Genomic DNA, 213,141 nt, shown 5'->3' with positions numbered 1-213,141 from the left:
TAACCCTATATTCAAAGCCACTTATGCTCGACTTCTAGCAGCAGGAAAGCCCAAGAAAGTCGCAATAATCGCGTGTGTAAGAAAGATGGTTGTGACCCTTAATTCTATGCTCAGAGATGGCGCCATGTGGGATGAAAATATAGCCAAAAACTAATCATTGACGCCATAGTCGTTTGTTATGCCTAATGTACACCTTAATAAAACGGTTGATGGTTTAACTCAGAATCCGAAACACTCACTGAAACACCATACTTTTCGTTGATGTCATTGACAGTATCTTTAAACCAACTAGGAGCTTCTGGCGATATATAAACACCTTCAATTAATTCTATTAGGTCAACTTTTATCGGTACACCTACAGGTTGTCCAGACAAATCGCGATATAGCATCCGAACTTCACTTTCATGTTTAAATGAGAGATCTTTTCGCCACAAATTTCCGTTAACTTCCGCAAATTCTTTATTGAAGTCTATATATTTCACTTCGCCAATTTCAACGTCACGTCTTGAATTGATATCGATTGAACGAGAAAGTTGTTTATATGTAGTTTTTACTGCAACTGCATTTGACAATACTGTCGAATACAGACGCCACATTGCCTGAGATTCTCTCGAATTTTTATGCCAACAACAAACATAAGCCGTTTTACGATCGAGGTTTCCTGATGCTTGAAGTTGTTTCAATAGGTTTTGAGCTTGTGTTTCTACTTCCAAATCACTTAAAGCGCTTTTTTTGCCATCAGGCATTGTAGTAACAGCATTTTTAAAAAAGCTGAGATAATGCTTATCCCAGATGTGTCTATTTTCAACTAAACCTTTTGCGCCTTCTAGAGGATCTTCAAAAGTGTTAACACGAGCTAAAAATAAAGAAGATGTAGACAACATGCTGATATATTTAGCCAAATCCATATACCGCCATAGTGTGTCATCACTATGTGGGGTGCGATACGCACGCTGATAATATGACTGCCTAAAGTACAACTTACTCAGTTTAGTTTTGCATGATTCACAAGATACAGCAAAGTCGCCGGAATCTTTTTCGCCTATATAACAAAGCTCATCTCTGTCATCATGCTCCTCAAATTCATAGCCACATTCAGTACATCTGTTTCGGTTTTCGTCGTAAAACCGTTCAATTTCTTTTTCTTCTTTTGTCATATACCAAAACTCAATTCTTAGGCATAACGCCCTGTTAAGGTGTGAGCAACGCAATACCGAAGCCGCCGCATACCACCTTAAACACGAAACGCAACGCATAGTGAAAATGCCACGCGTTGCGAATCACTCTTAAACAGTTTGTTATACCGCTTCTATTGGCTTGCTAGATGAAATTAGAACTTTATGTGCTATAAAGTTTGCCAACTCTATATCATGAGAAAGATACTTCACCTCTCTACTTTGAGGGTGTAAAACATCTAGTTCGCTTTCTGCGCCTTTAGTATGGACAATACGACAACGTATATTGTAAAAACGTTGCCATGTTTGTCTCAACAGCTCATCTTCGTCAGCTGCGGAATTAATTTTATATTCTGATAATTTCACAGCGTTTTTTGAACGAAAATACTCTTCTCTCTTTGTATCTGATTTCAGCCAATCCCTAAGTTCCGAGGCATCAACACACTCCTTTAACGTTGATTCCAATTGTGATAATTCAGATCTAGTTGATGTGGAAGCTTTTACAATATTAAAAATTTTCGCTACGTCTTTTTCACTGTGATGATTAAAGCAAGGATCCTTTAATGCATTGGCTACTTTCTTTTGCGCAGCTAACTCTGAGTATATTGGGTAGTAAAACTCTACCACTTGGTATAGTGCTAAATATTGTAGTAGCGGCATCCCAAGAGCTGATTGTGCATACCAGTATAGAGATAGAGCTTCGCTATCATATTTTTGCGTCACAGCTGTTAGCTGCAACTCTTCTAGAGTATTTTTCTCACGGCTTATACGAGAAAAGCTTCTTTCAGTAGCCAACATCACTGGTAAGTCTGTTTTACAATCAATTTGAAAACAAATTGACGAGAACATCGTCTTTATAATGTTCAAAGCTTGGTCATGACTGGTGACATTGAGTCCTGTTACTTTTAGAGAGGTCGAAAAAGACTTCCGTCTATCGAACCTATCAGCTCGGATCATACCTCTAGGTCGACCAGTATCTTTATAGAGATCAATGAAGTTGAATTCGTTAGTTACTTCCGAAAGCTCCACTTTTACATTATCTATATGGGTATCTATAAATAATTTACCCTCATCTTTTGCTTGTTGATTTTGACGGAAGAATCTTTCAAAAGGAAAGCCACGATGTGGAAGCTCTATCTCACATTCGATGCTGTCGTGCTTCGGAGACCATATTGCTTCGTAGCCCTCAATAAGCTTATAGCTTAGAAAATCTATATCACGTTCTACAGCTAAGTTTGCTAACTCTTCTGTAACGAGGACATCTGAGAAACCACGAGCTTTTGGAATTTGTACAGTCAAAAAACCTCGTTCTGAGTGATGTTCGTATTTAATTTTATTTTCATCACAGATTGAAATAATACTCTGAATAGACAATTGATATTCCTATAGTTAATTATCTTCGGGCGGTATAACAGCTATATTAGACAGAATAATTCTGCATTTTGTCTTTGAAACAATTCTATCTAGTAATCTGTTCTGTTTTGTCTCAGCCTAGCTAACCTGTTTAATAACAGCACCTTACCTACTTAGTACCGTTTCTAACGTGACCAAAAGCAGAAATATTCTATATAGTTCCGGAAAAATGCAGAACACAGCCCTATCTGTTAGTTAGTCATCATCTTCTTGGTTGATTTCTTCACCGCAGCCTAGGCATTTTGGCTCTAGGTCTGTCGGTAGCATGATGATTAAGCCGCAGTGTGGGCATAGGTCGCCTTGGTTATACATGGTCACTCCTAAACGGCGCTGAATTCGCCGGTGTATGAGATAAGGCCGGTTTTCTTGCCTTTAAGAAGAATGGTCACGCCCTGCTCGTTTAATCCGGTGAGCTGCCAGCCGAGCTTTTCTGCCTTGGCTAAGGTTGCAAGGGCTTTAGGTTTGCCTGCTAGGCTCTCCATGATCGCGGTGACGTCTGTCTCTTCGCCAATCATGTCAATGAGTACGGGGTTATCGTAGTCAACTTCGGCTAGAGTTTTGCCGTGCTCGTTCATCGTTAGCGAGACAATACGAAACACCGCTTTGTCGTTGTAATCGACAATATGAGATTTGCCTGCATCATCGACGTAGCCGTCAATAGCGACAATGTAGCCCGGCTTGCCTTGAGCAATGGCTTTGACGTGTTTCGCGCGCTCTACGCCACCCGCTCTTGTTCGGCCATCGTCGTCGGTTTCCATGCCGCTGCTGGCAATGTCGAATTTGTCGCCGACTTTGGTGCGGTTCCATGCACGTAGGTAGATCCCTTTGGCGTTCTCACTTCCCCACGACCATACGGTGTTGTGAAGCGGAGCCTCCAGTTTTTGTTCAAAGAACTTAGAAATCGCTAATTTAGACATCAACTTACCTCGATCTAACTTGAAACCAACTCATCAAATGCATAGCAAACAGAAGGCATAAATTTAATTTTATGGTACAACATACCAACACAAGGCATGTTATGTGAAACTTGGTGTTTAATCAATCAGTATTTCATACTTAAAACGAAAAACGCCGACGGGATCGTCGGCGTTTGGTGTGCAGAAGGGTGAGAGCTAAGTGGTTAAGAGCTAAGTGGTTAAGAGCTAACTGGTTAAGAGCGCGCGTGCTTGGCGAGCCTGCTGGCTTTCATTCGTTTGTAACCATCCATCACTAGGGCGATTAGAGCGCACGAGATCAACAAGTAGGTTGGTACTTCATGCAGCACAATGCTGTCGCCAATGAGCAGGCCGACAATAAAAATAAAGGTCGGCTCTACGTAGCCCATTAAACCAAACAGAGACACGGGCAGCTTTGAGTAGGCGAATAGGTAAAGCAGCATTGGCGTCACCGACACGATAGCTAGGCCAAGGTAGAACAAGTACGACGTGGCCGGCAGGTTCATAAAGTGATCGGCTGGGTAAAGGTAGAACATCCCTAAAATAGCCAAAGGCAGCATCATAATGTGGTCAACGGCCAAGCCAATATCGGTCGGCATTGGGTTGGTTTTACGGAACATAAAGTAAACCGGATAGCCAAGCGCCACCACCAATACCACCCAAGATAGACCCGATGCCCACACATAGGTATATAAAGTACCTGCCAAAGCAAAATAACACGCGACTTTTTGCAGCTTAGAGAGGCTGTCTTTGTAATAGAAACAGCCGATCAGAATCATCACGATAGGCATGGTGAAGTAACCCAGCGCGAGGTTTAAGGTTTCTCCATTGGCCGGAGCCCAAACGAACAGCCAGTATTGCGGCGCGACCAGCACAGCGGAAGTGATGTATTTCGGCCATTTACGCCACTGTTTCAACGCATCCCACAGCAGCGGCAGTCGCTTGGTGAAGAACAACAAGATGAAGAACAGCATGGTACTCCAGATAATACGCTGCGTAGCCAGCCAGTGACTGTCGCCTCCCTCAATTAAGCTTGGCCCGATGTCTGGGTGGATCTGCACATAAGCGGGAATACACGCAAACAGCATCGAACAGAGTATCGATGCTGCTACCCCTTTTGATTGATCAGACATCAAGTGGGTGTATTTATGGAATAAAGCCGTTAAATGACTCATGAATTTTACCTATCGTAACTGCTCTTACAGGCTGTAAGACAACAATAAAAAAGCGCCGTCATGGTTTGACAGCGCTTCTCAGTACCCAATCGAACACTGCGATTGGGTAACTCTGATTTTTTAATTAGTTCGGCGCATTAAATATCACCGCTCATTAAAGAATGCAATCATTAGGTCTCTGTTTGCCTAAGAATTAACAAAGGTTGTTCACAAGATCACTACAATTAGCAGATTCCTCTAGTTTTCTATCATTTATTTGCTACATATCCACCATAAATGGCATTAAGACCCTAATAACCAACTATTTATCAGGTAAATATAAGGCTTTGGTTTAATACCTTCCTCGGGCTTTCTAACTACTTGTTTTAACACCTTACTATTTAGCTAGAGTGCTGAGGAACTCCGCCTCAAACTCTTCATCCGCTTCTCTTGTTAGGCACTCCACCAGCCAATCAATGCTTTCATGGTCGAGCTTGCTGTTGACTACAAAGGCTTGCTTAACACCGAATTGATCCAACTTGGCAGATCCGTAGTTTTTGAATGATTTGTTGCCGTGGTAATGAAGCGATTTGATCGCCTCTGAATCGGGATCGGGCAATGCCTCAAGGGTGTTGGCAAGCTGAATCACCAGTTCCATTGGGTTCTTCGATGAAGAGATGCGATATAAGAAGCCGCCCTCCACTCTTTGGCGTACCCAGTAATCAAAGCCGCTGCAATCCATTATCTTGTCACTCACCAATGCGGCTTCACTACGGTAGCCACACGGTTCTACCATCACTGGGGTGTGTTTGAATTCCGGCTGACCAGATGCGGCATCGGTATGGGGCAAGATCAGGTCACACGGTTTGCTATCTTTTGCGGTTGGAGCATTCCAGTGAATCGGCATGAAGACTTGTTCGCGGCGCATCTCTTTAGTGACCACTAAACGCGCTTGGCACTCCCCTTGTGCGCTGCGTACTTTCACTACTGGGTTAATCGTTGCGTGGTTAAAGGCGTCTAGGCCAAATTCATCTAAGCCAAGCTCGGCGACCGTATCTGGGTGCATAGCGACAAAGGGTTCTGGTGTGTGTTCGCCTAAGCCAGCTGCCAAGCCGGTGCGGCTCATGGTGTGCCACTGGTCGCGGATTCGACCTGTATTCATGATTAATGGGAATTCGACACTGGTATCAGCAATCGGTTTGTCGTGTTCCACCGCGACAAACTGCGCCTTGCCCGATTCGGTAAAGAACTCGCCATCGGTGAACATGCGCTGCTCGATGATCTCAGGTTGATACTCTAATACTGGCCACTGCTGCGGAGTGAGTTCACCATAGCCTTTTTCATCCAACTGAGTGAGTCCAATTAAGCATAAGTCGCGGGCTTTACCGGTTTCATTCCCGAGGGCGGTCATCTCGCAATACTCTTTGAAGATCTCGCCTTCGTGGCGGTAATCAAACTGGTCTTGGAATCCCATCTTCTGCGCCACTTCTTTTAATATCCACCAATCGGGTTTGGCTTCTCCCGGGCTTGGTAATATTCGGCGCTGACGCGAGATTCGACGTTCAGAGTTAGTCACGGTGCCTGACTTTTCGCTCCAGCCTTGGGCAGGCAACACCACATCAGCCAAGCGTGTGGTTTCGGTATCCGCGATGCAATCAGACACCACAACAAATGGGCATTTCTCTAGTGCGGTTTTGATCTTTTCGCTGTCGGGAAGGCTCACTACGGGGTTGGTCGCCATGATCCACACCGCTTTGATTTTGCCTTCGTTCATCGCATCAAACAGGTCAATGGCTTTTAACCCTGCGTGAGTGGCTAAACGGTCGGTCTGCCAGAACTGGCTTACGGTTTGGTGTGATTGCGGATCACCAAATTCAAAGTGCGCCGCTAAGGTATTGGCTAAACCACCCACTTCACGGCCACCCATCGCATTCGGTTGGCCTGTTACCGAGAATGGCCCCATGCCCGGTTTGCCGATTTTACCCGTCGCCAAGTGGCAATTAATAATAGCGTTTACCTTGTCACACCCTTGGGTCGATTGGTTGACGCCTTGGGAATAGATAGTCAGTACCTTGTCATTCGAAGCAAACAGTTTATAGAACTGTGTGAGTTGTTGCTCAGTAAGCCCAGTGAGTTCTGAAACGCTCTTATCGCCCCAACCGTTATCGGTATAGCGGTAACGAGTCGCAGCGCGAATGGCTTCGGTAAAGCCTTGGGTGTGTTTTTCAATGTAGTCTGGGGCGAGCTTGTCGTTGTCGTCGAGGTAGCCCAAGAGGCCATTAAATAGTGCTACGTCTGAGCCGGATTCTAACGCCAAATGCATGTCTGCCAGTTCGCAGGTATCGGTGTAGCGCGGGTCAATAACGATCACTTTCATTGCTGGGTTGGCTTGTTTGGCGGCTCTTAAGCGCTGAAACAATACAGGGTGACACCAAGCGAGGTTCGAGCCTGTGATCACCACCACCTCTGCTTGTTCAAGATCTTCATAACAGACAGGAACCGTATCGGTGCCGAATGCGCGCTTATGGCCAACAACGCTCGATGCCATACAAAGGCGGGAGTTACTGTCGATGTTGGCGCTACCAATAAAGCCTTTCATCAGTTTATTGGCAACATAGTAGTCTTCCGTCAGCAATTGACCCGATACATAGAAGGCGACCGAGTCTGGCCCATGCTCTTTAATTGCTTGGGCGAACTTATCGGCCACCAGCTGTGATGCCTCGCCCCACGGAAGTAGCTGTTGCCCGCTCTCTACTCTTTTCATTGGCTGGGTGAGTCGCCCAATTGGGGTTACGGTATCGCCCAGTGCCGCGCCCTTAGTACACAGCTTGCCATAATTAGATGGGTGGTCTTTGTCGCCACGCACTTCTAATTTCCCTGAAGCAGTTGGCCTCACTTCAATGCCACAACCTACGCCACAGTAAGCACACGTTGATTTGATCCAATCCTTGTTTGAACTCATCACTCTTCCCTCGTGCAGTGTTCTTTTTATTGCTTTCACCTTGCGAACCAGAAAGTCGCTTATCCATCTCTTTCTTCGGTGAAAATTTCTCTTTTTTATTAAAGCAATTTACGCACCACTATTTACCTCACTCTGCACCCATAAAAATAACTATTAATTACAACAACTTAAAACAACAACCCAAACAGAAAACGATGTTAAACGAATGTAACCAAAGAAATATTGAGATATTTGCACCATGTTGATCAATTTTGCACCACAAAGGCTCATTTTCCTAAATCTCTCACTTTTTAAATCTACCACTTTAGTGGTAATTGAGTCGTTTATCACTTAAATAAAGTATTGATTAATATGATTATTGTTATTTTTTTCGATCGCCTTTTTTATCTGGCACCCTACTTGCTGCCTTAAATACCAACAACCCAAAATTCACAGTTTTTAAGTTCATTGGATGAACAGCAAATTACCCACCATTGAGAGTGGTCTGTTTTTAGAAACGCTAGGAAGCCAGCAAAAAAGGAATTTACTATGAGCAAACAAAAGATTGTCGTCGTTGGTAATGGCATGGTTGGCCACAAATTTATCGACAACATCATTCAAGCTGACTCAGACCAATATGAGGTCATTACCTTCAGTGAGGAATCGCGTCTTGCCTACGACCGTGTTCAGCTCACTGCGTACTTTAACGGTAAGACGGCCGATGACTTAGCCCTAACCAGTGAGGCTTACTACCAAGAGAACGGCGTTAAGTACCTTGTTAATGCCAAAGTGACCGAGCTAGACACAAAGAACCGAGCGGTTGTTACTGATAGCGGCCACCGCGAGAGCTACGACAAGTTGATCCTTGCGACGGGTTCATTCCCATTTGTGCCACCGATTCCGGGGAACGATCAGGAACACTGTCACGTTTACCGTACCATTGAAGACTTGGACGCGATTGAGCTATCGAGTAAGCAGAGTAAATCGGGCGTAGTCATTGGTGGTGGCTTGCTGGGTTTGGAAGCAGCAAACGCAGTGAAGAACCTTGGCTTAGAAACACACGTAGTAGAATTTGCGCCTCGATTGATGGCGGTTCAATTGGATGAGGGCGGCGGCGCCCTACTACGACGCAAGATTGAAGACCTAGGCGTACAGGTTCACACCGAGAAAGCGACCTCTGAGATTGTGGCAGGTGAAACCGCTCGCTACCGCATGAATTTTGCAGACGGCTCTCATCTTGAAACCGATATGATCGTGTTCTCTGCAGGTATTCGCCCTCAAGATGCATTGGCTCGCAGCTCTGACATCGCGATTGGCGAACGTGGCGGTATCGTGATTGACGATAACTGCCAAACCAATATCGATGATGTATACGCGATTGGTGAATGCGCACTTTGGGACAACAAGATCTTTGGCTTGGTGGCTCCGGGTTACTCAATGGCGAAGGTGGCGGCTAGCCATATCCTTTCAAACGGTGAAGATGAGAGCAGCTTTACTGGCGCAGACATGAGTACCAAGCTGAAACTGCTGGGTGTGGATGTGGCGAGTATTGGTGAAGTGCACGGCAAAACCGAGGGTGCGCAGTCTTACACCTATAACGATGAAATTGAGCAAGTTTATAAGCGTTTGATTGTCTCTGCCGATGGCAAAAAGATCGTTGGTGCGGTATTGGTGGGTGATGCCGAAGCCTACGGTTCACTACTGCAAATCAAGCAAAATGATATGCCACTTCCAGAGAACCCATCGGTTCTGATTCTTCCAAACCTTGCAGACGACTCTGGCAGCGCGATGGGTGTCGAAGCGCTACCAGACAGCGCGGTGATCTGTTCATGTTTCGATGTCACCAAAGGGGATATCAAAGAAGCAGTTTCCGCTGGTTGCACCACAATGGCTGCACTGAAAGAGTCGACCAACGCTTCGACCGGTTGTGGCGGCTGTTCTGCCCTAGCGAAACAGGTATTAGATAGCGAACTGAGCAACCTAGGCGTTGAGGTTTCTAACGATATCTGTGAGCACTTTGCTTACTCTCGCCAAGAGCTGACCGACATTATCCGCGTCAACAAGATCAAGACCTTCGACGAGTTGTTGGAATCTCATGGCCAAGGCTTAGGTTGTACCGTGTGTAAGCCTGCGATTGGCTCTATCCTCGCCTCTTACTGGAACGACTACATCCTTGAAGATGAGCACATCGAGCTGCAAGACACCAACGACATCTACCTTGGTAACATGCAAAAAGATGGCACCTACTCTGTGGTTCCGCGAATCGCAGGCGGTGAAATCACCCCAGACAAACTGATTGTGCTCGGCGAAGTCGCAAAAGAGTACAACCTCTACACCAAGATCACGGGCGGCCAGCGTGTTGACCTCTTCGGCGCACAACTAAACGAACTGCCCGCTATTTGGAAAAGGCTGATTGATGCAGGCTTTGAAACCGGCCACGCCTACGGCAAATCGGTTCGTACCGTGAAGTCTTGTGTCGGCAGCACTTGGTGTCGTTACGGCGTTAACGACAGTGTTGGCCTCGCGATTAAGCTTGAGAACCGCTACAAGGGCCTGCGTTCACCTCACAAGATCAAATTCGCTGTCTCTGGCTGTACGCGTGAGTGTGCCGAGGCGCAGTCTAAAGACATCGGCGTTATCGCGACCGACAAAGGTTGGAACCTCTATGTATGTGGTAACGGCGGTATGCGCCCACGTCACGCCGACCTATTCGCAACCGACCTCGACGAACAAACGCTGATTCAATACATCGACCGCGTACTCATGTTCTACACACGCACCGCTGACCGTCTGCAACGTACCTCTGTTTGGATGGAGAATCTAGAGGGCGGCTTGGACTACCTCAAAGAAGTGGTGATTGAAGACAAACTCAATGTCGCAGCAGAGCTTGAAGCAGACATCGCGCTCAACATCGAGAAGTACCAATGTGAGTGGAAGACCACCATTGAGAACCCAGTGAAGATGAAGCGCTTCCAACACTACATCAACAGTGACGAGATGGATAAGAGCCTGTCGTTCATTACAGAACGTGAGCAACGCTTCCCGAAACCATCGGTGAATACAGACCAAGAGTCGGAGCGTAACCAAGCACTCAACAGCACTGAACAGATTGAAATTACGGAAGTCTCGTAGCCAGTTTGGTCGTTAGCAGGCCCTTCACTACGCAATACCCTGCTAGCGACCTTCTTTCTTTACGACCTTCTATTTATACGAAATTGAACAAAATAAAAGACTCAACAAATTGACAAGGAGACTGTCATGGAAAACTGGACCACTGTTTGCTCCCAAGAGGATCTAACACCCAACGCGGGTGTGTGTGCCAAAGTGGCTGATCATCAAGTCGCGATCTTTTACTGCAAGCGCAGTGACAAGATTTATGGCCTTTCAAATTTCGACCCAATTGGTAAAGCCAATGTCATGTCACGTGGTATTATTGGCTCGTTAAGTGGAGAGCCGTACGTCGCTTCTCCCCTTTACAAGCAGCATTACCATCTAGAGACAGGAGCTTGCTTGGAAGAGCCTGAACACGCTCTGACTCGCTTTGAAGTGCGCAGACAAGGTAACGATATTCAAGTACTGGCACCCGAAGCTTTAGCAAGCTAATCACGGATTAGGTCGTATTTCAGAATCACCCAATACTCATGCCTTAGCCGCCTATAATTAAGAATTTAGGCTCGCTACGGAGTTGGCATGTGAACGGCTAGAAGAACTCTAGACACTTTCCATATTTAAAGGATTTAATACATGGATAACTCAAAATTTTCGCTGCTCTCATTTACAGGTAAGATGAAAATCTTACACCTTAGCTGGATTGCCTTTTTCATCACCTTTGTAGTTTGGTTCAACTTTGCGCCACTACTGCAAATGGTAAAAACCTCTTTAGGCTTAACCACTGAAGAGATCAAAACTCTCTTAATCTTAAACGTTGCGTTGACCATTCCGGCGCGTGTCGCCATCGGTATGTTAACTGACCGCTATGGTCCAAGACTGGTCTACTCATCGCTACTGGCGATCTGTTCGATTCCGTGTTTCATGTTCGCGCTCGCTGACTCGTTCATGCAAGCAGCTATCGCACGTTTCTTACTTGGCTTCATCGGTGCAGGTTTCGTAGTCGGTATTCGCTTGGTGTCTGAATGGTTCCCACATAACGAGCTGGGTACAGCAGAAGGTATCTACGGCGGTTGGGGTAACTTCGGTTCAGCAGCTGCGGCATTCACGCTACCTACACTCGCACTCGTATTCGGTGGTGATGAAGGCTGGCGTTATGCGGTAGGTGTAACGGGTGTAATGAGCCTACTGTTCTCAGTGGTGTTCTACAAAAACGTATCGGACACGCCAAAAGGTTCTACTTACTTCAAACCTGCACAAGTTACAGCAATGGAAGTAACGTCTAAGGGTGACTTTTTCTTTCTACTCATCATGAAGATCCCTATGTACGCGGCTCTAGCGCTACTGGCTTGGAAACTGTCTCCATCAGGCATTGGTATGCTGTCAGACACAGCGGTTTACGGTGTGTATGCGGTACTGGCTGCTCTGTATGTGTATGAAGTCTCTCAAGTTTGGAAAGTGAATAAGAACGTCTTCAAGGAAGAAGTGCCAGAGATTCACCAGTACAAATTTAAGCAAGTTGCGGTACTGAACGTGCTTTACTTTGCAACCTTTGGTTCTGAGCTAGCTGTAGTTTCTATGCTGCCACTGTTCTTCTCTGAAACCTTTGAGCTGACACCGGTTCTAGCAGGTATGGTAGCTTCGGCTTACGCCTTTATGAACCTAATGTCTCGCCCAGGTGGTGGTTGGATTTCAGATAAATTCGGTCGTAAACCAACGCTGCTTATCCTAACAGCAGGTCTAGCGGTGGGTTACTTCGCAATGGGCCAAGTAGACAGCACATGGCCAGTATGGCTAGCGGTTGTTGCGGCAATGGCGTGTTCTTTCTTCGTACAAGCCGGTGAAGGTGCAGTATTTGCGACAGTACCTCTGATTAAGCGTCGTATGACGGGTCAAATCGCAGGTATGACAGGTGCTTACGGTAACGTGGGTGCGGTAGTTTACCTAACAGTGCTTTCATTTGTTAGCTACCAAACGTTCTTCCTTGTGATTGCTGCAACGGCGGTACTTGGCTTTGTAACACTGATGTTCATGGAAGAGCCAAACGGTCAAATTGCGGAAGTAAATGACGATGGTAGCGTGACACTGATTAACGTATCGAGCTAACCACTCATTGAATGATATCGGGAGAAGTAACCGGGACTGCAACACTCGGTTACTTCGTTCAAAAGCTCTTGTTTATGACCAGAGCTTTTGTTCTTTCCCTCCGTTTTCAAACAATGAGCAGATAGGAGCAAGGACGTTATGACTCTTTCATTTAGCCAAAGCCAAACAGTAAACACCAACCAAAAGACAGCGCAAGGCATTCACCCACAAGCGAGCAATCAACTTAGGCTCAACTTTGGTGGTTATTCACACCAAGGGGTAAGAAACGAGAATCAGGATGCGATTATCGTTAAGCACCCTCAAACCCGAGCTGAGCAAGAGTTCAAAGGCAGCGTGGCCTGTATTGCGGACGGTGTGAGTTGCAGTGAACAGGGGCAAAAAGCCAGCCACACCAGCGTGATGCAGTTCATTACCGACTACTACGCCACACCTCAAAGCTGGAGCATTCAACGCTCAGCGCAAAAGGTGCTGACCTCGCTTAACTCTTGGCTGTTCAATGCGTCATTCTCCGAACTGGATGATGATAAACAGCTCGCGCACAACACCATGGTGTCCACCTTCAGTGCGGTGATTCTCAAGTCCAATACCGCGCATATCTTCCACGTGGGAGACAGCCGAATTTATCTTGTCCGCGATGGCAAGATCAAACAGCTGACGCGCGACCACACCCGCAATAACATCGTCAACACCCATTACCTAACCCGAGCGCTTGGCATGGATAGCCAGCTCAATGTGGATTATCAGGCTCTGCCTATTCAAGCAAAAGACCGCTTTATTCTCACAACCGATGGCGTGCATGAGTTTGTTGACGAAGCCGACCTAATTGAAGGGACAGACAAACAAAACGATTTTGAATTGGCGACGCAAGCGATCTGCAATAAAGCACTCGCCATGCACAGCAAAGACAACGTCAGCTGCTTGATGATCGAGGTAGCGCAACTGCCAAAGCCATCACTTATTGAGTTTCATGAAAAGCTGGCAGCGCGTGTGATTCCTCCGGTTTTAAAGCTTGGACAAATAATTGATCAGTTTCAGGTGTTAGAAGTGCTCTACTCCGGAACGCGCAGCCATGTGTATCGTGTAATACAGACTCAAACGCAAACCGAGTTCGTGATAAAAGTGCCTTCAATGCAATATCACGACGATCCAGCGCAGCTCAAAGCCTTTTACAACGAGCAATGGGCAGGCATGCTGCTTAACAATAAGCGCATTATGAAGGTCTACCCGACCGACGAGCACTCACAGTTCCTTTATCAAGTGTGTGAAATGGTCGAGGGCGTGACACTAAGACAGTGGATGTACGATAACCCTAAGCCAAGCTTGCCGGAAGTGCGTACCATCTTAGAGAAGATCATTCAGGGCATTCGAGTCCTGCAACGTGCCGATATGGTGCATCGCGATCTGAAGCCCGAAAACATTATGCTACTACCGAATGGCGATATTAAGCTCATTGACCTTGGTGCGGTGTTAATTCGTGGTATTGAGGAAGGTTTACCTGTAGAAGAAGATGCGATTCCTCTTGGCGCGGTTAACTATATTGCACCAGAAACCATCAAACAGAATATTGCGACCACGCGGTCAGACCTGTTCTCGGTTGCGGTGATTGGGTATGAGATGCTCACAGGACAACTGCCCTATCCTGAAATGACGCCACGCTCTCTGGCTCAGTCACGCCATCACCAGTGGCATTATCAGCCGATCACTCAGCAGCGCTCTGATCTGCCTGCTTGGTTTGATCTGGTGTTGCAAAAGGCGTGTGCTGAACATCCATCAGAGCGTTATTCCGTTCTAGGCGATTTTGTTTCTGATCTCTATACGCCCAATTCAAAGCTAGTGAAGCGCAAAACCAAACAACCCTTGTTAAACCGCAACCCAATCCAGTTTTGGAAGGTGTTGGCTCTGCTATTAGGCATCGTGGCACTGGTCGAATTCGGGTTGTTAATCCAATAAAAAAGCCTCAGTACTTTATAGGCGCAGAGGCTTTGAGCAATGACTTCTTTTTTAAGTTAGCTACTACGTTGGCTACGTTGGCTAGGTTAGCAGCGTTTTACTAGGCTTCGTGGTACCAATTCAATACCCGACTGGTAACGCTTAGCGGAAGCATTCAATGCCAAGGCGAATGCGCTGTCGGCGATGACCTCAAATTGCTGCGGCAATGAGTGAACCTTAAATGGCAAGAAGTCTAACAGACGGTTATCACCAAAGGTCGCCAACTTGACTTGATTGACCAGCTCTGGCTTTTCAACCATCACATCTAGCACACCCTCTAACAAGGTGTAAGACATAGTCACAATCGCATCCGGTACCGTGCCTTTGGCAATCCACTCTTCAAATATTTCGCGGCCAGATTCTCGGTCGAAGTGTTCACCATAACCGACAACCGTAGGTTTGTTCTCTTTCAGCCCGCTTTGCTGTGTATACGCTTTATTGGCCGCTTCAAAGCCCAATTGACGCTCGCGTGAAATGTTTAGGTCAGGCAAGGCACCAATCAAACCTATGCTTTGAATATTGTCATCAAGGATTGAATGCGTCAGTTCAAACGCCGCTTCGAAATCTTCACTGATGACACAAGCAAAATGCTCATCATCTAACGGACGGTCAATCGCAATCACAGGCGTACCTGAGTTTTGCAATTGCAGATAGAACTCGCTGGCATCTGGCATTGAGCTCGCCACCAGCAAGGCATCAATACGACGGCTCACCAAGGCTTCAGCGACTTTGCGTTCTGTTTCTGCGTCATCATCTGAACATCCAATCAAGATCTGGTAGCCCACTTTACGCGAGTTCTGCTCAATCAGTTTTGCTAAACGTGCGTAACTGCTGTTCTCTAGGTCTGGGATAATCAAACCAAACGAACGGCTGTTGCCTGCTCTCAATGAAGATGCAGCGTGGTCTGGGCGGTAGTTGTGCTCGTTGACCACAGCCATCACTTTCTGCTGTGTTTTCTCGCTAATGCGGTACTTCTGAGCTTTACCATTTATCACATAGCTTGCTGTGGTTTTGGATACACCCGCCAGTTTCGCTATTTCATCAAGTGTCATATCAAGGGCCCGTGTTTTGTGCGTAGGATCATATAACGACAGTTCTGATCCTCGGAATAGTTGAATTATATGCTGAATCGATTCAGTATGAAAGCTGAAAGGATTCAGCAAAATCTGAAAAGTGACTCGAATCATCTTTTTTTAGCAACATTGAGATTGATGACTATCTTTAAAAGGAAGCGAGGCACGGTAAGCAGCAATATCAGTTTTATCAAGATAACTGGGCTTTGCTGAATTTTTTTACTCTTTTTGCTGAACCGATTCAGCTTAACGTTCAGCAAGGTGTTCAGCACTGATTAAGCTGAACGTGAATCGGACCAACAGCAACTATGAAGCGACACGCTCAAACAAAGCAATAAGCTAAAGAGGCAACATGCTTAAACTAACTAAATCTGACATTTCGCTTGGTCAATCTGCACAAGATAAGTTCCAAGCTATTCGTAACATCGCGGGCAAACTGACTGAGAAAGGTCTGGTTGATGAAGGTTACGTAGAAGGAATGCTGAACCGTGAGAATCAAAATTCCACTTTCCTTGGAAACGGTATCGCAATCCCTCATGGCACCACAGACACCCGTGGTTTAGTAAAAGAGACTGGCGTTGCAGTACACCACTTTCCTGAAGGTATCGACTGGGCAGACGGCAACCGCGTATACGTAGCCATCGGTATTGCAGCAAAATCAGACGAGCACTTAGGCATTCTAAAGCAGCTAACTAAAGTTCTTTCTGCAGACGGCGTTGAGCAAAAGCTACAACAAGCGAAAACAGAAGACGAAATCATCGCCCTACTTCACGGTGAAGTTCAGCTTGAAGCAGATCTAGACGCTTCTCTGGTTCAACTTAAATTCCCAGCAAGCGACATGGTTCAAATGTCTGCGGTTGCGGGCGGCCTACTGAAAAACACAGGTTGTGCGGATAACGCATTCGTTGCTGACCTAGTGACTAAAACACCAACTCACCTTGGTCAGGGTCTATGGCTTCTTGGTAGCGACAAAGGCGTAACGCGCACAGCTGTCTCTTTTGTTTCTACAGCGAACGATTGTGAATTTGAAGGCACTCAAGTGAAAGCTCTGGTTGCATTCGCAGCGTGTAACAGCGCGCACCAAAACATCCTTGCGAACCTAAGCCAACTGGTTTTCGAAGGCAAACAGAATGCGCTTATCGAATCTGACATCGAAGGTGTGATTGCTCAGCTAAAAGGCGAAGCACCAAGCACGTCTGCTGAAGGTTCAGATAACCAAGCGGTATTTAAGATCAAGAACGCACACGGTCTGCATGCTCGTCCGGGCGCAATGCTGGTGGCAGAAGCGAAGAAATTCGATTCAGCTATTCGCGTATCAAACCTAGATGGCGACGGCAAAGAAGTGAACGCGAAGAGCCTAATGAAAGTTATCGCGCTTGGCGTGAAACACGGTCACCAGCTTCAATTCACGGCTGAAGGTGATGACGCAGCGCAAGCAATCGAATCTATTGGTAAAGCTATCGCTTCTGGCCTTGGTGAAGGTTAAGGACTCGCTATGACTGAATTAAAGCAAATCAAAGCAGTAACCGTAACGCTGAACCCTGCTTTAGACCTAACAGGCAGCGTCGATACGCTGAACGTTGGCTCTGTAAGCTTGGTAAACCAAGGTTCGCTACACGCAGCAGGCAAAGGCGTTAACGTAGCAAAAGTGCTTTCAGAACTGGGCGCTAAAGTCACGGTAACGGGCTTCTTGGGTCGTAATAACGAAGAAGCGTTCTGCCAACTGTTCTCTGAAATGGGTGCAACTGACCGCTTCATTCGTGTCGATGGCGCAACCCGTATCAACGTAAAACTGGTTGAGAACTCAGGGCAAGTAAGCGACATCAACTTCCCGGGCGTACCGGTTGATCAAGATGCGATTGACGCGTTCGAGAAGACACTGATGGAACTGGCTGAAGACCACGAATACTTCGTGATTGCTGGCAGCCTGCCACAAGGTGTTTCTCCTGAGCTATGTGCTTCTTGGGTACAACGCCTACATGATCTAGGTAAAAAGGTATTGTTCGACAGCAGCCGCGATGCACTGAAAGCAGGTATCAATGCTCAACCTTGGCTTATCAAGCCGAACGACGAAGAGCTGTCTCAGCTCTTCAACGCAGAGCTAACGAGCCGTGACCAATGCCAAGTTGCAGGCCAAGCACTGAGCGAAAAAGGCATTGAGAACATCGTGGTTTCTCTGGGTGCTGACGGTGTGATGTGGCTAAACAACGGTGAGTGGATTCACGCTCAACCGCCACGCATGCAAGTGGTGAGCACTGTAGGCGCAGGCGACACTTTGGTGGCTGGTCTATGTTGGGGTCACATGCAGCTGATGCCTAAATCAGAACTTATTCAATTCGCTACCGCCCTTTCGGCACTTGCTGTGTCTCAAGTCGGCGTTGGTTTAACCAGCCAAGAAGAGCTGGACTCAGTACGACAAAATATCCAATTACAGGCGCTTAACACTCCAACTGGCCAGTTTGAGTCAAGCAAATAGGACAAAGGTTTACTATGAATATTACCATTATCACAGCATGCCCAAGTGGCGTTGCAAACAGCATCATCGCAGCTGGTCTGCTTGAGAAGGCAGCTAAAGAGCTAGGTTGGAGCGCAAACATTGAGTGCCAATCAACGGTTCTTCCAAGCGAAGCGGTTTCTGAAGAAGCAATCGCAAACAGCGATGCCGTTATTATCGCAGCGAACACGGACGTAGACACACAGCGCTTTATTGGCAAGAAAGTCTACCAAGCTCAAATCTCTGAGTGCACAGCAGATACAAAAGCGTTTCTAGAAAATGCCGTTGCTAACGCAAAAGAGCTAGACGCTTCACAAGTCACCGCAGCAGCGACTGAAGTTAAAGCAACTGGCGCGAAGAAGATTGTCGCAATTACCGCTTGTCCTACTGGTGTTGCACACACTTTCATGGCAGCAGAAGCACTAGAGAACGAAGGTCAACGTCTTGGTCACCAAATCAAGGTTGAAACTCGCGGCTCTGTAGGTGCGAAAAACCAACTGACTGACCAAGAGATTGCAGACGCTGACCTAGTGATCATCGCAGCGGACATCGACGTACCGCTTGATCGCTTCAACGGTAAGCCTCTATACAAAACAACTACGGGCCCTGCGCTTAAGAAAACAACTCAAGAGTTTGAAAAAGCGTTCGCTGAAGCAAAACCTTACCAACACACGGCATCTTCTTCACAAGCAGCACCTGCTGACGAGAAGAAAGGCGTGTACAAGCACCTAATGACAGGTGTATCTCACATGCTTCCAGTGGTGGTTGCTGGTGGTTTGATCATCGCTCTCTCTTTCGTATTCGGTATCGAAGCGTTTAAAGAAGAAGGCACGCTAGCAGCAGCACTGATGACTATCGGTGGTGGCTCTGCATTCGCTCTTATGATTCCGGTTCTTGCTGGTTTCATCGCGTTCTCAATTGCTGACCGTCCGGGTCTGGCTCCGGGTCTAATCGGCGGTATGCTGGCAAGCTCAACAGGTGCAGGTTTCCTAGGTGGTATCGCAGCGGGTTTCATCGCGGGTTACTCAGCGAAGTTCATTGCAGACAAGGTTCAACTTCCACAATCGATGGAAGCATTGAAGCCGATCCTTATCATTCCATTTATCGCGAGCTTGTTCACTGGCTTGGTGATGGTGTACATCGTTGGTGGTCCGGTTTCTGGCGTAATGAGCGCAATGACAACCTTCCTAAACAACATGGGTACGTCTAACGCGATTCTTCTGGGTGTGATTCTTGGCGCGATGATGTGCTTCGACCTTGGTGGTCCGGTAAACAAAGCAGCTTACACATTCGGTGTTGGTCTACTCGCTTCGCAAACTTACGCACCAATGGCGGCTATCATGGCAGCAGGTATGGTTCCTGCTCTGGGTATGGGCCTTGCGACTTTCCTAGTGAAAGACAAGTTTGAAGCGGGCGAGCGTGAAGCAGGTAAAGCATCATTCGTTCTTGGCCTATGTTTCATCTCTGAGGGTGCTATCCCATTCGCAGCGAAAGATCCAATGCGTGTTATCCCAGCATGTATGGCAGGTGGCGCACTAACTGGTGCTCTATCAATGCTATTCGGTGCTCAGCTGATGGCTCCACACGGTGGTCTGTTCGTACTGCTGATTCCGGGCGCTATCTCTCCTGTTCTTATGTACCTAGTCGCAATTACAGCGGGTACGCTAGTAACTGGTTTCGGTTACGCAGCGCTTAAAAAGATGAGCGATTCAAAGGTAACTGCAGAAGCTTAACCCCCCTATTCTGCTTACCTCTGATAAAGCTGTTGTTCTCCGACAAAACAGTCTTTTGATAAAGCAAAAGCTCCTCACATGAGGAGCTTTTTTTTGGTTCTAGTTTGTCTCTATCTGTTGACCATCTGGGATGACTGGCAGCTGAAACGAAAAGGTAACGCCTTCGACATCTGTTTCATCAATTTGGCGAATCATCTCAACTAAGTGTCCTTGCGTATTGAGTGCTAATTTTTGTTTTTCGGCACTGCGAAACAATGATTCCAACGCTGCACTGTATGCCACATCCGATATCAGATAGACCTCACTACATAAGTAATAACCCTCTGCAATGATCACGTCATGCTGACTAGGATCCGCTTGCCAGTTGCCGATACAGAGATCAATCTCATCCCATGTTTTTCTCATCTGCTTTAGAGGCGTGGTGCTCATTAACTTAGTCGATTTTCTACCATACAACTCAAATACCGTTTCCCAATCTGGATCATCTAGCTTTAAGTTCTTCATACTTCGTTGTGGATACCAGACCAATTCGGTTGGAATCGATTGAGCAAGCTGGCTCTCTATGGATTCATCGCCACTTGGATGTGCTAGCCGCTTGAGAAAATCCGCAGTTTCTCTTGGCGTAGATTCGTAGCCCATCTTTCTCACTTGCTTGGCGGTAACACCCAACTCTCTCTTTAACGCTTTACCCAAGGCTTGAGACGATGAGAAACCACAATATTGAGCGATCTCCATTGCTGTCCACGGCTCATCATTCAATAACAAGCTCACCGCTACTTGCAGCCGGATCCGGCTGAGGTACTGCCCCGGTGTTTCATGGAACAACTCCGCAAACTGGCGATGAAAGTGGTATGGCGAGATTGCAGACGCGGTTGCGATCTCTTCCCACGTTCGGCGCTCTGCCCACTCTTCATGCATCAAAGCCAGAGCCTGAGTGAAACGCTTCTTCTGATGTTCAGGAAGAGATTTCAGCAACGCCACCTCCGGCACCAATTGAAATGCCGGCTTAGGTTCTGATTTGGCTTGGGTTTTCTCTTCCTTGTTACTCATACTCTTTCCAATTTGGGGTAAACGATGCCCGAGTTCTAACGTCATATCCGTCACTATGTGCTTTCCACAGCCTATGCATTAACTAAAGGCTCTGCGTTATCTAAAGAGAGCGACGTTTGTTCGATTTTCGGTGCTTTGCGACAGAATAAGCCGAGCAGCACTGGAATCAAAATTAAGGTTACTGCCGTTGCAAACAATTCACCAAACACAAGTGACACAGCAGCCGGTTTTAAGTATTGCGCCTGCTCTGCAGTTTCACTGAGCAGTGGTAACAAACCACATACGGTGGTAATAGTAGTTAGGAAAATAGCTCGTAAACGGCTGGTTCCTGCCATTACCAAGGCTTTCTGCAATGGCACACCACTTCGGTATTCCGCGTTAAAACGAGTGATTAGCACCAATGAGTCATTGATAACAATACCTGTCATCGCCATCATGCCGAACATCGAGAGCAAGCTGATGGGTAAGCCCATGATGTAATGGCCAAAGATCGCACCCGCAAACCCAAACGGAATCACAGCCATAATGATAAAGGGTTGCCAGTAAGATTTAAGCGGCACTGCCAGCAAAATGTAGATCAGCAGCAGAGTTAGAATCATCGCGGTTTTAAAGCCTGACGACACTTCGCCAATCTCTTCAAACTCGCCGCCCGCTTTTATAGTGACCTCTGGGTATTGGGCTTCCAGATCTGTGATGGTTTCATCTAACTGCGCCATGGTCTGCTCTGGCGATTGAATATCACGATTCTGCTTCCAGTATAGGTTAAGCACCTGCTCGCGATTACGACGATAGACCACCTGCGGCTCCTGCTCGTACTGTAGGCTCGCCACATCCCCCAGCAGCACCGAACCACCATCTGGCAATCGAATCAGTGCTTGCTCTAACTGCGACAGAGTCTGACGCTGCTCTCTTGCGTATTGCAGCAATACCTTAGTCTCTTGCCCTTTTTCCAGCAGACGATGGACTTCACGTTCACCGTAGGCCTCTCCCACCAATTTAGCGAGTTTCTCTTGCGTTAGCCCCAGTTGCTCACCAAAGCGATTGACCACGATACGCACCTGCGGAGAACCCACTTGGCCGTCGTCATACACATCTGAAACACCGTTTAGGCTTGCGAGTTTTTCTGACAGTTGGTTGCTCACACGTTTAGCCAGCGCCCTATCGTCCGCTGATACCGTAATGAAGGTACCACCTGCGGGCTCTTCTGCTGCACTAAATTGCGTCGAATACGCGCCTTCCACCGCTCCTGTGGTGTCACGCCAACGGTTTATCAATAAATTGCTTGGTAAGGTACTGAGTGACTCCGTCGTAAGCTCTGCGGTCACTTCAATCTCACCAAAGCCGTCTGACCATGCGAGTAGGTTAACCACAGGGGTTTCGCTGAGTGGATAATCCACCATCAAGCTCTGCTCAACCTTCGCCATTGCTGATTCTACTTGAGAGAGCGCCTGTTGCTGCAGCGGCAATGGTGCTCCATCTTCCAGTTCGATTTTTGCTGTCACGTAACGCCCGGGGATCTCTGGAAACAGTGCACTGCGGATCGCGCCATTTGACCACATGCCATAAGCCAAGGTGATCATCGCGACAAAACCCAATAGTGACGCAAACTTATAGTTCAAGGCATGCTCAAGAACGGGCTTATAGATACGTAGATTGAACGCCTGCAATGCCTGCTGCGCCTTACCCTGTATTCGGGTGATGATGTTTCGACGCGGCTTAGAGTCGATCTGAGCGAGATGCGACGGCAGAATGAACTTGCTCTCCACCAGCGAAAACAGCAAAGCAAAGATCACGACCGCAGAGAAGCCTGCTAGCACCTTAGCCAGTTCATTGTTAATCCACAGCATTGGCGAGAACGCGGCGATTGTAGTGAGGACACCAAATACGGTCGCAATTGAGACCGAGTGAACCCCTTGCCACGCCGCCAACTTAGGATCGACCGGTTTTCCGGTTGTCGGCGATGAGCGTTTGTCGTGGATCGCTTCACCCACCACTACGGCATCATCCACCAAAATACCCAACACCAAGATAAAGCCAAACAGAGTAATATCATTGACGCTGTAATTGGTCAGCTGCATCGCTACCAGCGTACCTGCGAGAGCCACTGGAATACCGACAGCCACCCAAAACGCTAGTTTGAGCTCAAGAAACAGCCCCAGCAAGACAATAACGATCAACAACCCTTGCCATGCATTGTCACCTAAGCGAAACAGTTGCTCTTCGATGTAAGGTGCCATATCCGCCATGGTATCGAGTGAGATATCAGAAGGCAGTTGTGCACGCTGTTCCTCAAGCACCTGTTGAACCGCTTTGCTTACTTTGAGTAAGTTATCGGTTTGGCTAGTGCTGATCAGAAGTGCAATCGCGTTTGAACCGTTGTTACGGACAATCGAGCCACTGTATTCATAGCCTCGGCTGAGGTCGGCAATGTCACCCAATCGCACCTTGCCATTGGCATTTGAGATCACCACCAACTCACGCAGCTTCTGCAGATCGTCAGCGTAGCCGTCGCCGCGAATGATCACACGGCCTTTACTGCTGAGAAGCTCACCAGTACGAGACTCAAATGAGCGCTGTTCTATTAACTGCGCCAGCTCTTCCAGCGTAATCCCCAAGTTCTCTAGCTCTTGCGGCTTTGGTTCGATGATCAACTGAGGGTCTCTTGAACCCCAGTTCGATACCTTAGATATCTGTGCGTGCTTTTTTAGTGCCTGCTCGACTTGCCTTGCAACTGGCTGAAGCTCAGCATCGCTTCGTTCACCAGACACAATGACAAACGCAGCGAGGTTGGTAAATTCGTTACGCGCGACCTGCGGCTTTTCCGCCTGTACTGGGAAGCCATTTATCGCATTGACTTGGTTTCGCACATCATCCAACAGCTTATCGAGATCGGTAGAACTGGTTTTACGCACCACCACTTGCGACATACCCGCGCTCGACTGGCTGGTGATCTGCTTGATACCTGCAATGCCGCTGATCGACTCTTCAATACGCTGAGTGACACTTTCATCAATTTGCTGCGCCGTACCTCCCGGATACGCCACGTTAATCACCACCGACGACGGTGCTATCTGAGGAAAAGACTCAACCCTAAGATGGCTGAACGAGAGTACACCACTCACCACAATCGCCATCATTAATAGGTTTGCAGCCACGGGGTTATGGATAAACCACTTGGTTAACCAACTCATGGTGCCACCTCTTCCTGTTCCGGCGCTTTAGAGAGAAGAACCGGATCTTCCGCATCTAGAACATTGATTTTGATAGGGTTCACTTGTTTACCTGCCAGCATCGACAACAGTGGGAACTTAACCACCGAGCGCGACGATGAGCGATGATTTACAAACTTCACGTGGACTTGATCTTGGGTCTCTTCAACTAGGGTGACGCGTTCTTTTTGCAGTCGGTTGTCACTGTCCAATGTCCAAACATAGCCGTCTCTTGTCATGGTACTCATTGGTAGCGAAGTCAAGTCTGTCTGCTCTCCAAGATTAACCTTCACCTCAACCTGCTGATTGGGGAACAAGCGAGGCGCTTGATATGGGTTTTGAACCGACAGTACCACCTGTCTTTGGCGAGTAACGGTGTCTACGTTTGGTGAAACATAGCGAACCGAAGCTGGCCACTGCTGGCCTGAACGTCCAACCACAGTGATTTGAGGTTGAGCGTTATTCTGCCCAGCCGTCACCGCTTTCTGAACACGTGCCCAGTGCAATTCTGACACAGGCAGTGCGATATCTATCGAGTCACTGGCAGCCAGATCAAACGTAGCCTGTCCTGTTTCTACCCATTCCCCCGGGCTGACATGGCGATTCATGATCACGGCATCAAACGGCGCCACAATGATCGACTCTTGCAGTAACTTTTTCGCGCTTTGATGTGCCTGCTTAGCTTGAGTGAGTTCTGCCTTTGCCGCAGCGACTTGCGGCTCTTTACGCGCAAATGCAGAGGCTTTGGTTGGGTTAAGCATTTTCAACGCCACCGTCTGTTCGTGTTCGACCTGCTCTAGATTCAGCTCTGCTTGCCTTACCTGACTCAGAGCCATCGCAACATTTGATCGCAATGCACTGTTGTCTAACTTAGCTAGCACATCGCCCTTTTTGACTAAGGTTCCCGGCTCCATCTCTAAGTTGACCCAAGCTAACTGGGCACTGCTTGATGACTTGAGTTGAATGGGCCAGCGCGACTGCGTCACCGCCAACAGATTCAATGATGCCTCGTATGTAGTTGGCGACACCTCAATAACAGACACAGGTGCAAGCACGACCTCTTTCTCTTCGATGATGACTGGATCAGGCTCAAGTTCATCCACCAGAATAAGAGCTCCGAGTATCGCTACGCAGCCAAGGACAATGGAAAGCGGCTTTTTAAACTTCATAAGGCTTCTCCTTCATAACCTGTTGTTTGTTTTTATGATTAAGACGTTGGCTGATTTCACCAAGTCGAGAGAGGGTTTGCAGGGTAATGGGCAGCAATACCGCCGTTTCAACGAACTCCATTGAGTAAGTCACAATCGAAAACACCTGACCGGGTGTGGGTGAGTCCATATAGCTGACTAGCCATAAGTTGGCGAGCACAGCAGAAAACAGCAGCGTAAAGATAAATCCGTACACAATCGCTTCGGTGTCTGAAAGCTTCACCTCACACTGTTTAAGTCGCTCAAAATGGCGTCGAATCGCAGACAGTTTGCCCGTGCCAAGCAGCGAGACTTGTTGTTCGACTTGGTCATTGAATTCGCCATTCAAGCGGGTAAAGGTGTGATGGAACAGCCCGTAGATGATCAGCATCGCAACGCCCGCCCCAAGCATAGTGAGCGCCAATGAGTGCTCGAAGGTTGCCAAGATCACCACAGTGGCAATCAGTTGGACTACCGCCGTCATCAAGGTAGGCAAGTCATCTTCTAGAAAATCGACCAGTTCACGGGACATGGTTAAGCGAGCGTCTTTGGCTGAGAGCTCCAAGCCTCTTAGGTTTCGCTCAACTAAGTTGGCGAGCTTGACCCTAATCGAACCGTAAACACGTGTGTCGTAGAAGCGGCGAGCAACACTGACAATCACTAGGGCAAACAAACACAAGGCCAGCATCAATAGCGGCTGTAAGTCCTGCTGAAGCACACCGTCTATTGCGAAACCGATAAACAGCGGCAATAGAATCAGCATGATGTTTTCGACAAGCACCATTAACCATGTCAGGAGAACCTTCCATAAATTCAACCGGATAATGGTGATAAGTGAGATGGGTTGTTTGAAGTTCATTATTGACCCCATAAATAATTATGGCGTCAGTATTACCAATTCGACGTCGGAAAAAGTGTCCCAAATTGCTGTATTGACGTTTTTATCTTTGGTTACCTTTTGATTACCTCTCCTTGGTTATCTTCTGTTTCAACACAGGAACGCACCCAAATTCACACAGGTGCTTAACCATCTACAAGGAGAGACATTATGAAATTGCTCGCTTCGTTACTCACAACAACCGCTATCACGGCTTCAATTTGGGGAGCCTTGCAAGTTCAGCCTGCGATCGCAAAGATTGGTCCAATGGCTGCCACCGATACCTCCGCCGCTGACACTTCTGTAACCAGAGAGTCCTCTTTTGATGCAGCATTCGATATAAACCAGCCGGGAGCTTTAATTGGGGTAACCAAAACCGTCGCTTTATCGTCGGTTCCGCAAGTCTGGGTAAGTTTTTACGAACAAGTTGAAGCTGGGACTAACGACAAGCTAAGCGCTGCAAATGTCGTTGGCAACGAAGTGGTTGTTCTTTACCAAGAGATCACCCCAGATTTCAGTGAAGCCAAGATAACGGTCGGTTTCCGACAAAAGGCAAGCTCAGATGTAAAACCCAATGCGCGCTTCTCTAGCCTCAATAAAGCAGTTTCATTGCTCAACAAAGGAAAGCATGACGATATGACATTAACCAGTGCTTGGGAGATGATTGATTATCGACGTGACGTTGAGGCTGTTCTCGAACGCCACTACCTAAATCAGCACGGACTGCCTGATTCCAGTGAACTCTATGTCTACTATAAATAGAACCAACAAGGATAATCGTCATGAAATTTCTGTCTCAGATCTTTAGCGAAGGCCAAATCATATTCACCGAAACTTGGGTCGATGATAATTTCGTCATCGTAGCCTTGGCTCTGTTTGTGATTGAGTTGATTCGCTACGCTTTCAAAAAGAAGCTCTCTTGGAACATGTTGGGTGACAGCCTCACTAACTTCGTCACCTTGTTCTTCTTATTGGTGACGGTGTTTTTCGTTGGCCTTGCCTACGTGGGTGCGTTTGTCTTTGCCTATGAGAACTTTAGCCTGACTCAGCTACCTATCTCTGGTTGGACGATTTTAGGCTGTTTGATCTTGGCGGATCTCGCTTATTACTGGGAACACCGCTTCCTGCACAGCAATGGCTTCGCGTGGGGCACGCACTCTGTACACCACAGTTCGCCCTACTTTAATATTTCCGTGGCGTACCGCTTTGGACCGCTGGATTGGTTTTTCCCGTTCTTCTTCCACCTGCCGTTGATTTTGCTTGGTTTCAACCCGTTCGTGGTGTTGATGTGTGAAACCTTCGTTCAGCTTTATCAAACGCTACTTCACACGGAAACAGTGAAGAAGTTGCCACGCCCTATCGAAGCGGTGTTCAATACGCCCTCGCACCATAGGGTTCACCATGCAACCAACAAGCAATACTTGGATAAAAACTATGCGGGTATCTTGATCATCTGGGATCGCATGTTTGGCACCTTTGCGAGAGAAGAAGAGACCGTGAGCTATGGCGTTTTCCCAAGAATCAACTCGGTGAACCCGTTGAAAGTCTACTTCCACGGTTACGGTAAACTCCTAAGCCAAATGTGGCACGCACCTAATTGGTCGCACCGATTGCAACTCTTAGTGCAGCCGCCAATATGGGCTTGGAGAAGGGAACGAGAATCTAGAAAGGAAACCCATGACCATTCACGCACTTTTGATTGAAGACGACAGTGATCTTGCTGAAGCCATCGCTGACTATATGGAGCTCGATGGCTTCGAGTTTGACTTTGCTTACAACGGAAAGGCGGGGTTGAACCTCGCTCTAGACGGCAGTTATGACTTGATCCTTACTGACATTAACATGCCTAAAATGGACGGGTTGGATGTGTGCCAATCGCTTAGAACGCAAGGGATCACCACTCCCATCTTAATGCTGACGGCCAGAGATACGTTGGAAGACAAAATCGCGGGCTTTGATGTGGGTTCTGATGACTATCTCGTTAAGCCTTTTGCGATGGAAGAGCTAAAAGTACGTTTGATGGCGTTAGTGCGCCGCTCACAAGGGGTAGTCTCTACCCTTTGTGCCGCTGACGTTACGGTAAACATGAATACCCATCAAGCCACTCGCGCTGGAGAGGCATTAAAGCTCTCCCCTGTGTGCTGGCGAATGTTGGTTACTCTGGTCAAAAGCAGTCCCAATGTGGTGGCACGAGCCAAGTTAGAAGAGGCGTGGGAAGATGAACTCCCTACCCCAGACAGTTTCAAGGCGCAGCTGTTTAAGCTCAGACAAGTGGTTGATGCTCCCTTTGATTCAAAGCTCATTCACACCGTGCACGGCGTCGGAGTGGCGCTGCGAGAGGAGGCATGATGAAACGAGTCAGCATCAAAAGAGACATCTACCTTTATCTGTTTGGCCTTCTGCTACTACTCACGGCGGCTTACGGTTTGATGGTCTCTCAGAGTTATCATATCGGCATCAATGAGAGCGCGAAATACGGTTTCCTGTATGAGTTAAAAGCCGCAGAGCAACACTACTTGGCGACAGGTGAAGCGCCTCGTAGTGAAAACCCAACCTTTCAGGTATTCCTTAAACCATCTCAAATCCCAACTAAGTTTCAGCTAGCATTCTCTTGGCAGGATTTTCAAGCCGACGAGATCTATGAAGCCTATCTATCATCCAACACCGAGCAAGGCTATGGGAAATACCTGTATGCAGCCAAACACCCCGTGCCCGGTAGCGACCAGATCCTCTATATTGTCTCTGAGTATGATGAAGCGCTTTACTTGGCACTGTTTGAGTTAAGCCCACCAGAATCTGTTAACCAATTTAACTCGGCCTTTTTGGTGATCGGTGCCCTACTGTTATTGGTATTCTTGTCAATTCGCGTATTAGTTTACCGCCTCACTAAACCAATTATGACGCTATCCACTTGGTCACAGACGCTCGATCTCGATGACGTCAGCCAACTTGAGAAGTTTCGCTACAAGGAGATACAAACCTTAGCCGAACAGCTGATTCGTAGTGTTGAAGGTGAGCGAAGTGCCAATGATCGTGAGCGCTTTTTCTTGCGTGCCGCCAGTCATGAGTTGCGCACTCCCATCACCACCATTTCTGCCAGCGGAGACATGTTAGAGCGCCTTGCTGAATACATCCCCAACAGTGGTCAACGCGCGGTAGCCCGCATTCAGCGCTCTGTTCAAAGCATGCAGAGCCTTGTCATCACCCTATTATGGATGAGCCGAAACAGCAGTCTTGAAACCCAGTATGAATCGATCCCTACTGAACCGTTGTTAGAGCAGATTGTGAATGGTCAGCAATACCTACTCTCTCAAAAGCAAGTAGAGTTAGAAACGCAGGTTAGCTGTGATGAGATCCATCAACCCAAAGAGCTGGTCGAAGTTGTACTAACCAACCTTGTGCGAAATGCGTTTCAGCATGGTGGTCAAGGTAAGGTGACAATGCGATTAAGTGAGCAAGAATTTGAGATCAGCAATGCATATCCTGACCCAAATTTGCCAGATGACAGTAGCCGCGATACCTCTTTCGGCATAGGTTTAGAGTTGGTTGAGCGTGTCTGTGATAGCCAAGGGTGGCAGTTGACTCATAGACAGCAACAAGACGCTTTTGTTGTCACGGTTCGCTTCACTAAATAGACAATAGACTTGCCTCAAGAACCAATCTTCAGGCTGGTTACCAAGTGGTTACCTTTATGTCGGTATGCTACATCCATACAAAGATAGAGGAGCCAACAGATGGGCACTTGGATACTGGAAACCTTATTATGGGCAATCGTGACTGTTGCTGTTTGTGTCGCGATTTGGGGATTAAACACGACCAATATATTGATCGCATTGGGCGCTTCCGTTGCTGTGTCTCTGCTGTTGGGTAATAGCTGGCGCAGTTAGCTTCAACATCGATATTAACCCTAGGTACTCTTAGCCTCCCTAAATACACCAAAGCAAACCCTGAACACATAAAAGAAAACCCCGACACTCAATGAGCATCGGGATTTTGTGTTTATAACGCGGAATTGCCATGCGTGTTAGCTGGATAACGTCTCTTCAAACACACCTAACTCTCGGCCAAGCCAAATAGCGCGCTCAGTGTGATCTAGCGTCTCTTCACCGCCAGTAACTGGGTGGATCAGCACTGACATATCGCCGCGCTCCTGCTCAAGCCATTCCACAATACCGGAATCTTTATCAGCAAAATGCATTTCGAACATCGGCATTTTGTGTGGGCCTACAAGACGTTGAACCAACGGGAAAACTTGGAGTACATCTTTTCGCTCAGTAATGATCTTCTGACGAAGCGCTTCAGCTTGTTCAGCGTTACGTAAAGCGAAATAAACATGACCGTGGTACATAAAACCATCCTTAAACAATATGATGGCGGTAGTTTACATAAGTTTCAGTGACTGAACAAAGAAGCTTACCGCCGAGATAACTTTCACCAGAAAGCCCTAACCAGAAGTAAGCTTTGTTTTGATCAAATGAAACTCATGCTCACTCAGGTATCTATTCTGGTTTCAGCTTTAGAACTTGGTCGATATCTGCCGCTGAGTGACGCTCTGGAAGTTGCTCCCACGCTTCGCCCCAAGAGCGGTTAATGATACGACCGCGTTGGAAGCCTTCACGCGCTTCTAGTTGCTTAGCCCAACGCACAACATTAGTGTACGACTCCACTTGTAGGAACTCTGCTGCATCGTAAAGATTGCCCAGCACTAAGTTGCCGTACCAAGGCCAAATCGCGATATCAGCAATTGTCAGTTCATCACCAGAAACAAACTCGTTGTTGGCTAACTGTTTATCAAGTACATCCAGTTGACGTTTTGCTTCCATCGCAAATCGGTTAATTGGGTACTCTTGCTTCTCGTCTGCGTACGCATAGAAGTGACCAAAACCACCACCTAAGAACGGTGCTGAGCCTTGTGCCCAGAACAGCCAGTTGATCGCTTGAGTGCGTGCTACGCCCTCTTTTGGTAGGAAGTGACCGAACTTCTCAGCAAGGTGCATCAGGATTGAAGCCGACTCGAATACATTCACCGCTTCGTCGCCTGATTTATCAAGCAGCGCTGGGATCTTTGAATTCGGGTTAACACCAACAAAACCAGAAGAGAATTGATCAGACTCACCGATGTTGATCAAGTATGCGTCATACTCGGCTTCTTTCACACCTTGTGCCAACAGCTCTTCAAGCATAATCGTAACTTTTTGACCGTTCGGAGTGCCTAGCGAGTAAAGTTGCAGAGCGTGTTCGCCAACTGGCAGCTCACGTTCAAACCTCGCGCCAGATTCAGGGCTGTTGATGTTTGCCCATTTATTTCCACCGTCGGTATCGTTAACCCAAACTTTCGGCGGAGTGTATTGTTCTGACATAGTATTTCCTTATTAATATTGGGTCTCACTCACAGATATTAGGTCACACACTCTCGGTTAAAACCCCTCAATACGATTTATTTTCAAACTGTTAAGCATGGCTTATTCCAGAAAGACATAACTCGATTTAAGGGGTAGCTGACGGCAAAAATCTGTCCCTAATCAAACTTCATTCAAATCTTAATCAATAGAGTCGTGATTTCGTTATCACTCACCTATCGCTTGCGACAAGCTGTGATAACATCGCTTCAGTATAAGAAACAGGAATTAAGCAATGTCGTCTGATTACAATGGTTCAAGTGCAGCGTATGCACGCAAAGAGAGTGGCTACCGCGAAAAAGCACTCAAGCTCTACCCTTGGGTTTGTGGTAAATGCGCGCGTGAGTTTGTTTATTCAAACCTTCGTGAACTCACCGTTCACCACGTAGACCACGACCACACCAACAACCCTGAAGATGGCAGTAACTGGGAGCTTCTGTGCCTGTACTGTCACGACCATGAGCACTCAAAATACACGGACCACGAACGTTACGGTGTCGATGCTAAAGCTCAGCTTGATGATCACCAACACGCGACACACAACCCGTTTGCTGATCTCGCGAAGATGATGAAGAAGTAGAACGCTTTTCATCAGAGCTCAAGCACCATAAACCAAAAACCAAAAACCCCAGTATGGAGACATACTGGGGTTTGTTTTATCTTCTGCCATGCTCAATGATGGCAGGATCAAAAAAGCCTTCCGAAGAAGGCTTTTTAACAAGAATTAGATTTATGCTGCCGCTTGCTTGCGAGACTCTTCAATCTGCTTCTCACGTTTCTTTAGCGTTAGCTTATCGCGGTAAGAGAACCATACGTAAGACACGACCACTAAGAAGAATAGGTAAGACAACGAGAAGATAAACGGAGACTGGATAATGTCATTCGAAATACCCCAAGATACACCGATAACCGTTACCGCAATTTTCGCGAAGAAACCGCACAATAGCAGTACTAGTGCTAGCTGTGGGAAACGCGTGCTGCGAAATGCCAGCCAGTAACAACTTCCCACTGCAAGTGCTGCAATGTAGAAGCCGAACAAGAAAGAATGAATATGATCAGCAGCTGCTACACCACCAGTAATCGACATCAATAGAATTAAAAATAGTTTCATAATACTCGCCTCGTAATAGACTAGAAACGCATCCTTTCAAATTTGGAATCTCAGTTTGCAGACTATTTTCCCACTTTTTCCGCACAAAACAAGCCCAAAAAACGAGCAAATTGTAACCAGCCTGAAACACAAATGGCACTGTTAACATACATTTAACATACGCAATTTCAAGAAACTAAGCCCTCTCTGGTCTTGTGGCTAATTAGGACCAATTTGATTTATTTTGTTACACAAAATTAACCTTCGAAATAATTTAAAATTAATTGCAATGATGTGATGGCCGCACGCTTTGTAGGGGCAATGACGGAGAGGCTTAGGTTAAGAGCATGAATAGTGAAGGTTGAATAAGCAGATCGTACAAAAATGAAGGGTAATCACAACAACTAGAAAACCAACAAAAAACAGTTCTTTAACAACTCAAGTTTTATTTTGATAAAAATGGAAAAAGAGATTCCAATCACATTTTTATTGGTTATAATCCGCGCTCTTTTGCGTTATCTGTTGATAAACGCAAACTAATTTTGAATAAACCATCACAATAACCCGTTTTCTTTTGAGTTACCCGCTCAATGGATGACAGAAACGAGAATAAAAATGAGCAAGATTGATAAAGCTACACGTATCCTGCTAGCAGGCTTCTGTATCAACCTTTGTCTTGGCATCCTGTATGCTTGGAGTGTATTTAACAAAGCCCTACAAGGTGAAGGATGGTCTGCAGCTGAAGCATCAGCACCATACGCGACTGCAACAATCACATTCTCTATCTGTCTTCTAGTTGCTGGTATCCTGCAAGACCGCATGGGTCCACGTAAGATCCTTATCCTTGGTACTGCTCTGACTGGCCTTGGTATGATCGCATCTGGTTTCGCGACATCTCCACTAATGCTAAACATCACGTTCGGTGTTGTTGCTGGTGCAGGTATCGGCTTCGGTTACGCTTGTCTGTCTCCTTCTGCAATGAAGTGGTTCCACCCTTCTAAGAAAGGCATGGTTAACGGTCTAATCGCAGCAGGCTTCGGTCTAGCGGCTATCTACCTTGCTCCTGTTACTGCTGCTCTTATCGAGAGCATGGGCATCCAAACAAGCTTCAAGATTCTTGGTGCAGGTGTACTAGCGATTGCAGTACCTCTAGCAGCAACAATCAACAACCCACCTGCGGGTTACTCTCCAGCTGAACCAAAAGTAAAAGCTGGCCAAGCACCTAAAACAGTGAAGAAGAGCGAAGACCTATCTTGGAAAGTAATGCTGAAAACACCTCAGTTCTACTCTCTATGGATCATGTACGCATTCGCAGCTTCTGTTGGTCTAATGATCATCGGTAACATCACAAGTATCGCAAGCGCACAAGCAAACCTACCAAACGCGGTTTACCTTGCTTCTATCCTTGCTGTATTTAACTCAGGCGGTCGTGTTGCTGCTGGTATGCTTGCTGACAAAATCGGTGGCGTTCGTACTCTTCTACTTGCGTTCATCCTGCAAGGCGCAAACATGGCTCTATTCGCTACGTTTAACACTGAGTTCACGCTAATCATCGGTACTGCTGTAGCAGCGGTTGGTTACGGTACTCTACTAGCAGTATTCCCAACGCTTACTGCTGAGTTCTACGGTCTTAAGAACTACGGTACTAACTACGGCGTGCTTTACACAGCATGGGGTATCGGTGGTGCAATCGGTACAGCGGTTGTTGGTTACTCGATGACTAACGGCGACAGCTATGGTCTTGCTTACACTATCTCTGCAGCAATGATGGCAGTATGTATTGTTCTAGCAATCATCACTAAGCCAATGTCTGAAGCGAAAGTTGCTGAGCTAAAAGCATCTCAAGCTTAATCTGATAAAAGATTGAATTTGAAAAGAAAGAGCTTAACCTTAGGGTTAGGCTCTTTTTGTATCTGCGCCCTACATAAGCGTTGCGGTACAGATAAAAAGTAAGCCTTTTCAGATAACGGATTGATGAGACAAAGACTTGCTAGACACCACACCTGTACTACCACCCACTTATTACCTCGATAACTTCCAGCGTCTTATCGACCACGCTCAGCAGTGGTATTCCGACCTGCTCACCCCGCAGGAGCGAGAGTGGATGACGCGATTTGTTGCCTTACCCTCGCCTTCGCGTTGCGCGCTAGTAAGAATGTTTAGCCGCAAAGGGCACTGGTTTCGTAGCGATAAGCTCAATTATCAAGAAATCGAAGACTTTGATCTTCAGTTAGTACGTCTTACTGAACAGGGGTTTATTCGTTCTAGCTTTGCCAATAAATCAAGCGCTAGTCATCAATCTAGTTCTAATCATCCATCTAACTTTTGTCATCAAGAGACGCACCCTCGCCTAACCTGCATCGAGCTAGCAAGCGAACTGCTCACTAAGCCAGAGGTCATCCAGACCTTTCCAGAGCTAAGCTCACATCGATCCGCTCGCAAAGACGTACTACTAGAGAAACTCTCTGACGATCCGTTCACTGATTTTGAGCAACTGCCTTTTGTCTGTGTTGAACTACTGCAACCTGATCTGATCGATCTGTTGCTGGTGTTGTTCTTTGGTAATACCCATCAAGACCTTAGTCAGTTCGTGCTAAGCGATTTAGGTTTAAATATCTTTGAGCCTGTCAGTATTTCCCTTGAATCGCGTTTCTTTCAAAATCGCGCACAAGTCGATGAGTTACTCGCTCTGCATGAGGTTCAGCAGCACTACTATCAGCTCACTAGCAAATCATCTTCGCAGCTCTCCGCTTTGTTGGAAAGTATGCCCAAGGAAAGTGAGCACCCTACATTGGTGCGTCGCCGCTCAAGGTTGATCAATTTGATTGCCAGAGATCTCGAAAGACTTGAGGAGTATGAGTTAGCGCTTCACTATTTCCGTCAATCGCATCTGCCGCCAAGTCGTGAGCGACAAGCACGTATTCATGACAAGCTAAATCAAGTTGAAACAATGAGTGACGTTGTCACTGATATCATTCAACATCCGCTTGATATCGCAGAGTTGGAAGTGGCACAAAAGTTAGAACAACGAGTACAAAGACTTCAAGGTCACAAAGTACCTAGAGCCAAGAAGCCGAGCTGCGTAAATGAACACCTTGAATTAGACCTCAGCACAGTACGTGTTGAAGAAGCGGTACGTCTTAACAGGCAGGAGCAAGGATGGGATTGCTATTTCAGCGAAAACACGTTTCTCAATGGGCTGTTTGGGTTGGCATTTTGGGATGTGATCTTTGCTGAAGTCGAATGCGCATTTATCAATCAATACCAATACCGCCCTCTCGATCTCTACCACGATGACTTTGTTAGCAAAAGAGCAAACTTGATCGCACAGGTCTTAGACGCGCTTGAGCAACAAGGTGCTCGGATACTCCTCGATACCTTCGATGCCAAGCAAGGCGTCGCGAATCCGTTTGTTCAATGGGGCTATTTCTCTAAAGAATTGCTGCTGCAAGCGATTGACCATATCCCCACTTCTCTGCTGATCGAACTATTCAGGGTGTTACTCAAAGATCTTAAGCTCTATCGAACGGGTATGCCTGATCTTATCGCGTTCAACGACGATGGCTTTCAATGGATTGAAGTCAAAGGACCGGGAGATAAACTGCAAGACAATCAATGGCGTTGGATTAAAGAGTTCGAACGGTTAGAAATCCCGTTTTCAGTCTGCTGGGTCAATCACTGATTTCGCTTACAGCGTTCGATCTGTTTATACGCTAGCTTATTTGTACGTAAGATTCAGTTTGGATGCATTTGGTTACAAACGGGGTTTAACACACATTGCATTCACTGTACCAATTATTGATAATAGTTTTCATTATCAATAATTGGTGTGCACTATGTTTTCCTTCGATTACTCTTCTCCTGCTTCTGAAGCCAAAGCTCCCACACAAGGCCGAATTTTGGTGGTCGAAGATGACATGGCATTAAATGAGCACCTAACTGACCTGTTACGCAATCGTGGTTATCAAGTTTCCAATACCGCTTGTGGTGAGCAGGCTCTGGAACTTCTTAAGCTTGAGAACTATGATTTGATTTTGCTTGATGTCGACCTACCTAAAGTGGATGGCTTTAGTATCCTCAAGTTTGTTCATGAACACTCTCAGACACCCGTGATTATGTTGACGGCGTATGGTGCAGAAGAGCACCGTATACGCGGCTTTAAATCAGGTGCGGATGATTACATCTCCAAGCCTTGCAGCTTCACTGAGATCAGCTTAAGAGTCGAGGCCGTGTTAAGACGCACCAAAGCCGAACCCGTGAACCAAGCTCCCTCACACCTTCTGCAGCATCAAGAGTTGACGCTCGATAGATTTACCCAAACCGTTAGCGTAACCACCGCAGATCAAGTGCACACCACCGAACTCACACCAATCCAATTTAAGCTGCTTTGGGTCTTGGTTCAAAACGCAGGAGCAGTACAAACCAAACCCTTCTTATATCAAACCATCCTAGAGCGCGAGTTCAGTCAGTACGACCGTAGCCTAGACATGCACCTATCACGAGTCCGAAAAAAGTTGCTCTCTTTCGGTATGTCTAACGAGCGTATTCAAACCGTTCATGGCAAGGGTTACATCGTAAAATGAGTCGATTACTGTTTTGGCGATTGTTTATTGTGTTGTCGTGTGGCGTGGTGATCTTTTTCTCACTGTTACACAGCGCGGCGATTCTCTCTAATGAAAAGATGAGTTATATCAACAAGATCCACCAGAAAGAGATACTAGCGTGGGGAAACACTGCTCAAGAATTTCTCACCAATCAACAATACTCTGAGCTCGATATCTGGCTCGATGAACTAGCGGAAACAGAAAATACTTGGGTGACGGTGGTTCAATCGGGTGTTGATGTGATTGCCGGAAACGAGCTGAATCAACGCTTTTGGGAAGGCTATGGAATTGGTCGAAATGTCGAATGGAAGATACATCTAGATTTTCCAGAAAATCCGATCATGGAAGTCGCCCTTAGCCCATCCAATTACCATTTCCTTGTGATTCTTCCCGATCGAATGCGTCCGGGAACTTACATGTCCCACGCCTTCTGGCTATTTCGCTTTATTATTCCTTTTGCCACACTGCTGGCACTGACAATCTACCTGTATCGCTACGTAATGCGCCCACTGCAGCAGTTTCACCAAGCCACTCAAGCGTTCAGTAAGGGACACTACTCAGCCAGAATTCCAACGAAGCTGACACAAGGTAATGACGAATTTAGTCAGATTGCCCGTACGTTCAATACCATGGCTGAGCAGACATCCAATGTTATCACCCACAATCGAAACCTCATCTCAGACATGTCTCACGAGATACGAACGCCAATCGCACGCATCGAAACCGCCATTGACTGCCTAGAGCAGAACATTAAACCCGATGCGATGATGACGCGAATTAAGGGTGAAACAAAGAACATGCGCGAGTTGGCAGAAGATACCTTAACCTTGGCTTGGATAGAGAACGAAAACCCAGACCTTCGCCAAGAGTCCTTTGACCTGATTGAGCTGCTTGAAGCGATCGTTGACGATGCTCAGTTTGAGTTTGTAGAAAAACGGATTGTGATGAACACGCCAGACGCGCTGCCGATTCAGAATTCCAATCAAAGAGCCTTAGGTCATGCGATTGAGAATATCTTGCGTAATGGGCTGCGCTATACGCCTGATGGAGAATCATTGACGATCAACATCAAGCAGAACAAGTCCAATATCGTATTAACCCTGACCGACAGCGGTCCCGGGCTCGACCCGCAACTATGTGACAAGATCTTCACGCCCTTTTTCAAGGCTCATAACCAGGTTGGAAGCCGCAAAGGCTTTGGCGTCGGCTTAGCACTGGCTCGGCGTCATATTGAAGCGGTAAAAGGCTCTGTTTGGGCAAGTAACGCACCAGACAAAGGACTTTGCGTGAGTATTCGGCTCCCCACTTAATTTAGTATGCCACCCCTGCTTTTATCTACTAACTCATGCTTTTATTTGCCAACCCCTTTTTTCATTGAGCGTGGGTGGCGTCTAGTTACGTTCTCGTTTTGTAGCCTGTCGGTTTCTGAGCTTTCTGGTTTCAAAGCTTTCTAGTTTCGAGCCATGCGCTTGTGTATAGCTGTTTTTTGAGACGCACTTGTTATTCGCGTTGGCTTTTATATCGCCCTTTCATATATATCCAAAAGAGATATGTAACATTTGTAAAATTGATTTACTCAATACCCAAACCACACCAGAATCTTTCCCGATAATAATTCTCATTAACATCGGAGGTTTCGGTGAATTTACCAGCTACTTTCAAATTAAGCCCTATTGCTCTATCCCTAATTCTCACTGCGCACAGCGCTATTTCTTCAGATGATATTGAAGTGATCGAAGTGACAGGACATCAAGTCCATACTGGCGACATTACCATTACTGCAGACGACCTAGATAAGCGTCAAGCCCAAGATCTCAATGATATTTTCCGTAACGATGCTGAGGTCAGTGTGGGTGGCTCTTCGGGTATTTCGCAAAAAATCTACGTGCGTGGGCTTGAAGATACCATGCTCAACATTACTGTCGATGGAGCTGCGCAATCAGGCAGCCTCTTCCATCACCAAGGTCGCCTCTCTATTGAACCAGAGCTACTTAAACAGGTGGATGTCAGTGCGGGTGCTGGCCGTGCAACGAACGGACCGGGAGCACTGGGTGGTGCGATTCAATTCAAAACCAAGGATGCTCACGATCTCCTTGATCCAAACGACAGCTTTGGCGCTCAGGTAAAAGGCGGTTACTACACGAATAACGATGGCTACAAAGTCTCGACCAGCCTATACGGCGAAGTCACAGAAGGCCTTGGTCTACTGGCCTCATTTGGTTATGTTGATGGACAAGATATCAAAGATGGTCATGGTGACACTCAACCCTACACAGCATTAGAACAAACCGTGGCGCTGTTGAAACTCTCTGGTCAAGTGACTGACACTCAGTACTTCTCTTTAAGCTACGACTATCGCCAAGACGATGGACGCCGTTTAAACCGACCACACTTCCAGCCTAGTTTTAAGAATGACCCACTCGATCAAGAGGCCGATCGTCACACCATCACCGCTTCTCATAAATACACGGCGAGCGAGAGCCTCAATCTAGAAACAACACTTTATAACACCAGCAACCGCATCGCTCATAAAGATCACCCAAGTTGGGGGACCAGTGATGGCTCAATTGACACCTACGGGGCAAAGGTCAGCAACACCTCTCGTTGGACAGACAACTCTGTTATCTACGGCATAGACTACAAAAACGACACCGCTGACTTTGATACCGGATCTGGTGCACAGAACAGCAAAGAAAAAGGCAAGGTGTACGGCCTATTTGTGCAAGACGACTGGCGTATCACGCAGGACTTAACCCTAACAGCAGGTGCTCGCTACGATTGGTATGAACTTAAAGACAATCAAGACCAAGAGTTCGACTCAAGCGGGTTTAGCCCAAATGCGGGTCTGGACTATAAACTCAGCCCGTCTTTCAACCTGTTTGCGAGTTACGCAGAAGCGTTCCGTGGTCAACAGATCAAAGAGCTGTTCATCATCGACTACAAGGCCAACGATCCAAACCGCAAGCCTGAAAAAGCGCAAAACACCGAAATTGGTATGGCTTATCAGGCAAACGACCTCGCGATTGGCGCGACATTCTTCTATAGCGAGATTGAAGATGTAGTTGGTGACAACGGCACAATTACCAACGTTGGCGACCTAAAAAACCAAGGTATCAATGCGTATATCAGCTATCAATTTGAGCAACTTCGAACGCGCCTTAGCTACAGCCAATCTCGCCCTGAGTTAAACGGCGAGCCGTTATCTGATGACAGCATGAATATCGGTACATCTGTTGGTGATACTTGGGTGCTCGATCTAAGCTACACCGCGACTGAAGATATAGAGTTGGGTTGGAATGCACGTTTTGTTGAGCGCCTAACTGATATCGCCGACCCGACAGTACACCCAGAAAAGCCAGGTTACGGCGTTCATGACCTTTACGCGCAATGGGTACCAATGCCGAGCGAAAACCTAACCCTAACGCTGTCAGTAAAGAACGTGTTCGACAAATACTACTTCGATCACGCCTCTTACATGGAGTACATCGGTAGTCCAGTCGCTCAAGGCTACGCAAGCGCAGGCCGCGATTTCCGCTTTAACGCCGCCTACGCTTTCTAACATTCATTTTCAGCAATACTGATCAAGGATACCCTTTGATTCAGCCATACGAGTAGCGTCTACATTTAGTTGACGCTACTCGCTTTTCCTACCTCGGCTATTCAGCAAATCGCTAGAACATGAGCATTTTCAATCATTTTCGATATACTTAAGAAAAATGATAAATCTATAAGTCTCTATGAATCTAAAAAAAATATGGGTTGTCGCACTGGTCAGCCTCTTCTCTGGTTGTGCAATGTATGCCGGTTTGAACTTTGATGAGCTGTTTGGTAAGCCTGAAGTTCGCGACCGACAAGCCCCTGTGGTTTCAGCGCAGGCACAGCATTTCATCAACGAAGTTAAACCCATCATCGACAATCGATGTGTCGTCTGTCACGGCTGCTATGACGCGCCATGTCAGTTAAAAATGTCCTCAGTTGAGGGGATCGACCGTGGAGCGACCAAGGCATTGGTTTATCAAGGCACTCGTCTCACCGCTACGGCACCGACTCGTTTATTTGAAGACGCAATCACCACCCAAGAGTGGCGCGATGCTGACTTCCACCCCGTGCTCAATGAGCGCATGCAGAACTCGACCGCTAACTTAGATGCTGGTCTGGTCGCTCGTATGCTGATTCAAAAAGAGAATCACCCTCTTCCCGACCAAGTGCAGCTAGAAGGCTTTGATTTCGCAGTCGACCGCAACCAGCAGTGTCCGACTATTGAAGAGTACGCCCAATACGAAAAAGACTACCCGACTTGGGGAATGCCTTATGGGATGCCAAACCTAGATAAAGGCGAGTATGCGACCTTGATGAGCTGGTTAGAGAACGGCGCGATCATGAACGCACATATTCCATTAACCGACGAGGAGCAGGCACTGGTCGATACCTATGAAAGCTTCTTAAATAAAAGTGCACGCAAGAGCCAGTTATCGGCTCGTTACATTTATGAGCACCTGTTCTTGTCTCACCTCTATTTCTCTGAGCTAGAGGGACCAGCACGATTCTTCACTCTGGTTCGTTCAACGACACCACCGGGCGAACCTGTGCAACGTATTACCACGCGCCGCCCTTACGATGATCCTGAAGTTCCACGTGTTTATTATCGAATCATTCCCGAGCAAGGTACCATTGTCGATAAAACGCACATGCCATTTGCGCTCAATGAAAAACGCCTGCAAGACTGGACAACGTGGTTCGTGAATACCCCGTACATAGTGCGAGAGCTGCCAAGCTACGATGTTGATGTTGCCGCTAACCCAATGACCGCTTTTGAAGCTTTGCCAGTGAACTCTCGCTTTAAGTTCATGCTCGACAATGCCCAAAACACCATCATGGCTTACATCAAAGGTCCTGTATGTCGTGGACAACTGGCATTAAACGTTATTAATGATCGCTTTTGGGTGGTGTTTGTTGATCCCGACAAAGCCGATCTTCCTGAGATCAATGAATTTTATGCGAGCCAGAAAGATAACCTGAAACTGCCCGGCGAACTTGAAAGTAACACGGTGCCCGTGACTAACTGGGTTAAGTACTCAAAGCAGCAAGCTCGCTACTTAGATGGTAAGTCAGAGTTCACCAATAAATGGTTCAAGAACGGTGAGAACCTGACCATGAACGTTATTTGGGACGGTGGTGGTACTAACCCAAATGCCGCACTCACCGTGTTTAGACACTTCGACAGCGCATCTGTGGTGCAAGGCTTAGTTGGCACGCAACCGAAAACGGCTTGGGTACTTGATTACGCGCTACTTGAGCGTATCCACTACCTATTGGTGGCTGGCTTTGATGTCTACGGTAACTTTGGGCATCAACTGATCACACGTATGTTCATGGATTTCTTACGTTTAGAGGGCGAAAGTAATTTCTTAACGCTATTACCAAAAGACATTCGCCACCAAGAACACTCAAGCTGGTACCAGAATCAAAACGCTCAGCTAAGTGACTTCTTGCAACGTAACATCGCGCCGTTCGATCAGCCATCCAGTGTCGTGTACAAGACGGATGATCCTAAAGCCGAGTTGTTCGACATGTTGGAAGAGAAGCTCAAACCTATACTCAATGACCGTTACGAGATCGTTGATACCGGATTTGAACCAAAGCATGAAGCCTTGCTGCAACAAGTAGACACGATTAAGGGCGAAGGGCTCAAACATGTGCCTCAGTTGGTGATGTTAATGATCAAAGCGCAGAATGGCGACGAGCAGCTGTTTACTATGATTCACAACAACTCGCACACCAACATCTCTAGCTTGTTCAATGAAGAGAGCAACCGAGACTATGCAAACGACGACCTGACGTTAGTTAGAGGCGTGGTCGGTAGCTACCCTGCCGCATTCCTAGAGCTTGATGAAGCGGAGATCCCACAACTTGTTTCGATGCTGCAAACGTTGCAAACAGAACAAGATTACGTGGCCCTACTTGATGAATTTGCCGTGCGCAGAAGCTCAAGTGAATTTTGGCCATTCAGTGATCGTGTCCACCAGTGGTACCAACAAGATCAACCGATTGAGTTTGGCTTATTGGACTACAACCGCTTCGAGAATCGTTAGAGCATAAGAAGCTGTGTTTGAGGGTGACTCATGATGCGCTTTCGATGATAGAGACTGTTGTTAGCGCCTCTTGAAGATTGAGACTGTTAATCTAAATACGCTAAAGACGAATCACCTAAAACGAAAAATCCTCTGCAATGGCAGAGGATTTTTTTATCTTTCTATTTACCTATAGGTGAATGACTTACAGGTATGCTTTCAACGCCTCGTTCGAATCAGCAACCAGTGCTACCAATGCCTCAGCGCCTTCTTTATACGCTTCTAAAGGCTGCACAGCTGCTTCTATTGCAAGACAAGCGTGATGAAGCTTCCCTAACCCTAGGCTTCCCGCAGAGCCTTTAAGCTTATGTGCAAGCGACTTAATCTCACGGGCATCTTGAGCCTCATTGGCAGTCGCCATTTCGTCGAGAATCGTTTGAGAGCTCTCTTCAAAAAGCCCAACAATCGTCACCATTTTTTCTTTACCTAGAATGGCTAAATCGCCCTCTATCACTTTAGGGTCAATGAGCAACACATCCACCTCCTGCTGTTGATTGCTTGTCTCGTCAAGATCGTTTACCAAGGCGCTGTCATTTACCGAAGCGATATCGCCTTTTTGAACGCCACACATAGGATCAGATGGATCCGGTTGTGGTAACAATAGCTGACGACCAGTAAGCTGGGTAATGATCAGTGTCGCCAACGCTTCTTTTTCCAATGGTTTTGGTAAGAAGCCGTCAAAACCAGATGCTAAATACTCTTCCACTTCTTCATTGAATACATGGGCAGACACAGCGATCATCGGCGGCTCCGCTCTCTGCTCATTTGACTCGCTATTTAAGACTTTAAGATCGTCTTTCAAGTATTGAATAAGCTCGCTACCATCACAATCAGGGAGGTTAATATCGACTAAAGCGATGTCGAAATCTTGGGCTTTAAATAGCTCCCTCGCCTCGGCGCCGGTTGTGGCAATGGAAACTTGGTGTCCTAGGTTATTTAAAAACCCTTCCGCCACAATGCAGTTTACTGGGTTGTCTTCAATTAGCAGCACTTTGGCTCTCACACAGGTTTCAACCACCACAGCTTGAACCTCAACCTTCTCGCCTGCTTCTAAAGGCACTGAGAACCAGAACTGACTGCCCTCACCCTCTTCTGAATGCACACCAATATCACCATTCATTGCGGTTAAGATGCTCTTGCTGATCGCCAGTCCCAAGCCTGTGCCGCCTTTTTTATTGCGACCACTCTCAGTTTGGCTAAACGCATCAAACAAACACTGCTGCTCGTCCGCTTTGATCCCTGCACCAGTGTCTGCCACTTCAAACATCACTCGGCTCGGCTCTTCAATATCTAGGCTGATGTAGATGTCTACCGAGCCTGAATCCGTAAACTTAATCGCGTTACCGACGAGGTTATTTAGGATCTGGCTGAGGCGAGTCACATCACCACGCCAGTATGTTTGTACATCGCTCTCAATATGGAAACTAAAGTCGAGTTTCTTCTCTGATGCACGGCCTTCCATCAACTGATAAGTATCTTGCACCATTTGATGAAGGTTGAACGAAGCGATACGTACCTCTAAGTGACCGGCTTCGATTTTTGAGTAGTCCAATACATCATTAAGAATCGCCAGTAGGTTTTTACCACTGCGGTTGATGATATCGGCGTAGCCAGATTGCAACGCATTCAGGCCAGTGTCTTTAAGTAATCGCGCAGTACCAAGTACACCATTCATTGGGGTACGAATTTCATGGCTCATTGTCGCAAGGAAGGCGGATTTTGCTCGGCTAGCCTGCTCTGCCGCACGGCGCGCTTTGGCGTGGTTTACTACTTCGACATTCAATTTTTCATTGGTGTGTTGGAGTTGGCGCGTACGCTCTGTGATTAGCTCTTCAAGGTGCTCTTTATGCTCTTCAAGCTCCCTTTTGGCTTTGGCCTCACCCACCGCGACCACTTGTAGCGCCTGTGCGGTATTACGCGCTGTGATGATCGCTTCACCCATATGCGCCAACTCATCACTGCCCTTTACGGAGATATCGATATTCAAACGCCCTTGAGCAATCGACATCAGGGCTGCGGAGTATTCAGTCAGCCTTTTCACCACCGACACATACACCACTCGCCACACGATAAAGGCAGTGATAAACAGACCAATCATCGAGATGACCGACAGCGTCCACTGAGCGTAATTGAGCGTCGTTGTCAGCTCATCCACCGCCTCTTTGGTGCTTCGGTTTGAGTCGTCCACCAGCACATTGACCGTGGTATTCAGTTGTGAAAACAGCTCCAGCGTCTTCTGCATTAAGAATTCGGATTTCTTGGCGTTTTCAGACTTCTCTAAAGCGATATCAAACACAACCTGACGGCGACGAAGTTCATCGAGAAGCTGAGACATCTGCTCTGAGCGTGTTGGGTCTTCCACCGCTTTCACACGGCGCGCCATGATCTTAAGGTTCGATTCGAATTCAGTCTGGATTTGATGGATCCGGTCTACATCGGTAACGGTTTGGGTCTCTTCAATCTGATTAAGCATCCGAAACGCAAGTAAGTGAAGTTCGTGCAGGCGCTCCGAAAGGTCTAGGTCGACTTCCACCAGCGCATCCAGAGCCTTGTACGCGCGGTCGGTCTGCTGCTTCTCTAGTAGGTCATAGATGTGTGTGACGTTAGCAACGGCGATGGTTGCAGTGTTAAGCACTTGAGTTCGGGTTAGCTGCTCAAGCTCTTCTGCGAGTAAGCGCATCTCTTCAACGCGAGAGCCGAGCTCTTTGGTCAGCCACAACTTGCGTTCCACAGAGACACCAAGCTCTGCTAAGGTATTGATAACACTTTGAACATTGTTCTCTAGATTACTGAGCAGTTCCGAGTCAAAGCTATCTGAACCTAGTTCTTTGATATGTCGTAGTAGCGACTCCAAAAGCTCGAACAGCTCTGAGCCGGCTTCCTTGCGCTCTTCTTCGTTACGGGCGTTGCTGAGGGTTTGAACCGACGAAATAATCCGGTTACTCAGCTCGGAAACCTGACGTGCCTCGATCATCGCAGGCAATGCCGAGTCCACCACGTTTCTCTCTGTTTTTGCCACGAAGCTAAAGCCAGATACACCTATCAAAGCCGATAAGACAACCAACAGGGCCATCACCAAAAATGCGACGAGCAGCTTTTTACCTATACTTGCTGTGGCTAACAACATAAACCCATAACCTTAAAACGTTCTTCTTTACCCATGCAGAATACGCTATATTTTGCAGTGTTTCTTATCCAAAGCCAATAAACTGACATTTCATGCTATCTAAACGTTTAGTTTCAACTCTACTTTGCTGCTTACTGGGAACGACCAGTCATTTAGCAATGGCCAACGAGCACGCTACTCCTTCGGTAATTCAGGAGAGAGAGAAAGTGTGTGCCATCTACCCACACTTAAAAGATTCATATTGGTTGTCAGTAAACTACGGCATGATCTCCGAGGCGAGAAAACAGAATATTGAGCTGCGCGTCTTGGAAGCTGGCGGTTACCCCAACATTGGTAAGCAGGCCTCTCAGCTAGAGTTGTGCAATCAATGGGGTGCTGATGCGATTATCCTTGGCACTGTATCTCCCGATGCATTTTACGACAGCCTAACCAAATGGGTCGGCTCGACACCTGTATTTGCCACTGTGAACGAACTCAACCTGAGTAAATCACAGCAAGATAAGGTTCTTAAAGGCACTGTAGGTGTTGATTGGTGGCAAATGGGTTACGAAGTGGGTGAATTCCTTAAAGCAAGGCACCCGAAAGGCTCAGGGAAGACCGACATTGCCCTTCTACTCGGCCCACAAGCCAGTGGTGGTACTAAGCCGGTTGCGATTGGCTTCTATGACGCGATTAAATCTAGCGACATTAATATTGCTGTAAGCTATTGGGCAGATAATGATAAAGAGCTGCAACGAAACCTCGTTCAGCAAGTGATCGATTTACCAAATATCAAATATATCGTCGGTAGCGCAGTGGCGATTGAGGCGGCTATCAGTGAAGTGCGCGCAGCGAATAAAGAGAAAGAGATCGGCTTAGTCTCAAGTTATCTCAGTCATGGTGTGTACCGTGGGTTGTTGCGTGAGAAAGTGCTGTTCGCCCCAACCGATAAAATGGTTGAACAGGGGCGTCTCTCTGTCAATCAAGCCACACACTACCTACGTGGTGAACCCTACGAACTCCATCAGGTGCCTAAAATTGAAGCATTGACGCCTTCATCTCTCAAAAAAGAGGTGATTGCCGATTCATTGTCACCTTCTGAGTTTCGTCCAGTATTCAGTGTCACGCCTTAGTGATATATTGATGATTAGAAATTGAAAAGAATCAAAAATATAAGCCAATAATTTAGGAAACATTCATGCAAAAAACGACACGTACGATGCCTGCTCACAAGCACATCGCTTTGGTGGCACACGATAACTTTAAGCCAGAATTGCTGCGTTGGGTAAAAGAGAATAAAGAGAAACTACAAGGGCATTTCTTGTACGCGACAGGTACTACAGGTCACCTACTAAGCAAAGAGACAGGCTTGGCGATTAAGAGCATGATCAGTGGCCCAATGGGTGGCGACCAACAACTTGGTGCGCTAATTTCTGAAGGTAAGATCGACATGATGATCTTCTTCTGGGATCCACTGAATGCCGTACCACACGACCCAGACGTAAAAGCTCTGCTTCGTATCGCGAGTGTTTGGAACATTCCAGTCGCAACTAACCGAGCAACAGCAAACTTCTTGTTCAACTCTAAACTGCTAGACGAAGAAGTTTCAATCGAGATCCCAGACTACGAAGCTTACCTAGCAGACCGCACTTAATTAGACTTCGTATTACAGATGTAAAAAGAGCCTGCGTACTTGCAGGCTCTTTTATTTGGTTGCGACTAACATTCTGTAACGGCTATAAAGAGCGTACAAACAGGTAGAGCTTATTTATCGCTCCACACCGCCATCTCATTGCCGCTCGGCTCGCAGAAATGAAAACGACGACCGCCGGGAAACGCGAAAATATCACGCTTGATCATGCCGCCCGCTTCAACAATATCTTGCTCTGTCTGCTCTAAACCTTGGCTGTAAAACACCATGAGTGCGCCACCCGCACTGGCATCACAGGCCAATTCTGACTGGTAAAAACCACCCATTAAGCCTTTAGCAGTAAAGGCCGTATATTCTGGGCCATAGTCTTCAAACTGCCACTGAAAGACCGACTCGAAGAAGGTTTTCGTCTTGTCTAAGTCTTTTGCTGCAAACTCAATGTAATTGATCGAACCATGTTCCATTTCGGCCTCCTTACCAAAAATGTCGGCTTGGTTACGGGTTATTTTCTACGAACAACCGGATAATCCGATTGATGTAACTCTTGTACAAAGCCTGAGCCATCGCCACTGTGGGTGATCCAGACCTTCTCTTTTGCACGTGTCATAGCAACATAAAACAGTCTTCGTTCTTCCGCATATGGGAAGGTGTCTGAAGACTCAGTTAACGCACCGTCGATATGAAGTTGTTTCTTCTTCGTCGGGAACTGCCCTTCATCGACACATAGAATGATCACAAAGTCCGCTTCTTTGCCTTTACTTGCGTGGCAGGTCATAAAGCTCATGTTGAGCGATGTGTAGATCTTCTGCCAGTCAGCCAATAGCTCCGGTTTGTGATAATGGTTTCGTCCAAGCAACAACACCGATTTAGGGCTCTTACCCTTAACTTGTCGATTCAGTTGATCGAGGATCTTCTCCACGTCTTTACTTGGTGCGGTATACACCGCCTTCTGTTTTTGCTGCTTAAAGCTATTCAGCTCTTTTGGCAGCTGAATAGGGTTTTCTTGCACAAAGCGATTGGCTACCGCACCTAATTGGTTATTAAAGCGGTAAGTTGTGTCTAAATGATGAATCGTCGAACTTTCAAAGCGATCTTTAAATCCAGTGGTTAAATCGACATCCGCGCCGGCAAACTGATAAATAGATTGCCAGTCGTCACCCACCGCAAAAATCGAGGCTTTGTGTTCAGCTTTGGTTTGATTGCAGAGCGCTTCAACCAAGGCGAGACGATCTGGTGAGATATCTTGATACTCATCGATCATGATGAATTTCCACGGTGAGATGAATCGCCCTTTCTCAACATATTGAGTGGCGCGACTGATCATCATCGAGAAATCGATCTGGTTATTCTCTTTCAAATGTTTCTGCCACGCCGTCACGCATGGCCAGCACAGAGCTAACTCGCTATTGAGTCGCGTGTAGTCTGGGTGGTCAATCAGCTGTTGCTGAACCTCTTTCTTGGTTAAGCCAGAGCCGTTGAGTTGTTCCAGTTGTTTCTCTAACCAACCTATTAGCTTGAGGTTAGATACGTGGCTTCCTAGCTCCTCATCGCCTTTCAAATACGCTATAGGCCATTTAGAGAGGTGCTTTTGCCAACGTTTGAAGTTGGTTGGCGTCATCCAGTGTTTTTTCAACCAGTCGATACACCAGGCTTGACGCTGATTATCATCCAGAGCCAATGGAGAGATAGTGACGGGTTCGTTCTCAACTTGATTAAGAATTTTTAAGCCGAGTTGGTGGAAGGTGTTCACCTGAACCTTTTCAGCAGATGAGCCAATTTTGTTGTCTAGGCGCTGTTTCATTTCGTCAGCTGCCTCACGGCCAAACGCCAACAACAGCAATTCTTCGGCTTGCGCTTGGTGGCTCTGTAGCAGGTAGGCTACGCGTGCAGTCAATACGCTGGTTTTGCCAGAGCCTGCACCCGCTAAGATCAAGTTATGATCGTCGTTCATTAACACCGCATATTGCTGAGAGAGGTTAAGCGGTGACGACTCACACTGCGCAAACAGCACTTCCCAGTTCTGACGTTCTCGCTCTAGCCACAAGCGGTTGCGCTCTGCTTGTTGCTCTTCGGTATCCAGTAACCAAGGGGCAAGGCGAGCGATGCGATTTGGCATACGTGCCGACGCTTCATCAAGTGTCATCACCATCGACTCTAGGCCAAGATTGACTCTAGTGACCCACTGATCGACTTGAGAGTGTGGCAAGAAGGCCGGTAATTGCTCTAATCGAGTCAGCTCGGCTTCCCACTCAGGTACGTGTTCAGCAAGCTGTTCACACTGCGTATCGTGCCATTGTTGGTACGCATTGACCGCAGTACGTGCAAATTGACGGCACTCTTCCCATGGCAAGCCTTGAACCAACCAACTGCGCTGCTGACCTTGCTGCGTATTAGCAAAAAACTGCAATGAGCCCCAAAACAAACCGCGCTTTATCGCGACCTTACCGCTCCATATAGTAAACGGGATTCGCTCCTCACTACCAACGGAAGAGAGAAGTAAACGTGAACCATCGAGCTCAACTTGATGGTATTCATTTTGGATAAAAAACTGTGCAGTCTTATTTGCGCTTAGCTGCATTGGGTTTGCTCTTAAATGGGAGATAGTGAATTTATATCATGATGCAAGGATAAATAATAATGTCCAACTTCTTATCGTTGTTTTCATGACCACCTAGGACTAATTATGAATTAGTATCAAATTCTTGTGCTTGATTTCTGTTAGGATTATGTTTTTAGCTTGAATAGCGAGCGACTGTGAACTTCTCCAATAATTTACGCCTCTACTGGGCGAACAAAACCATAAATTACAGCGTCCTCATTCTTATTACTCTTCTGGGTGTTGTGGTACCCGCTTGGTACTACGAACAAAATACGTTAATCACGCCACTCATTCTTGGTGTCATTGCTGCCGCACTGGCTGAAAGTGATGACAGCTTCACCGGTCGGCTCAAAGCGCTCACACTGACCTTCATCTGTTTCGCTATTGCAGCCTTTTCTATCGAGCTGTTATTCGACACACCTTGGCTGTTTGCGATAGGTCTATTTGCATCCACTTTCTCTTTCATCATGCTGGGTGCGATTGGTCCTAAATACGCCAGTATCGCATTTGGCTCCCTACTCGTTGCCATCTATACCATGTTGGGTGCACACGAGAGCACCAACTTGTGGTTCCAACCATTACTCCTTTTAACGGGTGCGGCGTGGTACTACTTCATGTCGATGATTTGGCAGATCTTCTGGCCAATGCAGCCAGTGCAACAAAATCTCGCTACTGTATTTGATCAAATTGGCAATTACATGGAGTCGAAAGCAGAGCTGTTTTATCCCGTGACCGACTTGGTACCTCAGCCACACCGTATTATTGAGGCTAAGCTCAACGCCAGTACGGTGAATGCACTCAACATGTGTAAAGCAACCCTACTTAACCGCTCTAAGCGTGGTCATGTTGATGGCGCGAGTGACCGTTTTCTCAATACCTATTTCATAGCTCAAGACATTCATGAACGAGTGAGCTCCACCCACTACCGCTACCAAGAGCTTGCTAAACACTTTGAACGCTCAGATGTGCTATTTCGCTTTAAGTATCTGCTCGAAGCTCAAGCTAAGGCATGTCAGGAGATCGCGAGCTCGCTTAAAGTCGGCGCAGAGTACCAACACAGTGACAAGTCGGTATTAGCCTTGGATGAGCTAATGTCCTCACTCAATCACCTGCATCAACAAAATCGTCCAGAGTGGCGACCGCTACTTAGCCAACTCGATTTTCTGTTTAATAACCTGGCGACGGTAGAAAAGCAGCTCTCTAACATCAACAACCCAGACGCAGAGAAGCTTGAAGAAGATGTGTTGGATGACACCAACCCGCATACCTTAAAAGCGATGTGGCATAAGATCCGCGCCAACCTGCACAAAGATTCAATGCTATTCCGTCACGCGATCCGCATGGCGGTCACCTTGACCGTTGGCTATGGGATCATTCAGGGCTTTGAGATTGAGCGCGGCTATTGGATTTTGCTGACTACGCTGTTCGTTTGTCAGCCTAACTACAGTGCCACTCGCCAAAAACTCACAGCGCGTGTCATCGGCACAGTGGTAGGCCTATTGATAGGGGTGCCGCTACTGACTTTCTTCCCGTCGCAAGAGAGCCAATTGGTGTTCATTGTGGTGAGCGGTGTGATGTTCTTTGCGTTTCGCATTAACAACTACGGGTTTGCAACCGGCTTTATCACCCTGTTGGTTCTATTCTGTTTCAACCAACTCGGTGAGGGTTATGCCGTGGTACTCCCTCGCCTTGCGGATACCTTTATTGGGTGTGCGTTGGCGGTATTAGCTGTGATGTATCTATTCCCTGACTGGCAGTCAAAACGCTTGCATAAGGTCATGGCCGATGCCCTTGACGCCAACAAATCCTATTTAGCACAGATTATTGGTCAATATCGTATCGGTAAGAAAGACAGCTTGAGTTATCGAATCGCTCGTCGCAGCGCTCACAATAACGATGCCAACCTAACTGTGGCAATCAGCAGTATGCTGGTCGAGCCGGGTAAGTATCGCACTTCGGTTGATGAGAGTTTCCGATTCCTAACGCTCAACCATGCTCTATTAAGCTATATCTCGGCCTTAGGTGCACACAGAACACGCATTGATGATGAAGCGACTCATAAACTGGTACTAGATGCACACCGCGTGATCCACGAGCACTTGGATGCACTTCATGATCAACTTTATTGCCACAGCGAACAGTGTGAAATTAAAAACAGTTACGAGCCTGAATTGGATAATCGCCTAAGTGAGTGGCGTGAAGAAGATGAAAGTTCTGTCAGAATGGTCTTACAACAGCTTCATTTGATCTACCGAATGCTGCCAGAACTGCACACATTAGCTACCAAGTTCGCCGTTAAAGTAACGCTTTCAAAATAGTTGCATATTGAATACAAAGCCGTCGCACTTCGAACATAAAGCAGTCAAATGTCGGACAAAAGCGAGGCATCAAAAAAGCGTTTAACAAACAGAAAGATAGCTCAAAAACACGCCGTTTTTGACTATCTTTTTGCTTTTGAGCGACTGTCATAAAAATCAAACACTTATGCAATAAAGCCCTTCAAGCCCCGTCATTACTGGCCTCATCAAAATTTACATTGTCGGAATTCTCTGACTTTGATTGACCGAGCACTAACTTTGCCTGACATTTCTCGGACAAAATTTGGTCACGTAAACTTATAGTTGTCTTATAAATTGGAAACACCAAATATTCGGTGAATTTCCTCTCATTTTATTTGAATTATGCCACTGAGCTACTATGCTCACAGTAGCGTAATTAGATGATGTAAGGTCGTATTTATGAACGCAACACAATTTGAAGCACTAAAACAGCAGATTCATCTTTTGAGCAATCAACAGCTTATCGCTCTTCAAGGTGAAATCGACGACACTATCGACAACAAAGTCGAAAGCAAGCAAGATCCTTTGCTTACGGACGAAGAAATGAAAGCACTAAGTGAGCTGTTTAGTTAATTATAATTACTAAACAGCTCCTTATTTCCTCATTAACGACACACCCGCACTTTTAATCACCCGCTCCAAACACTGCGCCACCCTCTAAGAAAAACTCAGAAACTGCGTCACTGGCTTTGACGCCAATATCTCCAGCAACACTAGTTTAGTCCTGTTTGGCTTTTTCTACCTGATATAGCCCTTCAACCTTGGTATGACTTCTCTACTTTGTATAGCTTGTTAAACTCTTTTCGCTAAACCAATATCTAGCTTGCTCATAATTGTCTCACTCACTTATAAATATCTAACTTGCTCACAAGTATCATATTTTTGTTGCGTTCAAATATTAGCCAACCTAAACTCAAGGTAAGGATTTAACGAGGGCATTGCATGTCAATTTCAGGAATACATTCTGGCTACGCAATCATGCAGCAGTCTGCGAACATGGCGGAAGAAGCCGCTGTGGAACTCAATCAGCTCGCGCAGAATGAACCTCAATTAGAGCAAGAGATGACGCCGAAAAGCGATCTCAGCTTCAATCAACTCCCAACCGCAGACCCGCTTCAAAAAGAAACCGTCAGCGAACCCATGCCCTCTCACAGTGACGCCTTAGTCAAACTCACTCAAAGTGCCAGCTACAATCGTGTTGGTGCATCCGTTATAGAGCGTCAAAACGAAGCCATTGGAAGCCTGTTAGACATTCACATCTAATATGGTGCTTAACAGCCTGACCATAACCCTCACACAAAAGTCCGCGTTTCCGCTTCTATTGCTGAACAAACTGTAACTCATTATATCTGGCGCTTGTTTCTCACTCATTACTCGGTAGAATCACCGCAAAATATCTCTTGCTGTTCCAACTGTACCAATAATAATTATGCCAAAACTCAACCTGCACCGTCGTGACTATGTTTCAATTTTAGGTGGCGATATCACCGCAGAAGAATTAGAACAAAAGCTGCAACCTCATTTTGAAAAGCCAACTAAGAAGCTGACGCCTAGCCCTTACTTGACTGAAAAAAATCTGACTCGCCGTTGGACAGCACTCGATAACCCAAAAAGCCAAGCTGAGTTGCTTGATACTCATACTTTGGCGCAGTTCTCTGCGTACGAGAAAAACATCGAACACTTCATTGGTACAGTTAAAGTGCCTGTCGGTATTGCAGGACCACTACGCGTTAATGGCCTATTTGCCGAAGGGGATTACTTAGTCCCACTAGCGACGACTGAAGCGGCACTGGTTGCCTCTTACAATCGTGGTTCTAAGCTCATTTCAGCCTGCGGTGGCGCTAGCGCAATGCTGCTGAATGAAGGGGTAACTCGAACACCGGGTTTCGCTTTTCAAAGCTTGGCCGAGGCAGGACAGTTTGTGGCTTGGGTGGTCACACAGTATGACCACTTTAAGGTATTGGCTGAGTCTACAACTTCACACGGTAAGCTCACGGATATTAGCTGTAATATCGAGGGTAACCACGTCTACCTCGTGTTTGAATTCCTAACTGGCGATGCTTCTGGTCAAAACATGGTGACCATTGCTACCAACGCGGTATTCGAATACATCATCGAGCACACGCCAGTTGAACCAAATCATGCGTTCCTCGATGGTAATCTCTCTGGTGATAAAAAGGCCAACACTCAAACCCTTCGCAGTGTGCGTGGCAAAAAAGTTACGGCTGAAATCAACATCCCTGCCAAATTGGTTGAAAAGTACCTGCACACCACGCCTGAGAAAATGGTTCAATTTGGTCAAATGACCACGGTGGGAGGAGCATTAAGTGGCACTATTGGCATCAATGCCCACTACGCTAACGCACTAGCCGCACTTTACATTGCCTGCGGCCAAGATGCGGCTTGCGTTGCAGAATCCGCGATTGGTATGACTCGCATGGAGCTCAACAAAGAAGGCGGCCTGTACGCGAGCGTAACGCTACCGAACCTAATGTTAGGTACTGTCGGCGGCGGTACTGGCTTACCAAGTCAGAAAGCGTGTCTAGACCTATTAGGCTTACACGGTAATGGTAACTCACAGGCTTTGGCTGAGGTGTGCGCGGCTCTGTGTTTAGCGGGTGAGCTCTCGATTGTGGGTGCGTTTTGTGCTGGACATTTTTCTCGTGCTCATCACAAGCTAGCGCGTTAGAATCCAGTCTGAATCAATCCTTTCTGGAGCACTGATGGATTACCTCCACCTCTCGCGTGTTAGCCTAAAACACCTTACTGTTCTGCACGTGATGCTTAATACACACAGCGTGACTCAAACGGCAGAGCAGTTGTTCGTTACTCCATCCAGTGTCAGTAAAACACTTTCTCAGCTTAGAGAGATTGTTGATGATGAGCTTTTCTACCGCGACGGTACTAAGCTCATCCCTACCCCATTTGCTCTTCAAATCGCGCCAACCGTACATGCCATTTTATCGAGTATGAATGGATTGCTGCATGAGAAAAACTTTGTCCCTGAGACGTATCAAGGCAGCTTTACGTTATCCATGCGCGAGAGTACCTTCGAGGTGTTTTCACACATCATCAGCCAGATCACCACTCAGTTAGCTCCGAATGCAGCGCTGAAGGTCTATTCGAAGCAGCAATTTGGCTTCGATGCACTGCTGAGTGGAAAGGTGAATGCGATTTTGCTGCCTCATGATATTTCTCAACCACCAACCGAAAATAAAGAACTTGTCTGGAAGACGCTGCTCTCTGACGAAATGGTTTGTCTGATGGGAGCAGACCATCCCCTCGCGAATGCCGAGCTAACGATCGATGATTACTTGAACTACAAGCACATTGGCATTTTTGATAATGAGCTGTCGCAGCCCTTTTTTGAACAGAACTTGGTTCAGTGCCACAAACCGCGCGATGTCGCGATATCAGTCGCGGACTTTGGTTCAGCCGCCGTGCTGTGCCACCAGACACCCTACTTGTTCACCTGCTCCAAGCTCTGGTCGCAGAAAGCACTACAAGCCAAAGGGTTAGTTGCGAAACCATTACCCTTCGATTATGGCAAGGTAGCGTATAGCTTGGTGTGGAACCGACCGAACATGAACGACCAAGCAATGAAGTGGTTGTGTGATCAGTTTATTGAGCAAGAGAATCAAGCTTAATTAGGTATAAACTTGCGGCGTTAGCATCGGCCTTTGCACAAACATAAACAATTGGTCATGGAACTCATTCATTTGCTGCTTGGTGCATTTGGGCCACTTTAAGGCTTCCCCAACCACGCCATGGTGCTGAAACGCATTGAGTCGAATCGTGACGCTTTGTGGCAACGATTGAAGATAACGACCTACCTGTTCGACTTCTGTATCTAAGTCGCTCTTTCCGGGAATATGCAGTAAGCGCACCTCGTGTAGCTTTTCATGTTGCGCAAGGAAGTTGATTGAGGAGAGTACTCTGTGATTCTCACGTCCTACCAACCATTGATGCGTCTCATTTTGCCAAGATTTAAGGTCGACCATTGCGCCATCAAGGTATGGAAGCACCTTTGCCCATCCCTCTTGTGAGAGCGCTCCATTACTATCAATAAAACAGGTTAGATGTGACAACTGAGGATCATTTTTGATCGCCTTGAAAAGCTCGATAATGAACGGCAGTTGCATTGTTGCTTCACCACCAGAGATCGTCACACCACTTAAGAAAAACTGGTTCTCTCTTGCGATCTCTAGCACATCAGACACCGTCATTGTGGTGATTTTAGGACTCGACTTATGATCACACACATCAATGCACTTATCGCAATGGGTGCACTTTTCAGGGTGCCATGTGACCCTTCCCGTCTCTTGGTTTGTGCTCAAAGCCTCACTAGGACAGTGTGAGACACAATCGCCACAATGATTGCAATGGTTGATGGTATGCGGGTTGTGGCAGGTAATGCAGTCAAAGTTGCAGCCTTGCAGAAACAGTACCAAGCGATTTCCCGGTCCATCAACACAAGAAAAGGTCAGCACACGGCTGACCTTCGCTTGTTTTTCTGCCTTTATTTTTTTATTAACCCTAGCCATTTGAGTCATTAGATCAGAAAACTTTTTATTCGTAGGTTGGTGACATTTCTAAGCTCGCCACACGAGGCTTACGCTCTAAAATACCGGTGTTCTTCGCAGCCTCGGCGCCCAAGAAAGTGGTATTGGTACGTGATCCTTCGTCATCGTATTTAGCGATATCAGACAGCTTGATCATGTAGCCAGTCACGCGAACCAGATCGTTAGATGCAACGTTTGCCGTAAACTCACGGTAGCCCGCTTGAATTGCCCCTTTACACAGGTTGAACATCGCTTCTGGATTCGATTTCACCGTCTCATCAATGGTCAAGATGTCACTGATACCCGATGTATAGAACTTATGATGACCTGCGGTTGCTCGTACGTAAGAGACCGGATCTGGTTCTGTGCCGTAAGGAATACGTACGCCCGGTGTCACGTCTTTGTCTAGGCTGATACCACCTTGGGCATGCAGCAACGCTTTGCCATTCAAGCCATATTGAACCGGTGACGATTCAACAATCTCTGCTAGCTTTTCAGAAATCGTGTGACCGAGTGTGTTCGCCGCTTCACTGTGACCGTATTGAGCGTCAACGCCCTCTTTCTCCATTAAGGTATTGACTGCTTCTGCCATGCCATAAATGCCAAACATTGGTGCGAATCGAGCCTCTTCAATCAAACCTTCTTTGGTTAGGAAGCCTTCAAAGAAATTCGACTCTTCATGAAGGAAACGGCTGCGAGCATCCATCAACTCAACCATTACTTTTGCGTAGTGAGGTAGGACTTGATTCAAGAAGTCGTCACGGTTTTCCGCTTTCAACGCCACTTCTTTAAGATTCATGCGTACTAGCGTGTTAGAACCACCCGCCAGCGGAAGGGAGTTGTAACAGCTCACAATGCCAAAGCGTTTATCACCATAAGCAGCAGCATGTGCTGGGTAGTTCGCAATGTGTGGCTTACTGCACTCACAGATGTTGCTTGCTGCTTGACGCAGTAGATCATCAGAGGTTACCGCTGGGTCATACATAAACGTCAAGTTCGGAGCGATCTGTTTAAGCTCAGCATCTACACGTAGGATCGTACGACAGATGATGTTGTCCGCAGGGCCAATATTTACATGCATGAAGGCATCCGGCAGTGTGCGATCGAGCATGATCCAGAATAGCTTCAACTTTTGGTAGATTTGCTCATCGGTTAGATCTCCAACGAATGGCATCAACACATCGTCAAGTTGACCAAGGTAAACAGGAATCGATGTTACAGACGGCACGTGATGGTAGATGATCGTCAACATATTGAGCGCTTCATCCAGGTTAGTCGCCGCGCCAAGCTCTAAATACTCTGAGCCTTGATATAAGTATTTAGAATAGTCTGGCAGGACATAGCGCGGCTTAAACGGTGCATGGCCTTCAAACATGTCACACAATACACCCTCTTTTAGCGCTAGCTCAGCCTCTTGACTGATTGGCATATAAGGTAGGCTTGCTTCTGCCTCTAGAGCGAGATAGCTCGACTTCTGCTTGGCGGATAAATTGGCATCCGAAATGATAGTGTGGAAACGCTGCTGAAGCTCAGACATTGGTGATGACGGTGTTTGGTGGCTCATGATAAAACCCTTTAGTTTTGTATGGGCTTATTCTATGAGAGTTATTTAGTTTCCACTATTGAAATTTAATTAAGCCTATATTTCCAAAATGGAAACGAATATATATACCTAGGAGGGAGTCACGAAAGCCGATATAGCGGGCAAAAGAAAACCCACACTGAATAACAGCATGGGTTTAGTCTATCTTTTAGTATCAACGCATTAGCGTGATTTAGTATGGGTGGTAAGACTGCTTGCGCCCAACGCCCATAAGTACCTTTAATTTACCCTGAGGGGTATCAATCGAAAACGGTACCGCTACTTCTACGTCTGAGAAACCTGCCGCACTCAACACGTTTTCTGAACGGCTCAGTGTCAAACCTGACGCTTCGTCGTCACTCTCTACACACCAATCCCAATGAACAAATAGTCCGTCTTCTTCTAACAGTGTGTAAATCAAACTGACAGTGTCTTGTAGGTTAGGAATAAACCCACACACCGAAGAAGCGACTACGACGTCAAATTGCTTTCGAAATGCAGGGTGTTGTGCTGCTAAACCACGAGAAAGAATATCAACAACGGGCTCTACATTGGGTAGCTCTTTTTTGTCGAGTTCTTCAATCATGGCTTCAGAGAAATCTAAAGCAATAATCTCTTTTGCAAAAGGGGACACTTTTTGGCTAAGCAGACCGGTGCCACAACCAAAGTCAAGGACACGGGTTCCGTTTAGATTAACGAGTTGGCTTAACTGGTCAAATACGGCTTTTGCAAATTCAGCCGCTGTAGGGTCATTTTCCCAGTCTTTTGCATACTCGTCCCATTGTTTCGCCATCATGGCCTCCATCTTTACTTCTTGTACGTTCGGAACCCTCTCAGATTAAACTAAATTAATCCATTCGTCATAGAGTTATCATGCAATGATGGACTATTTCTAAGAGAGTCAGCACAATATTCACATATAAATACTACGATTCTCGGTCATTCTGGAAAATCTATGAACTTGTCTCAAATCCAAGCCTTTTGCTCCGTTGCAGACCTCGGCTCTGTCTCAGAGGCTGCACGCCAACTCGAATGCAACCGAACGAAGCTCAGCATGTCGATCAAAGCGCTTGAAAAAGAGTTGGACGTTGAACTGTTTGTTCGCAGCGGGAACCATGTTGAATTGTCAGAAGCGGGAAAAGCCATCTACAAAGACTGTGAAGGAATGCTGGTAACAGCGGCTCGTATTAAACAAACCTGTTTGCACGTTTCAGGTGAGTTTAACGCCGAGATCTGGATTGCCCGTGACGATTCACTGCCTGATGAAATGTGGCAAGACCTATCGCACAAGCTCAACAATCGCTACGCTTCTACTTCATTTAATATTGTGCTCGCGTCCAGTGGTGATTTAGCCAACCTAGTTGAAACTCAGCAGGTCGATTTTGCATTTGGTGTTGATTACGAGCGTGTAGACGATCCAAGGATTCTCTATAACCCACTTGGTAAGATTCGCATGATGTCGGTCTGTCAGAAGGGGCATGCATTGAGCCAGATGCGCCGAGTATCTGATGAAGTGCTACGTAACTCGATGCAAGCGACCATGGTTTATCTTAATGAAAAGGATAACCCGGTATTAGACCCCTTCTCGCGCCGCTATATTGGTTTTTCAAGCTTTGACTACATGCTCGATACCATAATGAGAGAAGACGCATGGGGCGTAATGCCAGAGCCATTGATTCGCCACCTACTTCGCGAGCAGAAACTCTCGGTTATCAAACACACTTACGGTTTAACCCAAGAAGATTACTGCATGTTTACCGCAGCTGGCATGGCAGAGCATCCAGGTATGAATTGGTTAGCGGATAAGATCAGCGATTATCTTTTCGATTTCTAGCATCGTGCATAATCTCTAGCATCCTTAACTTTCTCAATGAGCACCCGTTACCAAGGTGCTCATTTCGTTACTTACTGCCCCAACATCCATAGCGCAACTCAATACTCTCCAATCTTGTATTTGTAGGTTGTGTTGTTTGCTCCACAAGCGCACTCACTCTTCATTTGTCATATCAGTCAGTGTCAAAATTAATGACACGCACAATTAACTGTAACCTTCTGATTTAATTATAAAACCATAATAGAAGTCTTTATTTCCATTTATAAAAGGCAGATTGGGTTTGAAAAACTCGCTCAGTATTAGAACAATGAAGATATCAAAGACACTAGGAAATCATTATGTGTGACAGGACAAACCAAAACGAAAATCGAGTATTAATGTTCTCTGCCCTTCTTGCATCTGGCTTTGCATTGGGAGGCTTGGCACTTGGCTTAATCGTTGGTTCCCTCGTCATCGTATTCGATGGTGTTTATTCGCTGATCAGTTTACTGTTAACTTTATTGTCACTAGCTGCATCGAAGTACATCAATCGTCCGTCTGACTCTAACTTCCCATTTGGCCGCGCGATTATCGAGCCTATCGTTATCGCATTTAAAGCTGCGGTTATTCTTATCGTTGTGGGTTATTCATTGTACTCAGCGATTGGTGCTCTCATGACGGGTGGCCGTGAAGTGGATGCTTCAATTGCAACCGTCTTCGGTGTACTGAACGTACTCGGCTGTAGCTATGCTTGGTGGTACATCGCTAAGAAGAGCAAGAGCTTCTCTTCTGGTCTGATTGAAGCGGAATCTAAGCAGTGGCAAATGGATACGCTATTGAGTGTTGCGGTAACCGCTGGTTTCGTTGCGGCATGGTTGATGACTTTCTCTCCATTCGCTGAATACGCAGTGTATGCAGACCCAATGATGATGGTATTGATGTCGTTCTACTTTATTAAAGTGCCATTCGATATGCTGAAAAACGCAATGCGTGAGCTGCTAATGATGTCGGCAAACAAAGAGATTTGTGAAAAGGTTGACGAAAACGTTGTTGCCGTTGATAAAGAAGCGGAACAAGATCTTGAGCTAAGAGGCGTAACGAAAGTCGGTCAAGAATTACGTATCAATGTGGATATCCACACCAAAAATCAAACAACCATCGCGGTTAATGATATTGAGAAGACGCGTCGCCTACTGAAACGACGCTTATCTAAGATGCCATACGAGCTCAAACTCAACTTGAGCATCGCAAGCTAGAAGGCGGCCAATTAACGACTAGGTTTTCGCTTGCTCGACATCGCTACTCTTCGATTTAGCCGACACTTTCTGTGTCGGCTTTTCTCTTGTCACCCACCAGCAAGCCAATGAACCAATTGTCACCATACATACGCCTTGCCAGAACGTCATGGTCAATGAAATCCCTAGCAAGATTGATGAAAACAACGTAGCAAAAATGGGGGTGAAATAAGACATTGTGGCAAGAAACACCATGTTGCCTCCAAGAATCGCAGTATTCCAAAGCGCGTAGCCTGCCCCCATGGCGGCGCCTGCAAGCAATAGATCGATAGCGGCACTGGTTGTCATCACCATGCCCGTTTCTGCGCTCAAAGCGTATTTAATCCATAAGGTGATCGCCGTTGCGATAAAGAACAAAACAATGGCATTCTGCCCTTTTGCGACACGTTGCGTGTAATTGCAGTAAACCGCCCAAATAATCGCACCAAAGAAGGCCATAGAATAAGTTAGCGGGTTGGTCGATACGTTCGCTGCAATTTGAGCGATAGATAATCCTTCATCACCACTGATGCTCCACGCCACACCAAAGAACGCTAATACGATGCTTGGGTAAACCAAAAGGCTGGTTTTCTTTTTACTCAACAGCACCGCAAACAGAACCGTAAGCGCTGGCCATAAGTAATTAATTACAGCCATTTCGATTGCTTGATGTCGGCTGTTCGCCATACCTAACGCGAGCGCAAGAAAGATCTCATAACAGACAAACAGTGAACCACCGATCAATAGATACGATTTAGAGAACCGCGACAGTTTGGGAAAGCCCATCACCAATACCAGCAATATAGAGCTCACAGTATACAAACTCGCAGCACCGCCGATTGGCCCCAGTTGCTCTGCCACACTGCGAGAGAGTGCAATCAAACAGCTCCATAAAAGAATAGCTAGTAAGCCATAACAGCTATAACGATGAGTCTTTAACACTTGTCTACCTTTCCACAACGCTGATAACAGCCATCAAACAAACCGCGAGCATAAACCAGAACCCCGTCTAATTGATAGAAAAAAAAAAATAACGCTTCCCACAATAAACAACACACCATACAATATAAGAAACTGTTACTATATTCGCGGCGTTAATGAAAAATACCGATAGCTTTACTCACTACTTAGATCTCAAACTCAAGGAAGTCATCGCCTCACAGGGCGCGGAAGCTATTACCCAACTCAAAGCCGTGATGGATGCAGAGGCGATTCGCCTAGATAGAACCATTCCAAGCGCCATCAAATTGTTCGTGGAAGGTTTCTGCGAACTGAGAAAAGGCAGAATCAAGAAAGCCCTTGGTTACCTCAGCCAATCCCTGCATAAAGCTGACGCATCAACATCTGTGGTGTTAAAGTTCTATATCGAGTATGGCTTAGGTATCGCAATGATCCGCTCTGGTAACTTCACAGAAGCGATTGTCGCACTCACCAAAGCATCAGAGTGTAAGCACATTGAAAACCCTTACCTATTGGCACGGATCTACGCCAATCTGGGTTATATTTTCTTGGAAGCAAAAGACTTCCATAAAGCGCATTACTACTGCGAGCTTGCTTGGGAAACTAACTCTCAAAAGCCTGAGAACATCGTTCTCTCACCAGTGCTCACCAACTTGGCCTTTACCAATAGTAAGCTAGGCCGCTTCGATGTCGCCGAGTACCAGTTTAAACAATACCAACTGGCGCTTGCAAAGCATGACAGCGCATTAGGCAAGTTTTTCTTTCACAACGCTTATGGTGCCCATCTAGAGCTATTAGGTGACCCTAAGCAAGCCTTGAAGCACTTCTGCCAAGCGATTCAAGTCGCTGAATCAATCTCTGATGATTTCTATTTGTTGGATGCGCTATTGGAGTACTGTCGTTGTGCTGTCGAAAGCCAAAACATCGAACATCTCAACAACCATGTTCAAAAAGCGCTCCCTCTGGTTAATTCCTTTGGCAGCGCCAAGATCATGGAAGCGTTCGCCGACATTCTTTATCAAGAGTCTAAGTTCAACGGCGACTCCATCGTAAAAAGCAATATGCTGGAGCAAGCCTTTGAATTGCAGTCCAAAGCACTCAAATTGCACGTCAATAGCAATAGTGAGTCGATAGCGCAACTCTACCAGTTACACTCAGAGAGACCGCAACTGGAGAATGCGCAGTCGCTGGCTAAGAACCTAGAATTGATCTCTTCATTTGGTGAGTACTTGGGTTCGCACAATGATCTAACCGACATGGTGTTCAGGCTCTATAAAGACTTATCAAAATTGATGTCGATAGATTGCATTGCCCTTGGCTTGTATGACGAACAGTCTCAGCTGCTGCATTACGATCAGTTTATCGACCTTGGAAACTTATTGCCTCCGTTCACGATTGACTGTAATGGTGAAGCGACCTTAAGCACCTACTGCATCGACAATAATGTGTCGTTTGTTCACGGTCGATTCTCCGCGGAAGTATTACAGCAATTGTTGAACAATGAACCGACCGTGCGCGCTTTTGTTGGGACTACTCAAGAAGACTACCCCTCGGTGATCATGATCCCACTCACGCTGGATAGAAAAACGCTTGGTGTGCTAACAGTACAAACCCACCAGCCACATGCGTATCAGGACTATCATGTGTCCTTGATCAAACACTTGGGTTCGTATATTGCTGTCGATTTACAAAACAAACAGCAGCAAAAGCAATTAGTCGCACAAAAGAAAGAGCTTAACCGCCTCGTGAACTTGGACCCGTTAACTGGGCTGTTCAACCGTGTATCTCTGGCGTCCTCAATACAAGGGCTTCAAAAGTGCTCTGAGGCAGGAAATCAGATTTCGGTTCTATTGATTGATATCGACTTTTACAAGCAATACAACGACAGCTACGGCCATGTGAAGGGCGATGACGTGTTAAAAGAGATCGCCAACCTGCTACGTATTCACTTCACTGACAAGTATTGCAAAGTGTTCCGCTATGGCGGCGATGAGTTTCTTATTTTGACTGAGTGCTTAATGAAGCCGAATCTTGAACGTAAGACTCGTCATTTCATGTCAGATCTGCATCAACGCAATATTGCGCACCGTTCTTCGCAATGCAGCGATCGAATCACAGTGTCTATTGGCGGAGCGATTTTCGAGCACAGAACCAAGAGCCTAATGCTCGACTCTGAGCTGATTCAAAAGGCCGATGAAGCGCTCTACATCATTAAAGACAGAGGCCGAAACGGCGCGTTGATCTTAGAGGCTGAAACGGCTAATACACCAGAGCCTAGTGACGCACTGCCACTACCCTTTATGTAATCCAGTCCTAGAGCAACGTGGCGGTTCACTTATAAAGGCAAGAGGAATATTGGGAATCTGACTAGCAAGCCATAACCCAGTAGTAGCAGAACAAACACGTAAAAAAAATAAAAGGTACCCCGCCTGCGCTCCGGGTACCTTTTTCAATCTTTTTGTTCGGCTCTACGCTAACAGCAGCGCCTTAAGCTCGTTCAATGACGCGACTTGATAGTGAGGCTCAATACCATTAGGTTTAGGCTTGCCCTCAACATTGAGCCAGCATGTTTCGATACCAAAATCGATACCACCTAAGATATCTGAATGCGGGTTATCGCCAACCATCAACATACGCTCTTTCGCTGGCTCACCAATGATACGGTGTGTATGGTCGAAGATAGCAAAGTCTGGCTTAGCCACACCCACCTCTTCTGAGATCACCACATGATCAAAGTAGTCCGTCATCCCTGTACGCTCTAGGCGAATAGATTGCAGTTCAGTAAAACCGTTGGTGATGATGCCCATTTTTACTTTACCTTGCAGTGCTTCCATTAGCTCTTTTGCGCCCGGCAGCAGGGTACAGATATCTGCCATTGCGGTTAAGAAAGCGCTGTTCAATACTGCGGTTGTGGTGTCGAGCTTTTGTGCCCAAGACTCGAAACGTGTGTGCTTTAGTTGGTCGGCCGTGATGCGGCCATCTTGGTAATCAACCCAAAGCGGTAAATTGACTTTTTGGTATGCCGCGTAGTCTTGCTCGTTAAACTCGACGCCAAATCGAGAGAACATCAGCTTCATTCCCTTAAACGAGTCAAAGTGAAACAACGTTTCATCCGCATCAAAAAATATCCAGTCGTACTTCATTACCTATCCTAATTGGGTTCGATCGTTCTTAAGAGGCTATGCCTCATACCTTTGCACACTTTCCACACAACTGTGAGCTCGTAGAAAGTTCTGACCTTTTATAAAAATCACGCATCAACTTATGATGTATCGCAAATTTTGCCACATATTAAACTAATAACATACAAGAAACACCGTTCAATACCGGAGGTATTATGAAGCACTTTTTACCATCATCTGTCATGCTCACACCATTTCTTGTAAAAAATTACGACGCGTTTGTGGGTGATGATACTGAATCAGAAACTGACGAAGAGGTCATGACTAGTAACGCGGCTAATCAAGAGCCAATCGATAAAGAGAAAACAGAAAGTTAATAATATTATAAGTTTATGTGTATTTTTCGCATCAACAATAGTCATTCTCATATAGATGGCGTACCGTTCGCGCCACCTAATATTATTTAAATTATCATTAGAAACGAGCTAACCGTTTGCTTCATGAAGCACGTCACAATCCCTAGCCATAAAGTGGTAGTTAGTAGCGAAAATTGTCCCAGATCAATTGTTCCACAGGCCTTTATCGCCAACATAGAACTCAAGCAAAAATCATAATTTAACTGGAGCAACTCATGGCTAGTGCATTTTACATCCCTACAATTAACTTCATGGGCACAGGCTGTCTAAAAGACGCAGCTGACAGCATTCAATCGCAAGGTTTCAAAAAAGGTTTGATCGTTACTGATAAAATCTTGAACCAAATCGGTGTTGTAAAACAAGTACAAGACCTACTAGAAGAGCGTGGCGTTAACACAGTTGTATTCGATGGTACTCAACCAAACCCAACAACAGCTAACGTAAATGATGGCCTAGAGCTGCTAACAAACAACGAGTGTGACTTCGTGGTTTCTCTAGGTGGTGGTTCACCACACGACTGTGCAAAAGGTATCGCACTGGTTGCTGCAAATGGCGGTAAGATCGGCGACTACGAAGGCGTTGACCAATCAGAAAAACCAATGATGCCACTGATCGCTATCAACACAACGGCGGGTACGGCTTCTGAAATGACTCGCTTCTGTATCATCACAGATGAAGCTCGTCACATTAAGATGGCGATCGTTGATAAGCACACAACGCCACTTATCTCTGTAAACGATCCTGAGTTGATGCTTGCTAAGCCTGCATCGCTGACTGCTGCAACAGGTATGGATGCGCTGACTCACGCTATCGAAGCGTACGTATCTATCGCAGCGACACCGATTACTGATGCCGTTGCAATCAAAGCGATTGAGCTTATCCAAGCACACCTACGCACTGCAGTAAGCAACGGTGACGACATCGAAGCTCGTGAGCAAATGGCTTACGCACAGTTCATGGCAGGTATGGCATTCAACAATGCATCTCTAGGTTACGTACACGCTATGGCGCACCAACTGGGTGGTTTCTACGACCTACCACACGGTGTATGTAACGCAATTCTTCTTCCACACGTACAACGCTACAACGCGCAAGTTTGTCCTGAGCGTCTACGTGATGTGGCAAAAGCAATGGGTGTAAATGTTGAAGAGATGACAGCAGAGCAAGGCGCAGAAGCGGCTATCGCATCTATCGTAGCTCTGGCTGCTGATGTTGGTATCCCAGCAGGTATCGCTCAACTTGGTGCGAAACTGGAAGACATCCCTACTCTGTCTGACAATGCACTAAAAGATGCTTGTGGTTTCACTAACCCGAAACAAGCAACACATGAAGAGATCTCTGCAATCTTTGAAGCAGCGATGTAATTCTAAGTAGTCGCATTTTCTTAGGGCGCTTCTGTTTGGAAGTGTTCTAAAAGAGCAACTCTATATTTTAGTTTTAAAGCGGGCTTACCACAGGTGAGCCCGCTTTTTTATCGAGCGACATCACACTTCCAAAGTGAAACAGATCACATAATTAAACAAAGGTTTTTGTTATTTCTTTTGGGTAAACTCGCCACAATTAAACCGTCTACCCAACGCTGAAAACCGCATCTCCCTCAATTATCTCTTATTTGTCTTATTGTTAGTTACACCACCAATCATCACTCACACAGATTAATACCAAGCCTTATTATTCATGTCGCGAACGACACAATTTTGAGCCCCTTGCACAAGTGAATTTCGTTTCCTAGCTTTCATATGCAACAACTCTATACAACGTCAGTTTAGGATGAACTAATGAAAAAGAACCCACTCACTATTGTGCTAGGGCTAAGCGCTAGTGTGGGTCTGATCGGGTGTTTTGACGACTCCGATTCAGACTCCTCTAGCGACACCAGTTCTTATAGTGTGACAGCCATTGACGGTTACCTGCGTGATGCCACTGTCTGGCTGGATCTCAATAGGAACTACGTGTTAGACAGCGGAGAGCCCACCGCCACATCGGGAGAAGGTGGTGTTGCTGAGTTAGATGTCAGCGGTATCGATAACCCGTCCCAATACCCAGTTGTGGTACAGGCCATTGCGGGACAAACCGTTGATGAAGACCAAGGCCAAGTGACAGAAAGCTATGTAATGTCGGCACCAGCCGGAGAAACCGCAGTCACGCCACTTTCGACCCTTGTACACAACACATTAGAGCAAGACTCTAGCCTTTCCAAAGAAGATGCAACCCAGCAAGTCGCCACTCAATTAGGTATCGACGTCGATGATGTTCTCGGTGACTTTTTAGAGGGTGACGGTGCACCAAAAGCCGCCTATGCCGCTGAAAAGATCGTTGAGTTAGGGGCGCTTCCAGAAGATCCCGAAGACTTACAAAAAGCGACAGAGGAAGGCTCTTCTGAAGCAGGCAAGTTTACGATTGTGGTGGCTGGTGTAAACGAAGAAATCAAAGCCATTCTCGATACCATTGATGACGAACAAACCCCAGAACAAATCAAGGACGACTTAGAAAATACTGCCGACATTGTCATTGCCGATGAAGATGGAGACGGCGTCAAAGATAGCGTCGATCAGTTCTTAGGTAACCCTAATGAATGGGTTGACGCCGACGAAGACGATCTAGGTGACAACTTAGCCGACCCCTACCCAAATGACAGCGATAACGACAGCTACAACAATGATGTCGACCTATTCCCTAACGATGCCACCAAAGCCGGGGATCTCGATTCTGACGGCACTGATGAAATCGATGACCCTTACCCCAACGACACTGACAACGATGGTTATAGCAATGACGTCGATGAGTTCCCGGATGATGACACACGTTCTGGTGATGACGACAACGATGGCTATGACAACCTCGATGATGAATTCCCAACAGATCCAACGCGAGCTGGGGATTCCGACGGTGACAACATCGATAACATCGATGATCAGTACCCGAACGACACCGACAACGACGGCTACGACAATGACGTCGACATGTATCCAAATGACAACACCCGCGCTGGTGATGACGACGACGATGGTTACGACAACTTAGATGATGACTATCCGAACGATGATACACGCTCAGGTGACTTAGATAACGATGGCATCGATAACCTTAATGATAACTGCATAAACACTGCGAATGCTGACCAAGCCGACTCGGACAACGATGGTGTTGGCGACGCTTGTGCAACCAGCACAGCGTTAACGTGGGATAGCACCAATTGGGATGATAGTAACTGGCAGTAAACGCCCGTTCACAGAATACGGATATATAAGGAATTTAACATGAACACCACCATGAAACTTGTATTGGCAACAGCAGTTAGCAGTGCGTTTACGTCGAGTGCATTTGCTGAGGTGCCAAATACTTTTACCGCCAATACTCCAGCTAAAGCGAGTGAGGTGAATGCCAACTTCACAGCGCTTGACCAAGACATCTCATCCTTAGGCACTGAGGTTGATGATTTGACGGATGAGGTAGACTCTATCGAGGCGAGAGTCACCAGTTTGGAAGACTCTGGCGTTTCGTCAGATGCCTATTCTACCGTCGATATTAACTGCAGTGACGATGCTGATTCTCTGAAAGATGCACTTGAAGACTCTCGCAATACCACCACCAGAACAACCTATAACGTGACAGGGGCGTGCAATGCGGTATTCATTGTTCGTAATGACGTAAAAATTGTCGGCTCGGATGGTGCCAGTATCCTTGCAGGAGCCACGGAAGACGAACCAGAAGCCGTTTTCATTGATGGCCAATCCACGGTGAGACTTCAAGACATCACCCTTGGCGGCATGCTCTTCGCCAGAAACAGCTCATCTGTACGCTTTGATAACGTGACTTTACCTACTGCGGTAGAAGATGGTGACGAGTATCAAACCAACGTAACAATTCGAACTGCTTATCTGCGAGTCAATTCTGGTTCAGTGAACAATCTCGCGCTGCATCTTAATCGCAACGCCAGTGTCGATATTCGCAGCAGTATTACCGGTACCGCTGCACAAGCTATCGCCGATGCTAACTCCAGTCTTGTCGTCGACAGCGGTGACGTCTCGTTCACTAACCTAGAGGCTATCGGTAGCTCGTTTGTTTATGTGTCGAACCTTGTCGCAGAGAATGTCGTTGTTGAGGCTGGCTCGACGCTAGAAGCCGATGAACTCAACGTGAGTAATGAGCTGGAGGCGTGGGGTAATTCCCGAATCTCGGTTTGGGGCGATGCTACCATCACAAACGAAACATATATCTCTCAAGCAAGCTCTTTTGTGTCAGATGGCGATGTTTCAAGTGGTGTTTTCGAATGTGAATCTAACTCGATGTTCCAAATCTTAGGTAACTTAACTGTTACTGGCACCTTTGACTGGGACGAATCCAACACCAGTGGTTTGAGTGTCCAACGCGGCTGTCATGGTCAATATGGTGTAGACGAAGAGAATGGCGGCACCTTCAGCGGCAACTTCATCAAAGACAACTACTCGGCATTACTAGACGGACAATATATGGAGGTATTTCCGGATTAACTCACCCTAAAGACGTAAACGATATTGTCTATGTTAAGCCGGGAAAACAACGTACTTCCCGGCTTAACTGTCTTATTTACCTAATTTGGACAACAACTCTTCACCAAAATACGAATTACCTGTTACTTCCGTCAACCAATCATTCACCGACAGCAAAGAAACAAACACGGCAGGTTGGTGATGTTCATAGTAATCCCATTTAACGGTCTCTGGAATATAACCATGGTTTATGCCCACCAGTTCACCATGTTGGTTATACACGCCGCCTCCCGACATACCGACACGAACTAAGCCGGTAGATGCAGACATTGTGCATCCTTGCCAAGTCGCGACGTTAATCTCACCAATGTAATAACCATTGTTAACCGCTGGCTCACGCGTCATTGGATAACCCACGTGAGCGACAAACTCGCCACGATATACTACCCCCAGTTTAGATGACTGTTTGCCTGGGGCGTTTGATTAATGCCACATCGCATTCAGGATGATAAATCACCTCCAGATCTAAATTGTCTAGTAAATGCTTATTATGTTTTGCTGTTAACACCCAATCTTCATCAAGTCTAACGGTACTCGCTTCAATAGTTTGAATAAGCGGAACCCCATAAGTAATCTTCTGATTTTGCGCCATAAAACCCTCTTTATGGGGTTTAGTTGCAGAAGAGAAACCATTGCTACAGCCAACCGACGTACTACACAATAACAGCATGAGTACGTTCGATTTTGTAGACATAACACCCTCCGATCATCGAGTTTCAAGGATGCTGCACCACTAAGGCTAGCCAAATAGATGAAAGGTAACTAAACAACTACACGCACTTCAAAACCGAGCATAAGGCGTTAGGTTAGAGAATTTCGCTATGTTGAAGTGTTTATTTATATTGCGGGGTGTCTATGTTCGGGGAGCGGGAATGCAAAAACGAATGTGGAAACAAAAAAGAGCATGCCCAATCGCATGCTCTTTTCCTTATTTGAAACCAAGCTTAACCTTAGCCTTTGTAATTTCTCACGCGTGCCGCTTCAGCTTCGCGCTTATCAACGACCGTTTTACCGATTGGCGCTAATGAAATCACAGCCAGCTTTAGATGCTGAATCGCAAATGGAATACCAATGATGGTCACGAAACAGGCTACGGCCGATAAGATGTGACCAATTGCAAGCCAAACACCTGCAAACACGAACCAGATGATGTTACCTATCATGCCCAGTGGGCTAGTGCCGATGTCACCCTCGTTGGTCAACTCATCACGTGCGATCGCTTCTTGACCAAATGGGAAAAACGAGAAGTTACCCATCACAAAACATGCCCTGCCCCATGGAATTCCGACGATGGTAATGAAAGCCAGCAGGCCAAAAAACCACCATGCTAATCCCATAAATACACCGCCAAACAAAAACCAAATGATATTACCGATTGTTTTCATTGAGTGCTCTCCACAATTCTTGAATGCGACATTACACCACTGTAAGCCGTTGTTAGGGTTATTATTTCAAAACAAATATGAACCGCCAATGAACTTCTTTAAATCGTCAGCATTTGATGCTCACCACGAATCTCATACACAAACTTTAGCAAGTATGACCTTGTTTGTTACTATAGCCCGTAATTACTTAACACACTGGCTGCTAACGCTATCCTCAAATAGTAAACAGCAACGATAAAGGTCAGGCTTTATGAGCAATACCGAGCAACCAAAAAAGAAAATCAAAAACTGGGTACCCATCGTATTTTTCGCAGTCCTCAGTACCGTTCCTGTCTTCATGTTTTTAGTTGATGTCTACATCAATCAATACATGTAGTCAGAGAAGCAGATAAAGGAAAGGCAGTGGTGCTCACCACTGCCTTTTTGTTTTCTTAGAGCGGCATGATTAATGTAGTTCAGCGACTACCATATCCAAAATGTGGATTAGTTCATGATCCGGTAAGTTCAGTAGGTTATCACCAACATACCACTCCATCTTACATTGATGCGGCAATTCACAAACACTTGGGTTTCCTAACCAAATTTTATCTCTCGCGGCTATCTTGTCTCTCAGCTCGATACCGTCTTCAACACTGACAGGCAGGTATAAGTGCAGCATGTTGCTCTGTGGCTGTTTTGGATTAACAATAAATTGTGGGTAATCCTGTAAGATCTGATAAATCTGCTGAGTTCTCTCAAATAGCGCAGGCATCTGCTGTAAACGCTCATCAAACTGCATGGCCGCAGATACAATAAATGGCGTTCGATGATACACATTCCCGCCTTGGCGCTTCATCCAAACCGATGCTTTTTCAATGAAAGCCTTGTCACCGAGCAGTAACGAGCCTCCTAAGCCATTTAGCCCCTTGTATAGAGAGACATAAGCCGAATCAAAACCGTTGGCAATCTCTTGATAGCTTTTTTGATAGTAGGCGCCACACTCCCACAGACGTGCGCCATCCATGTGCAGATGAATCGCGTTGGTTTGACAGTGATCTTTAATCGCTTCTAGCTCATCCCACTCTAGCAACTGCCCACCAATTTCACGCATTGGAAGTTCGTACAAAGCCGCAGCGATTTCGTCAGGCCAAGCTTTTAAGTCTTCTACTGTCCAAGTGCGGTGGACATTACCCACAGGTAGAACATTGAATCGATTTTGAACCTGATAGCCTTGGTTTTCATGACGCATGATATGACTCGACTCATGCATAGCAACGTTACGGCAGCGCTTCTCATCACAAACAAGCTGCAAGGCCGTAGGTTGGTTCATGGTTCCTGTAATCACAAATACAGCCGCCTCGAAGCCAAGAAGTTTTGCCACTTTCTGCTCAAACTCTTGAATAAAGTCACCATCACCATAGGTATCGTGCGTGACTCCATTCGCTTCAGACCATTCTGCCATTTGCGCGAAGAGTTGAGCTGGTGTTGGGTCGAAGTGACCAGAAAGGAAAAAGTTGCACTGCTGACGTAGATCCTTGCTCATAAATTTGTCCTTTATCGGGCGTTCAATATAGCTCCTCGAAAGAGCCCTGATTTACTCACAAAGGTAACATGAAATGAACGTCAATTTTGGCACTCATTCCTGCATATTTAGATTTCTATTTCATCCCGTTTCATGCAATAAAATATAAAACGGCAGGCATCGAAGTTGAGTTTCAATATTCGTCATACGAACAACCACTATTGTGCAGCAAATCAAGCTAATTCATTGTTCTTCAACTACTCTTCTATTATTGTAACGATTAGATGTTGTTCAAAATATACAAAGAGGGCCATATGTCGAAAAATCGAGTTCTGGTGTTGTTTGCACACCCATCTCAACACCGCTCAGAAGCGAACAAACCGCTTTTTGCACAAGCAAATAAAATTGAAGGTGTCACTTGTGTCGATCTTTATGCCGAATACCCAACCTTTAAGATCAATATTGACCGCGAGCAGAAGCGTCTACTCGACCACGACATCATCATTTTTCAGTTCCCTCTATATTGGTACTCAACGCCTGCCATCCTTAAAGAGTGGCAAGATCTGGTTTTAGAGTACGGATTTGCTTATGGCAGTGAAGGCCATGAATTAGAGGGTAAGAAGTTCTTATGTAGCATCACCGCTGGCGGCAAGGAAGACGCCTACCAAACTGATGGCTACAACCATTTCACGATTCGACAGTTGCTCCACCCTCTTGAGCAAACTGCTGCGCTTTGTGGCATGGAATACTTGGCGCCCTATGCTCTGTTTGGCTCGCGAACGGCATTGGAAGAGAACCGTATCTCTGGGCATGTTGAACGCTATAAGTTTTTATTAGAGTCATTAGTGGCTGGTGACATCGACTACAAAAAAGCGAAGAAAGTCGCCAAGTTAAATCACTACCTCGACGAAATCATGAACAAGGACTAACTCATGACAGGATATTTTCTACAAGCCTTTATCTATTTGGTCGCGGCCGTCATTGCCGTGCCTATCGCTAAGCGCCTCGGCTTAGGCTCCGTATTGGGCTACCTTATCGCTGGTGTGGTGATCGGGCCTATTATTGGTCTGGTTGGTGAAGAGACAACAACCATCCAACACTTTGCCGAATTCGGCGTGGTAATGATGCTGTTCTTGGTTGGTCTAGAGCTTGAACCTAAAATGCTATGGGCGATGCGTAATCGTCTAATGGGTTTAGGTGGCTTACAGGTCGGCGGTACAGCGGCAATTGTTATGGGCATTGCATTATTCTTTGAGCAGCCTTGGACCATAGCATTAACGATTGGCCTTATCTTTGCTCTATCTTCGACTGCGATTGTACTTCAAACATTCAATGAGAAAGGGCTTTCTAAAACCGAAGGTGGCCAAAACGCCTTTTCGGTCTTGCTATTCCAAGATATCGCCGTTATTCCAATGTTGGCCTTTATCCCTTTACTGGCGCTACCGGAACTGATCGAAGCCGCGCAAAGTGCCGTTTCTGCTGCATCTGACCACCATGAAGAGTTGAGTCTCGTTGCTGGCCTGCCGGGTTGGGCATACGGTCTTGTTATCACCGCGTCTATTGCACTGGTTGTTGTTGGCGGCCACTTCTTAAGCCGCCCATTGTTCCGCTTTGTCGCAAGCTCTGGCCTGCGAGAGATCTTTACCGCTACTGCCCTAATGCTGGTGATTGGTATTGCCGCGCTGATGAGTTTGGTTGGCCTTTCTCCTGCTCTAGGTACTTTCCTTGCAGGTGTGGTGCTTGCAAACAGTGAGTTCCGCCACGAGCTGGAATCCAATATCGACCCATTTAAAGGACTACTGCTTGGCCTGTTCTTTATTACGGTAGGTGCTGGTATTAACTTTGATGTTTTGTTCAACGACTTTGGTTTGATCATTGGCCTGACCCTTGGCGTGATGTTACTCAAAGCTGCAGTACTCTTTGCCCTTGCACTTATCTTTAAGATCAAAAACAGCGACCGTTGGTTGTTTACGCTGAGCTTGGCACAAGCCGGTGAATTTGGTTTTGTACTATTGAGCTTCTCGGCGCAAAACCATGTATTGCCTTCTGACATCGTACAAACACTATCGCTGGTTGTTGCACTTTCGATGTTCCTAACCCCAGGGCTGTTCATCCTATTTGATAAAGTGATTCTTCCTCGCTACGAGCAAAAATCTAACGATAGAGAAGAAGATACCATCGAAGAGAAAGGCACGGTGATCATCGCGGGTATTGGTCGTTTCGGCCAAATCGTTAACCGCTTACTTGTGTCTAACGGCGTCAATACCGTGGTACTCGACCACCAAGCCAACCAAGTCGATGTGCTTCGCTCAATTAACATCAAATCTTACTTTGGTGATGCAACGCGACCAGACCTGCTGCACACCGCAGGGATTGAAGACGCTGCTCTATTTGTTGTCGCCATCGACAATCAAGACGCAAGTGTTGAGCTGGTCAAGTATGTGAAACACACCTACCCGAAAGTGAAGATCTTGGCGCGTGCTTTTGACCGAGGACACAGCTATCGCCTTCGAGAGGTCGGTGCCGACTTTATTGAGTCAGAAACCTACCACTCAGCACTTGAGATGGGGGCAGAAGCGCTACGCTCTCTAGGTCACCACCCATTCTTTGTTGAGCAACAGAAATCGACCTACATGCGCGTAGAGAATCGTAAATCTGAAAAACTCTACGCTGCGTGGGCTGCGGCCGAAGATAACCCTCGTTACGACAACAACTATCGTCAGATCTTCATTCACCTAGAAGAAGCAATGAAAGAAGACATGAAAAAAGACCGTTCAGACAAGCATACTCGTTCAGAGCGAGGCTGGACGCCGCCACCAAAAGGCTACGCTGACGATTTTGGAGAAGAAGAAGCATAAAAAATATAGGGGACGAGGTGATGCTTTCGTTAAGTCCTCAATAGGTTCCCCTCTAAAAACGCGGCTCATTTAGCCGCGTTTTTTATTGATTCGAGCAACATATTGCCTTCAACCGCCCTGTTCATTCTCTTTAGCATCTCTTTGGCGCCGAACCGATGAGCTGATTTCTGTGATCCAGATTTGATTTTCAATTTCTGACGTCACTGACTTTCTTATGCACTTGTTTACATTTATGAAACATATCGTCGGGTGTGTTCTATAGCAATATATTGGGTCTTTCCTTAACAAAACCATTTCAACTTGCGTATTCATCATACTTAAGCCTCGATTTCATTGGCTTTGAATAACATTGCATACATCTTTATGCATAAATAATTAACCAACATCAATCATTCACCACAACAATAAGATCACCATCAAAATCACACGCAACACCCATGAAATTTAACAAAAATATTTCAATTTATGTCTATTGTTACAATTTGTAACGATTGGAGCTTATGGGTATAGTCCTGAACTTCAAAAAGTGAGGCGTTTGCCATCACCTTAAAGGAGAAAACAATAATGATTACTAATGATGCTGTAATAATGGGCATGTTAGCCGTTATTCTTGGCGGTGTATTTATCACGGAAAGTAGCCAAAATAGCACACTCAAGAAATTCTACTCGTTCGTTCCGGGTCTATTGCTCTGTTACTTCGTTCCTTCTCTACTTAACAGTTTTGGCATCATCGACGCATCTAACTCAAAGCTCTACTTTGTGGCAAGCCGTTACCTGCTTCCAAGTGCGCTTGTCTTGCTTATCATCTCTGCCGACTTACGTAAGATCTTTGGTCTCGGCTCTAAAGCGGTTGTGATGTTTTTAACAGGTACTGTGGGCATCATCATTGGTGGCCCTATCGCGATTCTTATCATCGACCAAGTAAACCCTGATCTTGTTTCTGGTGATGTATGGCGCGGCCTTACTACCGTAGCGGGTTCTTGGATTGGCGGCGGTGCGAACCAAGCGGCAATGAAAGAAGTGTTTGAGGTAGACGACCAGCTGTTCTCAGCAATGATCACCGTTGACGTAATCTGTGCCAACATTTGGATGGCCGTGCTACTTGTTATGGCAGGTCGCCAAAAGAAGATTGATGCGTGGTTAAAAGCAGACACTTCTTCAATCGAAGAACTCAAAGAGACGGTATCGAAATACCAAGAAGAGAACGCACGCCCGACTACAACGACTGATCTAATGAAGATAGCAGCGATTGCATTTGGTCTTACTGGCCTTGCACACTTCTTTAGTGATCTGATTGCACCGTGGATCTCAACCAATGCGCCTGAGCTTGCGAAATACAGCTTAACTTCTGGTTTCTTCTGGCTAATCGTAATGGTGACGACTTTCGCGCTTATTGCTTCATGCTTTAAATCAACACGTAGCCTTGAACACACTGGCGCATCAAAAATCGGTTCAGCGTTCATCTACATCTTAGTTGCGACCATTGGTATGCAGATGGATGTAACGGCGATTTTCGATAACCCAGGTTACTTCTTTATCGGCATCACTTGGCTATCTATCCACGCAATCTTGATGATTGTGATGGCTAAGCTTATTCGTGCGCCGCTGTTCTTCATGGCTGTCGGCTCTCAAGCAAACGTTGGTGGTGCAGCTTCGGCTCCTGTGGTTGCCGCAGCATTCCACCCAGCTCTAGCACCCGTAGGTATTCTAATGGCCGTTCTGGGTTACGCACTGGGCACCTATGGCGCATACATCTGTGGCATTATTATGCAGGCCGCTGCGGGGTAATCCCTCTCAATAGTCGCTCTAATACACAAAATCCGATACTGGCATTCAGTATCGGATTTTTTATGCCTGTTCCATTGAGAGTATGATTTTACATTTTATTCACATACTCAGGCGCAGTATTGGTGCTACTGGTACAAATGAACATGACTTGCATTAGAAGTCTCATTCTAAAACCAAAAAGAGAGACCATTACGCATCGTTGATGAGTCATGAACTCCGTACTAGGTTTAAAGCACAAAGCATGTTTAGTTAATGGAGAGACCAATGAAGAATTTCGTTATATATGCAGCCATTACCGCATTTGGCGTAGCAAGCATTCCGAGTTACGCAGCCTCTGACGCTAAGATCATTAGCAAAGCCGAAGCCATTGAAGCAGCTCTGGAATCTGTGGGCGTAGAAGTATTAGGGATTCGACACGACGAACCTGATACCCAGTGGGATGTTTTCATCAGGCACGGCGATAAGGCCTATGAAGTTGAAGTCGATGCAATAACAGGAAAGATCGTCGCGTCAGAAGAAGAGAGCCTAGCAGAGATACAAGCCGAACTATCTGGTGACCTATCCCATGAAGGCGTGTTGGGTGACGTCGATAAGTAGCTTTCTTGCTCATCGATATAAAACGCCTCAGAGGCAATCCTGAGGCGTTTGATTTAGTGAGAGCACTTTTCTTCCCCTTCCCCCTTCCCTACAAAAAATCTATCCTCAATGTCCAACCAAATTAAATTCGATTCTCTTTAAAAAATACAATCAGACTTTATCTCTTTATTCCAAAATCATAGGTAAACATTCAAACAAACTGAACAAGCGTTAAATTAATACACACAGTAATTACATTGATATAAGTCATTTACTTATATAATATTTGCCTTGTTTACAAGAACACTAATCAAAAGTGTTATAGATAATTAAAACACTACATTTAGCTCATATTCCAACTTTAATTATTAGTGCTAAATGTACCTATCTACAATGATGAACGTTATTCTGGTTAATATAAATGAGAAATTGGAAAGTAAAATCAACGAAGTTAAATGAGGGTGACTACGTCTACTATATTATTCGAGCACAAAATATATCTATTGATACAAATGGGCTCCTAGAGTTCTATGACATGGGTATCGTCGTCTCTTGTTTTGAAAGCCATGAGTGGTTCATTTGCTACCAGACCAATGAGTTTGGATACAACAAAAAAACTTTTAACAACCCCTTCCAAACCGACCACTGCCAAATGCTTCAAGAGCTTGAAAAATCAAGGCAGGAGATTGTGAGATCCTCTCCCTTAGCTCTCTTTATAAGTAGTAGGAAGAACCGTCCAAACCCTGTAGGAAGAAAAAACAAGTTAATAGGATTACATAGAAATGAGAAATTTTATTGAGCAAGTAAAAAAGGATCTTGGAGCATGGTTATTCATTGTGACTATTTTCATCTACTTCCTATATGCATTGGTTAATTTCCTTGAATAGAACATTAAACCTTAAATATAAATATATACCTTATAGCCAACAATCTAGTTTATAGATCACCTTCTATAATAGTCTAAGGGTAATTAACTATGAGTGAATTAAATAGATACTGTGAAAATATCGACTTAGATTTGACATCTAGAGATATCGAAAGACTTGGATGGGACAAACCATTATTAAACCCAACTATATTTCTATTACTTTGTATACCATTGCTCGTTTTGTGGCTAGCGTTTGCCTAATAGCGAGAATACCAAATAAGATTGGGATGAGAATCAAGCTTCATCCCATTATCTGAACCAGTTCTTTCCTAACACCTAGACCATGCTTTTGAATCTAGTCAAACAAAAAAGCCAACTTGTTTTCTACTACTGGGCTGATGTTAAAGCTCAACATAAAATCAGGACGTGTCTCCTCATCTTTCTCAATATAGTAGTTCGCTTCAATACCAAACTTCCAAGGACGACCATTCAAAACAGTTGTTTTGCTGACACTGATGTTTAATGGAATCTCTGCCTGATCTTTGTTCCAATCGTAAGAGAGTGTCGGAGCTGAGCCAACGGTCCAACCGCCTTCCAATATCTCCACCCAGAACAACTGCGCTGATGTTTGTTGATTCGAGTATTTAAATTATCCGCCCCATCCCCCGTTATGCCATATAGATGGTGAGGAAACACACCGACAACCCTTTCACCACTGGCCTTGCCGTACATTAACTCAGGGCCAATCGCCCATTGATCCGATGTTAAATCGCTTCTACCTGTCGGCAAGGATGAAAACACACCAAACGCAGCAATAGTGCCACCTTCCAACTTAGGTGCGTAAGCTAAGTCAAAGGAGATATCACTGACGCCTGACTGATTCCGATGCGTCGAACCAGACATTGACTCGGTATAGAAATCATTCTGCATGTACGATAGCGCAGGACGAAATATCACCTTGCCACCGTTCGCTAATGGGAAAGGCAGAGTCGGTTGTAAGACCGTGGAAAAACTGTCCCCTCCACCGTCATAACCCGATGAATATTGGAGTTTTAAATTGAGACTAGCGTAAGCCGTATTTGGGTTTGCAAGTTCCTTTGCAGCCTGATCTGCTGTTTGATTACTTTCTTCATTAGCAATCGCAACAGTAGACGTTAATAATAATCCACTCATTATTACTGCAAGTGATTTACAAGCCATGGGCCCTCTCTTCGTTAGTCATTGGTATTGTGTACATGATTCACGAGATATTTTAGAGAGTACCCATACAGAAAATAGCCATTAGGCGACACGCGGGTTTTTTGAGGGTTGGTGTTTTTAAAGTGACATAGACACAAAAAAGGCGACAGTTTTCACCGTCGCCTTTCTTAATATTTTCAATCAGTTAAGATTATTCCCAATCAAGGATAACCTTACCAGACATACCAGAGCGCATCATGTCGAAGCCAGCTTGGAAGTCGTCCACTTTGTAGTGGTGAGTGATGATTGGTGTTAGATCTAGGCCAGACTGGATTAGTGAAGCCATCTTGTACCAAGTTTCGAACATCTCACGACCGTAGATACCTTTGATAACCAAGCCTTTAAAGATTACTTGGTTCCAGTCTACTGCCATGTCTGATGGTGGAATACCTAGTAGAGAAATCTTACCGCCGTGGTTCATGTTAGTCAGCATGCTGTTGAACGCAGATGGTACGCCAGACATTTCTAGACCTACATCGAAGCCTTCAGTCATGCCTAGATCAGCCATTACGTCTTCTAGCTTCTCTTCCATCACGTTTACTGCGCGCGTTACGCCCATTTTCTTAGCAAGGTCTAGGCGGTATTCGTTTACGTCTGTGATCACTACGTGACGTGCGCCAACGTGTTTAGCAACTGCTGCTGCCATGATGCCGATTGGACCAGCGCCAGTGATCAGAACGTCTTCACCTACTAGGTCGAAAGATAGCGCTGTGTGTACTGCGTTACCAAACGGGTCAAAGATTGATGCGAGATCGTCAGAGATTTCTGCTGGGATTTTGAATGCGTTGAATGCTGGGATGACTAGGTACTCAGAGAACGCACCAGTGCGGTTTACGCCAACACCTGTAGTGTTACGACATAGGTGAGTACGGCCGCCACGACAGTTACGACAGTGACCACATGTGATGTGACCTTCGCCCGATACACGATCGCCGATTTCAAAACCACGAACTTCTTGGCCGATGCCAACAACTTCACCCACGTATTCATGACCTACAACCATAGGTACCGGAATTGTGTTTTGTGACCACTCATCCCAGTTGTAGATGTGTACGTCTGTACCACAGATTGCGGTTTTCTTAATACGGATAAGAAGATCATTATGACCCATTTCAGGTTTTTCAACCTCGGTCATCCAAATGCCTTCTTCAGGCTTAAGCTTAGAAAGTGCTTTAATTTTCATAATGTTACCTAGTTCATCTCGCCTAACTATAAGGCGAGAATCAAAAATATTGCGTTATCTATATTCTGAGTAAAACGTCAGAATTAGATGATTTCCATGTCTTTACCCACTTCGATGAATGCATCGATAGCGCGGTCAAGTTGCTCACGTGAGTGTGCAGCAGACATTTGCGTACGGATACGCGCTTGGCCTTTTGGTACAACAGGGAAAGAGAAACCAACAACGTAGATGCCTTTCTCTAGAGCGCGCTCTGCGAATTCAGCCGCTACTTTTGCATCACCAAGCATGATTGGAATGATTGCGTGGTCAGCACCACCCATTGTGAAGCCTGCATCTTCCATGCGAGTACGGAAGTGTGCAGCATTTTCCCATAGACGGTCGCGAAGCTCGCCGCTCTCTTTTAGAAGATCAAGAACACGGATAGACGCGTTAACGATCGCTGGAGCAACTGAGTTAGAGAATAGGTATGGACGAGAACGCTGACGTAGCCAGTCGATCACTTCTTTCTTACCAGACGTGTAACCGCCTGAAGCGCCACCCATTGCTTTACCTAGCGTACCTGTGATGATGTCGATACGGTCAACAACGTTGTGGAACTCGTGAGTACCAGCGCCGTTTTCGCCCATGAAGCCCACAGCGTGAGAATCATCAACCATTACAAGTGCATCGTACTTATCTGCTAGGTCACAGATAGCTGGAAGGTTCGCGACTACGCCGTCCATTGAGAACACACCGTCAGTTACGATAAGTGTGTGGCGAGCGCCCGCTTCTTTAGCAGCGATAAGTTGCTGCTCTAGCTCTTCCATGTTGTTGTTCGCGTAGCGGAAACGCATTGCTTTACATAGACGAACACCATCGATGATAGAAGCGTGGTTTAGCGCATCAGAAATGATTGCATCTTCTTTGCCTAGGATAGTTTCGAACAGACCTGTGTTCGCATCGAAACAAGAGGTGTAAAGAATAGTGTCTTCTTTACCTAGGAATGTAGAAAGCTTTGTTTCTAGCTCTTTATGGATGTCTTGAGTACCACAGATGAAACGTACAGACGCCATACCAAAACCGTTCTCATCCATACCCGCTTTACCCGCTTCGATAAGCGCAGGGTGGTTCGCAAGACCTAAGTAGTTGTTTGCACAAAAGTTTAGTACTTCTTCGCCTGTAGAGATCTTAACAGCTGCTTGCTGTTGAGAAGTGATAACACGCTCAGACTTGTAAAGACCTTCAGCCTTTACTTCTTCAATTTGTTTTTCAATCTGTTGGTAGAATGCAGAAGACATTGTCTAATTCCTTCCTAGTTATTATTCACAGCACCTTGGCTGCTTATTTATAGGGGAAGTATAAACGGCGTCGTGGCGGCCATTTACACTGTAAAACTAATGCCTATATTCTAGTAGAACATCCCCGTGGCGATTATCCCTCTAGTTGGAAAAACATTAATGAACCTGAGGCATGAATCAAATGCGTTAACTATGAAGAGAGTCACAATTCAGTGTTCAACCTGATTAGAAAAAGAGCGTCAAAGCGCTAGTCTAAGCGTTAATAGTTCGAATTATGTCGAATTAAAAAATTTTCCCGAAAAACGATATAGTGACTAGACGCATATCCCTGCACAATGCGCCTCCCTTAACCAATGAGCGCACTGACCAATGAACTTATCTGACCAATTGATCAAGGAAGCTTTCGCCAATGAGTGGCACACCTGTTTTTACCAACCAAAAGTAAAAGCGAACTCTGACGATAGCACTGACAATACAGATGTGGTTGGTGTTGAAGCGCTTTTCCGATTAGATATCCCTGAGCACGGCGTGTTTGCACCCGGTACATTCATTGATCGTGCTTTTGCGCTTGGCTATGAAGAAACCATCTTCTTTAACGTATTAGAACAAGCACTCACTGAAATAAGAGCAGTTTCGCCCTCTTTGAACCTTGCAGTAAACATCAGCAAGCAGGTACTGGCCAACCCAGATAACATTGCCAGAGTGAGAGAGATGCTTTGGAACAGCTCGTTTCCAGCCAAACAACTGACATTTGAGTTAAGTGAAAATGACGAACTCTGCGCATCACTCGCTTCTCAAGTTGAAAACTATAAAGCACTGGGCATTAAGATTTCCATTGATGACTTCGGCGTGGGTTATTCAGATATCGATAAGATCCAGACGCTAAACATCGACGAGGTTAAATTCGATCGTTCCTTGATCAATAAGCCTGAGAGCGAAGCATCATCACTTATCGAAACTGTGATTGAATACTGTCAAAAGCGAGGCATTGCGACCGTTGCCGAGGGCGTTGAGGACAACACCACTCGAAGCCGAGTTCAACAACTTGGGTTTGATAGCTACCAAGGGTTCCTTTATAGCAAGCCCGTTGCCCTGCCCGATCTGATGCTTATTATGTAGGAGAGGATAGGTGCTAAGTTATTACAAACTCGACGCTTTTCTTTTTCTGCTTAAGATCTTGGTATCTTAAATATTTAAAATAGATATCGTGTTTGTTTTGAATGTTCTGAGAAAAAGGATTGCTGACGACCTTACAGATCTCAGCCTTGAAGAACAGCATGCCCAGTTTCGTCGTGTATGGTTCGAAATAGAGATCATAAAGAAACTGGCACATTGCTGGATCGATCGTTGGGAATCGAAATTCTGTACCTGTGAATTGCTCTGCTAAGTAATCAAAGATTTTACGACGAATAGTAACACTGACCGCAGCCAGACTGCATAACAGGTGAGAAGCACTATCATAGATAACGTGACCGATGATAACGCCATTGTATAGAAAACTGAGCGCCTTCATGTTCTCGAGTTCCACCCCAAGTTGTCGAGATACCTGAATAAAGTCATGTCCGTAGAGCTTCTGGTGCATGTTTTGAATCGACTTTGTGCGCTCCCCAGACAAAGCACTAAAGTCCGTCGCTTCTACACTGGTGATGTGATAATCGTACCCTATATCAATGTTGAAGCGCGTCTCCATCAGTTTGGTGGCCGCTTTTACATGGACCATCTCATCCACCGAGAATTGGTACTCTCGCTGAAAGAAGCTCGCAATCCCAAGGCGTCGAACAAAACTGGGTAGCGTTTTTCCACGCTCCCACTGGCTGACCATCACTTGGTTCACACCCGAGAATGCCCGATGAGAGGTTGCCAAAATATCAGCCATCTCTTCTTGAGACAGCGCCTTCTCTTCGCGCAGACGCTTTAACTCTTGTGCAAAATTCAATTTATCCATAACTCACGCTGCCTTGGTTATTATCGGACGCTTAACTCCCAAGGCTCACTTGTTAGCTCTGGGTAATCGGCTCTCTTTCAACAGTGTCTTCTGTGTGCTCTGCCAACCAATACAACCAAATCATCGCCAAACATAGGATGAAACAGAGTACAAATAACCAATCCGCGCTGAGCACCTCTATCACTACACCGCCAATCAGAGGCGCAATCGCAAAACCAAGTGAGTAAAGGGCAGCGGCACCGAAATAAGAGCCCCTTAAATGAGGAGGCGCCATTCTATCAATTTGTACATTAAGGGTTGGGAAAGCAATCACCTCCCCTAAACTTAATATAAAACAAGCAATTCCCCAACCTAACGGCCAATCATTTGGCGTAAACAAGAAGCCAATTTGTGCAATAGCCATCAAGAACATACCGATTCGAGTTCTCACAAACAGAGGCACATGCTCGAGCCATTTGAGCATCGGAAACTGAAAGACAATAATGGTGAGAGTATTGACCAAAACCAGACCAGCGATTAACTGTGCTGCGTCTGTAATCGATGAACGCACGATGACCTGAGGAATAGACGACTCAACCTGCGCATAGACAAACATCATAATGAAGTTTGCGACCATCAACTTAACAAAGATATTGTCTTTACGAATGACATTTAGGGTCGCGGTAAAGTTCGGCAACTGGGAAGGGTCGGGCTTAATGAAAGTCCCCTTACGCTCGATTCCAAGTAACAGCCAAAATCCGTAAACGACATAGGTACCACCAGCCACAAAGAACAAGTTTTGTGGTTGTGCGAGCGCTAAGGTAATACCAATTAATGGCCCAAGAGCACCGCCTAAGTTCAGTAGAAAGTAACGAATGTTGAGTGCCAGTTCTCGGTCTTTCTTGTCATCTAGGTTGTCCCCTATCACAGCTTTTGCGGGTGCTTCTATCATCGGGCGCATTAAACCTGTCATCATGATCAACACATAGAACTGCCACAACTCACTTGCGAGTGCGATACCTGAGTAAGATATTGCGGCAATCCAACTACCAAACACCATCACCCACTTTCGACCCAGTTTGTCCGATAGGTAACCAGAATAGAGCCCGGTACCAGCACCAACGACAGCAGAAGCCGCCAACATAGTGCCGACCTCAATCGCGGATGCACCATAATCTTCATAGAGAAAGACAATCAGAAAAGGCCATGCCATAAAGTAGCTCGTTCGGGCGAGTAGCGTCCCAGTCAGTACCGTCCATATTGAGAAATTAAAACGTTTTACGCGCTGCTTTTGAAATAAGCTTTCTGATTTATCCATAGAAATCCCTTTATTAACCAACTGATTTGACGATTATTATTCAGCCAGTATATGGATTAAGTTGTATAAATACAGACCACACAGTAATTTTTATAAAAGACAGAATCTCCTGCTTGTTTGACTGCATTAAAATGGTGCAAACCACACAAAACACTACGCTTAATATTGAATGGAGTTTGACGTATGATGCTGACTGTCGATTTCTAGAAATATCAGCCCACTGGCCGAGTACCCAACGTTATGATCAACCCAAAACTGATAGCCCTACTTCCTGATCTTGCCTCCTTTATTTTGGTGGTGAATGAGGGCAGCTTTACCGCCGCAGCCAAGCAGCTTGGTGTGACACCATCGGCGCTGAGTAAGCTCATCACCCGTTTGGAAAAAGCGCTGTCAGTGAAGTTGTTTGAACGAACCACGCGAAGCCTCATCATTACGCAGGCCGGCCAATTGGTGTATGACCAAAGTGTGGTGATGATCAACGCGGCGCAACAAGCGGTTGAACTTTCAACCTCGGATCATACAGAGCCTTCAGGCTCATTGACGGTGGCTGCGCCAGAAGCGTTTCTAAACTCAGTATTGCAGCCATTTGTGGTGCCGTTCCTTAATCAATACCCAGAGATCCAACTCAAGCTGCGTGCAGCCGATGGTGACATCGATATTCTGCGTCAAGGGATTGATATCGCGTTTCGCCTCACCGACAAGCCCGATGAGAGCTTAGTGCTCAAAGAGCTAGGAAAAACCAACCTAGTGCTGTGTGCTAGCCCAGATTACCTTACGAACAAGGGAACCCCTTCCCACCCGACTGATCTTAGCCAGCATGACTGTCTTTACCTTGCTGAAACGGACAAAGACCACATTTGGGATTTTCTTAAAGACGATGAATTCCACACCGTTCCTGTCAGCGGTCGCTATGCCGTCAATCACTCTCAAATGCGACTAAAGGGTGTCAAAGAAGGCCTTGGCATCGGAATCTTTCACGACTTCGTGATTCAGGATGCGCTCGCGGAAGGAAGCGTAGTTCAAGTACTCGACGACTGGACAATTAAAAGTAACTATCACGGCGCTATCGCGATGCAGTTTGCGCAGACCAAATACATGCCCGCGCGTTTAAGAGTGTTTATTGACTATGCGATGGAACACTTGAGCGATAAGTTGGCAGGAGAGATCAAATAATGCTGAAAGGAATTCACCACGCTGCCATCATCTGTTCAAACTACGAGGTTTCAAAGCACTTCTACACCGAGGTTTTAAAGCTTGAGGTAATTGCAGAGAACTATCGTGAGACACGCCAATCTTACAAGCTCGACTTAGCCCTACCTAATGGCGCTCAAATTGAGTTATTCAGTTTTCCAAATTCGCCAGAGAGACCGAGTTTTCCAGAAGCTCAGGGGTTACGACATTTGGCATTTTGTGTTGAGGATGTTCAACAAGTGAAGAGCTATTTAGAAAAACAAGGAATTGAGGTAGAACCGGTTCGCGTAGATGAATTTACCGGTCGAGAGTTTACTTTTTTCGCAGACCCTGATGGCTTACCTCTCGAGCTCTATCAAGCGTAAAGATCCGCATAAAGTTTATCATTATTGGTTTAAGCCAAATTACCGCCCCTCTTAGCTGCACACGTAACTCATAGAGGAGCGGCTTTCTATCTCTTTAGCTTAGACTCTGGTTAGCTTTGGCTATCTGATTAGCTTTAACTCTCCGTTTAGCTTAAAGCCATTTTCAGCCTTTCAACGCGTGAGAACAGCAGCCAATCGAGTAACATCGTAATCACAATGGTTGCTCCGGCTAACGGGAATAGAACAGAGATTAGAACCACGGTCACCAAGCCTGCTTTCCAGATACCTGAATCCTCAAACTTAGGCGGCACACCCAACTTCCCTTTTCCTGCAGGGCGGCGTACCCACCACATCACACCGCCAGTGAAAGACACGATGATAAATGCTAAACAAAATAGGACATTAAGAAGCTTGTTAACCAAACTAATGTCTCCTTGGTGCAACGAAATGCCCACAGCCAATGTTTTTGCCATCACGTTGTAATCGTTCCATGTCACCTCACCAAGAATGCGGCCTGAGTATTGGTCTAGGTGAGTGGTACGGTCTTCCCTAGGATCAATAATATCACCGCCCATCGTATTGGCCGTGATAGTGTAGACACCCGTTTCAGAGTGTGGAAAGTTCACTCGATAATAAGTAAAGCCAAGTTCAGTCGCTTGTTTGACGACTTGATCAAGAGAAATGCTTTCCCCTGACACCATATGGTGACTGTGCTCATCGGTCATTGCCGAATGATCGTGCGATTCAGGTAGCGGAGTTTGCTCTAAGTTCCAAGGGTACTCCTCTTCCGAGCCGTGATTTAACGAGGCGTGAGTTTGCTCAGACAAAGGGACATCATCCCACATCTGCGCTGGAAAACTACTCCAAGCTTGAACCATCTTACCGCCCCAAAAGCCAGCCCACGCAAGCCCCGACAATAGGAACAACAGCAACACCAAAGACAGAGTACCACCAAGGTTTGCATGCAGATCACGCATTAAAATTCGAGTGCCAGAAGAGATACGGATCTTCAAAAAGCCTGCTTTTGTGGCGTTATCGCGCGGCAGCCATAAGTAGATACCACTCACGAGTAGCAAAATAGATAAACTGGTCGCCACTTCAATCAGGTAATCGCCCCAATCCCCTACCAGTAGAGTGCCATGGATGTCGTTCGCCAGCTGATACCAGCTCTCACTACGAGGAATTTCACCGATCACTTCTCCAGTACTCGGGTTCACGGTTACAAAGACCGATCGACCATCGGCCAAATTCACAGAAAATCGGTTAGGTAAGTCTGCAGATTTAGCGGTAATAAATTGAGTTACCGTTCCTTCAGGATATTGCGATTTAACGGCGGCGAGCTGGTCATTAATTGAGATGATGACACTTGAGCTCGTACCACTCTGCATCACCAGTGCTTCTGGGTATAGAGCGCTCTCAAGCTCATCATCAAGCAGCATTACAAGCCCTGTGATACTTAGCATCAACATAAACGGGATAACGAACAGCCCAGCATAAAAGTGCCAGCGCCAAGTGAGAAAATAGAGGGTTTTGTTTCGTGCCAGAGCGGCAGGTTGAGATTCAATTCTCGACATTGATATTTCCTTTTGCACGCACCAAAACACCTTCTGATTAATTCAGAAAGTGAGGAAAGGTGTGAGCGTATTAACTTTACTTAATGTGTTGTTTTATTTGTTGTTATTTGAGTTAGGAAATAGCGAGAGGTGGGCCTCTTGGGGAGTGTCTCTTAAAAGCCTCGCTTAGAGCCAAAAAAGCGTAGCTGTCGGAGACAATCGAACTCAGTCGAGTTGTCAGTAGTGCAGTTGGAATTTCATCATGGTGGAAACTAGAAAAGTGGCTAAAAGGACACGGTTTACCGTGATGGGTTTGTGGCTCGCCCTCTTCAACTTGTACTAGTTCAAAGCCGTTGACCGTACATAACGTCGCCCACACGCCTGCGCTGTCACCATGAGCATTGATAACAGGCATTAACGTAATGAGCACCCAGCTTAAAGCGGTAGCCCATAACATGGAGAAATTGAACGACGTTTGGCGCATCTATAAGGAATATTTATAAATTTAATGCATTATGAATCACGTAGGTTGCTGTTTAAACGGATTAATTAACATAATGTTAAAAACCTAAGCTAACGCACACTATTGATATCAATCACATATGAAATACTCCTCAAACAAAAACGCCACACCAACAAATGTCGGTGTGGCGTTTTAAAATCTCTTAAACGCTAGCAGAGCGAACGAGTCCTAGTTCTTAGCGGAAAACCATAGGTCTTAGCCGAGAATGACAGCTCTTAGCCGAATAGCTTGCTCCAGATGCTTGGGTTACGCTTCTCATGGTACTGTTCACGTAAGCCATCGATAGTGCGTAGTTCTTGCTGTGCTTCTTCAAACTGTCCCTGCTCTAGCTTCTGCTCGATAGAGTCAATTGACGCTTGGATCTTAGAGAAACCTTCCATGAAGTTCTGCTCTTTTTCCGCTGGGTAAGAACCCGTTTTTAGCTCAGCAACCAAGGTATCTAGACGCACCATTGGTTTTTGCATCTCTTCAATGCTTTGAGCCTCTGCTGCTTGTTTGAATGCAAGCTTCATTTCTTGCATGTTTTCCTTAAGGTCTACGTTTGCAAACGCGGATGCCGACATCACAGAGGCCGCAATCAGGCCAGATAAAAGAATTGAGCGAGTTTTCATTGTTTCTCCAGTTGAAGATACACCTTTTTGTTTACGGTGCTTATGACTTTATTTGTGAGCGCTAGTTTATACAAAAATGCCGCACACACAAAAAATGATTGTGACGAAATGCAAACCCGCCAACATTCTCTTAGTTTAGATGCGCGTATTCTGGGATCTCTTTACGACCGCGCAGAGCAAGAAACGTCAAAAACTGTTTTGGTGAATGAGTAATCACCTTCTCTGGCAAGATACCGACTTCATCAAGCAACTGCGAAACGAGGTCTAGCCCGCCAATATCTGCACAGAAATGAGCGTCACTGCCTGTTGTGATGTATGCCCCTTTTTCCTTGGCAATTTTGGCGATCTCATAGCAACGTTCGATACTGCCTATACGGCTATTTCCTTTCAGTGTCGTGTTATTAATCTCAATCGCGACATTATGCTCGACCGCGCAATCAATCACCGCCTCAAAGTCGAAATCAAAGTTAGGGTTACCTAGGTGACCAAGCGCATCAATGCGCCCAGCCTTAATCACGTTGATCAAAGCTAAGGTATGAGCCGCTTTGTCTGCTGGTCGAAACACAGGTTCATGGAAACTCGCAATCGCCCAATCGAGGTTTTTATCCACACTTGGGTGAACATCGATCTCTCCGTCGGTATTCATGATATTGGATTCAACACCGCGAATGATCGCCACCCCCTCAATAAAACGAGGGAGAATACGTTGGTTGCTGAAGAACCAGTAATGAGGCGCACCCGGCATTGATTCCGAGTGATCGGTGGTACAAAACATCGCTAATCCACGCTCGCTGGCCGCTTTCGCATTCTCAATTAAGGTGCTGTAAGCATGACCACTGGCATAAGTATGGGTGTGGGTATCAACTTGTAATCTCATCTTTTGCGCCTTCACTCCGACATTGACTCTTACTATTCCAATCAGTCTATCAGCTCAAAGTGACAATTAGCATAGCGGTGAAGGTTTAGTTTGGTCATTTTTTTGCAACCTTTTCAGCTTCTACAATACTTAAACCAGTCACTTGATTGGTAATTGATAATGAGAAAAAAACGTTACCCCTTAAGCATACACATCACAACACTGTTTTTGGTCATGACCAGTATCGTCGGAACCGTGTTGATTACAATGAGCTACAAACACTCACAGCAACTGCTTTTAGGCACCATTGAAGAGGTCAGCGACGAGCACAGTAACAAGCTTGAACTAGTGTTTAAACAGTCCGTTGCCCCCGTGGTCACAGCGCTGAACGTACTGGCCGTCAGCCCCTTTATCACCCACGATACCACTCAAAATGAGTACCATGCTTGGCTCTCGTCTCTGGATCTTATCTTTCAGCAGAGCCCAAGCTTAGTGGCACTTTTTTATGGTTCAGAGAATGGTGATTTCAAACTGTTTCGCCCGATAAAAACCAACAAGCAGCGTCAGGAACATAAAGCACCATCAAAAGCGACCATGATGGTGACCGAAACCGCCACCAACGGGCTAACTCGTATTACGTTTTTGGATGGCGCTCACCAGATAATCAAGCAAAATGAGAGCGGACAAGACCTCTTTGATCCGCGCACCCGACCTTGGTTTATCAATGCTAAACGCGATGGTTCAATTCAGCTCTCTGAGCCTTATCAATTCTATTTTCTCAAGACGCCGGGGATAACACTGTCGCGTCGTTCAGCTGATCAACAATACGTGATTGGCGCTGACTTTACGCTTAATTCGCTTTCTGATCAGATTAGCGACCTCGCCTTTTCACCTCAAAGCCGGTTAGCGCTGTTTGATCGTCATTTGAACCTGTTGGGCCATCATCGCTTAGAAGTGGATACCACCACACCGCTCATCAGTTCCGCTCGATTTAACTCACGAGAAGCCAATAATTTGCTCAAAGAATCTGTGCTCGCACCGCTTCTTCTCGACAACAAAGCCAGCAAGCAGAGCATTCAGAATGTTGAGTACAACCTTAACTCATGGGCACTGACCTTAACGCCGGTAGAACTCACCGCTAACGTAACCCTATTCCTTGCAGAAGCCACTCCCCATACCGATTTGCTGGCGGATCTGATATCGATGCGCGACCGACAGGTAACAGTGGCGATCATCCTGCTTTTCATCTGTTTTGGTTTGGTCTGGTTCGTCGCCAATCGTCTCTCGATGCCAATTAAAAAACTGATGGAGCTGACCCACAACATCGCGCGTTTCGATTTCAAACGTACCCACTACCCCAAGAGCATGATCAACGAAGTGGCGAACTTAGCCCACTCTATCGAGTTGATGGAGCACACACTGCATGATTTGATCGCCTTACTGCGTGATACCGCCGGTAATCAAGACTTCTCGGTATTGGCCAAAACCATCGCGCACCAAAGCTATTTAATCACCAAAGCAGAAACTATTTTACTGTTCACCTACGACAATAAAGAGAAGCAGTTCGAGGTCGCCGCCAATCACGCCATCATCCCGTTTAAGGCCGATTTAAATGAATTTGTGAAAGATACACCCTGGCTGCTCGCCAAACTCAAAATGGGTGAAGTAGTGCATTTAGACAGGAGCGAGAATGCACTCAACCAATATCACGAGACCATTTTTAATTCAGATATCTATTTTTTCCCCCTACTCAATCGTGAGAAGCAGCTTGTCGGTATTGTTATCATTGGTTACGAGCGTGCGATATCAAAAATGCAATCAGACAAACACGCCTTTCTGCGTGAGCTGTTGAGCTTTGCAGAGATTGCTAAAGACAATATTGACCAGATGGAGCAGCAAAAAGAGATGCTCAACGCCTTTATTGAGCTTATTGCCTCGGCCATTGATACCAAATCACCTTACACCGGAGGTCACTGTCAGAGAGTACCTGAACTGACTCAATGGCTGACAGAAGCGGCGATTAAAGATGATCGTTACTACCCGCTGTTTGCGCTGGACAAAAAGCAGTGGGAGGCGCTGAGTTTAGCCTCATGGCTGCATGACTGCGGCAAAGTCACCACCCCAGAATATGTGGTCGATAAAGCCACCAAGCTGGAAACTCTTTATGACCGAATCCATGAGATAAGAATGCGTTTCGAGCTCCTTAAACAACAAGCTGAAACCGATTATTGGAAAGCGATAGCCAATGGCTCTCTGCAAGAAAAAGAACTAGTTAAGCTAAAGGACAAACACCAGAAGTTAGATGAAGATTTCGCGTTCGTAGCTCAGTGCAATATTGGCTCAGAGCGAATGGAGGATGAAAATCAAACTCGGCTCGATGAAATCGCTAAACAGCAGTGGAAACGCACTCTTAGCGATCAAGTCGGTATCGCATGGACAGAGAAAATACGCTTTGAAGAGGAGCCCGAACTGCCCGTCATGGAGCCGCTGCTTGCCGATAAACCGCAACATCGCATTCCTTGGGAGCAAGGTTTGAGCCCGCAGGACTTATGGCAGGAATCGTATGTGCTCACACCGGGCGAACTGAAATATAACCGTGGTGAGCTTTACAACCTGAAAGTACGCAGCGGTACCTTGACCAAAGAAGAGCGCTTTATGATTAATGATCACATCATCCAAACCTCGGTGATGCTCAATAAGCTGCCCTACCCTGAACACTTAAAAGAGATCCCACAAATCGCCAGTTACCACCATGAGCGTATTGATGGCAAGGGCTACCCATTTGGCCTAGATGACGATGAACTGTCGATACAAGCCAAGGTAGTCGCCATTGCCGATGTGTTTGAGGCACTGACATCCAGCGACCGCCCCTACAAACAGGGAAAAACCCTTGAAGAGTCTTTAACCATTATGACGCGGATGGCGACAACAGGTCATATTGATCCCAAGCTCTATTTACTGTTCCTAGAGAAAGACATCTACCAGCGCTATGCGGATGCTTTCTTGGGTTCGGAACAGCACTGTAAGGTCGACGCACCGCTGCATATCGAAAAAGTTAAGTCCTACATTCGCTCGCTGTTTTAGGCGCATCTACCGGCAGTTTAACGGCGAGCTTATTCTTACGGTGTGACAAGAAGGTATTAACCATACTTGCGAGAATAATAAGTCCAATTCCAAACAGTTTTTGATTTGAGAATGTGTCGCTAAATAGCAAAGCTTGCCAAATCGCACTGAACAACAGCGTGGTGAAAATCAGTGGTGCTAGCTGAGAGCCGCTGCTGACAAGTCGATACGCTTTAGCACGACAAATCTGAGTGTTAATGGTAAACAACGCAAATACCACCATCACGATACCCACCCAATAAAAGTTGGACAATGCAAAGCCTTCACCCACGTTCGTTAATAGTGGTTGATTGAGAGCTACAATATCAAACAAGGCGTAACCCATAATTGGAGAGGCCAATAAGGCGGCAATCATAAACGTCCAAGCGTTCATCTCCGCAGCAGATAACTCACCTTTAGACGCGCGATATAAGCTAACTTGTGAGCCAGAATTGAAAAAGCCTGCCATTAAACCAATCAGAATTGCTGGCTTAAAATCAAACTCAGACAGATTCCCTGCCATCAGCACCACACCAGCAAACGTCATCGCCAAACAGACTAACGTCGTCGAATTGAACTTCACGCCAAATATTAATTTTTCTAACACAGGGATAAACAAAGGTCCTGTGCTAAACAAAACGATACTTTCGACTAAGGTTAAGCTTTGCAAAGACGATAAAAAGCACAGCTGACATGCCGTCATACACAGAGCACGCGAAACGATGGGTTTCCACAACGCTCGACTCGGCTTACGTAACCGAACAAATATCAATACTGCGAATAAAATCAAGCCAGGAAAGAAGAATCTAGAAAAAACGAGTAGCGCAACGGGCATGATCTCAGCGAGGTATTTTGCGGCAAGGCCGCTTACAGACAGACTAAATGTAGACACCAACATGAACGTGGTGGCCTTGGTAATATCAGACATAATTATCACCTCCTATAACTCATATTTTAGAAGGCTGACAGAACAAAAAATAGCGAGTAATATTAACCAGAACTGTAAGGAAAACTTACCAATGAAGAAACTGGTTCCATTGAAATCGATTTACGCGTTTGTTGCTGTGGCTGAGACAGGCAGCATGACGGATGCCGCACGTGCGCTCTTTGTTAGCCATTCGGCTGTAAGCCAAGCAATCAAGTCACTTGAGCAGCAGGTGAACAAACCGTTGTTTCAGCGCGTTGGCCGACGCGTCATACTCAACGCCGATGGCAAACGCTACTACCGAAAAGTGGCGCCAGCGTTAGAACAAATTGTCGATGCGACCGACCAACTCGTCAATACACCCAACGAAAACCGACTCACGCTGAACATGGTCAACTCTCTGGCACTGCATTGGTGGATCCCTCGTGTGCCTATGCTCCAGCAAGACTCACCGAACCTAGATATTCGACTTTCTAACTTGATCGGATTTTTCGATTTAGAACAAGAAGGCGTTGATATTGCTTTGGTGCACGGCAAACCAAAAGAGTGGAAGGAATATTATTGCGAAAAGCTTGGGGACGACGAACTGGTTCTCGTAGCCAGTCCTAACCTTGTTAATGAGCAAAATAAGCTGTCAATGCAGGACGCCCTTAACTCTTACCCCGTGATAGGGGTATTTAATCCACGTCGAGAGCTCGACTGGCAGGTCTGGTGTAATGCTCACAAACTGGCTATGCCCTCTTTTAGCACCAACCTCTCTTTTGATGTCTCCATTCAAGCGATACAAGCCGCAACACGCTCACTTGGCATACTGGTTACTCATCGATTATTTGTCCGCGATGACATCAAGCATGGTGCTCTGGTTGAGATCAGTAAGCCCGTTGCTAACCCTCATCAGGATTACTATTTTGTCTGTTCACACAGCAAACTCAAAAATGAAAGTGTGCTAAAGCTAAGATCATGGTTAAGAGCGCAATTCATGCCTAAAGACGCCCTTTAGTAACGCGTTGTTACCAAAGGGCGAACTAGTAATATAGATTGGAGTCAGTCGCTAATTTACGACAAGTTTCGAAGATTAACTGGCTTGGTCTCGATGACCTTCCGCCAACTCATCGAATTCTGAGATACGGGCATAGAATGCATCTTTGGCTTCTTTGGAGATTGAGCTGGCCATCGGTAGGTTCGCTTTCATTGGATCGACAGCACGATCTCGGACCAGTACTTCAAAGTGAAGGTGTGGGCCAGTAATGCGTCCTGTAGCTCCGGCAAGCGCGATTTTTTGCCCTCGCTTCACCTGCTGCCCTTTCTTCACTAAGAAACGGTGTAAGTGTAAGTAACGCGTTTTGTAGACGCTGTTGTGTTCGATAACCAAATACTTACCCGCATATGGGTGGTTTCGCACCGCAATCACTTTACCATCGCCTGTTGAATAGATTGGCGCTCCAACCGGCGTCGCGAAGTCTGTGCCGTTATGAGGCGTAATACGGCCTGTCACCGGATGCTTTCTTCTTGGGTTAAATGCAGAGGTAATTCGACGATATTGGCGATCCACAGGGTAGCGATCGAAAGCTTGTTCTAAGCTGTTGCCTTCTCGGTCGTAGAAGCGCCCGTCTTCAGCCAGAAATGCCGCTACTTCGCGACCTCGTAGCTGAATCGAGATCCCTTGCACTTCGGTTTTTCCTGTCAGATGGTCATCAGCATACTGCTCACTCACCAATACGCTGAATCGGTCTCCTGCTCGTAAGTCACGAGCAAAGTTAATTTTGTCTCTCAATGTTCGCGTGATGTTGGCAATCTGTCGACTCGACAAGCCCACCTTATGTGCAGAGAGCGAGAAACTACCATTCACTTCACCCGCGTACATCTTCTCTTTCCACTGACCCGGCATTTCAATGAACTCATAATCAAAACTACCGTCATCATTCAGCGAGTAGACTGAGCGCTCAATTAAGCTTTCGTGATACGTAAGCTCCACTAAGCGGCGCGTCTCTTTATCCAACAGCAACTCTAGGTGATCACCCGGTTTAATCGTATCCAACTTGAGCGTTTCTAAATCCGCTTCCAGGATCTTTTGTGCCGTCTCATAAGGCAGTTGCCAAGACGCAAACACGTTACTCAGTGTGTCCCCTACTTTGACGAAATAGTGGACTCGAACGAGATTATTAACCGGCTCTGGCGCTTGTTGAGGCTGAGTTTGAAGTTGAGGCTGTTCGATCTCACCCTCTACCATCTCTTGATAGGGTGTGATCTTAATTTCGATTTCTTGAGGCGGCTCGGGCTCAATTGAGAGGATAGCGGCCAGTGAAAATGCAACGACGGCAATAATCACTAGACCTAAGCGAAAAAACTTCATAGGTCGAATAGCATAAACAGAGGTAAAAAACTACAATTGTTATAACATAACAATTGAGTTCAATAAACCGCTGTTTGTAACAATCTATTGACCTATCTATAGGCTTTATGAGTTCTTCATTCTGTTATGGTGTTGGGTCTATGACTCCTCGCGCAACGCTTCAAAACCATCCAAACCTCTTAACATTTCAAAATCGGTTTCATCCGAGATCAAATCACGCATCGAGGCACTGGCTTCAATAGAGCGTCGAAGATCTTCAATGGCTTGAGATTCAGAGCCTAGGCGCGCATACGCACATGCTCGTTGATAAAGTGCGTGCGCATTTTGGTCGTCCACCTCCAACACACGATTACATAAGCTCATTGCCCAGTGGAATTCTTGCATCTCCATCGCGGCATCAGCTTTGTAGGTAAGCGCTTCTAAATCACCCGGACGGATCTTTAAGATTTCATCATAGATCTCTAGCTTCTGCTCTGGGGTCTGTTGGTTTTGCGCTCTTAACCAAAGGTTGTGCACTTCATTGATGATTTCAATCTCTCGGTTGTTTTCCGAGATAATGCGGGTTTTACGTTTCAGGTCTCGTTCTAACGCGACAAATTTCTTTTCATACTCTTGCGCGATTTTGTCGAGCCGCTGATCGGCCATCTCTTTGGTGTTGTGCTTAATTTCTTTTAGGGATTGCCAACCAATCAGTGCGATCAGAGAAGCGACACCAGCAATGATATAGAAGAAATAGGTAACCGTAACATTGGCATAGTTGAGGGACTTGTCGGCCACTTCAAGTTCACGGTCAGTGATTTGAATCGTCATCCTGCGTTCAAGATCTTGTTGCTCGATGCGCAGAGACTTCAATTCATCTAAGATGTAACGCTCAATCAATGGTCTATCGAGATATTCTTGCTCGGAGTATCGGGTCTCCTCAGACGCGAAACCCATCGCTGGGAACATTGCCATTATCACTATCCAAACCACTCTCAGCATCGTACATTCCTTATACATCTTGATATTAGCTCACTCTATATCGAAACCGAGGGATTCGCTAGTCGAGAAACTCTGTGACTGCTGCTTTACATTAAGTACCCAAAGTGGCTTGATGGATAAAGTTAGTTTACAGACATAAAAAAACCACGGTGCTTACCGTGGTTTCTCTGCTTTAGCTGCGTTACTTAAGCAAGCTTCGCCTGCCAGTTTTCGCACTTGGTCAGAAACTCAGATAGGTAACCTTCTGGATTACCTAGCTTCTCACCGCCTTTTACTTCTGCACCTGTCGCTCGCCAGTAATTGCGAGAGATAAGGTTGCGATGGAAAACAAAATCACTCACTTCTGCTTTTGTTAGCGGGATTTTGTTACCAAACACTTGATAGTAAAGGTCCAGAACCAATGACAATTCATTGCTGGTGCCTTTAAGGAAAGTATCAACATTAAGCTCAATGGCTTGACGCTCATGTACGTTACTGTCCGTCTTCAATAATTGAGCGATGGCAGTATAAAGTGAAAACTCCACCTTTTGCGCTGAAAGCAATGCCGCACCTAAAAGTGCATGTTCGTTAGACAGTTGTTGTTCTGTTGATGAAACGGTCGCTGCTGTCACTGTGTTAACCTCAAATAATGATAAAAATGGTACTTATCCGTTAAAAACGAACTAAGCACTCTTACTCAAACTCATTGCGCTTTCAGACTCGCTGCGCTCGGCATCAAAAACAATGTAGTCAGATGCACCCTCTGCCTTCACAATCTCAACTTTGCCTTTAAAGCCGACTTGAGAGAGCTTCTTAACCAGATGCTCAGGGGCGGTATCAAACACCACCTTCATAAAAGGCAATTGCTCAGCATGAACAAATCCATGCTCATTAAACAGGTCCATTGCTTGAGATAAATGGTCTGAATCGGTTAACTCAATAATTTCTACAACTTCTTCCAACAACATTTTAGATTCCATACTCGCCAGAAAGTGACTGACACAAGCATCGTGCTTTTGCTCGTATACATTTCAATGCTCAAAAAAGCACCCCTTTAGTAGTATCAAGAGAATAACATATTTCCTTGCGTAAAATATGTTTATTTTCGATTACTTATTAATACAAAACCGCGTACTTTCTCTTTGGGTATCAAAGACAAGCCTCTCGACAGTCAAACGTAGATTAAGCGACTTAACCATAATTTATACTCTGTAGTCCTCTAGGTTAATTGCGTTTTGGTACTTTCTTTTTAACGAAACTCAGTATGAAAAGAGGACTCTACCTTGACTACCTTTACTAAATCCGTACTTGCTATGAGCGCCCTGACAGTGGCTCAAGGCGTTGCAGCGGCAGAGCAACCTAACATCCTTGCTATTTGGGCCGATGACTTAGGCTACTACAACACCAGCGCATACAACCGCGGCATGATGGGTTACGAAACCCCAAACATTGATCGTATCGCGCACGACGGCGCTATTTTCACAGACATGTATGCACAGCAATCTTGTACTGCAGGCCGAGCAGCATTCATCACTGGTCAGCACCCTTTCCGTACCGGTCTTTTGACCATTGGTATGCCGGGATCTGACCACGGTATTCCTGACTGGGCACCAACAATCGGTGATGCACTTAAACAAGAGGGTTACGCGACGGCACAGTTTGGTAAAAACCACCTTGGTGACCAAGATAAACACCTTCCAACCAAGCACGGTTTTGATGAGTTTTTTGGTAACCTGTACCACCTTAATGCAGAAGAAGAGCCAGAAACCTACTTCTATCCAAAAGACTCAGAGTTCAAAAAGCAATACGGCCCACGTGGCGTGATTAAATCAACGGCGGATGGCAAAATTGAAGACACAGGTCCACTGACTCGTGCTCGTATGGAAACCATCGACGAAGACTTCACTGAAGCGGCGATCACCTTCATGGAAAAATCGGTCAAAGCTGATAAACCATTCTTCGTTTGGTACAACTCAACTCGCATGCATGTTTGGACTCGCCTCAACGATCATTACGATGGCATCACAGGCCAAGGCATTTACGCAGATGGTATGCGCCAGCTAGATGACAACGTCGGCGCCTTATTAGATACGCTAGAGCGTCTAGAGGTTGCGGACAACACCATCGTGATTCTTTCAACCGACAACGGTGCAGAGAAATTCACTTGGCCGGATGGCGGCACTTCTCCTTTCCACGGTGAAAAAGGCACGACTTACGAAGGTGGTATGCGCGTACCACAAATCGTGAAGTGGCCGGGCGTAATTAAACCGGTCTCTGCGGTAAACGCGTTAATGTCTCAAGAAGACTGGCTGCCAACACTGGCAGCTGCCGCAGGTAACGACAACATCGTCGACGAGCTTAAGGAAGGCGTAACACTGAACGATAAAGAGTGGCGAGTTCACCTAGATGGCTCAAACTTCAAACCATTCTTCGAAGGCAAAACAGACAAAGGCCCTCGTGACACGATCCTTTACTTCTCAGCGAATGGCGAGCTGAACGCATTGCGTTGGAATGATTGGAAGGCGAGCTTTGCAATGATGGAAGGTGATATGCAATCTGCGGTTCGTCAGGCTCCAGCTTGGGCTTCAATCACTAACCTACGTATGGACCCATTTGAAACTGCGGCTAAAGAGTCGGGTATGTACACTCGCTGGATGATCGACAACATGTGGTTATTCGTGCCAATGTCTCAAGAAGTGGCGAAGTTTATGGGCTCTTTAGAGGGCTACCCAATGCAAGCAGGCCAAGGCTTTAGTGCTGCAAACATCAACTACAACACGTTGAAACTTCAAAAGCTTGTGCAGAAAATGCAACAGCAAGGCGCGAATTAATCCAAATTCAAACGCCTTGCTAAAACAGACTCTAATTAAAGCCCCACTGGGGCTTTTTTTGTGAGGCATCGATAATTTTCTTACGAAACCACGAATGTGCCATGTCCGAATTACGGCTCTTGTGCCACACCAAGTACTCAATCCCTAAGTCAGACTCGAAAGGCAGAGGCGACGTTTGAAACTCTTTCAACAACCCAAACTTTTCCAGCACCGATTCTTGGCTAATACAAACCAGATCGGTTCCCTTAACCATGTCTAGCATCTCAAATGGACCCGGTGCTTTACGTGCGACTTTTCGCTTTTGTGCGTACTTGCTGTTTTTCATTAACGGCGAGTCTTCCGTGTTCCACATACTATGAACCACGTGCTTTTCCGCTAGGTACTCTTTAAGAGTAATTTCGCCTCCCAAACGCGGGTGATTCTTGTCATAAACCACCACCATGCGTTCGCTCGCCAAAGGCACACATTCTAGGGCTGGGTCGTTAATCGGGACATGAGCAATACAGAGGTCATATCGATGCTGACGCAAGTCGAGCGCGATATCTCCGGTATAGAGTGGATCGATATTAATACCCACATCAGGCGTCTCTGTGTAGAGGTTGTCTGACACGCGCTTCATCACTGAGTAAATCGCTCCGCTGATACAAGCGACATTAAATGAGCGGTCAATCTTACTCGGATCGAACTTGCGCTTGTTTGGAAAGGTTGATTCAAACGCGTCGTAGGCTTGCTTGATCTGCGGGTAGATGTCATAGCAAAAACGGCTCGGTCGATAACCCTCTTTCGTTTTAACGAATAAGGGATCGTCGTAGGTTTCTTTGAGTCGACCGAGTGCTTTACTGACTGCGGGTTGGGAAACACCAAAGCGCTTGGCGGTGTTGGAGATAGAAAGCTCTTCCATCATCACAACAAAATAGGGGATTAAGCTAAAGTCTGTATTTTTCATACTCTATTTCACATGCTCTGTTTCAAGAACGTCGGATTGACCAGATACCTCACACCTCTATATTCCGTTACTGAGATTGAAAGCGCTCACAAATATTCTCTCACGTTAACAAGGTAGAATTGCTATCACTCCTATCAATATCAAACAATCGCTAAGTTATATCGAGTATAACTAGTAGTTATCGCGCTAGCTGGCTACCCATTTGAGACTTGGAATAACCAATCACGTGCAATGTAAAAGAAGATGCACGTAAAAAGAAAAAGCCCCAGCGAGATTCGCTGAGGCTTTGAAATGATGTTTGAGTCTGATTAAGCGCCGACCGCTTGCTGTTCACTGGTTTCAACGATGGATTCATTGAGCAACCCAGCATACACGCCATTATAATCAACCAACTGTCTGTGGTTACCGCGCTCCACTATCTCGCCCTTCTCTAACACTAGAATCATGTCGGAGTGACGAACCGTGCTTAGGCGGTGAGCAATGGCGATCACTGTCTTCTCTTTGAACAGCTTCTGCATCGCTTTTTGGATCAAATCTTCTGTTATCGAATCAACCGAACTGGTCGCTTCATCGAGCATCATCACCTGACCACCTTGCGCCACAGCGCGAGCGAACGAGAGCAGTTGAGTTTGCCCCACTGACAAGTTCGAGCCGTTCTTATCAAGATGGAAGTCATACCCATTAGGTAATTGCTTAACGAATTGGTCCGCATATACATAACGCGCGGCTTGCTCAACTTGCTCACGCGAAACGTGCTCTTTACCAAGAGCGATATTGAAGTGAACACTCTCTTCAAACAAATGTACATCTTGCATCATCAGTGAAAACAGGTGTGCTGAGTCTTCCATTGAAATCTCGGACAACTCAATACCATTGAGCAAAATGCTGCCTTCATAGTTCTGATAGGTTTTCGAGATCAAACGCATGATCGTAGACTTACCAGAGCCCGTTGATCCAACCAAAGCAATTTGATGCCCTTTCTCTAACACAAACGAGACATCCTTTAGCACGTAAGGTGCGTCCGGCTTATAGCGGAAGCTAACGTTCTTGAACTCCAAACTCACAAAGTCACGCAGTTGCTCTTCAACTTGGTGGGACGGCAACAGTTTTCTTCCCTGCTCTTCCGTCGGCTCGACAAATAGCTCTTCAATATGGTCAAAAGCGGCAAAAGAGCTCTGAATTGAAGCGATCTGCGAGGTAAAGTCACGAATAGGCACAAAGACCTTCTCTAGAGTATTAATGAAGGCAATTAACACACCCAAGGTTAAGGTGCCCTGCAGCACTTGCTCTGAGCCAAACCAAATCATCAATGCGATGGTAATCGACGTAACACCTGAGATCACCGAGAACAGAATCGCATCGTATTTGTTGATCTTCTTTTGCGCTCGCAGGAACTCGTCGGTATAGCCTTTAAAGCGCGTCTCTACCGCCTCTTCTGCACGGTACAGCTGAACCGTCTTCATCCCAAGTAGTGCTTCTTGAAGGAAACCAATACCACGCGCCAATGACGAGCGAGTGATTAGATGCATCTGACGCAGTTTGTTTCGGACAAACGCGGTGAGATACATAACGGGCGGCATCACCACTAATACGATCAAGGTGAGCTTCCAATCGATGAAAAACATCATGCCAATCAGGGCGATGGTGTTCAGCGTATCCTTCACCAGACCGACCACCGACTGAATGAAGGTTTCTCCAATCGTCTCCAAATCGCTGGTCAAGCGCGACAGCGTAACGCCAATTGGCGTGTTATCGAAGTAACTGCGTGGCAGTTTAAGAACCCGCTCAAATAGCACTGAGCGCATGTCGGTGATGGTGAGCTGCCCTGTTTTTCTGAGGTTGTATGAGTAGGTGGTGTCCACTACATAACTGACAATCAGCACAACCACGAGATAAAAGACGTACTCTAGCAAGCCATCGATATTACCGTGGCTCAATTGGACATCGATAACCTGAATAATCAGCCATGGAAACAGCAGGCTAGTGATGATAGTCAACGGTAACATCGCAATACCAATGATCGCCGTGCACTTGTACTTTTTAGCAAACTGTAGGAAGTGCTTGAGGTACTGAATATCTACGCCTTTCAACATGCGGTTGCCTCCGTCTCATTTTGCTGCAACTGCCACGTTTCATAATAGTAAGGGCATGTTTTAAGCAGGCTGGCATGGTCGCCTTTTGCGATCACTTTGCCTTGGTTCAAGACGATAATCTCATCCATATATTCCAGAGCATTGACGCGGTGTGATACCACCAGCACTGACTGGTCTTTCAGACGTTCAAACAGTCCCTCAAGGATCTTTCGCTCAGTCTCGTAATCCACAGCAGATAGGACGTTATCCATAATAATTAAGTCGGCAGGTTCTAGAAGTGCACGTGCAATGCTCAAACGCTGCTTCTGGCCACCCGAGAGCATAATGCCCTTCTCGCCAACCAAGGTTTGATCGCCCTTTTCTAGGCGCGCCACATCGCTCGCCAATTGGCTAAGGTTTAACACTTCATCCACCTGCTCTTTCGCAATATCAGCCTTAGTACTGCCGAATCGAATGTTCTCTTCCACCGTTGCCGAAAATAGATACGGGTCTTGAGTTACCGTTTTCACGTATCGACGGAGATCATTGCGTGAAAATTCAGTCACGTCTCGGTTACCAAGGAATACGCTGCCCGGCGCGACATCAAGGTGATGATTCAAGCAGTTCACCAAAGTCGTTTTACCAGAACCAATGCTACCGAGTACGCCTACCTTTTTACCCGGTGGAATATCAAAGCTGATGTTATCGAGTACTAGACGTTCTTCGCCTTGGTACTGATAGCTAAGGTTTCTGACTGAGAAAGTTTGCCCCTTGAGTTCGGAAACATCACTGCTGTTCAGACTGGTCTCATCTAGCTCTGGCACTTGTGCGTTCAAGATGGTTTGAGCACTGGTAATCCCCACCATGCCGCGCTGATAGATGGTCGCAATACGCCCAAGTTGCATCAACGGCATCGCCAAAAGCACTGAATAAGTGAGGAATGCGGTGATTTCACCAAGACTCAGTTCTTGATTCACCAACATGTAGCCACCTAAACCGAGGATCAGGATTTTCATTAGGTTATTGGCGTAATCAAGAACCGGCATAAAGAACACCTGAATTCGAGTGATCTTCATTCGACACTCTAATAGCATTTGGTTGAGCTTCTCTGTCTCTGATCTCACCCACGGCGACATCTGCTGACTTTTGATCAAATCAATGCCCGATAGGTAACTCATCAACTGTGCCGACAGGTTCTGTAAGCGCTTCATGTGTTCCATATGCAGTGACTTCATTCTTACAAAACCGACGCGGAAGATAACAAACGCGATAATAATCGGGATCACCGAGTACATGGTGAGTTCTGATGAGATTCGCCACATCCACAACGGCGTTAAAGACAGTGCCAACAGGGCATTAAAGAACTGCAGAAATCCAACACCGAACAGCAAACGAACCCCCTGCAAATCATTATTAATGATCGAGATTAGTCGGCCAGATGCGAATTGAGAGTGGAAACTGTTTGGCAATCGATTGAGCTTTTCCAGAAGCGTATTTTTTAGCGAAGCTTCTGTAATACGGCCCGGGTTAAGTGCGTAAATTCGTGACCAGATGCGGACAATGATCATCGATATCGACATCACTACGATGATTGTGATGTAGGTTTTCAACTGCTGGTGACCCGCGCTTGATGCATCATCAATCAGGTCGATCGCCAACTGAATGTAGCGTGGGATCTCCACCTGCAGCCAGTTAACGAGAAAAATGAAAATTATCGCAAGCAGATAGGACTTACGATTTAGGCGCAGGTAATGCGCGAAAAACTGAGACTTAGTCATATAGGTCTTTCTTTGAGCGTTGGGGAGCTCTATTAACTGATATGGATGGGCGTTAATCGTTTACGGTACAAAGGTAACCCAAAAAGAGTTAGTTGACAAGGTCAACTATAATTAAAATCCAATATCCGTTTAAATCCACTCTCGATTCTGCCTATATTCGAGCCTATCTCTTTCCAATCTCTGAACTCATACAAAAAAACCAATTGTTATGATATAACATTGCAATTGACTTTATCACCTCCTAGTACGAGCCGTAAGGTTGCGTACTGTTCAAGCGCAGTAACATTTGGAACATCATGCACATGGAAAAACTTAATCGCGTACTACTGGTTGCGGGTACACATGGCAACGAGTTAACAGGGATCTATCTACAAAAGCTCATCCGAGATCGCTTATACAATGCAGACCGCGCGACATTCTCGGTCTTGTCGATGACTGGTAACCCAGAAGCAGTCAAAAAGAACGTTCGTTTCATCGATAACGACCTCAACCGCCAGTTCGCATCAGGAAACAACGCCAACAGCCAAGCCGACACGGATCAAGTCAACGCGGAGCAAGCGCTCGCAGAAAAGATTGCTTCAATGCACTCCGACAACAACAAGCAACTCATCGTCGATCTTCACAACACCACCAGCAATATGGGTGCGACCCTCATCTTGCTTTCAAACGACCCTTTTTATGAAAAGATGGGCGCCTACGTTAAGCAGCGCATGCCGGATGCCAACATCCTGTTTGAAGATCGTAAGCCGTGGCAAGATCAACCATACCTTTGCACAACAGGCCAGCATGGCGTCATGATTGAAGTCGGTGCTCAAGCACATGGATCATTGACCTACAACTCATTGGAACTAATGAAACAGATGCTGACCTTGGTTCTAGATTATGTCGAAAAACACAATTTGGATCAGGTTGGAGAGGTCGAAAACTACGACGCATATTATTACCTTGAAGAGGTTCAAATCCCACTCGATCACGACGGCATGCGCGCTGCAACGGTACACCCGACAATATGTGGACGTGACTTCGAAGTGGTTAAGCAAGGTGACCCGATACTGGCCACATTCTTCGGATACGATGTGCTTTGGGAGAGCGAAAAGGAAGTCTACCCGCACTTTATTAACGAGAGTGCCTATGGCGCAGCTAACATCGCTATGGCTTTAGCTGAAAAGAAAAAAGTGATTGTCTCCTAAGCTCACCTGAGACACACAAGACGCAATTACATTAACCCCAAAAAAAGCCCCTATAGTACGACCTAACGTCTTATAGGGGCTTCTTTTCGCGACTTATCAATCAAAGCAAATAAGTCAGTGACTGTAATGCACGCGTTTCAAAGCAAGCTTCAGCCACCTAAGACATAGCGAGATTAAACAAGACAGGTCAGTAATTTATCTTCTAACTCGGCATCAATGTCAGTCGCAATTACCTCAATACGGCTTTCGCTGCAATCGTCCAGTTCAGCTTCTGACAGACCATCAGAGGTTTGGTTGTAACCAAAAATGCCGTCTTGAGTAATGAATACGGCTTTCATTCGCTCCACATCCATCGTCAATAACAGCTTAATAACCGCTTCACGATCGAATACTTTATCCGAAGAAAAACGCCAACCTACACTTTGGAAGCCTTCACCACTGTTCATCGCTTTAATCACACCATTTTCAGGCATCGGAATATCGGAAGCTAAAGGCTTACTGTGCCCGTGATGATGGTGGTGATGCGCATGAGCGTGTGCTTGAGTATCACCATCAAACTCATGTTGAGCAATCTCACCGTGTTCAGCAAAGACAACTTTGGTGTTGGGCTTTGCCACCGCAGCAACGTAGGCTTCCAGCTTCTCTCTGTCGCCGTCTTGGTATAGATCGATTTTATTACCGACTACAGTATCAGCAATCGCGATCTGTTGATTGAAGGTATCGTGCTCAGTGTAGCGTGTATCCGATAACTTTCTAGCATCCACTAGGGTGATGTTCTTCTGCAGAGAGAGTACCTGACGATAATGCTCTGAAGAGAGTACCTCTAACACCTCTTTTGGGTGCCCTAAACCCGTAGGTTCAATTAACAGACGATCAGGTTTGGCTTCTGTCAGTAGCTGATTCAAGGCGATTTGCATCGGAAGACCAGCTGCACAGCACATACAGCCTCCCGGTACCTCACGAATAAACACAGACTTAGCGTCTGGCTTCTGCCCTTGAATCAGGCTGCCATCTACGCCTATCTCACCGAACTCATTCACCAATACCGCCCACTTTTCTCCCTCTGGCTTGTGCTTCATCAAATTGAGAATAGCGGATGTTTTTCCAACTCCTAAAAATCCAGTAATGATATTGGTGGGTACACCTGAGATGGGTGCTGGTTTAGAGCTCATTGGCAATTCTCCTGTAACCTTGAACAAGCGTGTGATTCGCCGAGACAACCGATTCAGAAAACGCCGAATACTCTGGCGGTACCTTAGAGATACTGTTTAAATCAAACTCCGCCCCGATATTGGTCATCGGCGGTACGTGAAAGTTCTCTGGAAGGTCTCTTCCATCGACAACGCAGTTATGGCGGATCACACATCCTTTACCAATCACAGTATTAAACACCACCGAGTTGAATCCAATAAAAACATCGTCGCTGACTTCACAAGGTCCATGAATAATAGAACGATGTGCGATCGACGAACGCTCTCCAATAGTCACAGCCGCTCCTGCTTTTGAGTGAATCACGACGCCATCTTGAATATTGGTATCACGTTTGATGACAATCGCTTCCATATCGCCCTCTTCGTTCACTTCATCGGCACGAATCACTGCATATGGGCCGATAAACACGTTCTCCTCAATGATCACCTTGCCACAGATGATTGCTGTAGGGTCGATGAAGGCTTGCTCGGAGACTTGCGGCATATGGCCACTTGGGTTTCTTCTTAACATTGCATTTACTCTTTTTATTACAGGTCGTGAACCCTTAAACTATCGCTCAAATGCTAGACGCATCGCTTTAACGGGTTGGTCAGTCACGGTTTGGTTCTCATAAACAAGTTGACCATTGACCCAAGTATTCTCAATACGAGAAGAGAAGGTATGACCGGCAAAAGGCGTCCAACCACAATGATATAGGCTGTTTTCGTGAGTCACTTCAGTTGAAGATTCAGTATCGACAAGTACCAAGTCAGCAAAGTAGCCCTCTCGGATGAATCCACGATCACAGATACCATAGCGGATAGATGGGTTGTGCGCGGTTTTCTGAACCACTTGTGTCATGCTCATACGCTCACTTTTGACGTGATCGAACAGTGTTAACAAGGCATGCTGCACTAGAGGTAAGCCTGCAGGGGCTTGTTCGTAAGGGACTTGTTTTTCTTCCCAAGTGTGAGGAGCATGATCCGTCGCGATAATATCGATTTGACCCGTTTTAAGAGCCGCAACTATCGCATCGCGATCGCTGGCGTACTTTACCGCTGGGTTACATTTAATCTGGTTGCCCAAAGTGGCGTAATCTTGATTGCTAAACCACAAGTGGTGCACACACGCCTCTGCCGTGATGTTCTTTCCTTCAATTGGACCTTTCTCAAACAAGGCCAACTCTTTCTCGGTGGTGATATGCAGTACGTGTAGCTGACTGTTGTGTTTCTTCGCTAAACCAACAGCGTAAGAAGAAGAGGCATAACAGGCTTCGTCGTCTCTCAATACTGGATGATCGTCAATTTCCAGTGTCGCTTTCGATTGCTTAAGCTTGTCTAGGTTTTTCTGGATCACTGCACCGCTTTCACAGTGAGTCACAATTAGAACCGGTGATTCACGGAAGATCGCTTCCAATGCTTCCGGGTCTTCAACCAATAGGTTACCAGTCGATGCGCCCATGAACACTTTGACACCACAGTGGGTTTTCGGATCTAAGCGTTTAATTTGCTCTAAGTTATCTTCCGTCGCCCCAAGATAGAACGAGTAGTTCGCCAATGAACGCTCTTCAGCTATGGCAAACTTTTTCTCTAGAGCCTCAATTGTCGTCGTTGCAGGATTTACGTTTGGCATCTCCATATAACTGGTAATGCCACCAGCGACAGCTGCTCGAGATTCAGTGGCTATTGAGCCCTTGTTCGTCAAACCCGGCTCTCTAAAATGCACTTGGTCATCAATCATTCCCGGAATAAGGTAGCGACCTTTAGCATCGACGATCTTATCGTCTGGATGCGCTTCAATCCCCTTGGCAATTTGGTCGATTCGCTGGCCGACAATTCTCACATCAGTCTCTATGACTGTCCCCTCATTCACCACTTGAGCATTTTTGATCAGCGTTGCAGACATAGTATTTAACAAGCTCCTTTTCATTGTTAAAGATTGAGGCAGCCATTCCGACTAAAACAGCGGTTACCTTTGTCCTTCACAACAAAGGCGCTGACGCTCAATTTATTGTTACGTTATAACATAACGCAATTAAGGTTGTAACTCCTTAGATGGGTTTATTGATGAGCTTGTCAGAGAGGCAGTTACAGCAAAGGGAGTTGTTAGCAAGAAGATCAAGACAGCCCTCACAGTGAACAAGTAAAAACCAATGAAAAATGTGATCTTATTTACACATAGCGCGGTCAACCCTTTTTCTTGTTTCAGTGATAACTATTATGTATGACAATATTACATAATAAGAGTAACTAATAATGAACAAAAGAACCCTGATTGCTGCATCTATCTTGTTGTCTATGCCTCTCACGGCCATGGCGGATATCGCCAATAATGGTGTTTCACATGCGGTGCCTGCTGATAAGTTTGATATGCGTAATTGGAAAATCACCATTCCTTCAGACATCAATGAAGATGGGCGTATCGACGAGATCGAAGGCGTCGCAATGATGAGCTACTCGCATGAAGACTTTTTCTTCCTAAACGAAGATGGGCACCTTGTATTTGAAGTGCACAACAAAGCGATCACAACTAAGAACTCGAAAAACGCTCGCTCTGAACTTCGTCAAATGCCACGCGGCGCAAACTTCGACAACATTCTTACCGATGGCAAACTCAATCAATGGGCGCTCTCTAGTCACCCAGAAGCAGACAAGTACAGCGCGGTCGGCGGTACGCTAGAAGCGACACTAAAAGTTGACCATGTATCGGTTAATGCCAAGCACCCAGAAAAGTACCCTGCTCACTCTGTTGTTGTAGGACAAATCCATGCAAAAAAACACGACGAGCTCATCAAGGCTAAAACCGGATACGGTCACGGTAATGAGCCACTTAAGATCTTCTACAAGAAATTTCCGGGTCATGAATACGGCTCCGTTTTTTGGAACTACGAGCGTAACTTAGCGAAGAAAGATCCAAACCGTGCTGATATCGCTTATCCAGTTTGGGGGAACACATGGGAAAACCCAAAAGAGCCGGGCAAAGCGGGCATCAAGTTGGGTGAGGAGTTCAGCTACCGCGTTGAAGTGAAAGAGACCATGATGTATCTGACATTTGAAACCGCACGTCATGACACGGTGAAATACGAAATTGACCTGAGTAAAGGGATTGATGAGAAAGACTTCCCTACAGGTTACGCTGAAGATGACTTCTACTTTAAAGCCGGCGCATACGGTCAATGTAGCGTGAACGATTCGCACCCAATCTGGGGGCCGGGTTGTGCGGGTACTGGTGACTTTGCAACCGACAAGAAGAATGGTGACTACAACAGCGTTACTTTCTCTGCATTGAAACTGAACGGTAAATAATCCTCAGCGACCAACAAAAACGACCTTCAAGCAGGTGAACTTGAAGGTCGTTTGTTTTTCGAATGACGATACGTGTTCTCTACTCTTGGTAGAGTCCTGTCACGGCACGCATCGGATAATAGGTCACGTGTTTTACGCCCTGCTCACTAATAAGCTGTAGTTCATCGATAAAGAAACGACTGGTCATGGTGTGCTTTCCGCCATTGATGAAGATCTCCATAACCGACTTATCAACGTACACTTCAATCACTTGTGTTTGAGTCAATCTTGGTGCTTTGCGTATATCGCCATACTCTTGGGCGTAGTTCTGAGACATTTGGCCGCGATCGAGAATGAACTCTTTTTCATTCGCACTAAACGTTACCTTCTCTCCACGCGCATTTCTCAACTCCAAAGCAAACTCATCGCTGTCGACTTCCAAGCGCAGCATAAAGCTTGTTTGCTCTACAAGATGAGAACCAGAAAACGCTTCACCTACACCTTTCAGCGCGTCGATTTCAACCAAAGGCGATTGCACAAGGTAGCCCTCTTCCAAACGCAACTCACGCGGTAATGACAGCATCCCCGCCCATTGATTTTTTACCGACGGTGCATCAATGTCGGGCAGGCCAACCCAAGCAATCAAAATACGACGACCAACTTCGTCTACATAGGTTTGAGGGGCATAAAAGTCGAAGCCGTAGTCAGGTTGAATAATGTCTTGATGGCCTTCAAGCTCCATCGAGTCAAGGTTCAATCTGTCACCAACAATGTAAGCCACCGAATAAATGTTCTTGAAATCGTAGGGATTATTACTAGAAACACCTTGTGGAGAGAACAACATCACTGACTTGTCATCTATCTCAAAGAAATCTGGACACTCCCACATGTAACCAAAGTCTTGGTAGCGTGTTTTGATCGGACCTTTGTGTTGCCAGTTGGTCAGGTCTGTACTTTGATAAAGCACCATCGACCCTTTTTCATCTGGCGTTTGAGCTCCCACCACCAAAAAATACTGATCGTCTTTTTTCCATACCTTAGGGTCGCGAAAGTGCTCAGTGTAGTGGTCATTCTCGATGACAACGCCCTGTTTATCTACCTTCCCATCCGCAGACAAAGTAGCGATACATTGTGTCGACTCTCTTATCCAGTTTTGGTCTCGTTTGTTACCCGTAAAAAAGAGTAAAGCTTGATCATTTTCAACCAAAGCTCCGCCCGAATAGACACCATGGGAATCGTAGTCTTGACCGGGGTTAAGAGCCACACCATGATCAGTGAAATGAACGAAGTCTTTAGTCGAGACGTGGTACCAGTACTTCATACCATGAACAGGGCCTACTGGTGTCCACTGATAAAAAATATGATGCTCACCATTAAAGTAACACAAGCCATTTGGGTCATTCAGTAGACCAAATTTCGGTGCGATGTGGTAACTAGGGAAGCCTTCATCTTGCTGACGAGCCAGTTCCATGTGTTCGATTTCTTGTGGGGTGATCTGCTCTAAACGACGATACCTTTGCTCTCTAGTCCAACTAGAATTTACGCTCATAGAATAATCTCAATTTTCATTAGGGTAGCTGGAGTTAGCGAATGAACTGAATAAGCTCTACTTGAGTAGGAAGTGCAGTCATAGCACCTTTTTGCGTCGTTGCGAGCGCACCACAACCATTTGCCCACTCGATCGCTTTATCGATGGTGGTTAGATTATCCCACTGTTGCTGTTGGGAAAGTCGTGCAAGCAGCCCTCCCACGAAAGCATCGCCTGCACCAGTAGTATCGACTGGCTGAACGGCTTGACCAGTTACGAGCTTTCCTGAACCATCAAAGATTCGCCATACACCTTTAGCCCCTTGAGTCACTAAAATGAGTCGGTTTTCAAAATCAGCGACAGCGTTTAAACCCTGTTCAACCGATTGAGACCCCGTCAAAAACATCAACTCTTCTTCAGAAAATTTGACCACGTCAGCCAGTGCTACGGCTTTCATTACCGTACTTTTAATTTCAGAAGGATTCGTCCATACCTCTTCGCGCAGATTTGGGTCAAAACTTACAAATCCACCGATGCGTCTAATTCTGTTGATCGCTTCAAATGTACTACTTCTGCTCGGTTCATTGGCAAGAGAAATAGAACAGACGTGTAACCAGTCGCCTTTCTGAAAACTTGGAATGTCGTCTTCAACCATGAACTGATCGGCACTGGGCTTAACCATAAAGGTAAAGCTTCGTTCGCCATCATCATCCAAATCAACCACCACTGTTGATGTTCTGTGCTTTGGATCTTGAACCAAAAAATCGGTGTTTACATTTTCGTTAGTCAGCGTGGCCTTCATAAAACGACCAAAGGGATCATCTCCAACTCGCCCAAAGAAAGCACTTTTTCCAGAGAGGCGAGTAACCGCAACCGCGACATTAGCAGGGGCTCCGCCCGGACACTTTAATAACGTATTGTCCGAATCTGGAATTAAATCAACGACTGCATCACCCGTTACCCATACTTGATTCATGATTCTTACCTTAAAACTAAAAATTTTGGTCACTAAGCAATGTTGCTAGTTGCCTAAACCAAACAAAAAATAAAAAGGCTAGCCAAGATAGTTCTCTTGGCTAGCGCCCTAACAATTTAGGAAAAGAAGTGGAATTGGGGGAACCCCACCCTTAAGGAGTTCATATTTAAGCGGCTACCTTACGCTTTTGCTTTACCTGTTCACGCATGCCAAGCACAACCGTTAGAACAAACGCAGTGATAAACGCGATGCCCATACCCGCTACGTAGTAACCAATCTTTTCTGGCGTGATCGAGATGATGCCTGGCAGACCAGCAGCACCTAGTGCTTGTGCCTTAACGTTAAACATGGTGATGAAAGCGCTCGATAGCGCAGCAGCACATACTGCAGCAATGAATGGATAGCGCAGCTTGAGATTCACACCAAACATCGCAGGCTCAGTGATACCAAGCAGACCGGTCACGCCCGAAGGAATCGCAATTCCCTTCATCTTTTTGTCTTTACTCATCACACCAACAGCCAGAGCTGCTGCGCCTTGAGAGACGTTAGACATTGCCGCGATTGGGAAGATAAACGTGCCACCAGTGATTGCGATATCTGCAAGTAGTTGTGTTTCAATCGCTATAAAGCTGTGGTGCATACCTGTGATAACAAATGGCGCATAGATAAATCCAAATAGCGCACCACCGATAAAGCCAGCAGAGTTGTACAGCCAGTTTAGGCCATCACCGAGTAGGAAGCCGATATCACGCGTGAATGGCCCCACCACAGTGAACGTCAACAAACCCGTAATAAAGATCGCCAGTAGCGGTGTTAGTAGATTATCCAGAACCGATGGAATCACCTTACGCAAGCCAAGTTCAACCCTTGCAAGAATGAAAGCGGAGACTAGTACTGGCAATACTGAGCCTTGGTAACCGACTTTTTGGATTTCAAAGCCCATAATGTTCCAAACAGGAATGTTACCGGTCACGGCTGCGCCACCGAATCCCCAGCCATTGAGCAGCTCAGGGTGAACCATCAGCATACCGAGTGCTGCACCCAAATATGGGTTGCCGCCAAACTTCTTACTTGCTGAAAACGCTAATAAAATAGGTAGATATACAAAAGGAGCATTAGCGAAGGTATTGATCATGTTCGCCAGATCAGTCAATCCAGGGTTTGCATCAATCAAGGATTGGCCATCGATGAACAAGCCTTGCGCTGTCAACAGGTTGTAAATACCCATCAACAGACCACCAGCCACGATCGCCGGAATAATAGGCACGAAAATGTCTGACAAGCCTTTGACCGCTCGCTGAAGAATGTTCTGGTTATCTGCACCAGCTGACGCTACATCATTGGTCGACATCTCACTCATGCCAGTCAGTTTCGCCATTTCAGCGTAAACTTGGTTAACGATTCCCGAACCGAAAATAACCTGATATTGGCCTGCGACTTTAAACTGCCCCTTTACACCATCTAGATTTTCAATCGCTTGCTCATCGATTTTTTGTTCATCTGCCACAGCAAGGCGTAAACGCGTTGCACAGTGTGCAAGAGCGGTAATATTGTCCTTGCCACCTAATAGAGTTAACAGCTCTTTTGCTACTGCCGGATAATTCATTTCATACCCCATTGGATTATTAATTAAAGCCTTTCGGAATTTTTCGGGAACGTTTGCAAAACAAATTTTTGCTGATTCCTAACAAATGATCAAAGATGTCTCCCCATTAGTGTGAGAAAGATCGTTAAATTATCTCCCTAAAGGTATCCGACAAGGTTAAAATCGCAGTTAACTTACGCAACGAGTCTCATCTCTTTGCAAACAATCCCAAAAATAGAATAAATGGATAGAGTGAATGGCTAGTCTGCACGATGTTGCACTGTTAGCTGGCGTCTCAAAGTCGACAGTTTCACGTGTTATTAATGATGAATATGGCGTAAAAGAAGCCACGAAGGTCAAGGTACGTAAAGCCGTCGAAGAGTGTGGGTATGTCCCCAATCAAGTCGCCAAAGATCTTAAGTCTAGCAAGACGAATCTTGTGGGTGTGATTGTGCCACGCGTCTCATCGCACGCGACATCACAAGGCGTCGATGGCCTCACAGCCGTGTTAGAGCAAGCAGGTAAACATGTATTACTAGCCAGCACTCACCAAGCACATCAAAAAGAACTTGAGTACATTCAGATCTTCAACCAGAAGCGCGTTGAAGGGATAATCCTATACGCGACACATCTCGATAAAGTCTTAGTCAAAGCCATTCAAAGTTCAGCGGTACCGGTCATCGTCGTGGGTCAGGATGGCTCAATGTTCAACATACCGAGTATTATTCATGACGATACACGCGTCGGCTTTGAAGCGGGAAATCGCTTAGTAGCTAAAGGCTGTAAGTCAATGGGCTTTATTGGTGTTCAGGGTGATGATATTGCCGTTGATAAGCTGCGCTCTCAAGGTTTCACCGAAGCACTTAGCTTTCATGATTTAGCGCTGCAGTTTCATGCTCGTGGCGATTTCACGATCGAGTCAGGTTACGCATTAGCACTAGAACACCTCGAAAAGCACCCAAAACTAGACGGCTTGTTCTGTGCCACCGACAGAATCGCGATTGGGGCAATGAGAGCGATTCAAGAGAAAGGTCTCGTACCTGGCAAAGATATCTTAGTATTGGGAGTCGGTGACGATGAACTTGCTTCGGTGTGCACTCCTACTCTATCGACCTTTAACTATGCGTTTGATAAAGCGGGTGAAAATGGCGCAAAACTTCTATTAGATCGAATAGCAAACAAGGGCTTTGAGATGAGCAAAATGGTCCTGACATTCAAAAATATTGATAGGCAGTCTTGCTAGAGACAAAAATGCCAACCTCACGGGTTGGCATTTTTATTTCAACATTAACGCTAATCTACTGCACTACCAGCCTATAAGGACTATTCGCGAAAGTAAGAATACTCATTAACTTACGGGTCTAGAACCACGTTTCCATTTGCAGGGCAAACAAGACTTCACCTCCCTCGCCCATGGTTGCAGCATCGGCTTCTTGGCTGATCGCATACCCGTTTAGCTCTTCACTCCAATCAACGTAACTGACAGCAAAACGCAGCTCTGGTCGGTCAAAGAAGCCTGCACTTGTCGACATTTTAAACGTTGGAGCAATGGTCGCTTTATAGAAACTGCCATTGGCTTGATCTACTGAATTGTCCAGATCCATGTATTGGTATGAGCCTTCGTAGACCATCTCAAAGTTATCGGTAAATTCTTGAGCCAGTCGTACATTGACTGACGCCCAAGTAAACTCGTCATTCTGCTCTAGACGATCCTGACTGCGCTCCGCCATAAATGCTGGTGCTACTCGCCAGTTATCACCAAAGCGTGTTACACCATAACTGAACAGTCTCACCGCCTTGGCATCATCCGTTAAATCACCATTAGACCCAATGCCCTTCAGCTCTGCACCAAGACCACTCCCGACTAAGAAACCGGTTTTTGAGAAGCCTTCACTCACTCCGTAAAAACTCTCACCGTGGAAGGCAAGCATCGCATGAACACCGTTATCCGCGGCACCATCAACACGATTATTATTATCCGAAGATGTCATCCCGCTTAGCATCAACTGCCATTGACCGATACGGTTATTCATTGTTGCGATGTAGTTCTCGACATCGGTTGAAGAGCTATCAATTTCCCCAAAATCACGACCATAGATAGAAAAGTTGGCTTTCCAATTGTCGCTCATTTTTACGTCGTAAACGCCAGCACCTGTACCGGACAAGAACACGATATCAGAATCGAAAAAGTGAATATCAAAATTGTCTCTATCAAATCGTTTACCCGCCCACAATGTCGCATCCGAAAACGCCTCTGAATCTGAGAACATCGAGAGTCGATTCAATTCGGAATAGACTTGGCGCACATTTAGCTGGCTCTCACTTGCCGTCCATTCATTGTTCGTCTCAGTGCTGTCAGCCAGCATAATGCGAAATAGTGCGCTTGAACCGTCATCCGCAAAACGCTTATGAATCAGGTTTGCCTCGACATAATGGTCGTCCTCAACACCAAGTCGCCCTACTGGCGCACCAATCGCTCCGGCGGCCGTCATATATGGCCCCGTACCTGTTGCGCCGTTCAGGTCATCATTGATCAATAAGCCCGAACGAGCATAACCATGAAATTCAAAACTGGACGCCTTCTCGTCAGCGGCGAGCGACACCTTTTCTGTCTGCTCAATACGTTGCTCCAGCTCACTAATGCGTTGCTCTAGCGCTTCAACGCCGGTCGACGCGATAGTTGGCCAACTGATTAAACCCATTGTGATAGCGACTGCTAATTTATGTTGTTTCATTTCCTTTGTCCCACGTAATGATATTAAGAATATTCGCAAACGTTCCCAATAAAATTTGTAGGCTTAGAATGGATTAATTGAACGAAAGATAGGTACATAAGTGATTATTTGCACTGATATAATGACCTCCCTTTCATTGATTAGCGATAATATAGATAATTTTCGGGAACGTTACCGAATTTATCAAATTGTGTTATGCACATCACGATAAAGATACATATCGGGAATATTAAGGATGGAAAGCGCATAGAGAATATTGTGCTGAAAAAGAACAAACTCTTCTGACAGATCTAAGGGTTACATCTGCAATTGCTCTTTTAGATTGAGCATCACTGCTGCTTTGTGCTGCGTTTAAACCGGTTCATATAACGTGAAAATAGGCCTGAAGCGGCCTATTTTTCTAGAGTCATTCTTAGTTAATCAACGACGTTTTTAGCTCACCAAAGGCACGACTAGGTATTCATGAATGGTGACCTTCCCTTGTTCATCCAACGACAACTGCCACGTTTCATTGACGGTAAGTTCTAATGACTCCCCTTTAAGCAGTGAATTTGAATAGGTCTCTGCTTTAAGGCGAATGCGCAGATTCAGTTGATAGCCTTGTTCTGTTTGTTTGATTTCAAGCTGCTCAACATCATGCTCACAGTTTGGTTTAAAAGTCGCTCGTGCCATCTTGTACCAGTCATTAAAACCAGCATGACCTACAAACTCTCCTTCCGGCATAGTCAGTAATACTTTATCGCTCAGTGCCTGAGTAAAGTACTCGCTCTGCTCTGGTAGTCGATCAAATTGTTCGAACCATTCAGCAACAAAACGATGAAGACGAGACTCGTCAGACTCGGTCACTTCACGAATCGCAGAGATCAATCGTTGTGCGTGATCGTTGGCTCTCGCTTGTACTTCTTCTAACTCATTGTATACGTTAGGAATGTAAACCATTCGATGTGTATAAACAGGCTTATTGTATTTAACACCAGCAAGATAGGCCGTTTGCTGAAGCGGGAACACTAGCTGCTCGATGGTGAAATGGTTATAGCCGAGAGGGTCATAAGACTCAGCTGGGCCGCCAATCGTAAACGACAAGAAGAACTCTTTGCCTTTTAGCTTGTCTCCTTCCGGACCGTAAGCAAAGTTAAATGACATGACATCGTCTAACCACTTCTTCATTAAAGCGGGCACCGAATACCAGTAGAACGGGAACTGCAGCACAATCACATCTGCCTCAATCAATGCTTGCTGCTCCGCCGCTACATCGATCTTGTAATCTGGGTACAAGCTATCTAGTCGGCGTACTGATACATCATTCAATCCCTCTTGTAAGGCATCCAGAATAACTGTGTTTGTGTAAGATTCTTCTAAGTTCGGGTGACCCGAAATAACAACCGTTTTGCTCATGTTCGCTATCTTCATCGTTATGAATAAGTGGGTTAATCATACTCACACTCATTGTTTATTTTTAGACAATCAATATCTAAATAACTATTAGGAAAAAACTAATAATTAGCTAAAATGATATGAACTATTGGAGAGGATCAGAGGCTGATAATGAAAGGGACGACATATAATCAACTACTTATGTTTCATGCGATTGCACGTGAAGGCTCAATATCTGGGGCGGCTAGACAGCTAGATGTAGCGCCTCCTTCTGTAAGCCAAGCCCTTAAAGCGCTGGAAACTCAATTGGGGTTGCCGCTATTCACTCGAACGACTCGCCGGGTAGAGCTGACAGAAGCAGGCCACACACTCTATGAGAGAACATCCGATGCGATGAATGACCTATCGTTTGCGGTAGAAAGCGTCGCCGACCTCAGTAAAACCCCATCAGGACGCGTATCTATTACCGTGCCGCGATTTGTGTACCAATACTTGCTGGCACCTATCTACGCCGAGTTCTGCCTACGTTTTCCTGAGATTCAACTGGAGTTGTCGATTTATGACGGAACCATCGACATCTTGAAAGAAGGCATGGATCTCGGCATTCGTTTTGGGGACAAGGTGGAAGAAGGAATGATCGCCAAGCCGCTTACTCCCAACTTCAAAGAAGCCCTGTTTGCCTCCCCTGCTTATATCGATGCCTACGGCATGCCCAAGAACATTAACGAATTATCGCAACACAAGCTCATCCAATATCGCTTTATCACCTCGAAAAAGGTGGCGCAGTTGCCAATGATAGAGAAAGGCAATACCGTCAATGTAAAGATCCCAACCGCCCTTACTGTGAACGACACCGATCTTATGGTCGATGCAGCTAAGAAAGGACTGGGGCTTGGGCGCATTATCTCACCTATGGTCGAACCGCTGTTCAAATCTGGGGAATTGGTCCCTGTACTTGAGCAGCACTGGGGAGAAACTGCAGGCCTTTACCTCTACTTCCATCGCAATACTCAAAAGGCTCGACGAGTGCGAGTGCTGATCGACTTCTTATATGAAAAAATCACCCAATAAGTAACTTAACCAGGTCTCTATGGTTCTGCATTCGCAATGCGTTCGATACTTCGCAAGCTATGTAGATGCGAGTCATAAAAAGGGATAGGCGCAGAGCCGTGTTGCAGCGCCTTTTTATAGATAGAAGCGATGAAAATATCAGCCAAACTAAACTGGTGGCCAATTGCATAATTTGAGTCCAAGCAGATCGACGGTCTGAGCTTATCCAGACACCTTGAAATCCACTCTCCACGTAACGTACGCTTCGAACTTTCCTCAAGTTCAGGGCGTAAAAAACGTAGCACCGTCCGATTTTGTGGAGAGTGTATGGTCGAGTTAACAAACTCACACACTCGACGTATATTGGCTTTTCGCAATAAGTCGTCACCCAGTAAAGAAGGCGCGTCAAACTGCTCTTCGATGTATTCCGCTATCGCCATAGATTCAGACAAAACAGCGCCATCAACAGACAACGAAGGCACATACCCAAACGGATTGATGGACAAATAACTCGTTTGTAACGCTTGCGATGTGACTTCTACCCTTTGGTATGCAATACCTTTGTAATTTAGAAGCCACTCCACTCGCTCAGAGCTGTTTGATCCAGCAGCACTATAGAGTACCAAATCCATGTTACCTCTCCGTTATCTGCCTAATGGTTATATCAAAGTGTGTTAAACCTATTTTGCCTCAAAGATGCGGTTATCTTTATTGCTGTCGATGCTTCTTGAGGTCGCGATGAAACTCTTCAGTAAGCGCTTGAATTTCTGGCATCAATCTCTGTGCCATCGCTTGGCTTGAAATCATCGATTCTTGCACTACCACGGGCATTTTATTCAAAATCGACTGCCCGCTCTCAGAGCGGTAAAAATCTAACATCGCACTGATCTCTTGTTCAGTGAAATGCTTACTGTAGATATCGATCATCATAGGTTCAAACTGCTGCCAGCTCAGCTGAGCTTCCATTACAGCACTAACCTTTTGGTGATATTCTTCAAACAGTGGGCGCTCAGACTCCGTCAATTCAAATTTTTGATTCATATTGTTCATCATGTTACGTATCTGAACATGCATAGCATCTAGCGTCTCATCGAGATTCATCACTTCAACCAGCAGGTCTATTTTCTCTCTTTTCGATGACTCAGAAGCTGACAGATGTAAAGGCATCAACAACATCAGCGCAATAACGACTTTCTTCATTTTACTCTCTCTATAATTTGACCATTCATAGTATGCCGGCCTGAAATACGGAAATGACTCAAAGGCGCATTGCATGAATACAGAATGCAAACCACTTAAACCATTGGTAAAGAAGCACTATGGCGAAAGTTACATTATTTGAAGTTATAAAATCGAGTGTTTATCAATAAACATTACAAATATGAGACATGGCGAGTATAAGAATAATGCTCGATTGAGGGTGATAGATAGGATTGAGAGAGGTAGGTGGTAACAAAAAGGGATAGGTGGTAACAAAAAGGGATAGGTGGCAACAAAAAAGGGTAGCACTAGACTGTGCTACCCCTGCGAACTCTTTAAACTAAAGCATTTTTTAAACTATAGCATTTCTTTAGCGATTAGGTGCAGTAGGAAGGTTTCTCGCTCAATGCTCATCCCCTTCTTTTCGCTTTCTGCGATCGTCTTTTCGTTGTGAGCAATGGCATCATGGATATTAATCCACACCGGCTTCATACCGTTTTTCACTTCGTAATCTTCGTAGGCCGTTGCGCCAAGCTCACGATCGATTTTGCAGGTATAGCAGTAAGAAATCATATGCATGATATCCGCATCATCTTTGTACCAAGGACGAAATTCTTCGAAGATACCAAAAGGCTTAATACCGTGAATATTCTGAGCACCCGTCTCTTCTTGCAGTTCACGAACCATACCTGCAATCACGTCTTCACCTTCATCTAAACCGCCACCTGGGATAGTGTAATCATGGTAGCGCTCGGTGTATAACATCAAGATATTTTCACCATCGAGCACGATCGCTCGTGCTGCATTACGCTTATAAACCGTCTTGTTATCTAGATGTTCAATATCTGGGTGAATCGTTGTTTTTAGGTGTCTCATTATCGTTATTGCTCTGCAGAATTTGGCGGCATCATATCACAATCACCAATAGATTGAATTCAAGCATATGATTCAATGCTTAACTGTGCCAAAGCTGATAAACCAGAAGGCACCTCAAACGAAAAAAGCCTTACGTGTTTTACCCTTTTCGAGTCCCATGTAAGGCTTTTTTATTCAGTTTGTTAGCTTAGAGCAGGCTTAACCGTCTGCAGTAATCACTTCAATCAGAGCTTGTTGAACCTGAGGCGCTTCATCAATCGCAATCTGACAAGTGCCTGCAGCAATATGACCGCCGCCACCGTATTGCAGCATCAATTCACCCACGTTCGTTTTTGAGCTGCGATCAAAGATCGATTTACCAGTCGCGAATACGATGTTCTGCTTTTGAAAGCCCCACATCTTATGAATCGAGATATTACACTCAGGGAACAGCGCATAAATCATAAAGCGGTTGCCTGCGTAGATCGTCTCTTCGCCAGTGAGGTCAAGAAGTACGAGATTCTGGTGTACCTGCGCACAACGCGTCACCTGCTCCTTGAATTTCTGCTCGTGTTCACGATAAAGGTCGATACGTTCCTTTACGTCTGGAAGCTCTAGAATCTGCTCGATCGTGTGGTTCTTACAATAATCAATCAGGTCCATCATCAACGCGTAGTTGGAGATTCTGAATTCACGGAATCGGCCAAGACCAGTACGAGCATCCATCAGGAAATTGAGCAAGTTCCAACCTTGCGCATCCAAAACTTCTTCTTTGTTGAACTGCGCCGAATCGCCTTTGTCGACCGCTTCCATCATCTCTTGCCACTCCGCCGGGAAAGTCGCCAGGCCACCATAGTGATCCCATACAACACGGGCCGCAGAAGGCGCATCAGGATCAATAATGTGGTTAGTGCGTTCACCGGTGTTACGGATCGTCTCTGAAAGGTGGTGATCAAAGGTCAGGTATGAAGCCGGAACATAAGGCAGGTTGGTTACGATATCATTCTCAGTGATCTCGATGATGCCATCTTGCATATCTTTGGGATGAACGAACTTGATATCGTCGATCAAGTCCTGCTGTTTAAGAAGTACGGCACACACAAGGCCATCAAAATCGCTACGAGTTACGAGTCGGTACTTTTGGTCTGACATCTTCATTCCTTTGTCATCAAACATATCACGCTAAGATAACCGCATAGAATATCTATAATCAAGACATTCACCTTACCCATACTGAAGCGATATGAGTAAGCTTGATCCAACACTCAAAATCTATCTAAACCTGAAGAAATATTGCCCTAATTCAACCTGTTGCTTAAATTATCACGGATTTTTTCTGATTCTAAAATATACTCATTAAAAGAGCTTCCTAACCTTGCTAAGGAGATAGCATGAAAACAATTGGCTTGATGGCAATGTTCACTTTGGTTTTAGGGGGTTGTGCGAGCGAGTACGACCAGTACAGTGAATCAGAGCGTGTTTCAGTGGCAAACCCAGCTGCGGTTTACTGTGTTCAACAAGGAGCAGAGCTTGAAACCGTGACTGAAAACAATCAACGCACCACCTACTGTATCTTCGAGAACGGTGATCGTGTTGAACAGTGGGAATACTATCGTCAAAACCACGAAGAAAAAGCAGAAAGCTAGTACTCCGATTTCAAGTGGCCAAGTGCCACTTGATTGACCAATCTATCTCGCTGATTACGCGGGAAAATTTCTAACACCTCCCCTCATTGTTCCCCTTGTTTTCATTACTTTTACGGTACGCACCGCAAATGAACAGTGTTTTATTACTAACATTTCTCTGACATTAGCGTTCTCACCGTCTATAGAATGTTCTCTGTGTTACATTTATTTACAAACTGTTCATTATGAAAAGCCAAACGAAAAACAGCGATCTTAGCTCAATGTCTCTAGAAGTCCCTGAATTCAAACTTTCTCAATCGACATCTCAAGTGATTTTCAAGCGCTGCCAAACCGCGCTGATCGTGCTTGCTATCGGTATCATTGTTAACCTAGCTCTGCGTATTGATTTCGTGTTGCTGGGTGGTTCTATCAGTGAAACGTCGGTAACCGAGATGCTAGAGCAGTTTCTTCTACTCATTTCTTCCGGTGCATTTGCTTACTTAGCTAAGCAGAGAAGTGAAGTAAAACATGCTGCGCTTTTAATCAGCGCATTCTTTGCCGTTATGTTCATCCGAGAGCTCGACTTTTGGTTTGATCAGATCTCTCACGGCTCTTGGGTTTACCCAGCCATTCTTGTGGCTGGCAGCGCCATCTACTACGCGATCAAAAATGGTAAACGCACCCTAGATCAATTGGCTTACATCTTGGCGTCACCACACATGAACTTGCTGATCACTGGCGTGATGTTACTGCTGGTTTTTTCTCGCCTATTTGGTATGGGAAGCTTCTGGCATAACGTAATGGGTGACTTTTACGTTCGCGAAGTGAAGAACATTGCTGAAGAAGGCACAGAGTTACTTTGTTACTGTTTGATTGCCTTTGCGAGCGTTAAAACTGTCATCGGCTTTAAACAGAAAGCAGACTAACATAGACAACCAATTAGAGTCGAAAACCGATTAACGCCACCAGCGTGTATTCAGATCTTGTTCTGGATCGAGGTTGCGGTTGAGTAAAGTCAGGTTAGTATCCAGCAGCGCAAGATACTCCCTGACTTTTTCTTTATCTGTACCTGCTGGAGTCTCATCAATACAACCTTGTAGTAAAGGCAGCAGCGAATTTAACAAACTAAACTGACCGCTCTTTGAGAGTTGTATTGCTTTATCGATCGCTTCAAGTCCTAATCGAGCGGGCACTTTTCTCGTCTGCTGTTCTTGTCCAACAAAACGACCTGCCACAGTACCTTCAAGGTAGACACGATAGGTAGTCAAGCTATCAATCAATAAAAACAGTTGTCCGCGTAGGCTATGGTGAGGGTATGGCACAGCCACATGCTTCTCGATATCGCGCTCTATATTCAAACGCATTCCCAATGCAGCGCAACGCTCTTCCAATACCTTAAGTAAGCCTTGTGCATCCATTAGAGATTGGATCTCAAAGATACGCTGTAGATGATAATCGTTAGAGACGAAGATGACGTTCAAAGACTGCCCCGCTTCAAACAAGCCACTTTCAAGCAGCTCTTGTGCGAGGTTCTGGATATTCTCGATGGTGTTGGTCGATCTCTTTTCTAATAGCCTCGCCTGAATATCTAAAGGGTATGCAAGCTGACTTTCGAGTTGTTGGAAGTATTGATACATCACTTCTGCTTCCGAGCTTTCTTGCCCCGGCGTAATCCCGCCGCAAAACGCGACTGCCAAGTGTTCTTGTGACCGCTCAACCAAATAATGAATTGCGGCTTCAACTCTACCCCGCCCTTCTGCAGTCAATTCATTCTTATTTAGCCGTTTACCCAGAACAACTACAAGGTTTTTGATGCTCATTTTATGTACAAGTCTCGTTTTCGGAATTAGATAGAGTGAATTATGTATACAATACTTGTTAACAAAAGTATTTTTAAATTCTCATGAGTTGCTCGCAATACCGCTCACTATTGATGACAACTTTATAGGTAATAAACCGCATGAGCGTGATAGGAAGGATTCACCAACCTAACACCCTTATTCGGCAAAAATACCCATGAGTATAAACATAACAACATCACTCATACACTATGCTCATAAGAAGCGAGGTATGTAAAAACAGTTACATGAGAGTTCGCATAGAGCGAACCCCTTCACAGGAAGTTATTATGCTGTCTATTTTTGATATCTATAAGATTGGCGTTGGTCCATCAAGCTCACATACCAATGGACCAATGATCGCAGGGTTTCAATTCACGCAAAAAATCGCCTCTAAACTGGAAGAAGTGGCGAGAGTTCAAATTGACCTTTATGGCTCCCTTTCTCTAACGGGTAAAGGGCACCACACCGACCGTGCTACGATTTTGGGTCTACTAGGTAACAAGCCGGACACCATAAAGATCAGCAGCGCCAATCAAGCGATGCAAAAAGCCATTGAGGAGAAAAGTCTTGCCGTTAGCGGCCATCATAACGTCCATTTCGACGTAGAGACTGACATGCTGTTTCACACGACCAACCTTCCATTGCACGAAAATGGCATGACCATATCAGCGTTCGATGCCAATGGGACTCTGCTCGATATAGAGACCTATTACTCGATTGGCGGTGGTTTCATTGCGACTGCAGACGAACTGCAAAACGGTAAGCAAGAACAAGAAACACACGTTGAATTTCCTTTCAGTTCTGCAGATGAGCTGCTTGAACTTGCGGATAAAAACGGCCTTAGCTTAGGCGGATTGGTGCTACGCAACGAAACCTCATTCCAAGATATGGAAGCCATTAACCAACGTACAGAGCAGATCTGGAAAGTAATGTCGTTATGTATGCAGCGTGGCTTTGAGACTGAAGGTATCCTCGATGGTGGCCTTGATGTCACTCGACGCGCCCCTGCTCTGCTGAAAAAGTTAGAGGCCAATGCCGCGATTGAAAACGATCCAATGGAGATCATGGATTGGATTAACCTGTTCGCGTTTGCTGTCAGCGAAGAAAACGCTGCGGGTGGTCAAGTAGTAACGTCTCCAACCAATGGCGCGGCAGGTGTTATTCCAGCTGTTCTTATGTACTACCACCGCTTTATCAAAGAACTCGACACCAAACAGCTCAAAGACTTCCTTGCGGTATCTGGCGCGATTGGCATCTTATACAAAACCAATGCCTCCATTTCGGGTGCTGAGGTAGGCTGCCAAGGCGAAGTCGGTGTCTCTTCTTCAATGGCGGCAGCGGGCCTTACTGCACTGCGTGGTGGCAGCAACGAGCAGATCTGCATTGCTGCGGAAATCGCTATGGAGCATTCACTAGGGATGACTTGCGATCCAATTGGTGGCCTAGTACAGGTTCCTTGTATCGAGCGTAACGCCATGGGTGCAATGAAGGCGATCAATGCCTCACGAATGGCACTGAAACGAACCAGCAAATGTTTGATCTCTTTGGACAAGGTAATTGAGACCATGTACCAAACAGGTAAAGACATGAACAAAAAGTATCGCGAAACCTCTTTGGGTGGTCTAGCAGTGATTCATATGGCGCCGCCGTGTGAATAACAATTTTTGATGGTAAGTCTTATTAACCTGATTTGAAGACACCTCTCACAACGGTAAACTAAGTTTCCAAATTTAAAACAAAGCCAGCCTCCGAGCTGGCTTTTTGTTCGCTTGGAAATGCCCATTTATAAACTTCAATAGCACTCTGTAAATCTGGTGCGTTCATTATGTAATCAAAATCTCTTTATGAACTGGGAACTTAGATTGAAACCGCTTTCAAATAGTGAGACATCGCCCTGCGCAATCTTACCTTGCAAATTTCATTCATGAAAAATATGAATGCCCACATAAGAAAAGGTACGGCGAGTAAAAGTTCTAATGAGACAAATGTTTCAGTTTATGTCTTGCTGATAATGATATTATAATTAGGCAATTACACTATATCTAAATATAAATGTGAGAAGAAAATAATGTGGAATAGATTAAATAAATCAATGATGTTCTGCCAAATGATGTTTGGATTATCATTCTATGGCGTACTCGTTAGCTTAACCCGTTTCTTCCTTGAAGACCTGAACTACAACGAAGCGGACACCATGATGATCGTGGGTGCGTTTTCTGCAATCGGTCCTTTATTTGCGATCGCCGGTGGCTTCATTGCCGATAAGTTCTTAGGTGCTTACCGCTCTCTAACCATCAGTTTCCTAGCATTCGCTTCTGGTTACGTACTTTTAGTGCTAGGTGCATCCGCAACCAACGTTCCGCTTTCTATGTGTGGTATCGCACTAGCAAGTTACGGTCGCGGTTTGATGTCTCCATCTTACCCAAGCCTGTACAAACGTACGTTCAACTCTCAAGAAGACTTTGAGAAAGGCTACCCAATCAACTACTCAATCAACAACGTGGGTGCTTTCTTAGGTCAATACCTATTCCCAATGATCGTGCTGGTTATTGGCTTCCACGGTGGTTTCGCTATCTCGGGCATTATGGCTGCAGCTGCACTTGGTATGCTTATCATGAGTCGTAAAGGCCTTGTTGAAGTTGGTGCAGAGTTAGACCAAAAACCAGTTCCAGCAAAAAACTGGGCAATGTTTGCAGCACTTTCAGCGGCGATGATCGGCCTTGTATTCTTCATGTTCTCTAACATGGATGTAGGTCAAAACATCGTTTACGCTATCGGCGGCGCAGCTATCCTTTACTTCGTTTCTCTAATGTTTAAAGCAAGCAAATCTGAGTCTCTGAAGATGGGTACTATCCTAATCATCACTTTCCTAACGACGTGTTTCTTCGTGTACTACGGTCAGATGATGACATCGATGAACATGGTAGCGATCAACACGCTTAAAGGTTCTCTATTTGGTTTCATCCCACTAGAGCCTGAAGCTGCAATGGCGATGAACCCACTGTGGTGTATGGTTGGTGGTCCAATCGTTGCTGGTTTCTTCGGTATGCTTGAGAAACGCGATATTCACCTATCAACAGCGACTAAGGTTGCGTTGGCATTTGTACTAACGGCAATCGCGTTTGGTATCCTAACGTTCGCAGTAACAACCGTGGGCGAAGACGTAATCATCCGTCCAGAGATCTTCCTAGCAATCCACTTCTTCCAAGCAATCGCGGAAGTTATCGTGGGTTCAATGGTCGTTGCGTTCATCCTATCTGTAGCACCTAAGCACATCGAGAACTTCTCTGTAAGTCTATTCTCTGTTGCTATCGCGCTATCGGGTATCGTTGGTGCGGTATTCTCTACGTCAATCGCGCTAGAGAAAGGTCAAGAGATCACTCAAGAGATCGTTCAAACGGTTTACGGCGACTACTTCCAACTTCTGACTGTACTAGCGGTTGTGATGGTTGCTATCGCGATGGCGGCATCGTTCGTCATTCGTAAGATGCTAGACGCAGCGAAAAATGCAGAGCAAGCGGTTGAGCTAGAAGAAGCAAACAGCTAATTCACTCACCCAACTGCACAGTAATTACGTCGAATAATGAAATCGCCTAATTACATTGCATAGCTACATTGCATAATTACATCGCATAACTAAGCCCCAAACGCCCTAATACCTGATTAGGGCGTTTTTTATTTCTGCTCCATTTCACAACCTGATCCATGCTCTATCGTTTATGCAAAAAATGAATGATGTAAATTCATGTAAATGATAACTATTGTTATTGAGTCAATATAAGAAGGCTACTATGATAGATAGCTTATATAGAAAGAGAGTCGAATATGAGTAAGCCAAGTCCTATCCAAGTTACTGTTACTAATACACATACCGTTACCCCAAACATGCAGCGCATTACCCTCAGTGGTGAAGGCCTGAGTCGCTTCCCAAACGACTGTGAAGGTGGTTACATCAAGTTGATGTTTAATGAGTTAGGTGGCACAGACTTGACGACTCTTGAGCCGGGCAAACGCCCAACCATGCGTACTTATACTATTCGTGAATTTAACCCAGAAGTGCCTTCAATCGAAGTCGATTTTGTTCGTCATAACACGGTTGACCTTCAATGTGGCTTTGCCGCTCGCTGGGCGATGAATGTTGAGAACGGTGAGACCATCACGATTGGCGGTCCGGGCCTTATTCAAGGCTTAAACAACCAAGCAGATTGGTTCTTCCTCGCAGCAGACATGACTTCCCTTCCTGCACTGTCAGCGAAAGTAAAAAGCCTGCCGCGTGATGCAAAGGGCTACGCCGTGATTCAAATCGCTTCACAAGAAGACCAGCAGCCTTTAGACGCACCAAGTGGTCTTGAGATCATCTGGTTGGTGGAATCAGAGCAAGCAGCATCACTTGCGGATAAGGTTCGTGAGCTAGAGTGGCTTGAAGGCACTGCCGCAGTATGGACAGCATGTGAATTCGAGAATATGCGAGCACTTCGCCAATACTTCCGCAATGAAAAGGAAGTGGCAAAAGAGAACATCTACATCAGCAGCTACTGGAAACGTGGCGTGAGTGAAGATGGCCATAAAGTGTTAAAGCAAGAAGACGCGAAAGCACAAGCGGATGCTTAAGTAACGATTTTCGGTTTAAGCAACTAGCAACCCGAACATGAAAACGCCCTTAACCGACAACGGTAAGGGCGTTTTTTTGATGATAGGAATAAGCAGCTAGATACTTTCACCGAGCTCAATGGCATAACCCAAATCCAGCTTCGCCGTCCAGTCTGATCTACCTTGCAAGCGCGATACGATTTGCTCTGCTGCCACCTTGCCTATCTGCTCCCTTGGAGTAATCACCGTCGCTAGGCGTGGAGTCATTGTCATGGTGATATCGTGACCATGGAAACCCGCAATCGCCATCTGCTCAGGCACTTGAATACCTCGTCGAACACATTCATAGAAAGCACCAATAGCCAAGTCATCGTTGGTACAGAAGATGCCGTTAGCCTCAGGATGTGTTTCTAGCAACTCACCTAGCAACTTAGCTCCTAATGTAAATGAAGAGGCCTCTTCGGTTTGGATGGTAAGTGGCGTAAGCGCATGCTCTTCCATTGCGTGCTCATAGCCTGCCATCTTAAGGCGAGTACGTTCATCCATGCGCGCCGCAAGATAGGCAATATTCTGACGACCTCGAGTGATCATCACTTTGGTCATTTCTCGCGCGGCATCAAAGTTATCAAAGCCGACCGCTTGCTCTATGCGCGGCGATACAGAGTCCATGATCTCAATAACAGGAATAGACGCGGTTTGTAGCATCTTACGAGCACGTTCTGTGTGGACGTTTTCAGACAAGATGATCGCATCTACGTTGTAAGACAGTAGTGAGGCGATGCTCTGCTCTTCAAGCTCTTCACTATAGCCGTAGTGGGCAATCATGGTTTGATAGCCCGCAGGTGCGGTAACCTGTTCAATCCCTCGGATCACTTCTGCGAAAACTTGGTTTGTTAACGAGGGAACCAACACGCCGATAGCGTTACTTTTTGCATTAGAAAGGATATCTGGGGCGCGGTTTGGGATATAACCCAGCTCTTCAACCGCTGAATTGATTTTGTCTCGTAGTGCTTCAGACACCTGAGAAGGGTCTCGTAAACAGCGACTTACGGTCATTTTGGTGACGCCAACTAAATTGGCAACATCTTGTAAAGTGGGGCGTTTTTTCTTATTTGACATAGTATGTAATTATTATTTTTATTGATTATGTTACTGGTAACAGTGTATCCAACTGACTTTGGATTTGAAGCCTTATCTCACAAAATATTGATGTAGTACCACAAACAAAAACGTCCCCATATCGAGGACGTTTAGATGCTAAGCGTTACGCTTCAATCTCTGTACGTGGGGTTTCACTCCATGTGATATGAAACTTTTCTTGTTCTTCTCTATCAACACGCGAGTAGGTATGTGAACCGAAGTAATCGCGCTGTGCCTGTAACAGGTTCGCTGGCAACACCTCACATCGAAGCGAATCGAAGTAGCCCAATGCCGAGCTAATTGCAGGCATAGGCACTCCAGTAAGCGCAGAATTGGCCACGACCGCTCGCCATCCGCAAGAGCGATTATGCACTTCCGAAACAAAGCGTTCAGCAAACAATAAGCTTTCTAGCTCGGCATCATTTTGGTATGCCTGAGTAATGTCTTGCAGGAACACAGCTCGAATAATACAGCCCGCGCGCCAAATCTTAGCGATGTGAGCAAAATCCAATGCCCACCCCTCTTTGATTGACGTCGCCTTCATCAAATCAAAGCCTTGCGCATAGACCGACAACTTGGCGCAGTACAACGCATCATGCAGCTCTGCAATGATCTCTTGCTTGGCTTTGCCACAGTTTGGCTGAACGTGTGTTTTCAGTACCTTAGCACCGTGGACACGCACCGCTTTTTGGCTGCTCTGCGCTCGAGCAAAAACCGCTTGTGCGATAGTTGGCGCTGGCGCACCCTCTTGTAAGCTGTTGACTGCCGTCCAAAGCCCTGTGCCTTTTTGCCCCGCTTTGTCCAGTACAACCTCTACAAACGGCTTGTTGGTGGTAGGGTCTAGAGTTTGTAAGATATCGGCACTGATCTCCATCAGATAGCTGTTGAGAACGCCTTGATTCCACTGCGCGAATACGTCACCGATCTCTTGTGCAGGCATCGCCAGTACTTCAGACATGAAGTGGTATACCTCGCAGATAAGCTGCATATCGGCATACTCAATACCGTTGTGAACCATCTTCACGTAGTGACCCGCCCCCGCTGGGCCTAGATACGCAGCACAAGGTTCGCCGTTCTCAAATTGACCAACAGGCAAGCCATTATCATCAACCTTGGCTGAGATCGCTTCCCACATTGGTTGAACATAGTTCCATGCGTCTCGGTCGCCACTTGCCATTAAAGCAGGGCCTGTACGCGCCCCTACTTCCCCACCAGAAACAGCGGTGGAGAAAAAACGCAGCTTGCCACGATATTTCTGTTCACGTGCTTCAGTATCTGTCCAAAGACTATTACCGGTATCGATCACAATGTCGTCTTGCTCTAGTCCCGCTTTTAGCAGGTCATCAATCACCGATTCTACGATATGACCAGCAGGAACAGAGAGCGCAATCACGCGTGGCTTCACCACAGAATTTAATACCTGAACAAGGTCAGCGGCCTTGAAAAAAGCACCTTTCTTAGTCTGACCTTGTGCAAGTGGCGTTTTGCTAAGTTGCAACGCTTCCGACTCCGCTCGATCACGGTGCGATTCGCTGATATCAAAACCTGCCACGTCGAAGCCTTGGTCTAGCAGGTTAAGCGCTAGGCTTTTGCCCATCACACCCAAGCCAATCATCGCGATATTGGATTTGTTCATGTTTGAGCTCATTAGTGTGCTCCCTCATGCTTTTTGATTTCCGCTATCGCGTCATCGATAACTGATTGCACGTCTTGTGCGATATCGATAAACAGCGCCTCATTCTTGTGTGGTTCCACCAAAGCCTCAAATTGGCTTTTCAACATCGCCTCACCATTGAAGTAATGATTTTCGCGAGATTTATGACGATTCCAAATGGTCTCAAACGAACCTTGCAGGTACACAATCACTAGCTCTTGATTGTTGTTACGCAGAATATCGCGATACGCGGGCTTTAATGCTGAACAAGCAATTACAGCTGCATCGTTGTCTCTGTAAACCTTGTTTAGGGTTTCTAACCAACCTTGGCGGTCATCGTCGTTTAAAGGAATGCCTTCTGCCATCTTGTCCACATTTGCTTGTGGGTGGTAATCATCACCATCATGAAACGGCAGATTAAGAGCGTTAGCAATCTCGCTACCAATCAAGCTTTTTCCGCAGCCTGACACGCCCATTACTAAGATTTTTTTCGCTTTCATTGGACAATACTATCCTTAGCCTCCAACTCACACTGGAGGCTGTCTATATAATCTGGGAATTCTTTAGGTCTTTAACGGTGGTGGGTTATTTCCACCACATCGCGAGCTCAGGGAATGCAATCACCATCCCTAAAACCAGAACCTGTAGGCCGATGAATGGCAGTAATGAACTGAAGATCTCGCCTAGGCTGATGTCTTTTGGCGCTACTGATTTCAGGTAGAAAGCCGCTGGGCCAAACGGAGGTGATAGGAATGACACCTGCATGTTTAGACAGAACACAACACCAAACCATACTGGGTCGTAGCCAAGGCTCGTAATGATTGGTACGAAGATAGGCATCGTTAGTAGAGCCACACCAACCCAGTCTAGGAACATGCCAAGAACCAGCAGGATAACCATCATGATAAGTAGTGTTGCTAGCGGGCTACCGCCACTTAGGCTTAGAATCACCTCTTCAACAAAGTCGATACCGCCCATCAGGTTGTAGATACCAACCAGCGCGCTTGCACCGATACCGATCCACATGATCATGCCGCAGGTACGCATGGTTGCGATGGCACTCTCTTTGAGCATATTGAAGTTAAGCTCACCACGAATCGCAGCGGAAATCATGATACCCACAACACCCAGAGCCGACGCTTCTGTTACTGACGCGATACCTGTGTAAATACTGCCCAGAACCGTTGCTACTGAAAGCAGTGGGAAGAACAGTGCTTTGAAGTAGCTCGGTTGATTTGCCATGTCTTCCGCGATCTCTTCATCACTTGGAATCGGAGCCAGGGACGGGTTCAACTTACAACGAATTAGAACATAACCGATGTAGCAGCCCGCTAGGATAAATGCCGGAAGGAATGACGCTTTAAACAGGTCACCAATCGAGACACTCGCCGTCATACCGTAGATGATAAGTACGATAGATGGAGGCAGCATGGTACCGAGTGCGCCACCCGCACAAGTAGTACCGATTGCGAGTTTGCGGTCATAACCAAGACGCAGCATCTGTGGCAGTGCAAGAATACCCAGCAGTACGGTTTCACCACCGATAACACCTGACATTGAAGCAAGCAATACCGCAACCAAGAGAGTCTGTACGGCAACACCACCACGAACTCTTCGGCCTACGGACTTCATTGCGTCAAACAGGTCGCGAGCAATGCCTGAACGGTCAAGCAGCGCGGCCATCAATACAAACATCGGAACCGCGAGGAATACATAACCTGATGCAAAGCTGTAAGTACGGCTAGCAATTAGAGGCAGTGCATCTGGACCAAACCAAAACAGTGTGAAAAAGATGGCAACGAAGCCTGTTACGAATGCCAGTTGCATACCCGTGAGTAGCAAGCCGATCATCATAACCAGCATGAGGATACTGCCCCATGCGATGCCAATAGAAGATAAATCAAACATCGTCTTTCTTCCCTAGCCCTACAATCTCTTGGATTAGGTGCAATACAAACTGGACAACAAGAATACAAAGACAAACAAAGATGATGCCTTTAAGAAGAGCTGGGTACGGTGCGTTCAGTACCGAGCCTGATGTTTCAAGACGCAGTTCGCCCCAAGGGGTAAACCAAGACTCTTGAACCATGAAATAAGAGGCGTAAGCCAACATACCAGCGAACGCTAAACCCACAACGTGGTGTACTAGGTTGAGGTATTTTCGAGTTTGAGAAGAGACTGAATCGTAAATTAGAACAACTCGAACGTGCTTGTTAGCGGCAAAGGCGTAAATACCGCCCACGATAAATAGCGAACCACCAACAAAAGAAGCGGTTTCGTGCACCCAAGTAGTTGGGGCATCAAACGCATAACGCATCACCACTTCGTAGAAAGAGATAAGTACAGTGAAGATGAACAAACCACTTAGAACATTGCTGACCTTGATTATGGCGCGGTCGAGAATGTTTCTTGGTTGCTCTTCTTGCTCTTGGGGTGCATGAGGCGTTTTATCTGTCATAACGTATTACTCAAAAAAAGTGGAGGGCAAGTGCCCTCCAAAAGAGAAGCTAAAATAGGTATTTAGCCTGGATAATCGTTGTGAATTAAAGTAGACCGTTTGTCTCTAGGAAGCCAGTTACAGAGTCGTATACTTTCTGTGCATTTGGAGAGCGTTCAGCAAATACTTTCCATTGACCTTTTGCGATTTCACGGAACTTCTTACGCTCTTCGTCAGACCAGTTGTGAATCGTGATTTCTGGGTTTGCTTGCGCTTCTTTCACTGCCGCTTGGTCAGCCATTTTCAGCTGAGTTGTCATGTCGTAAGAGAAGTCACGAACAGACGTTTGCAGAATAGTTTGTAGATCCGCAGGCATTTTGTCCCACTTCTTCTGAGAGATAGAGATGTCGATCAGAGGAAGAGAGTGGAAACCCGGTTGAACTGGGTGTGTTGCGATGTCGTTCATGCCCGCTTTTTGGTTAGTAGAGAATACTGTGTAGTCAGCCGCATCAATAACGCCTTTGCTTAAGCCAGTAAATACTTCAGAACCTGGCAGGTTAACTGGTGTCGCACCTGCCGCTGCAAATACTTGTTGTACTAGACCTTCAGGAGCTCGCAGTTTAAGACCTTTAAGATCATCAACACCGTCTACTGGTACTTTCGAGATGAACGACTCAACACCCGTAGTCGAAGCACCAACAAACTTAACGCCGTAAGGAGCGTAAAGCTCAGTCATTAGCTCGTTACCACCGCCGTAGTTCATGTATTGCAGCAGTTGTGTTGTATCAGACCAAGCACCAACCATGTTACCAATAAGACCGAATGCTGGATCTTTACCAGAGAAGTAACCTGTTGCAGTGACTTGGCCATCAAGGATACCCATTTTGATCGCGCCTAGTGTCTCTGTGTGCTTAACCACAGCACCTACCGGTAGAAGATCGATGTCGATACGACCATTAGACATAGTCTCAACACGCTCAGCCCAGTTCTGTTGAACTTTGAAGTTCAGATCACCAGATGGATCTGAAGATTGAATTTTCAGTTTGAAGTCTGCAGCCATTGCAGAAGTCGCGAATAGACCTGTTAGGGAAGCAGCAATCAGCGTTTTAGTCATAGCTTTCATTCGGGGTATCCTTATGGGTTTCACTCAATCCGGTTTGTTATTTTATGTTACCGGTAACGTTGAGTGCGATGTTACCGGTAACTTTACCGAACTGTCTATGAGAGAGATCACATCTTTAACAAAGGTAAAACGTTTGCTATCAATAAGGAAACTATGTGTGAAAAGTCACACTTTAAGAATGGCGCACCATATATATTTCAATTTAAATCAATGAGATAACTAATCCAGACAGAATAAAAAGCACACCTACACCACGAGTTACGTGCCACTTTTCCTTCAGAAAGTAGATCCCCATCACAACGCCAAAGATGATACTCACCTGCCTTAGCGCCACCACCAAGGAGACGTTTTCAGTCATGGTCATCGCGAACAGCACCAAGCCATAGGTTGCAGCCATCATCACGCCCGCCGCGGTCGCCTGTTTGCGAATTTTCCATGCATTAGAAAACTCTTGGCGCTGGTTGATCACCAGAAGCCAAAGGCTCAGCGGCGCGGCAATCGCCCAAAATTGCATCCCAAGATAAAAGATTGACGCGTGTTTATTATTTACGTCAGCCGAAGACAAGGTATCTAACAGCAATAAGGCTTCTTTATCGATAATCGAATAGCCCGTAGTGCCAATAGCCGCAATCAACGCCCATAGCACACCCAAGTTGAGATAAGCGCGCGGTCTCAGCTCTTTAAAGCTTTTGAGTGGCACGATAAGACAGCCTAAAGTAATCAGGGCAAAGCCAAGCCACTGGTTGTTGGTGAGTGAGTACCCAAGCATCCATGTTCCTAGCCCTACCATTAACACAGGTAAAGCTCGGGCCATCGGGTAAATTACGCCTATATCGGCCTGCTTATAAGCAACACCGAGCCCTACCAAGTAGATCACCTGACAAATACCACTGAGGAGCAACAGCTGCCAAAACGACATTCCAATATTCGAAAACCCGACGGTGTAGATGTACCAAATCAGATATGGGGTGAGGAGTGAGGCGGCAGCAAAGCTAGACGCTAAGAAAAAGGCGGAGCCAGAGCTTTGGTTTGATTTACCCAGCACATTCCACCCTGCGTGTAACAGTGCAGAGATGATCACCAGAATGATTGCGGAAAATTCCATATAACCCCTAAAAAAGATGTTAAAAAAGGCCTCTTAATTAAGAGACCTCAAACTTATGTATGCCAGCTGACAGGGAACAATTTGAATCGGTTTGTCCCCGACTCTTTCGACATGCTCTGTACAGATTACCGAGTTGAACCGAATCAGCGTTCCAATCGAGCGATTGACTCGATACTGATGGCATCATGTCGCCAATATTCAATATCGCAATCAATCAATTCACCGTCTTGATTATAATTGATCCTTTCAACCACCATCGCCGGTGAGCCTGATGTCGCTCTCAGTGCCTGCGCGGTATCACCCAGCAAAGACGTTGTACTCACACGGTAACGAATGGTTTGATACACCACGCCAAAATGCTCGCGGTAGATATCGGTGAGCGATTTTGAGAGATCATACTCCAATAGGTTTGGAAACAGCTCAGGGCGAATGTAGTTGGTGACATACACGACTGGCCTGTCTTCCAGATAACGAACACGATCAACGCGATACACATCAGAGAACGGCGCCAGTTTAAGCAATCGAGTCGCCTCTTTCGTTGCCAATATTCCCTTAGCTGCAATCAGCTCTGTCTTTGGCTGACGATTTTGCGACAGCGCCATGTTGGTAAAGTTGAGTGTTTGTGTTGGGTCATAGCGCAATGGCTCAGGTGAAATAAACCAGCCCCTGCGATCTTCGCGATAGATGCGCCCTTCCGCCTCTAGTGACGATAACGCTTCACGCAAAGTGACACGTGTAGTATCGAATGATTCAGCGAGTTTGCGCTCGGCAGGCAGCTTCTGTCTTGGAGATAGCATCCCCGACTCAATCTGCTCTACGATGACATCTTTAATTTTTACGTACTGCACCAATTTTCCTTTTATTTATTATTTCTGGTAGCCGCTCCATGGCCACACATATTATTTCTTATTCGCCAAGCCGCGAATTATCGCTTGCGCCATGCTTGTGTGCGTTTCTCAAACAACTTGTTGATGACTAAGTGCACCACTTTCGCACTCGCTGCCGCTAGCATAATCATCACAGCCATCGCCGCAGCCGCACCGGTTTGACCGGCATCGTCCATATTGAGTACCGAAACCGACGCTGGAATAGTATCCGTTGAATATAGGAATACTACCGCAGAAGTCGTGGTCAATGCATTAATAAACAGGTAGGTTGCAATATCTAATATTGCCGGCAGGCATACCGGAACCGTCACCTTAAAAAACAGTTTGTATTGCGGTAGATTAACCGAGGCCGCTGTTGCTTCAATCTCCGCAGGTAACTGTTTCAATGCAGTCAGCGCCGTCATGTGACCAACTGTGTAGTAGTGAACAACGGTATTGATCACCAAGAAGGTCATTGTTCCGTACAAGAAGTTCAGCGGATTATTTAAGTCATTAAAATAGAAGATATAACCTAAGCCCAGAACCATGCCCGGAACAGCCATTGGAACCACGCTCAGCATCTGCATGACCTGACGAATAGGTGCGAATGCACGACCTTTCTCGATGCCGTATGCACCAAGGAATATCAACACGGTACCGACGATAGCTGCCCAAGCACCCAGTGTTAGGGAGTTAAAAAATGGCGTCCAACCATAAGTGCTCATCTCAGCAAAGTTATAGTTGTTAAGCGTCAGTGCTTTATTCCAAGGCCAGAATGTCACCATAGAGCCGTAAATCGCCATTCCTAATACGATAACTACCGCAGCAGAAATCGTTAGGCAATAGAGAAAACATAGGCCATCGCGGACAGCACTCGGCTGTGGTTGGTAAGCTACCGAGCGAGTATCAAATAGGCTTTTTTGCTTTTTCTGTACCCAACGGTCGACACCAAACGCAAGCGCAGCTGGCAATAACAACAAAATACTGGTCACTGCACCCATAGAGAAGTTCTGCTGACCAACCACCTGCTTGAAAATATCGGTTGAGAGGACGTTGTAACTACCACCGATTACCTTTGGCACACCAAAGTCACACACCACCAGCGTAAACACCACGATCAAAGTACTGATCAAACCGTATTTAGCAGCAGGCAAGGTCACAACAAAAAACGTTTTCAACGGGGATGTATTGAGAGCACGTGCGGCTTCATATAGGCGCGCATCAGATGTTCTAAGAGAGGTGGTCAGAATCATGAGTGCATGGGGAAATGTCCAAAAGATCAGGCCCAATGAAATACCGATCAAACCATAAACGGAGTGACCGCCCAGTACTTCCTTTGCAATACCCTGATTGCCAAATAGAAAAATCAAACTGATAGCAGGTAGTAGAGACGGTGCAAGAATAGGCGCTGAACCAAGCACTTGAAACAGTCCTTTCATCGGCATACACGAGCGCGTCAGAGCATAAGCATAGCCAAACGCCAGCACACCAACGACCGCTGTCACCAATAAACCAAGGGTGAAGGTGTTACCGACGGATTGCCAAAGGCTTGCGGACGAAAAATAGGTCGCGAAGTTTTGCAGACCAACAAACTCCCCTTCCCCATTCTGGACACTTTTCTTGAGCATTGCCCATAATGGCATCAGGATGAACAGCACCATCACCACAGACAAAAATGCCAATAGACTAAACAAGATAACGTTGTCTTTACTCACTCGAGCCAGCAGAGGTGAGACGCGTTGCTGTATCAGTTGTTTGGATTGCATCATTTGTGTCGATTCCATGAAAATCACGCCGCCTCATCTTTTGATGCAAGACGCTGGTTACTTGGGTATGCGCGCAGACCTTCTTGGTCTAATGCCACATAACGAATGTCTCCACGACGCAGTTTCATTTCGTTGAAGGCTTTAACCGGAACATCAACTACTATCTGTTTAGCCATCGGGTCGTGTTGCAATTCACACTCAACTCGATAAAACGCGCCCAAAAATTCGCTCGAAACAATACGTACTGGCAGGGACTCGTTAAAACGGTCGACAAATTGAATCTGCTCAGGGCGCACAGCAATATCAAAACGGTCACCCACTTTTGGCGTCAAGTTATCGATACTTGGCAGAGTGAGCATCGATTCCGCAATACGCATTTTAGAATCCGCTACTATGGAAGCCTCAATGAAATTCATACTGCCGACAAACTCAGCCACAAATCGTGTTGCAGGCTTTTGATAGATCTCTTGTGGAGCACCGACTTGTTCAATCACACCGTGATTCATTACGACAATTCGATCAGCCATGGTTAGGGCTTCATCTTGATCGTGTGTCACCATGATGGTGGTAATCCCCAACTTTCTTTGCAGTTGGCAGATTTCATCTCGTAGGTGGGTTCTTACTTTGGCATCAAGCGCAGAAAGCGGCTCATCCAACAACAATAACCCCGGAGAGAGCGCCAATGCTCGTGCAAGAGCAACACGCTGCTGTTGACCACCAGACAATTGATTTGGGTATTTCTGCCCAGATCCCGGCAGACCGATGGTCTCAAGCCAACTCTCAACCGCCTCTAATGCCTCTTTATTCGACATCCCCTGATTTTTTAAACCAATGGCGATGTTCTCTTCCACCGTTAGGTTGGGGAAAAGTGCATAAGATTGAAATACGATGCCGAAGTCGCGCTTTTCTGGTGGCAGGAAAGTAGTCTCAACTTGGTTTTGTTCAATACGGCCAGAGGTAGGTAAGTCTAAACCTGCAATGGCACGTAGAAGGGTTGTTTTCCCGCAGCCAGACGGCCCTAAGAAACAGACAAACTCCCCTTTTTCGATCGACAGGGAGATGTTTTTTAACGCTGTAAACTGACCGAACTGTTTTACAACGTTTTCTATATTCAGATAGGTTGAATTGCTCATTTTCTGCAGCACTCTTTAAATGGTATATACCAAATCTAACCCCTGAATATTTCAGTTGAGTGACAAATTTATAGAAGCTAAATGACAGTTATATTGCGCTTGTGTAACGATTCGGTTTCTTTATCACAAATCTATTCAAACGACGAATTGAGCGCGCCAATTGAGAAGATATCACCGCCAATTTATCAGCCCAATATGACCTTGGCGCAGTTTCCACCCTACCAATCGGTGCAGTCACATAAACCAATCAAAAGATCCAAAGCAGCCAATCTAACCAGAAAACTGAGGCATAATAGCCATAACAACCAAACATTAATGATAATAAATATCATTAATGTTTGTGTATTTTATAAATATTCATATAATCCCCCCTTCAAATAACTACTATAAGTATTCAGTATGAGTATCAGCTCAAACCCCATTTTTAAGTTAAGTCTACTTTCAATCGCTGTCTTTCAATCTTTCGGTTCCATGGCAACAGAGACCATTGATGAATCTGTCGAAGTGTTGGGCGTGCAATACGCCAAACCTATTACGATTTCCGAACCCGGCCAAACCACCATTGACTGGCATGAGGTAGAAGAACAACAGTATTCAAACTTTGCATCCCTTGTCGACGCTGTGCCCGGTGCGCATTTAGATGGCGGTGCGCGCTCGGGTGGCGAACGTATCAATATCCGCGGCTTTTCAGACCCAAGCGACATCGCTGTCTTCGTCGATGGTGCACCGATTGGTTTCCAACAATATCGCTATGGTACTTTTTTCTTTGACCCATTCTTGATTGGCGAAGCGGAAATCATTAAAGGCGCTCATGACTACCGAGCGCTAAATGGTAAATTCGGCGGTACGATTCATATCAAGACAAAAACCGTCGATGATTTGCTGGATCCCGGTGAGCGCTTTGGATTCCGTGTCAATGAAAGATACAACACCAATGGCGACTCAAAAGCTTACAACCTCAGCTTATACGGCAGAAGCAATACGGGCTTTTACTATATCGCCAATGGTTCGGTGACAGATTCGGATGACATCCGTGTTGGTGGTGCGGACAAAGATCTAGATTATTCTGGGTATGAACAAGAAAACATGCTGTTCAAAGTCGGTTACCAAAACGCCCATCACCAATTCGAAGTGAGCCACACTCGCTACAAAGATGAAGGCCGTAAACCTTGGGCGAACCGACGCGGCGAGATGCCAACCATTACCGACTGGAACATCAAAAAGTACGGCTCTTTAGAAGCCGCACAGTATGCGTATACCGTGTATAACGAATACACAGATAACACGACCACAATCTCGTACAACTATGCGCCTTCAAATCCATACATTGACTTCAATATCCGAGCAGCACGTTCTGAAAATGATCGCCACTGGGTACGCCCGGACATCGCGTTTGAAAAGATGTTTGTCTCGGTGGGCAGCTATGGACATGAATCTTGGTTAAGTTACAACCGAGATTTTGTCGATGTCTACAACACTGCAATTTTAGGTAACCACACCTTAGTGACAGGCATTCAATATCAAAAAACAGACCGTGATTCTTTGGTATTTAATGCCTCATATGATGATAAAGCAGCGAAAAACTACGGCTGGTACACGCCATACTATGAGCCTTCAGGTATTCAAAAAACCTACGCTGCCTATGTGGCCGACCACTTCCAAGCAACACCGAACTTTACTATCACTCCATCATTAAGATATGAGTATGTGACAAGTGAAGGTAAAGGCAATGCCGCACCAGACTATAACGATTCAGCTGCAGGGCATGACTACAGTGAGACAACACATAAAGGCTTTAGCCCTCGTATCGATCTTGACTACGAAGCTACAGACAGCACGCGCCTAAACTTTTCATATGCGTATGCGATGAAAGCCCCTACCGTCGATAACATATACTCAGTGCAATACGCACGTGCAGCGGCGTCAGCAACCGCTCGGGATCTTGAGGTATCACGCATTCATGCTTATCAAGCGAGTATCATCAACATTACTGATGGGCTCTTTGATGAAAGCGATTCAATCGGAACTGAGCTGACGGTGTTTTACAATGACGTTAGCGACCATGTGCACAATCGCGTAGGCGCAAACCTAGATAAAGAGACGGACGAGAATCAAAGCTGGAATACCAACTTAGACGGCTATCGCAATCATGGCTTTGAGCTAATCAGCCAATATCGTATTGCAGATTTCTTCAGTGACTTCTCAGTGGCTTATGTTCGAGGTAAGTACAAAGGCAGCTTAGCGGATTCAACTGGCAGTGATGAAGACTTCCCAAGCACACCGCCATTAAACATCAATCTAGGCTTAGGCTATGAATGGAGCGAAGGTTTAACCACAGGCTGGAAGCTGCGATGGTATGATGCACAAACGAAAACAGGTGAAGACAAAACGTACAGCTACCCTCCAAGCGAGCAATACACTTTGCAAGACGTGTACGCGACTTGGGAAGTACAACAAGTTAAAGGCCTGTCATTCGGCGCTATTGTTACTAACCTGACAGACCGTTACTACGAAGCGTACCTATCTAAAGGTATCCCGTCACCAGGTCGAGAAGTTAAGCTAAGTGCAGCTTACCAATTCTAAATAAGCTCCAAGGATACTTGAACGGAGCGATCTTGGTTCACCGTAACAGGCTTTGTTTACCGTAATAGGCTTGGTTTACCGTAACCGATTTAGTTTACCGTGAAAAACCGAGCTTTCGATAAACACAAAGGCAACTAAGAGATGACTTAGTTGCCTTTCATTTATTCACCAAGCAATGTCCCAAAACTAGTCGGTGACTTTATCCGCTTTACTTGCTGCGCCAGCGAGCTTGGCAAACTGTTTGTCTATCCACATCGGTTTTTGACCTGCATCCTCTGCGTTCTCTTTTCGACGCACCGCATCGCGCACCATCATAGCCCCTAGCCAGCGAAAAGGCTCTGGTGGAAACTGACCAAGTGGCCCTTTTGTCATGCCACTTCTCGTCCATTCGTTGTCAATTTCTAAAGCCATTGATGAGAGGATCTTGCCGCCCATACGCGTTTGTGCAACGCCGTTTCCTGAATAGCCCAATCCATAATAGATGTTCGATTGATTCTCGATATTGCCGAAGAAAGGCAGTCCTGTCACAGAGCGATCGGAACCGCCCGACCAGCTGTACGCAAAATCTTGTTGTTCAAGCTTGGGAAACAAGTTTTGAAATGAGTGTTTAAGCAGCGGCAAGTACTTGGTCTGCTGGTTGAACATAGTGTCGACCTGATTGGCAAACGAGAACTTATTCCCTCCCTTGCCAAGCATCAACCTACCGTCTCGAGTATCGCGGTAATAGTGAACAAAGATCCTTGAGTCGACCACCGCCGCGCCTTTATCCGGGCCATATGCGGCAAGCTTTTCTGGGATAGGGTGAGTAATCACCATGTCAGAAGAGACAACCACAATGCTGCGTTTAAAGGCTTTGAAATGATCCAACATCCAAGCATTGAGCGCCAGCACTACTTTGCTAGCGGTGATCGTTGCCGATGGAGTGACCACTTGGGCGGGTTGACCATAATTAAGTTGGGTCATAGGCGTATTTTCATATACCTTTACGCCCATTTCGATGGCAACTCTTCGTAGCCCTCGAGCCAATAGGGCCGGTTGAACACTGCCTGCTGCTTCTGAATAGTAGCCTTCGATATGCTTGTCTGAACCTGCTTTCTCTGCCAAGTTTTGGTCACACTCCTTCCAGCTATTGATCCCCTGTTTGGTTAACTCATCAACGACAGGAGCCATCCCCCCTTTTTGAGCTTGGTTAGTTGCAGTGTAGTAAGTACCACTGCGGTACAAATGAGCATCAATGTCATGCTCTTTGCAAAACGCCTCAATCTCAAAAATCACCTCTTCAGATTGTTCAACCAACCACCTTGCTTGTTGTGCTCCATAAAGACGTTTAAGTGTCGGATACTTCGTGGACCAAGTGAGCATGCAACCGCCGTTAGCACCCGAAGCGCCACTGCCACACAAGCCCTTTTCAATCACCACAACACGCTTTTTGGGCTGCTGCTGTTTGATCAAAATGGCGGTCCACAATCCTGTGTAGCCACCACCAACAATAGCAATGTCTGTTTCGATATTTTGTGCCAGTGGTTGACCAGCATGGCTTGGTGGAGTGTCTTGACCAAACTCTTGTTGCAAGGCTTGTTTGAACCAATATGAATAGTGTTTTGACATGGAAGCTAACCTAAATGAATCGACGTCACTGAAATGACATTTAAATATAGATATCTGCTCAAGGAGCCGTTGTTGCCATAACGCGGCTCCTTGATCAAAAAAGGAAGACCGAAGCCTTCCTTTGATTTAGAGGGGTAAGATTAAGATTTTGGCTCAGATTTCGCGTCGAACTTATCTGACCAAGTTTTCAGAACGTCCGCACGCTCACTACCCATACGAGCAAAGTCCATCTTCGCCATGTTTTTCTCAACATTCGGGAAGTTCTTCACTGTTGCGGTTACCTCTTTGTGGCCCACAACCGGGTACATTTCGATGTAAAGCTCGTTTGCCGCTTTAGAGATAGACCAATCAACTACACGCTTTGCAGCGTCAGAAGATTTAACTAGGCCAACTGCTTCAGATTCCCAACCGATGCCTTCAGGAGTGATAACCGATAGCGGCGCACCTTGAGTTTTTAGCTTAGCGCCACGGCTCGCCATAGAGATACCGATTGCCACTTCACCCATACCCGCTTGAACACATGGCTTAGAGCCTGAGTGCGTGTAGTGTGCGATGTTTTTATCCAGCTTTTGCATGTAGTTCCATGCTTGGTCTTCACCCATGTTCTGAAGCCACGCTGATACTTGCATATAGCCCGTGCCTGAAGACGCTGGGTTTGGCATTGCAATATGACCTTTGTAGATAGGCTTAGTTAGATCATCCCAAGACTTAGGTGCTGGCAAGTTCAACTGTTTCGCAACCGCTTCGTTAAAGCACACCGCATTGAAGAATGCATCGTTGCCGTACCAAGCTTGAGAAGATTGTGGATCATTCAGATTAGCACGAAGTGCATCAACCCCTTGCGGAGTGTATGGTTGAAGAATGCCCTCTTCTTTTAAAAGTGCCATCGACGAGCCAGCGAGACCCCATACCACTTCTGCACGAGGGTTATTTTTCTCAGCCAGTAGTTTAGCTGTCATGATACCTGTCGAATCACGCACCCATTTGATGCGAATGTCTGGGTTTTCGCTTTCAAAGGCATTCTTGTACTTCGCCAAAATATCTGTTTCAAACGCCGTATAAACCGTCACTTCCTCGGCCGCAAATGCGTTAGTAGCCAGTAGTGACACAAGTGCAGCTAGTGATCCTTTCATAAAACGGTTTTTCATCATGTTCTCCGGTTGAACTGTATAGCAATTGTGAATGCAGCCCATGTTGGCTGGCATTCTTTCATTTCCATTAGTGAGTACAAACCAACTTGGTATGTACCAGATGACGAGTATTAACCTATTCGAGTTTTATGACGATTAAATGAACAAAAAATGGCAGTTTTAAGATCCATCACACAAGAGAGATAGTCATCCATTTTGTTTATGAAGCTTTTATTAAACTCGCCTTTTGGGTCTTTACCTCCATCAAAATCGATTGTTAAAGTAGCGACAAATATTGGTATAGTCCAAATGGAAATCAAAATGAAAAATGAATACTTGCTATTAACCCCTGGTCCTCTTTCTACCTCTGAATCAGTTCGCCAAGCGATGCTAAAAGACTGGTGTACATGGGACGATGAGTACAACAAAGACATCGTACAGGTCATCCGTCATAAACTGGTGAAGCTTGCAACTCAACAAGCGGGCTATACAAGTGTGTTAATGCAAGGCAGCGGGACAGCGTCTGTCGAAGCAACGATTGGCAGTGTAATCAGTACAGAAAGCAAGCTGCTTGTGGTCGATAACGGTGCTTACGGCGCTCGCATCGCACAAATTGCTCAATATTTAAACATTCCATGCCATGTCGTTTCTCCTGGTGAGACATCACAACCTGACTTGAACGAAATGGAAACGGCTTTGGCGATGGATCCTACGATTACTCACGTAGCGATTGTTCATTGCGAGACCACAACAGGCATGCTCAATCCAATTAAGGAAATCGCGCAACTCGCTAAGCAGAACGACAAAACCGTGATTCTTGATGCCATGTCAAGCTTCGGTGGTATCCCTATGGATATAGCGGAGCTTGGTATCGACTTTATGATCAGCTCAGCGAATAAGTGTATTCAAGGCGTTCCCGGCTTTGGTTTTGTTATCGCTAAACAGAGCGAATTAGAAAAGTGTAAGGGACAAGCTCGCTCTCTGAGTTTAGACCTTTACGACCAATGGCACTGCATGGAAGCCAACCACGGTAAATGGCGCTTTACTTCACCAACGCATACTGTGCGTGCCTTCTATCAAGCACTGCTTGAACTGGAACAAGAAGGCGGCATCGAAGCGAGATTCCAACGCTATTCAACTAACCAGAAGACACTGGTTGCGGGAATGCGTTCTCTGGGTTTCGAGTCGTTATTGAGCGATGACCTTCACTCTCCGATCATTACCTCTTTCTACTCCCCTACTCATAGCGACTACCAATTCAAAGAGTTCTATGAGCGCCTTAAAGAGCAAGGCTTCGTAATCTATCCGGGTAAAGTGTCAAACGCTGACTGCTTCCGCATCGGTAACATAGGTGAAGTTTACCCTGCTGATATTGAGCGTCTAATCGGTGCGATCAGTAAAGCAAAGTACTGGGAAGTAACGGCATGATGCAGTGTGAATCAAAAGAAAGCCTCTCTCACACCCACTTCCGCAGTGAAGGGGATGTAAACACAACGCCAGCGCGACAAGAGTGGAACGCCTCTCTGGATGATGAGGCAACACAAGCCTTGTTAAAAAGAGATTCCGACGTATTTCTGCATCAAGCGATGTCGACACCCTGCTTAGATACCCTGCAACATGCTGAAGGTATCTACATTGAGGATGCAACAGGTAAAAAGTACATGGACTTCCATGGCAATAATGTTCACCAATTGGGGTACGGCCATCCAGAGGTCATCAAGAAAGTGACAGAGCAAATGGCGTCACTGCCGTTTTCTCCGCGACGCTTTACTAATGAAACCGCGATTGAGTGTGCAGAAAAGCTAGCCCAAATCTGTGGTGGCGAACTCAACCGTGTGTTATTCGCCCCCGGAGGCACCTCTGTCATCGGTATGGCGCTCAAGCTCGCAAGGCATGTGACCAACAACTTTAAAGTAGTTTCACTTTGGGACTCTTTTCACGGAGCCTCTTTAGATGCTATTTCGGTTGGTGGCGAAGCCTGTTTTCGAGAAGGCATGGGACCACTTATGGCTGGCGTAGAACGCATTCCACCAGCTGTGTCTTACCGAGGTGCTTTCCCAATGCGCGACGGCGACCAAAACTCTGACGTCCATTACGCTGATTACCTTGAGTATGTGATTGAAAAAGAGGGAGGCATTGGTGCCTTTATTGCGGAAGCGGTGCGCAACACTGACGTGCAAGTGCCAAGTAAGGCGTACTGGAAGCGCATCAGAGAGATCTGTGACAAACACAACGTATTATTGATCATCGATGACATCCCTAACGGCATGGGGCGCAGTGGTGAATGGTTTACCCACCAAGCTTATGACATCGAGCCAGATATTCTCTGTATTGGTAAAGGCTTTGGCGGTGGCTTGGTACCGATTGCTGCCATGGTAACCAAAGACAAATACAACACAGCAGCCCAAGTCTCTCTAGGTCACTATACACATGAAAAAAGCCCTATTGGCTGTGCGGCGGCGCTTGCAACCATGCAGGTCATCGAGCAGCAAAACCTTTTGCAAAAAGTGAAAGACGACAGTGAATTTGTGAAACAACGTTTGCTCGATATGAAAGCACGATACCCAGTCATTGGTGATGTACGTGGTATCGGTCTGCTATGGGGTGTTGAACTGGTCACAGACCCTATAACGAAAACACGCGCCTATGACGAAGCAGAAGCTCTGCTCTATCAATGCCTCAATCAAGGTTTGAGCTTCAAAGTCTCTCAGGGCAACGTCGCTCAACTCAGCCCACCTTTGATTATCGAGCGAAGCGACCTCAATGCAGCCCTAGATATCTTTGAAGCTGCGGTAGACAAAGTATGCCAAGACTTTGGTTATCAGATTTAACCTTATTCAACACAATCATCACAAACAAATTAGCGACAGCCTTGATGATCATCTCAAGGCTAACAAAGGACACAAAATCATGACGAAATCATCCGCAATCCAAGCTGTAATTTTTGACTGGGCTGGCACTATCGTAGACTTCGGTTCGTTCGCACCAACCAGCATCTTCGTAGAAGCATTTAAACAAGGCTTTGACTTCCATATCGATCTAGAGGAAGCGCGTGAGCCTATGGGTCTGGGTAAATGGGACCACATCCAAGCGGTAGGTCAACTACCTTCTGTTAGGGCTCGTTGGAACGCACAATTCGGTAGAGATATGAACTCCGAAGATATTGATGCAATATACGCGGCATTCATGCCTTTACAAAAAGCTAAGGTCGCTGACCACGCCGAGCCAATTTTAAACGCTATCGAAGTGGTCAATGACTTAAAATCGCAAGGTGTAAAAATTGGCTCATGTTCAGGTTACCCACGCCAAGTGATGGATGTGCTTGTTCCAGTTGCTGCAGACTACGGTTACCACCCTGATTGTGTTGTTGCGACGGACGACCTTCCACAAGGGGGCCGCCCTGCTCCATTCATGGCACTAAAAAACGTTATCGACTTAGGTGTTACCAATGTTGCAGCATGTATTAAAGTCGATGATGCCGCTCCAGGTATCGACGAAGGACACAACGCTGGCATGTGGACAGTAGGCTTATTGCTATCAGGTAATGAAGCCGGCCTGACGTTTGAAGAGTATCAACAAGCTGACCAAGAAACACTGGCAGCAGCACGCGATAAAGCAAAACAGAAGTTGGGTGAATCTAAGCCGCACTATCTAATTGATACAATTTCAGATCTACCTGCAGTGATTGAACAAATTGAAGCCCGTATCTTACGTGGAGAGCGTCCATAATATCTAGCGTCTTCCTATAGACTGCTTGACGTTTCGCGATAAAGAAAAATAGGCTCCTTGCTATTCCCGAGGTCAATTATTTGACGTCGGGATTTTTTCTTTTATAAGCATTAAGTAGCGCAAGTTTTTTTGCTCTTTTAGCTAAAATAATTTGTAAAATCATGAGCTTGAACTATAGCTTTATATATAGCAGGCAATTATTGATTAAATGAAAAGTAAAAATTAGTTAAATGTATAATTTTCAACAATTTTGTTGACTCTCATGTGCAATAGGATTAACAATAGAAATACCGCTCATATAGATAGATTCCAACTGGATCAGCGCCTCCAGTTATCGTCTGAAAGCAGTGTGTTACAAAACAGTCGATAGCCCATTAATGGCAGATTCAGGTAAGAATAAAAATTAATCACAAGGATAAGATTATGAAAAGACTGTCAAAAATTATGTGTGCACTTATCGCGACCTCTGGTCTTGCAGCTGCGCCATCTATCGCTGCAACCACCTATGTCGGTGCTAAGCTTGGCCTTGGTTGGCTAGACAGCGCCTGTGTTAGCGGTACGGAGTGTGATGATGATGCAGTAGGTGCCGGTATCTATTCTGGTTATAACTTTACAGATCGTATTGGGGTCGAATTAAGCTCTGACTTCTTAGGCGACTACAAAACCAGTTTCCCAGCCGGACCAGGATTAGCATCAACGTTCAGCGATCCATTAATTGCCATTTCCCTGACTCCTATGTACCGCTTCCCTGTTGAGCAAGAGTTTGACTTCTTTGTGAAAGGTGGTCCAGCTTACATTTCTCACGGCGGTGAAGACGCTTTCATCCTATCTCTTGGTGCGGGTGTCGAGAAACAGTTCTCTGATGCTTGGGCTGTACGTGTCGAATATCAATACTTCGATGACTTCGATGACAACTACATCCAAGATCTAAACGCAAACCTATTCTCTATTGGTGTTAGCTACAACTTCGGCACAGGCGCGACAACAGCCTCTGCGGCGGCAGCAGCAGCGACTGCAGCAGCAGTAACTCAAGCTCCTTCTGAACCAGTCGTTGAAGAAGTAGTGATGGAAGAGAAAACAACCGTTGTTGTCACCAAAGAGCAAAAAGAGAGCTTCTCTCAAGAGATGTTCGCGACGAACAGCACTGAGCTATCAGCAGATGGTAAAGCAGCGCTTGGTCCTCTGATTGCTGTTCTTCAGGCTCACCCTGAATCGAATGTAAAAGTCGTTGGTCACACTGACTCTACAGGTGCTGCTGAATACAACATGATGATCTCTAAGAAACGTGCTGCAGCCGTTGCTGCGTACATCGAAGAGCAAGGCATCGACGCTAGCCGTATTACCGCTTCTGGTGAAGGTGAAGAAAACCCAGTAGCGACGAATGACACTGCTGAAGGTCGTGCGATGAACCGTCGTGTTGAAGCAACAATTCCAGGCTTTGAGTACACAGAAGAAGTTCAAGTTGAAGAAGTGATTGTTGAAGAAGTAGCGAAATAACCAAGCCACTTAGCCACTTCTGTTACGTGATTAGGCTCTCTGATTAACGGACAATACAAAACTTAAAAATGAAGGCCACGTATGAAAATTACGTGGCCTTTCTTGTTATTAGACGATTTCCCAACTGTGGGTCATTTCAACACCCGCGCCTAGCATCAGACAAACTGAACAGTACTTCTCTAAAGAGTCAGCACAAACCTTTGCAACTAACTCTTCATCCAAGTTTTCACCAGACACTTCAAAGTGAATATTGATTGCGGTGAAGATCTTTGGAGCCGTTTCACGACGCTCTGTCTCAAGCTTCGCATTACAGCCTGTAATGGCTTGTCCTGCTTCTTTGAGGCCATCGACAACATCAACAGAGCTACAACCACCAGCAGCCATCAACACCATCTCCATTGGGCTAGGAGCCGTGGCGCCACCGCTGCCATCCATTACGATAGAGTGACCAGACTGAGATTGACCTAGAAACTTAAAGCCTTCTACCCATTTTACTTCTGCTTTCATGTTTTTCCTTAATCGAGTGGCAAGCACTCATCATGGTTCAATAACAAAGTATCAGCCACCCTACTACCGGTTGTTTTGAAGCGCAAGCTGAGCTTTTACCACTACACCATTTCACCTTCATAATATTTTTTTCGTGAATAGTGCAATTTTTTTCATCAAAGTCCTGTCTCTATTCGTACATTCAGCATCGAATGAGTAAACGTCAAGATGAGGTATCTATGAAGAAATTATCTAAAATATTGGTTTCACTCGTGGTGACACTACCACTGCTTTCGTTACTTGTTAGCCAAACAGGCACAGCCAATACAATGGATAAAGCAGCGCACTCTGGTGAAACCAAAGTGGCGACTTTAGCTGGGGGGTGTTTCTGGTGTACCGAGTCCGACCTTGAAAAACTCAATGGTGTTATTGATGTTGTCTCGGGTTACTCGGGGGGCGAGCTAGAGAATCCAACCTACAAGCAAGTAGCATCGGGAAAAACCGAACATATTGAGGTGATTAAAGTCGTTTACGACCCGAGTGTGGTCAACTATGAACAAGTGCTTGATCAGTTTTTCCGCCATATCGACCCTACCGATGATAAAGGCTCATTTGTGGACCGTGGCCCGCAATATCGTCCAGCGATCTTCTATCATAACGCCGAACAAAAAGAGATTGCTCAGAGCTTTATGAATGAGATCGAAGAAGCCAACCTATTTGGTGCGCCTCTGAAAACTGAGCTGATTGAGTTTAAAAAGTTTTGGCCTGCGGAAGACTACCACCAAGACTACTACAAGAAGAGCAAAGTTCGTTATAACTACTACCGTTACGCTTCGGGTCGCGACCAATACCTAGACAAAATCTTTGGTGATGACCGTACAGAAAACCCACAAACCATTCGCCAACTATTAGATGGTCAAAAACAAGCGGCAAACGTTAAGGTTTACACTAAGCCTTCTCAATCTGAGATCAAACAGAAACTAACGTCACTGCAATATAACGTGACTCAAAAAGACGCCACTGAGCGCCCGTTTGATAACGAGTACTGGGATAACAAAGAAGAAGGTATCTATGTGGATATCGTCACCGGTGAACCACTTTTCTCATCGAAAGACAAGTATAAATCAGGCACAGGTTGGCCTAGTTTCACCCAGCCTATCAATGATAATTACATTGTCACGACAACGGACTACAAACTGATTTACCCTCGTACCGAAGTGCGTAGCCGATTTGGTGATTCCCACCTAGGTCATGTATTTAAAGATGGTCCAAAGCCAACAGGATTACGCTACTGCATGAATTCTGCTGCTATGCGCTTCATTCCGGTCGAGAAGCTCGCTGAAGAGGGCTACGGGGACTATGTAGAGATGTTCGAAGGCTAGCCACTAACCTTTCACCCAAAAGCCAGCAAACACGCTGGCTTTTTCATATGTGGTGAATCGTAAACAGAGTGCCAGTTTCCTCTTTCTTATCACCCTAGTTTCTCAATACAGACTAACCCGTCAATACTGTATCTTCAGGGTACTTCACTAAAGAGGGCTCAGGGCGCGCTAACATGTAAGCTAGAGTCAAGGGTCCTATTCGACCTATCACCATTACAACCACCATGATGTATTTGCCTGGTTCGGAGAGATTCGCGGTTAGGCCAGCAGTCAACCCGACGGTCGCAAAAGCAGAGATGACCTCAAACATCACACGATCAAACGCAGCTTTCTCGGTCAACATCAGCAAAAACATCGCGGTAGTAAGCAGCGCACCACTGACAACAATGATCGCGAGAGACTTGGTCACTGCTTGCCAAGAGACGGTACGTTTAAACATCACCACATGTTTCTTCTGACGTAAGAAGCTCCAAGTCGCCACAAAGGCGACCGCAAAGGTAGACACCTTGATGCCTCCTCCCGTAGAAGTTGAGCCAGCACCAATCAACATCAACACGATCATCACTAATAATGCAGGTTGGGTGTAATGCGTTAAGTCGACACTATTAAACCCCGCCGTTCGTGCACTGGCCGATTGAAAAAACGCAGCTAGCCATTGGCCATGAAAAGAGAGCCCTTGCATCGTGTCACCATTGTTTCGCTCTAATAGCCAAAACAGCACCGTGCCAACAAGCAACAAGGTGGGCGTGGCAGTGAGCATGATCTTGGTATGAAGATGTAGGTGATTAAAGCCACGACGCCAATTTGAGGCTAAGTCGCCAACGACCGTGAATCCTAGCCCACCAAAAATAAACAAGCCTGCGAGAGTAAAAATCACCAAAGGATCATCGACAAAGGTCATCATGCTGTCTGAGAACAGAGCAAAGCCCGCGTTATTGAAGGCTGAGATTGCATGGAACAAAGCATAGAAACTGCCGGTCGACCATCCATATTCAGGAACCCAACGGAAACAAAGCAACGCAAAGCCAATCAACTCCGCGATCAATGCAAAGGCGATGATCTTTTTGACTAAACTTCTGAGATTGACACGCCTGTCCTGCCCTAGCGCTTCTTTGGCTAACGCTTGCTGTTTTAGGCTCAGTCTGACGCCGAACATGTACAGAAGTACCGCAGATAAGGTCATTTGCCCAAGCCCACCCACCTGCATAAGAAACATTAATAATATTTTGCCGGCAAGGGTAAAGTGAGCTCCGGTATCCACTACGCCTAAACCAGTCACACTGATTGCCGATGTCGCGGTGAACAGCGCGTCGGTAAATGAAAGGCCCGTAACAGAAAATACAGGTAGCGTAAGCAGCAAAGCCGAAGGGATGAGGACACCGAGAAAACTGGTGAGGATAATCTTGGGCTCTGAGCCCTTCTTTGGCTTATTGTCTGGCTTTAATGTGTAGAACAGCCCTTTTCTTTGAACTGAGTGCATAATCCGCCTTATGACAATGATTTAAGTCGGTTAGCCAACAAGTCTTTAGGACCCGCGATAATAACCACATCGCCAATCTCTAGACTGATATCGAGTTCAGGTGCTTTGACCAAATTGGGACCACGCTTGAAACCTAAAACATGCACCTCATTCTGCTGACATAGCTTGAGATCCGACAAAGGCCTTCCAAGCAGATTATGCCCAATGACTATCTCGGTTAACGCCAGTTCGCTGCCTAAGTCGATAAACTCTAGCACTCGTCTATCAAGCATCTTTCTTGCCACTCTAATCCCCATATCGCGCTCAGGAAGAATGACATGGTCTGCGCCAATCTTAGACAGTATCTTGGCGTGGAACTTATCATTCGCCTTGACCCAAACCGTTTTTGACCCCGCCTCTTTTACAACAAGCGTGGTGAGAATGCTGGCGTTTACGTCGGAGCCAATCGAAATCATGATCATGTCGTACTCGTCGAGGCGCAACTCTTTGACGGTCTGTTCACTGGTACAGTTGGCAACAATACCTTGCGACACAAAACTTGCTGCCTCTTTGACTCGCTCTTCATTGATATCGACAGCCAGAACTTGTGCCCCAGAATCCTGCAGTTCTTTACATACCGAGAGCCCAAAACGGCCCAAGCCAATCACAGCAAACTGTTTATCTGTCATAATTTCCCCTATCCTCAATGATTGGTGCTTGATAGTAATCTAGAGTGAACGTCGCTACTCATAATCTAACGGCGAAAAAAATTCTAATCTCTTGATTTTAAAGGTAGAGAACAAATGTGAATTCTGCTAATTTCGGGCAACTTATTTTTCTGTCATAGCATGTAATTGCATAAAGCCATCTAAAAGCAGCGATAATGCCTTTTGGAGATATTGTTAGACCATGGCTTTACCATGACACCAGCGTCATCACTGAGTGCATTCAAATCATGAACGAATTAATTCAACAAGTTCAGACTTACGTTGATGCCAACCACCATGAGTGGAGCAGCAGCGTCTTATTTATCACCATTGCCAGTTTCTTTGCATGGGTTGCTTGGCGAATCCTTCACAGTCGACTGGAAATCTTGGCTCAAAAGACCGCCTTCCACTGGGATGATCTGTTACTCGATGCATTAAAAACACCGATCAGTACGGTGCTTTGGTGCTGGCCGGGTACGGTTTCTCTCGGGCTCATTCTCCAAGGCGAGTTTGGTGGAGAGATCAACTGGCTCAGAACCCTAAAGCACATTCTCATCATCTGTACCTTTGTGTGGTTTACGCTACGCATGATCACCAATAGTGAAGAATACATCCTCGCGCAAAAGAAACGCGATGAGACCACGGTACAGGCCATAGCTAAGGTGTTTCGCCTATTCTTCATGGTCATGGGTGCCCTCACCATCATGCAGACTTTTGGCTTAAGCCTATCGGGCCTGCTTACCTTTGGTGGTGTCGGTGGTTTGATTGTCGGTTTAGCCGCAAAAGACCTGCTGTCTAACTTCTTCGGTGGCATGATGATCTACTTCGATCGCCCGTTTAAAGTGGGTGATTGGATCCGTTCTCCAGACCGTCAGATTGAAGGAACGGTGGAACGTATTGGTTGGCGTATGACCATTATCAGAACCTTCGATAAGCGTCCAATCTATGTACCCAACTCCGTATTCAGTAATATTGTGGTAGAGAACCCATCTCGAATGCTAAACCGTCGTATCCATGAAACGATTGGGTTGCGCTATGAAGATGCCGATAAGATGCAGGCTATTGTCGATGATGTTAAGGCGATGTTAGAAAACCACCCCGATATTGATGCGAAGCAGACGCTGATCGTTAACTTCGATAAATTTGGCCCGTCGTCACTCAACTTCTTTATTTATACATTTACCAAAACCGTCAATTGGATTCGTTTTCACGAAGTAAAGCAAGACGTGCTTCTGAAGGTGCTAGAGATTGTGCATGCTCACCACGCAGATATCGCCTTCCCTACACAAACCATTCAACTTCAGCAGGGTGGGCAAAGCTCTCCGGAGTTGGAACTACCGCCGTCACTAGAACACCGTCTATAAAACGACAAAGAGCCATACACATGTATGGCTCTTTTGTTATGTAATCTGAGTATATTCGATGACTACTTCAGTTGAATGCTCGTATAGGTTTCATTGATTAAACCCGAGCCTTTGCGCTTCTTCATTGTTACCTTAACAGAGCGTTTTGCATCTGCCACATCATAACGAATCGCTTGACCTAAAAACTTGTCATTACGCTTCAACTCTCGAGCTTCTAGCTTTACCGTTTTGTTGCTGCGATTGATCTTACAACGGTAGTCCCAATCATTTTTACCATCTTTCAGGCTAAGGAGAATACGTTGATTCGTTTGACCTGAAGTTGCTTTGATGCCACGTGGTTTCTTATCGATCGCTAGAGCAAGACCCGCCTTACACAATTGCTCGGCTGTAAAACCCTTTGCAGCTTCAGCTGTTGGTGCATTGAATGTTGTAATAGCGGCTAAAGCAATACTTGCGAATGCGAATTTCGTTTTCATGGATAACACTCTTCAAATTATCGAACACCGTTTCATTTAACCATCATAGATACGGTAAGTCAATAATTTATGGTATGACCACCCTTATAGCACGAACAAACCTACGTTTATCAGCGCCCAAAAACAAAAAAACCTTGCTGCAGAACAACAAGGTTTTTATTCAATGAGTTAGGTAGCGTTACTTGTTACGACGACTCTCAACTGCATCAGCCAATTGGCGTAATACTGTTTCTGTGTCTTCCCAACCAATACATGCATCAGTGATCGATTGGCCGTAAGTCTCAACCTTACCATCAACAAGATCTTGGCGACCTTCTACAAGGTGTGATTCAATCATAACACCGAAAACAGCCGCATCACCGCCAGCGATTTGAGCACTAACGTCGTCAGAAACGTTCATCTGACGCTTAAACTGCTTAGAGCTGTTTGCGTGGCTGAAGTCAATCATCACCTTCTGTGGTAAACCTGAAGCTTCAAGCTCTTGCTTGATCTTAGCAACGTGCTCAGCGCTGTAGTTTGGCTCTTTACCGCCACGCAGAATGATATGACAGTCTGGGTTACCTGCTGTTTCCACAATCGCAGAGTGGCCGTATTTAGTTACAGACAAGAAGTGGTGAGACGAGCTCGCAGAACGAATTGCATCTGTTGCGATCTTAATGTTGCCATCTGTACCATTCTTAAAACCAACAGGGCAAGACAGACCAGATGCCAACTCACGGTGTACCTGAGATTCTGTCGTACGAGCGCCAATTGCACCCCAGCTGATCAAATCCGCTACGTATTGTGGCGTGATCATATCTAGGAATTCACTTGCTGTTGGCATACCCATGTCAGTTAGGTCGAGCAGAAGTTTACGCCCCATGCGAAGACCATCGTTTAGCTTAAAAGTGTCATCCATGTACGGGTCATTGATTAGACCTTTCCAACCCACGGTAGTACGTGGTTTCTCGAAGTAGACTCGCATAACGATTTCTAGTCGGTCACCCAGTTCATCACGCAGTACTTTCAGACGCTTACCGTACTCTAGCGCAGCTTCTGGATCGTGAATAGAACACGGACCAACGATCACAAGCAGGCGATCATCTTTGTCTTCTAGAATGTTATGAATCGCTTTACGGCTTTCAAAAGTTGTAGAAGAAGCAACTTCTGTCGCAGGAAACTTTTCTAGTACCGCAACAGGGGGTAATAACTCTTTTACTTTATTAATTCGTACATCATCTGTTTGAAACATTGCTTACTTCTTCCTATTTCTATCCTTGAGCTGAGTGCACATATTGTCGGCACAAATTTTTACATCAGCACTTATCGTCTTGTTCTCTGTAACTTAACTAGGAAAAACGCGAGTTTCAATCACTAATTTAAAAAAAACGCAATTTTTTTTATGTTTTATATTTAAAACACCTCGTATAGATAAATTTACACACGATAAATTAACTACTTTACAAACAGTTAAGTCCAAAGGTGCTTAAATTTTTCGCGATTCGAATAAAAAAACCGCTGACAATTTGCCAACGGTTTTACGCTTTACATTCTTTTAAGAGGCTTCACAACACTGTCAAGACCTTCAATTTTTAATGCCAAACAGAGCTTTAACAGGTCTCCAAGCTCACCATTGGGGAACCCTTTTTTATCGAACCACAGAAGATACTCTTCAGGTAGGTCAATAAGTACTCGGCCTGCGTACTTTCCAAATGGCATCTGTACACGCGCCAGTTTCATCAAGTTCTCTTTGTCTAGCATGGTTTTATCTATTGAGAGTTAGTTCGTATCCGTTAGAGTAACACCTAAGCGGTCAACCCAGTAGTTAATCGCGTCTTTTGCGTCATCGAGTGAATCGATCATAGTCGAAAAGTCCTTATTACCGGCTTGACGATCGATCGCAGCAAACAACGGCGTACCATCTTGAGCATCGCTCACTAGCAACTCTACACTCGCACTGCCCACGTTAGTGTGTTCGCCTGTTGTTACCTTAGAAAGCGTCGACATCGCTAAGCCAAAAGGCAAAACACTACTGGTGACTGCGAGAATTGGATTGGGCGTTTCGACATTACTTAACGCGATACTAAATCTTAAGCTTCGACCATTGGGCTCACTGACCACCGTTTTATGCTCTGAAATTCGCTGTGTTAATCTCTCTAGCATATGATCTGTCAGTTCCTGTACATCGTCAGAATCTATCGAACCCTCCTCAGTCAACACAAAGATTTGATCGATAACCACCGAATCATAGTTTGCCAGTTTCTTTTTTAATCGATCTATATCGCGGAGGCCAATTCGGGCCCACACTAAATCTACCCCACCATCAGGGCCTGGGCTAAAGTCTTGATAAGAGGTAAATTTGGTGGCTTTTTGGATCGGACCACCAGCACACCCAACAAGGAGAACACTGATGGTGGTCAGAAAGAAGGATTTTAGAAATGTCATGTTGGCACTCAATCGTTAACTGAAGAAACAATAGAATGCTATACCATATATAAAATAATGTCGAAAAATTGTGTGTAATATACGATCAATTTCTAAAGTCAGTTGCTTTTCACGGTATGAGCATACTCAACAACTACCTGATTTCCCTCAATATAAGCATTTTGAATCTCGCCATCGACGCTCATGCGGCTCTGCAAATAGACGATTTTCGGTCCTTCACTTCCCTCTTTCAACGACGGCAGAACGTTTTTCGGTTCAAGATGCAACAAACGACAAAATTGACTAACAAACGACATCGTCAATGGCGTTTCACCTCGTAAGATGCGCGAGAAAGCCAATTGGTTCATTCCAAGCTTTTTGGAAAACTCCATTTGGGTAAGGCGCATACGTGACTTTTGAGACATCCAAGTTTGATAGAGCGCATCCCTATCTAGATCAGTAAATTCCATGAGGTTCCCTTTGTATAATTCAGACCTATTAATTGTGATGATTTCTATAGAAATTATGTCAACGTAAGGTTAGTGGAAACCAAAGGTTTGGTTGTGTTATGAACCCAGTTTTTTAGTTATCAGAGGCAAGATGATAATTTATAGCACGAGGCGTGATTAGCACTTGGGATGCGGTATTCAGGCACACACCATCTTTGTACATGTACCTGAATATTTTTGGTGGCTTACTTGAAAGCGCATCAAATTAAGTAATGGTCCAGCAACAGCGCCGCGAACAATATCATCAAGTGATAGATAGAGAATTTAAAGGTTTGCATGGCACTGCTCGGGGTACTGCGATACTTGAGCATCCAAGCGTGATAGATAAACCCTCCGTTAAGCAGCAACGAGGCACTGAGATATATCCAACTGCTCATTCCAACCAAAACAGGCAAGATACATACAACGCTAAGCAGCAAGGTGTAGAGCAAAATGGATGTCTTAGTGTACTCAATACCGTGCGTCACGGGTAACATGGGTATATTCACCTTGGCGTACTCATCTCTTCGATGAATCGCTAGAGCCCAAAAATGTGGTGGCGTCCAAATAAAGATGATCATCACCAGTAACCAAGCGTGAGAATGTAGCTCGTTGGTCACAGCGGTCCACCCCAGTAGTGGAGGCATAGCACCGGCAATCCCAGCAATTACGATATTTTGAGGTGTCGCGCGCTTAAGGTACATGGTGTAAACCACGGCATAGCCAAGTAAGCTTGCAAAAGTTAACCACGCCGTGAGCACGTTGACCCACATAACCAAGACAGCAAAGCCAACGACTCCTATTGATGCGGCAAAAAAGAATACTCGTACGCTACTCAGCTCCCCTGAAGGCAGAGGTCGACGACTGGTTCGACTCATCTGACCGTCAATTCTTCGGTCTATCAAATGATTGAAGGCCGCAGCTGAGCCAGCCATTAAGCCAATGCCTATCATCCCCATCATTGTTTCTTGCATCGGTAATCCATTCGGCACCGCAAGGCACATCCCCACCAGTGCGGTGAGGAGCATCAAAGCAACCACCTTAGGCTTAGTGAGCGTGAGGTAAACTCTCCATGCTGACTTTTCTCGAACAGCGGATTTGGAAGTTGGAACAAATTGAGTGTGAGTTTCGGTTCGACTAGCCATGTTTACCTCCGCCTAATGCGCTTCCTTTCAATAAAAAGTCTCTGGTTTGGCGCTGCCACACCAAGAAATTCGTCACGACTAAGGTCACTAGCAACAAAGCCGCGACTAAGTTGTGCATAACAGCGACTGAAATCGGCAAGTGGAACCAGACGTTACTGATACCGAGCCCAACCTGACAGAATAAGACGAGAGCTAGAATGACACCTAGCCTGCGTTGTCCATGTCCAGCCTGAGACCAAAGCTGATACACAGTGATCAATACAACCAATACCGCTGCCATAGCACCAAATCGATGCATGACATGAATCGTCAATCGAGCCGGATATTCCAGCACGCCAAATTCATAGTCATCATGTCCACTCTGTAATAAGTCGAACGCTTTATCAAAATCCAGATAAGCGAGCCAATTTCCTTCACAGATTGGCAATTGAGTGCACACCAATGCGGCATAATTTGATGACGTCCAACCACCCAGCAGAATCTGACCTATTACCACAACAAGGCTGATACTCGCCCAAAACCTCAACCAAAGAGATTTAAACGGTGCAAACCCCTGCCCGATTCGATTAAGACGACAGTAAAGTAGGCTTAATAGTGAAAGTAGCGTAAAGCCGCCCATTAGGTGCGCCATTACGATCACAGGCATGAGCTTTAGGGTCACCGTCCACATGCCGAGCAGTGCTTGAAAGATCACGGTAGCGCCAATAAGCAAGGGCAACCCAATTGGGGTGACGCGCTTGGAGATGCTCCATGCAGTGATCGCAAAAATCAGTAAACCCAACGTTCCGGCAAAATAGCGGTGCACCATTTCAATCCAAGCTTTGTCTGCTTCCAGCGCTCTTTCAGGATATTTTAAGTTGGCATTAGCCACGGCAGATTCACTCGTTGGCACCAGCAATTGACCATAGCAACCGGGCCAATCAGGGCAACCCAAACCAGCATCAGAAAGGCGAGTGTAAGCGCCCAAAACAATAACGACGAGGGTTAATACGAGGCTGGCTCTTACTAGTAACAGCAATGGTCTAGGGGTTGAATTTGTCATCAATGATCTCCCTATCTGTCGCAAACAAAACGCTAATCACGCGAGTTTTAACCAACTCGCGACAACTTTAATAACTTTCTTAGGTCGTGGATCAGCCCCTTAGACTGAGACACCAGTTGTTCTGGCTGAGCAACACTCTCATACACCATCACCAATTGCCCTAGCGGATCGATAACCACTATTGAAGCTTCACCCAAACGAGCACTCAGTGCTGGGTTACCATCCACTTGCGTAAAGTTTGGCAACTCAAGTAACCGGCTCTCTTGTGAACTCAGCGAAAAAACCACAGGCGTGACACGTTCACGATTTTTCCCTAGGGCTAAATGGCTCTGTTTAATGTAGTGAAGCTGTTGCTCGCACAACTGGTCACAGTCGCTCGGAGCGATATAGCCAATCAACCACCCTTGATTTGGGTCTTCGAAGCCGATATTGAGGTCGCTAAGCATCAACCTTGGCTCAACAAGCTGACCACTATTGGTCGCGCCTTCGTTGTACCAATGTTGGTCTAAAACCGTTTTGGCGATAATGGCGGGCAAGGCGAAAATGATCACTAAGCCTATAAGTAACAATCTGCCTTTACGACGCTTCTTCTCGAACGCCACCTGCGCTTTACTGTTCATGGTAGGTCTCCCCTGTGCGACGATGGCTAACAAATCGAAAACCAATCACTATCATTAACCCTGCCAACACTACTGCCATTGCAAACCACTGCACTGAATAACCAAAATGCTTTTCTGACTTCATCGCCGTTGGTCGCCATAGCAATTCATAAGGCCAGCTATCACCTTGGAACGGTTGAAACAGCACGGGCAAAACCTCAGAGGATGTGTGATCGGCTATCGCTGATATGTTTAGATTCTGTATTCGCTTCGGTTGGGTATTCTCTAAAGCCAAATCCGAACTCAGCGGATTGGTTGAACGTACATACAGTCGACCAGAAACCTGCTGAGACAAAGCGGGAAATTCGAGAATCGGCAGCTCACTGCGTTTTTTGGTTGCTTTGACGAAGCCTAAGTCCACCAACAGGTACTTGGGTTCTGAAAAGCCAGCAACCGGCATTAATTGATACAAGATATAGCCAACTGCGCCTTGGTGCGTCTGATTATCGAGTAGAAACATAGGGCCACTGGTTTGGGTAAAGTCCACCGTCACCTTAGTGCCATTGAGTGCCTGTAAGTATTGGCTGCCTGTCGTGTCTTGATGGTGTTCAATATTAGAGAGGCCATTATTCTCTAAACTATTCGCCCAAGCTTTCCACTCTGCCAAAACTGATATCAAAGGTTTGCTCGGCTGTGTCGCTCTCATCGCTAAGTGCTGCTCCAGCTGTTGCTTTTCGATGCCACGCTCTCGTTGCCACAACCCCAACTTGATTAATAGACCCACTGAAACCACAGTTAACAGAGCAACCACCCATACACCGACACTTCGGCGCGGGCTATTTCGATGATTTGCTTCATTAGGGGTTAACACCATGGTCTCATCCACATCCGTATTGTTATTTAAAGTCCTTTTGGTCGTCCTACTGTTCGTCATTGCGTTTAACTTGATGAAAGCGCTATTCCAATTCTCATCAGGAAAACACAATGGAAAACAGCTCAGTCATTTCCTCGGACGACGTGTTTTCTTCTCTGCCATTGTTGTTATTTTACTGCTACTTGCCATGGCGACTGGGTTGGTCACACCTAACCCGCGACCTTATTAGCCTCATCGTTACAATACGTAAACAAAGACAAACAAGCCCAACCAAACCACATCAACAAAGTGCCAGTACCAACTCCCAGCTTGGAACGCAAAATGGTCTTTCGGCGTAAAGTGATCCTTAGCCACACGACCCAGTAAAACGATCAGAAAGATGGTCCCTAAACAGACATGCAGCCCATGGAAGCCGGTAAGTAAGAAGAAGGTGTTGCCGTAGATGCCTGATTGCAGGGTAAGATTCATCTCTTGATAAGCATGGATGTACTCTTCAGCCTGAAAGAATAAGAAGAAGCCAGCGAGGACGATAGTGATTTCCAGCCATACCGTTAACGCCATGCGTTGATTTCGCTCAAGGCTGAGATGCGCCATATGAAGAGTGACGGAAGAGAGCAGCAAAATGACGGTATTTTTCAGTGGCAGACCTTGCCATGGCATTGCTTGCGTGGTCACGCCATCTGGAGTGGTCGTAAGTGGCCACATTGATTGAAACATCGGCCACAACACTTCGTGAGTCATCTCATTATTACCCGCTCCACCGAGCCAAGGCACCGAGATCATACGCGCGTAAAACAGTGCACCAAAGAATGCGCCGAAGAACATGATTTCAGAGAAAATGAACCAACTCATCCCTTGCCTAAATGAGCGCGAGATTTGCTCGGAGTAAAGTCCACTGAGAGACTCGGTGATCACATTGCTGAACCAGCCTGCAAGCATATAAAGCAGTACAGCAAAACCAATGACCAAGGTGAACTTACCAAACACACCACCTGCCGCGTCAGTCCCCATGTTTTGTACTGTGAGCCCAGAGCCTAACGCAACAAGAAATAGCGCTACTGCCCCTACCAAAGGCCAGTGACTCTGGTGTGGTACAAAATAGATTTCCTTTTTAGAACTCATTGCTCAACTCCTTTTGTTGATACAGGTTCTTGCGACGGCTCAGTTTTTCGCGACTACATCCTGCTCTGATGACGTCCCATTCGTAATGTTAAACAAGGTATAAGAGAGAGTCAGAGTATGAATCGACTCTGGAATGCTGGGTTCGATATAGAATATCAACCCCATCTCGGTGCTCTCTTTTGCGTTCAATGGTTGCTGATTAAAGCAAAAGCATTCCATCTTATTGAAATACGTAGCGCCGTTGCCGGGAGAGACCGACGGCACCGCTTGCCCGACCAAGTTCAGCCCTGACGTGTTGGTGGCAATGTAATTGGTTTGAATCACCTCACCAGGGTGAACCTCTAACACTCGTTTTTCTGGCTCAAATCGCCACGGCATATCCGGCTTGATGTGCGACATAAACTCTACACGTACTATTCGACTGTAATCTGGCTGCATGCCTTGTGGTTGAACAGCTGACACCGCATTGGTCTTGCCGTTAATTCCTAATGCCTCACACATCACGTCATAGAGCGGCACTAAAGCAAAGCCAAAACCGAACATACCAATCACACTCAATACCAAGTAAGCCGTCAGTTTCTTAGTGGACCGCTTTGTGGTGTTACCTTGCGTTTGTGACGTTTGTGTATGATCGTCTTGCGATTGCTTGTTCATGAGTCACCTCAGTCCACTTTTGGCGGATGTGTAAAGGTGTGATGCGGTGCCGGGCTTGGGACTGTCCACTCAAGCCCTTCCGCTCTTTCCCAAGGTTTACTTTCCGCGGGCTCGCCCCCTTTCACACACTTAATCACAAGCCATAGGAAAATAAGCTGAGACAACCCAAAGGCGAAACCACCAATCGACACCACTTGATTGACGTCAGCAAACTGAATCGCGTAGTCCGGAATACGTCGCGGCATACCCGCTAACCCAAGGAAGTGCATTGGGAAGAAGAGAACGTTCACGGAAATGACCGAAGTCCAGAAGTGCCACAGGCTCAACTTGTGGTCGTACATGTGTCCTGTCCATTTTGGCAGCCAATAGTAGGCAGCAGCCATGATCGAGAACACAGCACCGGTTACCAGCACATAATGGAAGTGCGCCACAACAAAGTAGGTATCATGGTATTGGAAATCGGCAGGCACTATGGCTAGCATTAGGCCGGAGAATCCACCTATGGTGAACAGCACAATAAAGGCTATTGCAAACAGCATTGGAGTCTCAAAGGTCAACGCCCCCCGCCACATGGTCGCCACCCAGTTAAACACCTTCACCCCAGTTGGCACGGCTATCAGCATGGTGCAATACATAAAGAATAGCTCAGCGAATACTGGCATCCCCGTGGTGAACATATGGTGTGCCCATACCAAGAATGACAAGATCGCAATACTGCACGTCGCGTAAACCATAGAGTGATAGCCAAACAATCGCTTACCACTAAAGGCAGGAATGATCGCCGAAACAATACCAAATGAAGGCAGGATCATGATGTACACTTCTGGGTGTCCAAAGAACCAGAAGATATGCTGGAACATCACCGGATCCCCGCCCCCTGCAGCATCAAAGAAGCTGGTGCCAAAGTACTTATCGGTTAACACCATGGTTACCGCCCCCGCGAGGACGGGCATGACCGCTATCAATAGAAATGCCGTAATCAACCAAGTCCAAACAAACATAGGGAGTTTGAACCAAGTCATACCCGGGGCGCGCATATTAACGATGGTGACAATCACGTTGATCGCGCCCATGATCGAGCTGATACCCATGATATGGACCGAAAATACGAACAATGCCGTGCTATCGGGGCCATAGGTTGTAGAGAGTGGTGCGTAGAAGGTCCAGCCGAAACTCGGGCCACCACCTTCTGTGAATAAAGATCCAATTAAAATGAGGAAAGCAAAAGGTAGGATCCAAAAACTCAAGTTGTTCATTCTTGGCAACGCCATATCCGGCGCACCGATCATCATCGGGATCATCCAGTTGGCAAGACCGGTGAACGCAGGCATCACCGCCCCGAATACCATGATCAAACCATGCACAGTGGTCATCTGATTAAAGAAGTCAGGCTCGACAAGCTGTAATCCGGGTTGAAATAACTCGGCACGAATCACCATAGCCATCGCCCCGCCCGTTAAGAACATCGCAAAGCTGAACCACAGATAGAGTGTGCCTATATCCTTATGATTGGTTGAGTAGAGCCAACGAGCCCATCCTTTTGGTGCTTCATGATGGTCATGATCGGTCACGTCGATTAAATCATCGGCAGTATGACTGATCGCTTGATCTTCAGCCGGCGCTGACTTCACCGGTTTGTTGATAGGTGAACTCATATCGCCTCCTTACTCATCGAGGACTCGGGTGTTGTTTGCGTATCAGACGTAGCATCCGCACTGCCACCGCCTTCGATTTGCTGTTTATATGCGTTGATGTCGGATGCCTGAATCACATCACCCGTATCGTTGCCCCACGCATTGCGTTGATAGGTGATCACTGCAGCAATCTCTTTCTCAGTTAACTGATTATCGAACGCCTGCATTGCCGTACCAGACCGGCCGTAAACGATGACATCGATATGATCTGATACATTGCCCAGAGCAACTGGACTACCCTTAATCGCCGGGAATGCACCAGGTATCCCTTCACCATTAGCTTGATGGCAGACTGAGCAACGAGACGCATACACTTGCTCACCAATGGTGTTCAGCTCTTCCAAAGAAAGTGACGCATCTAATGCTTCCTTAGCGGCTTGAGCTTCAGCAATCGCCAACGCCTTCTGATCCGCTAGCCACGCATCAAAATCATCCTCTTCCATCGCTTGAACCACAATCGGCATAAAGCCATGAGCTCGCCCACACAATTCTGCACACTGGCCTCGATAAACCCCAGGCTCATCTATCTTTGTCCATGCTTCGTTGATAAAGCCGGGGATAGTGTCCTTCTTAACCGCAAACGCTGGCACCCACCATGAGTGAATCACATCGTCTGAGGTCATTAAGAAACGAACTTTACGGTTGATAGGCAACACTAGAGGCTTGTCCACTTCGAGTAAGTAATGTGCCCCTTTGGCTTCGATACCCTCTATCTCTTTATCGCTGGTTGCCAATAAGCTGAAATACTCGACGTCTTCGCCAAAGTAGCTGTAGTGCCACTTCCATTGAGAGCCAGTAATTTTAATGGTGATATCTGATTGAGAAGTGTCTTCCATAGCAATCAGAGTTTTGGTCGCTGGAATCGCCATGGCGATGAGGATAATGATGGGAATGACTGTCCAAATAATTTCGACTTTGGTGCTTTCGTGAAAATGTGCCGCTACGGCGCCCTTCGATTTCCTATGCCTCAGAATCGAATAGAACATCACACCAAACACGACAAATGCGATCGCACAGCAGATGTAGAAGATCAGCATGTGCAGCTCATACACCTTGCCGCTGATCTCTGTGACACCCTGTGTCATGTTGTATTCGCTCGTCGCTAGGGTCGTTGGCGCAACTAACAGTGACATGCTGCTGCCAATAAGCAGGGCATATCTCAGCAATAATCGTTTCAAAAGATCTCTCCTCTATCCATCCGTATTGGATATGTGCGACCTATCAAGCGGAAAACACCGCCCAAAAAATGAAAGACTTGGAATCAGACCGAATGAGCAACCTCAAACACAGGTTGCTAACGCTGTTCTCATACTTAAAAGCTACGAGCAAACTCAATAAAAGGTTCAAAAACAGCGAATTTGTTACTTTTTGTTATATTTATGTAAAAGGCTAGTTATCGATACTCAAATATTCAAGGTCACATTAGTTACTAAATGCTCAATTATTTAATTTGTGCCACAACAAAAAAATCGAACACTTATCACTGTTTGCGCAAGTTTTACGATTGCCTTCAAGGTAATGCGAATGAATATCAATTACATTGATTGCAAAGCCGATTTCAAACTAGAAGGTTAATGAATATGCAAGATGCAATGAACTGGTTGGCGAGAGACCCAGATCCAAGAACTCGCGAAGAACTTCAACTGCTCATTGATGAAAAGAATCATGACGAAATTGGCGATCGATTTAGCCAAAGATTGGAGTTTGGTACCGCGGGTTTACGCGGAAAAGTAGGCTGCGGTCCAAATCGAATGAACCGCTTAGTTATTCAAGAGACAGCAACAGGCTTAGGTCACTATCTTGTCGACCATGTACCACAAGCGCTACAGCGTGGTGTGGTGATCGGCTATGACGGCAGACTCGATTCAAAACAGTTTGCGACTGACACAGCTTCTGTTCTTTGTGCGCTTGGCTTTAAGGTCTACTTAACCAGTAAGGTTGCAGCAACACCCGTCGTCGCTTTTGGTATTGAACGCTTTGATGCTGCGGCTGGCATCGTTGTTACAGCAAGCCATAACCCACCAGAGTACAACGGCTTCAAAGTGTACTGGGAAAATGGCGCACAAATCATTCCACCGCACGACAGCGGCATTGCTGCCGAGATCGATATTGCAGCAACAAAACCTATCCCGCTGATGAGCCTCAGTGACGCAGAGAAAGAAGAAAAATTGGTATGGCTAACGGAGGAGTATTACCAAGCTTATCGCCAAGCCGTTAACACGGCATCTTTCATTAATAAACAAGGCTCAGATTCTGATACTGTTATCGCGTACACCGCTATGCACGGCGTTGGCGCGCAAATGGCTGAAGATCTCCTTCATGATAATGGATTCCACAAGGTCTTCAGTGTTGCCGAGCAACGTGAGCCCGATGGACACTTCCCTACGGTTAACTTCCCTAACCCTGAAGAGAAAGGCGCGATGGATCTGGTTATCCAACTCGCACAAAGCGTTGATGCTGATATCGCGTGTGCTAATGACCCAGATGCAGACCGATTCGCCGTTGCGGTGAAACTGCCAGAAGGCGGTTACAAGATGCTCACAGGGGATCAGGTGGGTGTGCTCTTTGCTCAATACCTTTCAGCGAAGTCTTATTCCAAAACGCAATTGGTCGGTAACAGCATCGTATCTTCAACCCTGCTAGAGAAGGTCGCGAATGCCAACGGTGCCCGCTACTTCCAAACCTTAACGGGTTTCAAGTGGCTCACCAACGTGGGCATGCAGTTGGAAGACGATAATCATGAGTTTCTTTTCGCTTACGAAGAGGCGCTTGGCTATACAATGGGCACCTTGGTTCGAGATAAAGACGGTCTGTCAGCACTAGTGGTATTTGCTCAACTCGTTGACGAATTGAAATCAAAGGGTAAGACGGTTTGGGACTTGTTGGCTGACATCTACATGCAGCATGGTCTGTACACCAATGCGCAGCGAAGCATCGCTTTAGACCCAAGAGCCCCTTCTATCGGTTCCAAGCTGAGAAGTCAGCAACCGAGTAGCATTGGCGGTATTTCAATACGCGTAATTGAAGACTTACAATCTTCGTTACGCATCACGATTGGTGGCGCGACAGAAGCGATCAACCTGCCTGCAAGTGATGTGCTGATTTATCATCTCGAAGATGGTTCACGCATCATTGTTCGCCCTTCAGGCACAGAGCCAAAAGTGAAGGTGTATTACGAAACCGTCACGGCGTTCGAACAGGGTGAAAACTACGTTGACGCGGTACAACGTGGTGAAGTCTATATCAACCAGTTGATTGAACAGCATCAGAGTGAGCTCAACCAATAGCGCTTTAAAGCCAGCGTCTTAGAACGAAACTAGACGCTTAATAAACTGCTTTTTGGATACAAAAATGGACGCTCAGGCGTCCATTTTTATTCAAACTAGTTTGGTTTAGATTAACCCACAAATGATGACAGCATCCACAGTGACAAAATCACAAACACGCCACCCATCACCTTCTGCTGATACGTTCTGAATCGCGCATTTTCTAATAGAGGCTTGCCTAATGTGCCAGCGAGAGCAACCAGTGCAAAGTTAAAGGTCAGACCTAGCAAATTAAGTAGTAAGCCTAGAACAAGCATCTGTTCTCCAGATGTCGCTTCAATGTTGGTTGAAACAAACTGAGGCAAAAACATCACAAAAAAGACAAGCGCTTTCGGGTTAAGTAGATTACTGATCAACGCTCTTTGGTAATAGGCTTTAGCGGCAGAGTTATCGGTTAACTCAGGAGCATCACCTTGGTCAGAGCGCAGGCAATCCCACCCCATCTTCAACAGATAAGCACCACCCAATAGATGCAAAGCTTGTAACGCCAGCGGGCTCATCGCTATCAGAGCTGAAACACCCATTGCAGCCAGAACCGTAAGGATAATCCCTGATGTTGCATTTCCTAAGCTCGCAAACACACCGACTTTTCGTCCGTAGCTCATACTCGAGCTCGCAATAAGTAGCATGTCAGGACCAGGAAGAAGAAGCAGTGCAACAACGGCAGTTAAGTAAACAGGGAGTATGGCTAGATCGATCATTAGATTGTGCGTTGATATAAAAAAGGAGGCGGATTTTATATCAAGTACAAGCTATACACTAGATGCAATCAGTTGAAACCTTAGTTATTTATCGAATAAAAAACCAATCAATAACAATTCAACAACGTTATTCTCTAATCTGGTTCGATTAAATAGATGACTTAGTTAGCGACCCACTCTATCTCGACTAAGGTTTTATCACCGCATTTCAGACGCCCCAAAAACAGATCACCTTGGTGTACCTCACCGACGCCTTTTGGGGTTCCAGTCATGACAACATCGCCATCAAGCAGTGTGGTGTAGGAGCTCAACTCTTCTAGAATAGTTTGAGGGGAATACAGCATCTGAGAAACGTGGCCCTTTTGAACACGAACACAGTTAATGAACAGTTCTAGGTGTAAGTCTGTCAAATCAAGCCCATCAACAGGGACGAAACGACTCAGTACCGCGGAACCGTCAAAAGCCTTTGCTCTTTCCCACGGTAACCCTTTTCCCTTGAGGTAGCTTTGCAGTTCACGTTTAGTCAGATCTAAACCCAACCCGACTGCGACATACTGGCCTTGTTCAACGATAAAACAGATTTCGGCTTCGTAATGCAGCGGTTCTTGATGAAAAGAGGCAAGCGTTGAAGTCACTGAAGTATTCGGCTTATTAAACACGACCATGTGTTCAGGAATGGCATTGTTCAACTCTTCTATATGGTCTACATAGTTTCGGCCAACACAAAGTACCTTACTTGGCGTTGCGCTAATCTTGGAGTCCTGCCACAGCTGTTCTGGATGCGTGTTACTCATTGTCTTTCCCTGACCATTAATCGAGCACAGAGTTTAACTGATCAATGATGAAGAATCTTTGACAACCTAACACCTTGTTTCAAATATCTGATCTTCAGCGCAGTCTGATTTTTTAGGTAGGTTAGCTAATTGGAAGGGTCTGAAAGTTAGAAGGCATAAAAAAGAGCAGCCCCCTCAAACCTTTCAATTTGAAGGGGCCTAGCAAGTGTTTAGGACAGTATCCTAAGAGGGGTAAGACTCTTAGGAGTAAACACTATGCTGAATTAGTAATGGCTTATAGGTAGTAACGAGCACCGATAGTCCATTTGTCGTCAGACTTGTAGCCAGATTCGCTGTTTAGGTCGAACTGGTAAGCAGTGTAACCAACGATGTTGCTAGTGAAGTTGTACTCAGCTTGTAGTGCTAGCTCTTCACGTGCAGTCTCAGTCGTTGCACCTTTCGTTAGCTCACCTTCAACTACTTCGTAGTTCACGCTTAGGTTTAGGCTGTTTGAAAGACCGTACGCTGCTAATAGCTCGTATGCAGTGCTCTCTTCTAGAGTAGTGCCTTTTGCTAGGCCAGCGTTCATGTTCTCGTTAGACGCGTAGATACCCGCAACGTAAAGGCCAGAACCGTATGTACCGTATGCTGCAGAAACTAGGTGAGATTCAGCTGTGCTAGATTTACCAGATGCAGTGTAATCACCAGTGTTGAATGCGTAACCTAGCTTAACGCCTGCAATTGAGTAACCTAGAGTCGCTTGTACACGGTCACCGTATTTTACAGTGCTACGAGTAACAGTTACTTCACCTGTAATATCATCAACATCTTCAGCATCTGTTGTTACAGAGTTGTCACCTTGCCAACCTAGACCGAAGCTGAACTCACCAGCATCACCAAGTTGAATTGCGTTACGGTAGCTCACCATTTTGTCTGCACGACCAGTACCTAGAGCACCGTGGTTGTCGTATAAGAAGTCATTCGCGTAAGCGATTGGCATATCCGTTACGCTAGCTACGTCGTAGTATGGTGCCCATTGAGTACCAACAACTGCGCGGCCGAAATCGTCATGAGTTAGACCAACGTAACCAAGACGAGTAGCGAATGTGTCGTCACCACCGTCTAGGTAGTTTAGTTGCCATTCACCTTTAGCGTCTGCTGTGAAACCGTTGCCAAGATCTTGAGTAGCATTAAAGTTAATACGAGGAGAGTTTGAGCCTACTGAAGCATCTTCTTTTTCAGAACCATTTACGTTTACAGAAACGTGGCCGCCAACTTCAAAAGTTGTACCGTCTTCGTTGTAAAGTTCTACTGCAACTGCCTGTGTACCAAATACAGCACCTGAAATAGCAAGCGCTAAAAGTTTCTTATTCATTGTCATATCCATTTGTAACTTAGGGTGTTTGCTTAAGTACAACTTCAATCTGCGTTGAAGTTGTTACCTGTATTTAACAAGTGAGCCAACCGTAAGCCATGAATGACAAAAAAGTTGCATTAAAATATATAAAATAAAAACAACAGACCTATAAAAATAAAAAATACCATTAATAACAAAACTTTAAATCAAAAAACCTCTTCTAGATAGGCATAATGTTTATAACTATAAAAACATAAATTTGTTTTTTAATGCACAAAAAGCGCATGAACAACAATTGTTGTCAGTTACCTGTAAACCTCAACTTCCAGACAGAAACATTCTGTAACATGATGTAACGAGTAGAATTTTTTAACGGCGTGTAATTTATTGGTTCAGCATATTAATAGACAGGTTCTACACTCTGAGTTATGACACAGAGTTGGTATTTCTCAGGCACAAAAAAAGCAACCTGTTGTTGAGGTTGCTTTTAAAGATTAAAAAGGTGACTACTTAAAGCAGGTTTCGGCCCAGCGCGCGAGACCAGCAGTAACAGAGCCGAAGTAGTTACCGCTAACAATCGGTACATTAGGCACAGCTTGTTCGACCGCTTGTCGAAGTATTGGTGAACGAGCAGAACCACCTGTCATATAGATAACGTCTGGCTTTTTCTGACCTTGCTGAATAGCCTCGGTAACCAGCTCTATCATCTTAGCTTTCGGAGCATCGATCGCTTCAACCATCTGGCCCACAGAAATATCGACCTCCACCAACTCAGACGCTACTTGAATCGCTGTTCGATACTCATTGCTTTCCGCCAGTGCGATCTTAGCCTCTTCTGCCCTTCTTATGATGCTGTAACCCAAGGTGTCGTGATAAACACGCATCAGTCGGTCAAGTTTCTCAGGCTCAGCAGCTTCCTTACGCAGCAGTTTTAATGCCGCAAGATTTTCTCTTGAGTAGAAGTTCTTCTGCGCTTCGACATTGTTGATCGCAATTGGGTTCCAGAACTGCGTCAGTGGCATATCGATTCCAGACGTGCTCTTACTCGTCATTCCAAACGGCTGCATAAGACGCTTAAATGCAAGATAGATGTCCAGATCATTACCACCAACACGTTGTCCACTGTGCGCCAGTAAGCTTGCACTGCGATCGACATGACCAGCCCAACTTGGCCCCATCTCTAGCAATGAACAGTCGGTAGTACCACCACCGATATCTACCACAAGTACCGTTTGGTTCCGCGTCAGCGTGCTCTCATACTCAAGTCCAGCCGCCACTGGTTCAAACTGAAAAGCAATGTCAGAAAAGCCAGCGCGAGTTGCGGCGCGAGTCAGTATACGTTCCGCTTGTTGGTTCGCTTCTTCACCACCTCGACCATGAAAGTTAATCGGTCGCCCAATAACCGCTTGCTGAATGGCGCACTGCGTTGAACGCTCAGCCTGTTGCTTGATGTTCGCCATCATGGCACACACTAAATCTTCGAAAAAACTGACTTGAACATCATGGAGCCCACTCGCGCCTAAGAAAGACTTTGGCGACTTTACGTAGTAAACGTCTCTTGGGTCTTCCAAGTAGAGATCCAACGCCGCTTGACCAAATGCCATATCTTCAGGAACTAAGTCGATGCTCTCTTCACGGTTAGCGGCAATCGCACGGCGTAATACCTGCTCGCCAATAGCATCACTTGGCTTAATATTTAGATGGCGAAACAGGTGTTCAGAAACGCTCTCACGCGTCGGCGCAAACACCGTAGAGGGAATGTAGTGGTTGTCACCTTCAAGAGGCAAAAGACGTGGCGCCCCTTCGATCATTGCGGCAACTGAACAGTTTGCCGTTCCATAGTCAAATCCGATGAACATCAATCATATCCCCCAAGCTAGAAAAGGGGCGTGATGCTACCTGAAATGCCTGTAAATCGCTAGAGGCTATTAACCCAAGACGAAAGTGAACTCTTCTTAACATCTTGGCTAAGTATGTTACATTGCCACGCAAATGCTTTAGGAATTGAAAAAATGAAGACACCTTGTATCGCGGCCTGTAAGAATAATGGCGGCATTTGCGGTGGTTGCCATCGAACGATGAACGAGATCATCGGCTGGAAAGGTCTTTCCGATGAGCAAAGAGAACAAGTCATGCAGAACCTATCGGGTGATGCATCAACGCACCAATGTCCGCAATGCTATCAACCGGCTCAATGCGACATCAGTGCGGGTAAAGAGACATGTTGGTGTTTTGAGTTAGAGAAAAGAGACACCAGCGGCGTGCCGAAGGTCGGCGTTTGTCTATGTCGCAAATGCCTCTCTGCGCTGCCACTCGAATAGCACCAAATATACACTGAAAATAAAAAGAGAGGGCGAGTTAACAATAACTTCGCCTTCTCTCTTTCATGCTATGTCGGTTAAGTAAACCGAGACTGCACTATTTTTTCGTCAACGCTGGCTCAGAGAAACGAACTCCTTCCCAACCTTGCTTAATAAAGTTGCGGATGTTCTGGTGATCGGTGTTGTTTGGAAACTCAAGCACATCATGACGGTAGAATTGACCGAAACACGCTAAGGTTTGCTGTTGTGACAACCCTTCTAGCTGGCCAAACGCAAAGATCTTACACGAGCCGTTGTTCTGTCCGGCGGCGTTAATAGCATCACCATTGGTAAACTCTCGCTCAGTAAATTGGTAGTTGTGTTCAATCACTGCCATTGTGTCTTCAAACTGAATACTTTCTGGCGCGTTATCGAGTTTGGCCAAAAAAGTCGATAGTTCCATTTCTCTGTTCTCCATAAATATTGTTCTGTTGCAGTGTATCGAGTTTATGAGTGACTGCAAGCCTCTCATCCTCCGTCGCTCAATAAAATTAAGCTAGTTTTCAAAAACTTGCCTTCCCGCTCATTAGACCATAAAACGTGATTTGTGGACCTCTAAAATCCATCAATTAACATAATGAAACTAATGACATAGGACTATCAGAGCGTTATATTATTTCAACACTTATTTAACACTGCTTATATGGAAATATGCCAAAAGATAATAGCCAAGAACTGTTTAGATATCTGAAGCCTGGAACACGTACAGCAGGTGTTCTTGAATTTGGCCCCCAAGATTCTATCCAAGTCAGTACTCTCTATATTGGTCACAAAGAGGACCAATATCTGGTGCTTGAGTTATCTCAAAAATCAACAGAAGCCCTAACACTGAGAAAGCTGAATAATGTCGATATTATTATCCGAGCGATCACAGATACGGAGTTAGGCCATATTGTTGCCTTTAAAACCAGTGTTTTATCTCATATCACGCACCCAGCGCATCTGATCTTCCTAAGACCGCCATCGAACTTTGCGACTAAACCAATACGAGAGCATGAGCGCTATAAAATTAACCTCAGCTGTGAGGTCTCATTCGACACCTTGACACTCGATGCAACCCTTATCGACTTCTCGATCTCTGGATGTGGCGTGTTTTTAACTCAACAGTCAGATATTGATATTGGTATGAAGATTAAGGTGTCTTCGATCTTGGATGAACACCTACCAGAGGGCTTAGCGTATAAGGTCGTCAGCAAGAAGCGTCAAGGACAAGGTTGGTTACTCGGCATTCAATTCCCTGAACACCTCGAATTAGATGAAGAGTTGAAGAAGCTACTGTTAGAACTCGCATTCAACATGGGTAACTTGTAGGCCACTCATCGCACCACAACACGTATAAAAACTAAGGCGCAACATCCTGCGCCCTAGCTCTTTGTACTACCGTTCTTTGCAGCACAGCTATTTGTAATACCGCTACTCGTTACTGGCCAAGCGATTATCCGATTGATAGTACTCTTTGAAGTGAACGAAAGCGCGATGAAGAGACTCTTCTTTTATCGGTTTTACAATAACGTAGTTCGCCCCTGCTTCCATAAACCGATCACGAGTAGAGATCTGAGCATCAGCCGTGCAAGCATAGATTGGCGTGGTCAGGTGAAGATCTTCTCGTAGCTTGAGTGTGGTTTCCACGCCACCCAAGTTAGGTAACTGATTATCCATTAAAATGAGGTCGTATGGTTGCAGCTCTGCATAGGCTAACGCCTCTAAACCATCTTTCGCCCACGTTACCTTCATCCCATATTTCTTGCAGAAGGCTTGAGCAATAAAGGCATTGGTGTGGTTATCCTCCACCAGCAGTACCTTCAATGACTTCTCAAACAGATCTCTTGGGGCAATGGATTCATCGAGCATAGGGCCACTCATTGGCTGGGTTCTATACGTCACGGGGATATCAATAACAAACTCCGAGCCAGCATCCTTGGCGCTTCGTACTCTGATGTCGCCCTCAAGCATATCCAGCAAGTTTTTTACAATCGCTAACCCAAGCCCTGTACCACCATATTCACGCGTGGTGGTCTCTTCCGCTTGCACGAACGGTTCAAATACCGCGTCTAATTTTTCAGGTTCAATACCAATCCCTGTGTCTTTTACCCTAATGATTAAGGCTGCTTGGTTGGTATTGAGCGTCGTTTCCAAGTCGAATGAGACCGATACGCCGCCGCTATGGGTGAATTTCAGCGCATTGCTCAATAGATTGAACATGATTTGATTAAGACGAATTTGATCGGTGTAAATCTCTAACTCATCAGGCAAATTGCTATCGATACTAAACGTGATCGATTTTTCTAGGCATAACGGTCTGTATATGCTGTCTAAGGTATTGACCAATTCGTTGAGGCGGAAGTCTTTCTTCTGAATATTGAACTGACCTTGCTCGATTTTAGAAAAGTCTAAGATATCGTTGAGTACCGCAAGCAAGTGCTCTGCACTATTACACAACACATCGACTTTCTCTTTGTTGCTTTCGCTGGTCATAGAGCGCTTAAGGAGCTGTGAAACACCCAAAATACCATTGAGCGGCGTTCGAATTTCGTGACTCATTTTGGCGAGGAAGTCAGCTCGAACATTGGCGAGGTGTTCAGCCTCTTCTCGAGCGCGATCGGCTTGACGCTCGGCATCTACCAGCTTGGTAATATCTTGACCTTGAACCACAACACCGGTAATACCGTGCTCAACTCTAATGGCAGACATATTCCAACGGAATACCTTGTCGCCAATCGGCACGTTAATTCCGGTAAGTTTAGCGCCTTGAAGAACCATCAATACATTCGCACGCATCTTCTGTTCAAACTCTTGAGCTAACACACCTTGATAATCATCATCCGCAAACATCGCCATACGTGCTGCTGGGTTCATTTGAATCAACTTTCCTTTTTCCGACCAAACTAGGATCGGAGAATGAGCAAAGTTAAATAAATCTTGGAACTTTTGACTCTGCTCAGCAAGACGTTCAAACGTGTCCTCAAGCGTACAGCCGATATGGTGAAACTCGTAGATGTTCGAGCCATCAAATCGCTGGGTTTCGTGGTTGTCGCTCGCTGAGCGAGTGAACTCCATCAATTTGTTAAGCTCTTTTGAAACTCGTTTATGGATCCAACCCCTGGCAAAAAAGGACATCGCAATAAGAACAACAATCACCGCTAAAATCGCTCGTTCATAATTCTCTTCAAGAGCGATAAAGTTGCTGTTCTTCTGCACAGCTCGAATAGTCAGCGGAGTATCAACCGCATTGATTTTGATACGCGCAATAGTAACGAAGTGTTCTGGAAGCTGTTCATGCACACGATAAGAGAGTATATCTTCAATGGTGTAAGGCTCATCGCCACTGAATGTGGATGTGACAGGGTCGCCATGGGCCTCAATCACAATGTTCTCACAATTACTTCCTTGTTGAATGGATTCCGCTAGCGAGAAGTTATTGTCTAAGACAATCGTAATATAGAGCTGGCCAAGCACCTCACCCGTTTTGTTATCGACGATAGGGGTTTTGCGTGCGAGTAGATGGCGTTTGCCAATTTCAGTGTCTAGTTCGAGAAAGTGCCAGTTGCTGCTGAACGCCACCTGAGAGGAGATGTACTCCAAACTGCTCTCATCAAAGCCATAAAATTGACCGTTACCATCATCCCAAGACACACCATCATGTGTGGTAACAAAGCGCATATCTGGGGCGTGATTGGGCTCTCTTTGATCAACACCAAAGAAGAAATAGCTCAACTCCTCTTTGTCACCCGTTGCAAAATACGCTTTGAGCATGGCGCTGTGGGAGCTGCTATCTTGATGAATTTGAAGTACAGACAAACGGTAATCAAACATGTTCTGAATCAGACTCGACGTTTGCTGTACCGTTCGCTTGGTTTCTTGTTTGACTATGCTACTGCTGGTTTCATAATTATGAATCAACACACCAAGCGCCATCACACCAATCACGAGAATAATGATTCGTGTGATGAGTTTCGCCAGAGTATTGCGCGGCGTGTGAGCGTAGCTTTTCTTCATTATAGTCCTGAGTATCTAAAGGCTCGTTTTTTAAGTGATTCTATACGTTCCGGTGTGTCCTCTTTGGTCACAACCTCAAAATCACCCGAGTACACGGTCGGCACAGCAAAGCCTTCTAAGTCCCATTTAATGGCTTCAGCCATCGCAATGCCGGTGTCATCATTCATGCGCATCACAGTAACATCTAGATCACCACGAGCCAACGCTTCTAATTCCGCAGAACCACCGCCCCAGCCATTGAGTTTAATATCTAGGCCAGACTCGCGAATCGCTTCAGCAGCACCAAGTGCAACATCGGTGGCGCAAGCATAGATAAAATCGAGATCTTGATTGCGTGCGATGCTGATCTTCGCCGCTTTGTAGCCACTCTCTTTATCCGATTTAGTATAAAACGAGGATTTCAACTTAAAGTCAGTCTCTTCGTTTAATTTATGAATAAACGTATCACCGCGAGCGTCACTGATGTAGCCTTCAGAGCGGTAAAGCACTGAGTACTCACTATCATCATTAGAGTGCTGGCTAAAGTAATCCGCTAATTTCATGCTTCCCGTCGCGTGGTCAAAACCAACATACATAAACGGTTGGCGCTCTTCCCAAGCACGTACTGGCGTTGTAATATTTTGCAGGATCAGCTTGGTATCCGTAGAGGTTAAAACATGCTCAATGAATTTACGGTGACGAGTGGTATCAAGAGTAAAAATCAGGTAATCCGTCTTATTTTCAATCGCTTCCTGAAGAGAGATACTCTGCTGAGTTAAATCGGCATTAACGCGCGTAAACACTTGATTAATTTGGTAGTTGATTCTTAGCTTATCCAATCGCTTTTCAAACGCTTGAATATTTCGAACCCAGTAATCTGATATCTGCTGTCCCGGGTAAACTACGGAAATAGTGATAGGGTCTTGCTGCTTGACTTGTAAGGGAACGGGATGCTTCTGAACCGCTTGGTTCATCTGTTCTGTAAGCGTTTTTTGTGCAGGGAACTTATTCAAAAATTCTTGGTATTCCCAATAGCCATTGAGCACATGTGTGCCGTGAGAAAGGGCTGGCCCCGACAATAGCGAAGCCCCTAGCAACATAAGTGAACGTTTCATTATTTTCTCATTTTTGATGAGCTACTTCGGCTCATTTATTACCTAGCATGACGTCATATCGTTGTATGACTTTTTATATATTATGTAGGACAACCGTGAAAAATGATAGGCTCAAACAATAATTAGAACATCATTCTTATTAAAATTTATGCACTTAGTTTTCAAACAATAAAAATCACTCCACTTGAGTGCGCAATCTATTTAGCTAACTAATAAAGAGAAAATAAAGTGGGTGTCAAAGGAAATTTGTTAAGACTTGAACACTGGTTCAAAATAAACCTTGGCTTCGTCTTTTATCTCGACAGAAAGTTGCTGTGTAACAAGGCGTTCTTTGCGTGTTTTAGGGAGTTGTTTAATCGCATATTCCACTTTAAGTGCATCACTCTTCGAACCAGCTTTGTGACTCCACTCCAGTAACAGCGGGCCTTTACCTTTTAACGCTTTGGCTCCTTTGCCTTGCTGATGCTGTTCAAAGCGCCGAGAGAGATCATTGGTGATGCCGCAGTAGAGCGCGTTATGACGAGTACGGATCAGGTACACGACCCAATCCGCATCTGATTTCTTCTCTGTCATCTAGATAAGAGACTCAACCAAAACTTTTAGCTCTGCAAGTTCTTGCTTTAACCCTTCAACTTCTGCCTCTAAGCTCTCAATACGTTCATTACCCGCACTTGATACCGAAACAGGCGCTGATGTAGCGAGTGCTTCTAGATCTACCTCACCGCTTAACAGATGTTGATAACGAGATTCACGTTTACCAGCTTCACGTGGCAATTTCACCACCAATGCGCCCTCTTCACGAGCCGCCAGTTTATCCAGAACCGCTTCCAACTCTTTAACATCGGCAAAGTTCGCTAAACGGCCAGTACGTGTTCTCAATTCACCTGGGGTTTGGGCGCCGCGCAATAGCATGCAGCAGATGATCGCTCGCTCTTGCTCTGTGAATTGTAAGTCGCCAAACTCAGTATTGCAGAAACGATGTTGGTACTTACTAACGCGGCTATTAAAGCCACTTTCGTCACTGACTAAACGACGAGAGATAAGCCCATCTACCGCATCTAGCACATCAGACTCAGACAAAGATAAAACGGGCTCACGGTTGCTTTTCTGGTTACATGCCGTTGTTAAGCTATTGAGTGTGAGGGGATAATGGTCAGGGGTGGTGACCTCTTTTTCAATTAAACAACCAATAATACGAGCTTCAATTGCGGAAAGTTGCGTGTTCATTGTTTTTCCTTTTTATTATTTTCAATTCCGTCGTGACACATTCAAGGCTAACCTAGCAGGCTAGTGTTCAGACAAAATCGGGACTCTTCGTTTTCGGCCTTGTTCATCAATCATCATGATCTTAGAACGATTTAATTCAATTTCCACCACTTCTAAGTTGGTGCGCTCTTTTACATAAGCGGTACGAAGCTTGTCTTGCTCACTACAAGCTTCAGAGGAGTTTGCTTCCTGCTCCTCTTTTGGGGATTCTGGTTGGTTCATGCCACATTTCATATAATGCTATCTCTAACCAAGATACTATCGTGAACCGTCTCAGAAAAACAATCGGCTAGAGAAGAGAGTGACGAATAATTAGACAACCTTACTTTTGCTTTGATCTAAAGACTGTTACAACCGCATTCGATGTGCTTTAATCAGACTCAGATAACGTATATGACGATTAGGAAAAGGAATCTATGAGTAGCGTATTTGAAATTGTTAACCAGGCACGTCGTAAGAACAAACTTAAGCGTGAACTTCTAGACAACGAAAAGAAAGTTCGTGATAACCGTAAGCGTGTAGACCTTCTAGACAACCTACTAGACTACATCAAGCCAGAAATGTCTCACGATGAAATCCTAGGTATCATCAAGAACATGAAAGCTGACTACGAAGACCGTGTTGATGATCATATCATCAAGAGTGCTGAAATCTCTAAAGCTCGTCGCGACATCAGCCGCCGCATTCGTGAACTAACGGAAGAAGACAAGCAAACTCAAGGCAAAAAATAGTCTCTTCTTGCCTAACGAATGACGCTAACCCACTTATTTAAGTGGGTTTTTTTGACCCTAAATTTTGCGACTATACTCAAATGACTGCCACAGTTGGAGTCGCACCATGTATACCACGCTTTTAATTGCTGCCCTCTTATCCACCACAGAGCCCCACAAAGATGAACTAGAGAAGCTCTACACAACAGAGCGAGAAATAAGCTACGACGATCTAGTGGTTGATGTACGAGGTTACAAGGTACCCACCAAAGCAGCTTTTCAAGGTTGGGTGCTGCTTAACAATGCAGAAAAGAAAGTTGAGAAGATTGGTAACCAACTGAGAGAGGCTGGCATCAAGGAGACCATGCCCCTACACCTTATCCTATTGCAAGGAACCGACTGGGTACTCAGCGACACGACGCTATTTAGCTTACCCGAAGCGCAAAACATGCCAAAGATGATTAAAACACTGAAGTTCATCCAGACTTACATTGAACCTGAGATTGGTGTTGTAATACCGGTATCCGGTGAACGAACCAGCAGTTACAATCAACAAGCAGGAGGGGCTCCCCGTAGTAAACACCTTGAATTTTGTGCTCTCGATATGGTGCCCTCTGAAGACATTTCACGTGAAGAGTTGCACGTGAAATTGAAGAAAATCCACTCTCAATATGGCAAAGAGCACTTTGTCGGATTAGGGCTCTATGATGGCGTTCGTTTTCATATTGATACCTGTGGCTACAGGCAGTGGTAAAGACACTTTAGAGTCAATAAGACACGAAAATAAAACATGTTATATTGACTCACATTGTAATGATTAGTTATGTAAATTTATGATTTAAAAAAGATTAAATAGTTGGAATACCTTTTGCTCTACTCATAGTAAACCAAGACTATGAGGATGCATTATGAAACCCACTCAAACGACTTTTAAAACGCTTCTTTCTGTTTCCAATGCTGGATTGATCATCACTACGTTATTGATGATCATCAGCATCGTTATCGCCTACCCTCTTGCTGACAGTTTCTCTATAGCCGCCCAAATTGCCGCGCATATTGGTACCATCGTGATAGCTGCATTCTTAAAAGTAAGTTACGTTGGTCGCTGCTTGGCACAGTACAACTTAGGGATGGAAGTACGTTAGATAAGCGCGAGTCTTACTGGGTAACCTTGCTTGTTCCTTTTAGACGATGCCCAAGTTATCGAAGAGCTCATACAGTTGATGTGATTTGTATGGCTTGGGCAAGTAGGCATTCATACCCGCTTCAAAGCAGTCTTTGATGTCTTCATCCAGGACACTCGCCGTCAGCGCAATGATCGGAAGTGGAGCGATACCCTGCTCTTTTTCCCATGCACGGATAGTTTGCGTGGCAGTGATACCGTCCATCACTGGCATCATGCAATCCATCAGTATCGCATCAAACTGCTCACCTTGAGTCACCACGTCTACGGCTTCTTGGCCATTACTGGTGATGGTGTACTCATAGCCCGCTTTTTCAAGGAAGAAACTCGCGATCTTCTGATTCATCAGGTTATCTTCCACGATCAATATTCGGCGGTTAAGCTCATGCACATCTTCCGATTTCGTCGGCTTCTCAACAACTTGAGCAGCACCCGTATCAAGCGCCAATAAGCTATTAGAAAAGCGTTTACCTAGAAACGGAACCGTATGTGTCGAGTGCACCGATTCTGTGATTTGGTTGGTTTTGAATAGATGATGCTGACAGACAATCACCTTAGAGAGTGGATAGCGTTGTTTCAATGAAGCGAGGTCATGGTCCATCGGTTGATGCAGCGTGTGGCAATAGAGCAAAACATCACAATCTAACTGCGGATTCGAAATATCATCAATGGTCGGCACCACTTCTGACTGTATTCCAAATCGTTCGCACTCTTTCGTTAATTGAGCCACATAATTAAAGCCATTAGAGACAATCACGGCACTCTTGAGGTTGTCGAAGGTCTTGGGTTTACTCTCTACGATGTCAACGTAGAAACCAAAACTGAAGATAGAACCCTCTCCTTTCACCGAACTCGCGGTTATGCGGCCATCCATCAAATCAATCAGTTGTCGACAAATCGCTAAGCCGAGTCCCGTCCCACCAAACTGACGCGTAATGCTGCCGTCTTCTTGGGTAAAGGGTTCAAACACCGAGTCGAGTTTACTCTCTTCAATACCAATCCCTGTATCCGCGACATGACATTCAATCATGCCTCGGCTCATCGAGCCTGGCGTATAAGTGACGGTCGTGCTGATCGCACCAGAATCCGTGAACTTAATCGCATTCGACAGGAGGTTAGTCAGAACTTGGCGCAGTCGATGCTCATCAAACAGCAATTGATGCGGTGTATTGGCATCGATGTTGATGTCGAGCTCCACATTCTTGCTGATCGCTTTCGAGAGAATGACGCTAACGGAATCGTAAACAACTTCTCGCAGATCCGCAGCTTGTGGCGAAAGTAATAAGTTACCCGATTCAATCTTCGAGAGATCAAGGATGTCATTCAGTAGCACTAGCAAGGTATGCGAGGAGGATTCGATATCCGCTAACACCTCTTGCTGGTTGGCGTTGAGTTGGCTTTGCGAGAGAATTTCCGCCATCCCGATGATCCCATTGAGTGGGGTTCGAATCTCATGCGACATATTCGCTAAGAATGCACTCTTTGCTCGGTTCGCGGAGATGGCATCTTCTTTGGCTTCAATCAGATCTTGATAGTGCTGCTGGTTGGCACTCATGATCTCATTAACCTTATCGGCAAACTGAGTCAGCTCATCATGCCCTTCTGTGACGATCGGTTTATGCTCTTCGGTGTTTCGATTTTGATCCGACATCCCATCAAGGATATGAGATAAGTTACGATTCAGCCTCAGAGAGGTGGTCGAGGTTAGCCAGAAAACCAACGTCGCGAAGGTAATCACGAAAACAGTGGTTAAGGTTGTACGAATCTTCTGCGCTTTAATTCGGGCTGCCAGTTGGCCTTGCAGTTCGGTCGTGTAGCTGTCGACGACTTGCAGGGTCACAATATGTCTTTGTTCTAACCCTGCGACATATTGTTTGATCTCTTGGGAATCAAACTGCCTTTTGAATATCCGCTCTCGAAAATCAACACTATCTTGATACTCTTTACTCGTAAATACGTCGAGCAACTGCCCTAGTCGAGTCGAAGAGTCATTATTTCTTAAGAACGCATTGAGATACTGGGACTGGCGATGAATAGTGCTCAGGTAGTGATCAAGACTGTCTTCTCGCAATTCGGGGTAGAGATAAAGCTTATAGCCTACCCAAGCCTCTTTTTGAGTCCAGAATACGAAATTGTTGAGGTCACTGAAGATCTTACCAGCAGTGTTGATGTTGTCGTCAGCCAAAAAGATATCAACGTCGTTGAGTTCAACGAGTATCTCTTGCAGAACATCAAATGCCCAGACTCCAAGATACGGTTTACGCTCGTTACTCGGGTTAGACAGCTCTCGTAGGATTTGGTCAAGATCATCTAGCTCATCCACTATGTCCCACTGCGCGGAAAGGCCTTCAAGCTGCTTATTGTATTGCAGTATGCTACCAAACTGTTTGGCAGCAGACGCATAGGCACTTTTACGGATTGGTGACGAGTTTGGTAGTCTCAATAGACGATAAATATCCCCAGACAACGTACTAAAGGATTGCAGCGCCTCAATCTTAACTCGAGTCGCCTCCAAGTTGGTTACCTGCTCTCTGTTGTTCAATGCCTCGTTAATAGTGAAACCGAGCATAAACAGAATCGATATAGATGACAGGAGAATCAGTCGCCACCTAATTGATATATTTATCATTTTATCTAAACCACTCCCTTCCTTGAAAGTAATTGAGCATGCCTTGTTCTAATAATAGGACACTCACGGCGTTTAATTTATCAAATATGCAACTTGTCCTCGCTAATTCTTACTGTGTAATTTATAAATCATGCCAAGTTCATGGTTTCTGTCGCAAATGTACCCTGTTGCGATTGCTATTGTGTTTACTGTTAATATCAACTTTGAATGAAAACATGGCGTTAATGACAAAAGTCATGTGAAAAAGACAAATAATATTGTGAAAAAAGCAAAATATTTTCTCTTTCAACATCACCAATCAACCTAATACGCAAGGTTTGTAGGTCTATTTAGACTTAGGTGGATAACTTTCAACCACCCTGTTTACTCATTTCGTTTATTTAAGAGAATTGATCACACTTTCTGACCAAAAATAGCAACCGTTTGCATCCTATTTTTGATATTAGTATTTTTTGACGAAAAATAAGTGCTACAAATCGACAAAGTCAATAGTGTTGCATATCACAAAACTCGACAATACAACCATTGAAACACCGAATTTCAGCCAGAATCTCTGGGTTTAATTTTACTAGCAGAATAACAAGCCATACCTTACAATCCCGCCACATAAAAATTACAACTTAAATACAAACCTATTCGTGCCATTAAAGTGACAATTTAAGATCACAGCACAACGGTTTATCCCCCAATGCAGGTCAGCACCCTACACTCGCCAAGCCTGCAAAACTTAACGTGAAAGGTCCCAAGTAAAGATGAGCCCTGAAAAGCACCTCCTAGACTGGCAAACTAGTCAAACTATTGCTGAATCTATCGCCCCAACTCTTGGTCAGCTATACCGTCAAAAAGGCGTTGAAGTCATCCTATTCGGTAAGACTCTTGTTAACGCGACGACCATCGATATCATCAAAACTCACCGACTTTCTAAACACTACACTGGCTCCCCGCTTACTCCTTCACAAACTCAACCGATCATCCAGCACCTACTATCAATGCGCCTGTCCCCATGTCGCGTCGATGTTGGTCGCCTAGCGCATCAATACTGGGAAAACCATGAAGATGTAGCGGCAATGGATGACTTCCTTCAAACGGCTCTAATGGAGTCACTTGAAGGTGAAGCGATGACCAAACCTCGCGATGTGGTTCTATACGGTTTTGGTCGTATCGGGCGACTACTTACTCGTATCCTTGTTGAGAAAAGCGGTCCAGGTTACCCACTTCGTCTACGCGCTATCGTTGTTCGTGGCGGCAAAGATGGTGATCTTGAGAAGCGTGCAAGCCTACTGCGTCGTGACTCGGTACACGGTCAGTTCAATGGCAGCATCGTTGTCGATAGCGAACGCAAAGCGATCATCGTTAACGGTAACTTCATCCAAGTGATTTACGCGAACAAGCCAGAAGATGTGGACTACACAGCTTATGGCATCGATAACGCATTGGTTGTTGATAACACTGGTGTATGGCGTGACGCTGAAGGTCTAGGTCAGCACGTGGCTTGTAACGGTGCAAGCAAAGTACTTCTAACTGCTCCGGGCAAAGGTGATATTAAGAACGTTGTGTTTGGTGTTAACGAAGACGTTATCAAGCCAGAAGATACTATTATCTCAGCAGCAAGCTGTACGACTAACGCAATCACACCTGTACTTAAAGCAGTACACGACAAGTTTGGCGTAACATCGGGTCACATCGAAACTGTTCACTCATTCACAAACGACCAAAACCTGATTGATAACTTCCACTCGGGTGACCGTCGTGGCCGTGCTGCTTCACTGAACATGGTTCTGACATCAACTGGTGCAGCGAAAGCAGTAGCGAAAGCAATGCCAGAGATGGCAGGTAAGCTAACAGGCAACGCAATCCGCGTACCGACACCAAACGTGTCAATGGCTGTTGCTAACCTAAACCTTGAAACAGGTACTACAAAAGAAGAGCTAAACACTTATCTACGTGAAATGGCACTTTCTTCTCCACTATCTGCGCAAATCGATTACACAGACTCAACGGAAATCGTTTCAACTGATCTAGTGGGTTCTCGTCACCCAGGCGTGGTTGATGGTGTCGCAACGATTGCACAAGATAACCGTGCTGTTCTTTACATCTGGTACGACAATGAGTTCGGCTACAGCTGCCAAGTGGTTCACTGTATGGAACAGATGATGGGCGTGCGCTACAAAACTTACCCAGCGGTTTAAAACCTCTGAGTATAACAAGCTCCACAACATAATAATCATATAGGCGAAGTTCATCTGAGCTTCGCTGCCCCCCTTTCCTTGAGTACTTTACGGTCAATTCTTGGAAGGTTGCCACTTGGTTCTGCTCTCTCTAACCGAACTAAGTGGCCTTTTTCATTTCAATCTCGTTTTACTTCTGTCGCTCTATCAGCCCAACTCGACTTCGACTTCACTATCAATGGTGCTTGAGCACGCCAATACGTAACCTTGCTCAATCTCATCTGCAGTGAGTGTCTCTTGGCTGCTGGACGTAACACTACCCTTAGTCACTTTGCATTTGCATGAACCACAAATTCCGCTGCGACAGGCGATGATGATAGGAACACCTGCTTTCTCAAGGGAATCCGCAAGCGGTGTACCAAGATCTGCTTCAACCTTTGCACCAAATGCAGGAACGAACACCTCAACTGGCCCAGACTGACTATTGTCTTTAATTGGTTGGCTTTCTTCAACTTTTGAGATTGGCGTAAAGCTCTCTTGATAGAAGTTCTCCATATTGAACTCTAGTTCAGTTAGATAACTTTCTACATTTTGCATAAAGCCGACAGGCCCACACAGGTAAACGGTTCTTTCTAAAATGTCTGGAGATAGACGAACCAACCAACTCTTATCGAGACGGCCTTGTGGCGCTGTGGTCCCTTGGTTGTCTTTTAATAGTAACTTGAGACTAAAGTTACTATGAGTTTCATCCAGCTGGTGCAACTCTTCAAAGTAGATGGTTTCTTGCTTGCTGCGTGCCATGTGAATGAAATCAATCTCAATAGCTGGATCATGCTTCAACCAGTATTTCGCCATCGCAATAACAGGCGTGATGCCGCAGCCTGCACTCACTAACGTCACTTTATTGGTAATTGTTGGCTGGCAATCAATACAGTTAAATTCACCGGCCGGTTTTAGCACGGCAACCTCGTCACCTTCATCCAACTCATCAACAATGAAATTCGACACTAATCCACCTTCGACACGTTTTACGGTCAGTTTCAGACGGTTGTCATGAGTATCAGAGGCAATTGAGTAAGCTCTGTAATCCATCTTTTCAGGCATATTTAGGCCAAGTGTGATGAACTGCCCCGGCTTAAAGTTGAAATGGAGATCTTGATGAATTGAGCCTAGTTCAAAGCTAACCGTGTCAGGCGTTTCATGCCATTTTTTTAGACAAACCAAAGAGATTGAATCGCTATCAGACCAAGCGTACATAGTAATACTCACTTTTATAATTTGGGATGAACGACAAAAGCCTCGGACCTTACATAGACTCAGTCTATTAGGCACGAGGCTCGGTTAGCGAGATTAAGCCGCTAGGATTGTTTTAAGATCTTGTTCTGGCGTAGAAATAGCACGCATGTCGAACTCATCTTGAATGATCTTCAGTAGATTATCCGTTAGGAATGCAGGAGCCGTTGGACCTGTGTAGATCCCCTTCACGCCTAGTGCAAACAGAGTCAGCAAGATAACGATCGCTTTCTGCTCAAACCAAGAAAGGACCAGTGTCAGTGGTAGCTCATTGATACCGCAATCAAACTCTTGAGACAGAGCTAGGGCAAGCTGGATTGCAGAGTAAGCATCATTACATTGGCCAACATCTAGAAGACGCGGAATACCGTTGATGTCTCCAAACTGGTTCTTGTTAAAACGGAACTTACCACAAGCCAATGTCAGGATGACTGAATCGTCAGGCGCTTGAGCAGTAAAGTCCGTGTAGTAGCTACGCTCAGCTTTATCACCGTCACAACCACCGACTAGGAAGAAGTGCTTGATGTTGCCTTCTTTTACTTGCTCAACCACTGCTGGTGCTGCTTCCATCAGTGCGTTGCGACCAAAGCCTACCGTGATCATCTGCTCGATCTCATCATGTTTGAAGCCTTCTTGCGCTAGTGCGCAGTCGATCACTTCGCTGAAATCATCACCCTCAAGGTGTGCAACACCCGGCCAACCTACGATGCTGCGTGTAAATAAGCGATCAGCGTATGCGCCAACATCTGGATTCAGCAGACAGTTAGACGTCATGACAATTGCACCCGGGAAGTTAGCAAACTCTTTTTGCTGGTTTTGCCATGCGCTACCGTAGTTACCTGCTAGGTGCGGGTATTTGCTGAGTTCAGGGTAGCCGTGAGCTGGAAGCATCTCACCGTTAGTGTAAACGTTGATGCCTTTGCCTTCTGTCTGTTGAAGGATCTTCTCAAGATCATGTAAGTCATGACCAGAAACCAGAATACAATGGCCTTTCTTCGTTTTCACATTCACTGCTGTTGGTTGTGGGTGACCAAAAGTATCGGTTTCGCCTTTGTCCAGCATCTCCATAACTTTGTAGTTCATCAAACCAATCTGCATTGATGTATCAAGCAGCTGTTTTAGGTCCACTGGTTCAGTACCCAAGAACGCCATGATTTGGTGGTATTCAGCGTGAATATCTTGATTTGTTTGACCAAGAACGCGTGCGTGCTCCATGTATGCTGCAGCACCTTTCAAACCATACAAACAAAGTAAACGTAAACCAATCACGTCTTCATGCTGAGAATCATGGCCACGGTTAACCGCTGCTTGAGGTGCAAGTGCAAGCAACTGAGTGCTATCTGTAGGAAGGTCAAATTGCGCTGCTGGTGATAATTCTGGGATCTCAAAACCCACCACCAACGCAGCAGCACGAACTTGCTGCTCTAAGCGCTGTTTATATTCGTGTGACTGCTGAGCGAACTCAATGATGCGCTCAGGGTCAAAATTCACATTGGTTAACGTAGCGAAAAACGCTCTCGGTGCCCACTCATCGATTTCCGTATCAATAACGTTGCAAGCGCGGCCTAAATTAGCCCAAAAAGAAACCCCTTGCAGTGAGTACACCAACACGTCTTGCAAGTCAGAAACTTCAGAAGTCTTACCGCACATACCTTGTGCAAAAGAACAACCTTTGATCGTTGGTGTTTGAATCGTTTGTTCACATTGAATACAGAACATATTGGGCTCCAGTAATAGTCGTTTGTTGTAAGTTCTTGGCTCACAATGATTTATTTTTCCTACTCCCTAGAGCACCTTCCATGCCAACTTTTAACTCATTGTTTTATATAGACAATTAACATACCCTTTGTTTAAGTGCGTATTTATGACTACAAAACACCAAGAGAATTAAACACATACAGGTCAATATGACTTTCCAAAAATTAATTGAACGACGTTCATGTTTTGTTCAGAAAAGCTTTGTTAGAGTGACAACATAGAAAAAGAGGAAATGACATATGAAAAATATCTTAGTTACTGTTGCAGCCCTATTTACTGGTCTTATCGCACTATTTACCAGCTTGCTGCTTGCTATCCCTCTAACGATTGCAGCCCTTATCACAGGGAAAAAAATTCAGAAGCAGATGAGCCAACAAGGCTTTACTTCACGTATGAATAGTCAGTACTCACCGAATCAAGATGCAGGTGTCATCGAAGGTGAGTATGAAGACTTATCAAACAAACGATAATTCAAAGCTTTACTATCATTAACAATATGATGTTAAAGAGATCACAGCGGGCTACGTGCCCGCTGTTTCATCCATACCGTTAGCAGAATTACACCGATTAAACAGACATGAAGAAAATCATTACATTGAGCTTACTTACGCTGACATTGATTGGCGTTTATGGCTGCTCCAACGAGCCAATTATCCCAGCCTATCAAGCGTCGGGAGAGCTTCCTGCTTACCAACAAGATAGCTTTAAGGGCTACCAAGCAGAAACGCAGCAATGGCTGGCTTCACATCGTGTATTTGTTTCCGACGATCATCAAAAAGAGGTCGAGCTGAATTCACCAACCGAGTACAAGCCAGAGCAACCTAACGGTCAAGCGGTATTGCTGGTTCATGGGCTAGGCGATTCACCATACTCATTTCATGATGTCGCGAGCTATCTTGCTCAGCAGGGTTACCTTGTTAGAACAGTGCTGCTCCCGGGACACGGTAGTCGTGTCGCAGACTTGATGCTACCAAGCCTAGAAGATTGGCAAGGCGTAGTGGCACACCACACTAAATTGCTGCAGAAAGAGTACGACTCTGTTTGGTTAGGCGGATACTCAACAGGCGCGAACCTAGTGACGTCACAAGCAATGAAGGATGACAGTGTCTCTGGGCTGTTGCTGTTTTCGCCTGCGTTTCAACCTAACTCGTCAGCGGTTCAGTTTGCTGAGTTAGCGAGCTACTTTGTCACTTGGGCAGACCAAGATCCTGAAGACAACATGTTGCGCTACAACTCTCTGCCAATGAATGGTGCGTCGGTCTACTACCAAACGTCTGAGATTGTGCGAAACGACCTACAGCAAGGCAAGTACGATAAACCCGTCTTTGTCTTAATGAGCGAAGGAGATAGTGTTATCGACACTCGCTATGTTGAGCAAGCCTTCACACAGTCGATGCCAAACCCAAACAATGTGATGATTTGGCAAGGCGAACGCGAACTACAAGACCCAAGAGCGGTTCGTTACAGCATGAAACTGCCTGAACAGCGCATCTCTAATGGTTCTCATATGGGGCTATTGTTCTCTCCACAGAACCCATACTATGGCGTGAATGGCAGTGAAAAGATCTGTTCTAACGGTCAAGTTGAAGGCTTAGAAGCGCAGTGTCAAGCAGGCCAAGAGACATGGTTTTCGGCTTGGGGTTATCAAGAGCCCGATAAAAACCACGCACGCTTAACCTTCAATCCTTATTTTGAAGACAACATGCACAAACTCAGTACCATGATGGCTTCTAAAGGTGTCATGGCGAACACACAAAAGTAGCCTAAAAAGCGATGCGTAACGTATCGCTGTTCCAATCAAAAAAGGCTCACCAGATTACATGGTGAGCCTTTCACTTTTAAGACGCCTGTTCTAGATAGTCCATACCACACGGGCTGCGAGTAGAATCAGTACAACACCCGAAAGTCTATCAATTAGCTGCGCTTGAGAACGAATACGGTCAACAATCAATGGGCTCGACAATACCAGAGTGATGAAGGTGTACCACAGACCATCCACAATCAGCGGTGTTGATACAATAATCACTTTGTTCATCAACTCGTTACCCAGCGCCACAAATTGACTAAACAAAGCGATGAAGAACAGTGCGATCTTTGGGCTAAGAATTGAGATCAAAAAGGCTTCACGAGCGGACTGCATGTAAGTGACTGGTTCGCCACCTTCAAGTTTTGCCGCAACACCACCCTTTGAACGCAGCGCATTCACACCTAAATATGCCAAGTAAGCAGCACCGGCTAAGCTAATGCCTTTAAATAGCATTGGCGACTGTTCTAAAACGACCGCCAATCCAATAATGGTTGCGAACGCATAAATCCCGATACCCGCAGCATGTGCCCACGCTGCAATCAAACCATTAACACGACCACCAGCAAGGCTGTGCTTAGCGATCATTGCGAGACTTGGACCCGGCGACATCGCACCTAATAGGCATATTGCCAAAAGAGAAAACCAAATTGTTATTGTCATTATTCCATTCCTACACTCTATTACTGCGAGCTATCCTCGCTGACTATGCTTTCACCTTAAGTTGATTAAGATATAAATTGAAATCAAAGATAGTCATCATTGCTATGATCTGAGCTCATACTAATGTTATAGCTGGATTTTTGCATCGCATGATACGCCTTCTCCCGTACCCACTTATGAGCAGAATCATTATCAAACTTAGGGTGCCACATCAGCCAATAGGTGTGACTGTCGGTTTCAAAAGGTAATGGGCGATAGGTCAACGGCTGATGGCGAGCCAAATTATGGGCGATATGTTCAGGGACAATCATCAAGTAGTCATCTTGGCTCAACACGTTACACGCCGCCGAGAAAAACGGAACCTTTAAGGCCACTCTTCTGCTGCGCCCTAATTGCTTCAAGGCCACATCGGCTTGACTGTCTTTATCTCCGCCACCCGTTACTTTTATATGTGAAAAGCGAATCAGATCATCGATGGTGAGTGTATCTTGTATTGCCAATGGGTGAGTGCTGCGCATCAAACAGACAGATTTGTCTTCGCCCAGCTTCATGCTCGAAACATGCTCAGGCTTTTTAGGAAACATACTCGATGCCAAGTGGATACCCATATCATGCAAGCAATCTAAGTAACTTGGGTCCCAGAGGCGATATGCAAGGTTAATATGCGGCGCAACATCGGACACATCCGCCACAATATTCGGCAGAATGTACTGCGCTACATAGTCACTCGACGCCAAAACCAATTCGCCCTTCCACTCTTTCGGATCAAAGGGCTGATCATCCAATAGGTGATCAAATTCTCCAAGCAGCGCATCGAGCTTCTCTTTTAGCTGCAACGCTCGTGACGTCGGGATCAGCTTGTTCCCATCCCTCACCAATAAGGGATCACTACAAAGCTCCCTCAACTGTGACAGCTGGCGACTCACGGCGGACTGAGTAATGTGAAGGCGCTCCGCCGCTCGACTCACATGACACTCTTCCAACAACACATGCAGTGAGCGCAGTAGATTAAGATTGATGTTACCTAACATGGGATGCCTTACTGATTCTGCTTGTTGAAGAACTCGGTGAGCACAGTGTGTGTCATCAACTGACGTAGGTCGGCATACTTGTGCAGCTGATCGCGAATGCGATTAAGGTGCTCCATGCTCTCAACCTCGACATAGAGCATCATGTCCGTCTCGCCACTGATCGAATGACACCACTGCACCCCTTCAATTTGATAAATAGATCGTGCGTACGAATCGCAGCTATGGTCACTACTCGATAGGTCAAACTTGAGTGAGATATAAGCGCATACATTCTTTGATGACGTCGTATCCGCGACGCGAGCGTAGTAGCCTTGAATCACGCGATCGCTTTCGAGTTTCTTTATTCGTGCGTTGACCGCCGATCGGGAAAGGTTGACCTCTCTTGCGATATCACTCACCGAACATCGGCCATTAGCCTTTAGAATCTCTACGATTTGATGATCAAATTTATCCATTGCGCTTGCTACTTCCATTATTCTATTTATTTCAACTATCTAATTTGACACAAATTTCAACGTTAGAACAGCCGACACTTTCACTGCCAACACCATAAACACCGTTAAAATGACGGCCGATTACGACGTTTCGCTAGCTGCATTCTGGCTAATGAAGGGGTATGCTTTCTCCATAAATATAGAGCGTTAGACACCGCAAGGCTCTCCTCCACCAGCATTAGCCAATAGAACGACCCGCAAGGACAGCGAATGACACAACTCAAGCAAGAAATCACTCTATTTTCGGGCATCGGTCAGCTCTCAACCACACTATTGGGTACAGGGCTGTTTATGATTCCTGCGATTGCAGCGGGGATTGCTGGGCAACTGTCACTGTTGGCTTGGCTCGTCCTATTTATCGCTATCTGCCCTATCGCCCTCACTTTTGCTGCGCTCGGAAAACGCTACCCGAACGCAGGCGGCACCGCTTACTTTGTACGACAAGCATTTGGTCAACGCTTAGAAACCGCAGTGGCATGGTTGTTTGTGAGTGTAATTCCCGTTGGTATTCCAGCGGCGATTGCTTTGGCTGGCGGATTTGCTCAGCAGTTACTTCCAGCACCTTTAAACGCCCCTCTGAGTGCCCAGTTTCTTACTGTAGTATTGCTGATTATCGTCAACCTACTCGGCAGTAAATCTTCGGGACGACTACAAACGGTCATTGCTTTGTCGATTCTTGCTCTCGTGAGTGCTTTTATCTGGAAGGCAGACATTAGTGCCGCCGACGTTGCCATCCCGAGTGTCGACTCTGACTCAATGTGGGCCATTGGTTCAGCTCTAGCGGTTATGTTCTGGTGTTTTGTCGGCATCGAGGCCTTTGCTCACATGGGTGAAGAATTTAAGAACCCACAGCGAGATTTCCCAATAGCAATCATCGCGGGCTGTTTTGTGGCTGGATTAGTGTATTGGGCTTGCTCTGTGGTGATATTAAAACTCGGCGCGTATGGCTCCGCGGAATTTGATGCGACGGCAATCCCTTGGGTAACAGAGCAACTGTTTGGCACAGGCTTCAAAACTGTGATCAGCATACTGGGCTTTTTTGCCTGCTTTGCCAGTCTCAACCTCTATACGCAGAGCTTATCACGCATGATTTGGGCACAAGCTCGCCAGCATAACCCAAATGGAAGAATGGCGAAGCTCAATACACGTGGAGCGCCGCTTTACCCAACCATCGCAATTGGTGGGGTTGCGTTACTCTCTTGTATCATTGGCGAACTCTCTTCTCTAGACCTCGAGTTCTTTCTCAAACTGGCTAATGGCATCTTTGTACTGGTATACCTGTTAGCCATGCTGGCGGCCTGTCGCTTGTTAACCGGCGCGGGTAAATCTATTGCCACGCTGTCACTGGCGTTGTGTACCCTAGTGTTTATCTGTCTAAGTTGGTCAATGCTGTATGCGTGTATTGTTTTCGTCACTCTGTTGCTGCCTTGGCGTCGATGGTTAGGTCGACCGCGCGTTTCATTAGAATAGGCATCATTAACGAATCTAAAGCCACTTTACTGGTCAGCGGTAAAACAACCTTGCGATGGCGCGCATCTTGTCAGGTATTTCAGAGAGTGAAATGTTGCCGAACCCTAGCACCACTGCACGCCAATCACGACTTGCATTCGGTGCGTATTCGTAAAAACTAAAAGGGCGTACCACTATGTTTTCTTGTTTTGCCCTTTCACTCCAGTCTTGCTCTGAAAGTCCGTCATACCATTTGACCGTGACATGTAACCCTGCCGCTTGACTGATCACTTCAATATCTTGTCCAAACTCTCTTTCCAAAGCAGAGAGCATGGCTTCATGTTTTTGCTTGTATAAACGACGCATTTTCCGGATGTGTCTAAGCAAGTCCCCTTCGTTAATAAAGTCGGCTAAGGCTTCTTGTGTATGGGTTGGTGAGTCGCCAGTAATCGCATCTTTGATCTCTAAACAGCGCGATACCAGTTGTTGTGGCACTACCATGTAACCAATCCTCAAGCCATTGAACATCACTTTACTCAGCGAACCGACGTAAATCACCCGTTCATCCTGCTCCAATTTGCCTGCCAACCCTTGCATACTAGTGTACGGACGGTGCGCAAACTGAAACTCACTGTCGTAATCGTCTTCAATAATCCAAGCTTGGTTCTGCTTGGCCCAATCAATGATTTTTAGCCTTTGCTCCGTGGTTAGTGTGGTGCCCATCGGGTATTGATTGCTCGGTGTGACGTACAGCGCCTTAGCGTGGCTTACTAATACTTGGTCGAGACACAAACCTTGTTTCTCATGCACTGGAATGGGCTGCATCTGAAGCTTAAGCAGATCGATGATCTTGTGAACTTGACGATACCCTGGCTCCTCCATCAATACTTCATCCCCACGTTTTAATGTCGCCATAAGAGCGATCGAGATCGCCTGCTGCGCGCCAGCAGTAATGATGATTCGACTAGGGTCACAATGCACTGAGCGACTGCTCGCCAAATAGTGACTCAAAGCCTCTCGCAGCGCCTGCGAACCCTGCACTTCTTGGTTACCCGCGAGATTCAATCGAGTCACATGTCGCTGCAGTAATCGCTGCCACTTAGCAAATGGAAAAGCCCGAATATCCGGCACGCCGGGAGCAAAGCTCTGGTTAACATCAAAACCAGCCTTGCCGTTAGAGGTACTTGATGGAGACGCCGCAGATACTTTGGCGTCTGGCTGAGTTTGCTCTGTCCTCAAAAAGTATTCAGGTTGCTCTATAGAGACAAAGTAACCCGCCCCTTTTCGACTCTCAATGTACCCTTCACTCATCAACTGCTCATAGGCAAAAATCACCGTATTGCGACTCACCTGAAGCTCTAGTGCGAGCTTACGAGTGGATGGAAGCTTGTTCCCTTTGCTCCAAAAACCTCGAACGATTTTTTCACGGATCGCATGGAACAGAGCGTTCTGCCGAGTCGCTTTACTCAGGTCTAGTGACAGGTCACCGATATCAATTGGCTGCATAACTGGATCTAAACACTCTTCAAAACTGGGTCTATTTATATAACCAGTTAACCGCTAGATTGAATAAAAAGCAATCATGGAGATGTCATTATGTTATCGAGAACCAACAGAACCACTATTAAGAAAGGCGCACACAAAGCCGAGTTTGATCAGCAAAAGCTCTATGACATCATTGATGAAAGCCTTATCGCTCACATAGCCCTAGAAGGCGAGCAAGGACCTATCGTTATTCCTATGTTGGCATGGCGGGTCGATAACCATGTCTACATTCACGGCGCAAAGAACAGCCGACTGCTTAAAGGATTGAAGAAAGGTGTTCAAACTTGCCTTACTTTCACCCTTTTCGATGGATGGGTGTTGGCAAGATCGGCTTTTCACCACAGTGCTCACTACCGCTCTGCAGTGGTTTTAGGATCATTTGAGATTATCGATGATGCCGAAGAGAAAGATCGACTGCTCAACCACTTTATTGAGCAGATCGCCCCAGGTCGAACCGAAGACGTTCGTTTAAGCAGCCCCAAAGAGCTCGCTGCGACTGAGCTACTCGCTATTCCACTCACTGAAGCCTCGGTGAAGATTGGCAAGCATGGTGTCAATGACGATAAAGCTGACCTAGAGATCCCGGTATGGGCAGGGGTATTGCCGTATCGCACCGTGGTAGGTCCAATGCAAACCGTACCAGAGCTCGAAGGAAAGATAGAAGTACCAGACTACTCTTCTGCTTACGGAACACGATGGCACAATACAAGCGCGTAACCTAAAGCAACAAAGAAAGCCTTGGTTTAAAAGTGAGCCTGAAATCGGTCGCGATACTGCTTTGGCGTCAAACCCCTATGTTTTTTGAACATACGGTTGAAGCTGGTGACATTGCTATAGCCAAGGCGTGTCGCGATCTCATCAATTGGCATGGAATAACGCAGTAGCTCCACAGCAACATTACTCAGTGCATAACCCGTAACGGTCGAGAAAGTCACACCCAATTTGTGCAAACGCCTCTGAAACTGTTGCTCTGACAGCCCTAACAGTGAGGAAACCTTAGCCAAACTTGGCAGACCAAAGTGTCGACTGTAGTTGATCATCTCATAGATCACCTTATGCTCATCTGCGGCATCTGGCATGTTGAGATAATGGTCTAAGTCGTGATAGTTCATCGCCAAATTAGCTCGACCAGCTGAAGGGACTTGGTTAACGGAGAGCCGCAAGTTACTTGGCAACCATACTTCCGTTCGAGACTGCCCCCACTGAATTGGGCAACCAAAGTAGTCTTGATAGAGCGCGGCATTCTTGCGCTGACCGGCAATGGAGACCGATGCGGGTTTAAAGTCCTCACCCAGATACATGCGCAAAATCTTCATCATGAAAATCGCAACACGAATCGAATCATGGACTTTCCCTTTGTTTGTATAAGCAGGGTTCTCATAACACCATTTGATGAGAGACCCCACCTCAGCGCCATACAAGTGCGCACCAGATTGAAGGCAATGTAGGCTTAAATTGACACGTCGAATCGTCGAAGCCAAGTCATGCCCCGAAAAGAACCAATTCGATAACGGGCCAAATCGTTCGATGTTCACCTTATCGGCCAAATGCAAAATGATGTCTTGGTTTTGCGTTGCTTGCTCTAGGTTGTGATACCACTCGTCCACTTCTCGAACCGGGATCAGGTTCATTGGGTTCTCGAAAACCGAGTGTGGAATACCCAACTGTTCAGCGCTCGCCAGCTTTTTAATTGATACTTGTTGGTACAAGCTCCAAATCCCAAGAGCGCGTAGAAAATTAGCATTGTGCACAAAGCCACCTATTTCATCATTGAAACGAAACTGTTTTCAGATATCAAATGACAAATTACATCAAAAGCACATTCATTTCGAAATAATCTGTCTTTTATCATGCACAAATAAAGACAGACCTCACAATTGCGTCTCGTATTTAATGTAGGGTTTGTCAATGAGTCTTCTTAGTGTCCCGTTTGTTGGAACCGGTGCGGATACAGCACTTCACGTTGTGGCTGGTATTGTGCTTGTCGCGACTATCGCTGCCGCAGGTTATGGTTTCTGGCGAGTGCATGAATTGCCAATCAATAAAGCACACAGCAAAGAGCACCATCAATTAGGGCTGATCACCGCACTCACCTGGATAGGGTTTATCTGGCACTGGGTTTGGGTTCTCGCCGTAATTGTTGCGTTTGTCGATATGGAAAAGGCAATCATTAATCTTAGGGATACTTGGCATGCACCTTCAAAAGAGAAAAGTACCACCCAAGAAAGCGATAGCAATAGCACTGAGGAGAAGCCAGCATGTTAGAAGGTTTAGCAATTTGGGCACTCTTCATCTATCTACTTAGATTGGTGGGAATGCCGTGGAACAAGGGAACCAAAGCGTTCGCTTACCTTGGTGGTACCTCATGGTTAATGTTCGTTTGGGTGGGCTTAATTAACTTTACGCCAATGGATCTGTCTGGCGGCTCAGTAGTGCAATCACCCCATATTCAGCTACGTCCAGATTCGACATCGGTAAGCGGTAAAACGACCAAGGTTCACATTACTCCTAACCAAGCCATCGAAGAAGGCCAGCTTATTTATGAGATTGACGACACCAAATATGTCATTGCTCGCGACAAGGCCAAGATTCAGCTTGAGTCCGCGGAAGTCGCATTAGAGACCGCGCGTCAAGAAGTAGGTATCGCGAAGATCTCATATCAGTCGTCTTTAGAAGATATCCACTCAACAGAAGCGAAAATCGAGTCTGCGAAAACGGACCTTGTGCTCCAACAAAAAACACTGAAACGCTATCTGCGCCAAAACAGTGTCGTAGAGCACACAATCACCGAATCAGATATTGATCAGCAAACGGCGACTGTTGATTTGGCAAAGCACAGCCTGACCACATTGAAGTCTGAACTTAGTAAGAAAAAAGTGGATTCTGAGAATGCCAAGTTAAACATTCAAAAAGCTGAAACTAATGTCACCAAAAAACAGACTGAAGTCGACACAGCGAACTCAACTTTGGCACAAGCTGAATGGGATCTTAAGAGCACCAAAGTGACCGCACCGACAGATGGTTTTGTAACTAACTTTATTCTTCGTGAAGGCCAACGTGTTTCAATGATGCCACGTATCCAGATGTACACCGAAGAGAAGTACGTGTTGATGCGAGTCAACCACCAAGCAATTCGCAACATCAAGGTAGGTCAACCTGCTGAGTTTGCGACTGCGGTGTACCCGGGCAAGATTTTCTCGGCCAGTGTTGAAGGTATTGTTGAAGCAACGGGTGAAGCACAAGCGACCCTGCTCGGTATCGATGAATCGGTTCGTGCTACGACAGGCAAAAATATTCAGAACAAACACCACTTCGTTCGTCTCAAGATAGAAGAGACAGAAGGCTATGACATTCCAGTTGGTTCTGTTGGCCTAGCATGGGTCAGTGGCGAAAAACCAATAAGCTTTATGGCATTCCTAGATGTGATTCGTGGCATCATTATTCGAATGAAGGCGCAGCTCTACTTCTTCTACTCGATATAAATGAAGTACAAGACATAACAGCAAACCAACTAGGCCAGCATTACGCTGGCCTTTTTAGATCTGTTTTAGGACGAGACACCCACTAAACCCCATTCCCAAAAAGCTTTCTAACCTGCCTAGAGGTAGACATATTGGGTGCATCTATATATTCCGCATATTCATCGCACCTCCTAATTACTCAACCTATTGCATTAACGACCCCATTTGCAAATCGAAATTGCAAAATGCGAATACAACGGTCAAATACGCATCAAATTGATATAAAACAGGCGTATTTTGGTCAATAAAAGTTGGCACGCTACCTGCAATACTAATATTGACCCTTCTTAAGCCGAGGGTCACCTAGCCAACTGACGTTGTTAGTGAACCTTCATTGTTCACACTATATATAAGCCAACTGCCTCTTTGCGGTTGGCTATTTTTTTACCTATCGTTCTGCAACCATTTACAGACAGCTATTCATCAACATAATAACCATCTTTCATAACCAAACCCTTCCTATCTAAGTAACAACCCCGTTTAGTAAACGTTTTCTATCTAAAAAATTAAAAAAACGAATATAAGTAACTTATTGATTGATATAAAAATAAGAAAGTTATCTCATCTTTTAGACAAGTTAATGACAAAAATAACATTGACTATGTGATTTATATCACCATAATGCGCACGTTTACCTGAAATATGGTGAACGTAATTACATTAATTCATCAATTGCGGAGGTATAAAATGGCTGCGGATAACAACTACAGTCTAGGGCCGGTTCCAACATCGGCTAGGAAAGGAGTCGCTTCATTAACAATGGTAATGTTAGGTTTGACTTTCTTCTCTGCAAGTATGTGGACAGGCGGTTCACTCGGTACTGGTCTCTCCTTCAATGATTTCTTCCTCGCCGTTCTCATCGGTAACCTAATTCTTGGTATTTACACTTCTTTTCTTGGCTACATCGGCTCATCTACTGGCCTCTCTACTCACCTTCTCGCTCGATTCTCTTTTGGTACGAAAGGCTCTTGGCTTCCTTCTGCTCTTCTTGGCGGTACTCAAGTAGGTTGGTTCGGTGTTGGCGTTGCGATGTTCGCGATTCCAGTACAGAAAGCGACTGGTATTGATACAAATACCCTAATTATAGTTTCTGGCTTACTGATGACAGCAACGGTTTACTTCGGTATCAAAGCGCTGATGGTACTGTCTGCCATTGCGGTTCCTGCGATTGCCGTACTGGGTGGTTACTCTGTACTAACAGCAGTAGACAGCGTTGGTGGCCTTGAACAGCTTCAACTTATTCAACCAGAAACACCAATGGACTTCTCTATGGCGTTAGCAATGGTTGTCGGCTCTTTCGTGAGTGCAGGTACGCTGACCGCTGACTTCGTCCGTTTTGGTAAAAAGCCTGCAAGTGCGGTACTGGTTACCATGGTGGCTTTCTTCATCGGTAACTCTCTCATGTTCATCTTCGGCGCAGCTGGCGCAGCGGCGACTGGTCAATCAGATATCTCGGATGTGATGATCGCTCAAGGTCTACTACTCCCTGCTATTATCGTGTTAGGTCTGAACATTTGGACGACCAATGAAAACGCGCTGTACGCATCAGGTCTTGGTCTGTCGAACATCACTGGTCGCTCAAGCACGATGATGTCTATTATTAACGGTATCGTTGGTACGATTTTCGCGCTGTGGCTATACAACAACTTTGTCGGTTGGTTGACTTTCCTATCGCTGGCTATTCCACCAATTGGTGGCGTAATCATCGCCGATTTCTTCGCTAACCGTAAACGCTACAAAGATTTTGCAAAAGCAGAGTTCCAAACCGTGAACTGGGCTGGCATTATCGCGGTTGCTATCGGTGTTGCTGCAGGCCACTTCCTACCAGGTGTTGTCCCTATCAACGCTGTGTTAGGCGGTGCTATCAGCTACCTAGTGCTAAACCCTCTTTTGAATAAAAACGCTCTGAAATCTCAGACGGCTTAAGGAAACACTATGACAACCTTATTGATCAAGAACGCGAAGCTTCAAGACCAAGATGGTCTAAAGCAAATCCTGATTGAAAATGGTCAATTCAGTCGCATTCTAGACAATGATGATCAGCTCGATCATCAAGGTGACACTCTTGATGCGCAAGGCGGCATCGCGGTTACTCCTTTCTGTGAACCGCACATCCACCTAGACACAACCCAGACTGCCGGTGAACCGAATTGGAACATCTCAGGTACGCTATTTGAGGGTATCGAACGCTGGGCCGAGCGCAAAGAGTTACTGTCAATTGAAGACGTAAAATCACGAGCAAAACAGACACTAAAATGGCAAATCGCCAACGGTGTACAACACGTTCGTACACACGTTGACGTGTCAGACCCAACACTTATCGCACTGAAAGCGATGGTTGAGGTTCGTGAAGAGATGAAAGAGTGGGTCGATATCCAGATCGTTGCATTCCCTCAAGAAGGCATTCTGTCTTACCCGAACGGGAAAGAGTTGCTTGAAGAAGCCGTTAAACTGGGTGCAGACGTCATTGGTGCTATCCCTCACTTCGAATTCACTCGTGAATACGGCGTTGAGTCTCTTCACTATGTGTTTGAGCTTGCACGCAAGTACGACCGCCTGATCGATGTTCACTGTGATGAGATTGATGATGAACAGTCTCGCTTTGTTGAAACACTTGCCGCCCTTGCTCATAAATTTGAAATGGGCGAAAAGGTAACGGCAAGCCACACAACGGCAATGGGCTCTTACAATGGCGCTTACGCATCACGCCTGTTCCGTTTGCTGCGCATGTCAGGCATCAACTTCGTTGCCAACCCACTAGTGAATATTCACCTACAAGGCCGATTCGACGACTACCCGAAACGCCGTGGCGTAACGCGAGTGAAAGAGATGCTGGCGTCAAACATCAATGTTTGTTTCGGTCATGATGACGTTTTTGACCCTTGGTACCCACTGGGTACAGCAAACATGCTGCAAGTGCTTCACATGGGCCTGCATGTAACGCAGGTGATGGGTTATGACCAAATTAACCAATCGCTTGACCTTATCAGCAAGAACTCAGCGCGCACGCTGAACATCCAAGACAACTTTGGAATTGAAGTGGGCAAGCCAGGCAGCTTATTGATTCTTCCTGCGGAAAACGGCTTTGATGCGGTGCGTCGCCAAGTACCGGTTCAGTACTCTGTACGTCACGGTAAAGTGATCGCTGAGACGCAGCTTGCGCAGACCAAGATTAATCTTGATAAATCAGAAGCAATTAACTTTAAGCGTTAGTATCGACTACACTATTATGAAAGGAAGCAATTTGCTTCCTTTTGTTTGTTGATTAGAGTGAAAACTTAACGGGTCAAAAATTAGCAAGCCCTTATTTTTTCTACCCTAAGCCACAAAAAAGTCGCCAAATTCGTAATGAATGTGTGTACAAAGATACAGACTGTGTTAACATGCTCTCGCTCTGTTAGCCGGAGTTATTTAAGTTAGAACCAAAGTAAAATTGACAAGTAAAATCGTTACCCGTTTTTGTAAGTAGTTTTTCCTTATTTCTTAGCAATATTAAATAATTCAATTATCAGCGCATTGCATTAATGCAATCAACAATTTAGTAATTTTTTGAATAAGGGACAAATTATGTCTAACACAAATACTGGTACTGTAAAATGGTTTAACGAAGAGAAAGGCTTCGGCTTCATTTCTCAAGATAACGGCGGTGCTGACGTATTCGTTCACTTCCGTGCTATCGTTTCTGAAGGCTTCAAAACTCTGAAAGAAGGCCAAAAGGTTTCTTTCGAAGTTGAAAACGGTCAAAAAGGCCTACAAGCAGCTAACGTTGTTGCTCAATAATAGCTTTTAGCTAAAAAGATTTTAAAGCGCTGGTTTTTACCGGCGCTTTTTTGTTTCTGCTCCTCAAACAACCATCCATCGCCCTCTCCCCTATCATTCACTTCAGTGATACTTCCAGACACTCAGTTTGGTGATATGTTGCCCAATAAACACTTAGTAACACAAAAACCCTAAGAAAATGAGGTAATTTATATAGCCCTCATCCATTAATCGTATAATTTTTAAAGCAAATAGAGCGAAAATCCGCTAGTCTTGAGTTCACGTTAGATTTAGCTGGTTTATATATCTACAAGTAAAATAATGAAGAAAGACGAATTTCAGAAATCCACCGCCAATTTGAAGAAAGCGGTGCCACTTATGATGAAGAATAGAGTGTCCACAACTCCCGCGAACTACGCCTTGTGGTACACCTATGTAGACAACGCCATACCTCAATTGAATAAAGACATGGATGGCGTGCTAGAACATTATGGTATCTGTCCACCAGCGGTTGGTGAGCAGTTATACAACGACTACGTGGCAAGTAAGTCCGAAACCACCATTAACGATTTACGCGCAAACCTAGAGTTGTTGGTTTCTGAAGTCTCAAGCTCGATGACCGACACCCTAACCGACACATCCGCTTTCTCTGAGATGATCGACAAGAGCTTCGAAGACTTATCTCAAGTCGACAACAACAGCATGTCGATTGATGATGTGATGTCGCTTGTGCGTCAGCTCGTTTCTGAATCAAAAAACATCCGCCACTCTACTCAGTTTCTGAACTCTCAACTGAATGCAGCAACCTCTGAGATCAGCAAGCTGAAAAGTCAGCTGGTTGAAGTGCAAAAAGACGCGCTCTTCGACAGCCTCACCTCACTTTACAATCGCCGCTCTTTCAATAAAGACCTCACAATGCTGTGCGAGTCGAATCAAGCACTGTGTTTAGTGTTACTGGATATCGACCACTTCAAAACCTTTAACGACACCTATGGTCACCTGTTTGGTGATACGGTCTTAAAAGGCATTGCACGTAAGCTCAAGATGACTTGCCGTGATGGCATTTCAGCCTACCGATTTGGTGGTGAAGAGTTCGCACTGATCATTCCAAACAAATCACTGCGCATTGCTCGTCAGATTGCAGATACCAACCGACGCTCACTGGAAAAACTGTCAATTAAAGATCGTCGCAGTGGCAAACAGGTTGGCAATATTACAGCCTCTTTTGGCGTTGCAGAACTGCAAGAAGGGGAAAGTGCTGAGTCAATTATCGAACGTGCCGACAAACTGCTTTACGAAGCCAAAGCGCTTGGCAGAAACCGAGTTATGCCGCTTTAGTCACCGTTAGTTATGATTGATTAAGCCCAAGAAATAAAAACATTAGGGCATTAAGGCATCAAAGCACTATAAATCACAAAGCCCCACCAAGAAGGTGGGGCTTTGGTTTATATACCGTCCAACGTTGTTATTAGTGATCACAGCCTTGTAGTTAAGGTGTACTCGCCTTAAATGTGATAACAGTAATTTAGGCAGTAGTCTTCACCACTTTTCGCACGAAACTCTTTGTCTTCGCTGCACGCCTTAGGCTTACCCTTCTCATCGCCTTGTACCAAGCTGATCCAATGACGCATTGCTGCGGTCTCATGTTGCTCAGTTTGCGTCGCTTCCATTGGTGACTGACCAAAGGTGGTACAAGTTTCTAGCTGAATATCGTCGATCTCTACCAGTTCAACGCGTCCCGTTCCCTTATGACAACCAAACATCACCTCTAAGTGACTGCCACTGCCGTCACGGAACAAGATTGAATCTGGGTCGCATTTCTCACCCATAAACGCCACGAACTGCTTTGGGTGCTTCAATCCACTGTGTTGACCGTCCTTGAAGTATGCCAATATATGTCGGTAATCAATCACGTAACTGGTTACGTCTTGGTGTGAACCATTCTCTAGCGGGAACAAGCGATCAAGTAACTGCTTCGCTTTAATCTGCTTTTCCGTCTGCTGGTTCGCGCTAATTGTCTCCACGGCAAAGACAGCTTCAGCGATAAATGGCTTAGATTGTTTTTGGATTTCTGTTTTATCGAATGTCAGCATATTCATAGTCTTTCCCTCTTTGACCAGTACGATGAAAAGTCATCGGTTTTCATAGCAAAATTGTGTCCTAGAGCAATTATTCCAAACTAACGTTTAATTTCTTTGTCATTTTGTGAATTGCTTAGTTTGTAGACTAGCGCTTTTTTACCTACAATTTCACAACAAAAATTTTACAATGTGAATTTTACAAATATGGCCTTGTCAAAAAGTTTAGTTCGTCAGTCACATTTCCTAGGTACAAAAATACGTAACCTACGGAAACGTAACCATTTAACGATGGAAGATCTCTCTGCGCGTTGTATTCGTGTCAATCCAGAGTACGCCCCTTCTGTTTCTTACCTTTCCATGATTGAGCGAGGAAAACGCGTCCCTAGCATCGATATGCTTGAAGTGATTGCACAAGTTTTCCAGAAAAATCCCACATGGTTTTTGGATGATGAGCCAGAACAGCAAGCGATCACTCCGGATAAAGGGAACCGTGGTGGCATCAGTGGCATGGCACTGGAGCCGAGTTTCTTGTTCTCAAACGACATCCTTCAGATTGCCATTCCAGAAATGCTCTCCCAAACGGGCATTTCTGGACGGCAATTTGCTCACCTGCTGATTCGAGCACACCAAGAAAGTAACCAAAACCACTTCCCAGACTTAGAGCGAGCAGCGGAAGAGGTCGGTCTCAAACGCCTCAATTTAAGCGTTGAAGACCTAATCGACATTGCACGTAGCTTGGGCATACAGATTCGTTGGGTGACTCGTACGCCACAAGACGTGGTCGATGAACTTGGCATCAACGCCAAACAGTTGGTGACGTCATTCTTTGAGCCGCCGGGGACGATTTATCTCAACGAGATCCTCAAAGAGTACCCAACGCGCCTCAAATATGATCTGTCGGTCTATATCGGTCACTGTGTATTACACAGCAAAGAGGGGCTGAAAAGCGTGTTGTCGGTCGGTAACAACAACACTTGGGATGATGCTCAATCCAAGACGTCTTCCCAGCTCAACTCTCAAGATATTCTGCAAGCATGGCGAGATTTTGAATCGAGTTTCTTCGCCGGAGCTCTACTCTGCCCTAAAGTCCCCTTTAGACAGCTACTTGATAGAACCGGTTACGAAATCGACGTTCACCAAAGAGCGGGGGTTTCCCCCTCTGTTGCGATGCGAAGAATGACGGTAGTATCGCCCTACCCTCACTGGCACTACTTTGATGCTTACGGTCCGGGCAAACTCAAAGCGGTTTATCGAGGCAACGGGATCCCGCTTCCATGGGGCAACATGCGAACCGTAGCAGACCCTTGTCAGCATTGGGCGGTATTTCGTCGATTATCGGAGCCTAGAGACGGCAGCTCAGCTCAGATTTCGATTCTGAATGTTGGTGATGAACCGAGAATCTACTGCTGTGAATCGATCAATATGACGGATCCAGCGGGTAACAATCGCGTATTGTGTGCAGGTATCGATCTCAACCCTGCGATTGATGCTCAGGGTGGTGATTCAAGAGAAATAGCAGAACAGCTCAAAACCTCATGCGTTAACAACGGCGGCTCAGTAGCCATTCCACATAACATCAAAAAAGATCTTACTACCATAGCTAAGATACTCAACATTAACTGGATTGAACGTGGGATCGAAACAGAGGCTAGGCTTATTTGCTCCCGTGGGGGTGAGTGTCCACGACAACCAAGTTGCTACTCAAAATGTGGGGAGAACTGATGACAGGTGTGGCGAACTGATAACGCGACTGCAAAGTGGTTATGCAGAAACGTTAGGCAAAAAAAAACCAACCACAATAAAGGTGATTGGCTATATATTTTGTGTGAACAATAAAGGTTCACTAACAACGTCAGTTGGCTAGGTGACCCTCGGCTTAAGAA

The 213,141-nt window shown here is 45.8% G+C and carries 179 protein-coding genes and 2 pseudogenes; 79 read left to right on the top strand and 102 right to left on the bottom strand.

Features of this window, described 5'->3' with window-relative positions:
* Positions 1-154, top strand: a pseudogene (locus tag KI655_RS08945) (IS110 family transposase); the annotation flags it as partial.
* A gap of 40 nt (positions 155-194) precedes the next feature.
* Here KI655_RS08945 and KI655_RS08940 read toward each other — a convergent pair.
* The 5 genes from KI655_RS08940 to KI655_RS08915 form a co-directional block, all read right to left on the bottom strand.
* Positions 195-1,157, bottom strand: a complete 963-nt coding sequence (locus KI655_RS08940) for a hypothetical protein (protein WP_285403795.1) — start codon at positions 1,155-1,157, stop codon at positions 195-197.
* 141 nt (positions 1,158-1,298) lie between these two features.
* The gene (locus KI655_RS08930; RefSeq protein WP_285403793.1) at positions 1,299-2,549 is read right to left on the bottom strand and encodes a hypothetical protein; all 1,251 of its coding nucleotides are present in this window, start codon (positions 2,547-2,549) and stop codon (positions 1,299-1,301) included.
* 359 nt (positions 2,550-2,908) lie between these two features.
* Positions 2,909-3,505, bottom strand: a complete 597-nt coding sequence (locus KI655_RS08925) for a hypothetical protein (RefSeq protein WP_285403791.1) — start codon at positions 3,503-3,505, stop codon at positions 2,909-2,911.
* A 233-nt stretch (positions 3,506-3,738) separates the two neighbouring features.
* On the bottom strand, positions 3,739-4,698 hold the full coding sequence (rarD, locus tag KI655_RS08920) for an EamA family transporter RarD (RefSeq protein ID WP_285403790.1): 960 nt from the start codon (positions 4,696-4,698) through the stop codon (positions 3,739-3,741).
* A gap of 376 nt (positions 4,699-5,074) precedes the next feature.
* A complete protein-coding gene (locus tag KI655_RS08915; RefSeq protein ID WP_373417291.1) occupies positions 5,075-7,639 on the bottom strand; it encodes a molybdopterin oxidoreductase family protein in 2,565 nt (854 codons plus the stop codon).
* Between the two features lie 528 nt (positions 7,640-8,167).
* Here KI655_RS08915 and nirB point away from each other — a divergent pair.
* From nirB to KI655_RS08895, 4 genes are all read left to right on the top strand, one after another.
* Positions 8,168-10,750 (top strand): nitrite reductase large subunit NirB, encoded by a 2,583-nt coding sequence (nirB, locus tag KI655_RS08910; RefSeq protein WP_285403788.1) that lies wholly within the window; start codon positions 8,168-8,170, stop codon positions 10,748-10,750.
* A 126-nt stretch (positions 10,751-10,876) separates the two neighbouring features.
* Positions 10,877-11,221 carry a nitrite reductase small subunit NirD gene (gene nirD, locus KI655_RS08905; protein ID WP_032552319.1) on the top strand — a complete coding sequence of 115 codons (345 nt, stop codon included), beginning with the start codon at positions 10,877-10,879 and terminating at the stop codon, positions 11,219-11,221.
* A gap of 141 nt (positions 11,222-11,362) precedes the next feature.
* On the top strand, positions 11,363-12,832 hold the full coding sequence (locus KI655_RS08900) for a NarK family nitrate/nitrite MFS transporter (RefSeq protein ID WP_285403785.1): 1,470 nt from the start codon (positions 11,363-11,365) through the stop codon (positions 12,830-12,832).
* Between the two features lie 138 nt (positions 12,833-12,970).
* Positions 12,971-14,782, top strand: coding sequence for a bifunctional protein-serine/threonine kinase/phosphatase (locus tag KI655_RS08895; protein ID WP_285403784.1), 1,812 nt, complete (start codon positions 12,971-12,973; stop codon positions 14,780-14,782).
* An 86-nt stretch (positions 14,783-14,868) separates the two neighbouring features.
* Here KI655_RS08895 and cra read toward each other — a convergent pair whose 3' ends face one another.
* Positions 14,869-15,873 (bottom strand): catabolite repressor/activator, encoded by a 1,005-nt coding sequence (gene cra, locus KI655_RS08890; protein WP_285403782.1) that lies wholly within the window; start codon positions 15,871-15,873, stop codon positions 14,869-14,871.
* A gap of 373 nt (positions 15,874-16,246) precedes the next feature.
* Between cra and fruB the strand changes: the two genes are divergently transcribed.
* The 3 genes from fruB to fruA are packed head-to-tail and all read left to right on the top strand — an operon-like array spanning position 16,247 to position 20,121.
* Entirely contained in the window at positions 16,247-17,380 is a 1,134-nt protein-coding gene (gene fruB, locus KI655_RS08885; protein WP_285403780.1) for a fused PTS fructose transporter subunit IIA/HPr protein, read from the top strand.
* A gap of 9 nt (positions 17,381-17,389) precedes the next feature.
* A complete protein-coding gene (gene pfkB, locus KI655_RS08880; RefSeq protein WP_285403778.1) occupies positions 17,390-18,370 on the top strand; it encodes a 1-phosphofructokinase in 981 nt (326 codons plus the stop codon).
* A gap of 14 nt (positions 18,371-18,384) precedes the next feature.
* On the top strand, positions 18,385-20,121 hold the full coding sequence (gene fruA / locus KI655_RS08875; protein WP_285403777.1) for a PTS fructose transporter subunit IIBC: 1,737 nt from the start codon (positions 18,385-18,387) through the stop codon (positions 20,119-20,121).
* A 99-nt stretch (positions 20,122-20,220) separates the two neighbouring features.
* On the opposite strand, the gene KI655_RS08870 is transcribed toward fruA, so the two are convergent.
* The 4 genes from KI655_RS08870 to KI655_RS08855 all read right to left on the bottom strand — a co-directional run bounded on the left by KI655_RS08870 (position 20,221) and on the right by KI655_RS08855 (position 26,426).
* Positions 20,221-21,171, bottom strand: coding sequence for a helix-turn-helix transcriptional regulator (locus KI655_RS08870; RefSeq protein WP_285403775.1), 951 nt, complete (start codon positions 21,169-21,171; stop codon positions 20,221-20,223).
* A 71-nt stretch (positions 21,172-21,242) separates the two neighbouring features.
* Positions 21,243-24,362, bottom strand: a complete 3,120-nt coding sequence (locus KI655_RS08865) for an efflux RND transporter permease subunit (RefSeq protein WP_285403774.1) — start codon at positions 24,360-24,362, stop codon at positions 21,243-21,245.
* Positions 24,359-25,549: an efflux RND transporter periplasmic adaptor subunit gene (locus KI655_RS08860; RefSeq protein ID WP_285403772.1), complete on the bottom strand. Its 1,191-nt coding sequence runs from the start codon at positions 25,547-25,549 to the stop codon at positions 24,359-24,361. The genes KI655_RS08865 and KI655_RS08860 overlap by 4 nt, the downstream gene beginning before the upstream one ends.
* Complete coding sequence (locus tag KI655_RS08855; RefSeq protein WP_285403771.1) at positions 25,539-26,426, bottom strand: ABC transporter six-transmembrane domain-containing protein; 888 nt, start codon at positions 26,424-26,426, stop codon at positions 25,539-25,541. The genes KI655_RS08860 and KI655_RS08855 overlap by 11 nt, the downstream gene beginning before the upstream one ends.
* Before the next feature lie 189 nt (positions 26,427-26,615).
* Between KI655_RS08855 and KI655_RS08850 the strand changes: the two genes are divergently transcribed.
* From KI655_RS08850 to KI655_RS08830, 5 genes are all read left to right on the top strand, one after another.
* A complete protein-coding gene (locus KI655_RS08850) occupies positions 26,616-27,206 on the top strand; it encodes a hypothetical protein (RefSeq protein WP_285403769.1) in 591 nt (196 codons plus the stop codon).
* A 20-nt stretch (positions 27,207-27,226) separates the two neighbouring features.
* Positions 27,227-28,147 carry a sterol desaturase family protein gene (locus KI655_RS08845; RefSeq protein ID WP_285403767.1) on the top strand — a complete coding sequence of 307 codons (921 nt, stop codon included), beginning with the start codon at positions 27,227-27,229 and terminating at the stop codon, positions 28,145-28,147.
* Positions 28,122-28,793: a response regulator transcription factor gene (locus tag KI655_RS08840; protein WP_285403765.1), complete on the top strand. Its 672-nt coding sequence runs from the start codon at positions 28,122-28,124 to the stop codon at positions 28,791-28,793. Before KI655_RS08845 ends, KI655_RS08840 begins: the two co-directional genes overlap by 26 nt.
* Positions 28,793-30,079: a HAMP domain-containing sensor histidine kinase gene (locus KI655_RS08835; RefSeq protein WP_285403763.1), complete on the top strand. Its 1,287-nt coding sequence runs from the start codon at positions 28,793-28,795 to the stop codon at positions 30,077-30,079. Before KI655_RS08840 ends, KI655_RS08835 begins: the two co-directional genes overlap by 1 nt.
* A 99-nt stretch (positions 30,080-30,178) precedes the next feature.
* Positions 30,179-30,331, top strand: coding sequence for a hypothetical protein (locus KI655_RS08830; protein WP_285403762.1), 153 nt, complete (start codon positions 30,179-30,181; stop codon positions 30,329-30,331).
* Positions 30,332-30,468: 137 nt separating this feature from the next.
* Here KI655_RS08830 and KI655_RS08825 read toward each other — a convergent pair whose 3' ends face one another.
* Both KI655_RS08825 and yghU read right to left on the bottom strand, forming a co-directional pair.
* A complete protein-coding gene (locus tag KI655_RS08825; RefSeq protein WP_285403760.1) occupies positions 30,469-30,792 on the bottom strand; it encodes a DOPA 4,5-dioxygenase family protein in 324 nt (107 codons plus the stop codon).
* 151 nt (positions 30,793-30,943) lie between these two features.
* Entirely contained in the window at positions 30,944-31,804 is an 861-nt protein-coding gene (yghU, locus tag KI655_RS08820; protein WP_285403758.1) for a glutathione-dependent disulfide-bond oxidoreductase, read from the bottom strand.
* Between the two features lie 274 nt (positions 31,805-32,078).
* Here yghU and KI655_RS08815 point away from each other — a divergent pair, with 274 nt between their 5' ends.
* Entirely contained in the window at positions 32,079-32,423 is a 345-nt protein-coding gene (locus tag KI655_RS08815) for a YajD family HNH nuclease (RefSeq protein WP_261904508.1), read from the top strand.
* Positions 32,424-32,573: 150 nt separating this feature from the next.
* On the opposite strand, the gene KI655_RS08810 is transcribed toward KI655_RS08815, so the two are convergent.
* A complete protein-coding gene (locus KI655_RS08810; protein ID WP_285403756.1) occupies positions 32,574-32,954 on the bottom strand; it encodes an NADH:ubiquinone oxidoreductase in 381 nt (126 codons plus the stop codon).
* A gap of 594 nt (positions 32,955-33,548) precedes the next feature.
* Here KI655_RS08810 and KI655_RS08805 point away from each other — a divergent pair.
* From KI655_RS08805 to KI655_RS08780, 6 genes are all read left to right on the top strand, one after another.
* Positions 33,549-34,784 carry an OFA family MFS transporter gene (locus tag KI655_RS08805; protein ID WP_285403755.1) on the top strand — a complete coding sequence of 412 codons (1,236 nt, stop codon included), beginning with the start codon at positions 33,549-33,551 and terminating at the stop codon, positions 34,782-34,784.
* A gap of 136 nt (positions 34,785-34,920) precedes the next feature.
* Positions 34,921-36,615: a VRR-NUC domain-containing protein gene (locus KI655_RS08800; protein WP_285403753.1), complete on the top strand. Its 1,695-nt coding sequence runs from the start codon at positions 34,921-34,923 to the stop codon at positions 36,613-36,615.
* 154 nt (positions 36,616-36,769) lie between these two features.
* A complete protein-coding gene (locus tag KI655_RS08795; RefSeq protein WP_285403751.1) occupies positions 36,770-37,516 on the top strand; it encodes a response regulator transcription factor in 747 nt (248 codons plus the stop codon).
* Positions 37,513-38,847, top strand: coding sequence for a sensor histidine kinase (locus KI655_RS08790; RefSeq protein ID WP_285403750.1), 1,335 nt, complete (start codon positions 37,513-37,515; stop codon positions 38,845-38,847). Before KI655_RS08795 ends, KI655_RS08790 begins: the two co-directional genes overlap by 4 nt.
* Positions 38,848-39,176: 329 nt before the next feature.
* The gene (locus KI655_RS08785) at positions 39,177-41,096 is read left to right on the top strand and encodes a TonB-dependent receptor domain-containing protein (RefSeq protein WP_285403749.1); all 1,920 of its coding nucleotides are present in this window, start codon (positions 39,177-39,179) and stop codon (positions 41,094-41,096) included.
* A gap of 178 nt (positions 41,097-41,274) precedes the next feature.
* On the top strand, positions 41,275-43,629 hold the full coding sequence (locus tag KI655_RS08780; protein WP_285403748.1) for a fatty acid cis/trans isomerase: 2,355 nt from the start codon (positions 41,275-41,277) through the stop codon (positions 43,627-43,629).
* Positions 43,630-43,813: 184 nt separating this feature from the next.
* On the opposite strand, the gene torS is transcribed toward KI655_RS08780, so the two are convergent.
* On the bottom strand, positions 43,814-46,795 hold the full coding sequence (gene torS / locus KI655_RS08775) for a TMAO reductase system sensor histidine kinase/response regulator TorS (protein ID WP_285403747.1): 2,982 nt from the start codon (positions 46,793-46,795) through the stop codon (positions 43,814-43,816).
* 92 nt (positions 46,796-46,887) lie between these two features.
* Here torS and torT point away from each other — a divergent pair, with 92 nt between their 5' ends.
* Complete coding sequence (gene torT / locus KI655_RS08770; RefSeq protein ID WP_285403745.1) at positions 46,888-47,907, top strand: TMAO reductase system periplasmic protein TorT; 1,020 nt, start codon at positions 46,888-46,890, stop codon at positions 47,905-47,907.
* Positions 47,908-47,972: 65 nt separating this feature from the next.
* On the top strand, positions 47,973-48,428 hold the full coding sequence (locus KI655_RS08765; RefSeq protein WP_285403744.1) for a methylglyoxal synthase: 456 nt from the start codon (positions 47,973-47,975) through the stop codon (positions 48,426-48,428).
* A gap of 110 nt (positions 48,429-48,538) precedes the next feature.
* On the opposite strand, the gene KI655_RS08760 is transcribed toward KI655_RS08765, so the two are convergent.
* Both KI655_RS08760 and helD read right to left on the bottom strand, forming a co-directional pair.
* Positions 48,539-48,889, bottom strand: coding sequence for a VOC family protein (locus KI655_RS08760; RefSeq protein WP_285353611.1), 351 nt, complete (start codon positions 48,887-48,889; stop codon positions 48,539-48,541).
* A gap of 38 nt (positions 48,890-48,927) precedes the next feature.
* Positions 48,928-51,003: a DNA helicase IV gene (helD, locus tag KI655_RS08755; RefSeq protein WP_285403743.1), complete on the bottom strand. Its 2,076-nt coding sequence runs from the start codon at positions 51,001-51,003 to the stop codon at positions 48,928-48,930.
* Between the two features lie 176 nt (positions 51,004-51,179).
* Between helD and yccS the strand changes: the two genes are divergently transcribed.
* The 5 genes from yccS to KI655_RS08730 all read left to right on the top strand — a co-directional run bounded on the left by yccS (position 51,180) and on the right by KI655_RS08730 (position 57,010).
* A complete protein-coding gene (gene yccS / locus KI655_RS08750) occupies positions 51,180-53,342 on the top strand; it encodes a YccS family putative transporter (protein ID WP_285403742.1) in 2,163 nt (720 codons plus the stop codon).
* Positions 53,343-53,762: 420 nt separating this feature from the next.
* Complete coding sequence (locus KI655_RS08745; RefSeq protein WP_285403741.1) at positions 53,763-53,936, top strand: hypothetical protein; 174 nt, start codon at positions 53,763-53,765, stop codon at positions 53,934-53,936.
* A gap of 369 nt (positions 53,937-54,305) precedes the next feature.
* A complete protein-coding gene (locus KI655_RS08740; protein WP_285403740.1) occupies positions 54,306-54,626 on the top strand; it encodes a hypothetical protein in 321 nt (106 codons plus the stop codon).
* Positions 54,627-54,792: 166 nt separating this feature from the next.
* Positions 54,793-56,052, top strand: a complete 1,260-nt coding sequence (locus KI655_RS08735) for a hydroxymethylglutaryl-CoA reductase (RefSeq protein ID WP_285403739.1) — start codon at positions 54,793-54,795, stop codon at positions 56,050-56,052.
* 34 nt (positions 56,053-56,086) lie between these two features.
* The gene (locus KI655_RS08730) at positions 56,087-57,010 is read left to right on the top strand and encodes a LysR family transcriptional regulator (protein WP_285403737.1); all 924 of its coding nucleotides are present in this window, start codon (positions 56,087-56,089) and stop codon (positions 57,008-57,010) included.
* On the opposite strand, the gene KI655_RS08725 is transcribed toward KI655_RS08730, so the two are convergent.
* The 3 genes from KI655_RS08725 to KI655_RS08715 form a co-directional block, all read right to left on the bottom strand.
* On the bottom strand, positions 57,011-57,916 hold the full coding sequence (locus KI655_RS08725; RefSeq protein WP_285403736.1) for a YjjW family glycine radical enzyme activase: 906 nt from the start codon (positions 57,914-57,916) through the stop codon (positions 57,011-57,013).
* 16 nt (positions 57,917-57,932) lie between these two features.
* A complete protein-coding gene (locus KI655_RS08720; protein WP_285403734.1) occupies positions 57,933-59,489 on the bottom strand; it encodes a YjjI family glycine radical enzyme in 1,557 nt (518 codons plus the stop codon).
* A gap of 211 nt (positions 59,490-59,700) precedes the next feature.
* On the bottom strand, positions 59,701-60,300 hold the full coding sequence (locus KI655_RS08715) for a class I SAM-dependent methyltransferase (protein ID WP_285403733.1): 600 nt from the start codon (positions 60,298-60,300) through the stop codon (positions 59,701-59,703).
* Positions 60,301-60,462: 162 nt separating this feature from the next.
* On the opposite strand from KI655_RS08715, the gene KI655_RS08710 reads away from it, so the two are divergent.
* Positions 60,463-61,341, top strand: coding sequence for a LysR family transcriptional regulator (locus KI655_RS08710; RefSeq protein ID WP_285403731.1), 879 nt, complete (start codon positions 60,463-60,465; stop codon positions 61,339-61,341).
* A 338-nt stretch (positions 61,342-61,679) separates the two neighbouring features.
* Positions 61,680-62,576, top strand: a complete 897-nt coding sequence (locus KI655_RS08705) for a cation diffusion facilitator family transporter (protein WP_285403730.1) — start codon at positions 61,680-61,682, stop codon at positions 62,574-62,576.
* An 18-nt stretch (positions 62,577-62,594) separates the two neighbouring features.
* Here KI655_RS08705 and yddG read toward each other — a convergent pair whose 3' ends face one another.
* Positions 62,595-63,536: an aromatic amino acid DMT transporter YddG gene (gene yddG, locus KI655_RS08700; RefSeq protein WP_285403728.1), complete on the bottom strand. Its 942-nt coding sequence runs from the start codon at positions 63,534-63,536 to the stop codon at positions 62,595-62,597.
* A gap of 155 nt (positions 63,537-63,691) precedes the next feature.
* On the opposite strand from yddG, the gene KI655_RS08695 reads away from it, so the two are divergent.
* Positions 63,692-65,860, top strand: a complete 2,169-nt coding sequence (locus KI655_RS08695) for a diguanylate cyclase (RefSeq protein ID WP_285403726.1) — start codon at positions 63,692-63,694, stop codon at positions 65,858-65,860.
* A gap of 162 nt (positions 65,861-66,022) precedes the next feature.
* Here KI655_RS08695 and yjjG read toward each other — a convergent pair whose 3' ends face one another.
* Complete coding sequence (yjjG, locus tag KI655_RS08690) at positions 66,023-66,697, bottom strand: pyrimidine 5'-nucleotidase (RefSeq protein WP_285403724.1); 675 nt, start codon at positions 66,695-66,697, stop codon at positions 66,023-66,025.
* A gap of 194 nt (positions 66,698-66,891) precedes the next feature.
* On the opposite strand from yjjG, the gene KI655_RS08685 reads away from it, so the two are divergent.
* The 4 genes from KI655_RS08685 (at position 66,892) to KI655_RS08670 (ending at position 71,585) form a co-directional block, all read left to right on the top strand.
* Positions 66,892-67,053 (top strand): hypothetical protein, encoded by a 162-nt coding sequence (locus tag KI655_RS08685; protein WP_285352361.1) that lies wholly within the window; start codon positions 66,892-66,894, stop codon positions 67,051-67,053.
* A gap of 254 nt (positions 67,054-67,307) precedes the next feature.
* Positions 67,308-68,456 carry an L-threonine dehydrogenase gene (yiaY, locus tag KI655_RS08680; protein WP_285403723.1) on the top strand — a complete coding sequence of 383 codons (1,149 nt, stop codon included), beginning with the start codon at positions 67,308-67,310 and terminating at the stop codon, positions 68,454-68,456.
* A gap of 414 nt (positions 68,457-68,870) precedes the next feature.
* Positions 68,871-70,313, top strand: a complete 1,443-nt coding sequence (locus KI655_RS08675) for a hypothetical protein (RefSeq protein ID WP_285403721.1) — start codon at positions 68,871-68,873, stop codon at positions 70,311-70,313.
* Between the two features lie 39 nt (positions 70,314-70,352).
* The gene (locus tag KI655_RS08670) at positions 70,353-71,585 is read left to right on the top strand and encodes a hypothetical protein (RefSeq protein WP_285403720.1); all 1,233 of its coding nucleotides are present in this window, start codon (positions 70,353-70,355) and stop codon (positions 71,583-71,585) included.
* Positions 71,586-71,657: 72 nt separating this feature from the next.
* Here the strand turns inward: KI655_RS08670 and KI655_RS08665 are convergent, their stop codons facing one another.
* The 4 genes from KI655_RS08665 to KI655_RS08650 form a co-directional block, all read right to left on the bottom strand.
* Positions 71,658-71,894 carry a hypothetical protein gene (locus KI655_RS08665; protein ID WP_373417585.1) on the bottom strand — a complete coding sequence of 79 codons (237 nt, stop codon included), beginning with the start codon at positions 71,892-71,894 and terminating at the stop codon, positions 71,658-71,660.
* 124 nt (positions 71,895-72,018) lie between these two features.
* Positions 72,019-72,318, bottom strand: coding sequence for a hypothetical protein (locus tag KI655_RS08660; protein ID WP_285403718.1), 300 nt, complete (start codon positions 72,316-72,318; stop codon positions 72,019-72,021).
* 256 nt (positions 72,319-72,574) lie between these two features.
* Positions 72,575-73,009 carry a YccF domain-containing protein gene (locus KI655_RS08655; protein WP_285403716.1) on the bottom strand — a complete coding sequence of 145 codons (435 nt, stop codon included), beginning with the start codon at positions 73,007-73,009 and terminating at the stop codon, positions 72,575-72,577.
* Positions 73,010-73,454: 445 nt separating this feature from the next.
* Positions 73,455-74,531 carry a low specificity L-threonine aldolase gene (locus KI655_RS08650; protein ID WP_285403715.1) on the bottom strand — a complete coding sequence of 359 codons (1,077 nt, stop codon included), beginning with the start codon at positions 74,529-74,531 and terminating at the stop codon, positions 73,455-73,457.
* Between the two features lie 293 nt (positions 74,532-74,824).
* Between KI655_RS08650 and KI655_RS08645 the strand changes: the two genes are divergently transcribed.
* From KI655_RS08645 to KI655_RS08630, 4 genes are all read left to right on the top strand, one after another.
* The gene (locus KI655_RS08645) at positions 74,825-75,439 is read left to right on the top strand and encodes an NAD(P)H-dependent oxidoreductase (RefSeq protein ID WP_285403714.1); all 615 of its coding nucleotides are present in this window, start codon (positions 74,825-74,827) and stop codon (positions 75,437-75,439) included.
* A 3-nt stretch (positions 75,440-75,442) separates the two neighbouring features.
* Positions 75,443-77,368 (top strand): monovalent cation:proton antiporter-2 (CPA2) family protein, encoded by a 1,926-nt coding sequence (locus tag KI655_RS08640; RefSeq protein WP_285403712.1) that lies wholly within the window; start codon positions 75,443-75,445, stop codon positions 77,366-77,368.
* A 564-nt stretch (positions 77,369-77,932) separates the two neighbouring features.
* Positions 77,933-79,156: a DUF819 domain-containing protein gene (locus tag KI655_RS08635; protein ID WP_285403710.1), complete on the top strand. Its 1,224-nt coding sequence runs from the start codon at positions 77,933-77,935 to the stop codon at positions 79,154-79,156.
* A 264-nt stretch (positions 79,157-79,420) separates the two neighbouring features.
* On the top strand, positions 79,421-79,753 hold the full coding sequence (locus KI655_RS08630) for a PepSY domain-containing protein (protein ID WP_285403709.1): 333 nt from the start codon (positions 79,421-79,423) through the stop codon (positions 79,751-79,753).
* Positions 79,754-80,955: 1,202 nt separating this feature from the next.
* Here KI655_RS08630 and KI655_RS24115 read toward each other — a convergent pair.
* The 3 genes and pseudogenes from KI655_RS24115 to KI655_RS08615 all read right to left on the bottom strand — a co-directional run bounded on the left by KI655_RS24115 (position 80,956) and on the right by KI655_RS08615 (position 84,299).
* Positions 80,956-81,800 (bottom strand): annotated as a pseudogene (locus tag KI655_RS24115) (hypothetical protein).
* Between the two features lie 190 nt (positions 81,801-81,990).
* Complete coding sequence (gene tdh / locus KI655_RS08620) at positions 81,991-83,022, bottom strand: L-threonine 3-dehydrogenase (RefSeq protein WP_032550347.1); 1,032 nt, start codon at positions 83,020-83,022, stop codon at positions 81,991-81,993.
* A gap of 83 nt (positions 83,023-83,105) precedes the next feature.
* On the bottom strand, positions 83,106-84,299 hold the full coding sequence (locus tag KI655_RS08615; protein ID WP_285403705.1) for a glycine C-acetyltransferase: 1,194 nt from the start codon (positions 84,297-84,299) through the stop codon (positions 83,106-83,108).
* Positions 84,300-84,668: 369 nt separating this feature from the next.
* Here KI655_RS08615 and KI655_RS08610 point away from each other — a divergent pair, with 369 nt between their 5' ends.
* Positions 84,669-85,418: an EAL domain-containing protein gene (locus tag KI655_RS08610; protein WP_285403703.1), complete on the top strand. Its 750-nt coding sequence runs from the start codon at positions 84,669-84,671 to the stop codon at positions 85,416-85,418.
* Between the two features lie 13 nt (positions 85,419-85,431).
* Here KI655_RS08610 and KI655_RS08605 read toward each other — a convergent pair whose 3' ends face one another.
* Together KI655_RS08605 and KI655_RS08600 are read right to left on the bottom strand one after the other, a co-directional pair.
* Positions 85,432-86,244, bottom strand: coding sequence for a helix-turn-helix domain-containing protein (locus tag KI655_RS08605; RefSeq protein ID WP_285403701.1), 813 nt, complete (start codon positions 86,242-86,244; stop codon positions 85,432-85,434).
* Between the two features lie 52 nt (positions 86,245-86,296).
* On the bottom strand, positions 86,297-87,541 hold the full coding sequence (locus KI655_RS08600; protein ID WP_285403699.1) for an MFS transporter: 1,245 nt from the start codon (positions 87,539-87,541) through the stop codon (positions 86,297-86,299).
* Positions 87,542-87,781: 240 nt separating this feature from the next.
* Here KI655_RS08600 and KI655_RS08595 point away from each other — a divergent pair, with 240 nt between their 5' ends.
* A complete protein-coding gene (locus tag KI655_RS08595) occupies positions 87,782-88,714 on the top strand; it encodes a LysR family transcriptional regulator (protein ID WP_285403697.1) in 933 nt (310 codons plus the stop codon).
* Positions 88,714-89,097, top strand: coding sequence for a VOC family protein (locus KI655_RS08590; protein ID WP_285403695.1), 384 nt, complete (start codon positions 88,714-88,716; stop codon positions 89,095-89,097). Before KI655_RS08595 ends, KI655_RS08590 begins: the two co-directional genes overlap by 1 nt.
* Before the next feature lie 146 nt (positions 89,098-89,243).
* Here KI655_RS08590 and KI655_RS08585 read toward each other — a convergent pair whose 3' ends face one another.
* The 4 genes from KI655_RS08585 to KI655_RS08570 form a co-directional block, all read right to left on the bottom strand.
* The gene (locus tag KI655_RS08585) at positions 89,244-90,671 is read right to left on the bottom strand and encodes a PepSY domain-containing protein (RefSeq protein ID WP_285403694.1); all 1,428 of its coding nucleotides are present in this window, start codon (positions 90,669-90,671) and stop codon (positions 89,244-89,246) included.
* Positions 90,672-90,783: 112 nt separating this feature from the next.
* Positions 90,784-91,134, bottom strand: a complete 351-nt coding sequence (locus tag KI655_RS08580) for a hypothetical protein (protein ID WP_285403693.1) — start codon at positions 91,132-91,134, stop codon at positions 90,784-90,786.
* A gap of 254 nt (positions 91,135-91,388) precedes the next feature.
* Positions 91,389-91,784, bottom strand: a complete 396-nt coding sequence (locus KI655_RS08575) for a cytochrome b562 (RefSeq protein WP_285403691.1) — start codon at positions 91,782-91,784, stop codon at positions 91,389-91,391.
* 130 nt (positions 91,785-91,914) lie between these two features.
* On the bottom strand, positions 91,915-92,661 hold the full coding sequence (locus KI655_RS08570; protein WP_285403690.1) for a phosphatase: 747 nt from the start codon (positions 92,659-92,661) through the stop codon (positions 91,915-91,917).
* Positions 92,662-92,820: 159 nt separating this feature from the next.
* Here KI655_RS08570 and KI655_RS08565 point away from each other — a divergent pair, with 159 nt between their 5' ends.
* A complete protein-coding gene (locus KI655_RS08565) occupies positions 92,821-95,724 on the top strand; it encodes an HD domain-containing phosphohydrolase (protein ID WP_285403689.1) in 2,904 nt (967 codons plus the stop codon).
* Here KI655_RS08565 and KI655_RS08560 read toward each other — a convergent pair.
* Positions 95,696-96,670 (bottom strand): DMT family transporter, encoded by a 975-nt coding sequence (locus KI655_RS08560; protein ID WP_285403688.1) that lies wholly within the window; start codon positions 96,668-96,670, stop codon positions 95,696-95,698. The genes KI655_RS08565 and KI655_RS08560 overlap by 29 nt on opposite strands.
* Positions 96,671-96,761: 91 nt before the next feature.
* Here KI655_RS08560 and KI655_RS08555 point away from each other — a divergent pair, with 91 nt between their 5' ends.
* Positions 96,762-97,667, top strand: coding sequence for a LysR substrate-binding domain-containing protein (locus KI655_RS08555; protein WP_285403686.1), 906 nt, complete (start codon positions 96,762-96,764; stop codon positions 97,665-97,667).
* A gap of 75 nt (positions 97,668-97,742) precedes the next feature.
* On the opposite strand, the gene KI655_RS08550 is transcribed toward KI655_RS08555, so the two are convergent.
* From KI655_RS08550 to KI655_RS08535, 4 genes are all read right to left on the bottom strand, one after another.
* On the bottom strand, positions 97,743-99,020 hold the full coding sequence (locus tag KI655_RS08550) for a peptidoglycan DD-metalloendopeptidase family protein (RefSeq protein WP_285403685.1): 1,278 nt from the start codon (positions 99,018-99,020) through the stop codon (positions 97,743-97,745).
* Positions 99,021-99,158: 138 nt separating this feature from the next.
* Positions 99,159-99,974, bottom strand: coding sequence for a hypothetical protein (locus KI655_RS08545; protein WP_373417293.1), 816 nt, complete (start codon positions 99,972-99,974; stop codon positions 99,159-99,161).
* Positions 99,975-100,186: 212 nt separating this feature from the next.
* Positions 100,187-100,612 carry a hypothetical protein gene (locus tag KI655_RS08540; RefSeq protein ID WP_285403683.1) on the bottom strand — a complete coding sequence of 142 codons (426 nt, stop codon included), beginning with the start codon at positions 100,610-100,612 and terminating at the stop codon, positions 100,187-100,189.
* A 51-nt stretch (positions 100,613-100,663) separates the two neighbouring features.
* The gene (locus KI655_RS08535; protein ID WP_285403681.1) at positions 100,664-100,948 is read right to left on the bottom strand and encodes a hypothetical protein; all 285 of its coding nucleotides are present in this window, start codon (positions 100,946-100,948) and stop codon (positions 100,664-100,666) included.
* A 345-nt stretch (positions 100,949-101,293) separates the two neighbouring features.
* On the opposite strand from KI655_RS08535, the gene KI655_RS08530 reads away from it, so the two are divergent.
* Positions 101,294-102,811, top strand: coding sequence for an arylsulfatase (locus tag KI655_RS08530; RefSeq protein WP_285403801.1), 1,518 nt, complete (start codon positions 101,294-101,296; stop codon positions 102,809-102,811).
* Positions 102,812-102,842: 31 nt separating this feature from the next.
* Here KI655_RS08530 and KI655_RS08525 read toward each other — a convergent pair whose 3' ends face one another.
* The 3 genes from KI655_RS08525 to KI655_RS08515 all read right to left on the bottom strand — a co-directional run bounded on the left by KI655_RS08525 (position 102,843) and on the right by KI655_RS08515 (position 107,607).
* On the bottom strand, positions 102,843-103,757 hold the full coding sequence (locus tag KI655_RS08525; protein ID WP_285403680.1) for a LysR family transcriptional regulator: 915 nt from the start codon (positions 103,755-103,757) through the stop codon (positions 102,843-102,845).
* A 308-nt stretch (positions 103,758-104,065) separates the two neighbouring features.
* The gene (locus KI655_RS08520) at positions 104,066-105,850 is read right to left on the bottom strand and encodes an ABC transporter ATP-binding protein (protein WP_285403678.1); all 1,785 of its coding nucleotides are present in this window, start codon (positions 105,848-105,850) and stop codon (positions 104,066-104,068) included.
* Positions 105,844-107,607 (bottom strand): ABC transporter ATP-binding protein, encoded by a 1,764-nt coding sequence (locus tag KI655_RS08515; protein WP_285403677.1) that lies wholly within the window; start codon positions 107,605-107,607, stop codon positions 105,844-105,846. Before KI655_RS08515 ends, KI655_RS08520 begins: the two co-directional genes overlap by 7 nt.
* 302 nt (positions 107,608-107,909) lie before the next feature.
* On the opposite strand from KI655_RS08515, the gene KI655_RS08510 reads away from it, so the two are divergent.
* Positions 107,910-108,797: an aspartoacylase gene (locus KI655_RS08510; RefSeq protein WP_285403675.1), complete on the top strand. Its 888-nt coding sequence runs from the start codon at positions 107,910-107,912 to the stop codon at positions 108,795-108,797.
* Positions 108,798-108,970: 173 nt separating this feature from the next.
* Here KI655_RS08510 and KI655_RS08505 read toward each other — a convergent pair whose 3' ends face one another.
* From KI655_RS08505 to KI655_RS08495, 3 genes are read right to left on the bottom strand one after another with little or no spacing between them, the layout of a single operon-like run.
* Entirely contained in the window at positions 108,971-109,969 is a 999-nt protein-coding gene (locus tag KI655_RS08505; RefSeq protein ID WP_285403674.1) for a GTP-binding protein, read from the bottom strand.
* Positions 109,959-110,519 (bottom strand): carbonate dehydratase, encoded by a 561-nt coding sequence (locus tag KI655_RS08500; protein WP_285403673.1) that lies wholly within the window; start codon positions 110,517-110,519, stop codon positions 109,959-109,961. Before KI655_RS08500 ends, KI655_RS08505 begins: the two co-directional genes overlap by 11 nt.
* Positions 110,520-110,558: 39 nt before the next feature.
* Positions 110,559-111,893: a dihydroorotase gene (locus tag KI655_RS08495; RefSeq protein ID WP_285403672.1), complete on the bottom strand. Its 1,335-nt coding sequence runs from the start codon at positions 111,891-111,893 to the stop codon at positions 110,559-110,561.
* Between the two features lie 392 nt (positions 111,894-112,285).
* Here KI655_RS08495 and KI655_RS08490 point away from each other — a divergent pair, with 392 nt between their 5' ends.
* Positions 112,286-113,293, top strand: coding sequence for a polysaccharide lyase family 7 protein (locus KI655_RS08490; protein ID WP_373417294.1), 1,008 nt, complete (start codon positions 112,286-112,288; stop codon positions 113,291-113,293).
* 79 nt (positions 113,294-113,372) lie between these two features.
* On the opposite strand, the gene KI655_RS08485 is transcribed toward KI655_RS08490, so the two are convergent.
* The 3 genes from KI655_RS08485 to KI655_RS08475 form a co-directional block, all read right to left on the bottom strand.
* Positions 113,373-114,821, bottom strand: coding sequence for a sucrose-6-phosphate hydrolase (locus KI655_RS08485; RefSeq protein WP_285403670.1), 1,449 nt, complete (start codon positions 114,819-114,821; stop codon positions 113,373-113,375).
* 34 nt (positions 114,822-114,855) lie between these two features.
* Positions 114,856-115,776, bottom strand: coding sequence for an aminoimidazole riboside kinase (locus KI655_RS08480; protein ID WP_285403668.1), 921 nt, complete (start codon positions 115,774-115,776; stop codon positions 114,856-114,858).
* Positions 115,777-115,942: 166 nt separating this feature from the next.
* On the bottom strand, positions 115,943-117,382 hold the full coding sequence (locus KI655_RS08475) for a sucrose-specific PTS transporter subunit IIBC (protein WP_285403666.1): 1,440 nt from the start codon (positions 117,380-117,382) through the stop codon (positions 115,943-115,945).
* A gap of 235 nt (positions 117,383-117,617) precedes the next feature.
* Here KI655_RS08475 and KI655_RS08470 point away from each other — a divergent pair, with 235 nt between their 5' ends.
* On the top strand, positions 117,618-118,604 hold the full coding sequence (locus KI655_RS08470) for a LacI family DNA-binding transcriptional regulator (protein ID WP_285403662.1): 987 nt from the start codon (positions 117,618-117,620) through the stop codon (positions 118,602-118,604).
* Positions 118,605-118,722: 118 nt separating this feature from the next.
* On the opposite strand, the gene KI655_RS08465 is transcribed toward KI655_RS08470, so the two are convergent.
* Together KI655_RS08465 and KI655_RS08460 are read right to left on the bottom strand one after the other, a co-directional pair.
* Positions 118,723-120,096: a carbohydrate porin gene (locus KI655_RS08465; RefSeq protein WP_285403661.1), complete on the bottom strand. Its 1,374-nt coding sequence runs from the start codon at positions 120,094-120,096 to the stop codon at positions 118,723-118,725.
* Between the two features lie 432 nt (positions 120,097-120,528).
* Complete coding sequence (locus KI655_RS08460) at positions 120,529-121,491, bottom strand: NAD(P)H-dependent oxidoreductase (protein ID WP_285403659.1); 963 nt, start codon at positions 121,489-121,491, stop codon at positions 120,529-120,531.
* Between the two features lie 150 nt (positions 121,492-121,641).
* On the opposite strand from KI655_RS08460, the gene KI655_RS08455 reads away from it, so the two are divergent.
* Positions 121,642-122,541 carry a LysR family transcriptional regulator gene (locus tag KI655_RS08455; RefSeq protein WP_285403657.1) on the top strand — a complete coding sequence of 300 codons (900 nt, stop codon included), beginning with the start codon at positions 121,642-121,644 and terminating at the stop codon, positions 122,539-122,541.
* A gap of 17 nt (positions 122,542-122,558) precedes the next feature.
* On the opposite strand, the gene KI655_RS08450 is transcribed toward KI655_RS08455, so the two are convergent.
* From KI655_RS08450 to KI655_RS08435, 4 genes are all read right to left on the bottom strand, one after another.
* Positions 122,559-123,152: a glutathione S-transferase family protein gene (locus KI655_RS08450; RefSeq protein WP_285403655.1), complete on the bottom strand. Its 594-nt coding sequence runs from the start codon at positions 123,150-123,152 to the stop codon at positions 122,559-122,561.
* Positions 123,153-123,228: 76 nt separating this feature from the next.
* Positions 123,229-123,720, bottom strand: a complete 492-nt coding sequence (locus KI655_RS08445) for a DUF2059 domain-containing protein (RefSeq protein ID WP_285403652.1) — start codon at positions 123,718-123,720, stop codon at positions 123,229-123,231.
* Between the two features lie 357 nt (positions 123,721-124,077).
* Positions 124,078-124,596 (bottom strand): NUDIX hydrolase, encoded by a 519-nt coding sequence (locus tag KI655_RS08440; RefSeq protein WP_285403650.1) that lies wholly within the window; start codon positions 124,594-124,596, stop codon positions 124,078-124,080.
* Positions 124,597-124,794: 198 nt separating this feature from the next.
* On the bottom strand, positions 124,795-125,727 hold the full coding sequence (locus KI655_RS08435) for an exopolyphosphatase (RefSeq protein ID WP_285403648.1): 933 nt from the start codon (positions 125,725-125,727) through the stop codon (positions 124,795-124,797).
* Between the two features lie 239 nt (positions 125,728-125,966).
* Here KI655_RS08435 and KI655_RS08430 point away from each other — a divergent pair, with 239 nt between their 5' ends.
* Both KI655_RS08430 and KI655_RS08425 read left to right on the top strand, forming a co-directional pair.
* A complete protein-coding gene (locus tag KI655_RS08430) occupies positions 125,967-126,221 on the top strand; it encodes a DUF333 domain-containing protein (RefSeq protein WP_285403647.1) in 255 nt (84 codons plus the stop codon).
* A gap of 224 nt (positions 126,222-126,445) precedes the next feature.
* Positions 126,446-127,126, top strand: coding sequence for a hypothetical protein (locus tag KI655_RS08425; protein WP_285403645.1), 681 nt, complete (start codon positions 126,446-126,448; stop codon positions 127,124-127,126).
* A 30-nt stretch (positions 127,127-127,156) separates the two neighbouring features.
* On the opposite strand, the gene KI655_RS08420 is transcribed toward KI655_RS08425, so the two are convergent.
* Positions 127,157-128,020 (bottom strand): YdcF family protein, encoded by an 864-nt coding sequence (locus KI655_RS08420; RefSeq protein ID WP_285403644.1) that lies wholly within the window; start codon positions 128,018-128,020, stop codon positions 127,157-127,159.
* A gap of 308 nt (positions 128,021-128,328) precedes the next feature.
* On the opposite strand from KI655_RS08420, the gene KI655_RS08415 reads away from it, so the two are divergent.
* From KI655_RS08415 to KI655_RS08405, 3 genes are all read left to right on the top strand, one after another.
* Positions 128,329-129,699 (top strand): L-serine ammonia-lyase, encoded by a 1,371-nt coding sequence (locus KI655_RS08415; RefSeq protein WP_285403642.1) that lies wholly within the window; start codon positions 128,329-128,331, stop codon positions 129,697-129,699.
* 410 nt (positions 129,700-130,109) lie between these two features.
* Positions 130,110-131,588 (top strand): peptide MFS transporter, encoded by a 1,479-nt coding sequence (locus tag KI655_RS08410; protein ID WP_285403641.1) that lies wholly within the window; start codon positions 130,110-130,112, stop codon positions 131,586-131,588.
* A 278-nt stretch (positions 131,589-131,866) separates the two neighbouring features.
* Positions 131,867-132,652: a siderophore-interacting protein gene (locus tag KI655_RS08405; RefSeq protein ID WP_285403640.1), complete on the top strand. Its 786-nt coding sequence runs from the start codon at positions 131,867-131,869 to the stop codon at positions 132,650-132,652.
* Positions 132,653-132,748: 96 nt separating this feature from the next.
* Here the strand turns inward: KI655_RS08405 and gntR are convergent, their stop codons facing one another.
* The 10 genes from gntR to KI655_RS08355 form a co-directional block, all read right to left on the bottom strand.
* Complete coding sequence (gene gntR, locus KI655_RS08400) at positions 132,749-133,750, bottom strand: gluconate operon transcriptional repressor GntR (protein ID WP_285403639.1); 1,002 nt, start codon at positions 133,748-133,750, stop codon at positions 132,749-132,751.
* A gap of 145 nt (positions 133,751-133,895) precedes the next feature.
* Positions 133,896-135,407 carry an NADP-dependent phosphogluconate dehydrogenase gene (gene gndA, locus KI655_RS08395; RefSeq protein WP_285403800.1) on the bottom strand — a complete coding sequence of 504 codons (1,512 nt, stop codon included), beginning with the start codon at positions 135,405-135,407 and terminating at the stop codon, positions 133,896-133,898.
* 11 nt (positions 135,408-135,418) lie between these two features.
* Positions 135,419-135,925: a gluconokinase gene (locus KI655_RS08390; RefSeq protein ID WP_285403638.1), complete on the bottom strand. Its 507-nt coding sequence runs from the start codon at positions 135,923-135,925 to the stop codon at positions 135,419-135,421.
* An 85-nt stretch (positions 135,926-136,010) separates the two neighbouring features.
* Complete coding sequence (locus KI655_RS08385; protein WP_285403637.1) at positions 136,011-137,333, bottom strand: TRAP transporter large permease subunit; 1,323 nt, start codon at positions 137,331-137,333, stop codon at positions 136,011-136,013.
* On the bottom strand, positions 137,326-137,883 hold the full coding sequence (locus KI655_RS08380; RefSeq protein WP_285403635.1) for a TRAP transporter small permease subunit: 558 nt from the start codon (positions 137,881-137,883) through the stop codon (positions 137,326-137,328). Before KI655_RS08380 ends, KI655_RS08385 begins: the two co-directional genes overlap by 8 nt.
* Positions 137,884-137,968: 85 nt before the next feature.
* Complete coding sequence (locus tag KI655_RS08375) at positions 137,969-138,985, bottom strand: TRAP transporter substrate-binding protein (RefSeq protein ID WP_032550292.1); 1,017 nt, start codon at positions 138,983-138,985, stop codon at positions 137,969-137,971.
* A gap of 202 nt (positions 138,986-139,187) precedes the next feature.
* On the bottom strand, positions 139,188-140,090 hold the full coding sequence (locus KI655_RS08370) for an EamA family transporter (RefSeq protein WP_285403633.1): 903 nt from the start codon (positions 140,088-140,090) through the stop codon (positions 139,188-139,190).
* A 143-nt stretch (positions 140,091-140,233) separates the two neighbouring features.
* On the bottom strand, positions 140,234-140,938 hold the full coding sequence (gene phnR / locus KI655_RS08365; protein WP_285403631.1) for a phosphonate utilization transcriptional regulator PhnR: 705 nt from the start codon (positions 140,936-140,938) through the stop codon (positions 140,234-140,236).
* A gap of 77 nt (positions 140,939-141,015) precedes the next feature.
* On the bottom strand, positions 141,016-142,725 hold the full coding sequence (locus tag KI655_RS08360; protein ID WP_285403630.1) for a putative 2-aminoethylphosphonate ABC transporter permease subunit: 1,710 nt from the start codon (positions 142,723-142,725) through the stop codon (positions 141,016-141,018).
* Between the two features lie 20 nt (positions 142,726-142,745).
* Complete coding sequence (locus tag KI655_RS08355) at positions 142,746-143,855, bottom strand: putative 2-aminoethylphosphonate ABC transporter ATP-binding protein (protein WP_285403628.1); 1,110 nt, start codon at positions 143,853-143,855, stop codon at positions 142,746-142,748.
* 399 nt (positions 143,856-144,254) lie between these two features.
* On the opposite strand from KI655_RS08355, the gene KI655_RS08350 reads away from it, so the two are divergent.
* Entirely contained in the window at positions 144,255-146,438 is a 2,184-nt protein-coding gene (locus KI655_RS08350; RefSeq protein WP_285403627.1) for a TonB-dependent receptor domain-containing protein, read from the top strand.
* A 186-nt stretch (positions 146,439-146,624) separates the two neighbouring features.
* Here the strand turns inward: KI655_RS08350 and KI655_RS08345 are convergent, their stop codons facing one another.
* Both KI655_RS08345 and KI655_RS08340 read right to left on the bottom strand, forming a co-directional pair.
* Positions 146,625-148,046 (bottom strand): FAD-dependent oxidoreductase, encoded by a 1,422-nt coding sequence (locus KI655_RS08345; RefSeq protein ID WP_285403625.1) that lies wholly within the window; start codon positions 148,044-148,046, stop codon positions 146,625-146,627.
* A 140-nt stretch (positions 148,047-148,186) separates the two neighbouring features.
* Positions 148,187-149,197: a putative 2-aminoethylphosphonate ABC transporter substrate-binding protein gene (locus KI655_RS08340; protein WP_285403799.1), complete on the bottom strand. Its 1,011-nt coding sequence runs from the start codon at positions 149,195-149,197 to the stop codon at positions 148,187-148,189.
* Positions 149,198-149,497: 300 nt separating this feature from the next.
* On the opposite strand from KI655_RS08340, the gene phnW reads away from it, so the two are divergent.
* The 4 genes from phnW to KI655_RS08320 all read left to right on the top strand — a co-directional run bounded on the left by phnW (position 149,498) and on the right by KI655_RS08320 (position 154,402).
* Positions 149,498-150,604, top strand: coding sequence for a 2-aminoethylphosphonate--pyruvate transaminase (gene phnW, locus KI655_RS08335; RefSeq protein ID WP_285403623.1), 1,107 nt, complete (start codon positions 149,498-149,500; stop codon positions 150,602-150,604).
* Positions 150,601-152,007: an aspartate aminotransferase family protein gene (locus KI655_RS08330; RefSeq protein ID WP_285403622.1), complete on the top strand. Its 1,407-nt coding sequence runs from the start codon at positions 150,601-150,603 to the stop codon at positions 152,005-152,007. The genes phnW and KI655_RS08330 overlap by 4 nt, the downstream gene beginning before the upstream one ends.
* Before the next feature lie 79 nt (positions 152,008-152,086).
* Positions 152,087-152,905 carry a phosphonoacetaldehyde hydrolase gene (phnX, locus tag KI655_RS08325; protein WP_285403621.1) on the top strand — a complete coding sequence of 273 codons (819 nt, stop codon included), beginning with the start codon at positions 152,087-152,089 and terminating at the stop codon, positions 152,903-152,905.
* Positions 152,906-153,328: 423 nt separating this feature from the next.
* Positions 153,329-154,402, top strand: a complete 1,074-nt coding sequence (locus KI655_RS08320; RefSeq protein WP_285403620.1) for an OmpA family protein — start codon at positions 153,329-153,331, stop codon at positions 154,400-154,402.
* A gap of 108 nt (positions 154,403-154,510) precedes the next feature.
* Here the strand turns inward: KI655_RS08320 and KI655_RS08315 are convergent, their stop codons facing one another.
* Entirely contained in the window at positions 154,511-154,909 is a 399-nt protein-coding gene (locus tag KI655_RS08315) for an OsmC family protein (protein WP_285403618.1), read from the bottom strand.
* Positions 154,910-155,127: 218 nt separating this feature from the next.
* On the opposite strand from KI655_RS08315, the gene msrB reads away from it, so the two are divergent.
* Complete coding sequence (gene msrB, locus KI655_RS08310) at positions 155,128-156,270, top strand: peptide-methionine (R)-S-oxide reductase MsrB (RefSeq protein WP_285403616.1); 1,143 nt, start codon at positions 155,128-155,130, stop codon at positions 156,268-156,270.
* Positions 156,271-156,382: 112 nt separating this feature from the next.
* Here the strand turns inward: msrB and KI655_RS08305 are convergent, their stop codons facing one another.
* Together KI655_RS08305 and KI655_RS08300 are read right to left on the bottom strand one after the other, a co-directional pair.
* Positions 156,383-157,750, bottom strand: coding sequence for a TrkH family potassium uptake protein (locus tag KI655_RS08305; protein WP_285403615.1), 1,368 nt, complete (start codon positions 157,748-157,750; stop codon positions 156,383-156,385).
* An 8-nt stretch (positions 157,751-157,758) separates the two neighbouring features.
* The gene (locus KI655_RS08300) at positions 157,759-158,418 is read right to left on the bottom strand and encodes a TrkA family potassium uptake protein (RefSeq protein ID WP_285403613.1); all 660 of its coding nucleotides are present in this window, start codon (positions 158,416-158,418) and stop codon (positions 157,759-157,761) included.
* A 266-nt stretch (positions 158,419-158,684) separates the two neighbouring features.
* Here KI655_RS08300 and KI655_RS08295 point away from each other — a divergent pair, with 266 nt between their 5' ends.
* Complete coding sequence (locus KI655_RS08295; protein WP_285403798.1) at positions 158,685-159,800, top strand: mechanosensitive ion channel family protein; 1,116 nt, start codon at positions 158,685-158,687, stop codon at positions 159,798-159,800.
* A 62-nt stretch (positions 159,801-159,862) separates the two neighbouring features.
* Here the strand turns inward: KI655_RS08295 and KI655_RS08290 are convergent, their stop codons facing one another.
* From KI655_RS08290 to KI655_RS08250, 9 genes are all read right to left on the bottom strand, one after another.
* Positions 159,863-160,276: a hypothetical protein gene (locus KI655_RS08290; protein ID WP_285403612.1), complete on the bottom strand. Its 414-nt coding sequence runs from the start codon at positions 160,274-160,276 to the stop codon at positions 159,863-159,865.
* Positions 160,277-160,454: 178 nt separating this feature from the next.
* Complete coding sequence (gene aroG / locus KI655_RS08285; RefSeq protein ID WP_285403611.1) at positions 160,455-161,507, bottom strand: 3-deoxy-7-phosphoheptulonate synthase AroG; 1,053 nt, start codon at positions 161,505-161,507, stop codon at positions 160,455-160,457.
* 293 nt (positions 161,508-161,800) lie between these two features.
* Positions 161,801-162,016, bottom strand: coding sequence for a DUF3820 family protein (locus KI655_RS08280; RefSeq protein ID WP_032550272.1), 216 nt, complete (start codon positions 162,014-162,016; stop codon positions 161,801-161,803).
* Between the two features lie 18 nt (positions 162,017-162,034).
* On the bottom strand, positions 162,035-162,700 hold the full coding sequence (locus KI655_RS08275; protein ID WP_285403609.1) for a DUF3313 domain-containing protein: 666 nt from the start codon (positions 162,698-162,700) through the stop codon (positions 162,035-162,037).
* Positions 162,701-162,798: 98 nt separating this feature from the next.
* Positions 162,799-163,149 carry a helix-turn-helix transcriptional regulator gene (locus KI655_RS08270; protein ID WP_285403608.1) on the bottom strand — a complete coding sequence of 117 codons (351 nt, stop codon included), beginning with the start codon at positions 163,147-163,149 and terminating at the stop codon, positions 162,799-162,801.
* Between the two features lie 239 nt (positions 163,150-163,388).
* Entirely contained in the window at positions 163,389-164,312 is a 924-nt protein-coding gene (cyoE, locus tag KI655_RS08265; protein WP_285403607.1) for a heme o synthase, read from the bottom strand.
* Complete coding sequence (locus KI655_RS08260) at positions 164,305-165,354, bottom strand: heme A synthase (RefSeq protein WP_285403606.1); 1,050 nt, start codon at positions 165,352-165,354, stop codon at positions 164,305-164,307. The genes cyoE and KI655_RS08260 overlap by 8 nt, the downstream gene beginning before the upstream one ends.
* A gap of 47 nt (positions 165,355-165,401) precedes the next feature.
* Positions 165,402-165,974 (bottom strand): hypothetical protein, encoded by a 573-nt coding sequence (locus KI655_RS08255; protein ID WP_285403605.1) that lies wholly within the window; start codon positions 165,972-165,974, stop codon positions 165,402-165,404.
* A complete protein-coding gene (locus KI655_RS08250) occupies positions 165,964-166,887 on the bottom strand; it encodes an SURF1 family protein (RefSeq protein WP_285403604.1) in 924 nt (307 codons plus the stop codon). Before KI655_RS08250 ends, KI655_RS08255 begins: the two co-directional genes overlap by 11 nt.
* Between KI655_RS08250 and KI655_RS08245 the strand changes: the two genes are divergently transcribed.
* Complete coding sequence (locus tag KI655_RS08245) at positions 166,826-167,056, top strand: DUF2909 domain-containing protein (protein ID WP_285403603.1); 231 nt, start codon at positions 166,826-166,828, stop codon at positions 167,054-167,056. The two genes, KI655_RS08250 and KI655_RS08245, sit on opposite strands and share 62 nt — an antisense overlap.
* A gap of 8 nt (positions 167,057-167,064) precedes the next feature.
* Here KI655_RS08245 and KI655_RS08240 read toward each other — a convergent pair whose 3' ends face one another.
* The 4 genes from KI655_RS08240 to coxB are packed head-to-tail and all read right to left on the bottom strand — an operon-like array spanning position 167,065 to position 171,475.
* Positions 167,065-167,949, bottom strand: coding sequence for a cytochrome c oxidase subunit 3 (locus KI655_RS08240; protein ID WP_285403602.1), 885 nt, complete (start codon positions 167,947-167,949; stop codon positions 167,065-167,067).
* Between the two features lie 39 nt (positions 167,950-167,988).
* A complete protein-coding gene (locus KI655_RS08235; RefSeq protein ID WP_285403601.1) occupies positions 167,989-168,603 on the bottom strand; it encodes a cytochrome c oxidase assembly protein in 615 nt (204 codons plus the stop codon).
* An 8-nt stretch (positions 168,604-168,611) separates the two neighbouring features.
* Entirely contained in the window at positions 168,612-170,258 is a 1,647-nt protein-coding gene (gene ctaD / locus KI655_RS08230) for a cytochrome c oxidase subunit I (protein WP_285403600.1), read from the bottom strand.
* Positions 170,255-171,475, bottom strand: a complete 1,221-nt coding sequence (coxB, locus tag KI655_RS08225; protein ID WP_285403599.1) for a cytochrome c oxidase subunit II — start codon at positions 171,473-171,475, stop codon at positions 170,255-170,257. The genes ctaD and coxB overlap by 4 nt, the downstream gene beginning before the upstream one ends.
* Before the next feature lie 402 nt (positions 171,476-171,877).
* Here coxB and KI655_RS08220 point away from each other — a divergent pair, with 402 nt between their 5' ends.
* Entirely contained in the window at positions 171,878-173,584 is a 1,707-nt protein-coding gene (locus KI655_RS08220) for a phospho-sugar mutase (protein ID WP_285403797.1), read from the top strand.
* 110 nt (positions 173,585-173,694) lie between these two features.
* On the opposite strand, the gene KI655_RS08215 is transcribed toward KI655_RS08220, so the two are convergent.
* From KI655_RS08215 to yegD, 4 genes are all read right to left on the bottom strand, one after another.
* Positions 173,695-174,324 (bottom strand): LysE family translocator, encoded by a 630-nt coding sequence (locus tag KI655_RS08215; protein ID WP_285403598.1) that lies wholly within the window; start codon positions 174,322-174,324, stop codon positions 173,695-173,697.
* Positions 174,325-174,485: 161 nt separating this feature from the next.
* The gene (locus KI655_RS08210; protein ID WP_285403597.1) at positions 174,486-175,118 is read right to left on the bottom strand and encodes a fumarylacetoacetate hydrolase family protein; all 633 of its coding nucleotides are present in this window, start codon (positions 175,116-175,118) and stop codon (positions 174,486-174,488) included.
* Between the two features lie 274 nt (positions 175,119-175,392).
* Entirely contained in the window at positions 175,393-176,472 is a 1,080-nt protein-coding gene (locus KI655_RS08205; RefSeq protein WP_285403596.1) for a porin, read from the bottom strand.
* Between the two features lie 488 nt (positions 176,473-176,960).
* Complete coding sequence (gene yegD / locus KI655_RS08200; RefSeq protein ID WP_285403595.1) at positions 176,961-178,313, bottom strand: molecular chaperone; 1,353 nt, start codon at positions 178,311-178,313, stop codon at positions 176,961-176,963.
* A gap of 153 nt (positions 178,314-178,466) precedes the next feature.
* Here yegD and KI655_RS08195 point away from each other — a divergent pair, with 153 nt between their 5' ends.
* Positions 178,467-178,775, top strand: a complete 309-nt coding sequence (locus tag KI655_RS08195; protein ID WP_285403594.1) for a DUF1289 domain-containing protein — start codon at positions 178,467-178,469, stop codon at positions 178,773-178,775.
* Between the two features lie 97 nt (positions 178,776-178,872).
* Here the strand turns inward: KI655_RS08195 and KI655_RS08190 are convergent, their stop codons facing one another.
* Positions 178,873-179,217 (bottom strand): HopJ type III effector protein, encoded by a 345-nt coding sequence (locus KI655_RS08190; RefSeq protein ID WP_285403593.1) that lies wholly within the window; start codon positions 179,215-179,217, stop codon positions 178,873-178,875.
* Positions 179,218-179,465: 248 nt separating this feature from the next.
* Between KI655_RS08190 and KI655_RS08185 the strand changes: the two genes are divergently transcribed.
* On the top strand, positions 179,466-180,125 hold the full coding sequence (locus KI655_RS08185; protein WP_285403592.1) for a PilZ domain-containing protein: 660 nt from the start codon (positions 179,466-179,468) through the stop codon (positions 180,123-180,125).
* Positions 180,126-180,227: 102 nt separating this feature from the next.
* Here KI655_RS08185 and luxQ read toward each other — a convergent pair whose 3' ends face one another.
* The 5 genes from luxQ to KI655_RS08160 form a co-directional block, all read right to left on the bottom strand.
* Positions 180,228-182,810, bottom strand: a complete 2,583-nt coding sequence (luxQ, locus tag KI655_RS08180; protein ID WP_285403591.1) for a quorum-sensing autoinducer 2 sensor kinase/phosphatase LuxQ — start codon at positions 182,808-182,810, stop codon at positions 180,228-180,230.
* Positions 182,810-183,904 (bottom strand): autoinducer 2-binding periplasmic protein LuxP, encoded by a 1,095-nt coding sequence (locus KI655_RS08175; RefSeq protein WP_285403590.1) that lies wholly within the window; start codon positions 183,902-183,904, stop codon positions 182,810-182,812. The genes luxQ and KI655_RS08175 overlap by 1 nt, the downstream gene beginning before the upstream one ends.
* A 249-nt stretch (positions 183,905-184,153) precedes the next feature.
* The gene (locus KI655_RS08170; protein ID WP_285403589.1) at positions 184,154-184,477 is read right to left on the bottom strand and encodes a GIY-YIG nuclease family protein; all 324 of its coding nucleotides are present in this window, start codon (positions 184,475-184,477) and stop codon (positions 184,154-184,156) included.
* Positions 184,478-185,131 carry a YceH family protein gene (locus tag KI655_RS08165; protein ID WP_285403588.1) on the bottom strand — a complete coding sequence of 218 codons (654 nt, stop codon included), beginning with the start codon at positions 185,129-185,131 and terminating at the stop codon, positions 184,478-184,480.
* 60 nt (positions 185,132-185,191) lie between these two features.
* Entirely contained in the window at positions 185,192-185,392 is a 201-nt protein-coding gene (locus KI655_RS08160) for a hypothetical protein (protein ID WP_285403587.1), read from the bottom strand.
* A gap of 194 nt (positions 185,393-185,586) precedes the next feature.
* On the opposite strand from KI655_RS08160, the gene KI655_RS08155 reads away from it, so the two are divergent.
* The 3 genes from KI655_RS08155 to KI655_RS08145 all read left to right on the top strand — a co-directional run bounded on the left by KI655_RS08155 (position 185,587) and on the right by KI655_RS08145 (position 187,025).
* On the top strand, positions 185,587-185,901 hold the full coding sequence (locus KI655_RS08155) for a DUF496 family protein (RefSeq protein WP_032550242.1): 315 nt from the start codon (positions 185,587-185,589) through the stop codon (positions 185,899-185,901).
* A 106-nt stretch (positions 185,902-186,007) separates the two neighbouring features.
* On the top strand, positions 186,008-186,634 hold the full coding sequence (locus tag KI655_RS08150) for a D-Ala-D-Ala carboxypeptidase family metallohydrolase (protein ID WP_285403585.1): 627 nt from the start codon (positions 186,008-186,010) through the stop codon (positions 186,632-186,634).
* Between the two features lie 154 nt (positions 186,635-186,788).
* Complete coding sequence (locus KI655_RS08145) at positions 186,789-187,025, top strand: hypothetical protein (RefSeq protein ID WP_285403584.1); 237 nt, start codon at positions 186,789-186,791, stop codon at positions 187,023-187,025.
* A 39-nt stretch (positions 187,026-187,064) separates the two neighbouring features.
* On the opposite strand, the gene KI655_RS08140 is transcribed toward KI655_RS08145, so the two are convergent.
* Complete coding sequence (locus tag KI655_RS08140; RefSeq protein WP_285403583.1) at positions 187,065-189,632, bottom strand: ATP-binding protein; 2,568 nt, start codon at positions 189,630-189,632, stop codon at positions 187,065-187,067.
* Positions 189,633-190,444: 812 nt separating this feature from the next.
* Here KI655_RS08140 and KI655_RS08135 point away from each other — a divergent pair.
* On the top strand, positions 190,445-191,881 hold the full coding sequence (locus KI655_RS08135; protein WP_285403582.1) for a glyceraldehyde-3-phosphate dehydrogenase: 1,437 nt from the start codon (positions 190,445-190,447) through the stop codon (positions 191,879-191,881).
* 186 nt (positions 191,882-192,067) lie between these two features.
* Here KI655_RS08135 and KI655_RS08130 read toward each other — a convergent pair whose 3' ends face one another.
* Both KI655_RS08130 and hcp read right to left on the bottom strand, forming a co-directional pair.
* A complete protein-coding gene (locus tag KI655_RS08130) occupies positions 192,068-193,117 on the bottom strand; it encodes a hybrid-cluster NAD(P)-dependent oxidoreductase (RefSeq protein WP_285403581.1) in 1,050 nt (349 codons plus the stop codon).
* Between the two features lie 93 nt (positions 193,118-193,210).
* Positions 193,211-194,872 (bottom strand): hydroxylamine reductase, encoded by a 1,662-nt coding sequence (hcp, locus tag KI655_RS08125; RefSeq protein WP_285403580.1) that lies wholly within the window; start codon positions 194,870-194,872, stop codon positions 193,211-193,213.
* Positions 194,873-195,150: 278 nt separating this feature from the next.
* Here hcp and KI655_RS08120 point away from each other — a divergent pair, with 278 nt between their 5' ends.
* Positions 195,151-195,381 (top strand): hypothetical protein, encoded by a 231-nt coding sequence (locus KI655_RS08120; protein ID WP_285403579.1) that lies wholly within the window; start codon positions 195,151-195,153, stop codon positions 195,379-195,381.
* A gap of 107 nt (positions 195,382-195,488) precedes the next feature.
* Entirely contained in the window at positions 195,489-196,673 is a 1,185-nt protein-coding gene (locus tag KI655_RS08115) for a carboxylesterase (protein WP_285403578.1), read from the top strand.
* Between the two features lie 90 nt (positions 196,674-196,763).
* Here KI655_RS08115 and KI655_RS08110 read toward each other — a convergent pair whose 3' ends face one another.
* The 3 genes from KI655_RS08110 to KI655_RS08100 form a co-directional block, all read right to left on the bottom strand.
* Positions 196,764-197,378 (bottom strand): LysE family translocator, encoded by a 615-nt coding sequence (locus KI655_RS08110; RefSeq protein WP_285403577.1) that lies wholly within the window; start codon positions 197,376-197,378, stop codon positions 196,764-196,766.
* Between the two features lie 83 nt (positions 197,379-197,461).
* Complete coding sequence (locus KI655_RS08105; protein WP_285403576.1) at positions 197,462-198,409, bottom strand: LysR family transcriptional regulator; 948 nt, start codon at positions 198,407-198,409, stop codon at positions 197,462-197,464.
* An 8-nt stretch (positions 198,410-198,417) separates the two neighbouring features.
* Positions 198,418-198,864: an Lrp/AsnC family transcriptional regulator gene (locus tag KI655_RS08100; protein ID WP_285403575.1), complete on the bottom strand. Its 447-nt coding sequence runs from the start codon at positions 198,862-198,864 to the stop codon at positions 198,418-198,420.
* A 249-nt stretch (positions 198,865-199,113) separates the two neighbouring features.
* Here KI655_RS08100 and yjeH point away from each other — a divergent pair, with 249 nt between their 5' ends.
* Positions 199,114-200,373: an L-methionine/branched-chain amino acid transporter gene (gene yjeH, locus KI655_RS08095; RefSeq protein ID WP_285403574.1), complete on the top strand. Its 1,260-nt coding sequence runs from the start codon at positions 199,114-199,116 to the stop codon at positions 200,371-200,373.
* A 33-nt stretch (positions 200,374-200,406) separates the two neighbouring features.
* Here the strand turns inward: yjeH and KI655_RS08090 are convergent, their stop codons facing one another.
* A complete protein-coding gene (locus KI655_RS08090; protein ID WP_285403573.1) occupies positions 200,407-201,858 on the bottom strand; it encodes a PLP-dependent aminotransferase family protein in 1,452 nt (483 codons plus the stop codon).
* Between the two features lie 90 nt (positions 201,859-201,948).
* Here KI655_RS08090 and KI655_RS08085 point away from each other — a divergent pair, with 90 nt between their 5' ends.
* Positions 201,949-202,614 carry a pyridoxamine 5'-phosphate oxidase family protein gene (locus tag KI655_RS08085; protein ID WP_285403572.1) on the top strand — a complete coding sequence of 222 codons (666 nt, stop codon included), beginning with the start codon at positions 201,949-201,951 and terminating at the stop codon, positions 202,612-202,614.
* A gap of 26 nt (positions 202,615-202,640) precedes the next feature.
* On the opposite strand, the gene KI655_RS08080 is transcribed toward KI655_RS08085, so the two are convergent.
* Positions 202,641-203,648, bottom strand: coding sequence for an AraC family transcriptional regulator (locus KI655_RS08080; protein ID WP_285403570.1), 1,008 nt, complete (start codon positions 203,646-203,648; stop codon positions 202,641-202,643).
* A gap of 157 nt (positions 203,649-203,805) precedes the next feature.
* Here KI655_RS08080 and KI655_RS08075 point away from each other — a divergent pair, with 157 nt between their 5' ends.
* The 6 genes from KI655_RS08075 to KI655_RS08050 all read left to right on the top strand — a co-directional run bounded on the left by KI655_RS08075 (position 203,806) and on the right by KI655_RS08050 (position 210,515).
* Positions 203,806-204,162: an MFS transporter gene (locus KI655_RS08075; protein WP_285403569.1), complete on the top strand. Its 357-nt coding sequence runs from the start codon at positions 203,806-203,808 to the stop codon at positions 204,160-204,162.
* Complete coding sequence (locus tag KI655_RS08070; protein ID WP_285403567.1) at positions 204,156-205,379, top strand: HlyD family secretion protein; 1,224 nt, start codon at positions 204,156-204,158, stop codon at positions 205,377-205,379. Before KI655_RS08075 ends, KI655_RS08070 begins: the two co-directional genes overlap by 7 nt.
* Before the next feature lie 726 nt (positions 205,380-206,105).
* Positions 206,106-207,344, top strand: a complete 1,239-nt coding sequence (gene codB / locus KI655_RS08065) for a cytosine permease (RefSeq protein WP_285403565.1) — start codon at positions 206,106-206,108, stop codon at positions 207,342-207,344.
* Between the two features lie 9 nt (positions 207,345-207,353).
* On the top strand, positions 207,354-208,631 hold the full coding sequence (locus KI655_RS08060) for a cytosine deaminase (protein WP_285403563.1): 1,278 nt from the start codon (positions 207,354-207,356) through the stop codon (positions 208,629-208,631).
* A 354-nt stretch (positions 208,632-208,985) separates the two neighbouring features.
* On the top strand, positions 208,986-209,198 hold the full coding sequence (locus KI655_RS08055; protein WP_004740083.1) for a cold-shock protein: 213 nt from the start codon (positions 208,986-208,988) through the stop codon (positions 209,196-209,198).
* A 300-nt stretch (positions 209,199-209,498) separates the two neighbouring features.
* Positions 209,499-210,515, top strand: coding sequence for a GGDEF domain-containing protein (locus KI655_RS08050; protein WP_285403524.1), 1,017 nt, complete (start codon positions 209,499-209,501; stop codon positions 210,513-210,515).
* Positions 210,516-210,682: 167 nt separating this feature from the next.
* Here the strand turns inward: KI655_RS08050 and KI655_RS08045 are convergent, their stop codons facing one another.
* On the bottom strand, positions 210,683-211,276 hold the full coding sequence (locus KI655_RS08045; RefSeq protein WP_285403523.1) for a hypothetical protein: 594 nt from the start codon (positions 211,274-211,276) through the stop codon (positions 210,683-210,685).
* Between the two features lie 171 nt (positions 211,277-211,447).
* Here KI655_RS08045 and KI655_RS08040 point away from each other — a divergent pair, with 171 nt between their 5' ends.
* Positions 211,448-212,980 carry a DUF3612 domain-containing protein gene (locus tag KI655_RS08040; protein ID WP_285403522.1) on the top strand — a complete coding sequence of 511 codons (1,533 nt, stop codon included), beginning with the start codon at positions 211,448-211,450 and terminating at the stop codon, positions 212,978-212,980.
* The last annotated feature ends 161 nt before the right edge of the window (positions 212,981-213,141 follow it).

It is taken from the genome of Vibrio sp. D404a, from assembly GCF_030248535.1.
Taxonomy (GTDB): Bacteria; Pseudomonadota; Gammaproteobacteria; order Enterobacterales; family Vibrionaceae; genus Vibrio.
This window is presented reverse-complemented; position numbering and strand designations above follow the sequence as displayed.

Bases quoted from the DNA above. Each gene is read 5' to 3' on its own strand.
- KI655_RS08795 (WP_285403751.1), top strand. From the start codon at position 36,770: ATGTTTTCCTTCGATTACTCTTCTCCTGCTTCTGAAGCCAAAGCTCCC.
- KI655_RS08075 (WP_285403569.1), top strand. From the start codon at position 203,806: ATGAGTCTTCTTAGTGTCCCGTTTGTTGGAACCGGTGCGGATACAGCA.
- KI655_RS08270 (WP_285403608.1), bottom strand. From the start codon at position 163,149: ATGGAATTTACTGATCTAGATAGGGATGCGCTCTATCAAACTTGGATG.
- KI655_RS08220 (WP_285403797.1), top strand. From the start codon at position 171,878: ATGCAAGATGCAATGAACTGGTTGGCGAGAGACCCAGATCCAAGAACT.
- KI655_RS08240 (WP_285403602.1), bottom strand. From the start codon at position 167,949: ATGAGTTCTAAAAAGGAAATCTATTTTGTACCACACCAGAGTCACTGG.
- KI655_RS08175 (WP_285403590.1), bottom strand. From the start codon at position 183,904: ATGAAACGTTCACTTATGTTGCTAGGGGCTTCGCTATTGTCGGGGCCA.
- KI655_RS08900 (WP_285403785.1), top strand. From the start codon at position 11,363: ATGGATAACTCAAAATTTTCGCTGCTCTCATTTACAGGTAAGATGAAA.
- KI655_RS08665 (WP_373417585.1), bottom strand. From the start codon at position 71,894: ATGTCTGCATCTACCGGCTTAGTTCGTGTCGGTATGTCGGGAGGCGGC.
- gntR (WP_285403639.1), bottom strand. From the start codon at position 133,750: ATGTCAAATAAGAAAAAACGCCCCACTTTACAAGATGTTGCCAATTTA.
- KI655_RS08605 (WP_285403701.1), bottom strand. From the start codon at position 86,244: ATGGATAAATTGAATTTTGCACAAGAGTTAAAGCGTCTGCGCGAAGAG.
- KI655_RS08355 (WP_285403628.1), bottom strand. From the start codon at position 143,855: ATGAGCAATTCAACCTATCTGAATATAGAAAACGTTGTAAAACAGTTC.
- KI655_RS08190 (WP_285403593.1), bottom strand. From the start codon at position 179,217: ATGGAACTATCGACTTTTTTGGCCAAACTCGATAACGCGCCAGAAAGT.
- KI655_RS08745 (WP_285403741.1), top strand. From the start codon at position 53,763: ATGAACGCAACACAATTTGAAGCACTAAAACAGCAGATTCATCTTTTG.
- KI655_RS08060 (WP_285403563.1), top strand. From the start codon at position 207,354: ATGACAACCTTATTGATCAAGAACGCGAAGCTTCAAGACCAAGATGGT.
- KI655_RS08610 (WP_285403703.1), top strand. From the start codon at position 84,669: ATGAACTTATCTGACCAATTGATCAAGGAAGCTTTCGCCAATGAGTGG.
- yegD (WP_285403595.1), bottom strand. From the start codon at position 178,313: ATGTTCATCGGATTTGACTATGGAACGGCAAACTGTTCAGTTGCCGCA.
- KI655_RS08045 (WP_285403523.1), bottom strand. From the start codon at position 211,276: ATGAATATGCTGACATTCGATAAAACAGAAATCCAAAAACAATCTAAG.
- KI655_RS08720 (WP_285403734.1), bottom strand. From the start codon at position 59,489: ATGAGCCACCAAACACCGTCATCACCAATGTCTGAGCTTCAGCAGCGT.
- KI655_RS08070 (WP_285403567.1), top strand. From the start codon at position 204,156: ATGTTAGAAGGTTTAGCAATTTGGGCACTCTTCATCTATCTACTTAGA.
- KI655_RS08385 (WP_285403637.1), bottom strand. From the start codon at position 137,333: ATGTTTGATTTATCTTCTATTGGCATCGCATGGGGCAGTATCCTCATG.
- torS (WP_285403747.1), bottom strand. From the start codon at position 46,795: ATGTTGTTAGCCACAGCAAGTATAGGTAAAAAGCTGCTCGTCGCATTT.
- KI655_RS08360 (WP_285403630.1), bottom strand. From the start codon at position 142,725: ATGATGCAATCCAAACAACTGATACAGCAACGCGTCTCACCTCTGCTG.
- KI655_RS08550 (WP_285403685.1), bottom strand. From the start codon at position 99,020: ATGAAGTTTTTTCGCTTAGGTCTAGTGATTATTGCCGTCGTTGCATTT.
- KI655_RS08315 (WP_285403618.1), bottom strand. From the start codon at position 154,909: ATGAAAGCAGAAGTAAAATGGGTAGAAGGCTTTAAGTTTCTAGGTCAA.
- fruB (WP_285403780.1), top strand. From the start codon at position 16,247: ATGCTTAAACTAACTAAATCTGACATTTCGCTTGGTCAATCTGCACAA.
- KI655_RS08520 (WP_285403678.1), bottom strand. From the start codon at position 105,850: ATGTTGAAAGGCGTAGATATTCAGTACCTCAAGCACTTCCTACAGTTT.
- KI655_RS08765 (WP_285403744.1), top strand. From the start codon at position 47,973: ATGCAAAAAACGACACGTACGATGCCTGCTCACAAGCACATCGCTTTG.
- KI655_RS08410 (WP_285403641.1), top strand. From the start codon at position 130,110: ATGTGGAATAGATTAAATAAATCAATGATGTTCTGCCAAATGATGTTT.
- KI655_RS08530 (WP_285403801.1), top strand. From the start codon at position 101,294: ATGAGCGCCCTGACAGTGGCTCAAGGCGTTGCAGCGGCAGAGCAACCT.
- KI655_RS08710 (WP_285403731.1), top strand. From the start codon at position 60,463: ATGAACTTGTCTCAAATCCAAGCCTTTTGCTCCGTTGCAGACCTCGGC.
- KI655_RS08495 (WP_285403672.1), bottom strand. From the start codon at position 111,893: ATGTCTGCAACGCTGATCAAAAATGCTCAAGTGGTGAATGAGGGGACA.
- KI655_RS08485 (WP_285403670.1), bottom strand. From the start codon at position 114,821: ATGAGCGTAAATTCTAGTTGGACTAGAGAGCAAAGGTATCGTCGTTTA.
- KI655_RS08140 (WP_285403583.1), bottom strand. From the start codon at position 189,632: ATGCTCGGTTTCACTATTAACGAGGCATTGAACAACAGAGAGCAGGTA.
- KI655_RS08740 (WP_285403740.1), top strand. From the start codon at position 54,306: ATGTCAATTTCAGGAATACATTCTGGCTACGCAATCATGCAGCAGTCT.
- KI655_RS08415 (WP_285403642.1), top strand. From the start codon at position 128,329: ATGCTGTCTATTTTTGATATCTATAAGATTGGCGTTGGTCCATCAAGC.
- KI655_RS08215 (WP_285403598.1), bottom strand. From the start codon at position 174,324: ATGATCGATCTAGCCATACTCCCTGTTTACTTAACTGCCGTTGTTGCA.
- KI655_RS08320 (WP_285403620.1), top strand. From the start codon at position 153,329: ATGAAAAGACTGTCAAAAATTATGTGTGCACTTATCGCGACCTCTGGT.
- KI655_RS08505 (WP_285403674.1), bottom strand. From the start codon at position 109,969: ATGAGCTCTAAACCAGCACCCATCTCAGGTGTACCCACCAATATCATT.
- KI655_RS08660 (WP_285403718.1), bottom strand. From the start codon at position 72,318: ATGTCTACAAAATCGAACGTACTCATGCTGTTATTGTGTAGTACGTCG.
- KI655_RS08555 (WP_285403686.1), top strand. From the start codon at position 96,762: ATGAAGAAACTGGTTCCATTGAAATCGATTTACGCGTTTGTTGCTGTG.
- KI655_RS08650 (WP_285403715.1), bottom strand. From the start codon at position 74,531: ATGAGCAAGGATCTACGTCAGCAGTGCAACTTTTTCCTTTCTGGTCAC.
- KI655_RS08560 (WP_285403688.1), bottom strand. From the start codon at position 96,670: ATGTCTGATATTACCAAGGCCACCACGTTCATGTTGGTGTCTACATTT.
- nirB (WP_285403788.1), top strand. From the start codon at position 8,168: ATGAGCAAACAAAAGATTGTCGTCGTTGGTAATGGCATGGTTGGCCAC.
- helD (WP_285403743.1), bottom strand. From the start codon at position 51,003: ATGCAGCTAAGCGCAAATAAGACTGCACAGTTTTTTATCCAAAATGAA.
- KI655_RS08810 (WP_285403756.1), bottom strand. From the start codon at position 32,954: ATGAAACTATTTTTAATTCTATTGATGTCGATTACTGGTGGTGTAGCA.
- cra (WP_285403782.1), bottom strand. From the start codon at position 15,873: ATGACACTTGATGAAATAGCGAAACTGGCGGGTGTATCCAAAACCACA.
- KI655_RS08210 (WP_285403597.1), bottom strand. From the start codon at position 175,118: ATGAGTAACACGCATCCAGAACAGCTGTGGCAGGACTCCAAGATTAGC.
- KI655_RS08615 (WP_285403705.1), bottom strand. From the start codon at position 84,299: ATGTCTTCTGCATTCTACCAACAGATTGAAAAACAAATTGAAGAAGTA.
- KI655_RS08655 (WP_285403716.1), bottom strand. From the start codon at position 73,009: ATGAAAACAATCGGTAATATCATTTGGTTTTTGTTTGGCGGTGTATTT.
- KI655_RS08275 (WP_285403609.1), bottom strand. From the start codon at position 162,700: ATGACATTTCTAAAATCCTTCTTTCTGACCACCATCAGTGTTCTCCTT.
- phnX (WP_285403621.1), top strand. From the start codon at position 152,087: ATGACGAAATCATCCGCAATCCAAGCTGTAATTTTTGACTGGGCTGGC.
- KI655_RS08630 (WP_285403709.1), top strand. From the start codon at position 79,421: ATGAAGAATTTCGTTATATATGCAGCCATTACCGCATTTGGCGTAGCA.
- KI655_RS08675 (WP_285403721.1), top strand. From the start codon at position 68,871: ATGAAAAAGAACCCACTCACTATTGTGCTAGGGCTAAGCGCTAGTGTG.
- torT (WP_285403745.1), top strand. From the start codon at position 46,888: ATGCTATCTAAACGTTTAGTTTCAACTCTACTTTGCTGCTTACTGGGA.
- KI655_RS08510 (WP_285403675.1), top strand. From the start codon at position 107,910: ATGGAAAAACTTAATCGCGTACTACTGGTTGCGGGTACACATGGCAAC.
- KI655_RS08940 (WP_285403795.1), bottom strand. From the start codon at position 1,157: ATGACAAAAGAAGAAAAAGAAATTGAACGGTTTTACGACGAAAACCGA.
- KI655_RS08895 (WP_285403784.1), top strand. From the start codon at position 12,971: ATGACTCTTTCATTTAGCCAAAGCCAAACAGTAAACACCAACCAAAAG.
- KI655_RS08670 (WP_285403720.1), top strand. From the start codon at position 70,353: ATGAACACCACCATGAAACTTGTATTGGCAACAGCAGTTAGCAGTGCG.
- KI655_RS08380 (WP_285403635.1), bottom strand. From the start codon at position 137,883: ATGACAGATAAAACGCCTCATGCACCCCAAGAGCAAGAAGAGCAACCA.
- KI655_RS08455 (WP_285403657.1), top strand. From the start codon at position 121,642: ATGAAAGGGACGACATATAATCAACTACTTATGTTTCATGCGATTGCA.
- KI655_RS08845 (WP_285403767.1), top strand. From the start codon at position 27,227: ATGAAATTTCTGTCTCAGATCTTTAGCGAAGGCCAAATCATATTCACC.
- gndA (WP_285403800.1), bottom strand. From the start codon at position 135,407: ATGAACAAATCCAATATCGCGATGATTGGCTTGGGTGTGATGGGCAAA.
- KI655_RS08705 (WP_285403730.1), top strand. From the start codon at position 61,680: ATGTGTGACAGGACAAACCAAAACGAAAATCGAGTATTAATGTTCTCT.
- KI655_RS08490 (WP_373417294.1), top strand. From the start codon at position 112,286: ATGCCTCTCACGGCCATGGCGGATATCGCCAATAATGGTGTTTCACAT.
- yjeH (WP_285403574.1), top strand. From the start codon at position 199,114: ATGACACAACTCAAGCAAGAAATCACTCTATTTTCGGGCATCGGTCAG.
- KI655_RS08350 (WP_285403627.1), top strand. From the start codon at position 144,255: ATGAGTATCAGCTCAAACCCCATTTTTAAGTTAAGTCTACTTTCAATC.
- cyoE (WP_285403607.1), bottom strand. From the start codon at position 164,312: ATGGCTAGTCGAACCGAAACTCACACTCAATTTGTTCCAACTTCCAAA.
- hcp (WP_285403580.1), bottom strand. From the start codon at position 194,872: ATGTTCTGTATTCAATGTGAACAAACGATTCAAACACCAACGATCAAA.
- KI655_RS08470 (WP_285403662.1), top strand. From the start codon at position 117,618: ATGGCTAGTCTGCACGATGTTGCACTGTTAGCTGGCGTCTCAAAGTCG.
- KI655_RS08330 (WP_285403622.1), top strand. From the start codon at position 150,601: ATGATGCAGTGTGAATCAAAAGAAAGCCTCTCTCACACCCACTTCCGC.
- KI655_RS08290 (WP_285403612.1), bottom strand. From the start codon at position 160,276: ATGAAAACGAAATTCGCATTCGCAAGTATTGCTTTAGCCGCTATTACA.
- KI655_RS08835 (WP_285403763.1), top strand. From the start codon at position 28,793: ATGAAACGAGTCAGCATCAAAAGAGACATCTACCTTTATCTGTTTGGC.
- KI655_RS08480 (WP_285403668.1), bottom strand. From the start codon at position 115,776: ATGAATCAAGTATGGGTAACGGGTGATGCAGTCGTTGATTTAATTCCA.
- KI655_RS08130 (WP_285403581.1), bottom strand. From the start codon at position 193,117: ATGTACGCTTGGTCTGATAGCGATTCAATCTCTTTGGTTTGTCTAAAA.
- KI655_RS08915 (WP_373417291.1), bottom strand. From the start codon at position 7,639: ATGAGTTCAAACAAGGATTGGATCAAATCAACGTGTGCTTACTGTGGC.
- KI655_RS08815 (WP_261904508.1), top strand. From the start codon at position 32,079: ATGTCGTCTGATTACAATGGTTCAAGTGCAGCGTATGCACGCAAAGAG.
- KI655_RS08715 (WP_285403733.1), bottom strand. From the start codon at position 60,300: ATGGCGAAACAATGGGACGAGTATGCAAAAGACTGGGAAAATGACCCT.
- KI655_RS08390 (WP_285403638.1), bottom strand. From the start codon at position 135,925: ATGAAAGCGAAAAAAATCTTAGTAATGGGCGTGTCAGGCTGCGGAAAA.
- codB (WP_285403565.1), top strand. From the start codon at position 206,106: ATGGCTGCGGATAACAACTACAGTCTAGGGCCGGTTCCAACATCGGCT.
- KI655_RS08635 (WP_285403710.1), top strand. From the start codon at position 77,933: ATGATTACTAATGATGCTGTAATAATGGGCATGTTAGCCGTTATTCTT.
- KI655_RS08805 (WP_285403755.1), top strand. From the start codon at position 33,549: ATGAGCAAGATTGATAAAGCTACACGTATCCTGCTAGCAGGCTTCTGT.
- KI655_RS08345 (WP_285403625.1), bottom strand. From the start codon at position 148,046: ATGTCAAAACACTATTCATATTGGTTCAAACAAGCCTTGCAACAAGAG.
- KI655_RS08105 (WP_285403576.1), bottom strand. From the start codon at position 198,409: ATGTTAGGTAACATCAATCTTAATCTACTGCGCTCACTGCATGTGTTG.
- KI655_RS08760 (WP_285353611.1), bottom strand. From the start codon at position 48,889: ATGGAACATGGTTCGATCAATTACATTGAGTTTGCAGCAAAAGACTTA.
- KI655_RS08565 (WP_285403689.1), top strand. From the start codon at position 92,821: ATGAGAAAAAAACGTTACCCCTTAAGCATACACATCACAACACTGTTT.
- KI655_RS08780 (WP_285403748.1), top strand. From the start codon at position 41,275: ATGAATCTAAAAAAAATATGGGTTGTCGCACTGGTCAGCCTCTTCTCT.
- KI655_RS08590 (WP_285403695.1), top strand. From the start codon at position 88,714: ATGCTGAAAGGAATTCACCACGCTGCCATCATCTGTTCAAACTACGAG.
- KI655_RS08280 (WP_032550272.1), bottom strand. From the start codon at position 162,016: ATGCTAGACAAAGAGAACTTGATGAAACTGGCGCGTGTACAGATGCCA.
- yjjG (WP_285403724.1), bottom strand. From the start codon at position 66,697: ATGAAGTACGACTGGATATTTTTTGATGCGGATGAAACGTTGTTTCAC.
- KI655_RS08535 (WP_285403681.1), bottom strand. From the start codon at position 100,948: ATGTTGTTGGAAGAAGTTGTAGAAATTATTGAGTTAACCGATTCAGAC.
- KI655_RS08305 (WP_285403615.1), bottom strand. From the start codon at position 157,750: ATGCACTCAGTTCAAAGAAAAGGGCTGTTCTACACATTAAAGCCAGAC.
- ctaD (WP_285403600.1), bottom strand. From the start codon at position 170,258: ATGAGTTCACCTATCAACAAACCGGTGAAGTCAGCGCCGGCTGAAGAT.
- KI655_RS08055 (WP_004740083.1), top strand. From the start codon at position 208,986: ATGTCTAACACAAATACTGGTACTGTAAAATGGTTTAACGAAGAGAAA.
- KI655_RS08640 (WP_285403712.1), top strand. From the start codon at position 75,443: ATGACAGGATATTTTCTACAAGCCTTTATCTATTTGGTCGCGGCCGTC.
- KI655_RS08865 (WP_285403774.1), bottom strand. From the start codon at position 24,362: ATGAGTTGGTTAACCAAGTGGTTTATCCATAACCCCGTGGCTGCAAAC.
- nirD (WP_032552319.1), top strand. From the start codon at position 10,877: ATGGAAAACTGGACCACTGTTTGCTCCCAAGAGGATCTAACACCCAAC.
- KI655_RS08515 (WP_285403677.1), bottom strand. From the start codon at position 107,607: ATGACTAAGTCTCAGTTTTTCGCGCATTACCTGCGCCTAAATCGTAAG.
- yiaY (WP_285403723.1), top strand. From the start codon at position 67,308: ATGGCTAGTGCATTTTACATCCCTACAATTAACTTCATGGGCACAGGC.
- phnW (WP_285403623.1), top strand. From the start codon at position 149,498: ATGAAAAATGAATACTTGCTATTAACCCCTGGTCCTCTTTCTACCTCT.
- KI655_RS08460 (WP_285403659.1), bottom strand. From the start codon at position 121,491: ATGAGCAAAACGGTTGTTATTTCGGGTCACCCGAACTTAGAAGAATCT.
- KI655_RS08420 (WP_285403644.1), bottom strand. From the start codon at position 128,020: ATGAGCATCAAAAACCTTGTAGTTGTTCTGGGTAAACGGCTAAATAAG.
- KI655_RS08725 (WP_285403736.1), bottom strand. From the start codon at position 57,916: ATGACTCAAATGGCTAGGGTTAATAAAAAAATAAAGGCAGAAAAACAA.
- KI655_RS08790 (WP_285403750.1), top strand. From the start codon at position 37,513: ATGAGTCGATTACTGTTTTGGCGATTGTTTATTGTGTTGTCGTGTGGC.
- KI655_RS08840 (WP_285403765.1), top strand. From the start codon at position 28,122: ATGACCATTCACGCACTTTTGATTGAAGACGACAGTGATCTTGCTGAA.
- KI655_RS08295 (WP_285403798.1), top strand. From the start codon at position 158,685: ATGAACGAATTAATTCAACAAGTTCAGACTTACGTTGATGCCAACCAC.
- fruA (WP_285403777.1), top strand. From the start codon at position 18,385: ATGAATATTACCATTATCACAGCATGCCCAAGTGGCGTTGCAAACAGC.
- KI655_RS08135 (WP_285403582.1), top strand. From the start codon at position 190,445: ATGAGCCCTGAAAAGCACCTCCTAGACTGGCAAACTAGTCAAACTATT.
- aroG (WP_285403611.1), bottom strand. From the start codon at position 161,507: ATGTTTCAAACAGATGATGTACGAATTAATAAAGTAAAAGAGTTATTA.
- KI655_RS08165 (WP_285403588.1), bottom strand. From the start codon at position 185,131: ATGAACACGCAACTTTCCGCAATTGAAGCTCGTATTATTGGTTGTTTA.
- KI655_RS08160 (WP_285403587.1), bottom strand. From the start codon at position 185,392: ATGAACCAACCAGAATCCCCAAAAGAGGAGCAGGAAGCAAACTCCTCT.
- KI655_RS08185 (WP_285403592.1), top strand. From the start codon at position 179,466: ATGCCAAAAGATAATAGCCAAGAACTGTTTAGATATCTGAAGCCTGGA.
- KI655_RS08155 (WP_032550242.1), top strand. From the start codon at position 185,587: ATGAGTAGCGTATTTGAAATTGTTAACCAGGCACGTCGTAAGAACAAA.
- KI655_RS08860 (WP_285403772.1), bottom strand. From the start codon at position 25,549: ATGAAGTTTAAAAAGCCGCTTTCCATTGTCCTTGGCTGCGTAGCGATA.
- KI655_RS08545 (WP_373417293.1), bottom strand. From the start codon at position 99,974: ATGGCAATGTTCCCAGCGATGGGTTTCGCGTCTGAGGAGACCCGATAC.
- KI655_RS08830 (WP_285403762.1), top strand. From the start codon at position 30,179: ATGGGCACTTGGATACTGGAAACCTTATTATGGGCAATCGTGACTGTT.
- pfkB (WP_285403778.1), top strand. From the start codon at position 17,390: ATGACTGAATTAAAGCAAATCAAAGCAGTAACCGTAACGCTGAACCCT.
- KI655_RS08235 (WP_285403601.1), bottom strand. From the start codon at position 168,603: ATGAACAAGCAATCGCAAGACGATCATACACAAACGTCACAAACGCAA.
- KI655_RS08115 (WP_285403578.1), top strand. From the start codon at position 195,489: ATGAAGAAAATCATTACATTGAGCTTACTTACGCTGACATTGATTGGC.
- KI655_RS08150 (WP_285403585.1), top strand. From the start codon at position 186,008: ATGTATACCACGCTTTTAATTGCTGCCCTCTTATCCACCACAGAGCCC.
- KI655_RS08570 (WP_285403690.1), bottom strand. From the start codon at position 92,661: ATGAGATTACAAGTTGATACCCACACCCATACTTATGCCAGTGGTCAT.
- KI655_RS08085 (WP_285403572.1), top strand. From the start codon at position 201,949: ATGTTATCGAGAACCAACAGAACCACTATTAAGAAAGGCGCACACAAA.
- KI655_RS08595 (WP_285403697.1), top strand. From the start codon at position 87,782: ATGATCAACCCAAAACTGATAGCCCTACTTCCTGATCTTGCCTCCTTT.
- KI655_RS08735 (WP_285403739.1), top strand. From the start codon at position 54,793: ATGCCAAAACTCAACCTGCACCGTCGTGACTATGTTTCAATTTTAGGT.
- KI655_RS08870 (WP_285403775.1), bottom strand. From the start codon at position 21,171: ATGAGTAACAAGGAAGAGAAAACCCAAGCCAAATCAGAACCTAAGCCG.
- KI655_RS08090 (WP_285403573.1), bottom strand. From the start codon at position 201,858: ATGCAGCCAATTGATATCGGTGACCTGTCACTAGACCTGAGTAAAGCG.
- KI655_RS08250 (WP_285403604.1), bottom strand. From the start codon at position 166,887: ATGACGAACAGTAGGACGACCAAAAGGACTTTAAATAACAATACGGAT.
- KI655_RS08100 (WP_285403575.1), bottom strand. From the start codon at position 198,864: ATGGATAAATTTGATCATCAAATCGTAGAGATTCTAAAGGCTAATGGC.
- KI655_RS08445 (WP_285403652.1), bottom strand. From the start codon at position 123,720: ATGAAGAAAGTCGTTATTGCGCTGATGTTGTTGATGCCTTTACATCTG.
- KI655_RS08425 (WP_285403645.1), top strand. From the start codon at position 126,446: ATGAAAAGCCAAACGAAAAACAGCGATCTTAGCTCAATGTCTCTAGAA.
- KI655_RS08600 (WP_285403699.1), bottom strand. From the start codon at position 87,541: ATGGATAAATCAGAAAGCTTATTTCAAAAGCAGCGCGTAAAACGTTTT.
- KI655_RS08245 (WP_285403603.1), top strand. From the start codon at position 166,826: ATGGTCTCATCCACATCCGTATTGTTATTTAAAGTCCTTTTGGTCGTC.
- KI655_RS08430 (WP_285403647.1), top strand. From the start codon at position 125,967: ATGAAAACAATTGGCTTGATGGCAATGTTCACTTTGGTTTTAGGGGGT.
- KI655_RS08825 (WP_285403760.1), bottom strand. From the start codon at position 30,792: ATGTACCACGGTCATGTTTATTTCGCTTTACGTAACGCTGAACAAGCT.
- KI655_RS08205 (WP_285403596.1), bottom strand. From the start codon at position 176,472: ATGAATAAGAAACTTTTAGCGCTTGCTATTTCAGGTGCTGTATTTGGT.
- rarD (WP_285403790.1), bottom strand. From the start codon at position 4,698: ATGAGTCATTTAACGGCTTTATTCCATAAATACACCCACTTGATGTCT.
- KI655_RS08375 (WP_032550292.1), bottom strand. From the start codon at position 138,985: ATGAAAGCTATGACTAAAACGCTGATTGCTGCTTCCCTAACAGGTCTA.
- KI655_RS08850 (WP_285403769.1), top strand. From the start codon at position 26,616: ATGAAATTGCTCGCTTCGTTACTCACAACAACCGCTATCACGGCTTCA.
- KI655_RS08370 (WP_285403633.1), bottom strand. From the start codon at position 140,090: ATGGAATTTTCCGCAATCATTCTGGTGATCATCTCTGCACTGTTACAC.
- KI655_RS08110 (WP_285403577.1), bottom strand. From the start codon at position 197,378: ATGACAATAACAATTTGGTTTTCTCTTTTGGCAATATGCCTATTAGGT.
- KI655_RS08300 (WP_285403613.1), bottom strand. From the start codon at position 158,418: ATGACAGATAAACAGTTTGCTGTGATTGGCTTGGGCCGTTTTGGGCTC.
- tdh (WP_032550347.1), bottom strand. From the start codon at position 83,022: ATGAAAATTAAAGCACTTTCTAAGCTTAAGCCTGAAGAAGGCATTTGG.
- KI655_RS08450 (WP_285403655.1), bottom strand. From the start codon at position 123,152: ATGGATTTGGTACTCTATAGTGCTGCTGGATCAAACAGCTCTGAGCGA.
- KI655_RS08170 (WP_285403589.1), bottom strand. From the start codon at position 184,477: ATGACAGAGAAGAAATCAGATGCGGATTGGGTCGTGTACCTGATCCGT.
- KI655_RS08475 (WP_285403666.1), bottom strand. From the start codon at position 117,382: ATGAATTATCCGGCAGTAGCAAAAGAGCTGTTAACTCTATTAGGTGGC.
- KI655_RS08255 (WP_285403605.1), bottom strand. From the start codon at position 165,974: ATGAACAGTAAAGCGCAGGTGGCGTTCGAGAAGAAGCGTCGTAAAGGC.
- KI655_RS08925 (WP_285403791.1), bottom strand. From the start codon at position 3,505: ATGTCTAAATTAGCGATTTCTAAGTTCTTTGAACAAAAACTGGAGGCT.
- KI655_RS08575 (WP_285403691.1), bottom strand. From the start codon at position 91,784: ATGAAAACTCGCTCAATTCTTTTATCTGGCCTGATTGCGGCCTCTGTG.
- KI655_RS08120 (WP_285403579.1), top strand. From the start codon at position 195,151: ATGAAAAATATCTTAGTTACTGTTGCAGCCCTATTTACTGGTCTTATC.
- KI655_RS08145 (WP_285403584.1), top strand. From the start codon at position 186,789: ATGAAACCCACTCAAACGACTTTTAAAACGCTTCTTTCTGTTTCCAAT.
- luxQ (WP_285403591.1), bottom strand. From the start codon at position 182,810: ATGAAGAAAAGCTACGCTCACACGCCGCGCAATACTCTGGCGAAACTC.
- KI655_RS08525 (WP_285403680.1), bottom strand. From the start codon at position 103,757: ATGAAAAATACAGACTTTAGCTTAATCCCCTATTTTGTTGTGATGATG.
- KI655_RS08050 (WP_285403524.1), top strand. From the start codon at position 209,499: ATGAAGAAAGACGAATTTCAGAAATCCACCGCCAATTTGAAGAAAGCG.
- KI655_RS08645 (WP_285403714.1), top strand. From the start codon at position 74,825: ATGTCGAAAAATCGAGTTCTGGTGTTGTTTGCACACCCATCTCAACAC.
- KI655_RS08465 (WP_285403661.1), bottom strand. From the start codon at position 120,096: ATGAAACAACATAAATTAGCAGTCGCTATCACAATGGGTTTAATCAGT.
- yghU (WP_285403758.1), bottom strand. From the start codon at position 31,804: ATGTCAGAACAATACACTCCGCCGAAAGTTTGGGTTAACGATACCGAC.
- KI655_RS08580 (WP_285403693.1), bottom strand. From the start codon at position 91,134: ATGCGCCAAACGTCGTTCAATTTCTCCATGTTATGGGCTACCGCTTTA.
- KI655_RS08730 (WP_285403737.1), top strand. From the start codon at position 56,087: ATGGATTACCTCCACCTCTCGCGTGTTAGCCTAAAACACCTTACTGTT.
- KI655_RS08435 (WP_285403648.1), bottom strand. From the start codon at position 125,727: ATGTCAGACCAAAAGTACCGACTCGTAACTCGTAGCGATTTTGATGGC.
- KI655_RS08585 (WP_285403694.1), bottom strand. From the start codon at position 90,671: ATGTCGAGAATTGAATCTCAACCTGCCGCTCTGGCACGAAACAAAACC.
- KI655_RS08440 (WP_285403650.1), bottom strand. From the start codon at position 124,596: ATGAGACACCTAAAAACAACGATTCACCCAGATATTGAACATCTAGAT.
- KI655_RS08340 (WP_285403799.1), bottom strand. From the start codon at position 149,197: ATGATGAAAAACCGTTTTATGAAAGGATCACTAGCTGCACTTGTGTCA.
- KI655_RS08260 (WP_285403606.1), bottom strand. From the start codon at position 165,354: ATGACAAATTCAACCCCTAGACCATTGCTGTTACTAGTAAGAGCCAGC.
- KI655_RS08695 (WP_285403726.1), top strand. From the start codon at position 63,692: ATGAAAAATACCGATAGCTTTACTCACTACTTAGATCTCAAACTCAAG.
- msrB (WP_285403616.1), top strand. From the start codon at position 155,128: ATGAAGAAATTATCTAAAATATTGGTTTCACTCGTGGTGACACTACCA.
- KI655_RS08685 (WP_285352361.1), top strand. From the start codon at position 66,892: ATGAAGCACTTTTTACCATCATCTGTCATGCTCACACCATTTCTTGTA.
- KI655_RS08500 (WP_285403673.1), bottom strand. From the start codon at position 110,519: ATGTTAAGAAGAAACCCAAGTGGCCATATGCCGCAAGTCTCCGAGCAA.
- KI655_RS08405 (WP_285403640.1), top strand. From the start codon at position 131,867: ATGAGTAAGCCAAGTCCTATCCAAGTTACTGTTACTAATACACATACC.
- KI655_RS08855 (WP_285403771.1), bottom strand. From the start codon at position 26,426: ATGAACTTCAAACAACCCATCTCACTTATCACCATTATCCGGTTGAAT.
- KI655_RS08195 (WP_285403594.1), top strand. From the start codon at position 178,467: ATGAAGACACCTTGTATCGCGGCCTGTAAGAATAATGGCGGCATTTGC.